General features: G+C 39.9%; 227 protein-coding genes, 1 tRNA gene, 2 other RNA genes, 3 pseudogenes and 1 riboswitch (2 of these 234 cut by a window edge). Of the genes and pseudogenes, 85 read left to right on the top strand and 148 right to left on the bottom strand.

The features are described 5' to 3' along the window. A protein-coding gene (locus BMX30_RS01100; protein ID WP_090740354.1) for an AAA domain-containing protein crosses the window boundary here: on the top strand, positions 1 to 1,490 show its 3' portion. The gene continues 760 nt to the left of window position 1, outside the view; the window shows 1,490 of its 2,250 coding nt (coding positions 761–2,250); its start codon lies beyond the left edge, outside the window; its stop codon occupies positions 1,488 to 1,490. Between the two features lie 83 nt (positions 1,491 to 1,573). On the opposite strand, the gene BMX30_RS01105 is transcribed toward BMX30_RS01100, so the two are convergent. Continuing rightward, positions 1,574 to 1,825, bottom strand: a complete 252-nt coding sequence (locus BMX30_RS01105; RefSeq protein ID WP_211482044.1) for a hypothetical protein — start codon at positions 1,823 to 1,825, stop codon at positions 1,574 to 1,576. Between the two features lie 163 nt (positions 1,826 to 1,988). Between BMX30_RS01105 and BMX30_RS01110 the strand changes: the two genes are divergently transcribed. The 12 genes from BMX30_RS01110 (at position 1,989) to BMX30_RS01155 (ending at position 11,631) form a co-directional block, all read left to right on the top strand. After that, the gene (locus tag BMX30_RS01110; protein WP_244532473.1) at positions 1,989 to 2,390 is read left to right on the top strand and encodes a hypothetical protein; all 402 of its coding nucleotides are present in this window, start codon (positions 1,989 to 1,991) and stop codon (positions 2,388 to 2,390) included. A 176-nt stretch (positions 2,391 to 2,566) separates the two neighbouring features. Then, positions 2,567 to 3,748 (top strand): acetyl-CoA C-acetyltransferase, encoded by a 1,182-nt coding sequence (locus tag BMX30_RS01115; RefSeq protein WP_090740356.1) that lies wholly within the window; start codon positions 2,567 to 2,569, stop codon positions 3,746 to 3,748. Between the two features lie 203 nt (positions 3,749 to 3,951). Continuing rightward, entirely contained in the window at positions 3,952 to 5,250 is a 1,299-nt protein-coding gene (locus BMX30_RS01120) for an MFS transporter (protein WP_090740358.1), read from the top strand. 216 nt (positions 5,251 to 5,466) lie between these two features. After that, the gene (locus BMX30_RS01125; RefSeq protein ID WP_090740360.1) at positions 5,467 to 6,216 is read left to right on the top strand and encodes a glucose 1-dehydrogenase; all 750 of its coding nucleotides are present in this window, start codon (positions 5,467 to 5,469) and stop codon (positions 6,214 to 6,216) included. Between the two features lie 170 nt (positions 6,217 to 6,386). After that, positions 6,387 to 7,229 (top strand): 2OG-Fe(II) oxygenase, encoded by an 843-nt coding sequence (locus BMX30_RS01130; RefSeq protein WP_090740362.1) that lies wholly within the window; start codon positions 6,387 to 6,389, stop codon positions 7,227 to 7,229. Between the two features lie 139 nt (positions 7,230 to 7,368). Further along, entirely contained in the window at positions 7,369 to 7,863 is a 495-nt protein-coding gene (locus BMX30_RS01135; protein WP_244532474.1) for a flavin reductase family protein, read from the top strand. A gap of 253 nt (positions 7,864 to 8,116) precedes the next feature. Beyond that, positions 8,117 to 8,392, top strand: a complete 276-nt coding sequence (locus BMX30_RS01140) for a DUF1292 domain-containing protein (protein ID WP_244532475.1) — start codon at positions 8,117 to 8,119, stop codon at positions 8,390 to 8,392. Positions 8,393 to 8,396: 4 nt separating this feature from the next. Then, positions 8,397 to 8,558: a hypothetical protein gene (locus BMX30_RS23320; RefSeq protein ID WP_170843753.1), complete on the top strand. Its 162-nt coding sequence runs from the start codon at positions 8,397 to 8,399 to the stop codon at positions 8,556 to 8,558. A gap of 23 nt (positions 8,559 to 8,581) precedes the next feature. Next, on the top strand, positions 8,582 to 8,758 hold the full coding sequence (locus BMX30_RS23325) for a hypothetical protein (RefSeq protein ID WP_170843754.1): 177 nt from the start codon (positions 8,582 to 8,584) through the stop codon (positions 8,756 to 8,758). 229 nt (positions 8,759 to 8,987) lie between these two features. Continuing rightward, entirely contained in the window at positions 8,988 to 10,055 is a 1,068-nt protein-coding gene (locus BMX30_RS01145; RefSeq protein ID WP_090740367.1) for an ABC transporter substrate-binding protein, read from the top strand. A gap of 4 nt (positions 10,056 to 10,059) precedes the next feature. Next, positions 10,060 to 10,833 (top strand): ABC transporter ATP-binding protein, encoded by a 774-nt coding sequence (locus BMX30_RS01150; protein ID WP_090740370.1) that lies wholly within the window; start codon positions 10,060 to 10,062, stop codon positions 10,831 to 10,833. Between the two features lie 3 nt (positions 10,834 to 10,836). After that, positions 10,837 to 11,631 (top strand): ABC transporter permease, encoded by a 795-nt coding sequence (locus BMX30_RS01155; protein WP_090740372.1) that lies wholly within the window; start codon positions 10,837 to 10,839, stop codon positions 11,629 to 11,631. A gap of 168 nt (positions 11,632 to 11,799) precedes the next feature. Here BMX30_RS01155 and BMX30_RS01160 read toward each other — a convergent pair whose 3' ends face one another. After that, complete coding sequence (locus tag BMX30_RS01160; protein ID WP_090740374.1) at positions 11,800 to 12,036, bottom strand: hypothetical protein; 237 nt, start codon at positions 12,034 to 12,036, stop codon at positions 11,800 to 11,802. Positions 12,037 to 12,245: 209 nt separating this feature from the next. Here BMX30_RS01160 and BMX30_RS01165 point away from each other — a divergent pair, with 209 nt between their 5' ends. From BMX30_RS01165 to BMX30_RS01190, 6 genes are all read left to right on the top strand, one after another. Beyond that, positions 12,246 to 13,694 (top strand): SulP family inorganic anion transporter, encoded by a 1,449-nt coding sequence (locus tag BMX30_RS01165; RefSeq protein ID WP_090740376.1) that lies wholly within the window; start codon positions 12,246 to 12,248, stop codon positions 13,692 to 13,694. 15 nt (positions 13,695 to 13,709) lie between these two features. Continuing rightward, positions 13,710 to 14,129, top strand: coding sequence for a universal stress protein (locus BMX30_RS01170; protein ID WP_090740378.1), 420 nt, complete (start codon positions 13,710 to 13,712; stop codon positions 14,127 to 14,129). A gap of 146 nt (positions 14,130 to 14,275) precedes the next feature. After that, positions 14,276 to 15,628, top strand: coding sequence for an MATE family efflux transporter (locus BMX30_RS01175; protein ID WP_090740380.1), 1,353 nt, complete (start codon positions 14,276 to 14,278; stop codon positions 15,626 to 15,628). 160 nt (positions 15,629 to 15,788) lie between these two features. Continuing rightward, positions 15,789 to 16,001 (top strand): hypothetical protein, encoded by a 213-nt coding sequence (locus BMX30_RS01180; RefSeq protein WP_244532476.1) that lies wholly within the window; start codon positions 15,789 to 15,791, stop codon positions 15,999 to 16,001. A 24-nt stretch (positions 16,002 to 16,025) separates the two neighbouring features. Further along, a complete protein-coding gene (locus BMX30_RS01185) occupies positions 16,026 to 16,307 on the top strand; it encodes a spore coat protein (RefSeq protein WP_090740384.1) in 282 nt (93 codons plus the stop codon). A 53-nt stretch (positions 16,308 to 16,360) separates the two neighbouring features. Continuing rightward, a complete protein-coding gene (locus BMX30_RS01190; RefSeq protein WP_090740386.1) occupies positions 16,361 to 17,203 on the top strand; it encodes a deoxyribonuclease IV in 843 nt (280 codons plus the stop codon). A gap of 878 nt (positions 17,204 to 18,081) precedes the next feature. On the opposite strand, the gene BMX30_RS23330 is transcribed toward BMX30_RS01190, so the two are convergent. Continuing rightward, the gene (locus tag BMX30_RS23330) at positions 18,082 to 18,231 is read right to left on the bottom strand and encodes a hypothetical protein (protein ID WP_170843755.1); all 150 of its coding nucleotides are present in this window, start codon (positions 18,229 to 18,231) and stop codon (positions 18,082 to 18,084) included. 9 nt (positions 18,232 to 18,240) lie between these two features. After that, the gene (locus tag BMX30_RS01205) at positions 18,241 to 18,852 is read right to left on the bottom strand and encodes a DUF421 domain-containing protein (protein WP_090740392.1); all 612 of its coding nucleotides are present in this window, start codon (positions 18,850 to 18,852) and stop codon (positions 18,241 to 18,243) included. 172 nt (positions 18,853 to 19,024) lie between these two features. On the opposite strand from BMX30_RS01205, the gene BMX30_RS23335 reads away from it, so the two are divergent. The 6 genes from BMX30_RS23335 (at position 19,025) to BMX30_RS01235 (ending at position 23,790) form a co-directional block, all read left to right on the top strand. After that, entirely contained in the window at positions 19,025 to 19,186 is a 162-nt protein-coding gene (locus BMX30_RS23335) for a hypothetical protein (RefSeq protein ID WP_170843756.1), read from the top strand. A 40-nt stretch (positions 19,187 to 19,226) separates the two neighbouring features. Continuing rightward, positions 19,227 to 19,367 (top strand): hypothetical protein, encoded by a 141-nt coding sequence (locus BMX30_RS23340; protein WP_170843757.1) that lies wholly within the window; start codon positions 19,227 to 19,229, stop codon positions 19,365 to 19,367. An 89-nt stretch (positions 19,368 to 19,456) separates the two neighbouring features. After that, entirely contained in the window at positions 19,457 to 20,389 is a 933-nt protein-coding gene (locus tag BMX30_RS01220) for a D-2-hydroxyacid dehydrogenase (RefSeq protein WP_090740398.1), read from the top strand. Positions 20,390 to 20,941: 552 nt separating this feature from the next. Continuing rightward, a complete protein-coding gene (locus BMX30_RS01225) occupies positions 20,942 to 22,390 on the top strand; it encodes an alkaline phosphatase family protein (protein WP_090740400.1) in 1,449 nt (482 codons plus the stop codon). Between the two features lie 11 nt (positions 22,391 to 22,401). Beyond that, a complete protein-coding gene (locus BMX30_RS01230; protein WP_244532477.1) occupies positions 22,402 to 23,118 on the top strand; it encodes an endonuclease/exonuclease/phosphatase family protein in 717 nt (238 codons plus the stop codon). A gap of 36 nt (positions 23,119 to 23,154) precedes the next feature. After that, positions 23,155 to 23,790, top strand: coding sequence for a TVP38/TMEM64 family protein (locus BMX30_RS01235; protein ID WP_090740402.1), 636 nt, complete (start codon positions 23,155 to 23,157; stop codon positions 23,788 to 23,790). 79 nt (positions 23,791 to 23,869) lie between these two features. Here the strand turns inward: BMX30_RS01235 and BMX30_RS01240 are convergent, their stop codons facing one another. Further along, positions 23,870 to 24,073, bottom strand: a complete 204-nt coding sequence (locus BMX30_RS01240) for a hypothetical protein (RefSeq protein WP_090740404.1) — start codon at positions 24,071 to 24,073, stop codon at positions 23,870 to 23,872. A 170-nt stretch (positions 24,074 to 24,243) separates the two neighbouring features. On the opposite strand from BMX30_RS01240, the gene BMX30_RS01245 reads away from it, so the two are divergent. The 4 genes from BMX30_RS01245 to BMX30_RS01260 all read left to right on the top strand — a co-directional run bounded on the left by BMX30_RS01245 (position 24,244) and on the right by BMX30_RS01260 (position 27,396). Then, on the top strand, positions 24,244 to 25,344 hold the full coding sequence (locus BMX30_RS01245; RefSeq protein WP_090740405.1) for a molybdopterin-dependent oxidoreductase: 1,101 nt from the start codon (positions 24,244 to 24,246) through the stop codon (positions 25,342 to 25,344). Next, positions 25,331 to 26,050 carry a hypothetical protein gene (locus tag BMX30_RS01250; RefSeq protein WP_090740407.1) on the top strand — a complete coding sequence of 240 codons (720 nt, stop codon included), beginning with the start codon at positions 25,331 to 25,333 and terminating at the stop codon, positions 26,048 to 26,050. Before BMX30_RS01245 ends, BMX30_RS01250 begins: the two co-directional genes overlap by 14 nt. A 168-nt stretch (positions 26,051 to 26,218) precedes the next feature. Continuing rightward, positions 26,219 to 27,004, top strand: coding sequence for an LAGLIDADG family homing endonuclease (locus tag BMX30_RS01255; RefSeq protein ID WP_170843758.1), 786 nt, complete (start codon positions 26,219 to 26,221; stop codon positions 27,002 to 27,004). A 20-nt stretch (positions 27,005 to 27,024) separates the two neighbouring features. After that, positions 27,025 to 27,396, top strand: coding sequence for an rRNA methyltransferase (locus BMX30_RS01260; RefSeq protein WP_090740413.1), 372 nt, complete (start codon positions 27,025 to 27,027; stop codon positions 27,394 to 27,396). Between the two features lie 409 nt (positions 27,397 to 27,805). On the opposite strand, the gene BMX30_RS01265 is transcribed toward BMX30_RS01260, so the two are convergent. The 5 genes from BMX30_RS01265 to parE form a co-directional block, all read right to left on the bottom strand. Then, positions 27,806 to 28,297, bottom strand: a complete 492-nt coding sequence (locus tag BMX30_RS01265) for a staygreen family protein (RefSeq protein ID WP_090740415.1) — start codon at positions 28,295 to 28,297, stop codon at positions 27,806 to 27,808. Between the two features lie 44 nt (positions 28,298 to 28,341). Beyond that, a complete protein-coding gene (locus BMX30_RS01270; protein WP_090740417.1) occupies positions 28,342 to 29,145 on the bottom strand; it encodes a hypothetical protein in 804 nt (267 codons plus the stop codon). A gap of 118 nt (positions 29,146 to 29,263) precedes the next feature. After that, complete coding sequence (locus BMX30_RS01275; protein WP_090740418.1) at positions 29,264 to 30,685, bottom strand: alanine/glycine:cation symporter family protein; 1,422 nt, start codon at positions 30,683 to 30,685, stop codon at positions 29,264 to 29,266. Between the two features lie 165 nt (positions 30,686 to 30,850). Next, positions 30,851 to 33,295, bottom strand: coding sequence for a DNA topoisomerase IV subunit A (gene parC / locus BMX30_RS01280; protein ID WP_090740420.1), 2,445 nt, complete (start codon positions 33,293 to 33,295; stop codon positions 30,851 to 30,853). Then, complete coding sequence (parE, locus tag BMX30_RS01285; protein ID WP_090740421.1) at positions 33,292 to 35,271, bottom strand: DNA topoisomerase IV subunit B; 1,980 nt, start codon at positions 35,269 to 35,271, stop codon at positions 33,292 to 33,294. The genes parC and parE overlap by 4 nt, the downstream gene beginning before the upstream one ends. A 381-nt stretch (positions 35,272 to 35,652) precedes the next feature. Between parE and BMX30_RS01290 the strand changes: the two genes are divergently transcribed. Next, on the top strand, positions 35,653 to 37,074 hold the full coding sequence (locus BMX30_RS01290) for a S8 family peptidase (protein WP_170843759.1): 1,422 nt from the start codon (positions 35,653 to 35,655) through the stop codon (positions 37,072 to 37,074). Positions 37,075 to 37,176: 102 nt separating this feature from the next. On the opposite strand, the gene helD is transcribed toward BMX30_RS01290, so the two are convergent. Continuing rightward, positions 37,177 to 39,492, bottom strand: coding sequence for an RNA polymerase recycling motor HelD (gene helD / locus BMX30_RS01295; RefSeq protein WP_090740422.1), 2,316 nt, complete (start codon positions 39,490 to 39,492; stop codon positions 37,177 to 37,179). A gap of 140 nt (positions 39,493 to 39,632) precedes the next feature. Continuing rightward, positions 39,633 to 40,046 carry a CoA-binding protein gene (locus tag BMX30_RS01300; protein WP_090740424.1) on the bottom strand — a complete coding sequence of 138 codons (414 nt, stop codon included), beginning with the start codon at positions 40,044 to 40,046 and terminating at the stop codon, positions 39,633 to 39,635. A gap of 182 nt (positions 40,047 to 40,228) precedes the next feature. Here BMX30_RS01300 and plsY point away from each other — a divergent pair, with 182 nt between their 5' ends. The 3 genes from plsY (at position 40,229) to BMX30_RS01315 (ending at position 42,953) form a co-directional block, all read left to right on the top strand. After that, positions 40,229 to 40,825, top strand: coding sequence for a glycerol-3-phosphate 1-O-acyltransferase PlsY (gene plsY / locus BMX30_RS01305; RefSeq protein WP_090740426.1), 597 nt, complete (start codon positions 40,229 to 40,231; stop codon positions 40,823 to 40,825). Between the two features lie 537 nt (positions 40,826 to 41,362). Continuing rightward, positions 41,363 to 42,526, top strand: coding sequence for a CapA family protein (locus tag BMX30_RS01310; RefSeq protein WP_170843775.1), 1,164 nt, complete (start codon positions 41,363 to 41,365; stop codon positions 42,524 to 42,526). A gap of 136 nt (positions 42,527 to 42,662) precedes the next feature. Continuing rightward, positions 42,663 to 42,953: a HesB/YadR/YfhF family protein gene (locus tag BMX30_RS01315; protein ID WP_090740429.1), complete on the top strand. Its 291-nt coding sequence runs from the start codon at positions 42,663 to 42,665 to the stop codon at positions 42,951 to 42,953. A gap of 148 nt (positions 42,954 to 43,101) precedes the next feature. Here BMX30_RS01315 and BMX30_RS01320 read toward each other — a convergent pair whose 3' ends face one another. The 9 genes from BMX30_RS01320 to BMX30_RS01360 all read right to left on the bottom strand — a co-directional run bounded on the left by BMX30_RS01320 (position 43,102) and on the right by BMX30_RS01360 (position 49,033). After that, positions 43,102 to 43,392 carry a hypothetical protein gene (locus BMX30_RS01320; RefSeq protein ID WP_090740431.1) on the bottom strand — a complete coding sequence of 97 codons (291 nt, stop codon included), beginning with the start codon at positions 43,390 to 43,392 and terminating at the stop codon, positions 43,102 to 43,104. Positions 43,393 to 43,395: 3 nt separating this feature from the next. Next, the gene (locus BMX30_RS01325; protein WP_090740433.1) at positions 43,396 to 43,836 is read right to left on the bottom strand and encodes an acyl-CoA thioesterase; all 441 of its coding nucleotides are present in this window, start codon (positions 43,834 to 43,836) and stop codon (positions 43,396 to 43,398) included. Then, positions 43,837 to 46,161, bottom strand: coding sequence for an AAA family ATPase (locus BMX30_RS01330; RefSeq protein ID WP_090740434.1), 2,325 nt, complete (start codon positions 46,159 to 46,161; stop codon positions 43,837 to 43,839). 103 nt (positions 46,162 to 46,264) lie between these two features. Next, positions 46,265 to 46,489 carry a small acid-soluble spore protein Tlp gene (gene tlp, locus BMX30_RS01335; RefSeq protein ID WP_090740436.1) on the bottom strand — a complete coding sequence of 75 codons (225 nt, stop codon included), beginning with the start codon at positions 46,487 to 46,489 and terminating at the stop codon, positions 46,265 to 46,267. Between the two features lie 141 nt (positions 46,490 to 46,630). Next, positions 46,631 to 46,774: an acid-soluble spore protein N gene (locus BMX30_RS01340; RefSeq protein ID WP_090740438.1), complete on the bottom strand. Its 144-nt coding sequence runs from the start codon at positions 46,772 to 46,774 to the stop codon at positions 46,631 to 46,633. A gap of 69 nt (positions 46,775 to 46,843) precedes the next feature. After that, positions 46,844 to 46,975: an FbpB family small basic protein gene (locus BMX30_RS01345; protein WP_090740440.1), complete on the bottom strand. Its 132-nt coding sequence runs from the start codon at positions 46,973 to 46,975 to the stop codon at positions 46,844 to 46,846. A gap of 179 nt (positions 46,976 to 47,154) precedes the next feature. After that, on the bottom strand, positions 47,155 to 47,682 hold the full coding sequence (locus BMX30_RS01350; protein WP_244532478.1) for a TlpA family protein disulfide reductase: 528 nt from the start codon (positions 47,680 to 47,682) through the stop codon (positions 47,155 to 47,157). A 43-nt stretch (positions 47,683 to 47,725) separates the two neighbouring features. Continuing rightward, complete coding sequence (locus BMX30_RS01355) at positions 47,726 to 48,142, bottom strand: hypothetical protein (protein WP_090740442.1); 417 nt, start codon at positions 48,140 to 48,142, stop codon at positions 47,726 to 47,728. Between the two features lie 24 nt (positions 48,143 to 48,166). After that, positions 48,167 to 49,033, bottom strand: coding sequence for a LysR family transcriptional regulator (locus BMX30_RS01360; protein ID WP_090740444.1), 867 nt, complete (start codon positions 49,031 to 49,033; stop codon positions 48,167 to 48,169). Between the two features lie 124 nt (positions 49,034 to 49,157). On the opposite strand from BMX30_RS01360, the gene BMX30_RS01365 reads away from it, so the two are divergent. Further along, positions 49,158 to 50,444 carry an NCS2 family permease gene (locus BMX30_RS01365; protein WP_090740446.1) on the top strand — a complete coding sequence of 429 codons (1,287 nt, stop codon included), beginning with the start codon at positions 49,158 to 49,160 and terminating at the stop codon, positions 50,442 to 50,444. A gap of 74 nt (positions 50,445 to 50,518) precedes the next feature. Here the strand turns inward: BMX30_RS01365 and BMX30_RS01370 are convergent, their stop codons facing one another. Both BMX30_RS01370 and acnA read right to left on the bottom strand, forming a co-directional pair. Further along, the gene (locus BMX30_RS01370) at positions 50,519 to 51,091 is read right to left on the bottom strand and encodes a hypothetical protein (protein ID WP_090740448.1); all 573 of its coding nucleotides are present in this window, start codon (positions 51,089 to 51,091) and stop codon (positions 50,519 to 50,521) included. 150 nt (positions 51,092 to 51,241) lie between these two features. Beyond that, the gene (acnA, locus tag BMX30_RS01375) at positions 51,242 to 53,962 is read right to left on the bottom strand and encodes an aconitate hydratase AcnA (protein WP_090740450.1); all 2,721 of its coding nucleotides are present in this window, start codon (positions 53,960 to 53,962) and stop codon (positions 51,242 to 51,244) included. A 332-nt stretch (positions 53,963 to 54,294) separates the two neighbouring features. On the opposite strand from acnA, the gene sspO reads away from it, so the two are divergent. After that, positions 54,295 to 54,444 (top strand): small acid-soluble spore protein O, encoded by a 150-nt coding sequence (gene sspO, locus BMX30_RS01380; protein ID WP_090740452.1) that lies wholly within the window; start codon positions 54,295 to 54,297, stop codon positions 54,442 to 54,444. 176 nt (positions 54,445 to 54,620) lie between these two features. Here the strand turns inward: sspO and BMX30_RS01385 are convergent, their stop codons facing one another. Then, on the bottom strand, positions 54,621 to 54,878 hold the full coding sequence (locus tag BMX30_RS01385; RefSeq protein WP_090740454.1) for a hypothetical protein: 258 nt from the start codon (positions 54,876 to 54,878) through the stop codon (positions 54,621 to 54,623). A 146-nt stretch (positions 54,879 to 55,024) separates the two neighbouring features. Between BMX30_RS01385 and BMX30_RS01390 the strand changes: the two genes are divergently transcribed. Further along, complete coding sequence (locus tag BMX30_RS01390) at positions 55,025 to 55,168, top strand: small acid-soluble spore protein P (protein WP_090740456.1); 144 nt, start codon at positions 55,025 to 55,027, stop codon at positions 55,166 to 55,168. Positions 55,169 to 55,214: 46 nt separating this feature from the next. On the opposite strand, the gene selA is transcribed toward BMX30_RS01390, so the two are convergent. Then, positions 55,215 to 56,624 (bottom strand): L-seryl-tRNA(Sec) selenium transferase, encoded by a 1,410-nt coding sequence (gene selA, locus BMX30_RS01395; protein WP_090740458.1) that lies wholly within the window; start codon positions 56,622 to 56,624, stop codon positions 55,215 to 55,217. Positions 56,625 to 56,766: 142 nt separating this feature from the next. Between selA and BMX30_RS01400 the strand changes: the two genes are divergently transcribed. Then, a complete protein-coding gene (locus BMX30_RS01400) occupies positions 56,767 to 57,042 on the top strand; it encodes a YqhV family protein (RefSeq protein ID WP_090740460.1) in 276 nt (91 codons plus the stop codon). A 99-nt stretch (positions 57,043 to 57,141) separates the two neighbouring features. Next, positions 57,142 to 57,642, top strand: coding sequence for a DUF3231 family protein (locus tag BMX30_RS01405; RefSeq protein ID WP_090740462.1), 501 nt, complete (start codon positions 57,142 to 57,144; stop codon positions 57,640 to 57,642). Positions 57,643 to 57,683: 41 nt separating this feature from the next. On the opposite strand, the pseudogene BMX30_RS01410 reads toward BMX30_RS01405, so the two are convergent. Continuing rightward, positions 57,684 to 57,866: pseudogene (locus tag BMX30_RS01410) on the bottom strand (Rdx family protein); the annotation flags it as partial. Between the two features lie 188 nt (positions 57,867 to 58,054). On the opposite strand from BMX30_RS01410, the gene selD reads away from it, so the two are divergent. Then, positions 58,055 to 59,107 carry a selenide, water dikinase SelD gene (selD, locus tag BMX30_RS01415; protein WP_090740466.1) on the top strand — a complete coding sequence of 351 codons (1,053 nt, stop codon included), beginning with the start codon at positions 58,055 to 58,057 and terminating at the stop codon, positions 59,105 to 59,107. 77 nt (positions 59,108 to 59,184) lie between these two features. On the opposite strand, the gene BMX30_RS01420 is transcribed toward selD, so the two are convergent. From BMX30_RS01420 to BMX30_RS01445, 5 genes are all read right to left on the bottom strand, one after another. Next, positions 59,185 to 59,997, bottom strand: a complete 813-nt coding sequence (locus BMX30_RS01420) for a YitT family protein (protein ID WP_090740468.1) — start codon at positions 59,995 to 59,997, stop codon at positions 59,185 to 59,187. A gap of 177 nt (positions 59,998 to 60,174) precedes the next feature. After that, on the bottom strand, positions 60,175 to 61,122 hold the full coding sequence (locus tag BMX30_RS01425) for an L-threonine 3-dehydrogenase (RefSeq protein ID WP_090740470.1): 948 nt from the start codon (positions 61,120 to 61,122) through the stop codon (positions 60,175 to 60,177). 74 nt (positions 61,123 to 61,196) lie between these two features. Next, complete coding sequence (locus tag BMX30_RS01430) at positions 61,197 to 62,390, bottom strand: glycine C-acetyltransferase (RefSeq protein ID WP_090740472.1); 1,194 nt, start codon at positions 62,388 to 62,390, stop codon at positions 61,197 to 61,199. A gap of 201 nt (positions 62,391 to 62,591) precedes the next feature. Then, positions 62,592 to 63,329, bottom strand: coding sequence for a CDP-diacylglycerol--serine O-phosphatidyltransferase (gene pssA / locus BMX30_RS01435; protein WP_090740474.1), 738 nt, complete (start codon positions 63,327 to 63,329; stop codon positions 62,592 to 62,594). A gap of 207 nt (positions 63,330 to 63,536) precedes the next feature. Then, positions 63,537 to 63,824, bottom strand: coding sequence for an AbrB/MazE/SpoVT family DNA-binding domain-containing protein (locus tag BMX30_RS01445; RefSeq protein WP_090740476.1), 288 nt, complete (start codon positions 63,822 to 63,824; stop codon positions 63,537 to 63,539). Positions 63,825 to 64,008: 184 nt separating this feature from the next. Here BMX30_RS01445 and BMX30_RS01450 point away from each other — a divergent pair, with 184 nt between their 5' ends. The 5 genes from BMX30_RS01450 to BMX30_RS01470 all read left to right on the top strand — a co-directional run bounded on the left by BMX30_RS01450 (position 64,009) and on the right by BMX30_RS01470 (position 69,038). Beyond that, on the top strand, positions 64,009 to 65,559 hold the full coding sequence (locus tag BMX30_RS01450; protein WP_090740478.1) for an ABC-F family ATP-binding cassette domain-containing protein: 1,551 nt from the start codon (positions 64,009 to 64,011) through the stop codon (positions 65,557 to 65,559). 204 nt (positions 65,560 to 65,763) lie between these two features. After that, positions 65,764 to 66,651: a putative selenate ABC transporter substrate-binding protein gene (locus BMX30_RS01455; RefSeq protein WP_090740479.1), complete on the top strand. Its 888-nt coding sequence runs from the start codon at positions 65,764 to 65,766 to the stop codon at positions 66,649 to 66,651. Positions 66,652 to 66,661: 10 nt separating this feature from the next. Continuing rightward, the gene (phnC, locus tag BMX30_RS01460) at positions 66,662 to 67,414 is read left to right on the top strand and encodes a phosphonate ABC transporter ATP-binding protein (RefSeq protein ID WP_090740481.1); all 753 of its coding nucleotides are present in this window, start codon (positions 66,662 to 66,664) and stop codon (positions 67,412 to 67,414) included. Between the two features lie 2 nt (positions 67,415 to 67,416). Beyond that, positions 67,417 to 68,205: a PhnE/PtxC family ABC transporter permease gene (locus BMX30_RS01465; protein ID WP_090740483.1), complete on the top strand. Its 789-nt coding sequence runs from the start codon at positions 67,417 to 67,419 to the stop codon at positions 68,203 to 68,205. Beyond that, the gene (locus BMX30_RS01470; RefSeq protein ID WP_090740485.1) at positions 68,202 to 69,038 is read left to right on the top strand and encodes a PhnE/PtxC family ABC transporter permease; all 837 of its coding nucleotides are present in this window, start codon (positions 68,202 to 68,204) and stop codon (positions 69,036 to 69,038) included. The genes BMX30_RS01465 and BMX30_RS01470 overlap by 4 nt, the downstream gene beginning before the upstream one ends. Before the next feature lie 36 nt (positions 69,039 to 69,074). Here the strand turns inward: BMX30_RS01470 and BMX30_RS01475 are convergent, their stop codons facing one another. The 7 genes from BMX30_RS01475 to BMX30_RS01510 all read right to left on the bottom strand — a co-directional run bounded on the left by BMX30_RS01475 (position 69,075) and on the right by BMX30_RS01510 (position 78,623). Further along, on the bottom strand, positions 69,075 to 69,266 hold the full coding sequence (locus BMX30_RS01475; RefSeq protein ID WP_090740487.1) for a nitroreductase family protein: 192 nt from the start codon (positions 69,264 to 69,266) through the stop codon (positions 69,075 to 69,077). Positions 69,267 to 69,371: 105 nt separating this feature from the next. Further along, positions 69,372 to 69,908: an HD domain-containing protein gene (locus BMX30_RS01480; RefSeq protein ID WP_090740489.1), complete on the bottom strand. Its 537-nt coding sequence runs from the start codon at positions 69,906 to 69,908 to the stop codon at positions 69,372 to 69,374. 291 nt (positions 69,909 to 70,199) lie between these two features. Beyond that, positions 70,200 to 73,622, bottom strand: a complete 3,423-nt coding sequence (locus BMX30_RS01485) for a hypothetical protein (RefSeq protein WP_090740491.1) — start codon at positions 73,620 to 73,622, stop codon at positions 70,200 to 70,202. Positions 73,623 to 74,846: 1,224 nt separating this feature from the next. Then, positions 74,847 to 75,563: a 3-ketoacyl-ACP reductase gene (locus BMX30_RS01495; RefSeq protein ID WP_090740495.1), complete on the bottom strand. Its 717-nt coding sequence runs from the start codon at positions 75,561 to 75,563 to the stop codon at positions 74,847 to 74,849. A 126-nt stretch (positions 75,564 to 75,689) separates the two neighbouring features. After that, positions 75,690 to 76,361, bottom strand: coding sequence for a GNAT family acetyltransferase (locus BMX30_RS01500; protein WP_090740497.1), 672 nt, complete (start codon positions 76,359 to 76,361; stop codon positions 75,690 to 75,692). Between the two features lie 21 nt (positions 76,362 to 76,382). Continuing rightward, positions 76,383 to 77,258 carry a carbon-nitrogen hydrolase family protein gene (locus BMX30_RS01505; RefSeq protein WP_090740875.1) on the bottom strand — a complete coding sequence of 292 codons (876 nt, stop codon included), beginning with the start codon at positions 77,256 to 77,258 and terminating at the stop codon, positions 76,383 to 76,385. 444 nt (positions 77,259 to 77,702) lie between these two features. Next, the gene (locus tag BMX30_RS01510; protein ID WP_090740499.1) at positions 77,703 to 78,623 is read right to left on the bottom strand and encodes a S66 peptidase family protein; all 921 of its coding nucleotides are present in this window, start codon (positions 78,621 to 78,623) and stop codon (positions 77,703 to 77,705) included. A 198-nt stretch (positions 78,624 to 78,821) separates the two neighbouring features. Between BMX30_RS01510 and BMX30_RS01515 the strand changes: the two genes are divergently transcribed. Next, a complete protein-coding gene (locus BMX30_RS01515) occupies positions 78,822 to 79,127 on the top strand; it encodes a hypothetical protein (RefSeq protein ID WP_090740500.1) in 306 nt (101 codons plus the stop codon). Positions 79,128 to 79,196: 69 nt separating this feature from the next. On the opposite strand, the gene BMX30_RS01520 is transcribed toward BMX30_RS01515, so the two are convergent. Beyond that, on the bottom strand, positions 79,197 to 80,558 hold the full coding sequence (locus BMX30_RS01520; protein ID WP_090740502.1) for an aspartate kinase: 1,362 nt from the start codon (positions 80,556 to 80,558) through the stop codon (positions 79,197 to 79,199). A gap of 150 nt (positions 80,559 to 80,708) precedes the next feature. Beyond that, positions 80,709 to 81,329, bottom strand: coding sequence for an NUDIX hydrolase (locus tag BMX30_RS01525; protein WP_090740877.1), 621 nt, complete (start codon positions 81,327 to 81,329; stop codon positions 80,709 to 80,711). Positions 81,330 to 81,525: 196 nt separating this feature from the next. Here BMX30_RS01525 and BMX30_RS01530 point away from each other — a divergent pair, with 196 nt between their 5' ends. Further along, positions 81,526 to 82,317: an HAD family hydrolase gene (locus BMX30_RS01530; protein ID WP_090740504.1), complete on the top strand. Its 792-nt coding sequence runs from the start codon at positions 81,526 to 81,528 to the stop codon at positions 82,315 to 82,317. 53 nt (positions 82,318 to 82,370) lie between these two features. Here the strand turns inward: BMX30_RS01530 and BMX30_RS01535 are convergent, their stop codons facing one another. From BMX30_RS01535 to BMX30_RS01545, 3 genes are all read right to left on the bottom strand, one after another. Continuing rightward, a complete protein-coding gene (locus BMX30_RS01535; protein WP_090740506.1) occupies positions 82,371 to 83,522 on the bottom strand; it encodes a lactate 2-monooxygenase in 1,152 nt (383 codons plus the stop codon). 156 nt (positions 83,523 to 83,678) lie between these two features. Next, positions 83,679 to 85,103: an aspartate ammonia-lyase gene (gene aspA / locus BMX30_RS01540; RefSeq protein WP_090740507.1), complete on the bottom strand. Its 1,425-nt coding sequence runs from the start codon at positions 85,101 to 85,103 to the stop codon at positions 83,679 to 83,681. Between the two features lie 13 nt (positions 85,104 to 85,116). Beyond that, a complete protein-coding gene (locus BMX30_RS01545) occupies positions 85,117 to 85,518 on the bottom strand; it encodes a VOC family protein (RefSeq protein ID WP_090740879.1) in 402 nt (133 codons plus the stop codon). Between the two features lie 279 nt (positions 85,519 to 85,797). Here BMX30_RS01545 and BMX30_RS01550 point away from each other — a divergent pair, with 279 nt between their 5' ends. Further along, positions 85,798 to 86,973 carry a MerR family transcriptional regulator gene (locus tag BMX30_RS01550; protein WP_090740509.1) on the top strand — a complete coding sequence of 392 codons (1,176 nt, stop codon included), beginning with the start codon at positions 85,798 to 85,800 and terminating at the stop codon, positions 86,971 to 86,973. Between the two features lie 158 nt (positions 86,974 to 87,131). After that, positions 87,132 to 88,250 (top strand): AbrB family transcriptional regulator, encoded by a 1,119-nt coding sequence (locus BMX30_RS01555; RefSeq protein WP_090740510.1) that lies wholly within the window; start codon positions 87,132 to 87,134, stop codon positions 88,248 to 88,250. 122 nt (positions 88,251 to 88,372) lie between these two features. On the opposite strand, the gene BMX30_RS01560 is transcribed toward BMX30_RS01555, so the two are convergent. Both BMX30_RS01560 and BMX30_RS01565 read right to left on the bottom strand, forming a co-directional pair. Further along, positions 88,373 to 90,013 carry a catalase gene (locus BMX30_RS01560; RefSeq protein ID WP_090740511.1) on the bottom strand — a complete coding sequence of 547 codons (1,641 nt, stop codon included), beginning with the start codon at positions 90,011 to 90,013 and terminating at the stop codon, positions 88,373 to 88,375. A gap of 368 nt (positions 90,014 to 90,381) precedes the next feature. Next, positions 90,382 to 91,311, bottom strand: coding sequence for a dipeptidase (locus BMX30_RS01565; RefSeq protein WP_090740512.1), 930 nt, complete (start codon positions 91,309 to 91,311; stop codon positions 90,382 to 90,384). Positions 91,312 to 91,574: 263 nt separating this feature from the next. Between BMX30_RS01565 and BMX30_RS23345 the strand changes: the two genes are divergently transcribed. Beyond that, the gene (locus tag BMX30_RS23345) at positions 91,575 to 91,727 is read left to right on the top strand and encodes a hypothetical protein (protein WP_170843760.1); all 153 of its coding nucleotides are present in this window, start codon (positions 91,575 to 91,577) and stop codon (positions 91,725 to 91,727) included. 188 nt (positions 91,728 to 91,915) lie between these two features. On the opposite strand, the gene treP is transcribed toward BMX30_RS23345, so the two are convergent. The 4 genes from treP to BMX30_RS01585 all read right to left on the bottom strand — a co-directional run bounded on the left by treP (position 91,916) and on the right by BMX30_RS01585 (position 96,269). Next, entirely contained in the window at positions 91,916 to 93,352 is a 1,437-nt protein-coding gene (treP, locus tag BMX30_RS01570; RefSeq protein WP_090740513.1) for a PTS system trehalose-specific EIIBC component, read from the bottom strand. 368 nt (positions 93,353 to 93,720) lie between these two features. After that, a complete protein-coding gene (locus BMX30_RS01575) occupies positions 93,721 to 94,419 on the bottom strand; it encodes a thermonuclease family protein (RefSeq protein WP_090740515.1) in 699 nt (232 codons plus the stop codon). A gap of 86 nt (positions 94,420 to 94,505) precedes the next feature. After that, positions 94,506 to 95,147 (bottom strand): response regulator, encoded by a 642-nt coding sequence (locus tag BMX30_RS01580; protein WP_090740517.1) that lies wholly within the window; start codon positions 95,145 to 95,147, stop codon positions 94,506 to 94,508. A 12-nt stretch (positions 95,148 to 95,159) separates the two neighbouring features. Next, positions 95,160 to 96,269: a GAF domain-containing sensor histidine kinase gene (locus tag BMX30_RS01585; RefSeq protein WP_090740519.1), complete on the bottom strand. Its 1,110-nt coding sequence runs from the start codon at positions 96,267 to 96,269 to the stop codon at positions 95,160 to 95,162. A gap of 212 nt (positions 96,270 to 96,481) precedes the next feature. Between BMX30_RS01585 and BMX30_RS23350 the strand changes: the two genes are divergently transcribed. Next, entirely contained in the window at positions 96,482 to 96,643 is a 162-nt protein-coding gene (locus BMX30_RS23350) for a hypothetical protein (protein WP_170843761.1), read from the top strand. 121 nt (positions 96,644 to 96,764) lie between these two features. Here BMX30_RS23350 and BMX30_RS01590 read toward each other — a convergent pair whose 3' ends face one another. The 5 genes from BMX30_RS01590 to BMX30_RS01610 all read right to left on the bottom strand — a co-directional run bounded on the left by BMX30_RS01590 (position 96,765) and on the right by BMX30_RS01610 (position 101,614). Then, positions 96,765 to 97,355 carry a molybdopterin-dependent oxidoreductase gene (locus tag BMX30_RS01590; RefSeq protein WP_090740521.1) on the bottom strand — a complete coding sequence of 197 codons (591 nt, stop codon included), beginning with the start codon at positions 97,353 to 97,355 and terminating at the stop codon, positions 96,765 to 96,767. Between the two features lie 222 nt (positions 97,356 to 97,577). Then, a complete protein-coding gene (locus BMX30_RS01595) occupies positions 97,578 to 97,931 on the bottom strand; it encodes a VOC family protein (RefSeq protein WP_090740523.1) in 354 nt (117 codons plus the stop codon). Between the two features lie 11 nt (positions 97,932 to 97,942). Then, a complete protein-coding gene (locus BMX30_RS01600) occupies positions 97,943 to 98,974 on the bottom strand; it encodes an S-adenosylmethionine:tRNA ribosyltransferase-isomerase (RefSeq protein ID WP_090740525.1) in 1,032 nt (343 codons plus the stop codon). Next, on the bottom strand, positions 98,952 to 99,695 hold the full coding sequence (locus BMX30_RS01605; RefSeq protein ID WP_090740881.1) for an SDR family NAD(P)-dependent oxidoreductase: 744 nt from the start codon (positions 99,693 to 99,695) through the stop codon (positions 98,952 to 98,954). Before BMX30_RS01605 ends, BMX30_RS01600 begins: the two co-directional genes overlap by 23 nt. 263 nt (positions 99,696 to 99,958) lie before the next feature. Further along, on the bottom strand, positions 99,959 to 101,614 hold the full coding sequence (locus BMX30_RS01610; RefSeq protein ID WP_090740527.1) for an AMP-binding protein: 1,656 nt from the start codon (positions 101,612 to 101,614) through the stop codon (positions 99,959 to 99,961). Positions 101,615 to 101,803: 189 nt separating this feature from the next. Between BMX30_RS01610 and BMX30_RS01615 the strand changes: the two genes are divergently transcribed. Then, a complete protein-coding gene (locus tag BMX30_RS01615; RefSeq protein ID WP_090740529.1) occupies positions 101,804 to 102,637 on the top strand; it encodes an oxidoreductase in 834 nt (277 codons plus the stop codon). A 678-nt stretch (positions 102,638 to 103,315) separates the two neighbouring features. Here the strand turns inward: BMX30_RS01615 and BMX30_RS01620 are convergent. The 5 genes from BMX30_RS01620 to BMX30_RS01645 all read right to left on the bottom strand — a co-directional run bounded on the left by BMX30_RS01620 (position 103,316) and on the right by BMX30_RS01645 (position 108,840). Next, positions 103,316 to 103,915 (bottom strand): response regulator transcription factor, encoded by a 600-nt coding sequence (locus BMX30_RS01620; protein WP_090740531.1) that lies wholly within the window; start codon positions 103,913 to 103,915, stop codon positions 103,316 to 103,318. Beyond that, positions 103,912 to 105,051, bottom strand: a complete 1,140-nt coding sequence (locus BMX30_RS01625) for a sensor histidine kinase (RefSeq protein ID WP_090740533.1) — start codon at positions 105,049 to 105,051, stop codon at positions 103,912 to 103,914. The genes BMX30_RS01620 and BMX30_RS01625 overlap by 4 nt, the downstream gene beginning before the upstream one ends. Positions 105,052 to 105,164: 113 nt before the next feature. Beyond that, entirely contained in the window at positions 105,165 to 106,196 is a 1,032-nt protein-coding gene (desA, locus tag BMX30_RS01630) for a Delta(5) desaturase DesA (RefSeq protein ID WP_090740534.1), read from the bottom strand. 790 nt (positions 106,197 to 106,986) lie between these two features. Next, positions 106,987 to 107,424 (bottom strand): SRPBCC family protein, encoded by a 438-nt coding sequence (locus BMX30_RS01640; RefSeq protein WP_090740538.1) that lies wholly within the window; start codon positions 107,422 to 107,424, stop codon positions 106,987 to 106,989. A gap of 81 nt (positions 107,425 to 107,505) precedes the next feature. Next, complete coding sequence (locus BMX30_RS01645; protein ID WP_090740540.1) at positions 107,506 to 108,840, bottom strand: sodium-dependent transporter; 1,335 nt, start codon at positions 108,838 to 108,840, stop codon at positions 107,506 to 107,508. 210 nt (positions 108,841 to 109,050) lie between these two features. On the opposite strand from BMX30_RS01645, the gene BMX30_RS01650 reads away from it, so the two are divergent. Both BMX30_RS01650 and BMX30_RS01655 read left to right on the top strand, forming a co-directional pair. Continuing rightward, the gene (locus BMX30_RS01650) at positions 109,051 to 109,479 is read left to right on the top strand and encodes a cell wall hydrolase (protein ID WP_090740542.1); all 429 of its coding nucleotides are present in this window, start codon (positions 109,051 to 109,053) and stop codon (positions 109,477 to 109,479) included. Between the two features lie 170 nt (positions 109,480 to 109,649). After that, positions 109,650 to 110,555, top strand: coding sequence for an AEC family transporter (locus BMX30_RS01655; protein ID WP_090740544.1), 906 nt, complete (start codon positions 109,650 to 109,652; stop codon positions 110,553 to 110,555). Positions 110,556 to 110,626: 71 nt separating this feature from the next. On the opposite strand, the gene BMX30_RS01660 is transcribed toward BMX30_RS01655, so the two are convergent. Further along, positions 110,627 to 111,394, bottom strand: coding sequence for an alpha/beta hydrolase (locus tag BMX30_RS01660; RefSeq protein ID WP_090740545.1), 768 nt, complete (start codon positions 111,392 to 111,394; stop codon positions 110,627 to 110,629). Between the two features lie 332 nt (positions 111,395 to 111,726). On the opposite strand from BMX30_RS01660, the gene BMX30_RS01665 reads away from it, so the two are divergent. Beyond that, positions 111,727 to 112,197: a nucleoside deaminase gene (locus BMX30_RS01665; RefSeq protein WP_090740547.1), complete on the top strand. Its 471-nt coding sequence runs from the start codon at positions 111,727 to 111,729 to the stop codon at positions 112,195 to 112,197. Between the two features lie 164 nt (positions 112,198 to 112,361). On the opposite strand, the gene BMX30_RS01670 is transcribed toward BMX30_RS01665, so the two are convergent. Further along, positions 112,362 to 113,006 (bottom strand): SDR family oxidoreductase, encoded by a 645-nt coding sequence (locus BMX30_RS01670; protein WP_090740549.1) that lies wholly within the window; start codon positions 113,004 to 113,006, stop codon positions 112,362 to 112,364. A gap of 257 nt (positions 113,007 to 113,263) precedes the next feature. Between BMX30_RS01670 and BMX30_RS01675 the strand changes: the two genes are divergently transcribed. Then, positions 113,264 to 115,810 carry an EAL domain-containing protein gene (locus BMX30_RS01675; RefSeq protein ID WP_090740551.1) on the top strand — a complete coding sequence of 849 codons (2,547 nt, stop codon included), beginning with the start codon at positions 113,264 to 113,266 and terminating at the stop codon, positions 115,808 to 115,810. A gap of 192 nt (positions 115,811 to 116,002) precedes the next feature. After that, positions 116,003 to 116,503: a carboxymuconolactone decarboxylase family protein gene (locus tag BMX30_RS01680; RefSeq protein ID WP_090740553.1), complete on the top strand. Its 501-nt coding sequence runs from the start codon at positions 116,003 to 116,005 to the stop codon at positions 116,501 to 116,503. Positions 116,504 to 116,710: 207 nt separating this feature from the next. Here the strand turns inward: BMX30_RS01680 and BMX30_RS01685 are convergent, their stop codons facing one another. From BMX30_RS01685 to BMX30_RS01715, 7 genes are all read right to left on the bottom strand, one after another. Beyond that, positions 116,711 to 117,538: an ABC transporter permease gene (locus BMX30_RS01685; protein ID WP_090740555.1), complete on the bottom strand. Its 828-nt coding sequence runs from the start codon at positions 117,536 to 117,538 to the stop codon at positions 116,711 to 116,713. Next, positions 117,535 to 118,428 (bottom strand): ABC transporter ATP-binding protein, encoded by an 894-nt coding sequence (locus BMX30_RS01690; protein ID WP_244532489.1) that lies wholly within the window; start codon positions 118,426 to 118,428, stop codon positions 117,535 to 117,537. Before BMX30_RS01690 ends, BMX30_RS01685 begins: the two co-directional genes overlap by 4 nt. A gap of 165 nt (positions 118,429 to 118,593) precedes the next feature. Further along, positions 118,594 to 119,304 (bottom strand): ABC transporter ATP-binding protein, encoded by a 711-nt coding sequence (locus tag BMX30_RS01695; RefSeq protein WP_090740559.1) that lies wholly within the window; start codon positions 119,302 to 119,304, stop codon positions 118,594 to 118,596. Next, complete coding sequence (locus BMX30_RS01700; RefSeq protein WP_090740561.1) at positions 119,297 to 120,070, bottom strand: ABC transporter ATP-binding protein; 774 nt, start codon at positions 120,068 to 120,070, stop codon at positions 119,297 to 119,299. The genes BMX30_RS01695 and BMX30_RS01700 overlap by 8 nt, the downstream gene beginning before the upstream one ends. Beyond that, positions 120,042 to 121,019, bottom strand: a complete 978-nt coding sequence (locus BMX30_RS01705) for a branched-chain amino acid ABC transporter permease (protein WP_090740563.1) — start codon at positions 121,017 to 121,019, stop codon at positions 120,042 to 120,044. The genes BMX30_RS01700 and BMX30_RS01705 overlap by 29 nt, the downstream gene beginning before the upstream one ends. Before the next feature lie 12 nt (positions 121,020 to 121,031). Next, positions 121,032 to 121,907 carry a branched-chain amino acid ABC transporter permease gene (locus BMX30_RS01710; protein ID WP_090740565.1) on the bottom strand — a complete coding sequence of 292 codons (876 nt, stop codon included), beginning with the start codon at positions 121,905 to 121,907 and terminating at the stop codon, positions 121,032 to 121,034. A 197-nt stretch (positions 121,908 to 122,104) separates the two neighbouring features. Beyond that, positions 122,105 to 123,265 carry an ABC transporter substrate-binding protein gene (locus BMX30_RS01715; protein ID WP_090740568.1) on the bottom strand — a complete coding sequence of 387 codons (1,161 nt, stop codon included), beginning with the start codon at positions 123,263 to 123,265 and terminating at the stop codon, positions 122,105 to 122,107. 385 nt (positions 123,266 to 123,650) lie between these two features. On the opposite strand from BMX30_RS01715, the gene BMX30_RS01720 reads away from it, so the two are divergent. Continuing rightward, positions 123,651 to 123,941 (top strand): hypothetical protein, encoded by a 291-nt coding sequence (locus BMX30_RS01720; protein WP_090740570.1) that lies wholly within the window; start codon positions 123,651 to 123,653, stop codon positions 123,939 to 123,941. Between the two features lie 31 nt (positions 123,942 to 123,972). Here the strand turns inward: BMX30_RS01720 and BMX30_RS01725 are convergent, their stop codons facing one another. The 7 genes from BMX30_RS01725 to BMX30_RS01755 all read right to left on the bottom strand — a co-directional run bounded on the left by BMX30_RS01725 (position 123,973) and on the right by BMX30_RS01755 (position 131,717). After that, positions 123,973 to 124,536: a GNAT family N-acetyltransferase gene (locus BMX30_RS01725; RefSeq protein WP_090740572.1), complete on the bottom strand. Its 564-nt coding sequence runs from the start codon at positions 124,534 to 124,536 to the stop codon at positions 123,973 to 123,975. A 112-nt stretch (positions 124,537 to 124,648) separates the two neighbouring features. Next, on the bottom strand, positions 124,649 to 124,933 hold the full coding sequence (locus BMX30_RS01730; protein ID WP_090740574.1) for a restriction endonuclease: 285 nt from the start codon (positions 124,931 to 124,933) through the stop codon (positions 124,649 to 124,651). A 344-nt stretch (positions 124,934 to 125,277) separates the two neighbouring features. Beyond that, the gene (gene cobA / locus BMX30_RS01735; protein ID WP_090740576.1) at positions 125,278 to 126,066 is read right to left on the bottom strand and encodes a uroporphyrinogen-III C-methyltransferase; all 789 of its coding nucleotides are present in this window, start codon (positions 126,064 to 126,066) and stop codon (positions 125,278 to 125,280) included. 18 nt (positions 126,067 to 126,084) lie between these two features. Then, complete coding sequence (locus tag BMX30_RS01740; protein ID WP_090740578.1) at positions 126,085 to 126,933, bottom strand: formate/nitrite transporter family protein; 849 nt, start codon at positions 126,931 to 126,933, stop codon at positions 126,085 to 126,087. Between the two features lie 71 nt (positions 126,934 to 127,004). Beyond that, a complete protein-coding gene (gene nirD, locus BMX30_RS01745) occupies positions 127,005 to 127,328 on the bottom strand; it encodes a nitrite reductase small subunit NirD (protein ID WP_090740580.1) in 324 nt (107 codons plus the stop codon). A 19-nt stretch (positions 127,329 to 127,347) separates the two neighbouring features. Next, entirely contained in the window at positions 127,348 to 129,756 is a 2,409-nt protein-coding gene (gene nirB / locus BMX30_RS01750) for a nitrite reductase large subunit NirB (RefSeq protein WP_090740582.1), read from the bottom strand. Positions 129,757 to 130,046: 290 nt separating this feature from the next. Then, complete coding sequence (locus BMX30_RS01755) at positions 130,047 to 131,717, bottom strand: ABC transporter substrate-binding protein (protein WP_170843762.1); 1,671 nt, start codon at positions 131,715 to 131,717, stop codon at positions 130,047 to 130,049. A gap of 251 nt (positions 131,718 to 131,968) precedes the next feature. On the opposite strand from BMX30_RS01755, the gene BMX30_RS01760 reads away from it, so the two are divergent. Continuing rightward, positions 131,969 to 132,793, top strand: a complete 825-nt coding sequence (locus tag BMX30_RS01760) for a hypothetical protein (RefSeq protein WP_090740586.1) — start codon at positions 131,969 to 131,971, stop codon at positions 132,791 to 132,793. Between the two features lie 181 nt (positions 132,794 to 132,974). On the opposite strand, the gene BMX30_RS01765 is transcribed toward BMX30_RS01760, so the two are convergent. After that, positions 132,975 to 134,174, bottom strand: a complete 1,200-nt coding sequence (locus BMX30_RS01765; protein WP_090740588.1) for a CaiB/BaiF CoA transferase family protein — start codon at positions 134,172 to 134,174, stop codon at positions 132,975 to 132,977. Then, entirely contained in the window at positions 134,175 to 134,975 is an 801-nt protein-coding gene (locus BMX30_RS01770; protein ID WP_090740590.1) for an enoyl-CoA hydratase/isomerase family protein, read from the bottom strand. Positions 134,976 to 135,318: 343 nt separating this feature from the next. Here BMX30_RS01770 and BMX30_RS01775 point away from each other — a divergent pair, with 343 nt between their 5' ends. Beyond that, positions 135,319 to 135,966 carry a GntR family transcriptional regulator gene (locus tag BMX30_RS01775; RefSeq protein WP_090740592.1) on the top strand — a complete coding sequence of 216 codons (648 nt, stop codon included), beginning with the start codon at positions 135,319 to 135,321 and terminating at the stop codon, positions 135,964 to 135,966. 88 nt (positions 135,967 to 136,054) lie between these two features. On the opposite strand, the gene BMX30_RS01780 is transcribed toward BMX30_RS01775, so the two are convergent. The 4 genes from BMX30_RS01780 to BMX30_RS01795 form a co-directional block, all read right to left on the bottom strand. Beyond that, positions 136,055 to 137,407 carry a short-chain fatty acid transporter gene (locus tag BMX30_RS01780; protein WP_170843763.1) on the bottom strand — a complete coding sequence of 451 codons (1,353 nt, stop codon included), beginning with the start codon at positions 137,405 to 137,407 and terminating at the stop codon, positions 136,055 to 136,057. Between the two features lie 396 nt (positions 137,408 to 137,803). Continuing rightward, positions 137,804 to 139,243: an amidase gene (locus BMX30_RS01785; RefSeq protein ID WP_090740594.1), complete on the bottom strand. Its 1,440-nt coding sequence runs from the start codon at positions 139,241 to 139,243 to the stop codon at positions 137,804 to 137,806. A gap of 274 nt (positions 139,244 to 139,517) precedes the next feature. Continuing rightward, positions 139,518 to 140,024 (bottom strand): hypothetical protein, encoded by a 507-nt coding sequence (locus BMX30_RS01790; RefSeq protein ID WP_090740596.1) that lies wholly within the window; start codon positions 140,022 to 140,024, stop codon positions 139,518 to 139,520. Positions 140,025 to 140,148: 124 nt separating this feature from the next. Beyond that, a complete protein-coding gene (locus BMX30_RS01795) occupies positions 140,149 to 140,535 on the bottom strand; it encodes a YidH family protein (RefSeq protein WP_090740598.1) in 387 nt (128 codons plus the stop codon). Positions 140,536 to 140,741: 206 nt separating this feature from the next. On the opposite strand from BMX30_RS01795, the gene BMX30_RS01800 reads away from it, so the two are divergent. Both BMX30_RS01800 and BMX30_RS01805 read left to right on the top strand, forming a co-directional pair. Then, a complete protein-coding gene (locus BMX30_RS01800; protein WP_090740600.1) occupies positions 140,742 to 141,266 on the top strand; it encodes a CBO0543 family protein in 525 nt (174 codons plus the stop codon). A gap of 200 nt (positions 141,267 to 141,466) precedes the next feature. Continuing rightward, positions 141,467 to 142,897: a DHA2 family efflux MFS transporter permease subunit gene (locus BMX30_RS01805; protein ID WP_090740602.1), complete on the top strand. Its 1,431-nt coding sequence runs from the start codon at positions 141,467 to 141,469 to the stop codon at positions 142,895 to 142,897. Positions 142,898 to 143,003: 106 nt separating this feature from the next. On the opposite strand, the gene BMX30_RS01810 is transcribed toward BMX30_RS01805, so the two are convergent. The 10 genes from BMX30_RS01810 to BMX30_RS01850 form a co-directional block, all read right to left on the bottom strand. Further along, the gene (locus tag BMX30_RS01810; protein ID WP_090740603.1) at positions 143,004 to 143,639 is read right to left on the bottom strand and encodes a pyridoxamine 5'-phosphate oxidase family protein; all 636 of its coding nucleotides are present in this window, start codon (positions 143,637 to 143,639) and stop codon (positions 143,004 to 143,006) included. A 186-nt stretch (positions 143,640 to 143,825) separates the two neighbouring features. Then, positions 143,826 to 143,906 (bottom strand) — tRNA-OTHER (locus BMX30_RS01815). 52 nt (positions 143,907 to 143,958) lie between these two features. Continuing rightward, positions 143,959 to 144,102: a hypothetical protein gene (locus tag BMX30_RS23355; protein ID WP_170843764.1), complete on the bottom strand. Its 144-nt coding sequence runs from the start codon at positions 144,100 to 144,102 to the stop codon at positions 143,959 to 143,961. Positions 144,103 to 144,201: 99 nt separating this feature from the next. After that, positions 144,202 to 144,873 (bottom strand): lysozyme family protein, encoded by a 672-nt coding sequence (locus BMX30_RS01820; protein ID WP_090740605.1) that lies wholly within the window; start codon positions 144,871 to 144,873, stop codon positions 144,202 to 144,204. A gap of 153 nt (positions 144,874 to 145,026) precedes the next feature. Further along, positions 145,027 to 145,776, bottom strand: a complete 750-nt coding sequence (locus tag BMX30_RS01825) for a hypothetical protein (RefSeq protein ID WP_342028056.1) — start codon at positions 145,774 to 145,776, stop codon at positions 145,027 to 145,029. Positions 145,777 to 145,902: 126 nt separating this feature from the next. After that, positions 145,903 to 146,778: a proline iminopeptidase-family hydrolase gene (locus BMX30_RS01830; RefSeq protein ID WP_090740608.1), complete on the bottom strand. Its 876-nt coding sequence runs from the start codon at positions 146,776 to 146,778 to the stop codon at positions 145,903 to 145,905. Between the two features lie 78 nt (positions 146,779 to 146,856). Continuing rightward, positions 146,857 to 147,621 carry an NAD-dependent protein deacylase gene (locus BMX30_RS01835; RefSeq protein ID WP_090740610.1) on the bottom strand — a complete coding sequence of 255 codons (765 nt, stop codon included), beginning with the start codon at positions 147,619 to 147,621 and terminating at the stop codon, positions 146,857 to 146,859. Between the two features lie 334 nt (positions 147,622 to 147,955). Then, positions 147,956 to 149,014 (bottom strand): tartrate dehydrogenase, encoded by a 1,059-nt coding sequence (locus tag BMX30_RS01840; RefSeq protein WP_090740612.1) that lies wholly within the window; start codon positions 149,012 to 149,014, stop codon positions 147,956 to 147,958. Positions 149,015 to 149,109: 95 nt separating this feature from the next. Then, positions 149,110 to 149,883, bottom strand: a complete 774-nt coding sequence (locus BMX30_RS01845; RefSeq protein WP_090740614.1) for an SDR family oxidoreductase — start codon at positions 149,881 to 149,883, stop codon at positions 149,110 to 149,112. 31 nt (positions 149,884 to 149,914) lie between these two features. After that, complete coding sequence (locus tag BMX30_RS01850; RefSeq protein ID WP_090740616.1) at positions 149,915 to 150,901, bottom strand: NADPH:quinone oxidoreductase family protein; 987 nt, start codon at positions 150,899 to 150,901, stop codon at positions 149,915 to 149,917. 254 nt (positions 150,902 to 151,155) lie between these two features. Here BMX30_RS01850 and BMX30_RS01855 point away from each other — a divergent pair. Further along, positions 151,156 to 151,830: pseudogene (locus BMX30_RS01855) on the top strand (NAD(P)H-dependent oxidoreductase). A 57-nt stretch (positions 151,831 to 151,887) separates the two neighbouring features. Here BMX30_RS01855 and BMX30_RS01860 read toward each other — a convergent pair. Beyond that, the gene (locus BMX30_RS01860) at positions 151,888 to 153,027 is read right to left on the bottom strand and encodes a M20 family metallopeptidase (protein WP_090740617.1); all 1,140 of its coding nucleotides are present in this window, start codon (positions 153,025 to 153,027) and stop codon (positions 151,888 to 151,890) included. A gap of 275 nt (positions 153,028 to 153,302) precedes the next feature. Then, positions 153,303 to 153,749 carry a hypothetical protein gene (locus BMX30_RS01865; protein WP_090740619.1) on the bottom strand — a complete coding sequence of 149 codons (447 nt, stop codon included), beginning with the start codon at positions 153,747 to 153,749 and terminating at the stop codon, positions 153,303 to 153,305. Positions 153,750 to 153,961: 212 nt separating this feature from the next. On the opposite strand from BMX30_RS01865, the gene BMX30_RS01870 reads away from it, so the two are divergent. Next, positions 153,962 to 154,357 carry a secondary thiamine-phosphate synthase enzyme YjbQ gene (locus tag BMX30_RS01870; protein WP_090740884.1) on the top strand — a complete coding sequence of 132 codons (396 nt, stop codon included), beginning with the start codon at positions 153,962 to 153,964 and terminating at the stop codon, positions 154,355 to 154,357. Between the two features lie 435 nt (positions 154,358 to 154,792). On the opposite strand, the gene BMX30_RS01875 is transcribed toward BMX30_RS01870, so the two are convergent. After that, positions 154,793 to 155,686 (bottom strand): NAD(P)-dependent oxidoreductase, encoded by an 894-nt coding sequence (locus tag BMX30_RS01875; RefSeq protein ID WP_090740621.1) that lies wholly within the window; start codon positions 155,684 to 155,686, stop codon positions 154,793 to 154,795. Further along, positions 155,683 to 156,471 (bottom strand): hydroxypyruvate isomerase family protein, encoded by a 789-nt coding sequence (locus BMX30_RS01880; RefSeq protein WP_090740623.1) that lies wholly within the window; start codon positions 156,469 to 156,471, stop codon positions 155,683 to 155,685. The genes BMX30_RS01875 and BMX30_RS01880 overlap by 4 nt, the downstream gene beginning before the upstream one ends. Before the next feature lie 276 nt (positions 156,472 to 156,747). Here BMX30_RS01880 and BMX30_RS01885 point away from each other — a divergent pair, with 276 nt between their 5' ends. Then, entirely contained in the window at positions 156,748 to 157,218 is a 471-nt protein-coding gene (locus BMX30_RS01885; RefSeq protein ID WP_090740625.1) for an NUDIX hydrolase, read from the top strand. A gap of 90 nt (positions 157,219 to 157,308) precedes the next feature. Here the strand turns inward: BMX30_RS01885 and BMX30_RS01890 are convergent, their stop codons facing one another. From BMX30_RS01890 to BMX30_RS01900, 3 genes are all read right to left on the bottom strand, one after another. After that, positions 157,309 to 158,223, bottom strand: a complete 915-nt coding sequence (locus tag BMX30_RS01890; protein ID WP_090740627.1) for an oxidoreductase — start codon at positions 158,221 to 158,223, stop codon at positions 157,309 to 157,311. 127 nt (positions 158,224 to 158,350) lie between these two features. Next, on the bottom strand, positions 158,351 to 159,097 hold the full coding sequence (locus tag BMX30_RS01895; RefSeq protein WP_090740629.1) for a hypothetical protein: 747 nt from the start codon (positions 159,095 to 159,097) through the stop codon (positions 158,351 to 158,353). Beyond that, positions 159,097 to 159,597: an RNA polymerase sigma factor gene (locus BMX30_RS01900; RefSeq protein ID WP_170843765.1), complete on the bottom strand. Its 501-nt coding sequence runs from the start codon at positions 159,595 to 159,597 to the stop codon at positions 159,097 to 159,099. Before BMX30_RS01900 ends, BMX30_RS01895 begins: the two co-directional genes overlap by 1 nt. 221 nt (positions 159,598 to 159,818) lie before the next feature. On the opposite strand from BMX30_RS01900, the gene BMX30_RS01905 reads away from it, so the two are divergent. Further along, entirely contained in the window at positions 159,819 to 160,340 is a 522-nt protein-coding gene (locus BMX30_RS01905; RefSeq protein ID WP_090740630.1) for a YfiT family bacillithiol transferase, read from the top strand. Positions 160,341 to 160,454: 114 nt separating this feature from the next. Here BMX30_RS01905 and BMX30_RS01910 read toward each other — a convergent pair whose 3' ends face one another. From BMX30_RS01910 to BMX30_RS01930, 4 genes are all read right to left on the bottom strand, one after another. Next, entirely contained in the window at positions 160,455 to 160,916 is a 462-nt protein-coding gene (locus BMX30_RS01910) for a peroxiredoxin family protein (protein WP_244532481.1), read from the bottom strand. Between the two features lie 114 nt (positions 160,917 to 161,030). Continuing rightward, entirely contained in the window at positions 161,031 to 161,651 is a 621-nt protein-coding gene (locus BMX30_RS01920) for a histidine phosphatase family protein (RefSeq protein ID WP_170843766.1), read from the bottom strand. A 429-nt stretch (positions 161,652 to 162,080) separates the two neighbouring features. Continuing rightward, positions 162,081 to 162,437 (bottom strand): cupredoxin domain-containing protein, encoded by a 357-nt coding sequence (locus tag BMX30_RS01925; RefSeq protein WP_090740638.1) that lies wholly within the window; start codon positions 162,435 to 162,437, stop codon positions 162,081 to 162,083. Positions 162,438 to 162,715: 278 nt separating this feature from the next. After that, positions 162,716 to 164,209: a nitrate/nitrite transporter gene (locus BMX30_RS01930; protein ID WP_090740639.1), complete on the bottom strand. Its 1,494-nt coding sequence runs from the start codon at positions 164,207 to 164,209 to the stop codon at positions 162,716 to 162,718. Between the two features lie 350 nt (positions 164,210 to 164,559). Between BMX30_RS01930 and BMX30_RS01935 the strand changes: the two genes are divergently transcribed. Both BMX30_RS01935 and trhA read left to right on the top strand, forming a co-directional pair. Continuing rightward, entirely contained in the window at positions 164,560 to 164,895 is a 336-nt protein-coding gene (locus BMX30_RS01935) for a LapA family protein (RefSeq protein WP_090740641.1), read from the top strand. A 260-nt stretch (positions 164,896 to 165,155) separates the two neighbouring features. Then, positions 165,156 to 165,794, top strand: a complete 639-nt coding sequence (trhA, locus tag BMX30_RS01940; RefSeq protein WP_090740888.1) for a PAQR family membrane homeostasis protein TrhA — start codon at positions 165,156 to 165,158, stop codon at positions 165,792 to 165,794. A 31-nt stretch (positions 165,795 to 165,825) separates the two neighbouring features. Here the strand turns inward: trhA and BMX30_RS01945 are convergent, their stop codons facing one another. The 3 genes from BMX30_RS01945 to ltaS (BMX30_RS01955) form a co-directional block, all read right to left on the bottom strand. Then, entirely contained in the window at positions 165,826 to 166,248 is a 423-nt protein-coding gene (locus BMX30_RS01945) for a GNAT family N-acetyltransferase (protein WP_090740643.1), read from the bottom strand. Positions 166,249 to 166,277: 29 nt separating this feature from the next. Further along, on the bottom strand, positions 166,278 to 167,120 hold the full coding sequence (locus BMX30_RS01950) for a P-loop NTPase family protein (RefSeq protein WP_090740645.1): 843 nt from the start codon (positions 167,118 to 167,120) through the stop codon (positions 166,278 to 166,280). Between the two features lie 129 nt (positions 167,121 to 167,249). Then, positions 167,250 to 169,205, bottom strand: coding sequence for a lipoteichoic acid synthase (gene ltaS, locus BMX30_RS01955; protein ID WP_090740647.1), 1,956 nt, complete (start codon positions 169,203 to 169,205; stop codon positions 167,250 to 167,252). A 328-nt stretch (positions 169,206 to 169,533) separates the two neighbouring features. On the opposite strand from ltaS (BMX30_RS01955), the gene BMX30_RS24215 reads away from it, so the two are divergent. Then, complete coding sequence (locus BMX30_RS24215; RefSeq protein ID WP_090740649.1) at positions 169,534 to 169,842, top strand: nucleotidyl cyclase domain-containing protein; 309 nt, start codon at positions 169,534 to 169,536, stop codon at positions 169,840 to 169,842. A 419-nt stretch (positions 169,843 to 170,261) separates the two neighbouring features. Here the strand turns inward: BMX30_RS24215 and ltaS (BMX30_RS01970) are convergent, their stop codons facing one another. The 3 genes from ltaS (BMX30_RS01970) to BMX30_RS01980 all read right to left on the bottom strand — a co-directional run bounded on the left by ltaS (BMX30_RS01970) (position 170,262) and on the right by BMX30_RS01980 (position 175,236). Beyond that, positions 170,262 to 172,202 carry a lipoteichoic acid synthase gene (gene ltaS, locus BMX30_RS01970; protein WP_090740651.1) on the bottom strand — a complete coding sequence of 647 codons (1,941 nt, stop codon included), beginning with the start codon at positions 172,200 to 172,202 and terminating at the stop codon, positions 170,262 to 170,264. 307 nt (positions 172,203 to 172,509) lie between these two features. Beyond that, the gene (locus tag BMX30_RS01975; RefSeq protein WP_090740653.1) at positions 172,510 to 173,511 is read right to left on the bottom strand and encodes an LLM class flavin-dependent oxidoreductase; all 1,002 of its coding nucleotides are present in this window, start codon (positions 173,509 to 173,511) and stop codon (positions 172,510 to 172,512) included. Between the two features lie 201 nt (positions 173,512 to 173,712). Beyond that, positions 173,713 to 175,236, bottom strand: coding sequence for a DUF4145 domain-containing protein (locus BMX30_RS01980; protein ID WP_244532482.1), 1,524 nt, complete (start codon positions 175,234 to 175,236; stop codon positions 173,713 to 173,715). 172 nt (positions 175,237 to 175,408) lie between these two features. On the opposite strand from BMX30_RS01980, the gene BMX30_RS01985 reads away from it, so the two are divergent. Next, the gene (locus BMX30_RS01985) at positions 175,409 to 175,960 is read left to right on the top strand and encodes a GNAT family N-acetyltransferase (protein ID WP_090740655.1); all 552 of its coding nucleotides are present in this window, start codon (positions 175,409 to 175,411) and stop codon (positions 175,958 to 175,960) included. A gap of 132 nt (positions 175,961 to 176,092) precedes the next feature. On the opposite strand, the gene BMX30_RS01990 is transcribed toward BMX30_RS01985, so the two are convergent. The 4 genes from BMX30_RS01990 to BMX30_RS02010 all read right to left on the bottom strand — a co-directional run bounded on the left by BMX30_RS01990 (position 176,093) and on the right by BMX30_RS02010 (position 180,347). Further along, a complete protein-coding gene (locus BMX30_RS01990) occupies positions 176,093 to 176,476 on the bottom strand; it encodes a hypothetical protein (RefSeq protein ID WP_090740657.1) in 384 nt (127 codons plus the stop codon). 1,055 nt (positions 176,477 to 177,531) lie between these two features. Next, complete coding sequence (locus tag BMX30_RS02000; RefSeq protein ID WP_244532483.1) at positions 177,532 to 179,202, bottom strand: ribonuclease J; 1,671 nt, start codon at positions 179,200 to 179,202, stop codon at positions 177,532 to 177,534. Between the two features lie 106 nt (positions 179,203 to 179,308). Continuing rightward, entirely contained in the window at positions 179,309 to 179,701 is a 393-nt protein-coding gene (locus tag BMX30_RS02005) for a globin domain-containing protein (RefSeq protein ID WP_090740661.1), read from the bottom strand. Positions 179,702 to 179,795: 94 nt separating this feature from the next. Next, entirely contained in the window at positions 179,796 to 180,347 is a 552-nt protein-coding gene (locus BMX30_RS02010) for a DJ-1/PfpI family protein (protein ID WP_090740662.1), read from the bottom strand. A 290-nt stretch (positions 180,348 to 180,637) separates the two neighbouring features. Here BMX30_RS02010 and BMX30_RS02015 point away from each other — a divergent pair, with 290 nt between their 5' ends. Then, entirely contained in the window at positions 180,638 to 181,720 is a 1,083-nt protein-coding gene (locus tag BMX30_RS02015; protein ID WP_090740664.1) for a sulfate permease, read from the top strand. Between the two features lie 62 nt (positions 181,721 to 181,782). Here the strand turns inward: BMX30_RS02015 and BMX30_RS02020 are convergent, their stop codons facing one another. The 5 genes from BMX30_RS02020 to BMX30_RS02040 form a co-directional block, all read right to left on the bottom strand. Next, positions 181,783 to 181,989, bottom strand: coding sequence for a hypothetical protein (locus BMX30_RS02020; protein WP_090740666.1), 207 nt, complete (start codon positions 181,987 to 181,989; stop codon positions 181,783 to 181,785). A 15-nt stretch (positions 181,990 to 182,004) separates the two neighbouring features. Next, positions 182,005 to 182,148: a hypothetical protein gene (locus BMX30_RS23360; RefSeq protein ID WP_170843767.1), complete on the bottom strand. Its 144-nt coding sequence runs from the start codon at positions 182,146 to 182,148 to the stop codon at positions 182,005 to 182,007. A gap of 129 nt (positions 182,149 to 182,277) precedes the next feature. Further along, the gene (locus BMX30_RS02030) at positions 182,278 to 182,835 is read right to left on the bottom strand and encodes a spore germination protein (protein ID WP_170843768.1); all 558 of its coding nucleotides are present in this window, start codon (positions 182,833 to 182,835) and stop codon (positions 182,278 to 182,280) included. Between the two features lie 132 nt (positions 182,836 to 182,967). Beyond that, positions 182,968 to 183,402, bottom strand: a complete 435-nt coding sequence (locus BMX30_RS02035) for an HIT family protein (RefSeq protein WP_090740672.1) — start codon at positions 183,400 to 183,402, stop codon at positions 182,968 to 182,970. A gap of 306 nt (positions 183,403 to 183,708) precedes the next feature. Next, positions 183,709 to 184,107 carry a GNAT family N-acetyltransferase gene (locus BMX30_RS02040; RefSeq protein ID WP_090740674.1) on the bottom strand — a complete coding sequence of 133 codons (399 nt, stop codon included), beginning with the start codon at positions 184,105 to 184,107 and terminating at the stop codon, positions 183,709 to 183,711. 251 nt (positions 184,108 to 184,358) lie between these two features. On the opposite strand from BMX30_RS02040, the gene BMX30_RS02045 reads away from it, so the two are divergent. Beyond that, the gene (locus BMX30_RS02045; RefSeq protein WP_090740676.1) at positions 184,359 to 185,288 is read left to right on the top strand and encodes an EamA family transporter; all 930 of its coding nucleotides are present in this window, start codon (positions 184,359 to 184,361) and stop codon (positions 185,286 to 185,288) included. Between the two features lie 58 nt (positions 185,289 to 185,346). Here the strand turns inward: BMX30_RS02045 and BMX30_RS02050 are convergent, their stop codons facing one another. Together BMX30_RS02050 and BMX30_RS02055 are read right to left on the bottom strand one after the other, a co-directional pair. Further along, on the bottom strand, positions 185,347 to 186,324 hold the full coding sequence (locus BMX30_RS02050; protein ID WP_090740677.1) for a glycerophosphodiester phosphodiesterase family protein: 978 nt from the start codon (positions 186,322 to 186,324) through the stop codon (positions 185,347 to 185,349). Positions 186,325 to 186,559: 235 nt separating this feature from the next. Next, positions 186,560 to 186,976: a hypothetical protein gene (locus tag BMX30_RS02055; RefSeq protein WP_090740679.1), complete on the bottom strand. Its 417-nt coding sequence runs from the start codon at positions 186,974 to 186,976 to the stop codon at positions 186,560 to 186,562. A 445-nt stretch (positions 186,977 to 187,421) separates the two neighbouring features. Next, positions 187,422 to 187,601: riboswitch (Lysine riboswitch) on the top strand. 131 nt (positions 187,602 to 187,732) lie between these two features. Between BMX30_RS02055 and dapA the strand changes: the two genes are divergently transcribed. Beyond that, positions 187,733 to 188,629, top strand: coding sequence for a 4-hydroxy-tetrahydrodipicolinate synthase (gene dapA, locus BMX30_RS02060; protein WP_090740893.1), 897 nt, complete (start codon positions 187,733 to 187,735; stop codon positions 188,627 to 188,629). 177 nt (positions 188,630 to 188,806) lie between these two features. Here the strand turns inward: dapA and BMX30_RS02065 are convergent, their stop codons facing one another. Together BMX30_RS02065 and BMX30_RS02070 are read right to left on the bottom strand one after the other, a co-directional pair. After that, on the bottom strand, positions 188,807 to 189,598 hold the full coding sequence (locus BMX30_RS02065; protein ID WP_090740895.1) for an aldo/keto reductase: 792 nt from the start codon (positions 189,596 to 189,598) through the stop codon (positions 188,807 to 188,809). Between the two features lie 86 nt (positions 189,599 to 189,684). Then, positions 189,685 to 190,533 (bottom strand): NAD-dependent epimerase/dehydratase family protein, encoded by an 849-nt coding sequence (locus tag BMX30_RS02070; RefSeq protein WP_090740681.1) that lies wholly within the window; start codon positions 190,531 to 190,533, stop codon positions 189,685 to 189,687. A 344-nt stretch (positions 190,534 to 190,877) separates the two neighbouring features. Here BMX30_RS02070 and BMX30_RS02075 point away from each other — a divergent pair. Further along, positions 190,878 to 192,208 (top strand): IS3 family transposase gene (locus BMX30_RS02075; RefSeq protein WP_425283728.1). Its coding sequence is split into 2 segments (ribosomal slippage): positions 190,878 to 191,259 and positions 191,259 to 192,208, totalling 1,332 coding nucleotides; the frame shifts between segments, so codons are not numbered across the junction. Between the two features lie 102 nt (positions 192,209 to 192,310). Here BMX30_RS02075 and BMX30_RS02080 read toward each other — a convergent pair. The 4 genes and pseudogenes from BMX30_RS02080 to BMX30_RS02095 form a co-directional block, all read right to left on the bottom strand. After that, positions 192,311 to 193,522, bottom strand: a complete 1,212-nt coding sequence (locus BMX30_RS02080) for an MFS transporter (protein WP_090740682.1) — start codon at positions 193,520 to 193,522, stop codon at positions 192,311 to 192,313. A 334-nt stretch (positions 193,523 to 193,856) separates the two neighbouring features. After that, positions 193,857 to 194,450 (bottom strand): DUF421 domain-containing protein, encoded by a 594-nt coding sequence (locus tag BMX30_RS02085; RefSeq protein ID WP_090740685.1) that lies wholly within the window; start codon positions 194,448 to 194,450, stop codon positions 193,857 to 193,859. A 300-nt stretch (positions 194,451 to 194,750) separates the two neighbouring features. Next, positions 194,751 to 195,188, bottom strand: a pseudogene (mscL, locus tag BMX30_RS02090) (large conductance mechanosensitive channel protein MscL); the annotation flags it as partial. Positions 195,189 to 195,391: 203 nt separating this feature from the next. Then, positions 195,392 to 195,526, bottom strand: a complete 135-nt coding sequence (locus tag BMX30_RS02095) for a DUF3934 domain-containing protein (protein ID WP_090740687.1) — start codon at positions 195,524 to 195,526, stop codon at positions 195,392 to 195,394. 361 nt (positions 195,527 to 195,887) lie between these two features. Here BMX30_RS02095 and BMX30_RS02100 point away from each other — a divergent pair, with 361 nt between their 5' ends. Further along, positions 195,888 to 196,316, top strand: a complete 429-nt coding sequence (locus tag BMX30_RS02100; protein ID WP_090740689.1) for a DUF2383 domain-containing protein — start codon at positions 195,888 to 195,890, stop codon at positions 196,314 to 196,316. Between the two features lie 222 nt (positions 196,317 to 196,538). Here the strand turns inward: BMX30_RS02100 and BMX30_RS02105 are convergent, their stop codons facing one another. Then, positions 196,539 to 197,534, bottom strand: coding sequence for a hypothetical protein (locus BMX30_RS02105; protein ID WP_090740691.1), 996 nt, complete (start codon positions 197,532 to 197,534; stop codon positions 196,539 to 196,541). 434 nt (positions 197,535 to 197,968) lie between these two features. On the opposite strand from BMX30_RS02105, the gene BMX30_RS02110 reads away from it, so the two are divergent. Then, positions 197,969 to 198,748: a Cof-type HAD-IIB family hydrolase gene (locus BMX30_RS02110; RefSeq protein WP_090740693.1), complete on the top strand. Its 780-nt coding sequence runs from the start codon at positions 197,969 to 197,971 to the stop codon at positions 198,746 to 198,748. A gap of 79 nt (positions 198,749 to 198,827) precedes the next feature. On the opposite strand, the gene BMX30_RS02115 is transcribed toward BMX30_RS02110, so the two are convergent. Beyond that, positions 198,828 to 199,394: a hypothetical protein gene (locus tag BMX30_RS02115; RefSeq protein WP_090740695.1), complete on the bottom strand. Its 567-nt coding sequence runs from the start codon at positions 199,392 to 199,394 to the stop codon at positions 198,828 to 198,830. Positions 199,395 to 199,402: 8 nt separating this feature from the next. Then, positions 199,403 to 200,440, bottom strand: a complete 1,038-nt coding sequence (locus BMX30_RS02120) for a DUF3231 family protein (protein WP_090740697.1) — start codon at positions 200,438 to 200,440, stop codon at positions 199,403 to 199,405. Between the two features lie 208 nt (positions 200,441 to 200,648). Here BMX30_RS02120 and BMX30_RS02125 point away from each other — a divergent pair, with 208 nt between their 5' ends. After that, positions 200,649 to 202,094: a Na+/H+ antiporter NhaC family protein gene (locus BMX30_RS02125; protein WP_425283729.1), complete on the top strand. Its 1,446-nt coding sequence runs from the start codon at positions 200,649 to 200,651 to the stop codon at positions 202,092 to 202,094. A gap of 57 nt (positions 202,095 to 202,151) precedes the next feature. Here BMX30_RS02125 and BMX30_RS02130 read toward each other — a convergent pair whose 3' ends face one another. Further along, positions 202,152 to 202,457, bottom strand: a complete 306-nt coding sequence (locus tag BMX30_RS02130; RefSeq protein ID WP_090740701.1) for a hypothetical protein — start codon at positions 202,455 to 202,457, stop codon at positions 202,152 to 202,154. A 149-nt stretch (positions 202,458 to 202,606) separates the two neighbouring features. Then, positions 202,607 to 203,821: an NADP-dependent malic enzyme gene (gene ystJ / locus BMX30_RS02135; RefSeq protein ID WP_090740703.1), complete on the bottom strand. Its 1,215-nt coding sequence runs from the start codon at positions 203,819 to 203,821 to the stop codon at positions 202,607 to 202,609. A 421-nt stretch (positions 203,822 to 204,242) separates the two neighbouring features. Between ystJ and BMX30_RS02140 the strand changes: the two genes are divergently transcribed. The 3 genes from BMX30_RS02140 (at position 204,243) to BMX30_RS23365 (ending at position 205,920) form a co-directional block, all read left to right on the top strand. Then, positions 204,243 to 205,136, top strand: a complete 894-nt coding sequence (locus tag BMX30_RS02140) for a LysR family transcriptional regulator (protein WP_090740705.1) — start codon at positions 204,243 to 204,245, stop codon at positions 205,134 to 205,136. Between the two features lie 191 nt (positions 205,137 to 205,327). Further along, entirely contained in the window at positions 205,328 to 205,558 is a 231-nt protein-coding gene (yppF, locus tag BMX30_RS02145) for a YppF family protein (RefSeq protein WP_090740708.1), read from the top strand. Positions 205,559 to 205,746: 188 nt separating this feature from the next. Further along, complete coding sequence (locus tag BMX30_RS23365; RefSeq protein ID WP_090740710.1) at positions 205,747 to 205,920, top strand: DUF8096 family protein; 174 nt, start codon at positions 205,747 to 205,749, stop codon at positions 205,918 to 205,920. Between the two features lie 336 nt (positions 205,921 to 206,256). On the opposite strand, the gene BMX30_RS02160 is transcribed toward BMX30_RS23365, so the two are convergent. The 3 genes from BMX30_RS02160 to BMX30_RS02170 all read right to left on the bottom strand — a co-directional run bounded on the left by BMX30_RS02160 (position 206,257) and on the right by BMX30_RS02170 (position 209,335). Next, positions 206,257 to 207,165 carry a cation diffusion facilitator family transporter gene (locus tag BMX30_RS02160; protein WP_090740713.1) on the bottom strand — a complete coding sequence of 303 codons (909 nt, stop codon included), beginning with the start codon at positions 207,163 to 207,165 and terminating at the stop codon, positions 206,257 to 206,259. Positions 207,166 to 207,367: 202 nt separating this feature from the next. After that, complete coding sequence (locus BMX30_RS02165) at positions 207,368 to 208,348, bottom strand: aldo/keto reductase (protein ID WP_090740715.1); 981 nt, start codon at positions 208,346 to 208,348, stop codon at positions 207,368 to 207,370. A 54-nt stretch (positions 208,349 to 208,402) separates the two neighbouring features. Beyond that, a complete protein-coding gene (locus BMX30_RS02170) occupies positions 208,403 to 209,335 on the bottom strand; it encodes an aldo/keto reductase (protein WP_090740717.1) in 933 nt (310 codons plus the stop codon). 258 nt (positions 209,336 to 209,593) lie between these two features. On the opposite strand from BMX30_RS02170, the gene BMX30_RS02175 reads away from it, so the two are divergent. Beyond that, entirely contained in the window at positions 209,594 to 210,256 is a 663-nt protein-coding gene (locus BMX30_RS02175; RefSeq protein ID WP_090740719.1) for a cell wall hydrolase, read from the top strand. Between the two features lie 349 nt (positions 210,257 to 210,605). On the opposite strand, the gene BMX30_RS02180 is transcribed toward BMX30_RS02175, so the two are convergent. The 4 genes from BMX30_RS02180 to BMX30_RS02195 form a co-directional block, all read right to left on the bottom strand. Beyond that, positions 210,606 to 211,046 (bottom strand): DUF5392 family protein, encoded by a 441-nt coding sequence (locus BMX30_RS02180; RefSeq protein ID WP_090740721.1) that lies wholly within the window; start codon positions 211,044 to 211,046, stop codon positions 210,606 to 210,608. A 256-nt stretch (positions 211,047 to 211,302) separates the two neighbouring features. After that, positions 211,303 to 211,593, bottom strand: a complete 291-nt coding sequence (locus tag BMX30_RS02185) for a hypothetical protein (protein WP_090740723.1) — start codon at positions 211,591 to 211,593, stop codon at positions 211,303 to 211,305. Between the two features lie 124 nt (positions 211,594 to 211,717). Further along, the gene (locus BMX30_RS02190; RefSeq protein WP_090740725.1) at positions 211,718 to 212,584 is read right to left on the bottom strand and encodes a fumarylacetoacetate hydrolase family protein; all 867 of its coding nucleotides are present in this window, start codon (positions 212,582 to 212,584) and stop codon (positions 211,718 to 211,720) included. Between the two features lie 247 nt (positions 212,585 to 212,831). Continuing rightward, entirely contained in the window at positions 212,832 to 213,746 is a 915-nt protein-coding gene (locus BMX30_RS02195) for a cupin domain-containing protein (RefSeq protein ID WP_090740727.1), read from the bottom strand. A gap of 370 nt (positions 213,747 to 214,116) precedes the next feature. Between BMX30_RS02195 and BMX30_RS02200 the strand changes: the two genes are divergently transcribed. Further along, the gene (locus BMX30_RS02200; RefSeq protein ID WP_090740729.1) at positions 214,117 to 215,679 is read left to right on the top strand and encodes an amidase; all 1,563 of its coding nucleotides are present in this window, start codon (positions 214,117 to 214,119) and stop codon (positions 215,677 to 215,679) included. A gap of 86 nt (positions 215,680 to 215,765) precedes the next feature. Here BMX30_RS02200 and BMX30_RS02205 read toward each other — a convergent pair whose 3' ends face one another. Next, positions 215,766 to 216,242, bottom strand: coding sequence for a hypothetical protein (locus tag BMX30_RS02205; protein ID WP_090740731.1), 477 nt, complete (start codon positions 216,240 to 216,242; stop codon positions 215,766 to 215,768). Between the two features lie 257 nt (positions 216,243 to 216,499). Beyond that, positions 216,500 to 218,473 (bottom strand): lipoteichoic acid synthase, encoded by a 1,974-nt coding sequence (gene ltaS, locus BMX30_RS02210; RefSeq protein WP_090740733.1) that lies wholly within the window; start codon positions 218,471 to 218,473, stop codon positions 216,500 to 216,502. Between the two features lie 659 nt (positions 218,474 to 219,132). Between ltaS (BMX30_RS02210) and rnpB the strand changes: the two genes are divergently transcribed. Next, an RNA gene (gene rnpB, locus BMX30_RS02220) (RNase P RNA component class B) lies at positions 219,133 to 219,519 on the top strand. A 79-nt stretch (positions 219,520 to 219,598) separates the two neighbouring features. Further along, positions 219,599 to 219,864: signal recognition particle sRNA large type (gene ffs / locus BMX30_RS02225), an RNA gene on the top strand. A gap of 129 nt (positions 219,865 to 219,993) precedes the next feature. Here ffs and BMX30_RS02230 read toward each other — a convergent pair. Then, positions 219,994 to 221,490: an acyl-CoA synthetase gene (locus BMX30_RS02230; protein WP_090740737.1), complete on the bottom strand. Its 1,497-nt coding sequence runs from the start codon at positions 221,488 to 221,490 to the stop codon at positions 219,994 to 219,996. A 249-nt stretch (positions 221,491 to 221,739) separates the two neighbouring features. Here BMX30_RS02230 and BMX30_RS02235 point away from each other — a divergent pair, with 249 nt between their 5' ends. Further along, a complete protein-coding gene (locus BMX30_RS02235) occupies positions 221,740 to 222,522 on the top strand; it encodes a class I SAM-dependent methyltransferase (protein WP_090740739.1) in 783 nt (260 codons plus the stop codon). 163 nt (positions 222,523 to 222,685) lie between these two features. Here BMX30_RS02235 and BMX30_RS02240 read toward each other — a convergent pair whose 3' ends face one another. The 7 genes from BMX30_RS02240 to BMX30_RS02270 all read right to left on the bottom strand — a co-directional run bounded on the left by BMX30_RS02240 (position 222,686) and on the right by BMX30_RS02270 (position 228,604). Beyond that, the gene (locus BMX30_RS02240) at positions 222,686 to 223,714 is read right to left on the bottom strand and encodes a 3-oxoacyl-ACP synthase (RefSeq protein ID WP_170843769.1); all 1,029 of its coding nucleotides are present in this window, start codon (positions 223,712 to 223,714) and stop codon (positions 222,686 to 222,688) included. 15 nt (positions 223,715 to 223,729) lie between these two features. Then, a complete protein-coding gene (locus BMX30_RS02245; RefSeq protein WP_090740741.1) occupies positions 223,730 to 223,909 on the bottom strand; it encodes a hypothetical protein in 180 nt (59 codons plus the stop codon). Positions 223,910 to 223,965: 56 nt separating this feature from the next. Beyond that, entirely contained in the window at positions 223,966 to 224,955 is a 990-nt protein-coding gene (locus tag BMX30_RS02250; protein WP_090740743.1) for a branched-chain amino acid ABC transporter permease, read from the bottom strand. Positions 224,956 to 224,960: 5 nt separating this feature from the next. Beyond that, entirely contained in the window at positions 224,961 to 225,821 is an 861-nt protein-coding gene (locus tag BMX30_RS02255; RefSeq protein WP_090740744.1) for a branched-chain amino acid ABC transporter permease, read from the bottom strand. A 17-nt stretch (positions 225,822 to 225,838) separates the two neighbouring features. Beyond that, positions 225,839 to 226,546 carry an ABC transporter ATP-binding protein gene (locus tag BMX30_RS02260; RefSeq protein ID WP_090740746.1) on the bottom strand — a complete coding sequence of 236 codons (708 nt, stop codon included), beginning with the start codon at positions 226,544 to 226,546 and terminating at the stop codon, positions 225,839 to 225,841. After that, positions 226,543 to 227,295, bottom strand: coding sequence for an ABC transporter ATP-binding protein (locus tag BMX30_RS02265; protein WP_090740747.1), 753 nt, complete (start codon positions 227,293 to 227,295; stop codon positions 226,543 to 226,545). Before BMX30_RS02265 ends, BMX30_RS02260 begins: the two co-directional genes overlap by 4 nt. A gap of 70 nt (positions 227,296 to 227,365) precedes the next feature. Then, the gene (locus tag BMX30_RS02270; protein ID WP_090740748.1) at positions 227,366 to 228,604 is read right to left on the bottom strand and encodes a substrate-binding domain-containing protein; all 1,239 of its coding nucleotides are present in this window, start codon (positions 228,602 to 228,604) and stop codon (positions 227,366 to 227,368) included. A gap of 209 nt (positions 228,605 to 228,813) precedes the next feature. Here BMX30_RS02270 and BMX30_RS23370 point away from each other — a divergent pair, with 209 nt between their 5' ends. Continuing rightward, positions 228,814 to 228,972: a hypothetical protein gene (locus BMX30_RS23370; protein ID WP_170843770.1), complete on the top strand. Its 159-nt coding sequence runs from the start codon at positions 228,814 to 228,816 to the stop codon at positions 228,970 to 228,972. An 84-nt stretch (positions 228,973 to 229,056) separates the two neighbouring features. On the opposite strand, the gene BMX30_RS02275 is transcribed toward BMX30_RS23370, so the two are convergent. Further along, a protein-coding gene (locus BMX30_RS02275; protein WP_090740749.1) for an AfsR/SARP family transcriptional regulator crosses the window boundary here: on the bottom strand, positions 229,057 to 230,686 show its 3' portion. It continues 1,595 nt past the right edge of the window; the window shows 1,630 of its 3,225 coding nt (coding positions 1,596–3,225); the start codon falls outside the window, past its right edge — the gene reads right to left on this strand; its stop codon occupies positions 229,057 to 229,059.

A 230,686-nucleotide genomic window follows, 5' to 3' on the forward strand; every position in this document is an offset into this window, starting at 1 on the left:
AACAGAAGGAACTCCTCATAGTAGAAAGACGTAATTTAAAACAGGATTTAGCTCGTTCCTTTAGTCAAAGAGATTCAAATGACTTATTGGAGATAGAAACAAAAATCGCGAGAATACTTGATAAGGTTCGGCAAAAAGAGCTCGAGCTATTAAAGGAAGCATTGATTGTCGGTACAACGCTTGCGAAGGCTGCGAGTGACAGTGCGATTTATGAAAAGGATTATGACCTTGTCATTCTAGATGAAGCAAGTATGGCCTATGTTCCTCAAGCCGCATATGCAGCAACTTTGGGAAAGAGAGTCATCATTTGCGGAGATTTTAAGCAATTACCGCCAATTGCCTCGAGTAGGGATTCGCTTGTAACAAAATGGCTGAAAGAGGACGTCTTTCATCGAGCTGGTGTCACCACCTGGGTGAGCGAAGCAACACTTCATCCGCACCTATTTTTATTAAAAGAACAGCGAAGGATGCATCCTGATATCTCCGCATTTACAAATCGGTATATTTATCAGTCATTGGTTACCGATCATGAGACGGTGTTTCGGAATCGAAACGAAATTGTTGCACGCCCACCCTTCCCTGAGCGTGCATCGATTCTTTTAGACACAAGTTATACTGGGGCGCACTGCATTAATGAAAAAGGAACGAATTCTCGAATAAATCCTTGGCAGCTATTATTGTCGTTTCAGTTGATTCATGAAGCATATCTTGGTGGTGCGACTTCAATCGGTTATGTAACGCCTTATCGAGCACAGGCTAACTTAATGCAGCTGTTGCTTGAGGAATTGTATCAAGAAGAACGACTAAATGCAGACATCATTGCCGCAACAGTCCATAAATTCCAGGGCAGTGAACGTGATGTCATGATTTTTGATACTGTAGATAGTGCTCCACAAACACGTGCGGGGATGTTGCTCATTGGTAAAGACAGTGAACGATTAATTAATGTAGCAATTACACGTACAAGAGGAAAGTTTATTCATGTCAGTAACGAGGCATTTATTCGTGGTCATGTATATAGGGACAAGACGCTTCGGCAGCTTGTTGATCACCAAGTAAGCCATAAGCAACGAATTACGACAAAAGAAATTGGAAGTTGGATTAAAAATCAGCATCCAAACCTTCAGTGGATGCATGCGCGAAAGTTAGAATATGTTTTTCAGGATATATTGGAGGCAAAGTCTACCATTGTCCTCTCGCTGCCGGAGGGTACGATTTTAACTGCCGAATGGAGAAAACAATTGGTTAATAGGCAGAGTCAAATTAAATTGGTAGTTATTTCTAATGATGATTGGCAGGAGTTAGACGCTAATCAATTGGTTTATCAAGCCTTTCCGTTCCCGTTCCTCATTATCGATGAGCGTCTATGTTGGCTAGGGATGCCCCTTGAAGGAGCCCGCCAAGTGGAACCTCCTTACGTTGCTGCTAGGCTTGAATCCAAAACAATGTCCGAATATCTTTTAGGACAGGTTCTTAATCGTGAAAAATAAACTTTATTTAAAAAGATTAATAAGCATGAAGCTAAAAGGTAAGAGCTTCATGCTTATTTACATTAAAAGAGATTACCATTTATTTAAAAATAGAAAGGGGCTCCATATCCATATCCGTATCCATAAGGGAAACCACCGAATGCTGCTGCTCCTAAAGCGCCTCCTAGCGCACCAGCAAGTAACGGGGCTCCGAAGCCAAATCCGAACGGAGCTCCAAATCCGAAGGGTCTACCGAAGCCAAATGGTCTACCGAATGGTCGACCATACCCCCATGGGCGGCGCCCTATAATTCTCGTGTCATGTGGATTTACTAACATACCCTGGCCATAATTCATCCCCAAATTTCCTCCTCTTTATTTTTATTCACTGAATTATATGCATTTACCTAGTCCTACTATTGGGTTAACGCCTGTATGGAGGAAAAATTAGGCATAAAAGTTTAGAAACTGATTTAAGAACAAACTAAAAAGGAAAGAATTGCGTTTAGAGGTGTACGCTATGAAAGAGAATAAAAAGGGCAAACAGAGTGTAAATGATCAAAACCTATTTATAAATAACCGCATAAAAAATGAAATAGAGGGGTTAACTTTTACAAAAAACTTTCGCTCTGCGACGGCGGAGGAATGGTATGTGTTCCTTCCTAGTTTTAAGGACCCACAAACTGGAGGGGCAGCTGGTAAAGCAATTATCCATTATAATCTCTATGGAAACCGGGATGTTTATATAAATACGACGATTATTTTTGACGACCCAGATATGCATAATGAAAATATCCAGCCAGTTGTGATTTCCATTGTAGATGAAATTATAAACCGCCTTGTTGGTTATGCTGATACGCTATTAGCTGTACATGCGGGAGAAAACTCCTACCAGGCGGTCTATAAGGCAGAAGGCTCTTAAAGAAAAGGCCGAAATAGAGAATCTAATAGAGGATCTAAAAAAGGATTCTCTTGAAAATTATCAAAATTATCCGTAAAGTGTAGTAAAACAGAACAGACAGTTATAAAATGAAAGGAGGTTAGTTTATTGAAAAAGAACTATTAATCAACGAAACATATGTTTAAGGAGTGGATGAAATGAAAGCGGTTTATTTAGTAGAAGGGGCTCGAACACCTTTTGGTAGTTTTGGAGGTTCGTTAAAATCCGTATCAGACATTGATTTAGGGGTAGTTGCAAGTAAGGAGGCCCTTAAGAGAAGTGGAGTACCTGCAAAGGATATCGATCATGTTTTCTTTGGGAATGTTATACATACAACCAAGGCTGCTTCCTACCTGTCTCGTCATATTGCTCTTAAATCGGGAGTTCCTATCGAAGTCCCTGCTTTAACAGTAAATCGACTTTGTGGATCAGGGTTGCAGGCTGTAGTCTCAGGTGTTCAAGCGATCATGTTGGGTGATGCCAATACAGTCTTGGCAGGCGGTGCTGAAAATATGAGTCAATCTCCGCATGTTTTACGAAACACCCGTTTTGGTACTGGTTTAAAAACACCTGAAATTGATGATATGCTTACCTTGACTTTGCAAGACCAATATACAGGTTGTGGCATGGGGATTACAGCTGAAAATTTAGCTGAACAATACGAGATTACTAGAGAAGAACAAGATCAATTTGCTCAATTGTCCCATCAAAGGGCATCCGCAGCAAGGGAGTCAGGAAGATTTCAAAAGGAAATCGTTTCGGTGGAAGTACCTAGTCGCAAAGGACCAACAATCGTTCTTGAAGATGAGCATATTAAACCAGAAACAACGGTTGAGAAGCTCTCAGGCCTAAGGGCTGCATTCAAAAAAGATGGCTCAGTTACCGCTGGAAATGCAAGTGGAATTAACGATGGGGCAGCTGCAGTTGTATTGGTTTCCGAACAATATCTTGAAGAACATCCAGAAGTAAAACCGTTGGCCAAAATCATCTCCTACGGAGTCGCTGGGGTTGACCCTACGGTAATGGGAATTGGTCCAGTTCCAGCTAGTAAGATAGCTATTTCAAAAGCGGGATTAAGCTGGAATGAGATTGACCTAATCGAATTAAACGAAGCGTTTGCTGCGCAATCTTTAGCTGTAATGAAAGAACTTAGCCTTAGTCAGGAAAAAGTGAATGTAAATGGCGGGGCCATTGCTCTAGGTCATCCAGTTGGGGCTAGTGGAACGAGAATCCTTCATTCCCTTGCGTTGGAATTAAGAGCAAGACAAGGAAAATACGGCTTAGCTACGTTATGTATTGGTGGCGGGCAAGGGATCTCAATGATTATTGAGAGCGTGTAGAAAACTGAATAAATTGGTAGATTGTGATAATCTTATTTTATATGTTAGCACCATAAACAGATGTTTATGGTGCTGTTTTTTATCGTTGTTAAAACATTTTTGTTTACCCCGTGGGGTAATTAAGATAAAATTAGACGATAGGAGGAGGAGGAAATCATGCTAATTGAAAATAAAAATCGGCCATTCGAAAAGAGGCTTATGTGATGTCAGATAGATCTGAAACTTTAAAAGCCAAAGAACAACCAGCTTGGCTACAAACATATATTGATTCCCCGGAAAAGCAACGTCAGCTCTATCGTCGGACATTGCTTATTGTAGTAATTTCCCAAATTTTTGGTGGGGCAGGACTTGCGGCGGGGATAACTGTGGGTGCCCTTCTCGCCCAAGACATGCTGGGCACAGACGGTTTTGCAGGAATTCCGATTGCACTATTCACTCTAGGTTCAGCTGGGGCGGCCTTTCTAGTAGGAAGACTCTCCCAACGTTTTGGGCGACGCTTTGGTCTTGCCTCAGGTTTCCTGGCTGGTGGAGTTGGTGCTTTGGGCGTCGTCATATCAGCCGTTACCAATCATGTTCCACTTCTGTTTGTGTCACTCATTGTTTATGGTGCTGGAACCGCAACGAATTTACTAGCTCGCTATGCAGGTACAGACTTGGCCAATTCTAAACAACGTGCAACAGCTGTGAGTATCGCAATGGTTTTCACTACCTTTGGAGCTGTGGCAGGACCTAACTTGGTGGAGGTTATGGGTAATGTTGCAATCAGGATTGGGGTCCCCCCTTTAGCAGGTACGTTTATCCTTGCAGGTGCAGCTTATCTTCTAGCAGGATTGGTTATTCTTGCCTTCATGCGTCCAGACCCTTTAATCGTTGCAAAAGCACTAGCGAGTATTCAGAAACCGGATGAGCGGCAACTAGTTTCGGATAACAATCCTATCGAGTTAAATAAACGTGGGGTCGTTGTCGGTGCAACAGTTATGGTTTTAACTCAAATGGTGATGATTGCTATTATGACCATGACGCCCGTTCATATGGGTCACCACGGACATGATCTGAATGGAATTGGATTGGTTATCGGGATTCATATAGGTGCGATGTTTCTACCCTCTCTTATAACGGGTATTCTTGTCGATAAGGTTGGACGCACAGCAATGGCGATTGCATCAGGTGCCACTTTACTTGTTGCGGGTGGATTATCTGCTGTTGCACCTGGTGATTCAATGATTATCCTAACGATCGCTCTCGCTTTACTTGGCCTTGGTTGGAACTTTGGTCTAATTAGTGGTACAGCGCTAATCGTGGATTCAACAACCCCAGCCACGCGTGCAAAAACACAAGGTTCCGTTGATGTTATGATTGCTTTGTCTGGGGCAGCTGGTGGCGCATTATCTGGAGTCGTTGTCGCTCATTCTAGTTTTGCAGTCCTTTCAATTTTAGGAGGAGTTCTGTCACTAATCCTAATTCCAGTTGTTCTTTGGTCTCGCAAAACTCAGGTAAGTTAAGCACCGTTAAGTCTAAAAAAAGAATAGAGTCTGTCTTAATATAATTGGTCGTTTTCTACTATTTTAGAAATCGGCTTTTTTCAAATTCAAATGTTAATTCCTTAGCAGGGGTATCGTACCTTCTATCTCATTTGACATTGTTCTTGTTTAGACGAATGGTTAAAATTACAATAAAAATAAACACTAATGCATACAAGATCATAGGGAGGAATTTTTGTGAGTTTTTTAAATAAGACAATCATTGTAACTGGTGCAGCAAAGGGAATTGGAAAGACTATCGCTGAAATGTATGCAGAAAATGGGGCCAATGTGATTTTAGCCGACGTCGATAGCCAAGCAGGAGAGCAAACAGCAAGAAACATAAAAGCAAAAGGCGGACGAGCTATGTTTGTCCAAACCGATGTTAGACAAGAAGCTAGTATTGTCCAGTTGATGAAAACGGCACAGAATACATATGGAACAATCAATATTTTAATCAATAATGCAGGAAAAGGGTTATTTAAATCCGTCTATGAGGTTACCTTGGAAGAATGGGACGATGTATTGAATACCAATTTAAGAAGTGTCTTTCTTGCCTCTCGTGAAGCAGCGAAGTATATGCGTGGAAATCATGAAGGTGGCGCAATTATCAATCTCGCATCGACAAGAGCCCTCATGTCTGAGCCCAGCTCGGAGTCTTATGCAGCATCTAAGGGCGGAATTGTTGCCATCACCCACGCACTCGCCACCTCCCTTGGTGCAGACCGAATCACGGTAAATGCAATTTCTCCTGGGTGGATTGAAACCGGAGACTACTCAAAATTATCAGAAGCGGATCATGCCCAGCATCTATCCAAGCGAGTGGGAAAACCAGAGGATGTTGCACGTGCTTGTCTATATTTGACAGCGAAGGAAAACGATTTTGTAACTGGGGTCAACCTTGTTATTGACGGTGGCATGACAAGAAAAATGATTTATGAAGAATAAGGACACTCTTTTCTTCGGTAATTGAGAGTAGGGTTCCAACCCATGTTCTATTAATCTAATCAGTTGTAATTCTACAAAAATTTGTTTAATCTAACTATAGGTAAAATGAATCAAGGATTCCCCACAGAAATTTGCACAGTCGATCACAACTCCCAAAGGAGACGGATTTCATGGATAAAATAAGACAAATCTCTAGTGAGCTCAGAGATTGGATTATTAGTACCTTAAATAATGGTGTCAGTCCCGTCGCAATTGCAGATGCTATGATAAAAAAAGGATTTGATCCAAAATTTGCTTATGAAGCTCTTTTTCGAATAGTCGGGAACGAATCAATTAAAACAAGTGAAACTAACTTAAACACCTATCAATCTGAACTTCCCGAGATTGGAAAAAAGGGGAATGTTATTACTACTACTGATAGGGAAGTTAAAGTTCTTTCAAGAGTAGAGAAGCCATTTATTCTGCACCTTGATCATGTTTTAAGTATTGAGGAATGCGATGAACTTATAAACCTGTCAAAAGATCGCCTGCAACCATCTCGTATCGTCGATCCCACTACTGGGGAAGAGAAGGTAGCACCTGGCAGAACAAGTAAAGGGATGCATTATACCATTCGTGAAAACGCATTAATCACGACAATTGAGAATCGGATAGCTGGATTAACCGATTTCCCAGTTGAGAATGGGGAAGGTCTACAGGTTTTAAATTATGACATTGGGGAAGAGTATAAACAGCATTTTGACTATTTTCCGCCGAATAAAGTTGACCACGATAAAGGTGGCCAACGGGTTGGTACCTTTTTAATTTACCTAAACGATGTCATTGAGGGTGGCGAGACGGTGTTTCCAAAAGCAGGTGTCTCCATCGTTCCCAAAAAAGGTTCAGCGGTTTATTTCCATTATGGAAATAGCAAAGAGCAAGTGGACCGGATGTCCGTCCATAGCAGTGTGCCTATCGTTAAGGGAGAAAAATGGGTAGCGACAAAATGGATTCGCCAAGGTAAAATTTATTGAATGTATTAAACAAATAAACTTCTAAACCGAAAAAAACATGATTTTACAGTTCTGATAAATGTACACAAGGTAAGAAAGTTGTTACTATTGTTATATATGAAAAATAAAGACAATGTTCATTGGAAGGTGTGTTAAGTATATGACAAATCAAACAAATGAAACGCTTTTTAAGGAAGTAATGGGGAATTATCCAACAGGAGTGACGGTTGTTACAACGGTTGATGAAAATGGAACTCCACTTGGATTAACGGTCAATTCCTTTGCATCGGTATCAATTGATCCATTACTTATCCTTTGGTCCATTGATAAGCGCGTTTCCTCGCATGATGTGTTTAAAAACACAGATAAATTCGCCGTCCATGTTCTAGCTGGCGACCAAAGTGATATCTGCGGATTATTTGCAACAAAGGGGACAGATCGTTTTAGCAATTGTGAATGGCAGCTATCTAATCAAAAGCTTCCAGTAATTGCAGGAGCAGCAGGAGTTTTACAATGTAAAACCTTTAAAACGATTGATGCTGGTGATCATACCATTTTAATTGGTGAAGTAGTCGAAATTGAGAGCAACAACAAAGAACCACTTTTATATCACAAAAGAAAATTCGGGCCAATTCCGGATGAATTTTATAAATAGGCTTCAGCCCCCCTCCCTTGTAAAGGAAGGGGTTTTTTAATGTAATAAATCTTACATTGTATTATTCATTTATGCCTGACTTATTTTCCGTAAAAACCAAAATTATATCCATGGAAAGATTGTTATCCATTTCATATTTCAACTACCTTGTACTTTTAGGATTTTTCCTAATTGTGAGGGGAAACTATTTGAAAAGGTTTTTTCCTTTTGCTTTCCTATATCTTGTTGGTTCTTAATAATGGAGGTGGATAATTTGGAAAAAGATGAATCAATTCGTGATTTAATTACTGTGGAAGATGAGACAGGTAAAGAAATGTCATATGAGGTAGAAGCTTTATTTGACATGCAAGGAGAAACGTATGCTCTATTAAGATCAGACGATGACACGATATTAATGCAGGTTGAAGAGGATGAGCAAGGCCAACACCTTGTAGGTCTGTCGAATGAAACGGAAAAAGAAGCCATTCTTGATGCTTATCAAATAGCAGTTGATGCTGCACCTGCGGATGAATATAAAGGAGACTTATAAGGAAATGAATAAAGAAAATAAACGTAAACAAAGCACCGGTCCTACTGTTGCTCCTGGGATGGATGATACTGAAGAACTTGAGCAAAATGCTACTCAATCGGAAGTCGAAAAGGGTGAATACACAGAGGTAACAAATCTTTCTTATGATGAGGTTAACCCAAGTTAATAAGCAGGAGGGAGGTTGCTTCCATGTCTGACTGGAACCAAGAAGGTGCACCAAATAATAATCTTTCACCCGAAACGATTAATAATTCAAAGCTAGTCAGTAAAAACGGTTTGCAGCAAGACCACGGATCCTCAAAAGGTGGAGAAAGTGATCAAGTAATTAAAAAACAGTTAAAGCGACGTCAACCTGGAATGGGTTAAAGCTGGAGCAGCCATTTTGCTGCTCCTTTAGTTATTTCAGCGGGATTAAACAGCCAACTATAACGTAGTCTCGTTAAAACAAAAAAAATTTAACTGCTATTTTACTATTCATTTTCGGAAGGGAGAGAATTTCTCCCAGAAATTTTTAAAATTGTTGTAGAATAATAGTGAGCTTGCGTTATAATAGTCTATAAATTAAAAACATTAAGTTTATTAGGGGGCTTAAATTGTGAAAAAATCATTACTGGGGATGCTAGCAACGATTGTAACACTAGTGCTAGCATTAGTTGGTTGTGGCAATGATGCAGAGACCAACGATTCATCCAAAAGCGGTGCTACAAATGAGGGAAGTACTGAAAAGGTTTCAATTGATGTGGGAATGCTAAAATTAACTAGTACGGCACCATTATTTATTGCCATTGAAAAGGGCTATTTTGAAGAAGAGAATCTTGAGGTTAACCCTCAGTGGTTTGAAGCAGCACAGCCGATTACTGTAGCAACTGCAGGTGGAAGTGTTGATGTTGGTGCAACCGGAATTACTGCAAGCTTGTACAATATGGTTGCTGGAGGTCAGAAATTATGGATTGTCGCGGACAAAGGTAGAGAGCAAGAAGGATTCTCTTCTTCTGCGTTACTTGTTCCAAACGATTCGGATGCGTCTACTCCCGCCGATTTAAAAGGCAAAAGAATTGGAATTACTCAGACTGGTTCTACATTCCATTACATGGCTGGTAGAATTCTAGAAAACCATGGTTTATCATTAGACGATGTGCAATTAGTACCGTTAAATAGCATTAAAGGTCTGATGGAGTCATTGAATAGCAAACAGGTTGACGCAGTCATTTTAAATGAACCAAATATTTCTACAGTTGTACAAGACGGATATGGAAAAGTCATCACCCAAGTTGGTGAAGAAATGGACTACCAAACTTCCGGTATCTTTTTCTCACCTAAGTTTGCTGAAGATAAAGATACAGCTGTTCGATTTTTAAAGGCGTATGCAAGGGCTACAGAATATTATTATGATGCAGTATTAACGCAAGAAAATGGTGAGCTTGTTCCTGGTGAAAATTATGATGAAGTCATCGGGATTATTGCCAACTACACCGACCAAGACCCTGAACTGATTAAAAAAGGGTTGCCATACATGGACCGTGATGGCCGGTTGTTAGAATCAGATATTCAAACTCAAGTAGAGTGGTATGCAAAAGAAAAGCTAATTGACAAGGAAATTGATGTTAATGAAATTGTTAATACAGAATTGCTAGAGGAAGCATTGACTGAATTAGGGAAGTGACAGCATGAGAGTCGTAGTTGAAAATGTGGAAAAAACGTTTGTTGATTCTAAAAAAAACGAGGTACTTGCGCTAGAGGATATTAACTTCTCCATTGAGAAAGAAGAATTTGTTGTCTTAGTCGGGCCTAGCGGATGTGGGAAATCGACCTTATTAAATATTGTCGGGGGATTATTATCACCTACTAAAGGACAAGTTTATTTTGAAAGTAGTAATGATAAAGATCCTACTCTAGGAATTGTCTTCCAAGAAATTGCATTATTCCCTTGGAGGTCGGTTTTCGAGAACGTCACATTCGGGCTTGAAGAGAGAGGCGTTAGCAAAAAAGAGAGAGCAGAAAAAGGGAAGCATTATATTGAAATGGTCGGACTAACTGGTTTTGAGGCTGCCTATCCAAAACAATTATCGGGTGGGATGAAGCAAAGAGCAGGAATTGCGCGCGCACTAGCTGTTGAACCTGATCTATTATTAATGGATGAACCTTTTTCTGCACTAGATGCCCAAACACGTACAATCATGCAGGAAGAATTGTTAACGATTTGGAATCGGACCCGATTAAGTACACTCTATGTTACTCATAACATCCAAGAGGCTGTTTATCTGGCGGACCGCGTGATTGTGTTGTCCAGACACCCTGGACATATTAAAAAGATCATTCCAATTGAATTACCAAAGATTGGCCGTGATCAAGAAAAATATCGTTCACAATTCGAACGATATTCAAATGAGATTTGGGAATTAATCCGTCATGATGCCGAAGAAGCATTAAAGGAGGCGTAACGGATGGAAACCACTACTAGAAAAGTAATTAAAAACCGTGTCGCCTTTCTTGAGCAAAAGGTACCAGGCTATGTGTCGGTGTTAGGTATCACAGGTATTCTCCTCTTATGGGAGCTGGTTTGCCGACTTAATATTGTACCACCTTTATTTCTACCTGCCCCTACCGCCATCGTTACCGATGGCTGGGAGTTGATTAGCAGCGGGGAGCTGTTGAAGAATTTAATCGCTAGCCTTTATCGCATTTTTGGGGGTTATGCAATCGGAGCTATATTCGGTATTACGGTGGGTTTAATCCTAGGGTTCTCAAAGTGGGCAGATGCAATTTTCACACCCATCGTTTATTCAATCTATCCAATCCCGAAAATCGCTTTATTACCACTGATTATTTTATGGTTTGGCATTGGTGAAATGCCGAAAATTGCAATCATTGCACTTGGAGTATTTTTCCCCGTGTTAATCAATACATTTTCAGGGGTGAAAAATGTAGATCCAAGCTTAATTAAAGCAGCTGTTACATTTGGGGCTAGCCATGTAAGTGTGATTCGAAAAGTCATTTTACCCGGTGCCCTTCCTACCATCTTTGCTGGATTGAAATTAGCAGCAGGAACAGCCTTGCTGTTACTCGTTTCAGCAGAAATGATTGCCGCTGAGTACGGCATTGGTGCAATGGTGTTACATTATGGGAATTTAATGATTACCACCAAATTAATGGCAGGTGTTCTAATCCTATCTTTATTAGGTCTAACGTTTAACAGAGGATTGCAGTGGTTAGAGCGAAAACTTATTCCGTGGAAGTAAATTATAAAAGCTGTTTTCGTAAAGGCCTTTTCTCATAAACTGAAGTTAATTTTTAAATGAAAAAACAGCTAATAATGTCCATTTAAGTTCTAAAAGCAACAAAGTTTGAGAAAGAGCTATATAAAAGAAAGACAGTGCCTGCTTTAGGTACTGTCTTTGTTTTGAAAGTTACTCTGCAAAAAATCCAAGTGCGTATTTAACCCCTTCATGAACATCCTCTGTTTCATAGCCTGCTAAATCCTCAAATGATAGCTTCATTTTGACATCCTCTAATTCATACCCGCTATCTAAGTCAATATTTAAAAGTACCTCATATCCCTCTTCTGTCACGCTCGTATCAAGAATATTGAACGTCCGAATCGGTACCCCTATTTCGTAATCGATTGAATCCATGAACTCTGCCATATTTTTACCCCCATCTTTTTTACGGAATACCTACTTTAGTTGGAAACATTAACAATTTTTGTTCGTAAATTAGCTCTTTCAATTTAAGTCTGTTATTTCTTACTATCATTTAATCGTTCCACTTTATGCCACTTACATCTATATTGTCTGAGATTATCTAATGGTCACTCAAAGATATGCTCATACTACCCTCGAGGAGGTATGTACAGATGGAGGGTTTTTCTTACAAAAATGAATGGTTCGGAAATATAAAAGGAGATATCCTTTCGGGAATTGTCGTTGCGCTCGCGTTAATCCCAGAAGCGATCGCGTTTTCAATTATTGCTGGTGTTGATCCAATGGTCGGGTTATATGCCTCTTTTACCATTGCGGTTACCATTGCTTTTGTTGGCGGTAGACCTGGGATGATCTCAGCAGCAACGGGTGCGATGGCGTTGTTATTCATTGATTTAGTCGCGGATCATGGTCTTGAGTATCTTTTAGCTGCCACGATAGTAACGGGTGTAATACAGATACTCTTTGGAGTATTTAAGTTGGCGAGGTATATGAAGTTTATCCCAAGGTCAGTGATGATTGGTTTTGTTAATGCATTAGCGATTATGATTTTTACGTCTCAACTCCCGCATTTTGAAGGAGAAGGCTGTATTGTGTATGCGTTGGTGGGTCTAACTTTAGCGATTATTTATCTTTTCCCTTATTTAACGAAAGCTGTACCTTCAACGTTAGTAGCTATTGTCCTTGTTACAGCCCTTTCAATTTTTATGAACTATGGCATCCGAACAGTTGGAGACATGGGGGCTATTTCACAAACCTTACCTGTGTTCTTGCTCCCTCAGATTCCGTTGTCATTTGAAACATTAGCCATTATTTTCCCCTACTCGATTGCTTTGGCGATTGTCGGTTTGTTAGAATCATTGCTAACAGCGTCAATTGTCGATGATATGACGGATTCGGATAGTAATAAAAATGTAGAAAGCCGTGGTCAAGGCATTGCTAATATTATTACTGGCTTTTTTGGCGGCATGGCTGGTTGTGCGATGATTGGTCAATCCGTAATTAATGTAAAGTCAGGAGGACGTGGGAGGCTTTCAGCATTAGTCGCTGGTGTATTTCTCATGTTTTTAATTGTTGTGTTAGGTAATATTGTCATTCAAATACCAATGGCCGCTCTGGCAGGTGTTATGATTATGGTATCCATAAGTACCTTCGATTGGAACTCCATTCGAACGCTACACCTTATCCCTAGGACAGACGCGTTGGTCATGGTGGTTACTGTCCTGACTGTGGTCTTTACCCATAATCTAGCGATTGGGGTTTTTACCGGAATTCTCCTGAGTGCTGTCTTTTTCGTTTCAAAAATTTCTAATATTAAGGTAGACAGTAAATTAGAAGGAAGTCACAGGACTTACTTTGTAAAAGGCGAATTGTTCTTCGCTTCCGTAACAGATCTTCTAGCCAAATTTGACTTTAAGGAAAAGGTGAAAAGTGTGGATATTGAACTTAGTAGAACGCATATATGGGATGATTCTGCGGTAGCGGCTGTAGATAAAATCGTTTCGAAGTTTGAAGAAAATAATATTATTGTTACGGTAAAAGGGTTAAACGAAGACAGTACCGAACTAGTAAATAAATTAGCGAATAAATTAGGGTCACATTAAGGGAGTGAACTAGGTATGTACAAAAGGATCTTACTAGCTACAGATGGGTCTGAACACTCAAAAAGAGCGGCAGAGAATGCATTAACGATTGGTAAATGTAATTCCGATTCGAAAATGGAGATCGTTTATGTAATCGACCATGATAAGGTGAAATCTGACGTCCTAAGTAACTGGAATACGGCTGAAATAGGGGATAAACATAAAAGTCGTCTTAAGGGGATTGAACAGATGGCTATTGATTCTGAAGTAAATTACGAAACGAAAATATTACACGGTGAACCAGGTCCTGCGATCGTTGAATACGCAAATAAAAATCACTTTGATGTCGTAGTCATTGGTAGTAGAGGGCTAAACGGTCTTCAGGAATTTGTTTTAGGAAGTGTTAGTCATAAAGTTGCCAAGCGGGCAAATTGTCCTGTATTAATTGTAAAGTAATGATGCCAAAACTGGGGATGCTTTCTCCAGTTTTTTTTGCTCATGTCAGGCTTAAATATTTGGAACGTGAGCAAGTCTCGTGATTGGTGGATAATCGTGTGATAAAATATGGAAATGTTCTACAGAAATAAAGGAGTGCTTTGATTTTGGCGCAATATGACTTTACGAAAGGTCCACTTGTTAAGCAATTATTCTTATTCTCAACGCCGATTATGCTAGCTAATTTACTTCAAGTATCTTATCAATTTATTGATAGCCTCTGGGTAGGAAATTTATTAGGAGCCAATGCACTTGGTGCCATCACGATCGCTTCAACTGTAGTTGTAACGGTCCTATCGTTTATCATTGGAATCAATCATGCGACATTAACGATTTTGTCTCAACAAAGAGGAAAAGGGAATGATCATGGCCTTAAATCATATTTAAATGCCTTTGTTGTTGTCCTAGCGACACTTTCATTATTTGCCGGTGTCAGTGGTTTCCTATTTTCCGAACGAATCTTAGTTCTATTGGACACCCCACCAGAAATGCTCGCAGATGCGAATGCTTACCTCCGAATAAATTTTATCGGAATTCTATTTTTATTAGGTTATAATTTTATAAGTTCGGTTTTAAGGTCATTAGGAGATAGTAAAACACCGTTGAAATTTGTGATGGCTGCAGTTTTGCTGAATACTGTGTTAGACCCATTGTTTATTAGCGTGTTTGGTTGGGGAATGGAAGGAGCTGCTTATGCTACCGTCATCTCGCAAGGACTCTCGTTTTTATATGGACTCATTTATACGCTTAGACGGAAATTAGTTCCTTTTACATTACCGTCTCTTCCTAGTAAGGAAGAAGTGTGGCTGATTTTAAAATTAGGAATACCCTCCGGATTACAAATGATGGTCATTCATGCGGGCGTTTTAGCGATTTTGAGTGTTGTTAATACGTTTGGAGAAGAAGTTGTCGCGGGGTTTGGTGCCTCACAGCGGATTGATAGCCTAATCACCTTACCGGCGATGGCATTAGGTACAGCCGTAAATAGTATGGCAGGCCAAAATATTGGTGCAAACCGTTGGGATAGAGTTAGACAGCTAGCCATTTATGGAGCGCTTTATAATCTAGCTATCATGCTTGTAATGGCTGTTGTTATTGTTTTATTGGCTGAATCTCTCATTGGATTGTTTATCCCGGAAGGAGAAGCGGCCACATTCGGTACCGATTATTTAAAAATAATTGCGTTCTTTTATCCCTTCATCGGACTCAATTTTATTTTAAATGGAATTGTTAGAGGGTCTGGGGCGATGTATCAAGTACTAGTGCTAAACGTCATCTCTTTTTGGGTCTTACGTTACCCATTAACGGATCTATTTTCATCGTTATTCGGTCCTAATGGGATCGCTTTTGGAATGGGCATTAGTTTTGTTCTAAGTAGCATTTTTTCATTTGGGTATTTTAAGTTTGGAAAATGGAAGAAACAAGACTTGTTTTCAAAGGGTCAAAAAATATCTAACTGATAAACGGCTTAGCAGCACATTTAATTGTGCTGCTTGTTTGTGTTTCGGATGTTAAATAGACGACCGTTTTTTAGGGAAGAATAAGGATAAAATTTTTGAAATTCTACAGGATTAAACTATATTAGCGGTAATTCCTTAAAGAATACTTTGACCTTGGGAGGTGAGGGAATTGATACAGTTAACGACAAAGGAATTGTCTTTCATCGAGGATGAAATTCGAGCGGAAGAAATTACAGCAAAAACAATGAGTTGGTGTGCTTCTCAGTGCAAGGAAGCTGGATTGAAAGAAACGTTACATAAAATGGCCGAAAGTCACCATTTAAAAGTAATTGAACTATCCAATTATCTTAATCGCTCAACTAACCTTCACTAATTCTCATTATGGGGTGTAAAGAAGATGCGTAATCATTGTTTAACTGACAAAGAAATGCTCCAGCTATGCCTTGAGTTAGAGAAAGGGCGTTGTCAGAGCATTAGTAATACGATGTTAGGGACGACTCATCCCGCCTTGCGCGAGGTCTATCAAGAATGCTTTGAAAATTCAAGTAGCAACCAATATCAATTGCTTGATTTATTGGTTGCAGGGGACCAGTATAAAACCCAAATTGCAAGCATTGAAAAGATTGGAACTGTACAAGAACTCATGCAAAATAGACTTAATTTCGATGACCTATTCTAACATGAAAAACAAAAATACCTTATCTAAGAACAAAGGACGGATGTGGATTAGAAATGAGAGTTGGAAGTCATGTTAGCATTCGAAATGGATACCTAGGGGCAGCAAAACAGGCCGTTGCTAATCAGGCATCCGCTTTTCAATACTTCCCCAAAAATCCGAGGAGCCTTTCGGTGAAATCATTTGACCATGATGATGCTCTGAGCTGCAAAGAATTTTGTGGGCAAAATGACATCCAATCTGTAGCCCATACACCCTACTCTACAAGCCTTACTCCCTCTAAAGATAAAGTAGAGCTAACTTACGCCTCTTTGTTAAATGATTTAGAAATTGCGGACGCTTGTGGTTCCATCGGTGTAGTTGTCCATTTTGGAAACCAAATCAGCGATGTTGATCCTTTAGCCAGCTACCATTTAATGTTGGAAATGTTAAACCGTGTTTTAAGTGATTGGGGTGGATCTTGTAAAATTTTATTAGAGAATAACGCCGGAACAAAAGGTGGATTGGGGACTACCTTGGAAGAATTGGTTCAGGTTCGAAATTTATGTGATTACCCAGAGAAAATCGGTTTCTGTCTCGATACATGCCACGCGTTTGCAAGCGGTCTTTGGAATGGTGAAAATACGGGGGGAGTCATCGCTAAAGGGGAAGAGTTAGGATACTGGAGGGATTTAGACGTCATCCATCTTAATAATTCTAAGTACCCAACTGGTTCTAAAAAGGACAGGCATGCAAATATTTTTAAAAATGGCTATATAACCGAGAAACAATTAGAGTTATTTGTTATGTCTTCAGCGCTAAGAAATGTTCCCCTCATCCTGGAAACGCCTGATGATGAAGGCATAGCTCATAAAGACGAAATTCAAACCCTCATGCAAACATGGGGAAAGAAGGATTAGAAGGATCCGTTTCGATTGAAGCGGGTTTTTTCAGTTTTTCACAATGAGTATACATAGTAATCTATCAACTAACTAAATCTGTATTTGATGCTACTTATAAATAAATCAGAGCATATGTTCTACCAATGTGATATAATTAAACGGCAATAGAATAGGTTTCTCAAGGGTGGTCAGCTAATCCCCTAATGAAAGGGGGTGATGCTGTGACGGTATTTGAAGCATTGATGTTTGCATGTGCTTTTGCAAGCTTAATTGTTGCAATCCTGTCTTTTACCAATAAAAAATAACCCACCCTTGAGCCTAGCAGCCAGGTGGATTATTTCCCTCTATAGCTGATCCCCTTTTAAGGGACCTTCTATTGTATCGACCGTTTGGTGTTACCAGCACCAGCGGTCTTTTCTTATTTATGTCTATTATAGTTTTATTATAACCAAGATTCATTAAAAAGAAAACCAATAGGAAAAAACTACTTAGCTTTCTTCTTCTGTTTTTCAATATTTCCGATAGACTCGCCGTTCGGGAGCCCATACAATCTGCTTTTAGGTTCGTGTATGGTTTGTGAAGGCCAAAGATAAGGTTATTCCCTTTAGCGATGTCATTTCCGTCACTCTTCCCGTATTGCATATATAAATAGCCTATTGTAATTCCTTCTATTGGAAGAAAGTAGATTAGCCAAGCCTTTATTGGTGGCATCTTAATTGTCGCTCTAACACTTATCATCGGTTCACAAGATTACAATGGCCGAGGTTTAGAAATGCTTGAGCAAGCCTTCGTCCCCTGCCTAGTCGCAAGTTTTGTTGGCCATTATGTAACTGTATCAGCCTGGGGGGTTAAACATAAAGAAAAAATGATGATTGATAATCTACCAGACCTATCTATCAATTCTTCTCGCGAGTTTCTCCAATCAAATCATTCACAGATAATAGAAGGGCCGTGGTGGAGCCAATAATTAGACCGATAAGAATGCCAAAGACAATCCATTTCGACAAAGTGAAGATAAATGTACGATAGCTTTGTTTAGTATTCATTTTCATTCCTCATGTTAAATGTTTTGGTGGTTCTTTGTCATGTTCATTGTTTTTAATTTCAGAGAATATTGAGGATGACTGATTTGATGAAATACTATGTAGTTTCGAAGGGGATGCATGGATGTTTGTTTGTACTAGAGAAATCAGCATGTTAATATCCTCTTTTGTTGCATATTGCTTTTCAGGTTTTAACATATAGCCTAATTGACCATTAGATTCAATTGTAGCCCACTGTAAATCGCTAATATTCTGAACACCTTGTTGTCTCAAACGAACCTCGAGCATATCAACTGTTAGGCGTAGTTTTCTTAGATTTCGTTCATTTATTTTTCCATTTTCGACGACTATGATTGATTTGCCATAAAAAAACCTTTCAAGCGGATCGAACTTTAAAACAAGATATTCAATGAAAAGTAGGGTAAGGACAAGCAATAAAGTAATGACCATCGTAATCCATATATTTCTTTCGCTTACTGGTTGTATGATTAATGATCCAACAGCAATCATCATCACCGTTTGTGCAACGGTAAGTTGGGAAATAGATTTCCTTCCAGCTAAGCGCAAAATAAGAATGCCCCCGAACACGATGACGACAGATTTCCATATAAAGTGTAGATCCAAAAGAGTAACCTCCTTTCCCGATGCGCTTTCCTATTGGTTCCCATTATCTTTCTCTGCCTTGTGAAAAAATATCAGTATTCATCATTAACAACGCATTAAGGGTATATGAGGTGTGTGTATGTTTCTTTCGCTGACAACAGATAATACAAAAGTGGGTAAAGGGGGCGATAAAATGGCTAAAAATGAAAAAACGGCTGAACGTTTGGAGCAGCCTTTGATGTCTACTGGAACCACGGAACAAGGATTTGATAGGGATACGAAGGATTCCAAAGTCGTAAGCAAACCTAAAATTGGCGAGACGATGTTAGGTGATAATGGAAAACTGGGCAAATAAGATAAGAGTTAACGAGCTAGCTAAAAAAGGAGTGGGAAAAATGAAGAAGAAAGAGCAATTTCTAGAGGGGGCTAAGGTGACTCAGGATAATCAAATCTTTGGTACACCTAATAGCAAGAGTAAAAATGGAACTGGTGATTCTCCTAATGATAATGTTAACAAGGGGAAATCTAATCGTTAAAATTAGCAGCCAATCGGCTGCTTCTTTTTATGTTCATTTACCTATGGTTTGTTATGATAAACAAAGAGGAATTATGGGAGGGAGAAAAGGTGGAAATAAACAAGATTATTGTTGCGAGTCCGATGTACAAAGAAATACAAGAAATTTTGAATAGAAAAGGTGTAAAGAAAAATTTTCGTTTTTATTCCGATGAAGAGGTGACACAAGAGGATTTAAATTGGGCGGATGCCTTTGTCTCATTTAGTATGAAAGACCAATTTGATTATCATAATCTTAAATGGGTTCATTCACTTGGAGCGGGTGTTGATCGGTTTTTATTTGGGAAGGAATGGCCAACAGGTGTACTCTTAACAAGAACTGTTTGTTCGTTCGGGCAAAGAATTGGTGAGTATTGTTTAAGTTATTTATTGAAAGACTTACAGCTTCACGATCGCTTTCAAACATTAAAGGAACAAAAACAATGGAAACCCAAAACACCTCTATTATTAAGTGAACAGAAGGTCATGATTTATGGCACGGGGGAGATTGGACAAACAACAGCGAAGATCCTTTCTCAATTTGGAGTGAAAGTATACGGTGTCTCATTAAGTGGGGAAAACAAAGAACATTTTAATGAAGTCATGAATCTTGAAAATCATTATGAAAAATTAAGTGAAATGGATTTTCTGATTAATACACTCCCGTTAACGGCACAAACAGTCAACCTATTTAATGAGGAAATTCTAAATAAGTTAACGGGTGTCGGGTTGATCAATGTAGGCCGCGGTGCAACAGTAAACGAAAAAGCTTTATTAGCTGCATTACATACTAAGCATGTTAGATTTGCTGTACTGGATGTCTTTATTCAAGAGCCACTTTCAGATGAAAATGACTTATGGAGTCATCCGAATGTCTTCATCACTCCACATATATCCGCTGTGACTACTCCAAGCGAAGGAGTAGAGTGTTTTATTGAAACATTAATAAAAGTTGAAGGGAATCGCCCGCTTTCAAATATTGTCGATGTAAAAAGAGGTTATTAACTTTATTACAGGCATTATATAAGAAAAAAAGGAGCTGTAAAATCTGCTCCTTTTTTGTGTTGAGTTAGCCTCACACTTTTCCTTGTACCGGATTATAGGAACATAAGCGACTGAAACTAGAACTTTGCAAGCCTTTGGTTCTAATCTGTTTGCGATAATGATAACAAAAAAAATTAGGAAAGAAGAAAAGGAGGAGAATAGTTAGATAAGGAGTAATTGATGATCATTTCTATCAAGCATTTTTATAAAGGGGATGATTTCTTTTGAAGAATCACCCTTTTTTGAGGCCATAGGTCAATGAATGAAACTTCCGGTTGTCTGCAAATACTATGAAGACTAGCAATCATAAGGTCAATAGTATACATATTAAGCGTTTTCCCGTGTCCTTAATGAATCTACCATAGGAGTTGTTGCGAGCTGTTAAAATTTATCATTCCAATTTTATTATTTTTATTATTAGTAACAACAGCCTATTTAAATCTAATCAAACCAACCGAAAAGACATCTAATCAACTCAATCAACACGATCTTACACCAGATAAGAAGGTTGTTATGATCATCATTGATTCAATCATGGATGAGCCATTACAATCTACCATTTCACAAAGTAAAGCGCCTGCATTGCAATTCCTCATTAATAATGGTCAGTATTATCCTGAAATGGTTAGTAGTTTTCCAACAATGTCTGTGGTGGTGGACAGCACCTTATTAACAGGGACCTATTCTGATCAACATAAAGTGCCTGGACTCGTTTGGTTCGATACAAATGAAAACCGTTTTATCAGTTATGGTAGTGCACAAAAAGAAATTCGAAAACTTGGTATAAAGCAAGTTCTTAACGAAAGTTTATTTCGCTTAAATCACCAACACCTAAGCCCGAATGTTAAAACCATACATGAAGAAATAAATGGACAAACGGCATCGATTAACACGCTTATGTATCGGGGAAATCATACAAAACCTTTAAATGTACCGAAAATTGTTAGCCTTGCCGGCCTCCTGAAAGAAGATGCTTCTATTAAAGGCCCTAATTACTTTTCCTACGGATTGCTTTCAATGATTAACCCAACTAATAAGCATAAACATGTATGGGAAGCTTTTGGGTTTAATGACCGATTTGCGGCTGACGAATTGAAATATTTGATTGAACACAACCGATTACCCACTTATACTTTAGCTTATTTTTCAGATAATGATAAGAAAGTACACGAGAAAGGGGTCAATGTTACAAAGGGGATTGAAGATGCCGATAAACAGTTACAGAAGGTTCTTAATGAGTATCCCTCATGGGAAGGGGCATTAAAGGATACTGTTTGGATTGTGATGGGAGATAGTGGGCAAACAGATGTTCTTGTTCACAAAGAACAAGCATTAATTGATCTAAGAGACCTCCTTAAAGAATATCAAATTTATAAAATAAGCGGACCAGTACAGGAGAATGACCAAGTTGTCCTCGGCTTAAATGAACGGATGTCTTTTATTTATCTATTAGATGAAACGATCTTTAAGGAAAATATCATTAATCTCCTTAGTAGGGATGACCGTATTGACAATATCGCTTGGCAAGAAGGTGAGAAAGTTAACGTTGTTTCTTCGGATTATAACGGATTGTTATCATTCAAGCCTAATGGAGAATACACCGATCAGTATGAGCAGACATGGACGATTGAAGGGAATGCGCAAATTTTAGATTTAAGTATGATGAACGATAAAAGAATTACATACAACGACTATCCGGACGGCCTTGCTCGTTTATATAGTTCATTTCAGTCACATTCAGGAAATTATCTTATTGTGAATGCAAAACCAGGCTATGAATTTGTTGGTGAGGGGTCACCAACCCATATTGGTGGGGCGGGGCATGGGTCTTTGCACAAGCAAGATACGTTTTTTCCAATGATTATAGCTGGTACGGAACTAGAGCCCAAATATGAGCGAATCGTGGATTTGAAAGAGTGGATACTCCGAGTTCTAGAACAAAAAAATGAACAGAATCAGTGAGGTATGCTTCATTGAACATCAAAGTCATGACTTATAATATTCATCATGGTAAGGGAACCGATAAAATAGTGGACTTGAAAAGGATAGCCGATGTTATCACACAAAGCGGTGCAGAGATCATTGGGTTAAACGAGGTAGATAAGCACTTTTCAAACCGCAGTCATTTCGTAGATCAAATTCATTTTCTCGCTAAGGAATTAAAGCTGCACTATGCGTTTAGTCCTTCACTAACACTAAAGACTAAAAACGCCAAGACCATTCGTCAGTACGGAAATGGGATCCTTTCTCGTTATCCCATCGTATCGAGTCATCATCATCTACTAAACTTTATCCCTCGTCTTATTGAAGGAAGATCGATATTAGAGACGGTCATTAATGTAAATGGGAAATTACTTAACGTTTATGTCACTCATTTAAGTTTAAATCCTTTTTTACATAAAAAACAAAGCGGATTTCTTTTGAAAAATACCAAGGAACTGGCGATTATCCTTGGAGATTGGAATATGAAACCAAACACTAGGAAATGGAAGAGCGTAAGTGAAAAATATCGAGATGTGTGGTTAGAGTCGGGAAAGGGCGCGGGTTTTACTTATCCTTCAAGAAAGCCGCGCACAAGATTAGATTATATATTTACTACAAAGGACTTTAAAGTAGATAAAACAGAGGTTTTGGATGCAATCCCAATAGCTTCGGACCATTTACCATTACTAGCTACTTTATCTATTTAATCTTGCAAAAAGTGTTGTTGACAGGGAGTCTTTCTTATGAAAAAAGGAATCGCATTCATTATTCTTTATGGAATTATCCTATTTGTCGCTTTTTTGTATCGAGAACCTTTATTGGATTGGTTGCATCAAAGCAATCTTTCCCAGCTGCCATTGATGTTTGTACTAGCTGTCTTATTTAGTACAATTCCAATTATACCTTTTACGGTTTTTGCTGGATTGATGGGGGCTAAGTATGGAGTATGGATTGGTGCGTCGATTAATTGGGTCGGTACCGTAGGAGCGGCTGCCATCTTTTTCTTGCTAGCACGGTATTTTTTTGTTGAGAAGTTTCAGGAATACATTTCAAAGTATAGCGGAATTAAGAAATTCGATTATATCATTAGTGAAAATGCATTTATTGCTGTGTTATTTAGCCGCATGATTCCAGTGGTACCAACCCCGGTAATTAACATATACTCAGGACTGAGTAAGATGTTATTTAAGACCTATATTCTAGCAACTGCGATTGGAAAAATTCCTGGGATGATTGTTTACGCCTATTTAGGAAATGGACTTTTTTCGTCGAGCCATTCGTTGTTTTCTGGCATTTTTATTTATATAGGCTTTCTTCTGATTGTGATTCTTTTCTATCGTAGGTGGTATAGAGGGAAGAGCAATACAGTGCTGGATTAATAAGCGAATAAAAAACCTTTTTCGCTTTTGACGAAAAAGGTTTTTTCCTAGATTAGACCTAGATTTATTGTTAACCTATTTACTTCTTCTTTGAATCCTTTTCGTTTTGCTTAGGCTTCTTTTTAAAGGCGATATTTATATGATAAAGCTCTTCATTCACTTTATCGACACCTAGAATATCTGCTTTACGGCCTTTTATTATTACGTTGTCGCCTGAAGGAATCTGTTGGACCAATTGACTTAATACGTGATCATTATTTTCTAAATATTTTACGACAATCATATTATTATCTCCTTTATAATTTAGTCTATAATTTCAACGTATTGAATCGCTTCTCGTTTTAGAACGAAAAATGGAACAAATAAAAATTCAAGAAATTCATGTTGTGTTACACTGAAATATAAAATAGGAAAAATGGGTAGGCAGTTAATAAATGAAAAGGTGAGAAGTTAATGAAATGGTTGCGAATCATCCATTTAATACATGGAGTTCTGTTTAGTGTCATGCTACTAACAGGCTTATTTTTGTTTATGTCGGGGACAAGAACGTGGTTTAATCAAATAGGCTTTCCGTTAGTTCAGTTTCATTTAGTGATCGCTTGCGGTTACTTATTGTTGACCGTTGCTTCGCTTGCTCGCGTAAAGCGTTATTTGTTAAAAAAACCGCGGATAAAGAAATTTAATTTTTATTTTAATACGATTTTCTTCTTTACATGGTCGATTTCCGGAATTCTTATGTATTTTCAAGCCTCTTTACCTGCTGAGATAAGAAACGGCGCGGTCGTTGTTCATGATTGGGCCACTTTTTTATTTTTACCATGGGTTGGGGCTCATATCATCGGGCATTTATTTAAGGTCCACTTGCCTTGGCCCTCGTGGTGGAAGAAACAAGTCCCATTGCCACCTAGCATTCAAGAAAATCAATTAGAGCGCCGTGACTTTTTAAAGCTGTTTGGATTCACGTTTGTGTTTTTATTGATAGGAGGCGGTGTCAAATGGATTACGCCGATTTTATCAGTAGCGAATAGTGAAACGAAGCGACGTGGCTACTTTCGAATTTACAATGTTACCAATGAGATACCCAGTTATCCTAATAATGATTGGGTATTAAAAATTGATGGGTTAACGAATAAGGAAGTGGAAGTGAGTTATTATGATTTATTGAGATTACCCTCGACGACAATCATTGATGATTTTCATTGTGTAACGGGGTGGAGCGTGACGAACGTGGAGATGAAGGGAGTTTTGTTAAAGGACTTACTTAAGGCTTATGAAATTGAAGTAAACGGTGAGTTTGTTACTGCTTACTCGGGAGATGAGACGTATTTCGATTCTTTCGTTTCAAAGCAATTAATAGAAGAGGAATCCTACTTAGTTTATGAAATGGATGGGCAACCTTTGAAATCCGTACAAGGTTATCCATGTCGTCTTTATCAACCTAATATGTACGGGTACAAGTCAGTGAAGTGGCTGGTACGCATTCACGTAAAAGATTCACGGGAAATCGGTTATTGGCAGCAGAGTGGAGGCTATGATTTAGATGGGTACTTATAGGCCATTGAAAAAAGTCATGATTCCGATTGTGTCATTGTTAATCGCGCTATCGATAACCTTATGGCTTTTACCTTCTAGAATGGATCATCAATGGAAGCAATTATTAGCTAGGACAAAACAATGGGAGACGACTAGTTATCAAATTGACAGTACTTTTATGTATGATAAGGAGAAGGCTACAACAGAGCGAGGAGAGTGGTCACTACAGAAAAGCCATTATCAAATAGCTGCGATTGTTTCTGACGATAGTAGTTTTGATTTTCAAGTCTATTTTGAGGATGAAGCGTTTTTTGTGTTATCAGGTGATCAATGGTATCAAAACAAAGTTAATACTCGGTTTGTGGAGGAATTAGCACCGCTTGATCAGCCTTTTGAATGGGTCCGTCAGTTGCTCGATGAAGCCGATAAGATAGAGGTAATCACTCATGGTGAACAAGTGAAGTATAAGGTGGGTTTTAATGATTTTAATGAGTATGATTTCCGCGGTTCAATGCTCAAAGAACAAGAGCAATCTACTTTGATTATATCGGTGATAGATAACCAGATCAAATCTATTGTTTTTGATGTGCAGCCAATTAGACCTGAGAGCGTGGGCATATTAGATCGTTATCCTCGCCATCTTTTATACACTATTGAGTTTAATCCGGTGAAGGACGTTGAGTTTCAATTACCTAAGGATGCTTACGAGAGTGAATTAATCAATTAAAGGAATGAAAAGGGGTGTTGCCATTTATAGGCAGCCTTTTTTGTTTTCAAATAAGGTAGTAGAAAAAAAGGTCAGAGATTAAATATAAGTTATTACCCTGCGGTAGAACAAACGTTCTAAATGTGGTATAATGTACATAAATACATAAAGTCACTAGGAGAGATGGACATGCCAAGAAAACCAGGTATGACAGATGAAGTGATTATTAACATGTATAAGAGTGGGATGGCCTTCAAAGACATGATGCCACTGATTGGTCTGTCTGATCGGCAGATACGTAATGTGCTTTATAAGCATGGTGTACAAATGAATAGGGAACAATCGTCAGGACAGCCTCGCAAGCATAAAGTCAATGAGAACTTCTTTAAAGTCTGGACCCATGATATGGCTTGGGTATTAGGTCTTTTTGTGACGGATGGGACGGTAAACAAACATATTCATTCTATTTCATTTGCACAGAAGGATGAACGAATTTTAAAGTTGATTGCAAACTATATGGAGGCTGATTATATCCTGGGAGCAACAGGGCCAACTTGTAAAACGCCAACTTTAATTATTAATTCAAAAGAAATAAAAAAGGATTTAGAAAAACTAGGGATAACAGCGAATAAATCATTAACGCTTCCATTTCCCGATGTACCCGAAGAATTACTGCCAGCATTTGTAAGAGGTGTTATTGATGGGGATGGGTGGGTTCAGAAGACTGGATATGTAATGAATATTACAACTGGCAGTAAACTTTTTTCGGAAGGTCTCTTGTCTATTTTTCAGAGATGGGGCTTACGTTCGGAAATCACATCAACAATCAGCACAGCTGGCAGGCCTATCTATCGTGTCTGGGTTAAAGGTAAAAGCCATCTTCCTAAGCTTGCAATGATAATTTATAATAATGCTAATGATAATTTTATTTCTTATAAAAAAGAAAACATGACAACTCATTCAGATCAACGATAATTTCATTAGGAGAGGATATTATGTGGATTAAAGGTAACGGAAGGTTAATCTCAATTACAGATGAATCTAGGGTTAAATTTAGAACGAATATTAGTAAATCAATCCTAGATCAACTTAATAAGTTAGCTATTGAAAATAACACGCATGTGAACTACTTAATCGAAAGTGGATTAGTGGCAGTGCTTTCTGAGGGTTTTATTTCCTACAACAAAGAATTAAGACCTAAGGACCGTGTGCAATATAAAACTACATATGATAAAGACTTACTAGAAAATGTAAAACAGTTTGCAAAGCAGCATGGTTTATTTATCAATGATGTTATTGAGTATAGTGTAAAACACATTAATCTTGAGAACATAAAAAATAGCGCTTATAGGAATAGGGTGGAATGAATTATTGCTCATTTAAAGAAACGCCCCCGACATAATATATATTCTCGGAAGTTATAAAATCAATTTCAATACCAGTCTCAATGACTAAGTATACTCATAATAGTGAGACGGAAACAGATTTTTTGAGCAATTTAGCATTCAACCAATTCTTAAATGGTTTTATTAATTGTTTTGAGTTGATCTATAAAGTTAGTTTGTTAGAGTAAATCAACTTATGTATAAATGTTTATGTAGTTGTTGTTCTGGGCCATTCTCTAATTATCATGTAGTGTTTTTGAGAAGTTTTAAAGAATTGAATTCTAATTAGTTACTATTATCTCTTGCTGAATTTTCCCCTCTCTTAGTTTACATAATAATATTATCATTAAAAACATAACGTCAACTTGCCTACTAACAAGAAAACACAAGCTTAAGCCTGTGTTTTTGTCATTGATTTATTGGTAGCTGCTGTTAAGTATTGTCTTGGTGTACCATAATAAAGAAGTTCATTGAATTCTGGGTATACGGAATCAAATTGGACCAAAATCGGACAATCGATTAACCATGGATAGTTTGTATAAAACTGCCGATCTCCATAAATGATTCCGGTTAAAGCCAATTCAAGTTCCTTCTTAAAGATCATGTAGCGTACTTGAGAGAACTTGATATCATATTCCCCACCGCTTACATAAACCTTTGCTAATAAAAGATACTCTCCGCATCTCGTCTGCCACTCCGCAAGAACCTCGTCACGAAGCTTTGGGTCAACAGCAGCTAAATCATAGTTCTTACCGATTGATAAAAATAATTCGCCCGTGTCATCCGAGTGTGTCAATGTATATCTTCTTCCTTCAATCGGACCGAATATATTTACAGGGGGAATATATTTAATACTCAATCTGTCTGGTTCGAATGTGGTCATGGAAAGAAAACCCCTTTCAGGAAGTTACCTAATCTTACCATAGCCTATGTTACATTCGATGGGTTCGTTACATCTACCTGTTTTTTCTGCTTTGTTTTCGAATTTTTCCGTATCGATGTGTCAATAATTCGCCATTTTCCATTCTCATATACCCATGATGATTCAACAAAACCGATTGTATCATTATTAGCTACTCCACTAATTCTTTGAACCCCTCTTAACCCTGTTTTATTTTTATCCTTGCTGATTTTCACAGGCTTTAGGGTACTATATGGAGAGACAATTAGTTCCATTGGTTCATTAAGCTTTCCTTCATTATATAACCCAAGTTGATCGTATTTAGCTTTCCGGTCAGACAGATCAAATATATGAGATTCACCTGTTGCATCAATTTTAATCATCGCTTTATAACCTTCCTCAAACTGGCTGATAATCGATAAAGGTTCTGGTACTGGTAATTCCTCCTGCTTTGCATTTATGGCGGTATAAAGATAGTAGTTAGAGGAGCCACCACTCTCCCCCGTTTCAACACGCAAAAGAATATCATTTATCTTGTCATGGTTAAGGTCGTTAAATTTTATCGCCGGTTCATAACCAGCATCAAGCTTACTTTTCAATGTTTTGCCTTCAGAAGTCTTAATTTTTAAAGTAATTTCTTTTAAAAATAAGCTTCCTTCCTCAAAAGGGGTTCCCCTAATTTCAATTAAATCCTCCTTCTTATCTCCAGTAATATCGCCTTGTTTTAGATAAGTTGTTACATCCTGTGCTTGTTTTTTATCAACAGCGTAAGCAGTAAATGCTGTTAATGATAAAACGAGGAAGGTTATTAACAAAATTATTTTTTTCATAAACTTCCCACCTATCTAATCTTTTATACAAGTTAAAATGTCCATAAATGGGATAATTATGCATTAACATTAGTTAAACAGCAAAAAGCCCCCTGAAATAAATCAGAAGGCTGTTTGCTTAGTTTGTATCTTTTCCTTTTTGATATTCCCAAGACTCAATGCCCTTTAAGCCAGGAATTGAGTCTGCGTAGAACACAGGATCTTTCTTATCTTTTCTCTGTAGTTGATAATCCTTTAACGCAGCGTAAGCAACCTTTCCAAGCAATGTTATCGCAACCAAGTTGATTAGTGCCATTACACCCATAAATAAATCAGCAAGATTCCAGACTACTGCTAAATCAACGATCGAACCAAAGATGACCATTCCTAGAACAGCAAGTCTATAAATAAATAATGCTGGTCGGCTATTTTTAATGAACTCAATGTTGGTTTCACCATAGTAGTAATTTCCGATAATAGATGAGAAAGCAAAGAGGAAAATTGCAATACTTACAAAGGCAGGAGCCCAAGTACCTACATGTGAACTTAGGGCAGCTTGTGTAAGTTGAATTCCCGTTAGATCAGGATTTGTATAAGCACCTGACAAAATGATAATAAAAGCAGTTGCCGAGCAAATTAAGATTGTATCGACGAATACACCTAGAGTTTGGATTAACCCTTGTTTTGCGGGGTGAGAAACTGCAGCTGTTGCAGCCGCGTTCGGTGCACTACCCATCCCTGCTTCATTGGAGAACAATCCACGTTTAATTCCCATCATTACTGCTGCTCCCATTCCTCCACCGACGGCTTCTTGTAAACCAAATGCGCTTTGGAAGATGAGAGAAACCATTCCTGGAATTTCAGGAAGATTCGTGATTACGATAAATAATGCTAGAACTAAATAAAGAATAGCCATGATTGGTACAATCACCTGAGAAACATGAGCAATTCTCTTAACCCCACCAAAGATTATAATGGCTGTTAAAATAGCAATGATAGCACCTGTCCATATTCGGTCTATGCCAAATGCTTCATTGACCGCGAGCGAGATAGTATTAGATTGGACGGAGTTAAAGATTAATCCAAAGCAAAAGGTAATAATAATGGCGAACAGAATCCCCATCCACCTCATATTAAGACCCTTTTCCATATAATAAGCTGGACCGCCTCTAAAGCCATCCTTATCTTTAATTTTATAGATTTGTGCAAGCGTACTCTCAATAAAACTTGAAGCAGCCCCAATAAAAGCAATCAACCACATCCAAAAAACCGCCCCGGGTCCCCCTGCTGAAATCGCGGTCGCCACACCCGCAAGATTACCAGTACCCACACGGGAGGCTGCTGAGATGGTGAATGCTTGAAAAGATGAGAGCCCTTTTTTCCCTTCTTTTGATAAGAGTGCTTTGTCCCCAAGAAGACGGAACATTTCACCAAAATACCGGACCTGAACAAAGTTAGTCCGGATAGAAAAATAAACTCCTAAGATAATCAATACCGCAATGAGGATATATCCCCACATAAGATCATTAAGTAAATTGATAATTTCGTTTAGTGCATCCATTTAAAAACTCCTTCTTATGCCTGATAAGTGTGACTTTTCTTTTTGGTGTATCTTATTGTTCCGAAGTAATCTAAAAAGAACTCAGGAGCCTTCTCTTTATTTAACACGTAAAAGCACCCTAGTTTTTACACTAGGGTACCTTTACTTCCTAAAATAGCCTTTAATCTACTGTTTAACCGACGGATCCTCTTTTGATTCAACTCTCCAAGTCTCTTGAAGTTGGCCACTTTCATTTTCATCAAAAAGGAACGATCCATTTGAATATCGATCGTTGAAACGGAGAGATTCTGGTTTTAGTGAGAAGACTTTTTGTTTTTCGGTAAGTAAAAAGATTTCATCGGTGGCTCTTGCGGCTTCAAATCCTACCACCCTGTGAGGATTTGATTTCAATTCTCTAAGTGTAATCATTCCTCGTTTTGCCCGTGTACTCAACTCAAATTCAGAAAGCTTCATTCGCTTTATAGCCCCACGGTGAGTGGCAAGGACAATAGACTGTTCCTTCTCATTTTCAATTAATTTTCCACCAACAACTGAATCGCCATCTTTTAGGTTGATTCCTTTAACACCAGCAGCCCTGATCCCGATTGGGCCCACTTCATCTTCAGTAAACCAAAGCGCATATCCCAATTGGGTGACTAAGAACAAGCTTTTTTTGCCATCAGTGAGATGAACGTCAACCGTTTCGTCATTCCCCTTAACATTCATTGCCGTTAATGTTTTCGAATAACGCTGTGCTTGATATTGTTTCAATTCCGTTTTCTTCACCATTCCATTTCTGGTGACAAACAGAAGGAATACTTCTTCCTCAAAGTCTTTTACAGGAATGGCCTTGATGATGTGTTCATCTCGTTCAAGCGGGACAATATTTGCAATATGTTGACCGAGGTCCTTCCAGCGAATATCTGGAAGCTCATGAACAGGTAGGTATAGATAACTTCCCTTATTTGTAAATAACAGCAGTACCTCTTTTGTGTTCATATCTAATTGAGCAAGGAGCCTGTCCGTATCCTTCATCGCAAAATCCTTGCCGTTCGAAGCAGCATACGAACGCTGACTCGTCCGTTTGATATAACCATCCTTTGTTACCGTGACGATTACATCTTCGCTCGCAATTAGAACCTCTAAATTGATTTTAATTTCTTCAATTTCTTCTTCGATTTTGGATCTACGTCCATCTGCAAAACGCTTTTTCACATCTTTTAATTCTTTTTTGATGACAGATAGGAGTTTTTTCTCACTTTCAAGAATCGAAACGAGTTCGTCAATCTTTTTTGATAACTCCTCTTGCTCTGCTTGAAGTGCGGTAACATCTGTATTTGTCAATCGATAAAGCTGTAATGAAACAATCGCTTCGGCCTGAGCTTCGGTGAAGTCAAATTGTTTGATCAAATTGTTTTTCGCATCGCGCTTATCTTTTGAAGCACGAATCGTTGCTATAACCTCATCCAAGATGGATAAAGCCTTAATTAGTCCTTCAACAATATGCTGCCGCTCTCTCGCTTTATTTAAATCGAACTCTGAACGTCTAGTGACGACTTCACGCTGATGAGCGATATAGGCATCTAAAAGCTCCGCAAGGCCCATTAATCTTGGGCGCTTATTATGAATTGCAACCATATTGAAGTTATAAGTGATCTGTAAATCCGTATTCTTGAAAAGATAATTCAGGACACCATTCGCATCAGCATCTTTCTTTAATTCAATAACAATACGAAGGCCAGTACGGTCTGTTTCATCCCGGACTTCAGAGATTCCTTCGACTTTGCGGTCCATTCGTAACTCATCAATTCGTTTAACAAGATTGGCTTTATTGACCTCAAATGGTATTTCTGTAACAACGATCTGCTGCTTGCCACCGCGAATCGTTTCAATCTCTGTTTTTCCCCGGACAATGACTTTTCCTTTTCCGGTTTTATAAGCTTTTAGGATGCCATCGACCCCTTGAATGATCCCTCCAGTAGGAAAATCCGGACCTTTTACGACAGTCATTAAGTCCTCAATAGAGCACTCCGGATTGTCCATCCGCATGAAGACCCCTTCAATCACTTCGTCTAAGGAATGAGGTGGAATATCCGTTGCATAACCAGCTGATATCCCTGTTGATCCATTTACTAGCAAATTGGGATACATGGATGGGAGCACGGTTGGCTCCTTTGATGTATCATCAAAATTCGGAATAAATTCTACGGTGTTTTTGTCAATATCGCGTAATAGTTCAGAGGCGATGGCCGATAACCTTGCCTCTGTATATCTCATTGCTGCTGGTGGATCACCGTCAATACTACCGTTATTCCCATGCATTTGAATTAAAAGATTACGAACCTTCCAATCCTGACTCATCCGGACCATTGCTTCGTAAACAGAAGAATCACCGTGTGGATGATAATTACCGATAACGTTACCGACCGTTTTTGCTGACTTCCTGAACCCTTTTTCCTGGGTATTCCCTTCATAATGCATGGCGTAAAGAATTCGCCGCTGAACTGGTTTTAGACCATCGCGGGCATCAGGTAGGGCCCGTTCTTGTATAATATATTTACTGTAACGACCAAATCGGTCACCAATTACATCTTCAAGGGGGAGGTCACGAAATTTCTCTATACCGCTCATTCTTCTGAACCCTCCTCAGCTACAGTGATGTTTTCATTTTCTAAAATATTATCGCCTTCATCTAACGTAAATGCGACGTTGGACTCTATCCATTTTCGACGAGGTTCAACTTTATCGCCCATTAGGGTTGTTACCCGGCGCTCAGCACGGGCTGCATCGTCAATTTTGACGCGAATCAGTGTTCTCGAGTCTGGATTCATCGTTGTTTCCCATAGTTGATCCGCATTCATTTCTCCGAGACCTTTATAACGCTGAATCATGTAACCCTTGCCAATCTTTTTAATTGCTCCTGAAAGTTCATCATCACTCCAGGCATATTCGATGACTTCTTTTTTTCCAGTCCCCTTGCTAACCTTATATAAAGGTGGTAAGGCTATGAACACTTTTCCACCTTCAATGAGTGGTCTCATATAACGATAAAAGAAAGTCAACAGCAAGACTTGGATATGAGCTCCATCCGTATCCGCATCAGTCATAATGACAATTTTATCGTAATTGATATCTCCAAGGTTAAAATCCGCACCGACACCAGCACCAATGGCATGGATAATTGTGTTGATTTCTTCGTTTTTAAAAATATCTTGGAGTTTTGCTTTCTCCGTATTAATAACTTTTCCTCGCAAAGGTAGTACAGCTTGGAATTTTCTGTCTCGCCCTTGCTTTGCAGAACCTCCAGCAGAGTCACCCTCGACTAAATATAGCTCATTTTTTGCCGGGTTCTTACTTTGAGCAGGTGTAAGTTTCCCTGACAATACAGCCTCTGACTTCTTTCGTTTTTTTCCACTACGTGCATCTTCCCTTGCTTTACGTGCGGCTTCTCTTGCTTGGTAAGCTTTAATCGATTTTTTTATTAAAAGGGAACTTTTCTCTGGGTTTTCCTCTAAAAAGTAAGATAGATGCTCAGAAACGATGGAATCAACTGCTGACCGGGCCTCACTTGTTCCAAGCTTGCCTTTTGTCTGACCTTCAAATTGAAGTAACTCTTCAGGGATGCGCACAGAGATGATTGCAGACAAGCCTTCGCGGATGTCTGCCCCATCGAGATTTTTATCTTTTTCCTTTAAAAGGTTTGCTTTCCGTGCATAATCGTTGAACGCACGAGTCATCGCCGTTTTTGTTCCGACCTCATGCGTACCTCCGTCTTTTGTACGGACATTGTTAACGAAACTTAAGACATTTTCAGAATATCCGTCATTGAACTGAAAAGCGAAGTCAACCTCAATTCCTCCACTTTCTCCTTCAAAACTGACAACAGGGTGTAGAGCGTCTTTCTCTTCGTTTAAATATTCAACAAACGCCTGAATTCCTGTTTCATAGTGAAATAGTTCGCGGACATCGTTCCGTTCATCAATGATTTCAATTTTAAGCCCCTTAAGTAAAAAAGCAGACTCCCGTAGGCGCTCGCATAATGTATCGTAATTATAAGTAGTTGTGGAGAAGATTGTAGGATCTGGTTTAAAGTGAATGGTGGTTCCAGTCTGATTGGTCTTGCCTAATTTCTCAAGTGTAGTAACAGGTTTCCCACCGTTTTCGAACCGCTGTTCATAAACGAATCCATCCCGCTTGATTGTTACAACCAACTTTTCAGAAAGAGCGTTTACGACAGAAGCACCAACCCCGTGGAGCCCCCCACTTGTTTTATAACCGCCTTGGCCAAACTTTCCTCCAGCATGGAGAACAGTAAGAATGACTTCAGGTGTAGGCTTACCGAGCTTGTGCATGCCAGTCGGCATTCCGCGCCCTTTATCTGAAACCGAGATGGAGTTATCCTTGTGTATTTTAACAATGATAAGGTCGCCATGCCCCGCTAACACTTCATCAACAGAGTTGTCGACAATTTCATAAACTAGGTGGTGAAGGCCACGCGTGTCTGTACTGCCAATATACATTCCTGGGCGTTTTCGGACGGCCTCAAGACCTTCTAATACCTGTATGGCATCATCGTTGTAATCAAAAGCTTGCTGGTTTCTAGCCACTAAAATACCCCTTTCATAACTAGCAAAAAACGACATTGACTAAATTTTTTATCTAGTGTCAATGAATTCGAATGTTTCTTAGGAGAATCTTTCCCCTAAAAATGAAAAAGAACTAACAAACGTTCGTTCCTGGCTTATTTTATCATATTTTTAAAAGCCTTATATGCTTTATTTTAGCGATTTCTCATGATTTGGCAAATTGATTTCCCTTTTCTCTAGTTATTTTTGTCATAAATTTTGTCATTTTGGGTACAAATTCGGAAATCTCGACACGATTATAATTGACCTTTTAATTCCTACATGCCAATGATTCCCGCCGTTATTTTTCTTTTTAAACCATAACATATAGGTAACAAGGTAAACTTTTAGGAGGTGTATTGTTTGAATCGTTCTAAAATCATCTTACTCATAGCCGTTTCCACGGTGCTTGTTATTATAGCATCAAGTAGTTTGTTTCAGACTCAAGAAATAAATAGGATTCAAAATATCAAAGAAACTCCCTTGATATTAGACGGAACCAAGAAGGATTCTCACCTATTACAAATAAACAATGTTACTCGTGGGAACAAGCTTAAACATCATCTTGATAATCGCGTGGAAGTTACTCATTTTCACCATAATCAACAGGATACCAGTCATTATCTTGACCATGAAGTTGCGGTGAACTTTACAACTGCACCAACAAAGGCTGACCTAGAGCAAATATTACAAGATATAGATGGACGAGTCATCAAACAGGATGGACTCCTTCTCCTGTTCCGGTCGAACAGCATAGAAACCCCTGAAATGCTTGAATATTTTCAAGGAAAGCCTAAAGTGGACTATGCAGAACCACAGTACTTGCTGATGCAAAATTCAATTAGGAATGCAAATGGGCTAAACCTGCCAAACGATCAATATTATCAAGAGGAGTATCAATGGAATTTACCTGCTATCGGAACAGAACAGGGATGGACGATTTCTCGTGGCAATGAAGACATTACGGTAGCGGTAGTAGATACCGGAGTCGATTTGGATCATCCAGATTTAGTAAATAGACTTGTGGCAGGTTATAACGTGCTCGGTGAAAATCAGCATCCTGATGATGACAATGGTCATGGTACTCATGTCGCCGGGATTATCGCCTCAGAAACCAATAACCGCGAAGGGATTGCTGGGGTGACTTGGTATAACAAAATCATGCCGATAAAAGCAATGAGCGCTGAGGGTTATGGAACGACGTTTGATATATCAAAGGGAATCATTTGGGCAGTTGACCATGGTGCAGATGTCATTAATCTTAGCTTAGGGAATTACAAGGAGTCGAACGTTTTAAAACGAGCAATTCGCTATGCTTATGAAAAAGATGTGGTGTTAATCGCAGCCGCCGGAAATGATAGCTCACAGCAACCTTCCTATCCAGCAGCTTATCCCGAAGTCATTAGTGTTTCAGCTGTTAGTTACGATGGCTCACTTGCAGGATTTTCGAATTACGGAAGCTATATCAATATTTCTGCTCCAGGTGAATATATCCCAAGCACCTATTTTAACGAGCAATATGCCTCGCTTTCAGGAACATCGATGGCAGCTCCCCATGTAGCTGGTTTGGCTGGATTAATGAAAGCCACGAATTCTAATTTAACTAATAAGGATATCATGTCAATCATCCAAAACTCTGCACGAGATCTCGGGAAAAGAGGAAAGGATATTCAGTTTGGAAATGGTTTAATAAATGTGAACCAAGCCTTAAAAGAGGCACAAGTAGCAGAAGGGGGTAAAACCACCCGTAATAAAATAAGGGAGAGATTAAATATCTTTCGCTAATGCTCTTTTCTCAAATTTTGTTGCTTTTGGGTATTAATTATTTTTAGATATAAATTTAACTACTGTGAAAAGAAGGGAGGATGAAATTCCTCCCCTTCTTCACTATTGTATGAAAGTATCTCTATTTACCCCGTTTAGAAATGGTGGATACTCTGTAGAGAACAAATGCAATTCGTGCATGGCCCTCGTACATGCAGTGTAAAAAAGCTTCCGTTCGCCCTCTTCCTGATATGCAGAGGCATCATAGATAATGACAGCATCAAACTCAATTCCCTTTGCTAGATAGGCAGGTAGAATGCTAATTCCTTTTTCATAAGCGATTGTACCTTTTTCAATTAGCCTGGCACTTAGTTTTTCTCCGATTGCTTGAAAAACTTTCCGACTTTCTTGCTCCGTTCTACAAATCACAGCGATGGTTTTATGCTCTTCCCTCCAATTATTAATCCTTTCAACAATGGAACTATGAAGTTGTCCTTTATTCTCTTGAATCGTTAAATGTGGCTTGTCGCCATTTCGATTAAACGCTTCAATTGAATCCCCACCTTCTATCAATTGCCGAGTAAACTCCACAATTTGCCTTGTAGACCGGTACGTTCTGGATAGGGTAATCACTTCTTTCTCAACAATCCCAAGGGCATCCTCTGCTAATACGGTTTCAGAGTCTGTTGGCCCCGAGTAGACAGCCTGATTTGGATCTCCTAGTAATGTCAGCTTACTGTAAGGAAATAGCTGCCGAATAAACGCATATTGAAACGGAGTGTAATCTTGCGCCTCATCAATGAATACGTGACGGATGCTTGTGTTTGATTTCCGCCCCTCAATTAAGTCCTGTAAATAAAGATATGGAGTCGCGTCTTCGTATCTTATTCTTCTTTCCTGTAACTCTTTCACCGTCATTGTCGAGATATTCTTCCAAGAGGATGGTAGTTCTACGGAAGGGTGAGCCATTTCAAATAATTGTGTATAAATAGCCCTCATATCAACAAACTTCAATCTTTTCACCGCATTAAACAATGGTTTCATCCGTTTATTCACGAGCATTCTTGAAAGAACCTTCTGTTCGCGTTCCAGATCATCAAAGGTATCTTCATTAAACTGTTTTTTCTCCTGAAGCTGTTTATAGGCATCGAGAAATTCTTCTTTGTTTAAAAATTGAATTTCTTCCTCAACCCATTCCTTTTTCTGTTCCTGTTTTGCTATTTTTTTCAGTTCAAGACGCAGCCACTCTTTCACCAGCTGAATTCGGTTTGGAATGGAAATAGTTCGATCTAGTGAATAAAAGTATTCATAGAGCTGTTCCTGACTAAACAGTACTTCTTTACGGAAACGGATATCTCTAAAAATCAATCCAGCTTCCATTAATCCTTCCGCATAACTGTCAATTAAATCTTTGTATTTCAAACTAGATTTAAACCGAATGCTTTCGAGGCGGACAAAATAGTCTTTGTCATTGCTGTTGGAGAGCAAATATTCCATTTGGCTAAAGATATCTTCTAATTCCAATGCTCTACCCATTCGGGATAGGAGGTATTCCTGAAAGGTTGCTTGCTGCATATTCTCTTCGCCTAATTCAGGTAAAACCGTCGCCACATAGCTATTAAACATTGGATTTGGAGAGAATAGCATGATATTTTCTGATTTAATAATGTTTCGGTACCGATATAATAAATAGGCAATCCGCTGCATCGCTGCCGATGTTTTCCCACTGCCGGCTACTCCTTTAACAATCAAGAGCTTACTATGGTCATTTCGGATGATTTGGTTCTGCTCTTTCTGAATGGTAGCCACAATGCTTTTCATTTGTGTATCTGCGTGATTTCCGAGCACTTCTTGAAGCATCTCATCCCCGATGGTCACTCCGGTATCAAACATAGCTTTGATCTTTGCGTCTCTAATGACGAATTGACGCTTAAGGTCAATGTTCCCCGTCACCTTCTCAACACTAGTTTGATACTCAGCAGGTCCTGGTGGATAGTCGTAGTATAGACTTGATATCGGTGCTCTCCAGTCATAAATTAAAAATTCTTCGTCTTTTTCATCCATAAAAGATGCGATGCCTACATAAATGGACTCGGCGCGACGCTCTCCATCTTCGTGAAAATCTATACGCCCAAAATAAGGGGAGTTTTTAAGCCTTGTAAACGTTTTGATTTGTTTATCGATTTGCGTTTGGCTACGCTCACGTTCAGACAGAAGTTCGGCCTGCTGTTTAATGCTTGTATAAGTTTCACCGACATCATCGGGTTCATCAAAGTTAACGGTGACATCTTCCCAAAACGTGCTGCGGATATGAAGCGCTTCAGATTCGATTTTGTCCGTATGCTTCTTGAGTTTTGTGAATTTCTTCTTGATTATGTCCGTAATCCACTCTACCCTGTTTTGTTCTTCTTGTATTTCTGTTTGTTCGGGTTCACTCATCAAATCACTCCTTGGAAAGACCACAGATTGGTTGACAATATGTATATTATGTCTAAAAGTAGTTGATACCTTCAATTTCATCCAGAACTTAGCGAAAGTCGATGCAAAACGCGGAACCTAAAGTTGGTTCCGCGTGTAATTTACTTGGTCATTGCATGTTCTACCTTGATGCAGCGGTCCATGATGACAGTATAACCTTTTTCTTTTAGAAAATGATAAGCATCTTCATTTTCGACTCCAAGCTGAGCCCAAAAAATGTCCGCGTCGATTTCAGCAAATTCTTTAGCTAATTCAGGTAAGAACTCGGAACGTCGGAAAATATTCACGATATCTACATGCCCTTCCAGTTCCTTTAAGGATGAGACAGTCTTCACCCCTAGAATTTCCTCTGCATTTGGATTAACAGGAATGATTTCATACCCAGCATCCTGCATCGCTTTGGAAACCATGTAGGAGGTTCGCTCAGGATTATCGCTTAACCCTACAACTGCGATTCTTTTTGAGTTTTTTAATATTTGACCAATTTGTTCGCGGCTTGGATATTCAATAGCCATATGCAACCCACTCCCTTTGTATTCTATGCTTCTTCTTCATTTTAACCCATGATTGTCTAGAAATGTACCGATGTGCTTGAAACTACTTAATGGACAATTATGAATTTTGTTGAACGAAAAGTAGCAGAAATATTATTAGAACGTGGTACAATAACTATATTATTTTTAAAGGAGAAATTTTAATGGCAGTAAATGGTCTTATTCTTTTATTGGCTTACTTACTTGGATCGATTCCGTCAGGTCTGATTGTGGGCAAGCTCTTCTACAAAAAGGACATCCGCGAGCATGGAAGCGGAAATCTAGGAGGAACGAATTCGTTTCGTACTCTAGGTGTGAAAGCAGGCATCGCTGTCACACTGGCTGATATCTTAAAAGGAACGCTTGCAGCAATTCTTCCCCTTCTCTTTGATTCTAGTTTACATATGCTTTTAGTGGGGATTTTTGCGGTTATTGGACATATGTATCCAATTTTTGCAGGTTTCAGAGGGGGAAAAGCAGTCGCTACTTCAGGTGGGATTCTGCTAGCCTATGCGCCTTATTTGTTCTTATTTATGCTTACCTTTTTCCTGCTCAGTCTACTTACGAGTAAATATGTTTCGTTGTCTTCGATTTTAACGGCGATTGCCACGTTCATTTATGCCCTGTTTACTGGAGATGTTGCTTTAATTCTTGTTGTGTTCTTCCTAATGGCCTTTGTCGTTTATCGTCATCGGGCAAACATTAAAAGAATCCGCGAAAAAACTGAGCCTAAAGTTAAATGGTTTAATAAAAAGAAATAAAACAAGGAGGGGTAGCACTTGCCCCTCCTTGTTTATTTGCAATCTATTCATCTCAGTAAATATTCTTTTCACACTTTCAGTAATTGAAATCGTCCGGATCCCAGGGTATCGATGACATAATCTAATTTCGTATGTTCAAAATAAACCATATCTTGATTATGTATGAGAAGATCAAGCTCATAAATGTGAAAAATTTGATCATCGGATAAGGGTTGCTCCTCCAGAGACAACTGTAGCTTTGGCCCTCCTCAACCAATGCCCATTGACAGACGGATAAAGAGCCTCTCATTTTCGTTTTGTTCTTTTGTAACTACGCTTTTTAAAACTTCGCACGCTTTCTCAGTTAGACTAAGCATTTATATCCCCCTAGCTTAAATAATTCATTGTTCGTTTGACTACGATAAGTTTATAATCAATTTGTGGACATTATTTGTAGTTTTTCGTCAAATTCACCTATATTCCTACATCTATAATATATTATCCATAAGGAATGGAAAATAAAAATGCTCCAACAGGGCTAAAGGAGAAGCCGCAATGATGAAGAAAAAGCGACGTTTCTATACAACTGGGATTATAACAGTAATACTATTAGCTGGAGGATTGCTGTTCCTGCAAAAAGAACAGAGTGAAGCCAACGCTTTAGATGCAGACAAATTGTCTAATACTAAACATATTACACGAGATAGTTCTGTCGAAGGGAAAACGTATCAAGAAACGATTACGATTGCTGCAATTGGTGACGTCTTAATTCATGATACGGTTTTTGAGGATGCAAGAACCACTGATTCCTTTGACTTTAAACCAATGCTGGCACCTGTAAAAGAAGCGTTGATGAAGCCTGATATACTGCTCGCTAACCAAGAAACCATCCTTGGCGGGATTGAATTAGGTTTATCGGGGTATCCAACCTTTAATAGTCCGCGTGAGGTTGGAGAAGCTTTAATGGATGCTGGAGTGGATATTGTTTCTACGGCTAACAACCATACGCTGGATAAAGGTGAAAAAGGGATACAAAGCTCAATGAGTTATATGACTGAAGTCGGTCTTCCCTATGTCGGTTCTTTTAAAGATGATGAGGACAAGCAAAGGTTAAGAGTTTTAAACCATAGCGGTATAAACATTGCCTATCTTTCCTATACATATGGGACGAACGGTATTCCAGTTCCTGAAGGTAAGGACTTTCTTGTTAATTTAATTGATAAAGCGGCGATGAAGGAGGAGATTCACCGCGCAAGAGAAGTTTCTGATGTCGTTGTCATGAGTATTCATTGGGGAAATGAATATCAACGCTTCCCTGATACGATTCAACAAGAACTTGCTCAGTTTATTGTTGATGAAGGGGTTGACGTTGTCTTCGGCCATCATCCTCACGTCCTTCAGCCAATGGAATGGCTCAAAGCACAAGACGGGCGGCAAGCGTTGGTCATTTATTCTTTAGGAAATTTCCTATCAGGACAGATGTGGGATTATAAAGATATAGGCGGGATGGCCTCCGTTGATATCATTAAACAGGTTAGCCCTTCAGGCATGTCAGTGGAACTGGCTAATCCGTCTTTCTTTCCTACCTTTGTTTCTAGTAAGGGGCAACGGAATTACAAGGTAGTTCCGTTAAAACAAGCGAGTGATTTTGGTCTTGAAAATGCTTCTGCCAAATATGAAGAAATTTTAACTCATATGATGGATCCTCTGAATGTAAACTAATGGTACACCCATCCTTTGATGGGAGTTTTTTTCCACTTTTCCTCCATAATAATAACTGGTGAAACAAAAACTTCGACAGGTTGATATTTGGGTTTTATAATGAACCTACGTTAAACGGAAGGGAGCTTACATATTCATGGAACTAACAATCAGCGATGAAGCGGCTTCATGGTACCAATCTGAGATGGACCTAACCGAGGGTAGTTTTGTTCGTTTTTTTGCCCGTTATGGCGGAGCGAGTCCAATTCAGCAAGGTTTTTCCTTAGGGATTTCAAATGAAGAACCTGAGGCAGAGGTGGGGTCAAGTGTGAAGAAGAACGGAATTACCTATTATGTACTTGAAAAAGACCTATGGTACTTTGATGGACATAATCTTATTGTTGAATACAATAACGATGCCTTAGAGCCTATGTACAAATATAGTTAAAACAAAGCAGACGCTATTTTGGCGTCTGCTTTGTTCTTTTTTATATTGTTTAGGAAAAGTTAAGGGTGTGGATAATTGTGTTCGTTCTTTACATTCCAGCTCAGCGCCTAGCCCCTCGGGGCTGTTCAAGGCGCTTGCGCTTTTGTTCTTACCAAATAAGATGGTCAAGCCCTTCTTTTCTTAATATCTCGTCCCGTCTTGCCCCAAATAAGTCAAAATGTGGGAGGTTTGCTTTTCGCTGGTCAATCCATTCGGGTTGAAGGTGATGCTTCTTGCCCCACTCAATCAATTTTTGTATATCAGAGCAACCTACCTTCGTGACCGTTTTAGAATCTGGAAATCGGTCATCTAGCCAATAATGAGTAAGAAAAGCGATTTCGCCTCGAGCTACCTCTTCCTTCCACCTTTTTAGTTCGGACCTCTTTATACCAAACGCCATCGCCTATGACCCACTAACTTCCTCTGGTTGTGCTTTTGCTTTCATATAGGCCTCATGCCATTCAGGATAAGAACGCTTGATCGAGATTGGGCGGAAGGAGTCTTTTTTGACACAGACGTGTCGAGAATTTCCTGTTAATGAGAGTTCCCCAGCACCGTTATAAACCTCGTAATTATATGTAACACGTAATCCGTCATACTCAGAAACCCAAGTTTTAATGAGTGCTTTTTCACCATAGCGGACGGGGGTTTTATATGATGCTTGGATGTCAATCACAGGAGAGATGACTCCCTCCTTTTCCATCGCTGCATAATTAAATCCTAAATCCTCAATTAGTTTTGTCCGTCCAAGCTCCATCCACACTAAATAGTTAGAATGGTAAACAACACCCATTTGATCGGTTTCAGCGTAACGAACTTCAATTTCCTTTGTTGATATGTGCATTTAGTAATCCCCTTTGTTTATTTTTAAAAGTGCTTGCTCAAAATCTTGCTTGTCTAACCTAAACGCTTCCTCTGTTAAATCAGACATTCCATCTTCCATTAATCTAAACGCCTGGGCCTGGATGGCTTCATTGATTAAGTTAGCTGCCAAACGACCATTTCCGCCTAGGCTTGTTGTCTCTAAGGAAGTATAGATAAAGTCCTTTGCCTCTGTAGTAAGCTGATATTGATAGTTACCTGCGTAATCCTCCATAATCTCTAATAATTCTGTCGCGGTATAGTCAGGAAAGTGGAAAAACTTCTTAAATCGAGATCGAAGCCCTGGATTGCTTTCTAGTAACTGATTCATTTCTTGAGGATATCCAGCAAGGATTACCACTAAATTTTCATTATGGCGAGTCATTTCATCCACAAGGGTGTCAATGACTTCTTTTCCAAAATCCCCGTTACCCTGAGCTAAAAGAGAATAAGCTTCATCGATGAATAACACTCCACCCAGTGCTTCCCGGATTTTCTTCTTTGTTTTTATCGCTGTTTGGCCAACATAACCAGCTACAAAGTCTGCTCGGCTTCCGATCATTAAATGGCCACGCTTTAAAATCCCACATTCCTTAAGCAGCTCAGCATAAATTTTTGCGACAGTTGTCTTCCCTGTTCCCGGATTCCCAGTGAAAACAGAATGAAGCTGAATTGGGACAGCCGGTAAACCTTTATCGCGGCGTAATTGTTGCATATGAACAAATGAAATAAGAGATCGAACCTCATTCTTAACATTTTCTAGACCAATCAGCTTGTTTAATTGCTCTTGTGCATCTTTGGTTGGTTGTTGTTCTTCATTGATAAAATCTTCTTTCTCTAAAAGGGAATAACTGAAAAAATCCAGTTCTCCTTCTTGTTGGGAACCTTTATTAAAAATAGCCTCCTGGACGATGTTCCTGACCGTTCGGGCATTGCCAAAGGTGTCGTCAACCCGTTCCTGCTCAATACGGCCTAAGAGCTCAGTTTTTGCTCCTTCTGATAGCGCAAAATCGTTATCTGCGGCTGCTTTTTCACCAATTTGGAGAAGCTCTTCATCGGTGTAGTCTGGTAAATGAATCAGATTTGACTGAGGAAAACGACTTCTAAGCCCCGGGTTTGAATCAAGAAATTGCCGCATTTCTTCCGGGTATCCAGCTAGAATGACAGCAAACTGATCTCCATATTCACTACCAGTCATCAGTGAAACAAGCGTATCGATTGCCGTTTGTCCATAATCATTCCCTGACTGGCCCTCCCTTTTTAAGCTATAGGCCTCATCAATGAAAAGAACGCCTCCTAGTGCTCTTTCAACCATTTTACGAACATTTTCTTCGGTTTGTCCAACATATGCACCTACCAGCTGTGACCGGTCAGCCTCAATCACCTCAGCCCTCGGGAGCACGCCTAATTGGTAATAAATCTTCGCTAACAGACGGGCGATTGTTGTTTTACCTGTTCCAGGGTTCCCTGTTAAAATCATATTGAAGCTAAGCGCATCCTTCGATTGGAATCCAAGATCTTTCCGCTTTTTTTGAAATTTGAGAAATTGATAATATCGATTCACTCGTTCTTTGACAGAACTTAGGCCTATCAATTTGTTTAATTCAACTAGTGGATCTTCGTTCTCGGGAGCTTCGTTCTTGCTATAGAGAAACTCATTTTTCCATAATACTTTTATCTCTTCCAGATGCTTAACACGCAGTTTCATTTCTTCATAATGGACTGAAGTATGAAAAACACCTGAAATGGACTCTTCATACTCCTCAGCGGCTTTGAGGAGAGACGTTGCTTCCTTAATGGCATCATCTAAGAGGTTTTTTAATTTTTGATATTGCTCCTCATACCCGCTCGTTTCTCTATGGTTGATCCCCTGTAGTTCATCTAATTGTTTTTCTGAGTAATCAAGGAATTGTCGGCAAATAGAAACGAACTGTTCGGCAGTTTTCTTTTTGGCAGCCCGATTATCGGTTTCTCTTAATGGAGGGAAACTTAGTTTATTAAAAACTTCTTCCATTCCCTTCCACCTATGAGCTGCAATGTAGAGGATTGCACGTTGATTCTCCGGATCAATATTTAAAACTTCTTCCATCCAGCTTGTTACAACGGTATCGTGCCCGTTCTGATAAGATCTTGAAAGGGCAGCTAAGGCTAGTAATTCTGCTTTTTCTTTTCTGTTTTGTTCATCAGATAATGTTTTTATATAAGTGAGGAGGGCACCTTCATCTCGAATATAACCGTTTAATGTTAACTCATGTTCCCACTTATGCAATAGCTGATTTTCTTCTGATAATTTTCGTTGTTGTTTCATTAAAAATCACTTCTTTAATATAGGATTATCTCGTATCTTATCATATTTCAGAACAAAACATGAAAAGACCTGCCCAATTTGGACAGGTCTTAGGTCGCAAAATTTATTTTTTACGGGCGTTAGCTTCGTCTCTTATTTCAGAACGAAAAGCATCAATGGAATCTCGGCGTCTTTCATTTTTTGCTTTGATTTGTGATTGGTCTTCAGCAGATGAAAAGGCCATTGCCTCTTCCGCCTCTTCCATGTTTTCAATCGTATGGTGAATCATCGATTGTAATTTCTCAACATTATCACTACGATCATCCGGATTTGGTTTATTGTGAGCCATGTTTTCTCCCCCTTTTTTGCGACCGAGTTTAGTTTGTGTTTAAAGGCATAGAAATATAAAGGAAATGAGTGTAAATACCCAAGGTGAATTTATTTTCACAACAAAAACCCCGCCTATATAAAGACGGGGTTGTATAAAAAGTTATTCGCCTTTAGTCTGGATGACCTGAGCATGTTCTCCTGATTTATCCTGCATTTTTTTCCCTTTGTTATGTCCGAAGCTTTTAGGTTGTGTCCCTAAATGGCTCGGAACAAAGTGTTTACTATCGCGTTTTGGATTACCCAATTTAAATCCCCTCCTCTTTCGATAGTTTTACCGGAACAAGAGGGAATCATTTATGGAAAAAGAATGCTATTACTCAGCTTTGCTTAGACGCTTTTGTTCTAATTTTGCTTCTAGCTTCTCTAGAGCATCGCGATCGTTTAGGATTTGGCGTTTATTTTCTAAAACAAGTTCTTCAAAAGAACGTTTTCTAGGTTTTCTCATAATGTTCACCTTCCTTTGTTATCATTGTAACAGTAAGTATGCCCAGAAACGGTTTCAATTATTACAACTTTTTGAAAATTTAATCCTTTTTTAAATACCCAATATTTCTATGAGGAAACATTTTTAATTGTGAATATTTTGTGAACGTAAAAAAAAGACATTGGGATATACCCAACGTCTTAATAACTAATGAATTCCTCCATTTGATCTAGAGTCATCGCACCAATATGCTTTTTAACGATAATCCCTTTTTCATCAACTAAAAAGGTTGTCGGTACCGAAAGGATGGAATAAGATTCATTGATTTTTCCTGATTCATCAAGAAGCACGGGAAAGGTAATTCTATTGTCGTTCACAAAACCAGCTACATCATTTTTAGGATCAATGTTAATGGCTAGTAAATCAAACTGCCCATTCACCCGTTCATACAATTTTTGCATTGCCGGCATTTCAGCTTTACATGGCGGACACCATGTTGCCCAAAAATTGATGATTACCTTTTTTCCTTTATAATCAGAAAGCTTTACTTCATTTCCCTCTAGTGTTCGCAATGAGAATTCTGGAGCTTGTTTACTTACATCAGCACTCATTTTCATCCCTTGTTGTAAATTTATTTTTTCCTCATTGCTTTCGCTATCCGTTGCTTGAGTTATCCCAACCATAAACAATAGAAGCAAGGTTGAAATCATCAGCACCTTTTTTATCATCTTACTGCCCACCCCTAATCCATTCAATTTCGTGTATTTTACCCTAAAAAAGGAGGAAAAATAAGGTGCGGGTTAACCAATAAGTCGTTATAAATGTAACAATTCCATATACGATTGCCTTTCCAGTTGAGTGAGGAGACCAACTCTGTTTACGGCCCTGCCAGCCTAGGTATAATCCACCAGCAATTATGCCTGTCAGCCACTCTTTAAACCCTCCTGATAAATAGAGAGCAGCGAGTGGGTTAGTGGTTAACAACTCTGGTCTATAGGCAAGAATGCTCAGTTTATATGTAACCATTCCTATTAATAATGTATTAATTAAAGCATCGAGAAACTGATCACGAAATTCCTGATCCTCTTTTAATAATTTTTTTAATAAAAAGTAGGTAACGACGATCGCAGTGATTGCGAAAAGCCAAGTGTATTTAATGATAAATGGTCCTGCTTGAATTGCGTTCAATGGTTCTTAACTCCTTTTAGTAGGTTAATTCGTTGTCTCTTTAACAAGGGTGATAAAGTTCCGAGCTGGGGCCGACGTGAAGTGTTGCTCAAGCCAAATAATCCCGACAGAGGAATATAAATTTACGTCCTTTATGGGGATGGAGAATAACTTGCTATTCCCGTACACATCCATAACCGATTTTGGAACAATCGTAGCGCCTATTCCATTTGAAACCAAGTCCATTAACACATGCATATCGGAGCATTCTGCAATACTATGTGGTTTTAGCTGTTGTTTTGAAAATGCGTTTAAAATGGTATTATAGCTCCCTAATCCCTCGGTACTAGGAATAATCAAGGGAAGTTCTGTGATTTCCTCTAAGGAAATGCTCTCGACCGACTCACGAGTTACGAACACAAAAGGTTCATGAAAGAGATGGTGATAAGCCAACCCTCGATGCTCGAGTGGCAACCGGACAAATGCCAGTTCAATTCCTCTAGATCTCACCATTTCTGACAAGTAAAACGAATCATTTTGAACAATTTTCAAGGTCACTAATGGGTATTTTTTATGGAATGAAACGAGCATATCCGAAAATCCCGGGATTGACAACGTGTTGATACCAACCGATAAAACTCCTTTTTTTCCCTCTTCTGTTTCGATAAGTTCATTTTTTACTTCCTCTAAACTATTAACAAGGTGCAGGGCATGTTGATAAAGAACAACGCCTTTATCTGTCAGCTCCATACTTTTACCGTTCCGTTCAATTAGCTTAACCCCTAATTCTTCCTCTAGTTGCTTTAACTGCATACTAAGTGGTGGCTGGGACATATGTAACCTGTTGGCTGCTGCGGTAATATTCTTTTCTTCTGCAATCGCAATAAAATATCTTAGTTGTTTAATATCCATGATGGTCCCTTCTATATAAAAAAAGTATGGTTTCTATTTGAATTATATATTTTTCATATATATATTGTCCATGGTAAGCTTATTAACGTTTGCATCATGTACGTATTAAGAAAGGTGATTTGAAATGGAACGTTTTTTTAACTTGAAACAACATGAAACTACGATTGGAAAGGAGCTCTCTGCCGGATTTATATCCTACATCACTGTCGTTTATATTATTATTGTAAATGCGACAATTTTATCTGTAGCAGGAATTCCGATGGAGGCTGGAATTATTGCCACAATCTTAACGAGCTTTTTTGGCTGTTTAATTATCGGATTGTGGAGTAATACACCGATCCTACTTATTCCCGGGATGGGCTTAAACGCGATGTTTACGTATACGATTGTCCAATCTGGGGGTTTTTCTTGGCAAGAAGCATTGGCTACTGTGTTTGTTGCAGGGATTATTTTTATCATTATTGCCTTCACACCATTGGCAAAGATCATCACGACTTCCATCCCAGATTCGTTAAAAGAAGCAATCACAGTTGGAATTGGAATCTTGTTAATCTTAATTGGCTTTGACAACGCTGGTATTATTACCAACTCAGAGCATACCCTCCTTGCAATTGGAGATTTAAGCAGTTCCACAGCAATTATTACTTTTATTGGCTTGATTATTACTCTACTATTATTTATCAAAAATGTACCCGGGAATCTATTGCTAAGTATTGTGATTACCTCGGTTTTAGCCGTAGGGTTTGGGGAATCTCAATCAGCGGGAGTGACGCTTTCTACTCCGAATTTTAGCGAATACTTCATGGTGTTTGGCCAACTTTCTTGGGCGCAAGCTGGCAACTTTATTTTTTGGCTTACGGCGATTAGCCTGGCTATGGTTCTTGTTTTCGAAAACATCGGCCTAATTCATGGGCACAGCAAAATGTTAAAACGCCCGGAAAGCAGTAAAAAATCACTTCAGGCTACGGCTGTTTCCGTACTGTCTTCTGGAGTTTTTGGAACAAGTCCAACAGTTGCATCGGTAGAAAGTGCAGCAGGTATTACCGCTGGAGGGAAAACGGGTTTGACGAGTATTGTGACCGGCGTGCTATTTCTCGTTTCTTTACTGTTTATACCAGTTATTAAAGCTGTTCCTCCGAGTGCCGTATCACCCGTACTTATTTTAATCGGGCTCTTAATGTTACAAAACATTGTTAATATCCCAATTGATGATTTAACGGATAGTGTCCCTGCGTTATTAATTATCGTCCTGATTCCTCTGACATACAGTATTGCTGATGGCATGGCGATTGGTTTTATTTTATATCCAGTGATGAAATTGTTGATGGGGAAAGGGAAGGAAATTCATCCTGCACTTTATATGATTGCCCTTCTCTTTATTAGTAATTATGTTTTACAATATGCATTTTAGCGCGAACTTAAGAAGCACCGGGCATGCATCCTTTTATGCTCCGGTTGCTTCTTTGTTTTATGTTCCATAGAATTTTAGTGTGGCTGCTTTTCTACGACCATACACTGGGCAACAGGGTTTCCAGCCCTAGCTCCCGTGAACTTCCTTAATAAGGCTAACTGAGCTGTCTGAGCTTGTTTGATTGAAGACATTCCTTCCATCATTAGTTTTCTTGCCAACTCTTCCATCGGGTTCAGTCGATAGGAAAGGTCATTTGCATAATATAGACTCTCGCCTATTTTAGGATAATGCGATTGAACCTCCTCGGCATCTGTAATGATGTGATATTGAATTTCGCCATTTTCGGAGACACCGCCTATTACTGCCTCCATTTTAGCAGAAGTACGATCTTTCCTATTTAAATAATCATGGATAATGTTTGCTATATCTATTAATTTTAAGTCCTGAACAGAGAGGGCTTTGGCTACTTCCCAGGATGCCTCTCCATATTCAATTTGTCCGGCAAAAATATAAAAAGATTGATTAGGAGTAATTTCACGGAAAATGGTCATTTCTTGTGGGTATTGGTCGTCGTTGCTTTGAAACTCATTACAATCCAGCACGATTGATATAAAATCCTCTCTCGCCACAATAGAAAAAAGGCTCATTGAAATCTCTCCTTTCAGTATTTCCTACCTTAACAATAGAATTTATTTACAGAGTTTACAATACAAATTAGCGGTGAATTATGAGAATTGAGTGACAATTAGAGAAACGAAAAAGCCCTTATGTGTTTTAAACATAAGGGCTTTTATTTATTAAGCTTTTAATTTATCACGTAGAACCATTTGTAGGATTCCGCCATGACGGTAGTAGTCAATTTCAACTTCTGAGTCGAAACGTACAACTGCTTCAAATGTTGTTTTGTTCCCAGCATCATCAGTAGCTGTTACTGTAATTAAATCACGTGGACGGACATTTTCATCAACTTGAACATCAAATGCTTCCTTACCAGTTAATCCAAGTGTTTCAGCATTTTCCCCATCTTTAAATTGAAGTGGAAGAACACCCATCAACACAAGGTTAGAACGGTGGATACGCTCAAAGCTTTCAGCGATAACCGTTTTGATTCCTAGTAGGTTTGTGCCTTTTGCTGCCCAGTCACGAGAAGATCCCATTCCGTAATCTTTACCAGCAATGACCATTAAGCCAGTACCTTCTTCTTTATACTTCATACAAGCATCATAGATAGAAGTCACTTCGCCAGTTGGCCAGTGAGTTGTGTAGCCACCTTCTGTGCCAGGAGCAATTTGATTCTTGATACGGATGTTCGCGAATGTTCCACGCATCATGACTTCATGGTTCCCACGACGAGATCCGTAAGAGTTAAAGTCACGTACCTCAACACCTTTTGAACGTAGGTATTTACCAGCAGGTGTATCTTTACCGATTGCACCAGCAGGTGAAATATGGTCAGTTGTGACAGAATCGCCGAACTTACCAACAACACGTAGTCCGCTTAACGGCTCAACCGTACCTGGTTCAGGGCTTAGGCCTTCGAAGAATGGAGGGTTCGCAATGTAAGTTGAATCCTCATCAAATGTATAAAGTGCATCATTATTTGTTTGAATTTCGTTCCAACGCTCGTTATCGCTGAATACATTTTCATATTCGCTGCGGAATAATTCTGGTGTAACAACTTTGTTTACAACTTCGTTTACTTCTGCAGTTGATGGCCAGATATCCTTGAAGAATACATCGTTACCATCTTTGTCTTTACCGATTGCATCATTTTGAAGGTCAATATTAACTGTTCCTGCTAATGCATAAGCAACTACTAATGGTGGAGATGCAAGGTAGTTTGCTTTTACAAGCGGATGAATACGTCCTTCAAAGTTACGGTTACCAGAAAGAACAGAAGTAACAAGTAGATCAGAGTCTGCAACTGTCTTTTCGATTTCTGGAAGTAGTGGACCAGAGTTTCCGATACATGTTGTACAGCCGTATCCTACAAGGTTAAATCCGATTGTTTCTAAGTATGGTAGTAAGCCAGAATCACGAAGGTATCCTGTAACAACTTTAGATCCAGGTGCTAAAGATGTTTTTACGAACTTAGGTACTTCCATTCCCAATTCAACTGCTTTTTTCGCTACTAATCCCGCACCAACAAGTACGTATGGATTAGAAGTGTTTGTACAGCTAGTGATTGAAGCGATGGCAATTGCACCTGTCTTCATTGTTGCTTTATCGCCATTGTTGAACTCAACAACCGCTTCTCTCTCAACTTCAGCTGCTTCTAAACCAAATCCTTGGTTTCCTGCAGGAGCTGTAAGCGCATCGTTAAAGCTTTTCTTCATTTGAGAAAGAGGAATTAAATCTTGTGGACGCTTAGGACCAGAAAGATTTGCTTCAATCTCAGAAAGATCGATTTCGATAACATCTGTATAAACTGGTTCAAGAGCTGGATCAAAGAATAAACCGTTCTCTTTGCAATAAGTTTCAACCAAGTCAATTTGCTCTTCAGAACGTCCAGTTAGACGCATATAATCAAGTGACTCAGAGTCAACTGGGAAGAAACCACAAGTAGCACCATACTCAGGAGCCATGTTGGCAACTGTTGCACGGTCAGCTAATGGAAGTGTTACCACACCAGGTCCGAAGAACTCTACGAACTTTCCAACTACACCGTGGCTACGAAGAACTTGAGTTACTTTTAATGCGAGGTCAGTTGCAGTTGAACCGTTTGGCATATCGCCTACTAATTTAACCCCTACTACCTCTGGTACTGGGAAGTAAGAAGGCTGTCCAAGCATTCCTGCTTCTGCTTCAATACCACCAACGCCCCATCCAAGAACACCGATACCATTAATCATCGTTGTATGAGAGTCAGTACCCACTAATGAATCTGGGAATGCTTCGAATTCGCCATCTTCATTTTCGGTTGCAAGAACAACACCAGCAAGATACTCAAGGTTAACTTGGTGAACAATACCAGTTGCTGGCGGAACCGCACGATAGTTGTCGAATGCTTTTTGTGCCCAGCTTAGGAACTGGTAACGCTCAGCATTACGTTCGAATTCAAGGTCCATGTTTGCTTGTAAAGCATCAGCAGTTCCGTATTTATCAACCTGTACAGAGTGGTCAATTACAAGATCAACCGGCTTCTCAGGATTGATTTTATCAGGGTCTCCACCAAGGTCGGCCATCGCTTTTCTTAAAGAAGCAAGGTCAACAACAGCAGGCACACCTGTGAAGTCTTGTAGAATAACACGGGATGGCTTAAAAGGTACATCCACTTCTTTAACTTCACTAGTTCCCCATTTTACTAGATTTTCAACATGTTCTTTTGTAATAACGCGGCCATCATATTGGCGAAGAACAGACTCAAGAAGCACCTTAATAGAGTAAGGAAGCTTCGATACATTGCCTAGTCCTGCTTCTTCAAGTGCAGCTAGACGGTAATAATGATAGCGTTTCCCGCTGGATTCAAACGAAGTGCGGGCTTTAAATACATCAAGGTCAGTTAATTGTTTAGTCATCTGACTACCCCCTTTGGTCGATACCTATCATACACTAAATAAATGTAATTGTCGAAAAGTTAGAATTGTCGATTCTCTCCTAACTTTTCTCACAATTCTAATCTTAATATAACTCTATGTATAAGTAAATGACAAGATTGTTATTGTTTTTGATAAGAAAAACTTATGGTATTGCGTATTCCTACTGTGCAAACGTGATTAAACAGGTTATTTAAACTTTTTTAATTTCCCCGACAAGACATGCTTTTCCTGCTGTTACTATAGCGGAAAAGTATCGATTCATCGAATGCGGGCAAAATACTCATGAAACTACTAGAAACGGGGTGAGATGAATGGCAAAACGAAAAGCAAATCATGTTATTCCTGGGATGAACGCGGCAAGTGCCCAAGGAAAAGGTGCAGGTTTTAATGAGGAGCTATCAAACGAACCTTTAACAGAATTACAAAAGCAAAACAATAAGAAACGAAAGAAGAACCAATAACGAAATCTAATGAGCTCATATAGAAAAGCGGAAGGCTGCTCCCTTCCGCTTTTTGGGTGGTCGAAATGTTAAAGTTACTCACAATTATGGATCGTTTTACGGATGGGATTTCACATCCAAATCTAGAGCATGCCATTAGTGATTAGTTTGCAAAATTTTTGTGTTTTGCCTATGTCTTATGGTAGATTGACCTCTTCGACAATTTGCTCTAGGTCACTCATAAAGCGTTCTAGTTGCGGTCTCTGCGTTTCAGATGCCACCTCTAGCGCATTTTCAATTTGTTGATAGGCTTCGTTGACTTCGTTTTTCAAATGCTTAAGTTGATGTCCATAGCTTTCACTATCTTGTACAATCTCCTGGTAAAAATCTTGAACTTCTTCAAATCCTTGTTGTGCAGCTTGATAAGCCTGTTGTTTATTTTTATGATAAGGCATTTTAATCTACCTCCTATATATTAGTGAATTTCCCATATCGAAGCTTGATGTCTGCTCGAGTATTCGTAAATTGTGCATGTTCGTGCGAATTTATTCAGTATAAATTATCCCCCCTCTTAACAACCTAAAGTCAGGAGGGATGAAGGATGAATAAAAACGATGGCAAAGATATGCGCAAAAATGCTCCTAAAGGCCATAATGAGGGCCAACCTGAACCATTAAGTGGCTCTAAAAAAGTGAAAAACCGTAACCATTCAAGGCAAAAACACGGTCATAACCACGATATGTAGAAGACCAAAACAGGTCCCAACCAAATTTGGTCGGGACCTGTTTTACTTATTGAAATGATGCTAAAGCTTCTACAATTACATTTTCTTCCTTTTCGTCCACCGTTCGGAGGTCAAGATGTACTTCTTCCTTCTGAATCCGAACGATAATCGCTGGAGTAGATTCCATTCTTAGCCTCCTTGCGAGCTGTTCCGCAGAGAAATCCGTATGGGAGATGGCAACTAAGAAGGTTGGCAATTCTACGTCAGGCATTGTCCCGCCGCCAACCTGACTCGTACCTTCCTTTAAGCGAAACGTGTATTGACTAGAGAGTCCATTACACTTCTCTATAAAGCTTTTGGCTCTTTCCTTAATTTGCTCTGGATCCATCAGGAGGTCCCGAATCGTTGGGATTTGCTCGATCCCCTTTTCCCCTTTTAGATAATCAGTTAAAGTAGCTTCTAGGGCGGCTAGTGTCATTTTATCGACCCGTAAAACTCTGGCAAGCTGATGGCTCTTCAACTTATCAATCCATTCTTTTTTTCCAGCAATCATTCCTGCTTGTGGTCCTCCTAGTAGTTTATCTCCACTAAAAGAAACAATGTCGGCTCCCATCCTTAATACTTCGCTAACGACCGGCTCCTCTCCAATTCCATGCTTACGAAAGTCATAAAGTACCCCACTGCCTAAATCTTCATAAAAGATTACGTTTTTATGTTTTTCGGCTATGCTTGCAAGTTCTTCTGTTTCAACCGATTTTGTAAAGCCCATGATTTTAAAATTGCTAGTATGTACTTTTAGAATCATTCTCGTATCTTCGCAAATGGCTCGTTCGTAGTCAAAAGCATGCGTCTTGTTAGTGGTACCGACTTCGACAAGCTTTGCTCCACTTTCTTCCATGATCGAAGAGATTCGAAAGGAACCACCAATTTCGACCAACTGGCCGCGAGAAACGATAACTTCTTTGTCCTCAGCCAAGGCACGTAAAATCAGAAAAACGGCTGCTGCATTGTTATTGACCACCATTGCGGCTTCTGCCCCAGTGATTTCTTTTAGCAATTCTTCAGCATGACTATGCCTAGAGCCTCGTTTTCCTTCTTGAAGCTTATATTCTAGATTTGAATAGTTCTGCGCTGTTTCAACGACATGTTTTACGGCTCGATCACTTAAGCGGGCCCTGCCTAAATTCGTATGTAAAATGGTGCCAGTTGCATTGATTACTGGTTTAAGTGTGTAGCCTTGCTGTTGGTCCATTCTTTTTGTTAATTCTTCAAATAAATGACTTAAAAAGGCCGCTTCCCCTGGGGATGGACCATTCCAGGTGCTTTTTACGATACCCTGACGTACTTCACTTAAAAGGTCTTTTAAATGATTCGTGAGAATACTCGGGTCGATTCCTATTTTTTCAGATATTAAAGCAAAACGAGCATCCTTTTGTAGCTCGTGGACAGGTGGCATTTGCCTAAGAACTTCCTTCACTTGTATTCCCTCCATTTAACAATTGCCCGTATATTATAGCATTATTTCCAAACATCACCGATGGAAAAACGATTCCTTGTCCTTCTTTTTCCTTTTTGTGCATATATTGTTCACAAAAGACAAGATCGGGAGGAAACAATTGATGTTCAGTTTAATTGAAAAAGCCGTATTAGGGATGGCGTCTTTAAGGATTTTATCAGGAAGTATCGAAATTTTCGCGGCAATTTTAATGTTGAAACTAAATGATGTTGGGAAAGCTCTAGTAGTCAATAGTTCCCTTGCATTGGTCGGTCCTGTCATTCTTATTTTGACAACGACAATCGGTCTTTTAGGACTAGCAGATAAAATTTCCTTTGGAAAAATGTTTTGGGTTCTTCTAGGTGTTGGATGCATTTTGTATGGTGTAAGAAGTAATTGATACTGATTACTAACCAATCGGATAAAAACGAGGATTTCCAAGTATGAAACGCTCCTGTTGTTGAAAAACTAGCATAAAGACAACAACAGGAGGGATAGTATGGGGATTATGAGTGGAGATCCTAAAGAGGAGCCGTTGCATGCAGGTGAAGTGTATCATCTTTGGAATCATTTATTCGAATCAAAAGCTTTATTAGTTACCTTACAAGTTTTAATGAACCATACCGGTGATGAGGATTTAAAAAAGTTTCTTGGTGATTTTTCGAAAGATTGTATTAAGCAGGAAGAAGAACAAGTAGAAAGCCTCCTGAAAGAAAATGGTCTAAGGCTGCCCCCTGCTCCGCCTGATCGACCAATGGTCAATCTTGAAGACATCCCAGCAGGTGCCCGAATCAACGATCCAGAAGTCGCCGCCCTAATCGGTAAGGAAATGTTGGCTGGAAAGCTGCTTTGCAGCTATATCATGAGCATGGCGATTCGAGAGGATATTGGGCAAATGTACAATGAGTTTCACACTCAAAGAGTAGAGCTCCATAACAAACTTCTAAAAATGAATAAAGATAAAGGGTGGCTTGTTCCTCCTCCACTTAACACGAAATAAGGGATGAAAAAAGGCGGCTGGAAAAGACCAGGCGCCTTATTTTATGCTTCTAATTTTGCAATAATTTCTTCAGATGATGGAAACACTCCGGTCTCATCCTTTGAATAGAGTTTTTCTCCGTTCATCGATACTTCAAAGACACCACCGGTTGCTGGAACCAGCTCCATCTTCTCAATTTTCCCTCGAAAGTGTGTAAATAGGTCTTCTGCGATACTCGCAGCTTTTGGGGCGTAGTTTCACATCATGCAAAATTCGACTTTAATTTGAAACTTCTCCATTTTTTATCCCTCCCAGAAGTAGGACTAGTTAGTAATGTTATTTTAGTAAAAACCTATCTAATTCGCAACCGAAAGGATTTGAAAAGTGATTTTTTGAAAAAGCTTCGGTATACTATTCACTGGAGGTGTTTAGTTTGAGTGAACAAGAAAAGATTCGTCTTACATCCTTGTCTTCGAAAGCAGGCTGAGGATGCAAAATTAGTCCTGAGGACTTGATGCAAGTTTTGCGTCTATTACCAAAACAAGAGCCAGTTCCTGAATTATTGGTTGGCAATGAAACCGCAGATGATGCTGGTGTATATAAGCTCACAGATTCAATTGCCTTAATCCAAACGGTAGACTATTTCACCCCAGTGGTGGATGATCCATATATGTTTGGCCAAATTGCGGCGGCCAATTCTTTAAGTGATGTCTATGCTATGGGTGGAGAGCCAAAAACGGTCCTCAATATTGTAGGGTACCCAGTAAAAAAACTAGGGCCGGATATCCTAGCGGAAATCATGCGAGGTGCGGCAGATAAGGTGAAGGAAGCGGGTGCAATTACAATCGGCGGACATTCTGTTGATGATCAAGAGCCTAAGTTTGGGTTATCGGTCACAGGAATCGCCCATCCAGACGCTATTTGGAAAAATGTCGGTGCCAAACCTGGAGATGTATTGGTCTTATCGAAACCAATTGGAGTAGGCATACTGACGACAGGCATTAAACGGAATGCGGTCACTGCAGATCAGGAAAAAGCCGTTACTGAAACAATGGCCCTTCTGAATAAATCAGCAGCGGAAGCGTTAAAACCATTCCACCCACATGCTGTTACAGATGTAACAGGTTTCGGCCTTCTTGGACACGGAAGCGAAATAGCTCGCGGTAGTGAGGTTACACTCGAGATTTCCCTATCAAAAGTTCCGGTACTTGATGGGACCTTCGAGCTTGCTAGCCAAGGGGTTGTCCCTGGTGGATCGAAAGAGAACCATAAGTGGCTTGAAAACGATATCGAGTATCGTGACATTGCCGAGGAAGAACAACTCGTACTATGCGACGCAATTACTTCAGGTGGGTTGCTGGTTGCTCTTCCTGAGGCAGAAGCCGGCCCATACGTGGAAGCTCTACATACAGCAGGTTTAACACAAGCCGCTATTGTGGGACATGTTACTGAGAAACAAGACAAGCTTATCCATGTTGTGCGTTAAGCGATTGTAAAAAAAGCAGTTTGCCACCTGGCAGACTGCTTTTTTTCTATATACCTGAACTTTTAGTTATCCTACCCTTAGGCATGTGGCTTGTGGAACAAGCCCATTACTTCCACTGTCTCCGTGATATTCACAAATGCTGTAGGGTCAACCTTCGATACCAATGACTTTACTTCCCCGAGTTCATAACGTGAGATCACTGTCATCAGGATGTTTCTCTTTTGGTTAGAGTATCCGCCCATTCCATCAAGTACTGTTACTCCTCGGTAAACATTTTGAAGCAAATGTTCGCGCATCTCATCTCCTTTTTCGGTGATAATCATCAAAGTAAGTTTTTCATGATGCGTATATACAGCATCAACCACTTTGCCTGTTACAAAAATCGACACCATCGTGTACAAGGCCGAATCCCAGTTGAACAGGAACCCACTAATCAAAATAATGACTCCATTCATCGCCGTTAACATCGTGCCAATCGGGAAGTCCCTTTTTCTAGCAATCAGCATTCCGATTACGTCTAATCCACCAGAAGAGCCAGAACTGCGGAAAATCAAGCCGATACCAATGCCAGTGAGCGCACCACCGAAGATGGAGGACAAAATAATATCCTGTGCGACTTTTACAATCGGAACAAAGTAGAGGCCGATTGAGATAACTGTGACCGACAGAATCGTATATAGAATAAATTTTCTTCCAAGTTTCAGATACCCAAGTACTAATAGTGGGAAATTCAACAAAAAGTTTGCAACCCCTGTATTCATCGGTGTCAGCATCCCAATAATCATTGACACACCAGTCAATCCACTACTTAGAATTTCATGCGGGATTAGGAAGAAGTTAAATGCGACTGCAACAATCACTGAACCAAAGAAGATTCCAAGGATTTGCATGTGTTCGTCCTCCTAACTCATTTTCTCCTATATAAGAGAATACATAAAGGTATCCCTAACTGTAAACTTAATAGTTTTTTAGTATTATTTAGAGAAATCTGGCGATGACTTTATTCCATAAAAAAATGGACAGATAAACTGTCCATTTAAAGTAAGACTCTATCAGAATTCTGCTAGTTAGATCGTTTTTAATGCTAGTTTGTTGAGCATATCCTTAGTCATCGTTTGAAGGTCATATTTGGTTGTGAAGCCCCATTCTTTCTTGGCGGCAGAGGCGTCGATGGAGTTTGGCCAGCTGCTTGCGATTTGCTGGCGGACTGGGTCTACTGCATAACCAAGCGTGAACTCAGGGATTTCTTTTCTTATCGCCTCAGCAATTTCCTCAGGGTCAAAGCTCATCGCGGTCACATTGAACGAATTCCGGTGCCTCAGGTTGGAAGGGTCTGCTTCCATTAAATCGATGATGGCATTAAGGGCATCTGGCATATACATCATGTCCATATAGGTCCCTTTATCAATATAAGACGTGTAGTGTCCATGTTTGATCGCTTCATAGAATATCTCGACAGCATAGTCCGTCGTGCCTCCTCCAGGTGGGGTGACATAGGAAATGAGTCCCGGGAAGCGAAGTCCCCGAGTGTCTACCCCAAAGCGGTGGAAGTAATAATCTGCTAAAAGTTCACCAGCGACTTTATTTACACCATACATGGTGGTTGGGCGCTGAATTGTATCCTGAGGTGTCTCGTCTTTAGGAGTCGTTGGGCCAAATGCACCAATCGAGCTTGGTGTGAAAAACTGTGCATCTAGCTCTTTCGCTGTTTCAAGAGCATTCATCAAACCACCCATATTTAAATTCCAGGCAAAAACAGGGTTCGCCTCAGCAGTAGCAGACAGTAAAGCTGCCATATGAATAATTGTATCCGCATGATGGTTAGTTGCAGCCTCCATCATCCCTTTTGCATCCATGACATCTAAAATCTCAAATGGTCCTTCCGTTGCTGCTTCACTATCGTTCGTCCTGACGTCGGTTGCTAATACATTATCTCGACCGTACAAGTCTCGCAATTTAACCGTTAACTCTGAACCGATTTGGCCAAGAGCTCCCGTAATCATAATCCGTTTCATATGTTGGTATTCCCCCAAGCTTCCATCCAAGTTGTGATATTATCCTATTCCAGTCATTGAAAAATGGTTGGGATTTACTGAATAACGCCCATTTCCTTACCAACCGTCTCATATATAGCCAACGCTTCGTCTAACATGGCTTTTGTATGAGCAGCAGAAGGCATATTACGCACTCGCCCAGTCCCTTTTGGAACCGTTGGGAAAACAATCGATTTTGCATAAACTCCCTTTTCGTTCAACCGTTTGCTGAACTCTTGTGTTTTCACTTCATCTCCAATGATACATGGAGTGATTGGCGTTTCGCTGTTTCCAATATCAAAGCCAAGCTTTTGTAATCCTTCCTTTAAATAATCTGCGTTGTCCCAGAGCCGCTCGTTTAATTCAGAACTAGCAGTTAATAGTTCGATTGCCTTAATTGAAGCCGCTACATCAGCAGGTGTAAGTGCAGTAGAAAATAGGAATGGACGACTACGAACTTTTAGCCAGTCAATCAAATCACGCTTTCCAGCTACATAGCCACCAACGACACCAATTGCCTTTGAGAGTGTCCCGATTTGAAAATCGATTCTGTCAGATAACCCAAAATGCTTAACTGTACCTGCTCCTTTGCCTAGGACACCTGAACCATGAGCGTCATCGACATAAGTAATTAAGTCAAACTCTTCAGCGATTTCAACGATCTCTGGAAGCTTTGCGATATCTCCGTCCATGGAGAATACCCCATCGGTAATCACCATGATTTTATTGTACTGCCCGGATTCCTTCGCTTCCTTAGCCTTTGCTCTAAGATCTTTCATATCTGAATGGTTAAAGCGGATGATTTTCGCCCTGGATAAACGACAGCCATCAATGATTGAGGCATGGTTTAATTCGTCGGAAAGAATGGCATCATTTTTATCCATCACAGCAGAGATGGCCGCCATATTACAATTGAAGCCTGACTGATAGGCAATTGCTGCCTCAGTCTGCTTAAACTTGGCTAGCTTTTCTTCTAGCTCTAGATGGATGTCAAGCGTCCCATTTATGGTTCTAACCGCACCCGCACCAACGCCATATCTCTCTACGGCTTCAGCCGCTGCTTTTTTTAGACGCGAGTCAGTCGCTAAACCAAGATAATTATTTGAGGAAAGATTGATTAAACTCTTTCCGTTGATTGTAATCATTGGACCATTTGCACTTTGAAGAGGATCAATCACATTATAGAGACCCTTCCCTTTTAAATCCTCAAGATTTTCTGTTAAAAATTGCTCTAATTGTTTACTAGACATCTTAAGCCCTCCTTGAATATACAACTGTACTCTCTGAGTGGACAGTAATACTTCTTATTGAACCTTTATAATTAAGGTTTACTTCTTATACTTTACCAATATTTTATTCCTTTGTACATTGTGGAGAGACAGAATTCTAACAAAAAAAGAAGGGACATTTCGTCCCTCCTTTCTTTCGTCATGATTAGACTGCTATTTCATCTATTTTTTTCGTAACTTCCATTTAAATCGTTTAGGTAGCTTTCGTCTGCGAATCGGAAATCTGGGTTCTTTTTCCTTGAAGAAACGCACCACAACATAAAGGATGTACGTAGCAAGTGCTACATAGAAATAGACAGACACATGTTCAGTGCGCGTTTTCGTAAATAAATACACCATATAAAATAAAAACAACGTGATTAGCACACTGTATTTTGGTAGCCCAATTTTCTTTAAACTAGGAATTTTCATCCGGCTAACCATCATAATGGCTAGTAAATAAAAAATAATCATAAATAGCCAAACAGGAATTGTTTTTGAGAATAACACTAAAAATGTAACAATTCCTCCTGCTAATGTGATGGGAATTCCTTTAAAGAACTTTAAACTCTCTGATTGATCCGTAATATTAAACCTTGCCAGCCGATACGCACCAAACAATGGGAATAATCCAGCTAAAAGTATGCCTGTCATTCCATAATCACCTAAATACGTATAAGCCACAAGTAGGGCTGGCACGACGCCAAAGGAAACAACATCAGCAAGTGAATCGAGTTCCTTTCCCAGTTCATCGGAGACCCCAAGGATTCTCGCTACTCTACCATCTACGGCATCAAGCATAATCGCGATGAATATTAAAATAGGGGCAATGCGCATATCACCATTAATAATATAAGTAATGGCTAAGAATCCGCAAAATAGGTTTCCCAAGGTGAGTAAATTAGGTATGTGTTTTTTCATGTCGCACGCCTTTCTAATTTTAAACTCTTTTTATAATTCTAATCGTTTATCCTTCATTATAGATGTAATGGAGAAAAATAAGTGCAATTCTAATAATATGTTCCATATCCTCCATTATATTCAAAAAAATAGGGGCATGGTTAAAATCATAACAAAAATACATGCAAAAAAATAGCGACGTTTTTGTAAACGTCGCATTTAACTATATTATCTAACGGCATTTAACAAAAAATCTTCAATCTCTTTCATTAATAACTCTGCACCCTCTTGACTAACGATAATTTTCCCGTTCGCGAGTTCTAAATTGTCAGAGCTTATTTTTCCGGTTATCATACATGTTTTATGAGGCTCGTACTTGTGGAGGATGATTGTATCTTGATCAACAAAAATTTCTAGTGGGTCATTCTCATGAATGTCCATTTTTTTGCGCAATTCCATTGGAATGACGATACGTCCTAGTTGGTCCGTTTTTCGAACAATACCAGTCGCTTTCATCTAAATCCCTCCTTTTTTCTTACCATAATTATAGCAAATGGAGGAATTATTTTACAGGAATAAACTACGAGGTTTACAAAATTATAACTGACTCCAAAGAAAAGAACTTTCACAATCTGTCCAAATTTAGTATTATCGAATAATGAGTGTATCGATGACAAAGATAAAAAGTGAGGATTAATAGATGAGCTTACTAACTGTAGATAAATTAGGTCACTCGTTTGGTGACCGTACTCTTTTTAAGGATGTTTCGTTTCGCCTACTAGCAGAGGATCACGCTGGCCTTGTTGGTGCAAATGGTGTTGGCAAATCAACATTGATGAATATCATCACCAATCAGTTGATCCATGATACTGGTAAAGTAGAGTGGACACCTGGAACACATTACGGGTACTTGGATCAGCATACTATTCTAACTCCTGGTAAGACGATCCGTGATGTACTAAATGATGCTTTCCTTCCTCTCTTTAAGAGAGAAGCAGAGTTAAATGAAGTAACAGGGAAAATGGCAGATGCCTCTCCGGAAGAGCTTGAAGAACTATTAGAACAGATGGCAACAATCCAAGACGAATTAGATGCTGGTGGTTTTTATACATTAGATATGAAGGTAGAGGAAGCGGCTCGCGGACTGGGCATTGATGCCATTGGGCTTGATCGCGATGTTTCCGCCTTGAGTGGTGGCCAACGAACAAAGGTTTTGCTCGCAAAACTATTATTAGAGCAACCGAAAGTTCTGCTTTTAGACGAGCCAACAAACTATTTGGACGTCGAGCATATTCGTTGGTTATCAGGTTATTTAAAAGAATATCCATATGCCTTCCTATTAATTTCACATGATACAGAGTTTATGAATTCTGTGTCTAACGTAATTTTCCATTTGGAATTCTCTAAGCTTTCCCGTTATACAGCTACCTATGAAAAGTTCTTAGAGCTTGCAGAAATCAATAAAAATCAACATATCAATGCCTATGAAAAGCAGAAAGAATTTATTAAAAAGCAGGAAGATTTTATTGCGAAAAATAAAGCGCGTTATTCCACGACTGGCCGGGCGAAAAGCCGTCAGAAACAGTTGGACCGTATGGAACGAATCGACCGTCCTGAAACAGCGATAAAACCTACCTTTGAGTTTAAGGAATCCCGTAGCTCCAGCCGTTATGTATTTGAAGGAAAAGACGTTGAAATTGGGTATAGCCATCCACTTTTACCTAAGCTTACGATGACAATTGAGCGCGGGGAAAAAATTGCCTTAGTCGGGATGAATGGTGTCGGAAAGTCAACACTATTGAAAACCATTTTAGGTAAAATCCCTCCTTTAAGCGGCCAAATAGAACGCGGGGACTTCCTCTACCCTTCTTATTTTGAACAAGAAGTAAAGGCAAAAGACATTACCCCGATTGATGATGTTTGGGCCTCCTTCCCTGGACTTGACCAACATCAAGTACGTGCAGCTCTTGCCCGCTGCGGTCTAAAAAACGAGCATATATCACGCCCGCTAAGCCAGTTAAGTGGTGGCGAGCAAGCAAAGGTTCGCCTTTGTAAATTGATGATGGAAGAAAGCAATTGGCTCTTATTTGACGAGCCGACCAACCATTTGGATATAACAGCCAAAGCAGAATTAAAAAAGGCTATGAAAGAGTTCAAAGGGACAATCATTCTAGTTAGTCACGAGCCTGACTTTTATGAAGATTGGGTTACAAAGGTCTGGAATGTTGAAGAGTGGGCAGAGAAAGAGTAGATCTTAAATAAAACAAAAGGCCCAATATGGGCTTTTTGTTTTAAAAGAAAGTATGTCATTTTGTAATAAGGATTTTGTCGCTTGTTCATGTATTTATTTTATCAATAGTAGATAGTACAAATTATCGGATATATGAATTGTTACTCCCTTAGTCTTCAATGGTATAGTGGAGTAGATATTTTTACAGACGAGGGAGATTACAAGATGAAAAAACAACTCACTTTTTTATTAGGAATGATCATGATTCTTTTCTTAGCAGCTTGCGGGAACTCTGAGGATAACAATGAAGCAGATGAGACAACTGAAGACAAACAAGTAGAGATGATTAAGATTGGGATGATTCCCGATCAAAATGCAGCGGAAATTAACCGTGGAATGGAAGATTTTGCAAAAGACTTAGCTGAAAAGACAGGTTTTAATGTTGAATTCGTTCCTTCTGTTGATTATGCTGCGCTTGTTACAGCGTTTGAACGTGGCGAAATACAGCTAGCATGGTTTGGTGGATTAACAGGTGTGCAGGCTAGAAACCTTGTCCCTGAGGCCGAAGCAATTGCTCAGCGCCCGATTGATGAGAAATTTGAATCTGTTTTTGTTGCTCAAGCAGATTCAGGAATTGAATCATTGGAGGATCTTAAGGGGAAAACCCTAACTTTTGGTAGTGAAAGCTCAACTTCTGGACATTTAATGCCTCGTTACTTTATGATGGAATCTGGAGTCAACCCGAACGAAGACCTTGATGGAAATCCAAACTATTCAGGTTCGCATGACAAAACTTATAAATTAGTAGAGTCAGGTGCCTTCCAAGCAGGTGCTCTTAATATTTCTGTTTGGGAAGCAGCGGTTGCTGAAGGCAATGTCGATACAAACAAGGTTACAGCCTTCTATACGACTCCTGAGTATTATGACTATAACTGGACAGTCAATAAAATGGACGAAGAAACTAAAGCAACATTGAAAGAGGCGATTCTTTCAATGAAAGCTGGTGACAATGAAGTAATGGACCTCCTCTCTGCTGAGAAATTCATTGAAACAAAGAATGAAAACTACTCTGCGATTGAGGAAGTTGCGAAAGAACTAGAGATTATCAAGTAGGTGACACCGTGTGTCTGAAAAGAACATAATAGAAATTAACCAAATATCGAAAAACTATGAGCGGAAGATAGCCTTATCTTCCCTTTCTTTTGTTGTGGAAAAAGGCGAATTGATCGCTCTTATTGGTCCGAGTGGAGCAGGAAAAACCACACTCCTCAACTTACTAGCCTCGATTCTTGAGGCGGATAGTGGAGAGTTGTTGGTTGATGGGAAGCCAATGAGCCAATTTTCTGACCAAAAGAAGCGTGCAAAAAAAATCGGCATCATCCGTCAACAGTTTGACCTCGTTGGTCAATTGCCCGTTATTCATAATGTGCTCGCCGGGCGCTTGGCAGATTGGGGCTTCTTCAAATCCTTATTTAACTTATTTATTCCACAAGAACGGCAGGAAGCAACAACAGCTCTAAAGCGAGTCGGCCTTCCTGACAAATTGTATGAACGCACCTCAAATCTATCAGGTGGAGAGCAGCAGCGCGTGGCTCTGGCAAGGCTACTAATGCAGAAGCCAGAAATCATTCTTGCGGATGAACCAGTTGCCTCACTTGATCCAGCGAGAGCAGACGATGTTTTAGATATGCTGACAAAACTGGCAAAAGAGGAACATCAAACCGTTATCGCTAGTCTCCATTCTGTTGATTATGCACGTAAGTATTTTACAAGATTGATTGCTCTTAAAAATGGGAAATTATTCTTTGACCTCCCTGCTGACCAAGTAACCGATAAACAGCTTGAGGAGCTCTATCAGTTGAAGGAGCTGAGTTAAAGATGCTCTCATTTGATCTTCATAAAAGAAAGTTTTTAACTGTCTTTTTACTCCTATTATTTGCATGGAGTTTAATGGGTGTAAATTGGCAAGAAGGTGTTATGCATTCCAGTGGGATTAGTACGGCAGGTGAAATTTTTGCTGCCATGTTTACCCCTGACTTGAGCATGGATATTCTGCTCCTAGCGGCTGAATCTTCTTGGCTTACACTCGCTTATGCAACCGCCGGGATGAGCCTTGCACTTATACTGGCACTCATTTTTGGCATCCTCGCTTCGGGTGTGCTTTCGTCTGGAAAGCGGTCGAGAACTTTGATGAAGGGTTCATTTCGTGGAGTGCTTGGGTTTATGCGAGCGATTCATGAGCTTGTCTGGGCCTGGTTATTCGTTGCTTCATTTGGCCTTTCCCCCTATGCAGCAATTTTTGCACTAGCGATTCCGTATGGAGGCATTCTTGGCCGGATCTTTGCTGACATGATTAATGATGTACCTGAGGAGCCAATTAAAGCACTCAGAGCGACCGGAGCCTCTAGGTTACAATGTCTCTTTTATGGTTACCTTCCCAGTGTAAAAAACAGTATGATTAGCTATACAATGTACCGCTACGAGTGTGCAGTCAGGTCTTCAGCGATTATGAGTTTTGTAGGTTTAGGCGGCCTTGGTTATCAAATTCAGCTTTCGTTAGATGACCTTCATTATGATGAAGTATGGACGTTTTTATATTTCCTTATCATCCTTGTCGTAATTATTGATGGTTGGAGCAATATGTTAAGAAGGAGGATGGCGCAATGAAAAAACGTAGATCTCCTTTTCTCACCTTTTCCTTTTATGCCTTCCTCCTCTTAATTGCTAGTTCCTGGTACTTTGTAATTGGAATTAAAAATGCGAGCTTAACGGAGCTGTTTTCTAAGGAAAATCTTGAGTACGCAACTAAGTTCTTTAAAGGTTTACTTGGGGTTGGTCAAGAGGAAATTGCCTTTTTGAATCGTGACAGCTGGTCAGATGCCTTTAAACTAACGGTTGAAACTTTGCAAATGAGTATTATGGCGATTGGATTCTCGACCATTGTCATGTTTCTCACCGTCATTCCGGCGGCTAGAAATGTTGCTGACGGAACCTTAACGCTTTCTAGAAGATGGTACCGTTGGTTTGTATTTGGTCTCATTCGTGTTTCTTATATTTTTAGTCGAGCGATTCCTGAGCTTGTGTGGGCAATGATTGTTATCTTTATTTTTAAGCCTGGGATTCTTCCAGGAGCCATTGCTTTAGCTCTTCATAATTTCGGTATACTTGGTAAACTCTGTGCTGAAGTCATTGAGGATACAGATTCTCGCCCGATCAGAAATCTTGCTTCAGCCGGCGCAAATCGTGCACAAATACTAATGTATGGGGTGTTTCCAACTGTACTCCCTCAATTCCTAACGTACATCCTCTACCGCTGGGAAGTCATTATGCGTACAACCATTGTCGTTGGATTTGTTGGTGCGGGCGGATTAGGACAAGAGTTTAAACTTAGCATGAGCTTTTTCCATTATACCGAGATCACACTCCTGTTGATTTGCTATCTGATTCTGGTCATTATTGCCGACTATATATCGGAGAAATCAAGATTTTTCGTGAAATAAAAACGAGCCCTTATTGAGGCTCGTTTTTTAGTTGACTTAAGATTGGCTGAACTTTTCATAATGCACCATTGATTCTCTCGGTAGCATTTCTTTCGCGACCGGCTCTGTTTCTGGGTATCCCAAACCTAAGATTGCAACCACACGCCGATCTTCGGGAACGTCCAAGGCATGTCGAACATGGTTTTCTCTGCGTTTTCTACATGCTTTAGGATATTTTCTACTCAGCAACATTTCCTCCCCGACATTGGTAAGAATCCACCGCAGATAAGCCATTAAATAGAAAAAAACGAGCACCTTCTGGCTCGCTTTTCACATGCCTATTTTTTAAACAGACTAAGACAGCCTTTGCTCCTTAGCTAAACCAAGTTCGGCATCAATCAGTTGATCGAGGCGAATTATGCTTTCCCTTGCCCTGTCTATTTTGATTGTTCGATAATGATGGGCGCCCCCTTCTTCTTCATCCTTTTCGTCGGCCCATTTGACGATTTTTTGTAGAGTGGTCCGCTCTATATCATTTGTAGGCAGGAAAGAATCGGTGTGAAATAAAATCGCGAGTGCGGTCTCCTTCGCTTGAACTGGATTTTCACCTAACCGGATTAGCAATTTATGTGCTCTTTCGGCGCCTTTAATCGGGTGGATATCGTTTTTTCGGTACAATTCATAATCCCATTTCCCGTTCCGGTACCAAGTGAAATGACCAATATCATGGAGAAATCCCGCTTTGGCAGCTATGTCGACATTCTCTTTGTATTGTTTTGCGAGATGAAACGCATGGTACGCAACAGCAATAGCGTGGGCAAATCCCGAGCGCTTAACGTATTTCTGCGTAATATGATGTTCGAAAATATTCAGTAAGGTGACGTCTCTCATGAATCATTCCTCCTTTGTTTTTAGCGTACCCTTAACATCTATTTTTGCTATATATCATTTTTAAAATGTCTCATGCTTTCAAAATTGCCAACTCACTTTTTTGATAATTTTTGTGAGGATAACATAGATTTTTAACCTTCACAAGTGGTTTGCGAGAAAAAGTTACAATTATCAGAATTTGTTCGTTTATACAATTTATTAAATTAAGGTGGAAAGTGTCCAATAAAGAAGCCCTTTCACGTATAAAAAAGACCAATCTTATAAGGAAGATTGGTCTTGATTGGTTTGTCTTTAGTCCCACTGCTTTAGTTTCTTTCTAATTGCTTCTATTATTTTGCTGAGCAATGTCTTTTCTCCTCTGGCAGCTTTTTGTTTATTCCACTCGTTAAAGCTCGCAATTGTTATTAAAAGCGTTCCAACAATGAGTAGGTAACCCCACCAAGGCAAATTCCCCCAAAATGGTTTTGTCTGTAAGAATACGTTTAGCAACAAGACACCTGAACCAACAAAGAAGTAAGCCTTGATCCGAAGCCACATACCAGCGAGTAATGATACAAGCGAAAGGGACCCTAGGATAAGTGCATCGTATATAGTTGAACTAGCAAGGCCATCTGCTACTAGCAACAAGGATACTAGAAGGAGAACGGCCCATTGAATATAGTTCATCAGACTATTCCATTTCCCCCTCAGAGTAACTTTTAGATAAATCATTAAAAGAACCCAAGGAAGGAGAATGGCTTCTTGTTGCCATAAAGGGTGTAACTCTAGTTCGTTCAAGATTGTATAGTATGGTAGCAACAAATAGGCACCCGCAAGGAAGGTTAAGCTAAAACGAATTTCACTAGGAACTCTTAGCCGTTGAGTCCATAAGGCAACGGATATAAGAACCCCATGGACAATTCCTGCCCAGAAGGTTTCCGACCGGAACAAATATATGGAAGCAAAGAACAAAAATGCCGCTATCGTATACCCATCCACTTTTACAACAGGAAGCTTTTCCCCCGGTTCCCATAATCTCTTGTACATAATGCAGCCTGTAGCAAGAAGACCTACACCTATTCCCGCTAGCAAAAAGACGTCAACCAATGCACTGTATTCAGCCGTACGAATAAACTCCAATGTCCCAAATAGGAAGAACAAAAGTGGTAAAATTGCAAGGTTACCCCACTTTCCTTGATGGAGCAATACGAGCAATCCGACCACGTATCCTGTGAGGATGAGATATAAAGTTCCTGTAAACGGATAAACGCTTAGTAAATCGATTAAGCCAAGTAACGAAAATGGAACAAGATAATAAAACGTTCTTTTTTTAAACAGCTTATTTGCAAGCGTATAGTATACACCAAGCGTTATGCTCGCCAGTAAGAATGCGTAATGACTTAATGCCTCCCCAACAAACAGTCGGAGCCCGGCATCCAATGCTAAGAATAAGGTTGTAAAAGCGCCGTAAAGGAATAGCTTTATGGACCATTCCACACGGGTAAAACGGATGGAAATCACATAGATAACCACACCCATCAGCAAGGGCCAAGTTGATTCGGCACCAAATGCAAAGTAAGTGAGTAATAACGCAGGAACAAGATAAATTTGACCCACCCATGCAAAAGCGATAGCCAATTCCCTATCCCTTCTTTTCAACCACAGCGAGATGAGCAATACAACCATTCCACCCATTCCAAGTACAAAGGAGTCCATTGTCCTCGTAAATTCGATTTGGTCGTGAAGTGGGATTTGAATGATGAAGTAAAAGGCTAACGAGCTCCCAGCTACAACGCTTCTCATCCATTTATAATCGGTAAACCGATACATGATATAGAATAGGAAAATCCCGACAAACCATAAGGACGGCCTGACTATCATGTTGTCCATCGGTAAGATCACTGAATAAAGCAACGCTAAAGCGTAGAAAACTTGCCCAGTTAAAAATGAACGGTTAGTAAGTTCTTTCAGTTGAAGCTTCAATAAAATCCAAGATGTGAACAGTGTAAGGATTCCTGCACTTGCAAAGTGAAACGGCCTGCCAAGATCCTCGGAATAAAACAATGAATGAAAATACAATTCTTCTCCGAAACACACAATGGAAATCCCGATGACTATTGGAAATAGCCAAGGGGTTATGAGGCGAGAAGGCTTTCTCTTATCTATTTTTACCATCACAAATAAGACAGTTCCGAGAAACAACAGCATCAAACCTAATTCCCACCATTGAGAAAGCAAAAAGCCGACCCAAATAACTAAGCTCATAATGATGAAACCTACGTCTCGGAAGCTTTGCTTGATTACTTGCAGCCATTTATGACCAATCATCCAACCAATTAAAAACAGAATATATCCGATAAAAAAGATTGGTAGAGTATAGATAGTAAAATCCAGCCATTGATCAAGAATCCGAACCCCTTCAAATAATGCTGATGCGAGAAACACTGGGCTTAAATAACGAAATAAACGGGCAGATTCGGTATTAGCTAAATAAATAAAATTTGCCGTAATCATTAGGTAAGCAAGCAACAGAATAATGGATGGTTCATCTGCCCTTAGTAACATCCCTTCAACACTTATGTACAGAAACGCAAGGATGGAGACAACCGCACTTGTCGACCTGAATGCCTTATCCAACCCAAATTCCTTGGTTATAAATCGAGGCACTAATAAAAAAACGATACCTACAAGAGCAAAGCCCATAGGACTGATAGCGTCAAAAGTCCAGCTCTCAAAGATCTGGTAAGCCGCATAAACGAGCATCACACTAAAAACAAAATGGTACTGCTTTTTACCGCTCACATAGATCATCGCTAAATAGATACAAGCTGTTAGTATGAGGTTGAAACCATAAAATACTTGGTGTTCATAGAAAAACAGAAGCAATAAAGTCGATAGAACTAAATTTACCTGAGCGAAAGGTGCGAGTTCGTTCGTAAACAGAGGCTGCGTGCCACGTTTTTTCATCGTTTGAACTCCAATCACAAGTCCGCTGTTGTAAAGCATCATACCTAAGTAAAATGCGTCAATCCCCCATCCAACTGCCCTTAATAAAAACGCTGCCCCGGCTGTTAAGGCGATCAACGAAAACCACACAAATAGACGCGAGGTAAGTCTTTGGGCAATGATTGCGTATATTGGCAAAATCAATATACTACCAATTACACCTAAGAGAAACTTCCCTTCTCCTTCAAAAGAGAGAAATTCGCCCAATAATTGAAACCATCCTAATGACAGGATAAAGATCGGAATAAATAAACTTCCAAGGACAATAAATGCGAATGCCGTTTTCTCAATTTTTAATAGTTTAAGGGCTATTAACGCAATTCCATAAAATAGAAGTGAAACCAAACCAATGGATGCTGCTTTCATCAAGTCGGACATAGTTGCCCAATTACTTGTAGCAACAAACAGCCCGCCGATAAGCAGTAAAATAACCCCTAGGTTAAGTAGCCATGAAATGTTTCGCTCTCGGATTTCTTCATTAGTTAATTTCCGCTTTTTCGTGGATTTTTGCATTTTAACCTGCGTCGTTGCAACATTAGGTTTTTCTCTTATGGACTGAGCTGCTGCTAATGTTCGAGCTTCCTCTTCTTTCGTGATTAAATCACGGGAGTATTGATTATGTACTGCGATGAGATGATCGATTTCTTCTTGCTCTAGATATCCTTGCCGTTTTAATGTATATAATTCATCTCTAAAAATCCTTCTTCTCTCTTCCCTGTTGTTATCCATTTTCCCCTCCCATTATTGCAAATACCCCACACTAAAATGTTACATGAAGACCAGTGAATTTTGCACCATTATCTGTAATTTAGTTAATTGATATTATTCGACAAAGGCGAGACGGAAGAATAAAACGGTGTCCACACCACCCATTCTTTGTTGGTTAATTATCCACAATTTGAAAAACTTATTCACAAAACAACTTGTCCACAAGGTCTTTTGGCCTAAAAAGAAGTTATCCACAATTATTGAAATAGTAACTTCGTTTTTCTTTTTTAAGAACAACGGTATATAGCTATAACACAAGTGAGTAACTGTATTACACGCGAGGGTTAACTGTTTCATTCTCATATTAGCACCTGGTACTAATTATGTCCATTGAGTTGTACTCTTGGTGCGGACACTTCGGTGTTTCCTAGTAGATAACCTCCCCTCCCCTATCGGAGGTTATTGTGGGGGTTGAAAAATAGACTTTGCCTATAAAAAACTGCCATGCTGAACGTGAGTGGGTTCTGCTTTGAAGTAAAAAATACGAATTAACCTTGCATTCGGAAAGTAATTCGCACAAAAAATAAAAAACAATTTGGTAAGTAAATCAGAAATGAAAAAAGCTTGGAGACATATATATGCTCCAAGCTTTTTTATCCCAGTTATGCGCTGGTTAGCGATTTCCAAAATTTCAAGAAATGCCAGTAAATTAGCAATTAAAATAAGGGGAGAAATTCCTCTTATTAAGGAAATAGCACGAAAAATAGATTAAATAGAGGGAAAGATTCCCCCTATTTACTAGAAAAACATGAAAATGGACCATTTTGACTGCCTTAGAGGGAAAAACTCCCCTTATATCCCCAAACCAAGCGCTATTCTGCTGGCTAAGGGGAAAAACTCCCTTTATTTAAACAATCAGAAGTTACTCAATTAAGGATAAGAAAGAATGTCTGCTTCATTATCTACCTTCCAGACATTAACACGCACCTCTTGCTAGTTAAAAATCATTTATAGCACCACCTATTTTCATGCCGACAAAATCTATGACACAATGTTCAAAGGGGGTTCGAAATTCAGGTCGCATTCCCCGTTTATTTTATTAAACCCGTATATATATAAACAAAAAAAGAAGCAGTCTAATTCAGTTGTGAATAGGACTGCTAACTTGTGTGCTAATTCAATTTTTGTATTCGAAATCAGAACCCGTCAGCTGAACGCATGACAGTATTTTTTAGTTAGTTTTTTTTATGGATTCGTTGACCATAGACCGGTTGATTTCACGAACACACGCGGATGGAGTTTGAGTTGGGCAATCATCATTTCAGCAAGATCTTCTGCTTGCATGACTCGTTCAGTATTTTCGCCAACGAGATTATTTTCAACTGCCAGATCCGTTGCAACTGTACTTGGAGTCATTGCTGTTACTCGAATATTGTGTTTTCGAACTTCCATTAATAACGACTCTGTCAGACCTAGAACGGCAAATTTAGAAGCACTATAGGCGCTTGTTACAGGAGCACCCTTTTGACCCGCTGTAGAAGAGATGTTGATGATATCGCCAGCCTTCCGTTCAATCATTTCAGGAAGAACGGCTCTTGTCACATAATATGTACCCATTAGGTTTACTTGAATAATCTTTTCCCATTCTGCAGGCTCAAGTTCTAAAAAGCCGCCAAATTTTGCCGTACCAGCATTATTGATTAGAATATCAATAGGCCCTAACTCAGAGCGAATATGTTCGACAGCATGCTCAACTGATGCTAAATCCGCTACATCAGCAGCTGCTCCAGAAACATTTACGCCATATTCCTCTAACTCTTCTGTGACTTTTTCCAAATTGGTTAACGTTAAGCCTAACAGTCCGACGTTAACCCCCTCTTTCGCCAGAGCGATCGCAGCAGCGCGACCAATTCCTCTACCGGCTCCTGTTACTAAAGCTGTTTTTCCTTTAAGTGATTGCATATATACATTCTCCTTCCGTTGTCAGGTATTATAGAAAGCAAACTAAAGAACTACCTTGTATAGTTTGCCCAAAAAGATTGGGACCAACAAAAGTCGGCCCCAAGTTGTTTTATCTCTATAGCTTTCCTATAGCTCTAAAAGATGAACCATTTCTTTGCTCTTTAATTGTTCAATCATATCTAACCAAGCTTGCGGTTTATCCGGCAGCACTGAATAATACGTTGAAAGGAAATCAACAACCAAAGTCGATTTCAATTCATTCACAGAATCATCTAAGGGCATAAAACACAAATCGAGCCCTTCAACCGCTGTTCCATCATTTTCCCACGATGGGTGGACATACGGAAAATCTAGTCGCTTATATCCTAAATGGGATAAAACTTCTCGCCGCACATAAGGATCCATGGTCTTTACGCCACCAAAGTCATGGTCGCCAATCCGATATGGATCATAGATTTCTGCGAACATCCCATTTAATTCAACGCCATTTTGACTTGCAAGCTCCTGTAGGTCTTCCATTCGCTTGTTAGCAATGAAGCGCCCAAGACCAAGTCCAGGTCTTCCAATGATGGTAAAATCGGTCATCGCAATATTCCATTCCGGATAGTAACGGTACTCCGTTACTCCCACCACTTCCTCTTGATGCACAGCAACAAAAACACGTATCGATGGATCCTCCAATGGCCCCTTCCATAAGTCAAAGTCCAACACCTCTTCAGGTGGGAAGACTTCTTTCATTAATTGATGGAGTTTAGCGAATAGTGGATCATCAATGCTAGTAACTCGAATATAGTCCATCAAAAAGTAGCTCCTTTTTCCTTAGATTCTCTCTGCTTCTTTTTCCCAATCGGTATAGAGGTCAGTCCTACGGTCACGCCATGTTGTAACAGACCCACGAGCGCGTACCTCGTAGAGTAAATTCAGGTCAAGGTCAGCAGTAACAATCATATCATCATTTAATTCCCCTTCAGCCATAAGGCCTTTAGGTGGAAATGGAATATCATTCGGTGTAATGATGGCAGCCTGCCCGAAATTTGCTCTCATAAAGTCAACTGTCGGCAATGAACCGACCGTACCGGTTAGAACAACGTAAACCTGATTTTCGATTGCTCGGGCATGACTTGTATAGCGCACACGATGGAATCCGTGGCGATCATCTGTACAAGACGGACAAAAGATAACATCAGCACCCTTTGCTTTGGCCATACGGACGATTTCAGGAAATTCAATATCATAACAAGTTAACAAGGCAATTCTACCTTTATCTGTATCGAAAATACGGAAGTCATCTCCAGCAGACATATTCCATTCATCCACTTCAGTTGGAGTAATATGGAGCTTAGCTTGCTCCTCAATCCGTCCGTTTGGATAAAACAAGTGTGCGACATTATATAGTTTATTGTTCCGAGAAATCACGTGAGTGCCACCAATAATATGCATTCCTGTATTAATCGCTAGAGCCTGAAATAAGTCTAAATACTGTTCCGTGAACCCTGGTAATTCGCTGATTGTCAAGCTTGTTTCTTGTTCACTGCCAATTGATAGCAGCTGAGTTGTAAAAAACTCGGGAAACAGGACAAACTCGGACCCATATTCTTGAGCGGTTTTAACGTAGTGCTCACATTGGGCCGCAAATTCTTCAAACGACTTAATGGTATGAAGATGATATTGAACTGCAGAAACTCTCATTTTCATACGATAATCCCCCCAAGCTTTAGATAAATGTTCGAACCAAGAAAAAACATCGACAATCATTATATAGCATCCCCAGTGGAATGGATACAATTTTATGTCCAATATTGGAAAATGTTCTAATGCCTATCATCTGCATAGAAACAAAGCCTGACTAGATTAATTAGTCAGACTGATCATGGTTCATCGATTGATAATCATACAAAAGGATATATAGGCTGTCAAGAAATAAGCAAGCGTATAGAAGTCGATATTCATTTGTTATCTATGTGATATTAAATGATAGCACAAAGCTATCATCATCTATCTACTTATTTCGACATTAATCAAACGTTTGATTAATGTTTCGGCAGAAATCGTGTAAATACGCCAAAATTAGTTTTTGAACTATAAAAGAATTCAGAAAACTGTCGTGTTCTGCGCTTCCCCGAGAAATAGTTGTTGCTGTTAACTAAGAATTCCACTCTCCACATGTAATCGCCTCATCTTCGTATCTAGCATGGCGGTTACATTTAATGGGATAGCAAAATTCGGAGAGCAATGACCTATCTGAAAGCCTCTTAACGCAGGCCTATTGCTTAACCTAACATAATGATTAATCACTTCTTCAAGCGTCAACGATGGCCCTGACTCTGCGACACAATGATTGAAATCGCCAAAAACAATTCCTGCTGAGGACTGAAGTTTGCCAGCCATGTATAGTTGGTTTAGCATACGATCAATCACACGAGGTTGTTCACTAATTTCCTCAATAAATAATATCTTCCCTTTTGTTTCGATTTCAAACCTAGTTCCTAGTGAACTTGTGATTAAAGATAAGTTCCCGCCAACAAGTGGGCCAACAGCGATCCCATTAACAATCGGCTCAAGAGTCGAAATCTGCTCTGTGTATTCAATCGGGCTGGGTGAAAAAAGTTGGCTAAAAGATAGCTTTGTTATCAGGTCCACCTCTTCCTCACCCAGGTCTGAGGCAATCATAGGTCCGTGAAAAGTAACGAGATCTGTTAGTTGGGTAATGGCTAGATGTAAAAAAGTAATATCACTATAGCCCCAAAAAATCTTTGGGTTTTCCTTAATCAATTGATAATCAATCATCGAGGCGATTCGCGCTGTTCCATACCCACCCCGAGCACAAAAAATCGCACTTATTTCCTTGTCTCTGAACATGGAATGTAAGTCTTCTACTCGCTCTTCATCCGTACCAGCAAGGTAGCCTTGTTGATTAAAAACATGATTTCCGAGTTTTATGTTTAAGCCTAATTGATTGAGAAAAATAAGGCCCTTTTCTAGTTTCTCGGGCTGTGGCGTCCCAGCAGGAGCAATGACTCCAACGGTATCTCCTTTTTGTAGTCTTTTTGGTTTTATCATCTGGGGGTCCCTCCTATTCAGAGGTAATCTATGATGGAATCATGCTTTTATGACAAATTGGGTAAATCCAGGGGAGTATCATTAAAAATGGTATGACCCAATCGGTACAAGCATATAGTTTAGAAGGAGTGAGCTGCGGTTTTCTTTCGATTCTTCAATGCAATAGAAGGTAAAAAAAGATGGAGGTGAGAAAATTACGTGCGGACCTTTATTCCTTTAGGACTGTTTTTCATTTTACTATTAGGAGTCATCGAATTAACGATAAATGAGGTATTGGAGTCCTCTTCTGATGGAGCGGTTATGGTTAGTTCGTTTAAAGATGAGTCAGAGCTCCAAAATGAAGTAATTCCCTCTTTAGAGATGTTTCTCGTAAGCCAAGAGGATGAGGGCAAGGAGATTCTTGAAACGTATAGAGAGTACGAAGTGTACTACAATGAAAATGGTGAAGTGGAAAGAAAAGAGCCGACCTCACATTATGAATACATCCGTTATAAAAAATACTAAGTCTTACAAAGAATGAATAGTTAAAGAAGCACGGCCTCCTAATGAAGGCCGTGCTTTTCTTAACTCTATTTACGCGATCACACCAGCAAAAAACTCATCATATAATGCTTGGACCGCTTTCTTTTCATCGGTCTCATTGACACCGAACATCATACTGACCTCAGATGATCCTTGGTTGATCATTTCAATATTAACTCCGCTGGTAGCAAGGGCTTTTGCAGCTCTTGCCATAGTCCCTACATTGCAACGCATTCCTTCACCAACGACCATAATTAGGCTTAGGTTGTGCTGTATTTTCACTTCATCTGCCTGCAACTCATTTTTAATCCGCTGCAAGATATCTTGTTCAAACACAAAATTCATTTGTCCTTGGTTTAAAATAATCGAGATATCATCAATACCTGAAGGCAAATGCTCGTAGGATAGCTCGTATTCTTCTAAAATCTGCAGGAGTTTCCGGCCGAAACCAATTTCTCGATTCATTAGATATTTGCTTACATAAATGCTGCAAAATCCTTTATCACTGGCAATTCCGATTACAGGACCATTTTCATTTTTACGCTTATTTACAATCCTTGTCCCTGGTGCAGTTGGGTTATTGGTATTGCGAACATGTACAGGAATACCTGCATGAAAAGCCGGCATAAGGGCTTCATCGTGAAAAACTGAAAATCCAGCGTAGGAAAGTTCACGCATTTCGCGATAAGTTAGCTCGCGAATTTCTTTCGGATTTTGCACGATACCAGGGTTTACTGAACAGACTGCATCCACATCAGTGAAATTTTCATACACATCTGCTTTTACGCCGTTGGCTAAAATCGAACCTGTTATATCTGAACCACTTCGGGAGAAGGTAACAATATCCCCGTCCTTCGTATAACCGAAAAATCCTGGAATAATTAAAATGCCTGGTTTGTTCCTAAGCTCGTATAAATTATCATACGTTTCAGGAAGGACCTGAGCATGACCAGGTTCATCACTTACAAGTAGTCCAGCATCCTTCGGGTTAACATATTGAGCGTCTACTCCTCTGGATTGAAAATAGGCGGCAACCAGTTTGGCGTTATTATCCTCGCCACTTGCCTTAACAGATTCCATAAAATGCTCACGACTTTTTGAGCGATCTGCCAATAGCTTAAGCAAATCATCTGTAATAATTTCAACAATCTCCTCAGTAAGCCCTAGTTCGTTTGCAATTGCGGTGTATCTTTGGATGACGGCATCAAAAAACTCGCCACCCTCACCCGTTTCCATCACATGCTCTCCACAAGCAATTAAAAGGTCCGTCACTTTAATGTCGTCAGGATACCTTTTACCTGGTGCAGAAACAACGACTACTTTTCTTTCTTGATCTGAAGTTATGATATTAAATACTTTTTCTACCTGCTCACCGGAGGCTAAAGAAGAGCCCCCAAATTTAACGACTTTCATTTTTCATCCTCCGCTATAGTTTTGTTTTCCATTATACCTTTAACTTTCAAAGATGCAAGAATTTTCCCTTTTGTTAGAAGAATTAAACTAAAATGAACATTACAAAGTTAAGTCAATATAAAGTACTGAACCGAGTACTAGGTATAAAAACTATTCTATTGCGGTTACTTTGAGAAAATGCGTTAGAATTCTAGCAGTGAGCCCCCATATTACATGTCCATCATAGGAATAGAAATATTCATCCATATGTCTTGTTTGCCAATTATAGTTCTCGCCACCAACAATCAAGTCAAAAGGAAACCCATCTTCTGGCTGGACTTCGAAATGAATCTTATATCGGTCGGGCTCCGTTTCTTTTAGGTAAGAAAGAGGGACTGTGAAAACCTCGCCGACTTCGTCTGGATTAGGTTGAAGTTTATCGATGTCTTCAATGATTCCAACAAATGGATAGATAATTGTGCCGAATGCGGAAACCATGTAATCTAGTGGAATAACATCGGAAATGTCGGTTTCATGGATTCCAAGTTCTTCGGTTGTTTCCCTGATAGCACATTGTCTCTCATCAAAGTCATTTTTATCTAACTTCCCTCCAGGAAAACACACTTCGTTTGGTTGTCTGCGCATGTGACTCGCCCTTACTTCAAATAAAACATGCGTTTCTCCATCTTTTTCTACAAGGGGCAAAAGGACAGAAACTTTAAAAAAATCCTCTTCCCCGAGGATACCCGGCTTTCTGCCTTTTAGTTTGTTTAGGATTTGTTTAGATTCCATCATTTTCACCTCTCCTATACGGTCATTTTTTATTATACAACTAAACATGGAGAAACATGATGCAAATGCTTTTTTCGGTTACGTCAGAATCAGGGCATCTTTTGTGAAGAAGGTATTTTTGACTGAAGATTTGAGCCAAACATCTAAAAACGGTAAAATGGGAAAAAGAATCTATGTTCATGTTAGGAGAGTAATAATGACAGCCTACAAAATATTATTTCTCGATATTGATGGGACCCTTCTTCGTCCTGACCACACGATGGAACAGTCCACGAAAAAAGCGATTTCTCAAGTCCAGAAGCAAGGGATTGAAACTGTGCTAGCGACCGGTAGGCCGATTCATGAAATTACCGAGCTTGGTACTGAGCTCAAGATTGAATCTTTTATTGGCTACAATGGTGCTTTAGCCCTTTACAAAGGGGAGAAAGTTTTCGCCGAGCCGATGGATGTAAAAAGTGTCGAATATTTCCTTGAAGTCGCCGCTATCCACAAGCATGATATCGTTTTATATTCGAGTACGACAAATTTCTTTACCTCATTGGAAAGCCCTAAGGTTAAAGCATTCATTGAGACGTTTGATCTGCGGAAAAACGAAAATTATACAGACGACAACGTGGGAGATATTCTTGGGATGACGATTATTACTGATAGTGAAACCGGTAATGATCGCTATTCCCTTGAAGAGGGCATCCACTTTTCACAAGTACATGTGAACGGCATGCGACACTGTTTCGACGTCATTCGCGACAAAGTCAACAAAGGGGTTGGCATCCAGGTTTTGCTTGATCGCCTAGGTATCCCAAAAAGCAGCGCGATTGCCTTTGGGGATGGGATGAATGATAAGGAGATGCTAAGCACCGTTGGCGAAGGATTTGCGATGGGAAATGCGCATGAAAATCTCTTTCAATATGCAAAGCATAAAACAACATCGGTAACAGATTCCGGAGTGTATAATGGATTAAAATCGCTTGGGTTAATAGAGGAGTAAAATAAAGGGACCTATTATTTTTTTATAGGTCCCTTCTCTTATTTGAAAATCATCTACATCTTTCTCAGAAGCGACTTATCAAGCTCTCGAACCGATGTCCTTCCAGACAGCGCTAGGGTTAAATCTAAGTCCGCAATCAAATTACGCAGCACTTGCTTCACTCCAGCATCCCCAGCGAGAGCAAGTCCGTAAATATAAGGTCTTCCAACAAGCACAGCTTTGGCACCTAGCGCAACCGCCTTTATGATATCAGCTCCACGTCGGATTCCACTATCCATCAGCACCGGAATCTCGCCATTTACTACTTCACAAATTTCTGGTAGTGCCTCAATCGCCGAAATCGCTCCATCCACTTGGCGACCACCATGATTGCTCACAATGATTCCGTCCATACCATATTCAATTGCAAGCTTTGCGTCTTCAGGATGTAGGATACCTTTTAATAAAATTGGTAGAGATGTCTGCATTCGAATAAATTGTAGGTCCTCCCATGTCAAGCCAGGATTTCCAAACACCTGAGACCATTGCGTCACCGCTCCAATGAGATCTTCCTGTGGCGGTTTGGCTAATCGCGAACAAAATACGGGGTCTTCAAGGTAGTTGCCAATTCCTTGTCCCATTAAAAACGGTAAATAGGCATTTTCAATGTCTTTTTCACGCCATCCCATCATTGGTGTATCAAGGGTCACGACAATCGCCCTGTACCCAGCATTCTCTGCCCTTTTCACCATTGAGGCTGCAATTTCTCGGTCCGAGCTCCAATAAAGCTGAAACCACTTTAGTCCATCTTCCCCAGCAGCTGCGACCTTTTCAAGGCTATGGGTCGAGGCTGTACTTGAAATGAATGGTACTCCGACAGAAGCGGCAGCACGAGCGGAGGCAATTTCTCCTTCGGGATGCACAATTGACTGCACACCAACGGGTGCACAAAGCACGGGGTATGGGAGTGTTTGACCGAATAATTCCACACTTAAATCCCTGTTTGTCGTATCACGAAGCATACGCGGAACGATTTTCCACTGGTTAAAAGCTTCTTGATTGGACTTAGCCGTCACTTCCGCTCCAGCTGAAGCCGCAACATAATAATAAGGAGAAGCTTCGAGCTTTTCCTTCGCAGCTGCTTCAAGCTCTTCATATGAAACCGGAACGACCGCTTGCTCCTGCTCCTTGTATACCTTTAACTGTACGTGATTGCCATAACTCATCGAAATCCTACCTCCTCTTAGAAATACAACGCTTTCATTTTTATATGTACTATAGATATAGCATAAGAGGAGGTTGGTTGAGAGTCAACTGAATTTTCAGAATTAACATAAAGTAAGAACCCACTTCTAGTTTTAAGAAGGTGGGTTCTACTATCATCAATCTTTATTTAATAGCTCTTCGGCTGCAATTCCTGGATTGGTCATTTCAAAAGGATTTAGAATTAAATCAAGCTCTTCCTCTGTTAATACATCGTAAGCAAGGCAAAGCTCACGAACCGATTTACCAGTTAGAATCGCTTCTCGTGCTATTCTAGCAACCACTTCATAGCCAAGATGTGGATTAACTGCGGTAATGATCCCAACGCTACGGTCGACATCCTGCTGCAACTTTTCTTTATTCGCTTCAATCCCCTTTACGCAGTGCTCGGTAAAGACATGGAAGGCATTGTTCATTATTGAAATTGATTGAATTAAATTAAATATGAGCACAGGCTCCATCACATTTAATTCAAGCTGGCCCGCTTCTGATGCAAGGCAAACTGTGTTGTCATTTCCAATTACTTGGAAAGCCACTTGGTTGATAACCTCGGCCATTACCGGGTTGACCTTCCCTGGCATAATCGAGGAACCTGGCTGTCGTGGCGGCAAAGAAATTTCGTTAAAACCGACCCTTGGTCCAGATGCCATTAATCTTAAGTCATTGGCAATCTTCGACATATTCATCATACATACTTTTAATGCAGCCGATACTTCTGTATAGGCATCTGTATTCTGGGTGGCATCGACAAGATGTTCAGCGTTGACGAGTGGTTGTCCACTGATTTCGGCCAGATGCACAACTACGCGTTTGATGTATTTTGGGTTGGCGTTTAAGCCCGTACCAACGGCAGTGGCACCCATATTTACCTCATAAAGATCCATCCGCGTGTTTTTTATCCGTTTGATATCTCTTGCTATCACCCTGCTATATGCCTTGAATTCTTGGCCTAGCCGAATTGGAACCGCGTCTTGTAGATGGGTTCGTCCCATTTTTATATAGGAGTCGAATTCTTCTGCTTTCTGCTCAAATGCTTCGTGCATGGTTTTCATTGTAACAAGCAACTGCTCCAATAATGATAGCACCGAGATATGCATCGCTGTTGGAAAAGCATCGTTGGTCGACTGTGCCATATTGACATGTGTATTTGGGCTTAATTTAAAATAATCGCCTTTTTTCTCACCCATAATTTCGAGTGCACGATTGGCGATCACTTCATTCGCGTTCATATTAATGGAAGTACCTGCTCCACCTTGAATCGGGTCTACGATGAACTGATCATGCCATTCGCCATCAATGATTTCATCTGCAGCTTGAACGATTACATCTCCTAGTCCCTTATATAATCGACCAACTTCCATATTCGCTAAGGCAGCTGCTTTTTTCACCATTGCTAATGCCCGGATTAACTCGCCATGGATGCGGTAACCTGTGATTGGAAAATTTTCAACCGCTCTTAATGTTTGGATACCATAATAGGCATCAATCGGTACTTCTCTTTCTCCTAAAAAATCTCTTTCAATCCTAATTTGTGATTCAGACAAGTGTGCATTCCTCCTATTGCTGTTTTGAATAATTCAAGCCCCAGGTGATACCGAAACGGTCTTTTACAACACCATGCTTTGCACCCCAAAAGGTGTCTGATAATGGAAACGAAACCGTTCCACTCTCAGCGAGCTTTTCATATACAGTTGAGATTTCTTCCTCACTGCTCATTTCCATAACAAGTTGAAAGTTGTTTCCTGGTATGTGATTCGATGCAAAAATATCAGTTAAGTATAGAATGCAACTTTCAGTGATATGTAATTCGGAATGAATATACTTTCCCTCATGTCCTTTGAACATTTCAACTCCATCGGCAAGCTGAGTGTTTTTAACTTCCCCACCAAACACTTCTTGATAGAAGCTAAGTGCATCCTTGCAGTTTTCTACTGCTAAATTGACAATAATTGATTTCATACTCTCCTCCACAACCTTTTTCATCATACTCCCTTATTGTAACCGAAACATAAAAACCTTTGCCAAGATTATAACCTTGATTTTGAGTATTGTTGTTTGTCAAAAGCCCTATGTAATTGTTGTTTTTTGCAGGTGCTTAGGGAATCCCCACTTCTTTTGATAGCTTTTGTCATCTAGCAGGAAAACGGGGACCCCTTTGCGGAATTTCAATACTACAAACAAAAAAATTGGTTCCATCACTACAACGGACAAATTTTAAATAAAGAAAGGGTTGGCAAAATGAATCAATTTACGAAGGCGTATACGATTAAAGAAGTTTCAAAAATGATCAGTGTTCCGTCGGGTACTATCCGTCAATGGGAAAAAGACTTGGACGGTTTACTTGTAATCCCACGAACAAGACAAGGAGCTAGATTTTACACTGATCATGAAATTGAACTTCTTGAAAATATAAAAAGAATGCGTAGTAAGAACTTGAGCAAGGATATGATACGTGAACTCATGGAAAAGCACATGAACATGATTTCGCAAGAGGATTCCGAACCAGTCGAAACGACACTTCCTGCTGTTCAGGAAGAGCAGTTACCGGCTGAGCAAGCTCCTGAATTTGATGTTGAGGGCTTTTTTAATGCGCTTGAAACGTATAAACATGATCTACTTCAAGATGTAAGAGCGGAAATTCGCAATGGGCTCCGAACTGAAATTGTCGATGAGGTGAGAAAAGAAATTGCCTCTAATTCCCGTGAAACAGTTAAAGCCTTATCTTTATCGATTCAACGCTCAAAAGACCGGATGAAAGCCGATTTAACGGAACTTTCGGAGCATGTGTCCGAAGCTTCTGAAAGGACTTCCGAATCCGTCGCAAGTCTTTCCGAAGTCACCGCGCATACAGCTGGGAAGGTCACTTCGCTTTCAGAAGACATTACGAAGCTTTCAAAAGGGACAACGACGGAAATATCGAATTTAACTTCAAATGTTACGAAAATCACCAACGGGACAAAAAAGGAAGTCTCCGCTATTAAAGAGAACTTGAGTAAGCTATCGAAAGGTACCTCTAAGAACCTTTCAAATCTCTCAGAGAACGTTACGAAGCTTTCAAAAGGTACTTCGAAAGAAATGGCGGCTCTTACAGATAACGTTGCGAAGCTTTCAAAGGGGAGTTCCGAAGAAATTCGTGCCCTTGCTGAAAGATTAGATGAATCTTCCGAAGAATTTAAAATTCTAACTGATTATCTTTCTAAAAACAAAGAAATGACCACTTCGGAGTTAAGCACGATGAATGAACAACTTGCCATGGATCGAGAGTATTATCTTGAAACGCTTAAATTAGAAAGAGAACAATTTCGAGGTGAAATTCAAAAACGTGATGAAATCTTCAAAGATATGGTTGTTACCTATCGTGAAGCAGCTGCTGCGAAAGACCCTTTGAAGAAATGGTGGCAACTTTGGAAGTAACGTTCATCCAAGCAGTGGGACAATCAGACCTACTGCTTTTTGTGTGTAAAGAAAAATAACTAGCCTCACCCCCAACGAAGTATAGTTGAAAGACTATTTATCTTATATACTGTAGAATACATAACATAATGGAATTATCTTGATAAAGAAGGGGTCGAATGAACAGATTTTGGAATCGCGCAAATAAAAACACGCAGTACTTAACTGCTCTGGTTGCAGCCTTTTTCGGGGGCCTCCTCTTCTCCCTCATCGGTACTCCAGTCCCTTGGCTCCTTGGACCAATCATGGCAACAATGGTGGCATCGCGCTTTAAAAAGGTTCAGTTGAGCTGGTCCCCGCTTGTTAGGAATACCGGACTGATGATTATCGGCTATTCTTTTGGGTTGGCCCTTACGAAAAAAGCTCTCATCGAAATAAGTGAAAAATTGCCCTCAATGCTTGGTTTGACGGTTCTATTGATCCTTTTCTGTGCAGGAATTGCTTATTTGGTCTCAAAATTAACGGGAGTCGATTACCCGACCGTATTAACAGGAAGCATCCCTGGTGGTTTATCGCAAATGATTTTATTTGCTGAAGAACATAAAGGCATTGATCTTACAACAGTTAGCTTTTTACAGGTCGCGCGTCTGTTAATGATTGTCTTTACAGTTCCTTTCATTATGTTGATCGGTCCCTTTTCAGATTCAACTAACTTAAATGTGGAATTCACAGAAGTAACAACTTTTTCCGGTCCATTCCTTCCCAATGCCCTTATTTATATGGGTCTCTGTATACTGATGTCCTTCATTGGTCAAAAAGTTCATGCACCTACCCCATTTTTATTGGGCCCAATTATTGCAACAGCGTTGCTGAATCTTACAAGTGTTCAGGCTCCATTTTTACCTACCTGGATTCTAGATGTGTCGCAACTAATGATTGGTGGCTATATTGGACTGTTGTTAAAACCAGAGGGGTTAAAGTCAAAGGCAAAAATGATTACACTTGCGTTAATTAGCGGAGTATTTATGATTTTGGGCAGCATGGTTTTAAGTGGAATCTTAATCTATCAATATGGTGTCTCCTTCTCAACTAGTTTCCTAAGCCTTGCTCCCGGAGGCATGGATCAAATGGGGATTCTTGCTCACGAAACAAATGCCAATGTTTCAATGGTAACCGGTTATCAAATTTTTCGCCTCTTATTCATTTTCTTTGTTGTCCCTCCGTTCTTAAGATGGATATTTCTTAAAAAGAAGAACAATACATCTGAAGAAGAAAACGTAAAATCAAGTGCAGAGTAAGGCGATAATCACGATAACGTTAAATAGCCAAAAAAACAGGCCGTGATGAGCCTGTTTTTTTGCTGGAAACGATCCTGTTTGTTTTTGTAGAGGGTCTTAACTTGCACGGGAATGAATTATTATTAATATGGGTCTGCTTCATGGCTTTTCTTAACAGCATCTTTTGTTGCTTCATTCGCAGCTAATGAACCTTGTCCATATTTTGATTGCCCTGATTCACGGCCTGGAACCTGTCCGGTTTTCATTTCTTTCATCTCTATCATTTTCATTTCGATGCCTTTCTTCACACGACGACCATAATCTTCATCAGCTTTTGTGAAGTGTTCAATCATAGCTTCCTGAATTTTTATATTACATGCTGCTAGTGCTTCAGATAGGTTTTTAATTAACTCATCGCGCTCCCAATCTTCAAGGCTTCGGTATGTGTCCCCTGCTTGACCATAGTTGTTAGGGCGGTCAATTGGCGCACTCATTGCCGCTGCATTGTATGTCGGTTGATGCGGTGCGCGGCCTTCTGTATTCGCTTCTTTAAAGCCCCCAAGCATGGATGGCTCATAGTTGATATGTGGATTATCTCCTGATTCTTTCGGGTCACGCACGTCCATTTGTCCGCGTTGCTGATTTGTCCGCACAGGGGATTTTGGCGCATTCACAGGTAATTTTAGATAATTTGCTCCTACACGATAGCGCTGTGTATCTGAGTAGGAGAATGTGCGACCTTGCAGCATTTTATCATCCGAAAAGTCCATCCCATCAACAAGAACTCCTGTACCAAAAGCAGCTTGCTCAATCTCTGCATGAAAATCCACTGGATTACGATCAAGGACCATCCGCCCCACAGGCAACCATGGGAACTTATCTTCTGGCCAGAGTTTCGTATCATCAAGCGGATCGAAATCAAGCTCGGGATGGTAATCATCCTCCATGATTTGTACAAAGAGCTCCCATTCTGGATAATCTCCGTTCTCAATCGCTTCATACAAGTCTTGTGTGGCATGACCTACGTTTTTCGCTTGAATTTCATTCGCTTCTTCTTGTGTTAAATTACGAATCCCTTGTTTTGGCTCCCAGTGATATTTCACTAACACTGCCTCGCCCTTTGCATTCACCCACTTATATGTGTTCACACCAGAACCTTGCATATGCCGATATGTAGCTGGAATACCCCATGGAGAGAAGAGGAAGGTAATCATATGTGTCGCCTCTGGTGTACGAGAAACGAAATCAAACATACGCTCAGGGTTTGGCACGTTAGAAACTGGGTCTGCCTTAAACGCATGAATCATATCCGGAAACTTCATCGCATCACGAATAAAGAAAATTTTTAGGTTGTTCCCCACAAGATCCCAGTTGCCATCTTCCGTATACATTTTTACCGCAAAACCACGAGGGTCGCGTGCGGTTTCTGGTGAATCCTTTGCTCCTGCTACGGTAGAGAAACGAACCATTAATGGTGTTTTCTTCCCAGCACCGGAGAAAACTTTCGCGCGCGTATACTTTTCTACCGGCTCCTCTCCTACTTTTCCATACGTTTCAAAATATCCAAATGCTCCCGACCCACGTGCATGTACGACACGCTCTGGAACTTCTTCCCGATCAAAATGGGAAATCTTTTCAATGAAGTGGTAATTTTCAAGAGTAGCTGGACCGCGATTACCAATCGTACGAATGTTTTGATTATCTGATACAGGGTGACCCTGACGAGTTGTTAGTGTTTTATCATCCTGTTCGTTGGTACCATTCATATCTTTGTTTTCTGCCAAAAAGATAACCTCCTCAAAATAATTACTTCAATATTTTTACCTCTACTGGTTAAATTATACAGGTGCGGATGCAAGGTAATCGTAAACAGTCTCCTAAAGCAAACGATTAGGAGGAATCTCCATTAACCTAATCTAAGGTAAATTTTACCCCATACTAATTTGTCCGTTGTTCACTAGAATATTCCAATTAAAATCTAAATCTTTTTAAGCTAAGTTAGTGCCGTTGTTAACGCACATTAGTATAAGTCTGGTCTGGGAGTTTGCTAAATGAGCTAAGTACAAAAAATGACACTCAAAAAATCATGAGTACCATTTTCTGTTTCTAGTATTAAAGTAGATACTGCATTGATTTAAAAAGTCTTGCTTGGTTACTTCGTTGGTCGGTGGTCTAAAAAGTTCTGATAAGCAAACCCTCTGACCTGCTCTTCTGAAAAATGCTTCAGTAGTTCATTGATCAAGTCCTGGTATTTCCCTGCATGCTCAAGACCTTTCACATGTGAAGAGATTCCGTCAAAGTCAGAACCTAATCCAATCTGCTTTTCCCCACCTAAGGAACAAAAATAATCAATATGTTTCACTACATCCTGAATTGTTGCATTCCCATCTTCGGTCACAAATTGCGGCGCAAACACTACGTGTAGCATCCCGTTGTTTTGAAAGAGGGCTCTGGCTTGGTTTCCATACAAATTCCGAGGATGATTGCATAGGTGGCGCGCATTCGAATGGCTAGCAATTGGGTAACGAGCCGTTTCCATTACATCCCAGAACGCTTTTTCACATAAATGCGAGACATCCGTTAAAATTTGATGTTGGTTGTTAAACTCAACAATTTCTCTTCCGAAAAGAGTCAGGCCCGCCCCTCGAGGCTCTCCTGCCCCATCAGCAGCCAAATTCGCGTTATTCCATGTCAGCCCGACTGAACGGACACCAAGTTGGTATAGAATATGTAGTTTACTTATGTCGTTGCCGATAGCATCAACACCCTCAAGAGTGAGCATCGCCCCAATCTGCTCCGCCCCCAAGCGATCAAAGTCATTCCAGTCTCTAATATGGAACATATCAGGATTCTTCCCTAATACCTCCCGATAAAATAAATCGATTTGTCCAAGTGCCGCATCAAATTTCTGGTCTTGTTTAATATCAGGATCAATAAAGATGGCAAAGCATTGGACAGCAACGTCACCAGACTTTAAACGTACCTTGTTGGCATCAAGTTCAGGGGCATCTAAAAAACGCCATTCCCCTTTTGATTCTTGGAGTTTTAATAAAGCATCACAATGTAGATCGATGATTTTCAATTCTTTCACCCTCTAAAATAATTTTAACCAGATAACTAAGATTCCGTCTTTGCCTATTTTACCATGTATCCATAGATTCCTCTTAAACAGCCTATTCGTGTTTAGCCCCGTGTATATGCGAACTAAATATTTTTAATATTTAGACTAATGAGCAAAAAGATTGATAATTACCCTAACGCTGTAATAAAATAAAGAGTATAAAATGAATACCCATTCATTTTGGATTTTAATACCAAAAACTAAAAAACAGTGAGGTAATTACAATGCTAATAGTGAAATCTTTTTTCTTATCTGAAATAGAACGGTTTAAATTGGAAGAATTAATTCTAAGTACGGAAAAAGGTGTTTCTGAAGCAGATCTTCACAAATTAGATGATCGTGAATTAAAGGAATGGGCTGATAAATGCCGGAAGTAGGAGCTTATCTTTTTATGATGAGCTTCTTTTATTGTGTTTCAGTGCTCTTGATTTAGAAAAAAGGTTCTAAATTTTAATGAACCAGAAATGGAATTTTGCTTGCCGCTAGGAAGCGGTCTTTCTCATTCTGTAAGATTGATTCATAAAAAATGGGAGAAGCACTTCAAAGCTTCCCCCATTTTTTTACATTAAACAGTTCGTTTTTTTCCAAACTTGATTTTTCCGAAATTCATCCTATGAAACAGTATTGTTAATATAATTGGAACAGTAAAAGCAACCAACATCGCAAGTGCAAATGTACCCATATGCTGTGCTTGAATGGAGAGAATTCCTGGTAATCCACCGACACCAATTGAATTTGCCATTACCCCATTCCCTACTGAAACTACGGCTGCCAATAATGATCCGCACATCGCTGCTAAAAATGGAAATCCGTATTTTAGATTGATCCCGAACATAGCCGGTTCGGTTACACCCAAGTAACAAGAAATAGTTGCCGGGATGGACACTTGTTTTTCTTCTTCATTTTTACGATTAATGTATATCATCGCTAGAACAGCAGACCCCTGGGCAATATTTGATAACGCAATCATTGGCCATAGGTTTGTTCCACCAAGCTCACTCATTAACTGCAAGTCGATTGCATTGGTCATATGATGTAAACCGGTAATAACAAGGGGTGCATAGATGAATCCGAATACGGCTGCAAATAGCCAGCCAAAAGCCGAAGTTAAACCAGAGTACACGACATCTGAAACCCAAGCCCCGATTTGCCAGCCAATCGGACCAAGAAGCGTATGAGCAAGCAATACGGTTGGAACTAGTGATAAAAAAGGAACAACTATCATTGAAATCGAATTTGGTATTACTTTACGTAGCTGTTTCTCTAAGTAGGAAAAGACCAATCCTGCCAAAATCGCTGGAATGACTTGGGCTTGATAGCCAATCATTTGAACCTTAGCGAACCCAAAATCCCAATGCGGAATCTCTTCGGCTCCTGCCACCCCATACGCGTTTAGTAGCTGCGGCGAAACAAGTGTAATCCCCAAGACGATTCCGAGGATTTGAGACGCCCCCATTTTTCTAGCAACGGCCCAGGTGATGCCGACAGGCAAAAAATGAAAGATGGCTTCACCTATGAGCCAGAGGAACGCATGTACACCAGCCCAAAATTGCGAAGACTCCACAATCGTTCTTGTTCCATCGTCTACTAATTTAATATCCCCAATGACATTTCGGAAACCCAAAATGAGACCCCCAACCACAAGTGCTGGAATCAATGGGGTAAAAATATCTGCTAAGTGAGAGATTGCCCTTTGTATGAAATTCATGTTTTGTTTGGCGGCTTCCTTCGCTTCATCCTTTGAGGTATCACTGACACCAGCCATTTTGACAAATTCGTTGTAGAAGGACGAAACTTCATTCCCGATAATTACTTGAAACTGTCCTGCTTGTGTAAAGGTACCTTTCACGAGTTTGATTTTCTCAATTTCCTCGACATTCGCTTTTGCTGAGTCTTTCAATACAAACCTCATCCGTGTGACACAATGTGTGACGACAGAAATGTTTTCACTCCCGCCTATGTGTGTCAGAAGCTGTTCTGCTGGTTCTTTGAATTTACTCATTTTGTTCCTCCTTACCTTTGGAATGCTTAAATGGTTTTAATAGTGGAGTCATTCCATTTAGTTTTGAATTAGCTTACCGGTCCGAAACGTATGTAAATATAAGTTTAAAAAGGCCCAATTAACATGGGAAAAATGCAACTAATTTTAGCATTCCCTTCAAAGTCTTTTTTATAAAAGTAATTCGCTATATCAACATCTTGGTGGTTTTGTAGCAAATGAAAGGGAACCCCTTATAAGTGAGGTTCCCTTTTGTATCATAAAACTTTTCATATCATTTTACGAAAGACTCTAGTATAGCAACCCAAAGGTAGGATCATTTTAAAATCAATAATAATAACGGTCAGTTTTTTGCAATATCCTCAAATTTTTTATCTTTTTGCAGGTCGATACCCTGCCGCTTCAGCTTCACCTTCACTGCAGAACCAAACAATATTATGCTCATTAACGGCATCATAATGTGCACCGCTCGGTAAATGATAGATCTTTGAATTTGTATTTCCTTTTATCTGGCCCTTACATTCGGAATTTCCTGGCGATGTCAATTCTTCTTTCTCGGTAGTTCCTGTGTTATAGCCGTCTTCTTGGGCATAGTTTTCGATGCTCCAGATACCTACTCCGGCTGCTTGCGCTTTTTTCTGAACGCTGTTGAATTGATCGACGTACTTTGTGTTCGGTGGAAAAACAGCTACTCTTGCATAGCCTTTTTCAATTAATAATTCATTAAAAAGCGTGTCACCTAACCAAACATACGCTAGCAAGCGACCGTATTGATCTCGCTCTTCAACATCCATTTCAAGAACGACCTCCTTGCCTGTCAACTTGGAGGTTGTAAATTCTGAAGCTTCTTTTCCAAATGGCTGAACTCCAAGCCTTGGATGCTTCGTCTCCGGAGTATCTATTAGCGTCATCCGGACTCTTTCTTCACTGCCATCTTTTAGTTTTACCTTAATCGTGTCCCCATCCGTTACCGAGAGAACCTTCGCTGTAAGCCCATCTGTAGCATTAGAAGAACACCCTGTTATGATCAAAGAAATGAAGATCACCAACACAAATAGATACTTTCTCATTGTTGTTGCACTCCTTAAAGAAAACTTAAGAGCCCGTTAGCTATTTTATCACATGACTTGATATAGCAAGTTTAGGAGGTTACACCTTACTCTACTAATTTATTTTTCACGGCATAGAGGGCGGCCTGGGTACGATCAGCAACTTCTAGCTTGGCCAAGAGATTTGAGACATGGGTTTTGACCGTTTTCTCAGTAATAAACAAGGCAGACGCGATTTCTTTATTGCTTCTTCCCTTGGCAATCTCACGCAAAACCTCTAACTCTCGTTTCGTTAACTCTTCAAATCGTTTTTTATCCTGATTGCCCTTTGTAGACAGATTCGCGAGCAAATGGGAGGTTGCCTTTGGGTGAAGTAGATTTTCACCCTCCATCACCTTTTTAATTGCGCTGACAAGATCGTCGGGTTGAATGTCTTTCAATTGATAACCTGAAGCACCAGCTTCAAGCGCAGGAATGACATGATCCTGATCCGAAAAACTCGTCAAAATGATGATTTTCATCTCCGGATGATGCTCTTTAATGAGTTTTGTCGCTTCTATTCCGTCCATTTCTGGCATCACCAGGTCCATTAGAATAACATCTGGTTTTAGTGATTTTGCAAGTTGAACCGCTTCCTTGCCGTTCCCTGCCTCGCCTATCACTTCTAAATTCTGTTGAGTACGAAGGAAAAAGACCAGCCCCCTTCTCACTACATGGTGATCGTCGGCAATCAATACGCGTATCCCCATTGTATCTCCCTCCTATATTGGAATATGTATTTCAATCTTTGTGCCACTCCCTGGAGCACTTGTTAAACAGAAGCTACCATCCAAAGCTTCTGTGCGAGCTTTCATATTTTTTAAGCCTAATGAAGGGATTTCAAGATTGGGATCATAGTTGAAGCCACAGCCTTTATCCTCGATGATCATTAAAACGGATTCTTTGCTGAAGTGAAACATTAGCGCAACCTCTGATGTCTGAGCATGTTTTTTACAATTGGCGAGGGCTTCCTGTCCAATACGCCATAATGCTTCCTCCACCCTCCCCGATAAGCAAACGACCCCGTTTAGCTTTATATCAACCGCTAGACCAAGCATGTCAGCATAACCGGTTAAGGAACTGATAATTCCGTTCTCCAAACCCTGTGGACGCATTTGCCAGATTAACGCCTTCATTTCACCGAGGGCCTCTTGAGCTAAATCCTGAAGATAGCTAAACGTTTGTTTGACTTCTTTTTCCTCGGACATTTCTACTCCTGCTCGTGCGGTTAAGCTAAGTGAAAATAACAATTGGTTAACGGAATCATGCAAATCCCTTGCTAGACGATTTCGTTCGGCAATTAGCGCCGTCTCTTGTTCTCGCTGGGTTAATTTGATTCGTTTTAGTGACGTGCCAATTTGGAAAGCAATTGCCTCTAGTAACGCGAGTTCCTCTGGTTGGAAATGTGCCTTATTAGGAGAACCGACGTTTAATAGTCCAAATCGTTCGTCCCCTGCCCCCAATGGAACAGTGGCGTGGTGGGTTAAGTCACATGTTTTTCCGGCTTTTTCAGCGACTGCGTCTTCAATTCGTTTGCATTCAATGATATTCGAAGCCTTGGTTAGTTTGCGTTTGTGGTACCGATTCACACACCAGCAATCCCCTTGGCACATGCGGTGATGATTGTTACTCGTTAAGGCTGGTGGCAGTGATTCATGAGCAACCAGCTGATGATTTCCTCTTTCATCAATCAAAAAGATCCAGCCAGTATGTAGTCCAGTGACATTTAGCAGCTTCGTTAATACCTCTGATAGAACGACCTTCATGTCTGTTCCTTCATTTAATAGTTCAGCAATTTCTTTTAAAATCGCAATCTCGTTATACCTAGACATCCAGACCCCTCCATATTAAGGATTCTTTTATCATTATACCGCGTTCATTGGGTAACGACTTCACAAAAATGATGGAGTCTCATCTAAGACTTTGGATGTAGAAGAGCAAAGGATAAATATCCTCCCACAGGCGTAGTGAGAATCATCCTTTCGCTTAATGGATTTTTCTTCCAAACAAAATATACTTAGCCTAGAACAAGGAGGAGATTAGAATGGATCTGAATTTATTTGAATTAGAATATATGATGCATGCTAAAAAAACTAAGTTAGAGAAAAATATAGTCATTAAAGAGGTATATAAACAGAATAAGGATAATGATGAAAATAGAAAGAAATATTCTGTTCGAGTGTTAGGTTTGGAGTTTCGAATATAAAAGCCAAGATTATTATAGACGAGGGGTTTTGAAGTGTGCAAAAAACAAAACAATAGGAATGTGAGAATGGATGAAGAACCAAGGCCTCACTTTCCTATTGCCAGTATCTTTTTTAGAGTAACTATCGGTAACGCTCTTCTTTAAAGGGATTGGCGGTCATCGAGTAGCCCATTTCTTCCCAAAATCCGGCTTCATCCTCTTTCATGAAGCGAATACCTGAAGCCCATTTCGTTCCTTTCCACAAATAGAAGCTCTCAGGTGGAATGAAGCGAACCGGAAATCCATGTTTTGGATCGAGGTCTTGCCAATCATGGTGGTCATCCTTCCATCGATAGACAAATAAGGAATCCTCACCTTGTAGGGCTTCTAGTGGCAAATTAGCACTATAACCAAACCGATCGCCTTCATAGTAGCCGTAGATTTGAACGTACTTTACATCCTCCTCTAGTTCAACCAACTTCACTAGGTCACGAAGAGCAATTCCCTCAAAAGTTGTCCCGAATTTGGACCAGGTTGTCACACAATGCATATTGACCGTCTGAACCGTTTTCGGTAATTGCATGAATTCTTTGTAGGTTAGCGTAACCATGTCCTTTACATCGCCAAACAGCTGAAAGTCCCATGTTTGCTCATTAAACTGATAGATGTCTCCAACGTGAAGAATTGGCCACTTTTCCGTTTCAAATTGACCGGGTGGTAGCTTTTTATCCATTCCATTCATCCTTTCGACGATTCATGCTTTCCTTCCTTTATAATAGATGGTCTTAAAAAGTAGATTCAAGTTGTTTCAAGATTTTATTATGAATAAAGGCAAGGTTGTGTTAAGCAAGTGTGTTGATTTCCGGTCAAATCAACGGTATTAAAAACCAACAATGCTCACAGCAAAAAAAGCTGACTTCCTACTAACAAATAGGATTGGCAGCTTTTTGAGTTTCTATTTACCGGGATTGATTTGCAGAAATTCAATGACCTCATGATCAGGTCCTTCACAAAATAAAGTTCTCCAGCCATTCTCAAGTTGGTATGGCCCTTCAAGTATGGGAATGTCCTTCATTACCTTGGTTAAATCGGCTGCCACAAAACATAGATGGCCCCCGCGGCTATTGCCATCGTACGCTTTAGCTTGGTTCGAGATCAATTCGAGTCTACACTCCCCTAAGGTTAGAAAAACGATTTCCTCCCCCATGAATTCCAAGGTTTGCTCGATTTGAAAGCCTAGATGGGTTTGATAGAAAGCGATGCTAGCTTTCAGATTTCTTACCTCTAAGGAATAATGGTGAATTTCCATTTAAATCTCCCCTATAGAATCAAATTCATATCACCAAATTCATGCCAGAAATACTTCTGCTCGAGAGCCTGATGATAAGCTGAAAACAGTGTATCCTCTTTTACAAAGGCAGTGAGCATATCAAGATGACTTGCTTTTGGTTCGTGAAATCCTGTGATAATCCCATCTACCAATTTTAAGGAAAATTCACGGTGAATATATAAATTCGTCCATCCAGAAAGTACCCCTGTTTTGGCCGCAGACTCCAATGCTCGGACAACGGTTGTACCCACGGCAATCACTCTCCCCCCAGTAGCTTTTGTCTGTTGAATCCGATCCATGGTCATGGCTGAGACGGAATACTCTTCGTAATTATCTTCAGGAGAATGGACATACTTATCATCAAGCAGATAGCTTAATCCGGTATGAAGTTGGATATAATCAAGCTGGATGCCCTTTTGTTGTAGCTTGAATAATAGCTCCCAACTGAAGGCTCTTCCTGCCGACGGCATTTTTACCGAACCGGGTTGGCTAGCGAAGACGGTTTGGTAATAGTCCAAATCCCATGGCTCATCAATATATTCATAGCGCACCGGTTCTCCGAGCGAATAAATGATATTCAAAAGCTCGAATCCTTTTTGAGAAAACAGAATCGTTTTGAGGGGTGTATCACTGTTTTCGTTGGTCACGACAGCATTTAGTTCCGGTGAAAACTCAAGAATATCGCCTAGCTTGCTTGAACCGGCAACAATTAATGCTTCCCACCTCGCGTCATCGATTCTTCTCGCCAATCGAACTTCAATCATCGCCGATAAAATCATTTCATTTCTTTTTAAACTTGCCCTTAAAATTGCTGGTAAGGTTCGGCTATTATTTAAAATCACTAGGTCTCCTGGGAGTAGGCAATCTGGAAGTTCGTTGAATCGTTTATGTTTAACATTCCCGGTCTCCTTATTCAGTGTCATCATCCGCACATGATCTCTTCTTACTCCTCGCCTTTCAGGAGGGTGGGTCGCATTTAATTCCTGCGGCAACTCAAACTCAAATGCGCTTGCTACTGTCATCTTCCGCCACCTCCTTAAAGCCTTGAGCCTCAAAGCGCTGCCCGTTAACTCCCACCGAGGCTTCTGATGCTAAGTAAAGGAATACTTCTACAACGTCCTGCGGTTTAGCCAATGGATAATCACAATCCGGAACGGCTAAAGCATGCATTTCTGTATCCATTTCACCGGGGTCTACCATGTTGATGCGAATATTCGTCTCGCTCAACTCATCTGCCCACGTTTCCGTGAGTCCTTCAACGGCAAACTTGGATATTCCATACGCTCCCCAGCCGCCATAGCCAATATGACCAGCTTCTGACGTTACATTAATAATGGATCCTTCGTTTCGTTGCAACATTCCTGGAAGCACTCTTCTTGTCATTAAAAATGGTGATACTGCATTCACCCGAATAACCTCAGCATAATCCTCAGCTGGATAATCGAGCAGCAACGGCATCGGACTCGGCCCCAATATCGAAGCATTGTTGACCAACACATCGATTCTCCCGTATGCTTCTTCTGCCATCGCGACAAACCGTTCGACATCCCGTGAATGCGATAAATCAGCAGTAACGGCTAGCACTTCTCCGCCAAAAGCTTCAACCTCTGTTTTGACTTGGAGGAGGAGAGCTTCCGTCCTCGCGCAAATCGCCAAGGATGCTCCCTCCCGTGCAAAGGCAAGTGTTAGTGCTCTCCCTAAACCTTTGGATGCTCCTGTAATCATCACAACTTTATTTTTCATTGAGTTCATTTTGTATCTCCCCTTAGCCATTTTTCCTTATGTATTTAGCTTATCGGTTTTTGGCATAATCTTCCTCGTAAAAAAGAGGCAACTTTATCTACAACTTTAGGAGGAGAAACAAAAAATCCTGACCTAGGCGGGAAAAATCCCGTGTCTAGAGTCAGGCTTTAAAAGGCCATTATTCTATTATCGATGTGGCACTTAGGAGTCCCGGAAAAGTGTACTTATCTGCATCGCCTACCAATCTAATAAACTAGGGGCTTTTATTTTTCTTTTAACAATCTTCGAAGCACTTTGCCTGAACTTGTCGCCGGAAGAGATTCAATAAACTCAATAAATCTTGGATATTTATAGGCCGCCATATGTTCCTTTGCCCACTCAATCATATCTGCCTCGCTGACCCTTCCCTTTTGGTCAGGCTTTAAGACAACAAACGCTTTGACGCTTTCCCCTCTGACAGGATCCGGAACACCGATTGCGGCACTTTGTAAGATTGCAGGGTGTTCATTCAACAAGGCTTCTACGTCCTCCGGAAACACACTGTAACCGGAGCATTTAATCATTTCTTTTAACCTGCCGTGGAAATATAAGTAGCCGTCCTCATCTAGGCTACCGATATCACCTGTATGAACCCAGCCGTCACGCAAGGTTTCGGCAGTTGCATCGGACCGGTTTAAATACCCTTTGAAAACACCAGGATTTGTTATAACAATCTCACCTTTTTCACCGGGCAGAACTCCTTCGCCGGTTTCAGGGTTTACTATTTTCACCTCGGTATCAAAGGTTGGAATTCCGCAGCTTCCCCATTTGATCTGGTCTGCTGGCATAAATGTATCACATGTGTGGGTTTCGCTTAATCCGTAAGCAGCTTCATACAACAGACATCCATCCGTCAAAGCTTTCCATTGCTCCGCTAACTGCTCAGTTACCGGAATACCAAAGCTTGTGGCCATATTCCGTCGCAACGACGTTAAGTTTCTTTTGTCAATTCCCGGCGTATGTAAAATCGCTACATTCATCGGGGCCACACTATACCAAACCGTCACCTGATACTTTTCAATCGCTTCAATGGCTGCAGCAGGATCAAATCTTGTCAAGAGAACACTGGTACACCCGCTATAAACAGGGGTATTGACACCCATGACCATGCCCGCAATATGACAAAGCGGAGCAACTGCTAGTGAGAGATCATCCTCTTTGACTTCATTCGCCTGAACTGTTGCTGCGGTTTTAAATAGAGCACTAATAAATGGAAGCATAGCTGCTTTCGGGCGTCCAGTTGTTCCGGACGTAAACACCATCAGACCTATATCATGATTTATGTCGATATCTACTTTCCCCATAAACGGCTCATGCTCTCTTAATAAAGCTACAAAATCAATGGTATCTTCGAAATACCGTTTCTCCGCTTTAACCTCATCAGGGACCGGTAGGGTTGGAACAATCGGTAGAAAGTCAGCATAATTCGTCGTAACAATAAACTCGATCGAGGATGTATTTTTAGAAGCATTATGAAGTTGATTGTACAATTCTTGCCCGGATATAACGCCTTTCACCTTAGCCTCGTTGAGCAAGTATTCTAGCTCGGCTTCTTTGTACATTGGGTTCAAGGGGACAACCGTAGCCCCTAAGCGCTGAATCCCATAATGGGCAATGATGTATTGTGGGCAGTTTTGTAAAAATAACGCGATACAATCGCCCTTTTCTACTCCTCTACTAGCTAAAAAAGCGGCAAAGCGGTCGACATACTCATCTACTTGGCTCCATGTAATTTCATTTCCATAAAACGAATAGGCTACTTTATTAGGCATTTCCAGGGCATTGTTTTTCACGTACTCATGCAATGGTTTTTTACCTAAACGATATTCCAAAGTGCTTGGAACATTAGTTGGCCAGTAATTTGATACAGATTTACTCATGAACATACTCCTCCTTTAATTGACTGAAAACGGTTTCATCAAACTTTAGGTTTATCACATCGTTTTTTCTCTCCTAATTACTCATTATACATAATTACGAAAATTCAGTCTATTTTCCTTATATAAATTCATAGTAGTTTTATCTGATACATATTAAAATAAGGACAAAGGTGTGAAAAGGAGAAAACTATGTCTCAAAAAACAGCAATCGTAACAGGTTCTTCTAGTGGTTTTGGATTATTAATCGTGTTAGCGTTAGCAAAAAAAGGATTCCACGTGATTGCTACCATGCGTGATCCCAGTAAAGCTTCTTTACTTTTAGAAGAGGCACAGAAACTAAATGTAGTGGAGCGCATTCGAGTTGAACCACTAGATGTCACCATGAAAGAGTCCATTACAAATTTCAAATTGGTATTAGCCGAATTGTCTTCAATTGATGTGCTCGTAAATAATGCGGGAAAAGCGATGGGTGGATTTTGCGAGGAACTTTCTGTTGAGGACTATCGCGAGCAATTTGAAACAAATTTCTTTGGCGTCATTGCTGTCACTCAAGCCGTCCTCCCTTTTATGCGGGGTCAGGGAAGTGGAAGAATCATTAACATCAGTAGTATTAGTGGCAGAGTTGGCTTTCCGGGATTATCGCCATATACTGCCTCAAAACATGCGCTAGAAGGTTTTAGTGAAAGCCTTCGGCTAGAAGTAAAGCCTTTTGGTATCGATGTGGTGCTCATTGAACCCGGTTCATACAAAACGAATATATGGACAGGCATGGACCAGGTTGATACAAAAGAGCAATCTCCTTATTATTCTTTTATGAGGAGTTTGAAAAAGCAAATTGAGAGTGAGAAGCCCAATCATGGAGACCCAGAAGCTGTAGCAAGTCTCGTCGCGCAAGTAGCTTCCCAAAAAAATACACCAGATTTGCGTTATCCAATTGGAAAGGGAGTCAAGACGAATATCCACTTAAAGAACCTACTTCCGTGGAAAACACTTGAATCAATTATATTAAAAAAACTGCTATGATATATATATGGGGTTTAATACAATACATGGCAAATCCGTCCTGAATTTCGAACCCCCTTTAACAAGGTGTCATAAGTTTTGTCGGCATGAAAATTCGCATGCTAATTGATGTGCTAGTGGTCTGAGAGGCAGAAGAATGAAGCAGATCTCCTTTCTTATCCTTAATTGAGACCTCTGATTGTTTAAATAAGGGGAGATTTTCCCGTTAACCTTCAGAATAGGGCTAGGTTCGGAGGATATAAGGGGAGTTTTTCCCGTTACGGCAAAGCAAAATGGTTCATTTTCATGGTTCTGGAGTAAATAGGGGGAATCTTTCCCCCTATTTACTCCATTTTTCGTGCTTTTTACATAATAAGAGGAATTTCTCCCCTTATTTAGTGGCATACTTGATGGCAATTCTTGAAGACTTGGTAATCGCTAACTGGTGCTTATCTTGGGATAAAAATGCTTGGAGCATATATCTCCAAGCATTTTTCTTTTCTGATTCCCTTGAAAAATAGTTTTTTAATTTTGTACGAATTACTATACGGAAAAGCAATGTTTATTCCTATTTTGTACATCAAAACCGAACCAGTTAATAAAAGAGGCCTACCCTTTCCCACATGAAGAGAAAGGTGCAGGCCTCTTTTACGCAACTATACTAGATAAGTGACTCTATGAATTCTGTAGCGTGTTCTCTTACTTAAACCAGCCCTTTTCTTTTGACTGACGAATCGCTTCAATCCGGTTGGTGACCTCAAGTTTATCAAGAATGGTAGAGATGTAATTTCGAACAGTTCCAGCTGTAATCGTTAATTCCGAGGCAATATCCTTTGTATTTTTCCCATCAGCTACTAAGCCAAGAACTTCCATTTCCCTTTCTGTTAAAGGGTTCTCCTCACTATAAAGATCGTCCATGAGTTCGGGAGCATATTCCCGACGACCGGCAATGACGCTGCGAATGGAGTCGGCTAATTCCTCACTAGGACTGTCCTTTAATAAATATCCTTTCACACCGGCTTTTAAGGCTCTCTGAAAATAACCACTACGGGCAAACGTCGTTAAGATAATGACCTTACAGTCCAACGATTTTAATTCTTCAGCCGCTTCAAGTCCAGTCTTTTCTGGCATTTCAATATCCATTATACAGATATCTGGCTGAAGCTTTTTGACTAGTTCGATCGCTTCTTCCCCATTGCTCGCCTGCCCTACTACTTCCATATCATCCTCCAAGCTAAGTAAGGACCCCAAGGCTCCTAGTAACATTCGCTGATCTTCAGCGATTACGATGCGAATCATTCTACCCCCTCCTTTTGAGATTGCTTGAGCACTCTTGGTATTTTTATAATCAGAATTGTTCCATTGGCGCTCTGGATTTCTAAGCTACCATTCACAAACTCTAGTCGTTCTCTCATTCCACTTAAACCGCTACCTTTTGAAAAATGGTCTTCAATTACTTCACCCACCCCATTATCTCTGATCTCTAGAGTGATTTCTTTTTGGGTTTGCTCTATGGATACAGTGCATGTGGAGGCGTTACTATGCTTAACTACATTTGTGACGGCCTCTTTTAAGCACATGCTGAGAATATTTTCAGTAAGTGGCGGGACGTTCTTTATCGGCATTTCTGCGTTCAGTTCGAATTCAATTTCTGCGGCTTTAAGAATTTGCTGCACACGATGGAGTTCCTCTTTTATGCGAATTCCACGCATTTCCGAGACCATTTTCCGAACCTCGTTCAAGGCAGTTCGCGATGTACGTTGAACATCCTTCAATTCTGCGCGAGCTTTCTCAGGATCTTTATAGACCAATTTACTTGCAAGATCACTTTTTAAGCCGATAAGCGAAAGTTTTTGTCCTAAAGTATCGTGGAGATCCCGGGCAATTCGCTGTCGCTCCTCCGCTTTCACTAATTCAGCAATTCGTTTATTGGCGTCTTCTAGTTTTTCCTCGAGCCGGTCACGAACAATTTTATTACGGATACTTAGTGGTAAGAGAATGATGCTAATCCATACGATAATGACAAAGGGGAGTTGCATTAAGACGAGTCCCTCTTTTAGGATGAGCTCAAAATTTATTGCGATTGACATAGTGACTAGATGAATAAAATACAGGACAAAGAATGGAATTTTCCCTTGTATTCGTCCAATAAAGTAAGCAATGAAAAAGGCGAAATAGACATAACTAAAGACCAGAGTTGATGCAATGGAAATACCTATTAGAATCGTAGTCCACAAATAAATCGGCCATGATTTTGAAATAAAGGCGAAACGATAAACTAGAAAGAATGTTAACGTTAAAATAATCCCAATAACCTTTTCCACTGTTGAATGAGATTGTGAAAATATAAAATAAAACGGCAAAATACCGAGAATAGTCCATATGTAAGGAGAAATCCCAGTCGTTTTTAGTAGGTTCCAATACTGTTTAAACATTTCGCACCCTCATACCTTCCCTTGTTCTCTATATTTTACCATATTGAACGAGTATGGTTTAAAAAATAGACTCTCCTGCAGTTTACAAGGAGAGTCGTCATGTTTTTATGCTATTAGATTTCTGGTTCAGCCTCGACATTTACACGGCGTTTCGCGACCTTTTTAAGGTGGTTAAAGCCAACAAATTTTCTGCTCTCTTCATCCCAAAGACGGAATTTAAGGGAACTCAAGCTAGTTGCAAGGGTAATCGTTGGCACATTTTGAAGTGGCTCGGTATTCTCATGTACCTTTTCAAGTTTATAGTTCGGTACTCTTGGACTTAAATGGTGGACATGATGATATCCAATATTTCCAGTTAGCCATTGTAGAACTTTCGGAAGCTTGTAAAAAGAACTTCCCTCCACAGCTGCCTTCACATATTCCCAATGCTCATCTTCCTCGAAGTAAGAATCCTCAAAGGTATGCTGAATATAGAACAACCATATTCCTAATGCCCCTGAAATCATAAAAATAGGTCCTTGAACTAAAAGGAAACTCTGCCAGCCGATAGCTAAGCATAGTAAACCAATAACCAATACAAGCATTATATTTGTAAAATACGTATTCATGCGCTCTTTACGTCTTGCGCCTTTGTGATTAAAGCGGTTTTCAATGCCAAACACATAAATAGGTCCTAAGACAAACATAACAAGTGGATTCCGGTACATCCGATATTTGACTTTCGTCCAAAATGGGGCTTCCAAATACTCTTCGACTGTGAGCATCCACAAATCCCCAGTACCCCGTTTGTCTAGGTTGCTACTCGTTGCATGGTGAATCGCATGGTCATGGCCCCACTTTTCAAATGGGAATAGCGTTAAAATCCCGGTAATCGTTCCGAGGATGCGATTGGCTTTCCGACTTTTGAAGAAGGAATAGTGGGTACAGTCATGAAAAATGATAAACGTTCGGACTAGAAAGCCCGCTGCAATGACACTGATTCCAAGAGTGAGAAAATAAGAAATCGATAGGCTTTTATAGGCCAAAAACCATAGTAAGATAAACGGCCCCAATGTATTGATAATCTGAAGTATGCTATTTTGCAATTCGGATTTTTCATAAGGGGCAACCTGCTTCCTTAAAGCTTTTTGGTTTTGATCTTTCATTATTACAATTTCCCCTTCCGTAATGTTGTTAATGTAATTATAAAAAAGGAAAAAAACCATTGTAAGTACCAGGTGTCATATTTCATATATGATAAATGTCATGTTTGTCCAAACTTTTTGCTCACTACTCCCTTCAACCCATTGCAAACTCTATATTTAGCTGAGGTTTATTTTTCGTTTTAATTCGGTAAAAGTTCATCATTTTTTAATAAAACTTAGTTAATTGTATGACAACTAATCTTATATAAATAGCCTCCTTATACCGGTATTTTCTTATATACTTCATTCCTATATTAGAAAGAGGGGAAAGAAATGCTAGCAAACCGCAGATAAAGAGCAAAAATCTACTCGGTTCCCTATTCCAAACGAGGTTAGTGATGAACGAAGTCGTCTGCTTTATTTTGGATAGCTCGCCAACAAATGATTCATTAAAACCACTTTTAGCTGATCGTGCATTCCAATCACTATGTGAGATTAGTGAAATTGCAAGGGACCCCTCCATAGCTATTGATTCTCTACTTAGAGAGAAAGAAGGATGCATACACGAAGAAAATAATTGATGATCAAGCTTATTTCCTCAACCAGCACTTCGCAAAGTGGGCTCCTACCTTTTGTGATATAGGTTATATAACTCAATAAATCCCCTTTATCAATGTACAGCAAGGTTATTAAAGGAATACATTGAGTTGGAGCAGGAAATAGCGAACTTTTGGGCCAAGCAATGGAGATCAATAATTATAAATAAAATCAAAAAAGACAGCCTTTTAGCGGCTGTCTTTTTGGAAACTCATCATTGGACATCTTCACTTGTTTTTTCAAGATACTTATATAGTTTTTTGATTAAATTGCTCCAACCTACATCCATATTTTCGTGGACGACGGTATGGGCAGAGCGAAATTCCGTTACTTTATCTGCATCCCACCCCGAATGAGTGACGGTGAACTCTGTTAAATCTTCTAAATCTTTTAACTCAAAAGTCACAAGCCAATCTTTTCCCCATGTAAAAGAAAGGTGATGTGGTGGCGACACTTTTTTCACATAGCAAGGTGAGACCCCAAATTGTCCACGGTTTAATTCAAACTTATGGCCTTCTACAGGTTCAAAGTCATTTAACATAAACCAGGAATCAAGCCCCTTAGAAGTCGCAACAGCCTCCCACACTTGATCAATTGAAGCAGCAATAAAAGCCTTTTTTTGAAGGTCGGGTAAGACGACTTTATTTTGCATCTAATTCCCCCATTCTCTTGGCAGAGTGTTCATTGATTTATACCTATGCAAAAAGGGCCGCCATTAAGACAGCCCTTTATATTAAATTAATCCAATCGACTGAAGAAAGACAACGGTAATGGCAATCGGCGCAACATAACGAATCGAAAAATACCAAATATCAAAAAAGAAGCCCATTCCATTCGAACCTAATAATAATTCTTCCTTTACTAACTTGCGCGGCAATCGATATCCCACAAATAGAGAGATAAACAGAGCTCCAAGTGGCAATCCAATATTGCTGACTAGAAAATCTGCTGCATCAAAGATGGATTTACCAAAAATCTGTACATCGGAGAAAACGCCGAATGAGAGCGCGCTCGGTACACCGACGAGGAAAATGAGGATTCCACTAATCCAAGCGATTTTTACACGTTTTTCTTTCTCATCTTTCACCAATGCAGCGACAACGATTTCCAGAATGGAAAATGCTGATGTTAATGTTGCGAATAAAAGCAAGACGAGAAAAATGAAAAGGAACAATCCGCCAAAAGCCAATTCATTGAAAACCGCTGGCAAGACAACAAATACAAGGCCTGGGCCATGACCTGGTTCAAACCCTAGTGCAAACACAGCTGGGAAGATAACGATACCTGCTAAGAAGCATATTAAGATATTTAACCCAGCAACTGAGAAAGCAGATTTAACGATGTTCTCTGATTTCCCTAAATAAGAAGCATAAGTAACCATGACTGAGATCCCAACGCTTAGGGTGAAAAATGCTTGTCCTAATGCGAGCAAAATGGTTTCCGGCGTCATCGCTGAAAAGTCTGGCTTGAGTAAAAATTCGACCCCAGCAGCTGCCCCTTCCAATGTTAACGATCGAATCGCAAGTACAACGAATAATAGAAACAATGCAGGCATCATGTATTTGCTTGCACGTTCAATTCCCTTTTGAACCCCGCCTTTAACGACCATAATCGTCATGATGATAAAAATAAATTGGCAGATCACTACTTCAAGTGGATTTGCGATGATGTCAGTAAATAATTGTCCATAGTCAGCATTCGATAGTGAACCTGTGACACTTCTTCCTAAATAAGATAGAATCCATCCTCCCACCACACTATAAAACGAAAGGAGAATAAACGAGAAAACTACACCTGCCGTTCCAAGCAAATGCCACTTCGTTCCTGGTGCCAACTTCCGATAAGCCGTAATGGCATCCTTTTGGGTGTTCCTTCCAATTAAAAATTCGGCGATTAAAATTGGAGCCCCTACAAACACAGTTAATAAAATAAATAAAAGAAAAAAGATGGCTCCCCCATTTGTTCCTGCCATATATGGAAACTTCCAGATGGCCCCTAATCCGATAGCAGAACCTGCTGCCGCAAGGATAAAGCCTAGTTTGGAAGTCCATTGTTCATGTGTCTTCATAAAAAAACTCCTTTTGCGATTTCTAGCTGATATTTCTCAATATTACTATTTTTTCTGATAAAATCAACGATTTTTTCTTAAGGTATTTAACTGTCGGCTTTCAATCTAAGTATTTCGAACACATTAGGCAGAATAGGAGCGTAACCTTTGTCTAAGTGGTAACATCTAATGTCTTTAGGCAATAAGATAGGGTATAGTGGAGGTGGGCTTATGGCCGTTGTAAAGCATACTGAGGCAGATATTGATCTGTTAGCACGATTACTAAGAGCGGAAGCCGAAGGTGAAGGTCAACTTGGCATGATGCATGTTGGTGCTGTAGGAATTAATCGAATTAGAGGAAATTGCTCCGATTTCAAAGGAATTAAAACCATTCCCCAAATGGTATACCAGGAACATGCCTTTGAAGCAACTCAAAAAGGGTATTTTTATCAAAGAGCACGTGAAGTAGATAAAAAGCTCGCGCGGAAAGCGGTAAGAGGGCATCGAGATTGGCCAGCAAAATATAGTCTTTGGTACTTCAGACCAACTGGCGATTGTCCGCCAACATGGTACAATCAGCCTCTTGTCGGTCGCTATAAGCTCCATTGCTTCTTTGAGCCTAGAGCTGGAGAGTGTGATAACATCTATAGTACGTATTAATCATTGGCCTGTTTCCCAAAAGGGATGCAGGTTTTTTTTGCTAAGGACACCTATATTCTTCTTTTGATGTTATAATAATATAATTGTTTTCAGAGAGTGGTAGTTTGGTGTCTTCCAACTACTAAAAATATTTTTCAATACTTTTGCAATCAGCTTAGAGGAGTTTTCATATGAACCAGGAATTTTTAAATATATTACTATTAATCGGTGTTGGATATTTATTTAAAAGACTTAATCTTTTAAAAGAATCTGATGGTGAGGTTTTATCCAGAATTATTTTTAATATTACTTTACCTGCACTCATCATTGTATCTCTTAACTCCGTCGTAATCGAACCATCACTAATCCTCCTTCCTTTTATTGTTGTCAGCTACGGTTTAATATCGGTATTGCTTGCCTACTTTATGTTTAAAAAGGAAGAAAAGGAACTCAAAGGGACCTTTATGATGCTTTCTACTGGGTACAATGTCGGCTTGTTTGCCTTCCCGCTAGTTGAAGCAATCTGGGGAATTGAAGGGCTTTTATATTTCGGAATGTTTGATGCCGGCAATGCCTTCCTCGTTTTCGGGGTTTCCTATATTCTCGGAAGTTATTATTCTAAACAGGGATTAAGCCTTAACCCTCTTGGGATTGTAAAGAAATTTAGCAAATCGATCCCGTTTATGAGTTATATTGTCATGACCGTTCTAAATTTCAGTCATATCAAACTGCCGACAGAATTGATTGATGTTGCATCGGTCATCTCTAAAGCGAATATGCCCCTATCGTTGATTGTTTTGGGGCTATATATGAACTTCACCTTTGAGAAGAAATATATTCGTCCGATTATCAAATACTTGCTTTTCCGTTACGGTTTCGGGCTACTTTTTGGATTAGGTTTTTATTTCCTCCTACCGGTCGATCAAATGTTCAGACTGACGATCTTAATTGGGTTTCTGCTTCCAATTGGACTTGCAGTCATTCCTTATTCTCATGAGTTTAAATATACGACCACTCGTTTAATTGGGACAGTCTCGAATATATGTATTGTTATTAGCATCATAATTTTATACTTTATAGCAAATTATATAATATAAAAAAGGCTGCCTCTTATTTAAGGGGGCAGCCATTTCTAATTTTAAAGGAATATCGTTCCTTCCGTCATATATTAATAGGTTGTTACTAGCTCATTAATCAATTGGCTTTGAACAAAACGGTGCACGTGTTCGACAATGACTTCCTTGTCATTGTCCATTGAGGCTACATGGTATGAATTTTCTAGAGTAGCCATTGCTTTTATCTTTGATCCAACATTTTTATAGATAAAATCTGTGTTGGTTGGTGGAATGACATGATCAACGGTAGATTTGATACATAAAATTGGACTAGTGATCTCTTCTAACAATGCGGGTGTATTCTCCATCAATTCTTGAAGTTGATGGATCGCATGCAATGGTGTTTTGTGATACGTTATTTCATAAACCCCCTTAGCCTTTATATCTGGTTCGCCTTCGGGAATATATTTCGGAGTTTGCTGCTGCTTTAAATACTCGAATGAAGGTAAAGTTAAAGCGGCATTAACGGTCACAACCCCTTTGATTTCGGGATATTTTTGAGCCATCTTGAGGGTTAAGGTCCCCCCCATCGATTGGCCAACCATGAAGACAGTGGAGCATTGTTCTGCTAAAAATTGATACCCTCTCTCCAATTCGGCGAACCAATCCTCATGGGTAGCCTTTTCGAGGTCATGATAATGAGTGCCATGTCCAGGTAAACGTGGTGCTAATACGGTGTAGCCATGATCTGCAAACCTCTCACCAATATAACGGACACTTTGTGGCGTTCCTACAAATCCGTGCGAGATTAGAATTCCTATGTCATTGCCTTTATAATAAAATGCTTCCGCACCTTCGATTACCGGATATTTTTCTTTCATATTTATAACCTCCTTAAGTCCCGTGAAGCTTGATTACCCGATTGGGTTCCTCTTTTGCCGTCGTTTCTTACCTAAATTCATCATAACCTTAGTATTCCTAGTTGTAAAGTATGAATTAAATAATCAGAGCCTATATTCCTCTAATACAGGAGGGATTAAAGAACTTTGTTAAGTTTCCTTCCATTTTTATATGAAATCAGCGAAAAACCCTATATGATAATGTAAATCCCTTTTAGATGGAAACAAAATCTTACGTCAGCTCGTTTTATGACAGAAGTTCCGGATTTTAATCCGTCGTTATGGGTGGCTATTTTAATAGATGGGTGGAGTGAGTGTTCATGGATAAGTTTATGGAGATGGCTGTGCAGCTTGCACTTGATAATGTGAGAGGCAATACAGGGGGACCTTTTGGCGCTATCGTTGTGAAAGACGGTGAAATCGTGGGAGTTGGTCAAAATAATGTAACCCGTCTAAAAGATCCTACCGCCCATGCTGAGGTACAGGCAATTAGGGATGCTTGTCATTTTTTTAGTTCCTATCAACTAGATGATTGTGAGATCTATACGAGTTGTGAACCTTGCCCAATGTGCCTAGGCGCTATCTTTTGGGCTCGTCCGAAGGCAGTCTACTATGCTTGTACAAAAGAAGATGCAGCTAAAATTGGCTTTGATGATCAATTTATCTATGAGCAACTCGAGGTCCCTCATGAAGACAGACAAATCCCGATGATGAAGGTTTCCCCTAAAAATTCCGATGCCCCTTTTCAGGCTTGGGATTGTTCAAGTGAAAAAGTTAGTTATTAATCTAAGGGCATAATAGCCTCATTGGTACCACATACGCCTTTGCTTAGTCGTTACAAAGGGCACCTAGAAACCTCATAATTGGCGCCCTTTGTCCCCTTCTTTGACTACATAGGTCAACTAAAAACTTCTAAGTTACCTTTTGATTTGACTATGTCTGTAAAGTGTTAAATTTTCTTTAATGCTTCAAAGATTGGCGTGTCTCCACTAACAACATCGAAGGATTTTTTATACGTATTTTTTTCATTTAATGATTCAAAGATAATTTTTGCGACGTCTTCACGTGGGATTGAACTTCTCTCAACATTTTCTGCAGCAGAAATTAATCCTGTACCTGGTTCATTGAGAAGTCCACCTGGTCGGATGATCGTGTAGGTTAAATCACTTTGCATAACAGCTCTATCTGCATAATGTTTGGCCACATAATAAGGTCTGATTTTTTCGTTCCAATTTTCTCTTTTGTGAGCTTGAAGGGCACTCACCATAATGAATCGTTTAATCCCTAACTTTTCTGCCGCCTCAACCGTTTTTACCGCGCCGTCTAAATCAATTAGTAGGGTTTTGTCTGGACCTGTTTTTCCACCAGACCCTGCAGTAAAGACAATCGCATCGCAGCCCTTTGCAGCCTCGGCAATCTCATCCACTGTTCCTTCTAGACTAGCCAAAGCTGTTTCAATCCCCAGCTTTTGTAGGGCGTCTTGTTGCTCTTCTTTTCTAACCATCGCTTTAACGGTATGTTCCTTGCTTTCATTTAAAAGTGTAACGAGATGGCGACCAATTTGCCCATTCGCTCCTACAACAAAAACCTTCATGGTATCATGCTCCTTTCAGAGTTCTATTTTCATTCTATTATAAGTACTCCCTATATCTCCAATAATTGAATTCAGTTCTTAAACACGAACTTAATTTTAACCTCCTCTAAATTTTTTTGTGATTAATTTAACAGTTATCATTGAAAACCAATGGTAAATTTTGATTTAATGTATAAATATAATGTTTCTAGTCGAATTCATTTGTATAATGAAAAGCGGGAGAGAGAACAACTTCATGTAATAAAGGTGGTCATTTTTTGAACTTGGGGGAACCTAGAAAAAAACTAACATCCTACTTAAACAGAACAGAATCAGAATTTTATCAAGAAATGTTTACGATTCACCCAGATGCCATTTATGTGATTGATAAATATGGTTACTTAATGGAATGCAACAAAGGGTTTTTCCAACTAACCGGGTATAAGGCGGATGAATGTATTGGGCAGCCAGTTTATCAGCTGATTCATCCAGATGATCGAACAAAAGTAATGAATTTCATACAAAAATCCTTCAATGGTAAAGCTTCTCGAAGACAATATAGATTCGTTCAAAAGAGTGGTATAGTAAAGAATGTTTGGACGGATGCAGCACCAATATATAGTGAAGAGGGTAAGACAATAGGGCTTTTTATTATTGGAAAAGATGTGACCCAAGAAAAGGAAATCAACGAAATAAAATTACAACAAGAGAAACGATTTAGTTCTTTGATTAAAAACTCACACGATATCATCAGTATTATTGATGAAAATATGAGGCTTAACTACCAGAGTCCCTCCATTGAAAACGTACTCGGGTATCCGTATGAAGAAGTTTTGGAAATCCTATCAAATGATCTTTTTGCCCTAATGCATCCGGATGACCACGAACTTGCAATACTTAAATTACGTGATCTTTATAACAGCCACAATGGTAAGCTTTCCATGGAATTACGGCTTAAACATCAAAATGGGGAATGGCGAAACTTTCAAATCACAGGCTCAAATCTTTTACATGATGAAAATGTTAATGGTGTAGTAGTTAATTACCAGGACATCACGGATATAAAAAAGGCACAAGAAGAAGTTCACTATATGGCTTTTCATGACTATTTGACCGATTTACCCAATCGAAGATACTTAGAACAAAAACTTGAATCAGAACTGAGAATGAAAAAAGGCACGGAATTAAAGTTAGCTGTGATGTTTATTGACTTAGATCAATTTAAATTCATTAATGATACCTTAGGACATGATACAGGTGATAAAGTCTTAATTGAGGTAGCGCAAACATTAAAAAGTTGCGTCTGGGATAGCGATGTTGTGGCCAGGTTAGCTGGCGATGAATTCATTATCTTACTAACGAACCAAACGAGTATCGAATGTGTAAAAAAGATTGCGCAAAAGATTATCGAGGTTTTTGAAAGACCTTTTAATGTTGACCAATTCGAACTATTTATTACTGCAAGCATTGGTATCAGTCTTTTCCCCGATTCTGGAGAGGATAGTAAATCCTTAATGAAAAACGCTGATCTAGCCATGTACCTAGCAAAAGACAATGGGAAAAATGGTTTTCAGGTTTTTACACCGACCATGAATATAAAGTCTTATAAAACCTTTACTTTTCAAAACGATCTCAGGAAAGCATTAAAACAAGATCAGTTTGAACTATACTATCAGCCAAAGGTTTGCACGAGGACAAATAAGATTGTTGGCGCAGAGGCACTTATCCGGTGGAAACACCCTGAATGGGGAATGGTTCCTCCCTCAGAGTTTATCTTCTTGGCAGAAGAATCTGGATTTATTATTCAAATTGGAGAATGGGTTCTTAGGAATGTTTGTAGACAAATTAAATTATGGGAACAAGAAGGATTTGAACCAATTATAATTTCACTTAATTTTTCAGTTCTACAAATCCTGCAAACGGATATAGTCCAAACCATTTCTACTATTTTAGAAGATTCAAAAATAAGCGGGACCCTCTTAGAAATCGAAATTACTGAAAGCATGATATTAGAGAAGGAATCTGAGGTTTCAAATACGATAGATGAAATCCGCCAATTGGGTGTAGGGGTTGCCCTTGATGATTTCGGTACAGGTTATTCCTCATTAGGCTCATTAAGAAACTTTAATTTTGATACGATTAAATTGGATAAATCATTTATTCGTGACATTCACCACAATGAGGAAAGCAAGGCGATTATTAAATTTATTATTAATCTTGCCCGTGAATTAAAGATAAATGTTGTTGCTGAAGGGGTTGAGTATGAGGAGCAACTCACTCTTCTTCGCCATCTAGAATGCGACGAAATTCAGGGATATTTGTTTAGTAGACCGAAGCCTGTTGAAGAATTCGAAAAAATGCTTGTAGAAAAATCAGTTTCATTTGAAAGTGAAGTATATATGAAACCAGAAAACCGGAATGACTTTAGAATTTCCTTCCCCTACCCTCTTGAGGCTGATATGACAATTGTCGAACTCAACGGGAAGGTAATTCAACTGGGAAAAACCAATGTTTTAATTGAGGATATGGGTCCAAAAGGACTTAGGTTCGTGACCGATATTAAGCTCCCACTGGATACAGCGATGACGATTAAATTTACAACGCAACTCTTTGGCAAGTTCATTACGAATTATGGTAAGTTAGTCTTTCAACAAGAACTAGGAGACCTTTATCAGTGTGGTGTTGAATTTTTGCCGCATGAGCAAAACAGCCCTATGTTAAAGAAGCTATTGACTCAGCTTGAGGAGGAATTAAAGCATCATCCGCTAATCGAAGAGTCGAATTTCATTACTACTAATAAACTCGATTATTTTATAAATAACTAACAAGAACGGCCGTCTATACTAAAGACGGCCGTTTTATATCGGAGTCATACCTTAAATGACAAAGGTTCCAGTAGCCTAGAGTTTCTAGTATGGCAGGCTTCAGATTTTCATAAATTCAATTAGAAAACGTGTGCAATGGACGAGTTTGTGTTAAGATTATTTAGAATATTCTAATATGAAGGTTGGGATACTATGGTGGTTCAGTATGATGAAAAAACGGAGAAAGTTCTCCAAGAAGTAAAGGAATATTACGGGTCGATTCCTCAGACTTATTACGCGACTGCAGACGCGGGGGTATTACCTAGACTGTGGGCCTTAGCTGGAGTGACGTTCAGAACTGGCGCAGCTGAACACGAAGATAAACGAATCTGTGCAGCTGTGATTGCCCACACCTTAGGAATTCAGGGATTGCTTGAGGCACACTTAATGATTTTAAAACACCAGATGGGCTGGAATCGCGAGCAGTTTGAACAACTTTTACAAGAAACCTACCCTGCTCGCATGAATGATAGACAGATTTTAGTCGCTAAACTAGCCAAAAGTCTAGCTGCTAACCCCGTTCATGTGGATAGAGAAGTTTTACAGGGACTTAAAAACCAAGGATTATCAAAAGAAGGCATTGCTGAACTGATTGCTTTACATGGTTTCGTACGGTACATGGCTACATTTGTAAGCGTTTACGACATGGCTTAATGTATTTTAGTAGATTGATAGCTTCAATACTTATTCTTGACCTGTGCCTTATATTTGGTACAGGTCAAGTTATTTTCGGTTCTCCCTCAGTTTTTTCATCTGTTTAGGCTGTGTATACGTGACTGTTGTTTTTACTTAAGCTAAAGGTAAACGCATTGAACCGACCTATTCGCTTATCCATAATATTTAAGAGTCTCGTTCTTACTGTTAATGTATTTGCTTTTCAAACAACACATGACGATCATTCAGCTTAGTGATGCGTTGAAGAAGGATTAGATTAAGTAATAGGATTGCTGCGGAAATCATCAGGGTGATTTCTACACCAACTAGAAACAAGCCGCTAGCTTGGCCGGCAATCATTCCGATTACTGGGAGGATAATGATTCCCGAAATATTTTGTGCTTCTTGGTACGTCTTTACCCTTGATGAGATAAATAGATTTAATAGTACCGTCATTAATGTAACCATCGGCGATAAGCATGTTATAAGAACTATCCAGTTGCCTGATGGGAAAATGATTTCCTGAAATAACTGGTACCCTAATCCATTTATAATTAGTCCGCAAAGAATAAAACTGATAACTGAAACGAGAAAAGACGGTATAAAAGAGGCTACCGTTTTACTGATAAATAACGTTTTAATTGATACTGGTGAAAACAATAAACTCTCCAATGTCCGACGCTCCTTCTCCCCTACAAAACTATTGGCGGCAACGACACTTGCTGTGATGATCGGAACCAGTAAAAATAACGAAGGTAGGATATAGTTGATGAAAAGATAGACGATTTGTTGCTCTGGTGTCTCAGCGATCCTCTGTTTCGTTCCTATTTCATTTAAAAACATATCCAACATTTTCTGCATATCCGCCCCCATTGCCTTTTCAAGATCAAACAACAAAGCGGAACCAATCAAAATCGTTGGAAATACGATGGAAAAGATAATCGGGATGATGATAATCGTTGTTAATAAACTTTTCGTCCGATAAATGTCCCGTAAATCTTTTTTTATGATTGCTTTCATCATCCTCTTATTCATCGATTGATCTTCTCCCTTACTTTAAAATAGATCGATTCAAGGTCATTATTAGCTATCTCGACAGAATAAACACGATGATGTTTCAGTAGTTCTTTTAAAATAGTCGAAATTTCTTCTTTAGAAGGAAGCGTAATTGTCATTCCATTTTCGAACTTTTCGCATCGAAAGCCTAGAAAAGTTTTCTCCTGTGGAACATAATCCGTTGAAACACTTACAACGATTTCGGTTAAATATTTTTGCTCGAGCTCTTGTTTAGAGCCTTGTTCAACTATTGTTTTGTTTTCTAAAAAAGCGAAGGAATCACAAATCGGTTCAAGTTGATGAAGCACATGTGAACAGAGAATAATCGTGGTGCCTGTTTGTTGATTGTAGGTTTTAAGGTAGGAGAGAACCATTTTAATCCCATCAGGGTCTAATCCGTTGGTAGGCTCATCTAAGAACAAAATCTTGGGATTATGTAACAACGCTTTTGAGAGGGCGAGCCGCTTTTTCATCCCGGTACTGTATGTACCAACTGGTTTATGTTGATGGTCTACTAGCTCGAATAATTCAAGCAATCTCTTAATTTGAGCATTATCCTCAACACCATAAAGTTCAGCAAAGAATTCTAGATTCTCTAATCCACTCATTTGGTGATAAAGACCGGCACTTTCTGTGACAATCCCCGATATCGCCCTGATGTCGTCACTCTGGGTGGGACTTAGCCCCATGATTGAAATCGTCCCAGCATCCGCTTTAATCACCCCGTTTAAAATCCGAATTACCGTGGTCTTCCCCGCCCCATTTGGACCTAAAAGGCCAACAATTTCCCCTGCTTTCACCTGAAAATCAACATCCTTTAACACTTGTTGACTCCCAAAGGATTTCGAAACTCCCCTAACCTCGATCATCTCAACCACTTATACTCCTCCTCGTAAATGGTAAATAACTGGATGGTGCCTGGCACCTAGGATAACTTTACTATAAATGACAGGATGTTTATTTAAAAGAATTTTTTTCCAATTTTCTCGTGCAAAAAAGGCTGACATCTGTGTGTCAGCCTGTGTTGTAAGTATTTAACTAGATTTACGACCTAGATATGCTTCCATGATTCGTGGATCGTTTAGGAGGTCTGATGATTTTCCATCTGCGATGATTTTACCTGTTTCTAGTACATAACCATAATCAGAGACTTTCAACGCTTGTCTGGCGTTTTGTTCAACTAGTAGCACGGTTGTGCCGGTTTGGTTGATTTCTTTGATGATCTTAAAAATATCTGCGACAACGAGCGGTGCAAGTCCCATGGAAGGCTCATCTAGAAGCAAAAGCTTTGGACGGCTCATAATCGCTCGAGCGATTGCAAGCATTTGTTGCTGGCCACCGGAAAGTGTTCCGCCAAGCTGTTTCTCTCTTTCTTTTAAAATTGGAAAGCGTGCAAACATCCTTTCGAGATCCTGGTCGATTTCATTGTCTTTTCGATGGTAAGCTCCCATTTCAAGGTTCTCTAAAACCGTCATTCCAGCAAGGATTTGGCGCCCTTCTGGAACGAGCGCAATTCCTTTCTTTAACTGCTGGTCAGGTCTTAAGCCGGTTACGTCCTCACCGAGAAATTCGATTTTCCCCTCTTGTGGTTTTAATAAACCAGAAATCGTCTTCATTGTCGTCGTTTTCCCTGCTCCGTTGGCACCGAGTATCGTGACAATGCTTCCTTCTTCGACTTCAAGTGATATATTTTTTAAGACTTGAATTTTCCCGTAAAAGGCATTGATTCCATTTACCTTAAGCATATTCTTCTTCCTCCTCACTTCCGAGGTAGGCCTCGATGACTTGTGGGTTGTTTTGAATTTCTGTTGGCGTTCCTTCTGCAATCTTTTTGCCGAAATTGAGTACGGCAATTCGGTCACATAACTTCATGACAAGTGGCATATCATGCTCAATTAATAGAACTGTAACCCCTCTAGACTGAATCTTTTTAATTAATTGAAATAAGTCATCCGTTTCCGTCTCGTTCATCCCTGCGGCCGGTTCATCTAATAAAAGCAGATTCGGGTCGCTTGCCATGGCACGAGCAATTTCTAATCTTCGCTGCTGTCCATAAGCGAGGTTTTCTGCCGATACTTCAGCAAAGTCTTTAAGTCCCACGAATTCAAGCAATTCTGTTGCACGCGAACGGATATGTTCTTCTTCTTTCCGCTGCGATTTTGTTCGGAAAACACTACTTAACACACCAGATTTGCTTCGGCAATGAACACCAACCATGACATTCTCTTCCGCTGTCATCAGAGGGAAGAGACGAATGTTTTGGAACGTTCGGCAAATGCCTTTTTCGGTAATCTTATTCGGTTTTAATCCATTGATGTTCTCTTCCTTAAAAATGACCTCACCTGATGACAACGGAAACATTGACGTAATCAAATTAAACATCGTTGTTTTCCCAGCGCCATTTGGTCCAATCAGGCCAAAAATCTCACCTTTTTGAATCGAAAAAGAGACATCAGAAACTGCAGCGAGACCACCGAAGTTTTTACATGCTTTTTTCACTTCTAGAACCATGTTTGACACCCCTTTTCGAAACTTTCGATTTAATCCAATTGATGATAGTTACATCAATAAGGCCTTGTGGACGGACAGCCATCAAGATGATAATCATTAAACCATAAATCATATAACGATATTCACTGATAAAGCGCAACACCTCTGGTAAGAAGGTAAGGAAAATTGCACCAAATATTGGTCCCCAGATTACTTCACTTCCACCGAAGATAGTAAATACTAAAATATCGACGGCTCGATGGTATGAAAAGTCAGCCGGGCTAATATAGGCAAGAACATGAGCATATAAACTACCAGCAAACCCTGCAAGTAATGCCCCTTGCGTAAAAGCTAAAACCTTATAATACGTGATATTGATTCCCATTGATTCGGCCGCTTTTTCATCAAGATTGATGGCCGCATAGGCACGTCCGACACGAGAGCGACTTTGTCTCCTGAAGAACCAAACTAGGAATACAGTAATCACTAAAAGTAGAAAAAAGATACTTAGAAAGATAAATTGATTGTTTTGAAGACCTAAGCTTTGCGGGTTAAACCCAAACTCTTTAAACGTTTTAAGGATCTCACGTCCAATATGGGGAATCCCCGATATTCCAACCGATCCTTTCGTTAACGATTCCCAGTTAACAAACACAACCCTGATAACTTCACCAAACCCTAGGGTAACAATCGCTAAATAGACACCTTGTAGCCTTAGGGTAGGAACACCGATCAAAATACCAAACAAACCTGCGATTAATGTTCCAGCAATAACACCTACTATAATCGGGAGCTCAAAATGAATGGTCAAAAGAGCGGAAGTATAAGCTCCCAAGCCCATAAAACCAGCACTAGCTAGTGATAATTGCCCTGTAGATAGTGGGACAAAAACACTTAGGGCGAGAATAATATTGATTAAAACAAAACAGCCAATTTGCAAATAATATGGATTGATAAATTCAGCTAGCATTGGTACACCTTCTTACGTTGTGATTTTTTTACCAAATAAACCTTGTGGTCTGATAAGAAGAATAACGATAATTGCCAAGAAAGCAATCGCATCCTTGTAACCAGAATCTCCGTAGACAACGACGAAGGTTTCTGCTAATCCAAGAATAAGACCACCAGCCATTGCTCCACGTACATTGCCCATTCCACCAAGGATAATAATCGCTAAACCTTTTAATCCCATTGATAATCCCATCTGTGGGTTAACGGAGTTAAAAGCCATCCCGACAAGAATTCCTGCTATTCCACCCATTGCTGAAGCAATGATGACTGTCATCGTAATAATTCTTTTTGTATCGACGCCGAGAAGACTGGCAGTTTCAAGGTTCTCAGCTGTTGCTCTTAAGGCCTTCCCTGCTTTTGTTTTCCCAAGCCAGAAGGAAAGTGCAACCATTAACAGGATCGAAATGACAAAAATAACGATTTGTACTAAATAAACGGTAATCGAACCAATTTGAAAGTTGATTTCTGCAAATGGAGCTTCAAAAGGCCTGTTCCCAGCACCGAACATATGATGGGAAAGGTTTTCCAAGAAAATCGAAACCCCAATCGTACTAATTAAGGGGGCTAAATGCGATACTCCTTGCTTGCTTCGAAGTGGTCTTAAGGCAAAATTTTCGAGAAAATATCCTAAAATGGCTGTAACTAGAATCGCCGCTGCAAAGGCTACCCAAAGTGGGGCATCAAATATCGAGGTTATCATGACACCGATAAAGGCACCGAACATGAAGATTTCCCCGTGTGCCATGTTAATGATGCCAAGGACCCCGAAAACAAGTGTAAAACCAAGGGCTACGATTGCGTAAATACTTCCTAATGTTAATCCGTTAATCAGTTGTTCTATTAACAAGGCATCTCACCTACTTACGTATTTTTTATGAGTCGTTATGAAGGAAAAGGCAGCATAACCCATAGTAAGCATGTAAGCTTTGGGATAACACTGCCCGAAAATGCATTTCATTCATGAATCAAAATTTGAGTAAAAATTGTCTTCATTACTTATGAATTTCACTTTGTCGAACCATGTTGTGTGTGTAGGAGTCTAAATTATTCGAAAACTTTGAAGGCGCCATCTTCAATGACTAATACAGTTGGTGTCATGATAACGTCCCCTTCTGCGTCAAAAGCAAAATCACCTAAGATTCCAGTAATCTTTACTTCTGCTAGTGCATCACGGAAAGCGTCACGGTCATTTGAACCAGCATTTTTCAATGCTTCAGCATAAATGTAAAGAGCGTCGTAAGCTTGTGCAGCAAATTGGTCAGGTTTTTTACCATACTTTTCTTCAAACTTGCTGACAAATTCTTGAACTTTTGGATCGTCCTTCTCCGCGTACCAAGGTGTAGCAACAATTAACCCATCTGCAGCGTCACCAGCGATTTCGATTACTTCTGGAGAGTTAAACCCATTTCCGCCAACAAACGGGACGTCAATTCCCATTTTACGGGCTTGGTCCATAATAACGGCTCCTTCATTATATAGAGCAGAAGCTAGAATTAAGTCTGGATTTAAGCCTTTGATCTTTGTTAACTGAGCGTTATAGTCTGATTGACCTTTTTGGAAGGTTTCAATCGTTAAAATTTCTAAGCCCTTTTCCTCGGCAGCAGCTTTCATCGTATCGAATCCCGACTTTGTGAATACATCATCGTTTCCATAAAGGATGGCTACTTTTTTGGCATCGTACTTCTCAATTGCTTTATCAATCGATGCAGGGATGGCTAGTGCTTCAGGAAGAGAGTTACGGAAAATATATTCGCCGATTTGTGGAATTCCTTCAGCAGTTGTCGAAGTTCCGATTGTTGGCACACCATTTAAATCAGCTTCAGGTCCAACTACATTCATTTCTGTACTAAGGGTTGGTCCAATTAAAGCTGTTACGTTCTCTGAGTTCATTAGCTTTTGTGCAGCTGTTAACGCTTGGTCCTGTTTTCCGGCAGAATCTTCAATAATTAGGTTAATTTCTACCTCACCTTTTGCGTTGATTTCTTCAAGCGCTAACTCTAGCCCGCTTGTGATTGCTTCTCCGTATGCAGCCCCTGATCCACTAAGATAAGAAACAACACCGATATCCGCTTTTACTACTCCACCGTCGGTTGCTTGTCCATCAGCTTCCCCAGATGTTTGTTCTCCGCCACCTCCACAGGCAGCTAAAGCAAGCATACTTGCCAATGCGGAAAACTGTGCCACTTTTTTAATTGTCCTTTTCATTCTCTTACCCCCATTGTTTTGAATTATCTTAATATTTCAAAAGCCTATTCTTATTTAAATACAAAACTTCAAGATTGTAAACCATATTGATATAATATTCTGAAAAAAACTGAAAAATATTTATTTGAGGACCTATTAACAATCCTATCCAATTAGAAAGTTAAGTTCATTCATGTCAGGACTATTTTCCTAACGAATACCGATTGTATCCATTTTTATGAACCATTGGGTCCTAACAAAGTTAAAAGTTAAATAGATTCTAGCTAAAGGGGCAAGAACAATATTGTTATTATAATCCTCGATTTATGCTTACACGGTGCATACCTTTATTTATGTGAGATCAAAATACGGTGGGGAAAATGATGAAGAAAAGAGGAATTAGGTTATGAAGGAAATTTTACAACAAATAAAAGACGATTTAGAAAAGTGCTACAGCAATCCAGAAAGTTTTGATTTGGACCGTAGTATCCAACAACTTCAATTCGCAATCGGGCAAAATGGGGATAAAGGAACGACGCTTGAGGATACGATGACTGCCTTAACTCAAGCGAAACATGCATTACCCCAGCTCGAGAATGCAGGTGATGTGGCATCCTCTGCTGCATTTGGACAAGCTTTTAATGCACTCGAACATGCATTAAAGTCTTACATGGATACCGACAATGATCCTGTTTAGATAAAAAAACCCTGGAGGGCTCCCCAGGGTTCTAATTGTTTGAGTTCACAATTTTAAAGGATTGGCGATGAAAATTGGTTATATGATTAAAAGCTTCTTTTCCGCTCGAAGGTGGACTGGTTTGATGGAGGGGCAGAACCATCGCAAGGTAAGGCTCCGGAACCCAAATGTAGTGATGGATATAATCATTTAACAATATAAATCCACAGCTTTCCCAAAAGTGGATCCGGTTAAGGTTTTCACTTGCTTTCTCGGCTTCTACCTCTAACAAAATTGACTGAAAACTTTGCTGATTTACAGCCCAATTTTTGATGTAAAGGGATAACTCGTTACCTATTCCTTGTCGTTGGTTGGCCTTTTTCACAGCTAAATAGTCAATGATGAGGTATTGCGACTCTTTAGTGGATCCAGTCAACGCCATTGCAACCGGTTTGTTTTCTTCGATTCCAATATGAAAGGTGCATAGGCCTTTTTCAAACATATTTCGGATAATTTTCTCTGGTTTTGCGCCATGATCAGGAAAAGCCTCGTAATAAATGTCCTTTATGTTCAGCCATAGAGTTTCGTCCCATACGTTGGTGGTGAGGAATTTCATGATCGATATCTCCTTGTCATCTGTGTGGTGAATTATTATCGGGGAGGTATTTTAACCTGCTAAACGGTGCATAATGTTCTTTATCAACCTAGGCGTTTTATTCAATGTAGTGTTACTTCCTCTTCCGCTCTTTAGATTTTTTTATTCTCATTATCTTTGTCGAAGGCTGTTTTCGAATCCATTTGATAAAACGAGCAAGTTTTTCGTCTTCACGAAGCTCTTTTAACGTTGATAGGCGGAGGGCGATTTCCTGGTTTGTGTATAAAGCGTGGATTTGTTTGTGGCATGGAATACATAGATCTGCTGTTTCACCAAAGGTTCCACCCATTTCCTTCGGAAGCAGATGATGAACAGTTGTTTCTACCTCCTTTCTTCCGCAAAGCTCACACATATTCATAAAACTACCTCCTTAGGAACTTACTGATTACATTATTTGCTGTTTTGTCTAAAATATTACGGATTGGAATAAGGTTTTTAGTTAAATACAAGCTGATAAGCTATTTAAGCATCTTGTTCGTTGGTAATGAGGTCGGTTCCTCCCATCTCTTGGAGTTATGCATCGTTTGAACTGAGTTATGCATTAATTATCTTTAGTTATGGATTGATTATGTTCGAATATGGATTGATTCTTCAAAGTTATTGAAAAAATGGTGACTGAATTGTGACAACTATAAACTTCAAATAAAAAAATGCCACAAACAGTTCATGGTACACTGCCAATGACATTTTTATAGTGAATCTTCAATTTGCTAAGCCTTCATTAACCCCTATCTCGCAATAACCTTGGTTTAGTACTTCTAGTTCTCGAATCCTTTCCCTGAAAAGGACCACTTCGCCCACGACAATCATTGCTGGGTTTTGAATATCCTCGTGTTTGACAATACCGACAATTGTAGCCAATGTGCCAGTTACGGTCCGTTGCTCCTTAGTGGTTCCCTGCTGAATAATCGCAACAGGTGTGTTCCTTTTTTTACCGTGTTTTTGCAACTCTTCACATATATAGGATAGGTTCGTTATACCCATATAAATCGCTAGCGTATCTACCCCCTTCGCAAGGTTCTCCCAGTTAACATCTGTTGGTTTTCCGGTGGTGCGATGCCCTGTTACGACGGCAAACGAACTAGCCATTTTTCGATGAGTCACTGGAATACCGGCGTAAGCAGGCACAGCAACACCGGCGGTAATGCCAGGAACGACTTCATACGATAATCCATTTTTAGCGAGCGCTTCAACTTCCTCAGCTCCTCGTCCAAACACAAAGGGGTCGCCCCCTTTTAAGCGCACAACGGTCTTCCCGAGTTTGGTGAACTTAACCAATAAATGATTAATGGTCTCCTGTTTCATCTCGTGAATCCCTGGTTGTTTTCCACAATAGATGAGCTGACAACCAGGTTTTGCTTCGGTTAATAACTCTCGATTCACTAGTCGGTCGTATAAAAGAACATCGGCTTTTTGAATGCATTTTAATGCTTTTACAGTAATTAGGTCTGGATCACCTGGACCAGCTCCAACAATATATGCTTTGCCCATTTTTGCCACTCCCCTATGCTATCCCCTTTGAGTACTTGTGATTGGGGCTTTTGTTTTCGTCATTTTGACCACTTGTTTAGCACTTATTTCCCCGTGTGTTAGATATAAGGCCAAACCTGTAAAAATAAAGCCACTTACGAGATTGCCTGCTAACACAGGGATCTGGTTCCATACCCACCAATCTGTCATCGTTACATCAGCGCCGAGCACCATACCCGCTGGAATAACAAACATATTAACAACCGCGTGCTCAAACCCTTGCGCGAAGAAGATGAGAATCGGCAACCACATCGCAGCGATCTTGCCGATAACGGATTTGGCGGTCATTGCCATCACGGCGCCAAGAGTAACCATCCAATTGCATAACATTGCTTTAACAAACACCACGACCATACCGTCCATTCCAAGACTCTTGTAGCCTAGTGTTTTTGCTTCGGCAACAGCCAAAATTTTGACTGCAACAGCGTTGTCTGTGACATGCCCTAGCTGAGTAACGGCTATCACATAAAGAATCGCATACAATCCACCACCGATGAGATGGCCAACGATGACCCAAAACCAATTCTTCATCATCTCACCCACCGTTGCCTTCTTTTCCATCACGGCGACTGGAATGAGAGCGAAACTTCCTGTTACTAATTCTAGACCTAGTAGAATGATGATCACAAAGGCGGCTGGAAACAGCATCGCTCCAATAAAACCCATTCCTGATTGAACCTCTGCTGTGAACGCCAAGGTGGTTCCAAACCCAAGGAGGGCCCCTGCAAGCCCCCCGCGAATCAGTAAATCTTTAACTGGTAATTTCGCTTTCGCAGCTCCTGCTTGAATCATACTATCCATTACTTGATTCGGACTTACAAATGCCATGGTTCCACTCCTTATCTGGCAGCCTAGTATCTTTCTAAAATCAGAGCTATAGATTGATAGTTTATAACTATTTAGTCTTCAATCAAAATAAACACTTGGTCTTCCTTGATCTCAACAGGATAGGTCTCGACACAACCGATATCAGGTTCCTGCACGTTACCGTCAACGACGCTAATTTTCCAATCATGCATCGGACAAAAAACATAGTCTCCACTGACGATTCCTTCTGCGAGGACTCCTCCTTTATGTGGACAGCGATTTTCAATGGCGCGTATTTTTCCACTTTCTAATTTAAAAACAGCGATTTCTTTCATACCAATTGTGACTGTTTTCCCAAGCTTTTCGGGTAATTCTGAAACTTTACCAACCAATACCGGACGAAGAGTATTTTCCATTCTAGTAACCTCCTAAGTTTCATTTCGTTTCTGTCGGGATTTTCACCGTTTGATATAGATCTCTTAACAGTGTTTTATTTTCAATCGCCTCTTTCCAAGGATCTTGAACGATGGACAATGCCTCTTCGATTCGACTGTTTAATTCCATTACTTTCGACTTTTCGGATAGGACCTCTTTTATATGATCAAGGCCGAGACGGTCTACCCAGGCTGAAGTTCTTTCCAAATAGTTGGCGGTTTCGCGGTAATATTGGAGGAAAGCACCAATCATTTCTACGAGATCTTCACCTGATTTAAACTTGAATAATAGATCTGCCTCGCGAAGATGTGTGCCACCGTTTCCGCCCACATGCATTTCCCAGGCACCTTCTACGCCAACAATCCCAACGTCTTTGATTCCACTTTCCGCACAATTACGCGGACAGGCTGAGACGGCCATCTTTACTTTATGCGGAGTATTTAAGCCTTCGAATTTTTTTTCAAGTTGGATCCCCAATCCGATTGAATCCTGTGTTCCAAACCGGCAGTAATTTTCACCCACACAAGTCTTTACGGTACGAAGCCCTTTCGCGTATGCCGAGCCAGAAGGCATATCAAGCTCTTCCCAAATTTTCGGAAGGTCCTCTTTTTTGACACCTAGTAAGTCAATTCGTTGGCCGCCAGTGACCTTTATCGTACCTACTTTGTATTTATCAGCTACGTTTGCGATTTTGCGCAACTCCTCTGATGTAGTGACTCCACCGTACATTCTTGGAACAACGGAGTACGTACCGTCCTTTTGGATATTAGCGTGCATACGTTCATTGACATAGCGAGCTTCCTTCTCGTCTTCGTAACGGAGTGGGTCAATCATCCCTAAGTAATAGTTCAGTGCTGGCCTACACTTCGAACAGCCATCTGTAGTCCAACCAAGGACATTCATCACCTCACGGATATGGGTTAACCCTTTTTCTTTTATTTCATGAACGACCTCATCACGGGATAAAGTCGTACATGCACATATCGCTTCCTTCTGGTTTGCATCATAAGAATCACCTAGTGTGCATTGAAGTAATTCAGAAACAAGCGATTTACAACCACCACAGGAGCGGGAAGCATTCGTGCAGCCTTTTACCTGATCAACCGTTGTTAAGCCCTGTGTTTGGATTGCTTCAACAATGGCACCTTTCGTCACACCATTACAACCACAAATCATTTCTTCATCCGGAAGTTCAGCAATGGAATTAACCTCGACTTCTGGGTTTTGTGTTGCCTCTACATATTCCTGTACGCTGATTCCTTTTTTGATAAAATTAAGCAATTTATTGCCATCCTTTGTGTTTCCAAACAGAACGGCACCGACCATTTTCTCTTCTTCAAACAGAATCTTTTGGTATACTCCACGCAAGTCATCATGCAGGATAGATACTTTTGTATTTTCGTCTTCATTGATCTTACCTGTGGAAAACACATCTACTCCAGACACCTTTAGTTGTGTGGATAGAACAGAGCCTTTGTATCCTTCCCCTGCTACTCCACATAGGTGTTGAGCCAACGCTTGCCCTTGTTGATAGAGCGGTGCCACTAGTCCGTAAACCATTCCCCGGTGTTCAGCACATTCACCCACCGCATATATATTTGGCACCTCTGTTTCGAGATGGTCATTAACAAGGATGCCTCGGCTAATTGGGATTCCTGCTTCGAGGGCCAAGGAAACATTCGGTTTAATTCCCACTGCCATGACGACCAAATCGGCTTTGATTCGGCTGCCATCCTTAAACTGAAGGCCAGTGACATGTTTTCTCCCGAGAATTTCGGTTGTTGACTTTTCAAGGAGAAAATTCATTCCTTGCTTTTCGAGTTCTTTTTGTAGAAGCTTCCCTGCTTTGCGATCTAGTTGACGCTCCATTAAATAATCCTGGATATGAATGACGTCTACTTCCATCCCTAAATTCAACAACCCACGGGCCGCCTCAAGACCTAATAAGCCTCCGCCAATGACAGCTGCTTTTTTATGCTTTTTCGCATACTCGACGATGGTTTCTGTGTCTTTTATATTCCGGAAGGCAATCACACCTTCTTTATCTGCGCCCGGTAATGGGAGCATAAATGGATTCGAACCTGTGGCGATGATTAATTTGTCATATGGCTGGACTTTGCCTTTATCGGTATAAACGATTTGTTTCTCCTTATCAATCCTACTAACGGACTCACCAGGGTACAAGCGGATATTATTGTCTTCATACCACGACCATTCATTTAAGGTAATATCTTTAAGAGTGGTATCTCCTTGAAGGACTTTTGATAACTGAATTCGATTATAGTTTGGATAGGGTTCCGTTCCAAAAACAGTAATATCAAATCCATCGGGATTCATTTTTAATATCTCTTCAATCGTTCGAATTCCGGCCATTCCATTTCCAATGAGTACCAACTTTTGTTTTGTCATATGTAATCCTCCTTGTCAGATGGGATCTTCTATTACCTTTATAACACTAGGGAATTTTTAATAATATAATCATGTTACAAAACCTAACATACTATTTCGACAATTAAAGTTAGCGAAGAATCATGGAATGGTTGATACGTTTACAATGGAAGCGAATACAAATTTCTTCATAAAAAAACTACCCATACTTAAGTGGGTAGTAAACGATTTGCTCATTGGTTTGTGCTGAATCTTTGATTTGCTGTGAGTTGCTTTCGACATGTAATCTTAACTTTAATTTCATTGATTAGTTATTTTGGCTTACCCGGGTAATAAATTTCTCCTTTTTCGTTCCACTTGTAACCTGCGTCCTTCAGTGTATTCACCGCCGCTTCGAGATTATACTCATAACCCTCGAGATCGGAACTATGCCACGATTCATTTGCCGGTGCGATTAATCCATTCGCTACTTGAGCGTGCTCTTTGAGGATTTCTCCAATGATCTTTTCTCTTGGTATCGTGAGAGTTAACGCTTGGCGAAAAAAGTGATCGTCGAATGGTTTTTCTCTTATATTAAAATGAACAGCGTCAAGATCTACTGAAGGAACAGAAATGACTTCCATTTCGTTCGATTCATTGAGTTTTTCTACTTCAATCGGGGTAACCTCAGCACCACTTATTTCCACGTTCCCATTTATTACATCAGTTATGAGCTTTTCTTCGTTTTCGTAAGGGATACGGAGGATTCCATTTATTTTCGATTGTGAAAAGTAATTCTTATTCGTATCAAGCTTTAATTCTTGACCTGGATCCCAATAATCGAAAATGAACGGACCGCTCCCAATCATCTTTTCGTTGCTATCTTCCAACACTCCATTGCCCCCTTTTTCTTCGAAGATAGGTTGCCAAATATGGTGGGGCAAAATATAGATTTGGGAGAGCGTTTCACTTAAAAATGGAGCAAAGTGTTGTTTCAGAGTAAAACGAACCGACAGTTCATCAACAATTTCGACTTTTTCAATATGTTCAACTAGAGAATCAAAAGCCGGTATCTTGCTTTCTTTTACTAAATCAAAAGAAAATTTAATATCCGTAGCAGTGACTTTTTCACCGTCATGAAAGGTCAAGTCCTCCCTAAGCTTAATCAGATATTTTTTTCCGTCTTCGTTTACATCTTCAATCGAGGTAGCCGCTGAGTTTTTCACTTCACCTGTTTCGCTTATCCTTACTAAATGGTCATAAACCAACCGGAAAACCTGAGAATCAAGCTTTCTTGAAGAAGCTAAAGGGTTTAATGTTTCAAGGTCACTTGGGTATCCCCAACGAACATACTTCTGAATCCCTTTTGGCTCTAACTCCATAAAGGTCCAAAAACTATTTAAACCTTCCCCGGTCGTATATGTAAAATTAGTAAACTTCTCATTTTTAATAGGAAGGAGGTGGTTGCGATGAACAATTGGGGCAATTGGAACATTTTCAAGCAATTGTTCCTCTGCTTTCTTTATAATCTCTTTTCTATCTCCCAAATTCTTAGTCTTTCTTTGCTCATCTACCATGGCGTTGTACTCGGCATGATCATATCCGGAAAGATTGTCCCCATGATTTGCTCCAAGTCTATTGATAAAAGAATCCGGGTCATACCCATTGAATGAATGATTCCAGGTTAGAATTAGAGAATCAAACTCCTTCTTTTGAGCGTGAATATCAGAAAAGCTACTCGAATTCAGGGGTTCAACTTTCACATCTAATCCGAGTTTCTTCCACTCTTCAGCCATCATGAACCCGTATTCATACTGGATTGGATCGTCTTCTTTTGTCGGAACATTTAGGACAATTTCTCTAACCTTTTGATTTTGAGGCAAATCTTTCGTTACAGGAAGGATGACTTCAGTAGCTGACCCGTTTTCATTGTTGGCAGATATAGAGCATGCTGAGAGAAAAAGTATTGTAGATATTAACAAAAGCAAAATGGATTTATTCAACCGATATACCCCTTTCCTTCGTACTATAGTTAGATCCACGCGCATTTTGTCTAAACAATTCTGAACAATCTCTTTATAAATAGTTTATCATATAGTAAGGAATCTCTATAACTATAAATTTACAGTGATTGTCAATTTTGTTAAATATTAGTTTTTAAATATAGGATTAGATATGTAATTGTCATTTTTAATTAAATTTTCTTTAAGGCTCTATTAGTTAATGAATACTTCATCTTAGGAGGTAATATGATTTGAAGGTCTTTGCATTAGTTGGCAAAAGTGGAACTGGCAAAAGTACAAGCATTCTGCAATATTGCTATGAAAATCGAATTCCAGCTTTTATTGATGATGGATTATTGATTGTAAACGGGAAAAGGTCTGCTGGAACCTCGGCAAAGTATGAGAATAATTACATTCGCGCTATCAAGCGAGCGACTTTTCATTTTGATGATCACCGTTTGGAAGTAATCAACGAGATTCAGCGTCTGCCGATTAAACACCTCCTCATCGTTGGGACTTCTATTAAAATGGTCGATCAAATAGCGAGCAGGCTAGATCTAGGGAACGTTGATAAATACATTGACGTAACAGAAGTTCGTTCGAGTCAAGAAATTAAAATGGCCCTTTTTGTCCGAAAAACGCAAGAACGGCATGTCATACCGATTCCCTACATACAGATTGAAGCAAACCGTTTTAAAAAGCTGATGAAAAAGGGAAAAAAAATCTTCTCGAAACACCAAACCTATATCGGTGAAAATACGATTATTCAGCCTAACTTTACGAAGGGGACCATCTCTATTGATGAAAATGTGATGAAAGACATTATTTCCTATACTTGTAGAGAGATAGCTAGAGTTGGGAAGGCGAAAAATATTCGCTATTATTTTGACCCTTCGCCTCGATTATCACTGCAAGTGGATTTCATCTGTTCAATGAATCAAAACATTGTAAACCTGATAGAGGAAGTCCAAGCAAAAATAGCTGAAACGATACTCTCGATACTAGAAATTGAGTTAGTTTCAATCGATGTTACTATCACAAATCTAAAGTTTGAGAAGATCGAGAGTTTCACTTAAAAACTGTTTTCGTAAAGATTGTTGTTAAAATCCTAAGGCCGATATTAACGTGCGAAAAGCTATATTGTATAGAAAGCCCAGACAATTAATATTCAGGTTGTAAAGCAACAAGGTTTTAGAGTAGAAAGAGTCAACTTAAAAAAGTAGTAAGAGAGCAACGAATATCGTCGCTCTCTTATTCTTATACTCTCGCTTTTTCTGAAGTTGTAATATTCGCCTCGTTGAACTGATTAATTTCAGCCTGACTATATCCTAGTGATTCCAGGATTTCGTTCGTATGTTCGCCTAATTCCGGAGGAACTGTTTTGATTTCCCCGGGTGTTCTTGAGAACTTGACAGGCGTTCCCAGCATTTTAATAGTTCCTAGCGTTGGGTGTTCCTTTTCGACGACCATTTCCCGTTCGTACATATGCTGGTCGTTGAGAATGTCTGACATCCGATTAACTGGTCCACATGGTATTTTTGCTTCTTCAAATAAAGCAATCCATTCATTCACCGTTTTTGTCTGGAACACTTCCTCTAAGAGCGAAATTAGTTCCTCTCGGTGGGCAACTCGATTTGGGTTGGTGTTATACTTTGGATCTTTTAACGTTTGTAATCCTAGAACATCAACAAACTTTCTCCATAAGCCGTCATTGCCAACTGCGATAATGAAATGTCCGTCAGACGCTTCGAACCCTTGATAAGGGACAATATTCGGATGAGCATCCCCAAGTGGTTGTGGGTCTTTCCCTGAGGCAAAATAATTTCCTGCTAAATACGTTTGCCATGAGACAACCGTGTCTAACAACGAGGTATCAATCCATTGCCCTTCTCCAGATTGATGCCGTTCATGCAAGGCAACGAGAATCCCAAATGCTGCCCACATACCGGTGCCAACGTCAGCAATGGAAAACCCTGCTTTAACGGGACGGCGTCCGGGTTCCCCTGTTACAGACATCAGTCCACCCATCCCTTGAGCGAGGATATCATAGCCTGGCTTTTGTGAATATGTACCCGTCTGGCCGAAACCAGATATCGAAGCAAGAATGATTCCGCGATTATGTTGTTTCAAGACCTCGTAATCAATTCCTAGCTTTTTTAATGTACCTGGTCGGAAATTTTCGACTACAATGTCAGCGTCTTTTATCAGCTTAAAGAAAATTTCTTTTCCTTTATCTTCTTTTAAATTCAGGACCATGCTCTTTTTATTCCGGTTAATGCTCAGATAATAGGCACTCTCCCCCTCGATGAATGGCGGTCCCCATTGCCTCGTGTCATCCCCTTGTGGTGTTTCAATTTTAATTACTTCTGCACCTAGGTCTGCTAGGGTCATCGTACAATATGGACCACTTAAAATACGAGTTAAATCAACTACTTTTATCCCCTTTAATGGTTGCATTTATAATCCTCTCCTTTGAAAGTTTGGTTTTCTTTTTTCTACGAAGGAGCGGACCCCTTCTGGAAAATCAACTGGATCTACACTTGAGCCAAGACCGGTTTCCCATGGAATGCTAATCGTTGGATTGTTAAAAGATACGGCTCGTTTCACAGCAAGCACGGATGCTGGAGATTGTTCCATAATTTTCTTGCCGATTTGGATGGTGAAATGATTAATATCCGCCTCGTTCTCGATGAGGTAATTAATCAAGCCAAGGTCATAACATTCTTTCGGTTTTAGTAACCTACCCGTATAGACAAGGTCCATCGTCCGACTTTTACCAATTAGATCAGCGATTCGTTTCGCAAACATTTGATTTAACGTAATCCCGAGCCTGCCAACTGGAATGCCCATCAAAGTATTTGGAGTGCCGATTCTGATGTCACAGGCAAGCGCTAGTTCAAATCCAGCCCCCATGGCTGGACCGTTGATGGCGCCAATCGTTGGAAGTGGGATTCTTTCGAATGTGGAAATGGCCTCTTCCATTAATCGAAAGGCTTCATTCGCCTCTTCAATCGATAAATGATTAAACTGTTTAATATCCGACCCTGCAGTAAAATGATTTTTGCTGCCTCTAAGAATGACCACTTTATTTTTTGGGTTTTCTGGGATTTTTCTGCCGATGGCTGCTAAGTCTTTCCACATTCTATTTGTCAGGGCATTTTTCAAATCGGGCCGGTTAATAGTTACAATTGCGAAGCCTCCACTTTCTTGGAGAATAATCTTTCCATCCTGTTCCGTCTTTTTAATGGTCACCCTCATAGGGATGCTCACTCCTCTTTTAACTTGTATTTTGTCGACAATTTAAATAAAAGAACATGAAAGACATTACTCTCCATGTTTGTTAGAGCAGTATTGCATTTTTAGTAATTTGTTTCCTTATATTGTCGACAGTCGATTTATTTGATTGTAATTTTAATGGTAATACATTCTATGAGTTAATTCAATTAAATATTTTGAATTTACCCAATATTCAATACAGGCACTGCATTTCGTGGCTAATTGCTAATTTCTTTAAAAGCTATCTTCCCCTTCGATTTATACTGAGAATTTTGGTATTGTAAGAAGAAGAGCACTTCGATGTTGAGATTAGGGGGCAATTAATGTGGAACACAAGCTTTTTGATAACAATTCCCTTTCAAGGTTAATTGCTGAGCAAATTACAGAAGAAATCATCACTGGAAAACTAAATCCAGGAGACAAACTTGTTGAAACCAATTATGCCGAAGAATTCGGTACAAGCAGAGCCCCAATTCGTGAAGCATTTTATTTACTGGCAATTGACGGGTTAGTCGAACGAATTCCTCGAAAAGGTTCAGTGGTGAAAGGCTATTCTGAACAGGATAAAATTGACCTCCTAGAAATTCGCTTGTTTTTAGAAACGTTGGCATTGGACAGAATTGCAATTATCGGTCCCTCTGAGGCGATTTTAAAAAGAATGGACGAACTTCAGGAGCAAATGACAAATGTTAAGGGCGATTCAACGGAGTACACAAGGCTCAACCAAAAGTTTCATCTGGCGATTATAGAAATGAGCAACAGTGAAATTATTCGGATGATGTATTCACGTCTTGGACTTCCATTAAGGTCCTTACAACGGATCACATTCGAGGGGGAAGCCAATATCGAAAAATCCCTCCAAGAGCATCAGGAGATCCTTTCATGTTTAAAAAACGGAGATTATCAAGAGGCTAAACAAATGTTAATTAAAAATCATCAAAACATATTAAAGCCTGTACAAGATGGTCGATGAACCAACTTATTCAATTTACTAAAATTGAACGGACCTGAAATTAGTTTTTTCAGGTCCGTTTTAGAAATGGAAAACTGTTTCTCTTAAACTATAAGAACAACAATCCGATGCTAATCGGGATAAATGACCATAACATCGCAATCACGCAAAATCCGATAATATCTTTTACTTTTAAACCGGCAATGGCTAGTAATGGCAAAGTCCAGAATGGTTGAATCATATTAGTCCAAGCATCCCCCCAGGCGACTGCCATCGCGGTTTTCGCAGTATCTACTCCAAGTTCTAGGGCGGCAGGTATCATTATTGGACCTTGAACTGCCCATTGTCCCCCACCTGAAGGGACGAAGAAGTTGACAATTCCAGCACTAATAAATGTAAATAATGGGAACGTGAACTCATTTGAAATACTAACAAACCAGAGTGACATTTCCTCGGATAGACCTGAGGCTACCATCATCCCCATAATCCCCGCGTAAAATGGAAATTGCACAATAATCCCACCCGCATTTTTCACTGCGTCGGACACGCTGTTTAAGAAGCGACGTGGGGTTTTATGAAACAAAATCCCCAAAAATAGAAAGATAAAGTTAACAATATTAATATTTAAATCTAGTCCGTTTTGAACGAAATGATACACGATAAAAACAAGACCCATTATCCCGACGATAAGTGAAAGCAGCATGCTGTTTTCTAAACGCTCGGCTGGTGTTTTGTCTGAATCATTTTCTGGGTCTGTGCTGTCTTCGTTCTCTAAGCTTGAGGTTGCAGCCATTAGATTTGGGTTACGGCGTAAATCTGTTTTTTCGCTTCCTTCTATCACCTTTAATAAAAAATAATTCAAAATTGGAAGCGTTATCAAAAGGGCTAAAACGATAAAGATGTTCTGAGCAGACAACAAAGTTTGCGTGATAGGGACGGTTCCAAGTGTATCTTCTAAAAAATGACCAGGTGTTGCGATCGTAAGTGGGATTGACCCAGAGAGTCCTCCATGCCAAACCAACATTCCGCCGTAGGCACTTGCAACTAGCAGGCGGTAACTGGTTGTAGGTACTTGGCGGATCAAGTGGCGAGCAAATAAAGCCCCAATCACTAGCCCGAAACCATAGTTGATTAGACAAGCAATTGCTGTGACAAAAGAAACGAGCATAATTGCTTTACCAGGGGTTTTTGCTAGCCGTGCCAGCTTAGCGAGAACTGACTCGAAAAAAGGGCTATTAGCTAACACATAACCTGTAACGACGATTAAAGACATCTGCATAGCAAAGGCTAATAGATTCCAAAATCCATCGCCCCAAAATTGGACCATTTGCATCGGAGAACTGTCAGTAAGTCCAATTCCTAAAAGAAACACGGCAATCGTTAAGATAATTGCAAATAAAAAAGCATCAGGCAAATAACGTTGAACTAAGCGGTCAAAAAACAAAGTGATTGCTTTAAGCAACCTATCTCCCCCTCTCGTTTTTAAGATTAATATCGTTTGGCGAGTTAAACAGGCTCCCCTGTTGTTATCTTATCGATTAACTTTGTCAGATAGTACTAAAATTTCAGAATACTTGCCAACAGTAAAAGTATCTGCATCCAGATGAGAGATTGGTGGTGAAGAAAGGAGCACTTCGAGGAGACTGCTTCATAGGGAGCTCCTGGTCGACATTCCGACAAAACTTCTCCAAGAGGCGGTCTTGGCGCAAAAAAAAAGAGCGTCACCCCGACAAAACTGCTCCAAGAGGCGGTCTTGGCGCAGAAAAGAGAGCGTACTCGATAAATAGTTGTAGCTATTAAAGGGTCATATTGATTTTGCTAACAGTAGAGAGTATCTTATAAGGGTTTTTAAACTAGATTAAGATAATTGAATATCATTCTTAATAATTAGGTTAGGGCGGCGTTCTCCGTACTTTGTCGCCTGCTCAAAGGCATAACCGATTCTGAGTACCTCATAATCCCCTCGGTGTGGACCCACGATTTGAAGTCCAAGCGGGAGCCCATCATCGGTGAACCCGCAAGGTACCGATAGCGCAGGGTTGCCTGTGGCGGAAATGTAGTAACAAGATCTCATCCAGTCAAGATAGGATTCCATCTGAACGTCATTGATAGCTGTTGGGTATTCTAGGTTTGCATCAAAGGCAGAGACCTGGCTTACTGGTAATAAAAGCGCGTCATATTTGGCGTAGAAATCTCGCATCTCATGGTAAAGCTGGTGACGAAGGTTTTCAGCACGACTGATATCACTTCCGCGAAGGTTCCGACCCTTTTCAAGATTCCAAATCAAACTAGGTTTCAATAGTTCACGGTAACGGTCGAATAATGCGGAGAACGACACGTCAAATTCCCACGCACGTAGAACTTGGAACACTTCTTCTGCGCCCTCTAGATTAGGGCAAGCTTCTTCTACCTCACACCCCAAATCTTGAAATACCTTTAGTTGTTGTTCGAAATTCTTTTTAACGGCTGAATCGACAGGCACCAACCCACCTAAATCTGCGGACCAAGCAATCCGCTTTCCTTTTAAATCATGATTAAATGGAGTTAGAAATTTTGCACCAGGTTCCTCAATGGATAGAGGCGAACGAGGATCTGGACCGGCCATTACCGATAACAAAAAGGAAGCGTCTTCTACACTTCGAGCGATTGGACCTTGAACAGCTAGTGGCGAATAGATTGCTGCCTTCGGATAGGATGGAATTCGCCCCGGTGAAGTTCTGAGTCCGACCACATTGTTGAAGCAAGCTGGGTATCGTAATGACCCGCCCATATCACTGCCGTCGGCAAATGGAATCATCCCGCTCGTAACGGCGACCGCTGCTCCACCACTGCTTCCACCAGCTGTTTTCCCCGTGTTATAGGGATTTCGCGTCACACCAAACACTTCATTAAAAGTGTGAGCGCCGGCTGCAAATTCAGGAACGTTCGTTTTCCCAATGACAATCGCCCCAGCTGCTCGCAACCTCTCAACTATCAAGTCATCTTCGGTTGCCATATAGTCACGGAAGATGGGCGAACCATTTGTCGTTGGGAAGCCTGCTGCATGATGGGTATCTTTAATTGCAATCGGTAAACCATGCAACGGCCCGACGTTCTTTCCAGAAGCCAGCATTTCGTCAGCTCGGCTAGCTTCTGCTAAAGCGCGTTCCTCATCAAGAGAGACGATTGCATTAACCGTCGGATTGATCCGCTTAATTTGGCCTAAATGAGCTTCAACCACTTCTCGGGCTGATAGTGTCCGTTCGCGAATCATTCTAGCTAAGTGTCGTGCGCTCGTATAAATAATTTCTTTATCCACTAAACCATCTCCTACTTAATAGTTATGTAACCTTGTGTTGTGACCGATACATACCTGATTTTATTAAGAATTCAGAAGGCAATTAATACAGGCCATTTCTGGAAATTATATTTTTGTTTAGGCTCATGTATGTCTTTTATCATATATTTAAAAGTGTTTTATAAAGGTTACTAAAATTTAAGGTGGAAATTAACATACTAGAGCTACGGAACTAGTATTAAAAACGACTGGAATACAAAAAAACCACGCAGCCATTGCTGACGTGATTTATGTTTTAAGATATATATACATCTATTTTAGGTGGAGTGGCTTTTCTAACTAGCCTTCCTTGATCATAAAACTTGCCGTGTTCCTTAACAATTTCCCGAGCCTCTTCCATAGAAGGGATTTTCCCTCCTGCCGAGTAGGTTAAGTAATAGGTTTGCGTGTTTTTCCGGTGGATGACCCAGCCGAAAAACTTCATCGCGAAATGATGCGTCCCTTGATTCCGAAGTTTAGGCATCGACTTGCCATCCCAAACGGTCATCGTTTGCCCATTCCCTCTTCCTCTTTTTAGTTCCCCACCTACCTCCGCATAAAGAAGGCCAGGCGTTTTTCTCATTTGATGCATGACCAGCAAAGTGAAAACTTGATTGATAATCAGTTGTGCAAAGTTTAAGCCTTCCCCTCTAGTTAGGGAAATAAATGTTTGATCTGGAAGTGTAGTCGGCTTCTTCCCTAGTACCAATAAGCCACCGTTTCCAGCTCCCTCCTTAATTGAGGTCCACTTTTTCTTCTCCATCCCTATCCCTGCCCCCTAGCAAAAACGTCCCTACTCATATTATTTCGTTTTTATGGTACAAATTCCTTTTTACCTGAGTAAATTGGAACTTTTTCACAGGGAGTCTTCACTCTAAATATGTATGTTAAACGATAACAAAATAAACCCCTAGTAGTAGCGCTATGATAATGATAATTAAGCTTAAAGTGAAAATATATTTTTTAGAGGCGGTAAAGGTTTGGTTATTGATTGAATGGATTTTTCTAAAATAGACAACCATGGACATAACTACAGTCACAACACCAAGTCCCACCGTCGCTAATCCGATGATACGTGCAAGCAGGTCCCCACCTCGTGAAAGAGTGATACCCATGTTATAGTGCAAATTGGTCACCAGAAATCCAACGCCCATGATGGCAATCGCCGTCCGAACCCATGCCAAAAAAGTCCGCTCGTTGGCTAAATGCTGTTGTATATATTTTGACTCCTCGGTTACGGAAATTACGTCTTCTTTTAGCTCCCTGTTTCTCATCCAACCGCTCCCTTATAGATATTACTCTTTTGATTAATGTAACCTAAATGCAAAATAGCAATCGCCGGTTTAAAGAGTACAAAATTAACAAGTAACAGACTGGATAGGACTTTTTCCCAAAACAGCTTATTTTTGTAACAGTTCATATAATTCCTAATGTTTTAGATGGTATCCGCGCATAATAGTAAAAAAGAGGAAATGATTTTATGCATCATGCCCTAGCACTAATCAGTATTTTGGCTGTTTGGTACAGGAGGGATTATCGAAATTGGAAGATTTACTATTCAACTATGCAATATATTGCGATTGGGAATTTAACCTATAACTTTCTTTGTGCCTCACACTGGTTATGGAGACTATCTCCTGATATTAAATGGTTTAATCACTCTTTATTGGAAATGAGTTATACGTTTATTACCTTTCCGCTTACTGCACTTATGTTTTTATCTCGTTATCCTGAAGGACAAGGGAAATGGAGAATCTTCCGTCATTATGCATTTTGGGTTGGTTTATATGTAGTCGTGGAAATTATTTTATTATTACGAGGAAGTATCCTTTATAAATACGGCTGGAGCCTCCTTTGGTCGGCAGCTTTCGATTGCCTTATGTTCCCATTTTTACGGCTTCATTATAAAAAACCTTTGTTAACTTTATTCATAAGTGTCCCGTTGACGATTTTCCTTGTTTGGCTATTTAATATCCCTATCCATGTGCCGATTGAGAAGCGATAAATAAGGTGTTTACCTTCCGATGAATCTCTCCGAAAGGAGCACCTTATTCTTTTTACTAGAAATTCCAACTCGATAGAAGTATACTAAAAAACGGTGACTATTTCGAAAAATACTTTTTTAACAAAATAAAGTGCCTAACTTCCGACGTCATTAAGTATAGGAGGCAGTAAGCACTTTAGGAAGAAGAAAGGAATTTATTTATGAACAAGTCTATGGAAAAGAAAAATACTTCAATTGTCGTGTTGTTGTTGGCTGGGACTTTTATTGCTATTTTAAATCAAACCTTGATGATTACGGCTATCCCACCGATTATGGATGAAATGGGAATCACGGCCAATAGCGCGCAATGGTTAACGACCGTTTTTATGCTTGTGAATGGGATCATGATCCCTGTTAGCGCGTTTTTATTAGAACGGTTTACGACAAGGCAATTGTTTATTACCGCAATGAGTGTTTTCGCCTTTGGAACGTTAGTTGCTGGGATTGCACCAAATTTCGAAGTTTTACTACTTGGACGTATCATTCAATCAAGTGGAGCAGGCGTAATGCTTCCTCTTATGCAAACGGTCTTTTTTATGATTTTCCCTGTCCATAGACGCGGAGCAGCGATGGGATTGGTCGGATTGGTCATTTCCTTTGCGCCGGCGATTGGACCTGCTTTATCAGGCTGGGTAACTGAGCATTATTCATGGAGAGTACTTTTCTTTATTATTTTGCCGATTGCCTTGATTGATATTCTAATAGCTTCCTTTGTTTTAAGGAATGTAACGGAAGTAACTAAGCCTAAATTAGATGTATTATCAGTTATCTTGTCTTCATTCGGCTTCGGAGGACTTCTATATGGTTTTACATCGGCCGGGAACGCAGGCTGGCTCGCGATTAGTACCATCCTTACCCTAGGAATCGGCGTAATTTCATTGATTTTGTTCATTACAAGGCAATTACGGCTGGCCCATCCTATGCTCGAGTTTCGTGTGTTTAAGCACGCGCTTTTCCCTCAGGCAGTGATTATTGGAATGGTTACCTTTATGGGGTTGATTGGTTCAGAAACAATTATTCCGTTGTTTATGCAAAACATGCGTGAATTCACCGCTCTTGAAGCCGGTCTTGCTCTTTTACCAGGAGCAGTAATTACCGCAATTCTATCCCCTGTTACCGGAAGAGTATTTGACCGATTTGGAGCTAGGTGGCTCGTTATTACTGGGTTAGCAATTATTACACTTGCATCGTTCGGGTTATCACACTTGAGTCCTACGACTTCGTTTACTTATATCATGATGATGTACTCCGTTCGGATGTTTGGGTTGGCAATGGTGCTTATGCCAGTTTCAACAGCTGCTTTAAACAGACTACCGAAAAAATTGATTGCTCATGGAGCAGCGATGGATAATACAATGAAGATGATTGCAGCTTCTGTCGGAACAGCTGTGCTTGTAACGGTCATGACTACAACAGAATCTACCGTTCAAAAAAGCATTGATATTCCTAATCCTGATATCTATGGTGCCAATATGGCCTTTCTCGCTTTAACTATCCTCTCGTTAGCTGCCTTTATTCTTTCGTTTTCAATAAAGGATCGTAAGCCAGGGCTTTCGGATAAAGAAACGCAGGGAGAAAAAGTTGAACAATAAGATAAAAACTCCTCCAAACCACATTGTTGTTACTCAGTGGATTTGGAGGAGTTCTTTTAATTTAGTTAGGGTCTTCATTTTTATCTCTATAGAGAAAGGGTGAAGTTTAATATAGACGTTTCCTGTATCCCTCCGCCAGCCTTTCTGCAATGGAATCCGACGTGGTTCCGGGGAGCTTTGCGTGTTCAAATATGATTTCAGCAGCGTTGGGTAATGACTCTTGAGGTGCCCACGTGGTGGGTTCCCATAACTTTGAACGTTTAAAAGCCTTTGCACAATGAATGAAACATTCCTCAACTTCTACTACAATACCTATTTGAGGCTTTTTCCCTCTCACTGCCATTTGTTCTAAAACTTCATCGTCTGTAATCAATGTTGCCTTGCCGTTGACTCTAAGAGTTTCTTCTAAACCAGGAATAAAAAAAAGCAGCCCTACATGTGGGTTCATTAGGATATTACGCATCGAGTCCATTCTTTTGTTTCCCGGTCTTTCTGGGATTATCATCGTCCTATCGTTTAATACTTTGATAAAACCAGGAGCATCACCACGAGGCGACACATCACATTGTCCAAAAGAATTGGATGTAGAAAGGACCATGAATGGGGAATGTTCAATAAAATTTGTACAATGGTGATCTAAGATGGTAATCACCTTCTGTTTGGCCAATTCGCTTGGTCCCCCTATTAAACTATCTAACTCTTCTTCCGACTTAATTATATTTTTAAATGACGTAGTAACCATGCCTCTTACTCCCTTCAACAAAATTTACATCCATCATATCACCATTTTTATTGAAGTGGAAAAATTATGTAAGAGCGTTTCTCGTGTGAATGGTAACAAAAAAACAATGCTATCCTCTAGGGATTGCATTGCCTGTTCCGTTTGATATTGGGTTGATTAGAAGTCAGACATTGTTGAAACAAAAAAAGGACTTGGTGGGAGTCGAACCCACAAGATGTCCAACAATTCATAAATTGTTGACTGCTCTGACCATTGAGCTACAAGTCCTTACTCATATTATTTCCACATTTGTCATTTCCATGCAGGTAAAATGAATTATTTATCTTAGCTTTCCGATTCTTTTTTTAATTGGGAGGCTGTAACAGTCATCGCATACTCCGTTATTATCCTGATACTCGTCTTCGTCTGTGATCACGTTGTTGCATTTAGAGCAAATCCACTGCTGTTCGGTAACCTGCTCCATACGCTCATCTCCTTTTTATTACATAATTCGTGAAGATGAATAAAAATCCTTCAATAATTTTTAATAAATTACGGATTTTGACGAATAAGCAGATACCGTCTATAGCCCTAATGAAAAGCTAGGCAAATCAGGGTTGCTAGCAATCAGGGTATTAATATTCTTTGTTACCTTTGTAGTATAGGTAAAGTCCCCATAACAATAAGGATAACGAAAATTATTCTGATCTCCTCCGCAATTGTAGAGCTTTGGATTCTTATCAACCTGGATAGCAGAGAATTCTTTCGCTATTGTTTCGCTATGTGTGCCACCTTTTTCAGCCACAAAATCGATGTATCCTAAGCCCATATTATAAGCTTGGATAATCGTTTGAAAATCAACCTGACGCTTATTCCCATAAGCTAAGGTGTTTTGGAAGTGCTTGACCCCTTGTTTAATGCTTTGGTGCGGATCGTTTATGGAGTTAGGTGCTAACCCAGCAGATTCTGATGACTGCATCGGGTCTCCACCCTTGCCCCTACTCTCCTGCTCCATAATGGCCGCAAGTACTACCGTGTATTCTTCTAAGTCAACTTTTTCCAACTCTTGACGGAGAATAGGAGTGTATTTTTCAACATCACTATTAACCGTAGGTTGGACTGGAGTGCCTGTTTTATCATGGGTTTGAATCTGAGTGACTTGTTGGATTACTACTGAGATAAAAATAAACGCGAATAAAACTAGAACAATATTAAAATTTCTTTGGATTTTTTTCTTGTTTTTTTTACTTGCCATTATTGGGCTCCCTAAGTTCTTGTGATTCTACAACCATTAAAACATAAAACATTGGGAGTCTCTAGTAATAATTGTTCCTAAGCTAATAGAATAAAAGTTAATTTATCGATTTATTTAGTCTGTTTTATAGGCAATCCCTAGATATAAGGTCTGTTATCTAACTTTCCATCTATATAATAGATAGCTAAAAACAAAGGTAAGAAGTGAAAACAAGAGAGCGATACTTGAGAATACTAAGACATAAACATTGTATCGTGCAATTTTACCAATAATCTCTTGGGAGTTGAATCCTAACAGACCTGCAATCACGTTAAAAAGGATAAGCATGAAGAAAAGTGCGATAAGCCCTTTTGACGCCCCTTGGATATCTGCCTTACTAAGCGCGATATGAGAAGAAATGCTAATTGCAAGTAAAAGAAAAATCCAGAACATCGGATTTAGTATATTTTCAAAGGTAAAGAGATTCTTCGTTAGCAGAAGCAACGTGTCTCCTAATGTGTTTATGAGATGACTAGCCTCTATTGTGCTTCCTTGAAAGATTGAAGAGCGAACGGATCTGTAGGTTTCAGGAAGAAGCCAATACATTCCTAAGATTATTGCACCAATTCCGCTAAAGATGGGACCCAGACCGATAAAAAACAAGCCTACTTGCTGATATAGACTATGTTTATTGTATTGATGCTCGACATAGCCGAGTACGCCATTGGATGAATTCAATTGTAAAAGCTTCACTCTTGTTACCTTATGTCCCCAGATAAAGCACTGAATAAGGTGACCTATTTCGTGAATCGGAGTACCTATCCATGCTGTAAAAAGAACGCCTTTGATTCCAAACGCTCTTGTTAGGTAGAGGGTTGAATACCGTTCGAGAATCCCCAGGACAAATCCAACCAATAGGAGCACCCCGACAAGAGAACCCAGCTCTATAAAACTTGTGAAAATGATGGATAGAAAAGTTGAAAGGTTCAAGGTTATCTCTAGTCCTTTCGAGTAAATTGACCATGGTCTTTAATCATCAATAAAGGGAAATTAACGATCACAATCTACGGTAGTTAAGAAGTCACCGACCACGTGTAAATATTCTGCCTCATCCTCTATATATGGCATATGAGCACTGTTTTCAAAAACATGGACTCTTGAATTTGGAGTGAGGCTACTGTAATACGCCGTTGTTTCTGGAGTTGCTTCATCATACCGACCACAAGCATATAGAGTCGGGCAGGTAATTTCGTGTAATTGGGAGGTACAGTCAAATGTCTTTAAGTTACCTGTAACAGTAAATTCTGACGGTCCCCACATTATGTTGTATACTTCAGGATTTTTTAGATGGGCACCTTGTTTTAAATGTTCAGGATAAGGATCTAAGCGGCAAACAAAGTGTTGATTAAACACCAAGGTTGCGTCCTTATATTCCTGCGTGTCAGTTGTTCCATTTTGTTCACTTCTGATAATGATTTCTTGAATTTCTTTTGGTAGTTTTTTGAGATTCCTGCGTTGATCTTGCTCCCATAACGGAGCACTGAGGCATGAGCTAGAAAAGACAACGCTTTTCACACCTTTTGGCTTCGTTAGGCAATAAGCAGCCGCTAAGGTTGTTCCCCAGGAATGGCCGAGAATATGAACCTCCTCTAAGTTTAACGCTTTGCGGATATCCGCTAATTCTTGGACAAACCGGTCGATGTTCCATAACGAGGGATCAGTAGGTCGGTCGGATCGTCCACACCCTAGTTGATCATAGAGAATAACTGGTCGGTCAACTGCTAGCTCCTTTAGTCCTTGCAAGGTATAGCAGGAAGAACCAGGACCTCCATGCAAAATAATAAGTGGGGTGCCCTCCGCCTGTTTATTATGTAATTGATACCAAACCTTCCCACCAGGAACTTCAATATATCCTTCTTCGTGCATACTCTTCGCCAACTCCTATTGTCTTTTGTTTTTTTACAGTTAAATACCAGGTGCCAGGCACCATCCAGGAAATTCCACTTATTCTTTGTTTATTTGCGTTAAGGTGGCCCCTATGGACTCGTGAATGACGTAGGTGTCATGAGCGTGATCGTATGGAGAATCTCCTTTATTGATGAGAATTATTGGGACACCCTCCCTTCTGTACTGTGGGAAAGTTGAAAATGGTGTAACCTGTAGGCTTGTCCCTAGGACTAAGATACAATCTGCTTGGTGTATGATATTCGTGATTGTACTAAACCCTTCTGCTGTAAACCATTCTCCGGCATCCCCAAACAGCACCACATCTGGTTTTATGTAATGGTCGTGTTCTTCACGAGTTTGACAATGAGTGCAAATAAAATAGTCTTCCATGGTCTGAATGCGGTTCATCATCTCTTCGGTTCGATATACTTTCCCGCAATTCATGCAAGAAGCCGTTCTCATCGTACCATGAAATTCGATGACATGGTTGCTTCCCGCTTTTTGGTGGAGGCCATCGATATTTTGGGTGATAATCGTTGATACTTTCCCTTCTTCCTCCCATTTTGCTAATATCTGATGACCAACGTTTGGCAATGCTTCTGGGTGGTAAAGGTTTTCAATCGCAAATTGGTAAAACTCTTTAGGGTGCTTATAGAAAAAATCAAGCGACAGTATGTATTCTGGTGATTGGCGATAGATTCCTGTTCGTGATCTGAAGTCCTTGATTCCAGATTCTGTACTAATTCCAGCGCCTGTTAGAACAACGATTTCTTTAGCCTCTTTGATGATTTTTATGCATTTTTCAAGATTGTTTATCTCCACAGTTAATCTACTCCTATGATAAGCTCGTTTGTTTTAGTCGTCGGTCTGTTGACCTACAATGATGAAGTGGCCAGTACCAACTGATAGCATTACCCCATGCACCTGTGTTGATTCTAAATAACCTAATGGATAGAGAATTGCACTTGCTTAAATGCCTAACCCAACAGAATTCACAGAATATCCGGCCAACTTGTTCAAATTCCCGCCTCATGATATGGACTATTTTAAAGCATTTTTTAGTAAACTTCTGCATATAAGGAAAAAGATTCAGCATCCACTCACGGAGTACCGAATCTTAAAAAATGAAGGATGAATTGTTTTAGTGTGAAATTAATCATAAAGCTTGGAGCCGATGGATGATTTCCTCCGTAACTTCCTTTGTTGTGTTCCGTACTCCTAAGTCAGGTGTTAGAATTCCATCTCCTGTCACCCCTTCAACCACATCTAGGAGTTGATGACCAAGTTCCTCTTCACCCAAATGATCGAGCATCATTTTCGCAGTCCAAATCTGGCCGATTGGGTTAGCGATGCCCTTCCCGACAATGTCAGGCGCACTCCCATGGACCGGTTCAAACATCGATGGGTATTTGCCGTTGACATTTATGTTGGCTGCTGGTGCAATTCCAATGCTTCCCATAACGGCGGCGCCTATATCCGTTAGGATGTCGCCAAATAGATTGCTAGCGACGATTACATCAAACCGTTCAGGTTGGGTTACGAAAAAGGCGGCTAAAGCATCAATATGTTGGGAGTCGGTTTGAATGTCGGGATAGTCTTTCGAAACATCTTTAAATACATTGTCCCAGAATGGCATGGAGTACACGATTCCGTTGGATTTTGTGGCACTGGTCACACGGGATCTACGTTTGGAGGCTAAATCAAATGCATATCGCATCGCACGCTCTGTCGCTTTTCTAGAGAACACCGCATTTTGAATGGCGATTTCATCTTCCCCTTGGTAGATGGTTCCTCCCACCGTGCTATATTCTCCCTCACTGTTCTCGCGGATAACGATGAGATCAAAATCCTTTGGGTTTGCTAATGGGGAACGAATGCCATTCATCATTTTAGCTGGGCGCAAGTTAATTGTTTGCTCAAACTCACGGCGAATTTTAATCAGCAATCCCCAAAGAGAAATGTGGTCTGGGACAATTTTTGGATTCCCAACAGCACCTAAAAAGATCCCATCGAACTCTTTCAATCTCTCTAAACCATCCTCAGGCATCATCGCCCCGTGTTCAAGATAGTATTCACAGCTCCAAGGGTATTCGACAAACTCAAACTTCAAACCACCATGAACGTCCGCTATTGCTTCTAGTACCTTTATTGCGGCTGGGACTACTTCTCTACCAATCCCGTCGCCGGGGATACTGGCTATTTTTAATATTTTCATTGATTTCACCTCAGGTTTTGACAGACTATGTAAAAAAACTTTGAAAGCCTTGCCCACTGGCAAAGCCTTCAAAGGGAAACTTATAAGCTATTAAACTATAAGGTACTGCCCCCATCGACACTTAACACCGTTCCCGTTACAAAATCACTAGCTTTTGTTGCAAGATAGATGGCGGCTCCTTTTAACATTTGGTCGTCGCCGATTTTATTTAGAGGAATTGTTTCTAGAACAGTGTCTTCCTTTTGCTCCAATGTGCCTGCGGTCATCTTCGTGCGGAACATGCCAGGGGCAATCGCGTTCACATAAATATTATGTCTTGCCCATTTAATGGCTAAATCCTTTGTAAAATGAATGACCGCCGCTTTACTCGTGGTGTAACCGATCGTGTTTGTCACCTCAGGCGGCCGGACAGTTAAGCCGGCTGCAGAGGCGATGTTAATGATTTTCCCATAGTTTTGCTCAATCATATGCCGACCGACGGCTTTGCTCATTAAAAACGTACCGGTGACATTAACATTCATGACTTTATTCCATGCCTCTAGTGGCATATCCTCAACTGGAGCTCCCCATGTTGCCCCACTATTGTTGACTAAGATATCAATTTTACCGAAGTCTGCCAAAACCCGGCTGACAACTTCTTCTACTTGAGGTTCGCTCGTGACATCAAGGGAATAGCTATTGGCTTTGATTCCGTATTCTTTAGCAAGCCTTTCTGCTACCTCTTCGCAGTTTTCTTTTTTACGGGAGCAAAGAGCCAGATGACAACCCATTTCCGCATAAACTTCAGCAATTTGTTCGCCGAGGCCACGGCCTCCACCAGTAATGATCGCGACTCGATTCGTTAAATCAAATAATTCTGTAACTTTCATACATATGATTCCTTTCCTCTTTTAGCTAGATCTATTTATCGATATTGATAACGACTTTTCCCCAGGTTTTACGACCACCAAGTAGTTCGAGAGCTTCAGGAACTTGTTCGAACTGAAAGTTTTTGTATAGAAGTGGTTTGATTTTCCCTTCTTCATACAGCTTCATGATTTCCTCATGTTCCTTAACAACTTTTTCTGGATAGAGTCGGTTAAAATAACCCCAATGAACACCGACAACGGAGTAGTTCTTCACTAACACATGGTTGGCTTTTAGACTTGGAATCGTCCCACCGGCGAAACCAATGACTAGGAGTCGGCCGTCAAAGGCGATGCATTTCTTAGAACGGTCGAATACGTCACCGCCAACCGAGTCATAAATCACATCTGCTCCTTTTCCGCCTGTTTCTTTTTTTACAACTTCCACAAAGTCTTCGGTTAAGTAATCAATAACCACATCTGCTCCAAGCTCTTTACAGATTTGAGTCTTTTCACTGCCACCAGCAGTTGCGATGACATAGGCACCTGCTGCTTTTCCTAATTGAATCGCTGCGGAACCCACTCCACCTGCACCGGCATGGACGAGTAAAACTTCGCCTTTTTGCAGGTTGGCCCGATTAAACAATGCATAATATGATGTGTGATAAGTAATAAATAGTGCTGCGGCTTCATCCAAAGGCATGTTTTCGGAAATTGGATAGACTCTGCTTTCATCAACAGAAACATATTGAGCTAACCCACCGTGTGGTGCAGCTGGCTGAGCCATTACTTTTTGACCAACCTTGTATGCACTGTCTTCGCCACACTTCACGACTACGCCTGAAATTTCAGAACCAAACGTAAACGGTAGTGGTGGCTTTTCCTGATATGTCCCTTGGCAGAGTAGAATATCAAAGAAGTTAAGCGCAACCGCTTTCACTTCAATCAGTACCTCATTTTCCTTCCATTCAGGCTTTTCTACCTCTTCAATCTTTAAAACGTCTTGTGGCTCCCCAAGTTCTTTCACTTGCCAAACTTTCATCCCCATCATTCTCCTTTTCTATGCTGGTTTCTTCATACAAACTCTCCTAAATGAATATGTTCTCTAATAGCCCAGCATTTCCTGCATCATTCGACTAAAAATATGTAATATTCTAACTAGTATAGTTGGAAATTCATTGGAAGGTGCCAGGCACCAACCTTTTTTTGGTAACTTGTAAGGATAAGCTGAGCAACAAAATGGGAAACTATTATTACTAGGTAATTCAGTTTGAGTGGATTTAGGGGGATTAGCTCATGAGTCATGAAGGAAAGAAACAGGAGATTCTCGATGCATTTCAGTTCAGGCATGCAACGAAAGAATTCGATCCCAACCAGAAAATATCTGATGAGGATTTTGAGTTTATCTTAGAAACGGGGAGACTATCGCCAAGTTCAGTTGGTTATGAACCATGGAAATTTGTTGTTGTACAGAATATGGAGCTTCGTGAAAAACTCCGTGAAGTTGCATGGGGTGCTCAAGGTCAATTGCCTACAGCAAGCCATTTCGTTCTGATTCTTGCAAGGACCATTAAGGATACGAAATATGATACTGAATATGTAAGGAATCAAATGTTAAATGTTAAGCAAATTCCAGCAGAAATTTATGCTCAAATGGAAGAACGCTATAAAACCTTCCAAGAGCATGATCTACGGTTACTTGAAAGTGAACAGAGCATGTTTGACTGGGCAAGCAAACAAACGTATATCGCGTTAGCAAACATGATGACAGCCGCTGCTCAAATCGGGATTGATTCCTGTCCAATCGAAGGGTTTGATTTTGAAAAGGTCCAAAAGGTCTTAACGGAAGAAAACTTACTTGAAGACGGACATTTAGCCATCTCCGTTATGGTTGCATTTGGGTAACGTGCCCATGAGCCACGCCCAAAAACTAGGAAAGACATGGAAGATATCGTGCAGTGGATTCATTAAAAGTGCCAGGCACCATCCATTTTTCTGGATGGTGCCTGGCACTTTACATCTTCTTCCTTATTCTGTTTCCGAAAGTCTTGCAATCGTCATCGCTAGCAAGAGAGTTCGCTCTGGTAGGGTGTCGATTTCCATATATTCCTTATCACTGTGAGCGTTTCCTCCAACCGGGCCAAGGCCGTCCACAGTTGCGACACCGGTGGCAGACGTAAAGGACGCATCACCGCCACCGCCAGTGGCAGTTGCCGAGATTTCCATTCCAATTTCTTCACCGACATCTTTAATAATATCGAGTAGAGATTTTGTTTGATCATTGTGTTCCATCGGCGGACGTCCGATTTCTCCCTCTAAAACGACATTTGTCCCCTGCACTTCGGATGTTGCACAAATTTCTTTAAACCTTTCTTCCAGGTATTCCCCTTGTTCGAGCTCAGAAATCCGGACATCGACATGCGCAATCGCGCTGTCGCAAACCGTGTTAACCGCAGAACCCCCTTCAATAATCCCAACATTGACACTCATACCTTTTTCATGATCGGTTAAATCATGTAATTGGATAATTTTATAGGCAAGCTCTTCAATCGCACTTCGACCTTTTTCAGGTTCAATTCCTGAATGCGCAGCCTTTCCTTCGACCACTATCGTATAACGACCGCCGCCGCGCCTTGCCATTACAAGAGAGCCGTCCTTTCTTGCCGGCTCCATAACGAGAGCGAATTCTTTCCCAATGGAACGTTCCTCTATCAGCGACCGGGAGGATGGTGAACCAATCTCTTCATCACTGTTTAAAATAATTTCGACATTTTCAATGCTTTTTGATCCAGCATGGACTAATGCCTGCATCGCATATAAAAGTTCAACCAAGCTCGACTTCATATCGACGACACCAGGACCATAAGCTCGATTTCCTTTGATTGTAAAAGGGCGCTCTGCCACCGTTCCTTCAGGAAACACCGTATCCATATGAGCAAGCAGAATAATCTTCGGAGCAATCGTATTTTTATGACGGATTACTAAATGATTGCCGTATTCCTTCTCTTCTCTCACTTCGACGACAAAACCAAGTTCCTCGTATTTTTTTGTTAATATCGACCCTACAAGGTCGACCCCCTCTTTCATGTAGGAACCACTATCTATATTAACGAGCTGTTCAATTAACTCCAGCATCTCCTCTTGTTTTTGTTCAATAAATCTTTCCATTTCTTCGCATCCCTTATATTAAATTGTAAAAGTGAAATCATTTTTTATAAATAGATTCAGTTTTCTATGTAACTACTATAATATTACATCTTATGAAAAAAGTCGTTAGTAATAACGTCCATTAGGCTCCTGAATTGTAAAAGTATAGGAAATTAGATGCCGGTTGAAGGGAACAAGAGTGTTGCCTAACACGAGTTTAACCGAGCTTTGAATTAAAAAGAGTCCTTCGGTAAAGGGAGTGGATTCCCCCCCTTTTCGATAGGACCTCTAAAAACTTATTGAGTCATTGTCAGTAACGCAACGATGGAAAGTATCGGGATAGCAGACATAAGGGCAATCCCAATGAATAACAATGTGTGAACAATTGTTTTTAGTTCTTTTGGTGGTTCTTCATATCCTAATACCGCTCTGCGAATGTTTAACACTTGAAGTAAAGCGAAACCGAGAACAGCAAGAATTAGGATGATGGGAAACGCGATACTCTGTTCTTGTGTTGGATCAATAAGCATAAAGCCGTAGACAATCATCAAAATTGGAATCGCCTCAACTAGTGCAACCTTAAAGAAAAATTGCATTTGTTCTTTCTGTAAAGACTGCATGTTCAAGCTTTTTTCAGATTCAAATTTTTGCTGCACTTTTCCCATGAAATTTTTAAAAGCTGCTAATATACCAAGAACGGCGATGACTGCAGCCAGAACAAATAACCATGTAGGATTAATCATCAAATCCCTCCCATTCGATAATTATCCAATATTTTCCCCTTTGATGTCAAAAAGTATGATTAGTAGAGAAACTCACCTTTTGTAGTTGAATATAGTGCAGCACCCTTTCCATAAAAAGTAAGGTGCCAGGCACCATCCAGTATTTGGATGGTTTTTTTCGCGTTTTTTCTTTAGAATGTGGATAGTGCATTTATTGGGAAGGAATGAAGATGATGCTTAAGAAGTTCACTCTGAAGACAAATACGCGTGATCAGATGGTTGAGGTGACTCATCTAGTTCAAGATTTTGTTCGGGACCAGACCGTTCGTGATGGAGCGGTGATTGTTTATTGTCCGCATACAACCGCTGGCATCACCATTAATGAGAATGCAGACCCGGATGTGAAGCGTGATATGATTCGTCGCTTTGATGAAGTGTATCCGTGGCACCATGAGCTCGATCAGCATATGGAAGGAAATACAGCAGCCCATATGAAGGCTAGTACCGTTGGGGCCTCCCAGTATATCATCGTGACAGATGGGCGATTGCTTCTAGGTACTTGGCAAGGAATTTATTTTTGCGAATTTGACGGGCCACGAACACGTGACTTTTATATCAAGGTTTTATAACCTGGGCTTTAAAGTAATCAAACCAACAATTAAAGCCACCAAAAAAAAAACAAACCTCTCACAATTTAAGAAGGCACTGAAATTCCTTCGGCTTTTTGAATAAGTAATCTGATCAATCAAAAATAACGACTCTAAAATTGAAAATCTGATTTTAGAGTCGTTTTTTATGTTTCATAAACAAATGGGAAATTCTTTTGTATTTAACCTAAGTATAGGCACTGTTGATTGGAGTGGAAGGCGGCGAAGACTCCTGCGGGAGTACGGGGCAGGGGAGACCCCGCAGGTGCCTAAGGCACCGAGGAGGCTCCCCGGCACGCCCGCGGAAAGCGAAGCCGCCTGGAACGGAAATCAACAACTTTGTTTTAGCTCATCTCTAATTCAGGGTACTTCTTCAGTGCCCTCCAATTTAATGAGGTTTGTATTTTTACCCTTACACTATCCCTGCTTTTTAACCACTACCCCACATTCTTTTTCTAGTGGTTGAATAACAGCTGACATGTCTGAATCACTAAGCCCTTGGTCTGTTGCATTTTGAAAGGCTTGTTCGGCCATTTGCCCGGTAAAATTCTTCATTCCTGCTTCCATTAATAGCTGATTCGCCAAGCGGACATCCTTATGCACGTATTTTACAGCGCCACCAGGTTCAAATTGACGATCTAGCACATATTCTTCCATATGCCTACGTAAAATCCGGCTATCTCCATAACTAACTTTTAAAATCTTAAATAGTTGTTCAGAATCCAATCCAAATGCTGCGCCCGTTACCATCGCCTCAGATGCAGCAAGCGAATGAACCGCAACAAGGTATTGATTGATTAACTTTGCAATGCTTCCCGCCCCGGACGGACCAAGGTATTCGATATTTTCTCCAAGAGCCTTAAGGATTGGGGAAACGGTCTCAAACGCTTGCTTATCGCCACCAACCATAATCGTTAATGAGCCTTTCTCCGCCCCTTCTGGTCCACCGCTAACCGGCGCATCTAGGTAAGAAACTTGTTTTGCATTCGCTGTTTCAAACATCCTTTTGCTAGTATCGGCCCCAACGGATGTAAGATCAATGCAGATAGTTCCGGGACGAGCATGTTGAATGATTCCAGACGGACCATCATATACTTGGATAACATCTGCTGGCATTGACAAACAGCTACATATAACGTCACACTCCCTCGAGAGCTCAGGGATGTTCTCTATATGTTGAGCACCTAGCTTTTGTAAGTCTGCCACCTTCGCCTTCGTCCGATTATAGACTTGCACGTCATAACCGTTTTGAAGCAATCTTTTTACCATTCGTGAACCCATCACACCGGTTCCAATAAAACCTATTTTCATATCCACTCGCTCCCCTTTTTCATTGTTGTTAACCATTCAAAGCTATCTTCGCTTCTTCCTTTTGGAGTATATTCCAAGCCAATATAGCCCTTATATGTATTTTTCAAATGCCCAAAGACTTGTTGATAGTCGATTTCCCCTGTACCTGGCTCATGTCGAGATGGAGTATCGGCAATTTGCACATGCCCGATGATGTCGGTATATTGATCATATAATGAAAGTGAATTCCCATGAATTCTTTCAATATGGTAAAAATCAAATTGAAGCGCTACATTTGGTAGATTCACTTCTTTAATAATTCCTGCTGCTTGGTGAAGGTTGTTTAAAAAATAATCAGGCATGTTATAAGGATTAATCGGTTCAATCAATAATGTTAAGTCATACTTTGCCAACTCAGAGCCCGCATAATAGAGGTTGCTTACGTAAACCTCCTTCGCATGTTCCCGGTTGGCTTCTGAAACAATCCCTGCCATGCAATGAATTCTCGGAACATTTAACGCAGTAGCATACTTGATTCCCTGTCTCACTGATTTCTTAAAAGCATCTACTCGTGACGGATCTGTTGCGAGTCCGCGATCTCCCTGCTCCCAATCCCCAGGGGGCAAATTCAATAGCACCATAGATAGTTGATTTCGCTCCATTTCCTGGACAATCTCTTTTGTTGTATGGGCATAGGGAAATTGACATTCAACAGAGGAAAAACCTGATTCTCGGGCTTTTTTAAAACGTTCAATAAAAGGCACTTCAAGAAAGACCGTTGAAAGATTAACAACAAGTTTGTTCATTGGAACCAACCTCCTCTTGAGTAAGAAATCCGTTCTAAAAAAATTCGACTATAATTTCGCATTTCCTGTTAAAAAATACATTTTTGGCTATAAATTATGCATTTCTTTTATGAGGGTATTAGAATTTGAAACGGATACAACAAATAATTATTTTTAAAATTAAAAATATTGTATAATAAATAGCTTAGTTGATTTTTAGCCGTTTGCCTAGTTGTGAGGTCTTCTAAGTGTGGGACGAATAAGAATCCTAACCATCAATCAAAGGGGGAAAATGAATTGGACGCTGTTTTTAAAGTAGAAGAAGGAGTTTTTAATTACCGTGTTGCCGGTGTACTTATTGAAAATGACCATATTCTATTACATAAGCAAGTAAATGATACACATTGGGCACTACCGGGTGGCCGAGTGCAGATTTTAGAGGATTCAGCAACTGCAGTAAAGAGAGAAATTCACGAGGAGCTGGGTCTAAGCGTGCAAGTGCAAAACCTACTTTGGGTGACGGAGAACTTTTTCACTTACAATCACAATCAATATCATGAAATCGGTTTCTATTACCAGCTTTTGTCCCAACCGGAAGCAATGAAAGACCAAGAGAGCTTCTTTGGGCTTGAAGGAGAGCGACTTCTATATCAATGGGTTCCCTTGCATGATCTTGAACAGATTGAATTGCACCCAACATTTTTAAAAACTGCATTACAGAAAATCCCTGCAAGTCCTGAACATATTGTCATCAAGAATCAGGAGTAAAAACGCGAAAAGAGGAGGCTCGAATCAATCGGTGCCACCTCTTTTTTTCTCGTTTATTAATGATTTCGAATTGATTTTCTTCGCTTCAAACTAGGCGAAATCATATGTGACCCCTGTCATCTCCTCAGAAATATTCCAGAGTTTTCTCATCGTTTGTTCGTCATTAGCAGCAGGATCAGGTGTTTCCAGTGCCGGGTAGCCCTTCATGCGGCCCCTGCCATCTGGACCTATGTATTCGCCACCTTTAAGGGACGGTTCTGTTGCCGCATAAATCGTTGGGAGTGCACCCATTTCTGCAGGCTGAAGAAAACGGTTCATTAAACCTCTAACCAGTTTAGGGGCGTCCTTTTTGCCGAATTTAAATAGATTCGTAGAGGATATCCCTGGGTGGCACGCCAGGCTAATCGTCTGGATATCATGCTCTTTTAAGCGCTTATCCAATTCTTTGGCAAATAAAAGATTAGCAAGCTTACTTTGACCATAAAATTTCATTCCTTTATAGCCTTTTGATCCATCTAAGTTGTCAAAATAAATGCCTGCTCTACGATGCGCAAGACTGCTGAGCGTAACGACACGAGAATTGCTAGTATTTTTAAGCAATGGTAAAAGCTGACCAGTTAACGCGAAATGTCCGAGATGATTGCTTCCGAACTGGAGCTCAAAACCATCCTTTGTTTTACCATAAGGAGGAGTCATCACACCTGCATTATTGATGAGAAGGTCGAGAGAGTCAAATTGAGTTTCGTATGTTTTAGCGAAGATACGAATACTTTCTAGGTCAGCGAGATCAAGCTTCATTACCTCAACTTCAGCCTGTGGATGCTTAGTTATAATTGTATCTCTTGCTACTTTTCCTTTTTCTTCATTGCGAACAGCCATGATTACCCGAGACCCATTTTGCGCAAAAAACTTAGCTGCTTCTAATCCAATTCCACTATTTGCTCCAGTGATAACTGTCGTCTTTCCTGATAAAAGATCCTTTTCCAAATCCGCACCGCCATTCATCAATTCATCCCTGAAAATAAAGGGCTTCCTCCTAAAGATATCACGACACCGCGATGAAGGACAATCTAGAGCAATCTGTAAAAAAACTGGATGGTGCCAGGCACCATCCAGTTCTTTACCATCCCCTTCACTTTTCAATTACACCGATTAAATACCCTTCATATAAATTTTGGATTTCGTTTCCCCAGTCAAGATCAAGGGATGCTAAAATTTCGATCTTCTCAGCTGGAAATTTTCCTGATCTTGATCCGGATGAGATCGTCTCTCCTGCGATTCTTGGTGGTTGTGGGTCGTAACTAGCGTACTCGTTCCGCACTTTTATTATCTTATGACTTTCTTCGTCCATTTCAACAAATGCGTATAACCGCACGATTGTTTTCTCTGTTTTAATTTCTCGGAACACGAGTCTTTCATTTCCTTCATTTAGCCCTTCTCCATATGTGTAAAGCACTTCTTCTGTTTCTTTGTCGATGATATCAATCATCACAAATTCATCGGTTGTTCTTTTGGTCAATTCAACATCTGCTTTTTGAAAAGGCATTTCTACATAAAGGTCATGTAAAGCGACTTGATGTTCGCTTAAGTTCGGATGGTCCTCATATTCAGTAATAACTCCTCTCTCAGCGTTCGATTCTGGTTGATCTTCACCTACTTGTTGGAACGTTAAAAACGAGAACAAGAATATTGCAGCAACCGTGGCCAATCCAACATACAATTTTGTCACCTTATTTTGCCACCTTTCTCTTTTAGCATGGTTTATTTCAGCGCTCTGGATTTCGGTCAGCATTTGTACTTGCTTTTCAACCTTTAAAACGGGTTTGGGCAAATCTTTCAGTTGATGGAGGATTTCATTTTGTTTGTTTTCTTCCAACATTAGAGTAGCCTCTCTTTCTCGTTCTGCAAAGCCTTTAATGCTCTGTGGAAGGTGAGTCTTACTTTTTCCTCTTTCCAATTTAGAATTTCAGCCGTTTCTGAAACAGACAATTCTTTGATTCCTCGTAAAACAACCACATCTCGGTAGGATTTTTTTAACGTTTGTATGGCCTTAAACAATTCTTTATTAGTTTCATTGAACTCAAGTACCTGTTCTGGCGTATTCGTGCTATAGGAATCTACCGATTGTTTGAAGATGAATTCTTTTACTCTACCCCTTTGTTTCCGACGAATTTCATCGATAGCGATATGTCTTGCGATGCTAAAAAGCCAGGTCTTTGGACTCGATTTTTCTTGAAAGGAATCCTGTTTTTTGATTGCTCTGATAAAAACCTCTTGGACTAAATCCTCTACATCTGTGCTTCCCAAATAATAAACAAAAAAATGATAGAGGTCATTGCTGTATTGGTGAAACCAATCACTTATCCTGCTAGTAGACATTTTTTGTATTCCCCGTTTCATTGAACTACCCATTAGTCGAACAACTCGCTCGTTTGTTTCAGTTTATTTTAACAAATATCAACGAATGTTTTGGTTGAGGCAAGAATTGTGAACCCACCCATTCGAAAGAAGGATTTTCCCTTCAGGGTACGGAATATAGTTAAGTTAGTAGTGGCTCGACTTTTAAAACAGTAATAAAATGATACCTGGGGGAACTGAAAATGAAAGAATTGCAATATCCGATTGGTCCATTTCAACCGCAACAGGAACTGTCGAATACATTTATTGAAAGTTGTATAAGAGAGATTGAAGAGGCTCCTTCTCTATTTAGAAAGGCAGTAGAGGATTTAAGTGACAAACAACTCGATACTCCCTACCGCCCTGGCGGATGGACGATTCGTCAAGTTGTTCATCATCTTGCGGATAGCCATATGAATAGCTTTATTCGCTTGAAATTAGCTCTTACCGAGGATAATCCAACGATCAAACCCTACTTTGAAGAGAAATGGGCAAATTTAGCTGATTCCAAACAATCGATTGAATCATCGTTAACTCTTTTAGAAGGATTGCATTCAAGATGGGCTTATTTATTGAAATCGTTGAAGCCTGCAGATTTGGAAAAGACTTTCTATCACCCTGAAACAGGTCCAGTGACATTGGCTATGAATATCAGCTTGTACGCTTGGCACAGTCGCCATCATCTTTCGCACATCACTAGGCTTCGTGAACGGATGGAATGGTAAACGCAGGGAACGCAAATAAAAGAAGCAGCAGATTCGCTTGAATTTGCTGCTTCTTTTATTTAACCCTGTCGATGGATCAACCTTTATTCAACAATGTGCGGAATTCCTTTAAACCTATGTTAACTTTTCAAGCTCATTAAAAACGGCTTCATAATCTTCCTTTTGATCCGCTTTGAACGAAGTGTTTGTGTAGGTAATCACACCTTCTTTGTTCACTACAAAAACCGAGCGAACCGCGGTTCCACCTTTTTCATTAAACACCTGGTAGTTTTTCATTGTTTGCTTATCCCAATCAGATAACAGTGGGTATGGCAATGTTCCCATGCTTGCTTCAAAAACTCGGTGTGAATGAATATGGTCAGCGCTGACCGCTAAAACATCGGCGTTTAATTGTTCAAACTTCTTATAGTCCTCTTTCCAAGAGGCAATTTCTTTAATTCAACCTGGGGTAAAATCCATCCCATAAAAGGCAACAACAATATTTTTACTTCCTCGATAATCTGCTAAAGAAATCTTCTCTTGCTTCGTTGCCGTCAAGGAAAAATCCGGCGCCTGATCACCAATCTTCAAAGACACTCTAAACGATACCTCCTTTTATCATACCAACCCCATTATTCCCCAAAATTCAAAAAGTAAGCAGCGAGATGGAAATAAAAGTTAGGTGCCAGGCACCATCCAGTTTTATGGTAATTAGTTATTCGGTACAAAGATTTTTTCGAATTGGTAGTCTCCGTCGAGTTCGTTAATTTTAAGAACGGATGCATTTTCAATTGGCTTAAAGCCGGCTAATTCTTCTATTGGCCAGTTCATGAGATAGGCAAGAAGCATTTGCATAAAGGCAGCGTGAGTCACTACGACGATATTATCGTAACGACCTTGCTTCTTCACCCTTTCCACGACTGCAGTCATAAACATTGTCGCGCGAAGATACACATCGGCCAGCGACTCCCCGTTCTGGAACCGAAAATAAAACTGTCCTGCTGCTTTAAATTCTTTTTTCGATTCAGGGGTCCGATTGGTATGGTCATATAGATTTCCCAATTCCCACTCTCGAATCAGTGGATTTTGATGAAAAGGGACTTGTCCAGGTAGCTGAGAGTGGACGGCCTCTGCTGTCTGCATCGTCCGCAAATAAGGAGAACTGTATAGCACTGACGTTCCTTCCACGATTGTTTTCATAAATTCCCCGGTTTGTTTGACCTGCTTTTGACCGAGAGCAGTCAAATTATGTTGGGAATCATGTGTATGAGCCATGACTGTACGGTCAACATTATGCTCAGCCTCGCCATGACGAATCACATAAATATTCAATGTTTCCTCCACCCCTTGTTGTGATTTATGTATTTATAAAAATGGACACCCATGGTTAGGAGTGTCTATAAGTTAAAAATCGGTAAGAAAGATCTTATGTAATACTTTAACAAGTATTTTTAAGTTGGTAAAGTAAATTATATCAATATTCAGAATATGAGTTTGCAGGTTATGCTGGAGTGAATGGGTGGGTTTGTAGATAGAAAAACAGCTTGATGTAGTATGAGCGGTGAATTGTGTAGAAAGTGGGTGTTGTTATGTAGAATAGGCGGGCAATCGTGTAGAAAGTGCAAATGGTCATGTAGTAAAGAGTAGAATTATTGTAGAAAGATACGAAATTCTTATAGAAACTTTTAATCAGATTCTACACACAAAAACAGGCACTCGGATTTTGAAACCCGGTGCCTAGCCAATTCTTTAGTTTTACATCTATTCCACAATAACCGTGGCAATCATGTCATCGTGTCCAGTACCACATTGGATGCTACACTTTACTTTATACTCACCTGGCTCAAGCGTTGCTGTTGCAGAACCTTCCCCATCAATTTTCACGTCTGTACCTTCAACTTCAATTCCATGGTAGCCTTCTACATTTTTAAGGTTGAACGTAACTTCCCCAGCAGGAACAGTGTACGTATCTTGTTCAAATTCCCAGTTTTTCGCACTTAAGTCGACTGTGCTCTCTGCACCACTGCTATTTTCACTTCCATTGCTTTCTTCTCCTCCGCATGCTGCTAAGGCAAGAATGGACACCATCATAAATAAAGACACTAGTAACTTTTTCATTGTTTGCAATCCCCTTTACTTTTTTATGAACTTCATTGGTTTGTACGGGCTCACCTAAATTCGGGTTCTACGCTATTCAAGATAGAATCCTATCAAGGTGATCCTTGTTTCCTTACTAAAATTTTGCCATCCTTTCTCATTGAATTCTCATTTATAAGTTCATTTTAAAAAAGATTGGCTTGGTCTGTAGTGCGGAATATCACTGTTAGACTTTTTTTCGTAACATTTAACGATTAGATAAAAAAACCTCCACCGTTGTAAGTGAAGGCCAGACAAACTTAATCGATTTTAGCTTCATTAAAAATTCCTACATAATATCTAACCTGTTCCGACTCATTTTTAATCGGACTAATCGAGAGCCTCTCCAAGTAGATTTCGCCGTTCTTTTTCTTGTTCCATATCTCCCCTTGCCAAGACCCGTTTTCGCGTATGGATTCCCACATTTCTTCGTAAAAATGTTTGTCTTGTTTGCCAGATTTTAAAATACGTGGGCTTTGACCAATGATTTCTGCTTCGGTATAGCCGGTGATGGTTGTAAAAGCGGGATTCACCTTTTGAATATTGCCTTTCGCATCGGTAACCATAATGCCTTCCACTGTATAGTCGATGATTTTCTTCGCCTGCTCTAGTTGTTCTTGATAGTACATCCAGATAACGATAATAAAGCAGGCCAAGGCTACTTGTGATAGCGCCATAAACCCAATGGCATAATGACCTGTGAGATTGAATAAGAACGTTAGCAATAACGGTGGGAAAAAGCCGCCTAGCCCCCCCATTGCAGCAACGATACCGTTGACGATTCCCGCTTGTTTTGAAAAATACATGGGAACCAATTTAAAAACAACGCCGTTTCCGATTCCTGCAAATAACGCAATCGTTAAACATCCAAAAGAATACCATGTTAGACCTGGGTTAAAAGCGAGAATGATTCCTGACAAAGTTAAGGCGGCGAAAACAATCATTAACACCTTGAATGAGTTAAACCGATCACCAAGCCAGCCCCCAACAGGACGAATGAACGTTGCAATAGCTATAAACCCAGCGGTTCTTAATCCGGCATCTACTTTATCTAAATCAAAATGGACGACCAAAAAGTTTGGCAAATAAATGGTGAACGCGACAAATGCACCGAACGTAAGAAAATAAAACAAACTTAAAAACCATAACTTTTCGTTTTTATAGACAGTTTTAAGTTGTTCCTTTAAAGGTGTGACCACTTTTGGTTCATTTTTATCGCCAAACAAGAAATTTAGAAGGGCGATAAAAATCATCAGGACTAAATAAAATTGGACTGTTCGCTCCCAGCCAAATTGATTAGCAAGGACGGGCGCAGCAAACGTAGTGATGGCCGTACCAATATTTCCTACTCCATAAATACCATTAACAAATCCATGGCGCTCTTTCGGATAATATTTCGGTAAGGAAGTGACACCCACGGAGAATAGCGCGCCGCTAATACCTAAAAATAACCCACCTATGAACAGGTCGATAAACGAATTAGCGATACTAATGTAATAAATAGGAGCCAATAATACAATCGAGTTAATAAAAAACAGTTTTCTTGCACCAAATCGATTTGTCCAATAACCGATTGGAATTCTTAAGATTGATCCTAAGACGACGGGAATCGCGGTGACAAACGCTAGCTGAGCTCCGGTCAGCGGAATATCTGCTTTAATAAACGGCATTAACCCTGATAGTATGACCCACACCATAAATGCAGCGATTAAACTAAAGGTTTGAAGAGGTAATTGCAAGGTCTTGCTCTTCATCTAATCTAGCCCCTTTCGCTTTAATCTTCTCTAAATTGGCCGTGTTACATTATTGAATTTAGTTGTTTAAGCGCCCTGGAGAGGAATACTACAATCATGTTTAACACAAGCCTTAACGAATAATCAAATATTCTAAACAATGATAATTCAATACAATTTGTTGGGATGTAATTTAGCTCACACTTCACAAAATATTCACATTTATATTTGACAAGCTATTACATGTTTCGATTCCCGTTTTTTGTGGAATTATAAAACAAGCTATGTTCAAAAGTCCTATTTTTATTTAAATATTATCCATTTGAACATTTATAAAATACATTGTTAAAAAGAGAAATGGAGGAGTGAATTTGAGAATTCAATGGAATTTAATTTTAGCCTTAATCTTTGCACTCATTATCGCAATCTTTGCTGTAGTAAATGTAGACTCCGTTCGAGTGGATTATGTGTTTGGGACGACATATTTTCCGCTAATCTTGGTCATACTTGGCTCCGCTTTACTAGGTGGACTCATTGTTGGTTCTATCGGGCTGTTTCGTAATTTTATGCTGCAACGTCAAGTAAAGCAGTTGACTAAGGAAAAAGCTCAGTTAGAAACGACGGTCCAAGAATTCAATAAGGAATCCGACGTAATAAAAACCGAGGATTCAGACGATGGTGAAGAAAAGCAAGTTGAAACTACTTGAAGAGATGGTTTCGGTCTAGCATCATTTATTACTATGCCCAATAAAAACAGAGCCTTCCAAGTGAAAGGCTCTGTTTTTATTGGAGATTTTTTATCCAGGTAGCTGAAATCGCTTTTCTGTTATAACTCCTTCATTTTCCGCTAAACTATATGATAAGTGTAACTATTTATTTTAAGTTGTATTTGATAGTATGGGTTAATAGCGAAACCATTAGTGATGTTTCATATGTATTTGCTGGAACTGAAAGGAATGAAGAAAACTTGGCGAACACTCATCTATTTTCAAAAGAAGAAGAATTAACAAATTCCATCACTCATGGAATTGGGGCGTTGCTTAGTATTGCAGCCCTGGTACTTTTAATTGTCTTTTCCTCTCTATACGGGAATGCATGGCATATTGTTAGCTTCACCCTGTTTGGTGTATCCATGTTTCTTTTATACACATCTTCGACCCTTGTTCATGCCCTTCGACCAGGTCGAGCAAAAGACTTTTTTGAGATAATGGATCATTCTTCCATCTATTTCTTTATTGCGGGAACGTACACCCCATTTTTATTTCTAGCAGTGAAAGGGTCTCTTGGATGGACCTTGTTTGGGATAGTTTGGGGAATTGCCATAGCCGGAACCATTTTTAAATCTTTTTTCGTAAAAAAATTCATGTTCACGTCAACGATTCTATACGTTGTCATGGGCTGGTTAATTGTCTTCGCTTGGAATGATTTAGCGGCAAATCTTCATCCCAATGCGTTGTTCCTATTAGCACTTGGGGGAATCCTTTATACAGTGGGTGCTATTTTCTATATGTGGAAGCTATTCAAACACCACCACGCCGTCTGGCATCTTTTCGTCCTAGCCGGAACCATCTGTCACTTCTTCTCCGTATTATATTTACTTCCTTAATCTGGATGGTGCCTGGCACCTTCCAGTTTTTTTACATTAACTTTTTGGTTAAATAGTATTGTTTATGTTCTTTATTCGGGTGTTCTTCAACAATCCCAACGATTGTATAGCCATATTTTTGATAAAAGTCTGGCGCTTGAAAACTGAAAGTATCTAATTGGATAAGGCGGCAGTGGTTTTCACTCGCAATCTTCTCGATCCTAGCTAATAGCTCTTTCCCATAACCCTTCCCTCTTAATGATTCATCAACCCAAAGAAAATCGATATGTAAACAATACCAAAAAATTGTACCGGTAATACCACCCAGAATCTTTCCCTCATCATCTTTAAGGATGAAGCTGACGTTCTTAACGGGATGTTTTACCTCATCGGGTAGTTTTGATAGATTATGTTCAATGACCTTTTTACGGATATACTCACTTTCCTCTTTACTCCATTGGTCGGTTATTTCCACTCTGTTTTCCTCCTATACCAAGTCCGTAGTTAGACTTCTTTTAAGCTTTTTGCAATTCTTGTTTTATGCAGCAATAAATCAAAATCTGAATTATTGATCTTATACTTTTCAAACTTTATTGAATCATAGATTTTAGCCTCTAACTTGGCTCTTGCCTCGAGAACATTTATCGTTCCATCTAGTCCCTCGGCTCGCTGTCGTTTTCCATAACCCTGTTTTGTATAATACTCGGTAAACCCATCGAACCATTCTTTCGGCCTCTCTTGAACAGCCTTTGTAAAGGACGTTCTTAAGTCCTCCTGATTCACATAAATCAGAACAGGATTCAGTGGTTCAATAATACTGGCCAAAGAATTCACGTAATTCATCACTACCTCGCTAGAAGCACCATATTTAACCATTCCAATCGTGACTGGGTTCTGGATAAAACAGCATTCAAAAATGTAGATATCGTTATTATTCATCGAATTATCACGAAATCTTGTCCAATTATCGGCGAGTAGTTCAATGTGTTTTTCTAAAGGCAATTCGTAGATATCATTTTCCGATAATTTTTTTGAAAGAGTGTTTGGTAGCTCCCTATCTCCTAATCGCTTATGGAGCTCATAACGGGATACCATCCATCCGTCAACTCTCTCAAATGCAAGTGCGTTTAAATCGTTCCTAATTTCTTGGTATTGTTCCAAAAGGACAGCATATTCCTGATTTGTAAAAAACGAGATTGAGTCATAATCAGCAGGATGTTGAAGATTTCCCTCTAGAAAGAGCTTAGAAGAGAGGCCCTTTTCTTTTAATAGTTCAAGTATAAGTTCGGCAGTCGTAGTTTTCCCAGAGCCTGGTAGCCCCTCCACCAAGATTAACTTTGTATCCACAAATATCTAATCTTCATTTCTTTGTCAGAATCATATTTTTCCATTATATACTAAAAAACAAACCCTGAAATATAAAAAAACGAGTATGAAACCTTTTGATTTCATACTCGGCAAGAACCCCTATTAGACTCACTTTTTATTCCCCTTCTGATTACCGTCCAAATTATACTGATAGTCTTCCGGGTCCACCGGAGTGAAATCTTTCGGTGTATAAAATCGTAACAAGTCACCGTTTACAACTTTGTCAGAGAGCTCCAATCTTTGCTTTACCCGATCACGGTATTTTTTCGCTTCTTCTAGTTGATCTTCTTTTATTTGTTTACCTGTCAGTGAATCATAGAATTTCCCTTCGACAAGAGTATATTCAGGGCTGACGAAATCCCCATTTCGAAACGGAACTAAATCATCGTGATCTTCAGAAAAGACATCGGTACCGAAATGAATATACCTTCTTGTGTCCATTCCCAACAAGTGAAGCAGTGTAGGAAGAAGATCAATTTGTCCGGTATACTCATGAATGATTTTCCCTTCAATCCCTGGTACATGGATGAATAATGGAGTCCTTTGCAGTCCAGCGCTCTCAAACGGCGTGATTTCTCTTCCAATTACTTGTTCCATTGCTTTATTATGATTATTCGAAATCCCGTAATGGTCTCCATACATGATGATGATGCTATTGTCATATAAACCCGATGTTTTAAGATAATTGAAAAATTGCTCCAGGGCTTCATCGGCATACCGAGCCGTTTGGAAATAGTTATCCACCGTCTTATTCCCAGTTGTATGCGGAGCAATGCTTGCCTCGTCTTCGCTAATTTTAAAAGGATAATGGTGTGTAACCGTAATAAAATTCGCGTAAAAGGGCTGAGGTAAGGACTCTAACAACGGAATCGATTGTTCGAAGAATGGTTTATCCATTAAACCATAATCCGCCATATCCGCCTCTTTCAGCTGATAATAACTAGAATCAAAGAAGTGGTCGTAGCCAAAAGATTTATAGATTTGATCTCGATTCCAAAAGCTTCCCTTATTTCCATGAAAGACGGCGGAAGTATACCCTTGCTGCCCTAAAATGGCCGGAGCACTTTGGTAGGTATTTAAGCCTTTTGTTGTGAAAGCTGACCCTTGTGGCAATCCGTAAAGAGAATTGGCCAGCATAAATTCCGCATCAGACGTTTTCCCTTGCGCGGTTTGATGAAAAAAATTATTAAAGTACAGCATGTTTTCTTCCTGTGTTAATGAATTTAAGAATGGGGTCACTTCTTCCCCGTGCAGGTTGTAATGAATAAGAAAGTTTTGGATTGACTCCATATGGACATAAATGACGTTCATCCCTTTTCCTGCTCCAAAGTAATCTGGGTTTGGACGCGCTTGATTCGACTTAGTATAGTTAATCACTTCTGTTATGTCATCGCCGCTAGCCAAAACTCTTTGAGCCGTTGCTTTTGTACTTTGAACGGTGTCATAAATGGTGTAATTATACATTCCCAAATATTTAACAATGTAATTCCGGTCAAACCCTCTCGTTAATAGTTCCGGACGATCTGCTTCAGCTAAAGCTAGACTAATAGATGAAACGCCTAAAGCCACCAACAAAATGCCAAAAACCTTTTTCCGAGCCATATCGACTATGTCGATTTTTACAATTTTAAAGACAACCAGCCCGACTAGTACCAACACGTCTACAAAGAATAGTAGGTCTAAAGGGTTTACCAGGGATGTAACACTTCCGCTTACATCGCCGAAGTTTTTGGTTTGGGTCAAAGTCGGCAGGGTGATGAAATCCGTGAAGAAGCGATAATACAGGACGTTTGCATATAAAAGAATCGACATGAACGTGTAAATGATGACCAGCCCTATATACGTGTTTCTCCCTTTTAGGAATAACGACAAACCTAAAAAGAAAAGAGCTGTCCCCAGAGGGTTTAAAATTAAGATTAAGCTCTGAAGGATATTTTCAATCCCTAAATCGAACTGTGTAGATTGAACAAAGTACGTTTTCAACCATAGAAAAATAACAGCAATCATATAAAATCCAAGTAAGCTTTGTGAAACCTTTGCATTCTTGAATAATTTTTTATTCATTTTTACCCTTCTCTCTAAGCATTTTTATCAAAGATATGTGTGCAGCCAAACTTCTTCTCAACACATTCCAATCCGATTAAAATGCCCCCTGAACTTAAGGGCTTAAATGGACTCCAGCATAAATATATGTATATATTAAACCATTGAAGCTTGCCCTAAACACCTTACAGGAATTCCCAACGTTTTGGTCTTATGTGATTGAACTGGAACAACAAATGAGAATAGACTTATTAACTAGCCTATATAACCGAAATTATTTATATAATCATTTTCATCAGTTAGTCCAAGAAGGTTCAATCATGCTAATTGACTTAGATGGTTCAAACAAGTGAATGATCAGTACGGACAAGACATAGCGGACCAAGTCCTCATGAAAGTTAGACATCGGTTAAAACAAAACATCTATACAGAAGATTTAGCTATTCCATTGGTGAAGATGAATTTGTTCTCGTGGACAAACTTTGCACATCTAAAATCCGTTTCTGCGAGTATTGGAATTGTACATTTTCCCCGAGATGGAAACAACTTAAGTGAACTACTGAAAAAAAGCAGATATAGCCATGTATCCTGCCAAAAGAGCTCGCAAAAATACTTATATTATTTTTACATCTTATACATAAAGAAGCATCGGTGTTGACTGGAACCGATGCTTTTTATTATATGAATGACAGCTGGAAATCTTCCTTATTTTCTGAGAGTCCTTCAGTTGAAAATCAATCTTGTCATACATGTTCAGACTAAACTAAGCCCATATTAGTATAAGAAATAAATGTTTAGGGGTGAAGATTATCGGATTCTTTAAAGAACGAAGAAAAGCCAAACTGCAATCCAAAAATAAATGTCCAGACTGTCGAGGCAGAGGATTCCATGCCTTTGCAGGAAGTGATTTTTTCGCATCGCACCCTTCTTCATGTACAGGGTGCAGCGGCAGTGGTTTGTTTACCCATTGGGAAAAGAACAATGGGTAGTCCTTTAATGCCTATAAAAAACAAACGAGTATGAAACCTCTTGCGATTTCATACTCGTTCATCCCTTTATAAAGTTCTTTCCATTATTCTATTCCTGGTTCTCCAAACTATAGGAATAGTTTGACCGATCCACTTGCCTAAAGCCTTCAGGTGTGTAAAATCGTATCAAATCCCCATTCACGACTTTATCGGAGAAATCTAATTTCTGTTTTGCATTATCACGGTATTTTTGGGCTTCTTCTAGCTGTTCCTCTTCAATAAGCTCTCCTGTGTTTGAATCATAAAACTTCCCTTCTGCTAAAGTAAATTTCGGACTCACAAAGTCGCCATTCCTGAACGGGATAAGATCATCATGCTCCTCTGATAATAGATCCGTTCCAAAGTGGACATATTTTCTTGTGTCCACCCCTAGTAGATGAAGAAGTGTAGGAAGAAGATCAATTTGTCCGCTATATTCATGAATCGTTTGGCTTTCTATGCCAGGTACATGAATAAATAAAGGAGTTCGCTGCAAGCCTGCACTTTCAAAAGCAGTCACTTCTTTTCCTATCACCTGTTCCATTGCTTGCGTATGATTATTTGAAATTCCATAATGATCACCAAACAGAATAATTATGCTAGTATCATATAGCCCAGAACTTTTGAGGTAGTCAAAGAATTGTGCCAAGGCCTCATCAGCATACCGAGCCGTCTGAAAGTAATTATCTACCGTCTTATCCCCAGTGGTATGAGGAGCAATGGTTGCCTCTCCTTCATTAATTTTAAATGGATAATGGTGTGTAACCGTAATGAACTTGGCGTAAAATGGCTGTGGCAACGACTCTAATAAAGGAATCGATTGGTTAAAAAATGGCTTGTCCATTAATCCATACTCAGCCAAATCGCCCTCATTTAAATGATAATAACTTGAATCAAAAAAATGATCGTACCCGAAGGATTTATAGATTTCATTTCGATTCCAAAAGCTTCCATCATTCCCGTGGAAAACGGCTGAGGTATAACCTTGTTGTCCCAGTATGGCGGGAGCCGCATGGTATGTATTTAACCCCTTTGTAGTAAAAGCCGAGCCCTGTGGCAATCCGTATAAAGAGTTTGCTGCCATAAACTCCGAATCAGAAGTTTTCCCTTGGGCGGTTTGATGAAAGAAGTTATCAAAATATAACATGTTTTCTTCAGATTGTAAGGAATTTAAAAATGGTGTTACCTCTTCCCCGTGGAGTTTATAATCAATGAGAAAGTTTTGTAGGGATTCCAATTGAACATAAATCACATTCATCCCTTCACCTGCACCAAAATACTCTGGGTTTGGTTTAGCTTGATTCGACTTCGTGTAGTTGATGACCTCAACGATATCATCGCTATTTGCCCAGACTCGTTGCGCGGATGCTCGCGTACTTTGGACAGCATCATAAATAGTATAGTTGTACATGCCTAAATACTTCACTATGTAGTTCCGGTCAAACCCTCTTGTCAATAATTCGGGACGGTCAGCCTCGGTTAAAGCTAGATTAAAGGTAGAGATTCCTATAGCAAGACAAAAAATCGCAGCAACTTTCCTTCTCCCTAATTTATTCGTCTCTCTTCTCACAACTTTGCTAGATAGTAGAAAAACCAGCAACAAAGTATCCGAAAAAAAGAGGAGATCATAGGGCTTTAGAAGTGTTAGGACACTGCCACTGACATCACCAAAATTTTGTGTCTGTGTTAAAGTCGGCAACGTGATAAAATCATTGAAAAAGCGATAATACAGGATATTGGCATATAAAAGAAATGACATGAGCAGCTGCAGACAAATCAGGCTTGTGTATTTCCTTTTTCCTCTAAAGAAGAAAGCAAAGGCTAAAAATAACAAAGCTGAACCCAATGGATTTAAAAATAAAATCAAATGCTGAATAAGATTTTCAATCCCAAGGTTGAACTGTGTAATTTGTACGATATAGGTCTTCCACCAAACAAGAACAGCGGCAAGGCTGTAAAAGGAAATAAAGTTGTTTGAATGTAATGAATCCTTATAGAGGCGACTTTCCACTTGTGACCCTTCCTTCGCTTAACATTTTCTACTATTCAGTATTTAATCAAGGTAGTGATATAACAGGACCGAGCAGCCATGGATCCAACATTTATATGTATCTATTAAAATGGAATATTTTTAAAAATGAAATCCTAGCTTTTTCCTATTTATAAGACGAATAGAGTTCATAAAAAGTTTCGTTGACATGAACATATCTCTCGAACAGAATTCACCGCGAACAAACAAAGAACCTTATCTTTAAACAAACCTAAAAAAAAGAGCAGCCCTGATCAGCTGCTCTTTCATGGTGCCAGGCACCTACCAGTTATTTTCCATCCACAATGTCTTTGAGGATTTGGTAGGAGCGTTTTTGTTTTTCTGGGTCGTATATGTAGGATACGGCCATGATTTCATCGACTTTGTATTTTTCTTGGAAAGCGGTCATCTGGTCGCGAACGGATTCTTTGCTTCCTGATAATGTGACGCTAGACATCCCTGCAGCCATTTCTTTTTCCATTGGATTCCATATCGTATCCATGCTTTCAACAGGGGGTTGTAAAAACATTTGTGAACCACGGACGACATTAAGGAAAAATTGTTGCATCGTGGTCGATAAGAATTTGGCTTCTTCATCACTTTCCGCTGCAATGACATTCAGACACACCATCATATATGGCTTATCTAAATACTCAGATGGTTTAAATCGTTTTCGATATATCGAAATGGCCTCTTCCATATATCTTGGCGCAAAATGCGAAGCAAACACATAAGGTAAGCCTAAACTTGCAGCTAAATAAGCTGAGTCGGTCGAAGACCCAAGAATATATAGCGGTACATTTGTGCCAACTCCAGGGTATGCTTTCACATAATCCTGCTTTTCTTCCGGTCCAAAATAAGTAAGCAGGGAATCGACATCCTCAGGGAATGTATACACAGAATCATTTTTAGATCGCCTTAAAGCACTAGCTGTCATCATATCTGTTCCTGGAGCACGACCAAGGCCAAGATCCAAGCGCCCGGGGTAAATGGTTGCCATTGTGCCAAATTGCTCAGCCACGACTAGAGGTGCATGGTTCGGAAGCATCACTCCTCCAGAACCGACCCGAATTTTTTTCGTGTGCTCTAATGTATGTTTAATCAAAATCGAAGTAGCCGAACTAACCAGTGTTGGCGTATTATGATGTTCTGCAATCCAATATCGGTTATACCCCATCTCCTCTGTTGCTTGTGCAAGATCCACCATCGCGTCAATCGCATCTTTCGGACCTTGTCCTTCGCGAATAGGAGCTAAATTAAGTACGGAAACAGGGATATTTAAATGTGTCAATTTGAATGTTCCTTTCTAAAATGAATTACTACTATAGTAACAATATGTAATTAGGAAACAAACTTTTCTGCTTAAACACACCCGACTTTTACAGTCCTAATATAAAATTTTTGATTCAAAATCCAGTACACACTTGAATGAACCCCACACAAAAAAGAGTACTAACTGTTTTAGAACTAAAAGCAGTTAGCACCCATTATTTTACTCCTCTAAAAGAGGGATATGCACTTCAACCCCTAAACGGTCGAAGATTTTTTTAAACGTTTCAAGACCTGATTTAGGATTGATTTTCGTTTCTAAATAATACGTTTCACCAGTAATGGATTCGAAGGTATGCTGTTGTGTGAAAGGGCGATTATCCTTATGAACAGGCTTTAGAGCAATCGCATACCTGTCCCCTCGATCGGTCGAGCCTAGGGTAATCCCATTTTCGACGAGCGGGTGTAATGGAAGATCCTTTGATTCAATCCATTTTAACCCCTCCTTCCAAAAAGAAGAAACGCTTTCCCCACGAATAATCGTCGTCCCATCACCTAGTTTTACATGGACATAAAGAGATTCCCATTTCTTATAGGCTCTACGGTTGTCTTGACTAGGTGCTTCTTCTTCTACGGTTACATTCACTTTATTCTTTATTTGCTCAAAAAGCTTTTCAACCGTACCAGTCCCCACATTCTCATATTTAGCCAGGATGACCAATTCTTTAGGGAGCTGACCGACGGTTTCAATTTGGTCTGAATTCAACTGCCTTAATAGACTAGGACTGCCGGTAAATTCAGCTGACACTAGCGGGATCTTAGCGAGCTCTTCAGTTACAACAATGTGGCGATCTCTATAAAAGAAAAACAACTCCCCAGGTCGTTCGACGATTAATTTTCTTCGTGCTTTTTCCTCTTCAATATACGTTTTTAGTTCCTCAAAAAAGATTTCGTCATTTTTATCACTAAAACGTTTCACATGTTTGTGTAAACCTTCGAGATTGCTTGGTAGCTCACTCATAATCCGCGCTTGTTGTTCAGCCCCTAATCGAATCAGGTAAGTTTCAGATTTATCAAAACGCTGCGGCAAAAGAAACGCATCGCGGAGAAAATAAGGGACCTCTAGCTTTTTACCTTTATACGTGAGGGTTCTTATCGTTGTAAATCCAGGGAGCTCTTTCACCTCTGGCCTCTCCTCTGTTGTAACAGCTGCCTCTTCAAAGGCCGGTGCATCCTCAGGCTTCGGAGGTGGATTCCTAAGAAGTTCCTCCAACGTTTTCAAGCGAACCTCAAGCTCGGACATATCATAACTTTGTTCTACTTGTGGGGATGGGTCTTGGTAGTCTGGAACCACGACATCAACGGGACCATAAACTTCTACATACCATTTGACAATCTCGTACAAGGCTTCCCATGACAACAACGCTTCTGAATAGCGGAACTTTCTAGCATCATGCGCTGCCTGGTTTCCATTCTTTCTCACTTGATGAAGGGCATCCCGGATTTCAGGAATCAAATATCCATTTTCATTTAGAAGATCAAGCCGTTCTTTTAAGTTAGTCCTAGGATCTTCCACTATTTGTTCGGCATAAGTAACCTGTTGCAAAATGTTTTCAATGAAAACCCGTGAATGCGTCAACATCGTCCTTGGGCTAGTAAATATACTATTCTCTAACTCTTTAGCAAGCAACGCTAGTTCTTTAGAGATAGGTTCTAAAAATTGATAAAAATACCCCTGATTGTTCATTCCATTTCCTCCGTTTACTGCTGTATAGAAATAATTTTATCATACCATGTAAGGATAGATGGAAGTTTTCTTCCTATTTGTGTTCACTTACTAGAAGTTTTAGATATAAGAATAGAATCATTGGTTGTATAATAATTCTTGATCATCTTCATTTTAATAGGAGGAAAAGGAAATGGTTGTGAATTCAAAAATGTTTTCTATAAATGGATTACAATACACTGTTAGGTCGGCTATCCATGACGATGCCAAAAACCTGTCAGATGTCCGAGTGAAAATTGATGGTGAAACTGAGAATTTGGATAGAGAAAAAGGTGAAGCGTACATAGACGAGGCCGGTTTTAAGCGGATGATCAAAGAAGATACAGAAAGGAGTAGGAACCTATTTTTAGTGGCTGTAGTGAACAAAAGGATTGTTGGTTTTTCGAGATGTGAAGGCAGCAAACTGAAAAGAACCTCCCATAAAGTCGAGTTTGGTGTATGTGTTTTAGAAGAATTTTGGGGATATGGAATCGGAAAGAATCTTTTACTAGAGTCCATCCATTGGGCAGAGCATAATCAAGTGAATAAGATAACTTTAAGTGTTCTCGAAACAAACGAAAATGCGATCAAACTATATAAAAAATATGGTTTTGAAGTGGAAGGCGTTTTAAAGAAAGATAAGCTTCTTTCTGATGGCAACTACTATAATACCCTTTTAATGGCTAGGTTTAATGGAGTAGAGTAAAGGAAATCGAGCTACTCTCTCCAATCTTTACCCGTTAATGATAAGTCACTAGTTTCAATCTTTCGCATGGTTGTACCCAGTACTTCCCACTCTAGGGCCCTCCTACTACAATCGGCGGTTAGATATTTGAAATTACTCTCTATCCTTCTTTATTGCAGTAAACAGCAGATCTGAAAAAGTTATTCCGAAAGCAATCCCTAGTGGAATTCCCCAATCATAAATCGTTTGTACACTATTTTTAAATATGGGACTTAACATAAATTGTGCTGCCGAAAGTGCAATTGACCAAATAAATAGCGTAACAATTCTTTTTCTTAGTTCCCTCCATCGAAGTTTAACCAAATTTTTAAATCCTACAATTAATAGAAACGCTGAATACAATAGAAGATAAATCACATATGCAATGACGATGGTAAATGATATTGGATGATCAAAATCATTGTATACAATCGAAAAGACCGCAATCGTCCCTCCTAAAAAAATACTAAATAGCAGTATCGAAACAATCTTTTGCATCCTCACCCCACCTGTCTATTCCTTCTCTCTTTTTAATGTACATAAAAAAGATCTGCAAAGATAGCAGATCTTGAAATCATTTTTAACTTTTCTCTTTTAAAATAACGGGTTCGGTTTTGAAGTACAAAACAGGAATAAACATTGCTTTTTCGTATAGTAATTCGTACCAAAATTAAAAAACTATCTTTCAAGGGAATAGGGAAAGAAAAATGCTTGGGGATATATGCTCCAAGCATTTTTCTCCCAAGATAAGCACCAGTTAGCGATTTCCAAGTCTTCAAGAATTGCCATCAAGTATGCCAGTAAAATAAGGGGAGAAATTCCTCTTAATATGTAAAAGGCACGAAAAATAGAGTAAATAGGGGGAAAGATTCCCCCTATTTACTCCAAAACCATGAAAATGAACCATTTTGCTTTGCCTTAACGGGAAAAACTCCCCTTATATCCTCCGAACCTAGCCCTATTCTGAAGGTTAACGGGAAAATCTCCCCTTATTTAAATAATCAGAGGTCTCGATTAAGGATAAGAAAGAATATCTTCTTCATAATTTCTGCCTCTCAGGACAGGGACCTCCCCCTGTTAGTTAAATATCATTTGTAGCACATCAATTAGCATGCGAATTTTCATGCCGACAAAAACTTATGACACCTTGTTTAAGTGGGTACGAAATTCAGGGCGGATTTGCCATTTATTTTATCTTAAACCCCAAATATGTCAATAAAAAAGAAGCAGTCTAATTCAGTTGCGAATAGGACTGCTAATTGGTGTGCTAATTTAGTTTTTGTATTTGAAATCTGAACCCGTTACTTTTTAAACCATGGTTTTATTTTCTTTTGAAACAGTTTCATGCCAAGGTAGCTGACCACAGGAGCAACAATCATTGCAAGAATGATCATGCTAATACCAGTAGTATCTTTTATTATCAGGGGTTTAAGAATCCAAAAAATTAAAGATATACTAATTGGTAAGGTTATGCCAATCCATATCGCATAAAAAATGGAAGTAATGAGGACATCTCTATAATTTAAATTAGAGAACTTGAATCCCATCTAAACCTATACCTCAATTATGATCGGGAGAATCATTGGTTTTTTCTTCACTTGAGCAAAGATATATTGACCTAATGATTTTTTAAGTTGTTGTTTCATGCTGCCCCAGTCGTTTTTATTTCGTCCATGGAGTTCGTTAATGGTTTTCGCCGCAAGCCGGTTAATATCACCTAATAGTTCCTCATTGTTTCGGGCATATACGAATCCGCGCGTAACGGTATCTGGGTCGGAAACCAGCTTTCTGTCACGCTTGCTCATTGTTAAAATAATGACGAGCATTCCATCCTCAGATAGTTGTTTTCTGTCACGGAGGACAATCTCCCCAACATCTCCTAGACCGATTCCGTCCACATATGTGTTGCCTGCATGGACTTCGCGCGTTTGACGGGCAACTCCATCCTCAATGTCGACAACATCGCCATTGCTGATGATAAATGTATTTCCGGGTTCAACCCCGACCGATTCCGCAAGCATCCGGTGGTGGTGGAGCATTCGGTATTCCCCGTGAATCGGAATAAAGTATTTCGGTCTCATTAGAGTACACATCAGCTTTAAATCTTCCTGATACCCATGCCCTGAGACGTGCATACCAGACGTACTACCAGACCCATAGATAACATGTGCTCCAAGAGTATATAAATTATCAACAATCGTTGTTACATTACGCTCGTTTCCAGGGATTGGACCTGCAGCGAAAATGACCGTATCCTCTGGTAAAATTTCAACGCCACGAAAGTTACCGGTAGAAAGTCGGGCAAGGGCTGCATTCGGTTCCCCTTGACTTCCGGTACACAGAATCACAACCTGTTCTGGAGGGTATTCATGAATCTGATCTTGCTCGATTAACATCCCGTCTGGAACATCTAAATAGCCTCGTTCCATCGCAACATCTACGACATTTAACATGCTTCTACCTAACAAAGCAAGCTTTCGATTCGTTCGCACGCAAGCTTCAACCACTTGCTGAACACGGTTTATATTCGAAGCAAATGTTGAGATAATCACTTTCCGTTTTGCTTTTACAAATGCTTCAAAAACGTGTTCACCAACCCTTTGCTCTGACGGGGTAAACCCCGGGCGCTCGGCATTTGTACTTTCAGAAATAAGTAAGAGTACGCCGTCTTTGCCGATTTCCGCCATTTTATGTATATCTGAATGTTCGTTATTGGCTGGTGTTAAATCAAACTTGAAATCACCGGTATGGACAATCGTCCCTTCTGGTGTATGGAAAACGATTCCTAGGCAATCAGGAATGCTGTGATTGACCTTAAAAAAGTTTACCTTTATTTTATCGAAGGTTAAATTTGAGTTTGAATCAATTTCATTTAGTTCGCTTTCCCTTAGGATCTTGTGTTCTCTTAATTTTAATTCAATCAATCCTAGGGTAAAGCGTGTTGCATAGACCGGAACATTTATTTTCTTCAAAAAGAATGGAATCCCGCCGATATGATCTTCGTGTCCATGTGTGACAATTAACGCTCGAACTTTCTCTCTGTTTTCCTCTAAATAAGTAACATCAGGAACAATTAAATCAATCCCTAACAGGCTTTCATCTGGAAACTTATTTCCGCAATCAATAACGATGATATCGTCTCCAGATTCTATAGCATACATGTTTTTCCCGATTTCATTTAATCCACCTAAGGCAAAAATCGATAATTGATAGTTTCTGCTCACGTTCAGTCCTCCCACATTTCATACTGCTGTTATTATGCACGTTTGTTCTTTCCATTATGAGTGGGATTTCTTAAGTCCTTCAAAACATGCCATGCTCCCGAAGAGTCTATTCTTTATCCGGACGATTGACCATGATCTTCGCTACTTGTGTCAACCGTTCATAAAAGGCTTCTCCGGCAGGATGTTCGTCTAAGCCAATCTCTTGAAAGGCCTCTCTCATACAACGCAACCAGCTCTTTGCTCTTGTTGGTGTAATTTCAAAGGGAAGGTGTCTTTGTCTCATGGCAGGAGGTCCAAACTCTTCACTATATAAAGCAGGTCCTCCTAAAAATTGCGATAAAAACATTCTCTGTTTTCTTTTTATTTCCTCCATATCCCCTTGGAATAGTGGTTTTAAGTCATCATCGGCATAGACGCGTGGATAGAACGCATTGACCAGTTGATCAATCGTCTCCTGACCACCGATTTCGGAATAGAGAGATTTAAAGGAGTAGTCCAATGATCGCACCTACTTTTTTCTCTTTATCATAGCACAAAAAGGTCCCCATCCGGATTTGGACAAGGGACTGCAAAGAAGGTAAACGAAGGCTAAGCTATTTTTCCAACAAAGCAATAAATTCCTTCATAAATCCAGGCAAATCTGGCCATGCGTGCCCTGAAACGAGGTTCCCTTGAACATGGAGAGGTGTTTCTACATATGTAGCCCCTGCTGCTTCGACATCAGGCTTACAAGCGATATAAGCTGTCAGCTCTCGTCCTTCCATGTATGGACGAACGGTTGATAAAACTAGGGTAGCGTGACAAATCGCTCCTACAGGTTTATTTGCTTCAAAGAAATGGGCTACAATTTTAGGGACAAATTCATTTAAGCGAATATACTCAGGTGCTCTTCCGCCAGGAATAATCAACCCGTCATATTCTTCAGGATTTACATCCTCAAACGCTAGCTGGGACTCAATTAAATACCCCTTGCTTTCCGTATACGTATCCCACCCGATGAAATCATGGACAACCGTTTGCAGCTTTTTTTTCGAAGGGGCCGCAATTTCTACATCATAGCCTGCTTCTAGGCAACGAAAATAAGGATAATAAATTTCAAGTGCCTCAACTGCATCTCCAGCCAACAGTAGGACTTTCTTTGACATACCTATTCCTCCTCTCAATATCGGGGCTTTTCCCCTTTAGTATATATTCACGGGATTTCCTTATATTTCCTTTAAAATTTAGAAGTGTTAACAAAATCTCCATAAATGTACCTTAACTAACAAAAGACGTCCGAAGTAGAAATTCATCAAACTATTGTTTTCTTTCTGAAAAAACTTTATAATCAACCTAATAAATGACTATTCCTATAAAATTACTAAGAATTAAAACCCGATGCTTCATTAATAGTTAATAATCTAGGAGTTCATCATAAGATTGAGAGGGTTTAAGAATGATATTAGAGTATATTGCCATTATTGTTGCACTATTTTTCGCTATGAATATCGGGGCAAGTGGAACAGCTGCTTCGATGGGGGCACCGTATGGAGCAGGAGCGATTAGAAGTAAGCGACTAGCCCTGCTTTTAGTTGCGATAACGGCTTTTCTTGGTGCCGTTCTTGGTGGCGGTGAGGTCGTCAAAACCATCGGGAAAGGAATTATTCCGATGGACCTTTTAGATGCAAAAATTGTCATCATTATCCTTGTAGGAGCAACATTGACACTGTTTTTAGCTAACATTATTGGCATCCCATTGTCCACTAGTGAAGTGACCGTTGGTTCAATTGTTGGAGTTGGCGCTGCCTTCCAAGCGATTTACTCAGAGTCATTGCTTTATATTGTTTCCTTTTGGGTAATCATACCAATTGCATCTTTTATGATTACATACGTATTGGGCTATCTAATAAAGCTAGCAGAAAACCGGTGGAGTGAATTAACAGAAAATGGCCGCTGGACAAAATGGTTATCTGTTTTACTCGTCTTTGGTGGATGTTTAGAGGCATTCTCTGCAGGGATGAACAATGTTGCCAATTCGATCGGTCCAATTGTTGGCGCAGGGATGATTTCTTCTTCAAACGGGTTGTTACTAGGTGCCCTATTCACATCCATTGGGGCCATCCTGTTAGGCGGAAAAGTACTCGAAACCAACGGAAAGAAAATTACTAAGCTTTCTTTACTGCAAGGGAGTGCCGTTTCGTTTACAGGTGGAACGTTAGTAATTATCGCCTCCGTATTTGGAGTACCCATTCCCCTTACGCAAGTGACAACTTGTGGAATTCTTGGTGTTGGAGCGGTTAAAGATGGATTTGCGATTATGCAAAAAGACGTGATCAAGCGGATTGGGATGGTTTGGTTAGTATCCCCTTTAGCTTCATTAATGGTTTCTTATTTACTGATCCATTTGTTTATCGATCCAAACTTCTATCAAGTATTAGTTACTATTAGCACATTAATTGTTGGAATCGGAACGATTGGCTTATCTAAAATTGTGAAAAAAGAGACCCGGGTATTTGTCGATAAGGGTGCTGGGATATGATATCATTCAGCTAAATTATAAATACAAGAGCCCCAAACTTTTATGTTTGGGGATTTTTATTTTTAATGCAGATGTAGACCATGTAGTTGAATTCGGTTTTTAATTTGCTCCGGAGAGACCTGCTCTTCATTATAAACTATCCTTACTTCCCCATCATCACTATCAACCAACGCTCTTTCAATTCCATCCATGTCCACGAGAATCGATTCTAATGTTTGGATCGGTTGTTGATGGGTTGCTTCAGTAACATAGACCGTTAAATCTCTCAAATGACATCCTCCCTTTTATTCAGTCTGATGATCAGCTGGCTTGTCTTGCTTTTTTGCGGCTACAATTGCTTTGTACGCTCGTTCCGCTTGTTTGTTCGTCCGCGTATCCCAAATACTATAAGGCATAGATTTTGGTGATTTGGCTTCTTGATCAGGCATCCATTTCCACCTCCACTGGATTAGTTTTATTTTTAAAAGAAGAATTATGCCTCTTTTAAAAGATGTCTCCAATGAAAGCAAAAACGGGCTACCTAAACTTCCCATAATCCTTAACTTTGACAGTGGCATCTACGGAGATTTCAATCCGACTCCAAGTTTTACTACTTTCAAGTGAGAGCTTTTTACCCTCTTTCTAATTTGTGCAAGGTTAGTAATAGCAGATTCGACAAACGAATCATGCGGACCTGTGATGAATGTTTCAGTTTCAGATTGGTTTATTGATCGACTAGGTGGATTTGCAATTCCAATTAGATATATATCCTTTTTATAGAAAATTGCCAACATCCCGTCCAATAAACCTTTGACTACTTCCTTTGAAGAATCGCTTTTACTGAATTGACTTTGTTTAAATAATTGGGGCAGTTCTTCTTCTCTTACATTCGCAAGAGGGTCCAAAACCTCTCTCTTTAACTCCTCATTACCCACCAGGTGACTAAAGTATAGTAGGTCCACGTTTAGCTCTGGGTAAGATCGATGAGTTAAATCAGAACAGTTATCAAACTCAGATGTAATATGGTCCAAGGTTGGACGTTGATCATTACTCTCCTTAGCAGTAACATTCACTTTGGGATCCTTCACTGCTTGTTTCTTTATTAACCGTTTATATAGTTTACTCATCAACGCCATGTTATCTCTCACCCTTGCATATAGGCTAAATACATAAATCCCCATTATCTTTAGCAATTTTTGTTATTATATGTAGAAAAAGTAAGGTGCCAGGCACCATCCAGTTTCTGGATGGTGCCTGGCACCTGTTAATTATTTACTTTCGATGATGATCTCCCTAACGGCGTTGCTTAGTTTTATTCTCGTGTCACTCAATTTCGTCTCTTCTTCCACATAGCGGTCATCTTCTGAATAGAAAGTAGCGAATGATTGGTCCTTGTATCTAGGGACCACATGCATATGATAATGAGTTAACTCATTAAAAATTCCACCGTTTTGGCAAATTGTGATTCCATCAGGTTTAAACAATCTTTTTATTGCTTTTGATAACAGCATAGAAGCTTTCATAATCGACATTGCTGTAGTTTTATCGAGCTCATCCGCGTCGTAAATATGGTTTTTAGGTAAAATTAACACATGACCTTCATTAAATGGATCATGGTCCAAAAAACAACATACGAATTCATCCTCAAACACAACATGAACGGGCTCGAGGCTATTTGCTAATTGACAGCCTATACACTTCATTTTTTCACAACCTCTACTTGTCGTTAATATGCGTTTGCACTAATCGTGACTGGTTCGGCTAGTCTAGTAGCACGTGACCAGTGGCAATTTCCGCCCCTCATTCTCTGTCTCGCTTGTAGCAGGAAAGAGGGCTTGTAATAATTTAGACACCATTTTTTCAATAACTTCAGATAATCAATCCATAACTTCCAATAATCGATGCATAACTATAAATAATCGAATGATATCTTCCAAGAATGAATGCATAAGCTCCTCGCCGATGTCTAAATCGCCCAAATCTTAAATAAAACCCCAACTGAATACACTTTAGCCTTTCCGGTGCAATACAAATTGAGATTTACTAGATTTAAAGTTATTTTTCTCATAAAAAGGAATCAACTTTTCCTCACAAAACAAACTTATTACATCAATATGGCTAAGTTCATCTAATAACTTCGATACAAGTTTAGTTCCAATCCCTGTCTTCTGAAAATCACTATGTATGACAACATCTTCAACATACGCTCTAAATTGGCCATCTGTTACAGCTCTAGCAAAGCCAATCAGCGTCTGATGGTTCCAGGCCCCCACCGAAATCTCCTTCTTTAACATTTTATCAATGTCTGGTTCGGTTCTCTCCTCCCACCAACCAGCGTCTTTATAAAGCCTTATCACATCCGTAGCTTTTATTTCTCTTTCTGAGGAACTTAAAAATTCTAGTTTCATCGGCTTAACCTCCGTGGATTTCTCTATTTTAGTCCTATCCAAAATAACACTAATCCTATTAGGCCTGTCCCGAATGGGTAAATGAAAGGAAAGATCAAACTTGGGTACACTTTCGCAATGTTAGAATAGTAAAATCTTCGTTTTCACTTTCTTCCCCTTTCAAAAGCCCCTTAAGCAACATTAGTCTATTATTTATCTGACTTTTCAATTATTATAACACTAGAAATATCTTTTAAGGTGGAGACTGAATAATGAGTGGACCCAATAGAAGTACAGGATTCTTTTTAGTGATAACAGGAGCAACCTTGTGGGGTGTGGGTGGCACCGTTGCCCAAAAACTCTTTCAAAATGACTCAATAGATGTAAACTGGTTAGTGTCTACTCGATTGGTACTTGCGGGGTTATTGCTTTTAGTTGTTCAATTTTTTATAAAAGATCGCTCGCAAATTCTTGGCGTTTGGAAAAACCGAAGAGCAGCCATTCAACTCATTATCTTCGGCCTGTTTGGGATGCTAGCCGTACAATACACGTATATGGCTTCAATTAAACATGGAAATGCAGCAGTTGCAACGCTCCTTCAATACTTGGCGCCAGTGATAATCATCATTTACCTTGTTTTACGGCGACAAACGTCTTTAACACGACGAGATCTAATTACCGTTACCCTTGCTTTAATTGGCTGCTTTTTCTTATTAACAAACGGCTCTTTCTCGAAACTTTCCGTACCAACAGCTGCAATTGTTTGGGGTGTCTTATCAGGAGTGTCATTGGCTTTTTACACTTTATATGCAGTCCCGTTGCTAAAGCAATACGATTCGCTTGTCATCGTTGGTTGGGCCATGTTCATTGGAGGGATTGCCTTAAGCTTTATCCACCCACCATGGCAAGTGACCATTACAAACTTATCAATGGAGACCATTATTTATTTGATTTTTGTTATCTTTTTCGGTACCATGATTGCCTTTTGGTTTTATATCGAAAGCTTACAAAGTCTCTTACCGAAAGAAACAAGCCTGCTCGGAAGCTTAGAGCCGTTGGCGGCTGTTTTAACGACAGTCATTTGGTTAAAAGAACCCTTTGGCGTATTTCAATGGCTGGGAACAGCTTGTATCATCGGGATGATTTTTTTACTAGCGTTCAAAGAGAAAGGTTCACCAAAACCGAATCAAGAAGTTGCTTAAAACATGGTTCTTTACATATAAAATGGCATTCCCACTTTGCTCGTGGGAACGCCATTTTTTATTCATTTATAATTGGAGCAATGGTATCAATCCTGTTCGTCCAGATTCCACCGCTGAAATCATCTGGGAGGCGCTCTAAGTCTTGTTCGGTATCAAAGCCTTCCGACCACCCGCCATCCCCGGCGACAATGATTACTCGTGTATCAACAGCATCCATCCGATTTAGAAACTTATTAGACCACCCCCACATGAACGGAGCGTAATTCTCAGGAAGATGGATTTGGGTATTCTGACAAGAGGCTGGCACATAACCCGACCAACCGATTGCAAGGTATGGAAGCAGGCAGCTTTTCAGAGTGGCCTTTGACATCACACGAATCTCTGGGAGTTGTTCTTTTAGCGTTCGAATAGGTTCGTCTCCACCGTAAACAGTTAGTTTTTTCAGTCGTTCTTCGGGCAGTTGGGAGAGATGATCAGCCAATTGTGCTCCTTCTGCAGGGTGATTACTTTTTATATGAATTAGGAACGACTCTTCAGGGAAATAATTTAACACTTCATCTAACGTCGGCATTAAGCCAACTCCCTGTCCCCTAAAAGGAAACGTTCTCCCGTTATCTGCTGTATAGCCATAACCGACGTCTAATGTTTTCAACTCTGCCATCGTCTGTTCGCGGGTAACACCTTCCCCATCTGTTCTGCATTCTAAAGTCCAATCATGGAAAACCGCAAAATGGCCATCCACTGTTGGCTGAATATCGAACTCTACTATGTCAGCACCAGCCTTGAAGGCGGCTTCCATTGAAGGAATCGTATTTTCTATGTAGGGATGCTCAGGTTCAAAAATTCTCTCAGCCGTACATGTATCATTTTCAATCTCTTCCATTGAAAAGGTTTGTGCCATTCCTCGATGGGCTAGCAACACAGGACTAGTTTCTCTGTCCTTCGTGAAAAGGAAGCTATTGTTAAAATAGATGAATGCCCCAAATAGGATGAACAAAATCAACAGCCTTTTAGTCGTTTGCCTTAATTTCTTCATAATACCCCCGTTGAAAGATGTTATCGTATCTTTCAATAGTTTAGCATTCTTTCATTTTTTTTGATTAGACATGTTTCAAAAAAAAATGAAAAAACAGCAATTCAGCTGTTTTTTCATTTTCCTTGGGTGAATGATGGCTTTCCTTTGATAGAAGTACAATTATGGCGAAGGACAAAATGGAATGAATTGAAGATTCCTAATGGTTACCGTTTTAAAATTCTTAGTGGGCAAATAGTTATTCGTCATTCCTCTCCTCTAAAATATCCTGAATGACTTCAATATGGATGGCAGCCCATGCTTTTTCATGGAAATGGAGAACCACACTTACAGTGATTGTGATAATATAAAGCACACCAAAGATGATCCAAAGAATACTGCCGTTTCGGGTTAAAATGTCTTGGATTTTATTAGAGAAGAGAAATAAGAACCACGGGATGGAAGATACAAGAATCGGAATGATTCCTGAACCATTTTTTTCTTTAATGATTCGGTAAAAAATTAACTTTAATGTAGTACTATCAATGGAACGGTATAAGTTTCTTATTTCTTCAATCTCGGCCAGTTCTGCCATGTAATCCATACTTCGCTTTTCGACAGGTGTTTTTTTTAGCTTTAGGTAAACTTTATGTGCATCCCCACGGAATGTAAACATATTTTCATCCCCTCTATAAGGAACCTGATAGCAAGGTTCAGTATGCTAATTTCGTGGTTTTCATTACGAAGTCTGAAAATCCGTTCTCACTATTGAGTAACTAAAACCCATCTTACTTAAATATACTTAACAAAGGCCCACCTATTTATGTAGCATAAAGGAAAGGATTTTTTATAAAAAAGGGGTATTTTCGTGAAACGTCTCTAAAATCCTAAAGCCGATTTTAACGTAAGGTAAGATAAGCCAATTTTAACCGTTTTAGTTTGTGTGAAAGCTCCTTTGAGGGAAATTAACGTGCTGAAAATCAAACCACACAACATGACCAATCAATCCTCATAAGACAATCCCCAAAAATTAGAAAAATTTGCGAAAATCCCTTGCCATCTGTCAGAATTCCTGTTATATTACAGAGACAAATACATATTTTCTTATTTCAAACATTTGAAGTGAGGATAGAGGTGCAAAAACCATTAGTAAGCAATGTGGAGGGTAATGAGGTCCGTTGACCATTGCAGAAAGGGGGATTTGCCGAAGCTTCAAGAAGCTCATATTCTTGAAGTTGGTTCTGTCATTGAATAAATGCAGGACTGTCATATAGGAGACTATATGGAGGGCTATCTTACGCAAAGAAGCGGTGATATCAAACATTGTTTCTACTGCAACAACGAGCCCTCGTTGTTGCTTTTTTGCGGTTAACAATAATAGTTCCTTCTCCACGAAAGTAAAATTTATTTGAAAAGGATGAGGAGAAACATGATAAATTTTGGCCAAGTACTTACAGCGATGGTAACCCCATTTGATCAGAATGGTGAGATTGATTTTGATGCAACAAAAAACTTAGTGAACTATCTTATCCAGAACGGGACGGACGGACTTGTAGTTTCTGGAACAACAGGTGAATCCCCTACCCTTACGACCGAAGAGAAAGTTGATTTATTTAGATTCGTTGTTGAGGCTGTTGACGGAAGAATTCCTGTTATTGCGGGAACTGGCTCCAATAACACAAGGGCGTCAATCACCCTTACTAAAAAGGCGGAAGAGGCTGGCGTAGACGGTATTATGCTGGTTGCTCCATACTATAACAAGCCGTCTCAAGAAGGCTTATATCAGCACTTTAAAGCAATCGCTGAAGCAACAAAACTACCGGTTATGCTCTACAATATTCCTGGAAGAAGTGTTGTAAATATATCTGTGGATACGGTTGTTCAGCTATCTCAAATTGAAAACATTGCATGCATTAAAGAAGCAAGCGGCGATCTAGATGCGATTGCTGAAATCATCAGCAGAACGAGTAGTGACTTCTTGGTATACAGCGGCGATGATAGCTTAACATTGCCTATCTTATCGATTGGTGGCACTGGAGTCGTTTCCGTTGCTTCTCATATTATTGGCAACGAAATGCAAGAGATGATTACCAATTTTAAAAACGGAAGAATTCAATCGGCTGCTTTTACACACCGAAATCTTCTTCCGACCATTAAGGCATTGTTTATCGCACCGAGCCCATCTCCAGTAAAAGCGGCCTTGAATATGAACGGTGTACCTGTTGGCGATGTTCGCTTACCTATGATCCCATTAAACGAAGAACAACAAAGGTTCTTACAAGCCTTTGTCGCACCAGTTACAAGTCAAGAAGGAATGTTTACTTCATAATGTCAAAAGGCCCACTGTACAGGTTATCATCGTTAACCTGTAGAGCGGGCTTTTTTTGTAGGTATTTTGAGCCAATTCTCTAGTCCCTCCTCCAGATACTTTTATTCGGTTCGAACATTCATTTAACCTAAAAAATCGCTAGGAAAAGTCCTAGCGATTTTCATTTGGCTGTGCACCTTATATTTTGTCAAATTCGTCTGGATCCGCAAACTGACGTTGGTCCAAATTGAGGGTGTTGATTTTATCCATATCCTCTTGTGTAAGTTCAAAATCAAAGACGTCTGCATTTTCAGCAATTCTGTGAGCTTTTGTTGATTTTGGAATTGTCACTACACCCGTTTGGATATCCCAGCGGATTATAACTTGCGCTGTTGATTTATTGTATTTGTCTGCAATTTCAACCAAAGTGGGTTCTTCAAGCAGCCCACCTTGCATCAGTGGGGACCATGCTTCAAGCTGGATGCCGTGTTTTTTACAAAACTCATGCAATTCCTGTTGATTGAAACGTGGATGATATTCTACCTGATTGACCATCGGGATAATTTCACAGTTGGCGATGATCTCTTCGAGGTGATGAACCTTAAAATTACTTACCCCAATGGCACGAACACGTCCATCTTTATAAAGCTTTTCAAGCGCTTTCCATGTTTCAACATATTTCCCCTGAGAAGGAAGCGGCCAGTGGATTAAATACAAATCTAAATAATCTAAACCAAGTTTCTCCATACTAACTTCAAAAGCTTCAAGGGTTGCTTCATAGCCCTGATCTGCGTTCCAAACTTTTGTGGTAATAAATAGGTCTTCTCTAGGGACATTTGATTCAGCAATCGCTTTACCGACGCCTTCTTCGTTTCGATAAATAGCAGCCGTATCAATGCTCCTATACCCTACCTCAAGAGCCGTTTTCACTGAATTCACCACTTCTTCTCCGTCTTTGACGAGAAAGACACCCAAACCTAGCCACGGCATTTTTATACCGTTATGTAATGTAGTTGTGCTTTGTAACGTATTCACCTGTTTTCCACTCCTTTTTTTAAAATTTTGGAAGTTTAGAATTATAGTTTTACATAATTTCTCCACTTATGAATAGGCTTCCAATTTAATAGTTTCTTAGCCTTTTCATTGTTAAGCAACGGCTCAAAGCCTGTTAAGTCTCTTCGAAAATCTTTTACATCAGGGAAGCAGGTTTCCATTAATTGTTTGCTTTCTATATCCATACTAGTTTCATCCGCCCCAATATTAAGAGCAACGGAACCAAGGCCATCTGTCTCAACAGCTAAACGATAAGCAGAGGCCGCATCACGTGTATCAATATAACTCCACAAGATAGGTTTACGCTCTTCAGGATTATGGATGAAACCAGGGAAATTCTTATACATTTCTGGAGAAATGACATTTCCCAACCGGAATGAAACGACCTGCATACCTGTTCTACGGTGGATCATATCAGCTGTATTCTCATTTACAATCTTCGATAAACCATAGCTTTCTTCCGGCAATTGCGGGTGGTCCTCATCGATTGGTACATATTGCGGTTTTAAATTTTGCTTTGAAAAACAAATCCCGTAGGAGGATTCACTTGAAGAGATGACCGCTTTTTTAATTCCTAAGTTTCCTGCTGCTTCTAAAATATTATAGGTAGACATTACATTATTTTGAAAGGTAACTTCGTTAGGATGCGAGTAGGCAACTGGTATTGCTGCAAGATGGACAACTGCATCAGCACCTGCCAACACTCCATATACCTCTCCAAGATTTGTTAAGTCTGTAATGACCGTTTTGCAAAGTTCTACTTTTGGATACTTAATATCTGCATTAAGGACTTCATAACCATGTTCTAAAAATTCTTCTATGACCGCTGAACCAAGTAGGCCACTTCCGCCTGTAACAACTACCTTTTTCATCTTCAACTCTCCATTCTCTAACGAATTTGACAAGACACTTTACGATTTCAGTAAAAACCCTTTTGCCTTATACTTTGTTTGTTCATTAGCTAAACTAAGTATATGTAAAAAATAGCGGATTATCAAGTAATCCAATTTATCTTCTAACTAGAAGAATGGGAATACGTGTTTATCCTAATCTTTAAAACCTTTTACTAACATTGTTTGATAGAAATATAGAAGCCACCAATGATTAATAAAATGTACCCTATAGAGTAGACACGTAAAAAAAGTCTACCTATGGGGTACTTTTTTGTATAATTAAGAAACACAACAAGAGAATGACAAAAGGGACTGGGGAACTTATGAGTAAGAAGACTTTTACAGAGAAAGAGATAAAACAACTAGCAGCTAATAAATACGTTAAATCTGTTAGTTCTAAAGGTATAACTTATACTGATGAATTTAAGGAAATATTTATTGCGGAAAAAGAGAAAGGCAAATTTGCCAGAGTAATATTTGGAGAATGTGGGCTTGATACAGATGTTTTAGGGACACAAAGAATTAAGTCAGCTAGTAAGAGATGGCAAAAAGCTTACACTGTTAATGGGATCGATGGTTTGCGTGATACTAGACTAGGAAATTCAGGGCGGCCCCGGGAAAAGGAGCTTACATTAGAGGAGAAAAATGCCCGCTTAGAGGCTCAAATCAACTTACTTAAGGCAGAAAACGAACTCCTAAAAAAGATTCGTTTCGCGGAAAGGGGGTTGAAGAAGTAGTCCTCCCTCCTAGCCAAAAGTTTATTCTTATTCGTTCAGTGATTGAGAAATATCAGTTGAAAAATATGGTGAGCTATTTATGTACAATAGCGGGTGTTTCCAGAAGTGGTTATTATAATTATTTCTCAGAGGAGTCACAGGAACAAAGAAAGCTAAATGAGGAAAAGGATCAGATAGTGAAAGAGATAATCCTAAAAGCCTTCCATTTCAAAAATCGGAAGAAAGGGGCACGTCAAATCAAAATGACTTTGGCGGGTCAATTTAATGTTGTCTACAATTTGAAGCGTATAAGTCGAATTATGAAGAAGTACGATATTATCTGTCCCATTAGAAAACCAAATCCTTATAGACGAATGATGAAAGCTACCCATGAACATAAGGTTGTACCAAACCTATTAAACCGACAATTTAAGCAAAACATTCCGGGAAAGGTGCTTCTAACGGATATCACCTACCTATTCTATGAGAATGGTCAGAAGGCTTATTTATCAGCGATTAAAGATGGTTCGACAGGTCAGATTCTGGCTTATCATGTATCAAATCGAATGACCATAGACTTAGCAACAGACACACTTAAAAAATTAAAGAAAAATAGAAACTTTAAGAAAGTTAAAGATGCATTAATTCACTCGGATCAGGGAGTACACTATACCCATCCGGAATTCCAAAAGGCAGTAAAGAAATTAGGTTTACATCAATCTATGTCAAGAAGAGGTAACTGTTGGGATAACGCCCCTCAAGAATCTTTCTTTGGGCATCTAAAGGACGAGACCTCTATTAAAGCATGCAAAACTCTAGATGAATTAAAACGCGAAATTAAGCAATATATGACCTATTATAATCACCATAGATATCAATGGAATTTAAATAAGATGACCCCTGTTCAGTACAGAGATCATCTTCTTAAAACTGCCTAGGCTTTTTTTAAATGTCCTTGACATAGGGTACAGTTCATAAAGTCATTGGTGGCTTCTATATTTGATTTTTTTCTCTAGAATGGACTTTTTTACGAACGAAATTTATTTCGCTGATAACTCCTGCCCAAGCTGAGGTACCTGTGCTGAATTTTTCATTTTAACCGTTAACAGAAAACCAATCGCTAAACAAATGGAGCAAAAGAAGAACGCCGTTTTAAATCCTCCTCCCCCATCAATCATCCACCCTGCAATGGTTGGACCAATCAGCTGTCCGGCTGCGAAATAAAAAGTTACATACCCAAATGCCACGGGCATATCACTTGGTTTCACATAGTCCATGCTCGACGCCTGTATTAAAGTGAATAAACCAGTGATTGTACAACTCATTAAAATAATATGGACAGAAAAACCAAGGATCGTCGGGAAAAGTACAGGAATGAGCATAGCAAGAGTAGTAATACTTGTAGTTGCCATTAGTGAAAATCTCCTGCCTAGTCTGTCGGAAATGCCTCCCCAGATAAAGCCACTAAAAATGGATAAAATTCCGTTGACCGCCATTAATTGACCGGCAACTGTACTATTCACCCCTGATTCAATCATAAAGCTCATCACAAAAATGACTTGGACAATATAGGTAACTCCGACGATTCCATAGATCAACCCGACTCTAATCACATTCGGATTCGTATAAATTTCTTTGAGAGAAGTGTTTTGCTTGCTTTTGACCCCGTTCGACTCCATTGGTGGATTATGAATAAACAAAGATGACAAAATCACAACCAATAATCCAATGACCGCGTATATCCCCCAGACCATTCTCCACCCTATGTCTGGGAACACACTAGTTAAATAAGGGACAAACATTCCTGCAAACAGAATCCCAATTCCCGCTCCACTTGTTGCCAGGCCAATCATTAGGCCTTTTTTCAGAGGAAACCGTGCAACTAGTAATGAAATAAATGGAGTGTATGTAAAAGCTGTTCCCACTCCGAGAAGGAGCATAAATAGAAACGTCATCCAGTAAAAAGGTGAAAACGCTAAACCTGTAAACCCTAAGGTAACAACAGAAATTCCTAATATGACGGTTCTCCTGCCACCCCACTTTGTTGCCAACACACCTGCGAACACCACCGTTGCTAAATACCCCAAAGAAGTCGTTGTCCCAAGATAGCCTGCTTCCTTATAGCTGATCTGCAAGCCATCCTTCATAAAAGGGAGAATCACCCCATAAGAAAGTCTCGCAAAGGCCAACACAACTGTGGTTGTTAACATGCCAACTAAAGCGTAAATCCATGGACTATTCTTTGTTTTCACCCATCCCACCTCATTATATGTATTGCTTTATTAAGCGTTTACATTTTCTTCAAATGATACCACTTATTTTCTATATATTCAAATAATTCTAACTAAAATAAAAGTGTCAGTTAAGTTTAATAACTAACACTTTTTTAAATAACGATTCTTAAAAGGCTATTTCTCAAACATTGTTCCTTTTTTGTTAATGATCGGTCCACTATCGAAAATAGCTTTCTAACCTGAAAATGCTTGCGAACCTCCTATAACGTACTAAATAACTTAACTTCCGTTAATCAGCTTAAGTTTTTAACAACAATATCTACGAAAACACCCTTCTTATTAATAGAAACCCTTAATGAAGTTGATCTCGATTGGGAGGGGTGGTTGGTTGTAGAATCTCCTCAAACAAATCGGTGTTACTATTATTCGTTTCCTCCTTAGCAGGGAAAGTATGACCTAATTGCTTCATCAGTTTTTTAAACTCCCCTACCGTTAATGGTTGGGCATCAGGCACCAACTCGAAACCAACTTGTCCATTCGGCTCGACGGTTGCCGTCTTTACGTCGGAAATCTGCTTAACCCCCTGTTGCCGTAATTGCATTTCAAGCTTATCTACCGTTAAACGCAGTTTCTTTAAGGTATTCGTTTGTAGTTGGCCATTTTGAATGACCACTTTTGACTTACCCGTGATCAGCTTTTCCAATCCATTGAATTTCATTGTTAAAAATTCCACTACCATCAGAAAGAGAATAAAGATTGCTGTTGCTCCAATTGTGTTTATGATTCCATGATTGATGACGGGTTGAATAATAATGGAACCAACTGAAATTAAAACGACTGTAGTTGCAATCGTCATTTGGGCTACGGATTTCCTACCGACGAATCGAAGAAATAGAAACCCAAGAGTAACCATCAGCATTGCTTTCCAAATGATATGTAAATCCATAAACGTCTCCTTTCATTAGATAAAGTTTCTACCTAAACTATCTCCTATTTTCAATTCATCTTTAAGGTTCCATTAATTTGGAGAAACATACGATAAAAAGTCCCGCTCAGTGGCCATAAATCCAATGATCACTGAGCGGGACTTCTCTAATACATACTGAATCCTCACACTCTGACACTAGCTAGACTTCAGATTAATTTTAACTCGACGATGTTCTGTGTTTGTAATGGGTGGTGTTTTTTCATGTTCATCTCCTACCTTTTTATGCCCCTCTTGCTCGTCCAATTTTTCTTCATCATTTAGGATTGTTGTGCATTGTGGACATCGGACGGCTCTTGTTGGAATACTTCTGAAACAATATGGGCATTCCTTCGTGGTAAGAGATTCTGCCGGAGCTCTTCTAATACGATTAATTTGTACAATCGTAAAGTAGGTAGCAAGTGCAACGATCGCAAAATGAATGATGGAGTCGATGAATACACCATAATTGATCGTTACCGCACCTGCTTCCTTTGCTTCAACTAACGAGCGATAATGCCCACCGGATAAATTAATGTACAAATTTGAAAAATTCACCTTACCAAGCACAAGCCCAATTGGGGGCATAATAATATCTGAAACAAGGGAATCTACTATCTTAACAAATGCTGTCCCCACTACGACCCCAATCCCCATATCGACAACACTTCCCCGGACTGCAAACTCTTTAAAGTCTTTCAAAAATTTATGAATAGTCATCGTCACCTCACTAACAAATCTACCGTATAGTCTATTACAATGCTTTAGTAAAATATGATTAGGAATGACGATTTTCACGTCGAAAATGCTTTCTTCTTCAATAGTCATTCTAGTCTAGATGACCTGTAGCGGTACTTCCTCTCCTAGTTATGACAGCCAAAACAGAAAAAACACTAGCGCTTTAATCGCACTAGTGTTTCATTCTAATCGGACTTTTTAACGCCTTTACTCGTATAAGGCTTGGCACTCTTCGCTTTGTTTGCACTTTTTTGCCAACGTTTCCAGCCCTTCTTATCTGTTCCTCTTCCAGTTCCACCTTTTGCACTGGTTTTAGCCATTAAATCAACTCCATTTTCTCCATAAAGAAAAGTATTTTCTATTGGTTAGTTTTATCCACTTCATTAGTAAAAATCAAAAAAGATTGAGTTACATTCTATCGTGTAAAAAAACAACCACAAAATGGTTGTCTGGAAACACCCTCTCTCACAGTGATTCCCAGTCCACTATTTATTTAAAGTGTCATTTATGTATACTTTTTCATCGTCACTAAATAAGCTGAATTAGCATACCACCTTTCCATCTAACAATCAACAGAAGTTTTTTACTACATTACAGATTAATTTGTCTGTTTCCCAACCATTCTAATAGTGCAAGGTAACATTCATCGTTAAAGCAGAATAATTGGGAAGGATGATTTTTTTGAACAATGAGATCATTATTGAAGAGTTAAATACCTTATTGAGAGGCACTTATATGGGCATCCGCTCGATGGAGCACTATATTCAAAAGCTAGAGGATGGCCACCTCAAGCAACATTTTCAGTCAATGCAAAGGGATACAAAGGGAAATGCGCAAAAGATAGCAGAACGGATACAGAATCTAGGGGGAGTTCCAGCCGACGATGAAGGTGTATCAGGCTCAATGCACAGCTTTATGCACAAAGTCATGCTCCCTGATGATTCAGAAAAGATCATTGAGGACGCTTTAAAAGGAATACATAAATATGGCCTCGAATATTCAGAAGAACTTGTAAGGGGGGACCTTGACTCAGCTAGTCGCCAAATGGTAGAAGAAGTGTTTGATACGAATCGTAGACATGTTGAACAGCTCACAAAACTACTTCATTAAAATGGATGAAGACGATGAGTAAAGAAGTCGATCTCTTCGTAATGGACTAAGCATGACTGGAATCGACATTTATTAGGCAAAAGGCGGTGTTACCGTAAAAGTTGTTCCACTTCCCTGTTGACTGTTTCTTTTGTTGAAACATATTTCCTCATATTAACGACAATTCCACAACAAACAAACAAACCACTTCATGTCCAAAATTTTACATGAAGTGGTTTGTTTTTAGGCAAATCGATAATAAATTAATACAAACGTTGCAAGGACGAAAATGAAATTAAGGAAGACAAAAATAAATTGGTCGGTCTTCGTTTTATGCATTTTTATTGGTGGATTGTAAAAGGAGACACCCTCAATAATAAAGATGATTAAAACAACATGAACCATAAAATGTCCAATCACTTCTGTCATCCCAAAGAGCATCGTAGTCATAACAAAAATTACAGTCACAACAATCCCCAAAACTCTGTTAAGAATTCCAACAACAAGAAGGTAACCGACGATAAATTCAATATAGGCAGCCATCACAATAAATATGGCAGGTGCAAAACCAAAGGTTGGGACTTGGTGGTTGACTACGATATCCAAGGCCATGCTTGGATAGACCCACTTCTCCACCGCCACCCAACATAAAGATAAACCCGTGCCTAGGTATAAGAATGGAAAACCGACATTTTCCAATTTTGTTTTCTCTACTAACAGCACACCGATGATCGCAATATAGAAACCGTAATCAAGCATATAAAAGATGCCATGATCAAACGTTACGTATACAAATAGACATAGTAGTAAGACTGCACCAAACTTTGTCGCTAAATGATGCGGGATGAGCAGTAAGCCAATGGCAATCCAAGCTAAAACTATCGCTAGCGTATGAGTAATCGGTAATTCCGGAGCGAATATCGTTCCATTTACCACTTGAATGAAAAGCGCAATTGCCGTTCCGTATTTTAGGAGGAATTTGGAGTACTTTCTAAAACCTGATAGTTGAGTATCCCATTTTTGGATTTGCTTCCACTTAGCCATCTTTGGGATCAACAAAGTAAGAATGCCCAATACCACTGCAGCTATTAAAGCTAGGGACATAAATAAAGGAGATAAAATATTTTCAATCGACTCTTTTACAGGAGTGACTTCCGTGAACCACTTCACATGTGCATTAGTGAAAATAGGAGTCATCATCACCCCTAATAAAATACCTAACGGAAGTAATTTCTTCAATGTATTTCCCTCCACTTCAAGTTAACACCATCAACGTAGTGTTAATATACAATAAAATAATGTCAAAAAGACAGTTTGAATGTGAACATTATGTGAAAACCTTCACTAATTGCGAGCATACTTCAAGAAAGGATGCAGACAATAGGAAGATATCACATAAAAATTAGTGTTCCCGTCGCTAGTCTGGTTACTCATTATAAAGGTTGGAATCAGACGAGAATGGGAAAATAGCGCACGAAAACGAGTAAAGAGGATACTTCTATTTGCCCGAAACGGTTTGGAATTAAAATGGGTAAATATATTTACCTTACAAGAGTCAGAAGAATAAGAAAGTGTCTTTTCTTGTTTTTACCCCTAGATAAAATGATAAAATAACGACATCACCTTAGATGGTGTTTTTCCATTAGACTCTACATAGAAAGTTGGAATACAAAATGACTGAGCGAAGCATTATCTTTTTTGATATCGACGGAACACTCCTTAACCACGAGAAAAAATTACCTCCTTCTACAAAAGAGGCGATTTTTAAACTAAAGGAACTTGGACATGAAGTCGCAATTGCAACAGGTCGGGCTCCTTTTATGTATCAGGAATTACGAAAAGAATTAGCGATTGACACGTTTGTTAGTTATAACGGCCAGTATGTTGTCGTGAACGGAGAAGTTTTGTATACCAACCCTTTAAAGACTTCATCCCTAGAAAAGTTAACAGAATTTGCTCTTCACAATGAGCACCCTGTTGTTTATATGGATCACGAGGATATGAAAGCAAATGTACCAGAACATCATTATATAAATGAAAGTATTGGTACATTAAAAATCAATCAAATTCCTACGCATGACCCCCATTATTACAAAGAACGCGCATTGTACCAATCTTTGCTATTTTGTCGTGTAGGAGAAGAAAAGCAATACGAGCAACAATTCGACGACTTCGATTTCATCCGCTGGCATCCCTTTTCAGTCGATATCCTCCCAAAGGGCGGGTCAAAGGCAAAAGGCATTGAAGCGATTGTTGAAAAACTAGGGTTTTCAAAGAAAAATCAGTATGCCTTTGGTGATGGATTGAATGATATTGAGATGCTTTCGAGTGTCACAAACAGTGTTGCCATGGGAAATGGAGAAGAAGAAGTTAAGCGTGCGGCGAAATATGTAACGAAGTCCGTTGAAGACGATGGGATTCTACATGGGCTACAAATGGTTGGACTTTTATAGTATAAAGAACAAGGACCTATTGAATGAAGGTCCTTGTTTTTGTATCTACGTTGAACTACTGTTGCCTCATTTTATTTAATTAAAAAGAGTGATTACTCTTAATTTTTAATATCAGCCTTGTGAACCAATAAGCTGTATATGCCAATGCCAAGTCTATGAGAAATATATATAATTTATTCATGCCTTTTCTAAACTCTAACAGACCTGCCATCTCTTCAACAGTTGTAAATCCAAATGCAAATACTACACTTAGAATCAAAGTATATAGATAAAAGTTTTTATTGTTTTTAGTACAATATTGGTACACTAGTAAAAATCCAACAGGAAGGGCCGACGCTGTCATATTTAAGGCAAAGGGATAGACAGGTGTTAAAAAATAGGTGTGAACAAAGTACGCATACCTTTCAAGTGCAAGGTCGACATAAGTCCACAAAATATGTACGGTGTAACCGAAGAAAAACAACTCAAACATTCGACTCCGATCTACAGTAAAGAGAAGCAAAATTAATGGAGCCACTAATAAAAAAACAACTATCCAAAATTGCCATGTCCCTATATGGGAGTGCTGATTCCAGTAAGACGTGATCAATGAATTTAACTCTTCACTCTGTTGATAAATATTATTCCAATATTCTCGATAATCCATCGAGCCTATCACTCCTTAAAGGTTTGCGGATTCGTGTTACTACCCAGCCATTTGGTTAATTCATCGCGATCGGCTGTCTGTGGAGGTCGTTCCATCCATTTATGTTTGATGTTTATATTCGCCCCGTCCTCTGCATACAGCCCAACTTCAGCGATTAACCCGCCATACATGGTCGTCAAATCTCGTCTTGGAGATAAGGACATTGCAACACCATAGTTTCCCATTCCTGTACCACTTAATAGTCCTATATGGTACATCATCAATTTGTCTGAAAATGGGGATTCAGTCGAAGTGGTCACCCCCTGATTCGAAGACATCGGTACAGGAAGGGACTCTGATTTTAGGTATTTACTAAAGATTTCGATGTGTTTCTTCGACATTCCGACTCCTCTAAGCAAATATTCCTTCACATCTTTCTTCTTAGCAACTTGTGCAAAGCCTAAGGTTAAAGCTTCACCTAGGTTATTTGTTTGGATATTAGCATATAAATGCGTGATTTCGATTCCAGAAAGAGGTCGTTGTTCGCCGAACCACCCAGCTAAAAACTTTTGTTTCTCCACGAATTCTACAGTTGTAGGGTATGGGATTTCTGGAGATCTAACCTCTAAACCTTTAGATAATAGCAGCTGGGTAGTTTCATTATAAAGCTCCATTGTTGAGGATAAACATGACATAAAATACTCGCGAATATCATTTCGAAATACATTCGGTAGAATAGCTCCATACGTAGCTAATCCACCCTTAGTCATATTTTTAACATAATATAGGTAAAATGGGTCCTCAAATAAACGGGATGCCTTTTCGTTCACATCCGCATCTGTAAATCCTAGAGGTTCGGCAATCCCCTCTTCTTGAAAGATGTCTTGAATTGTTTGAACATGCTGTTTAGATAAATCCATCGCATGTTCAAGAATGAGTTTGATTTCAGCATCATCTACATGAGATAAAAAATGTTTGAAGATACAAACCGACATACTATCCCCAATATAATTTGTCCAAAGGTTTGCCACCTCAGAGGAAGTCAATTTGATGTTATGCTTCTCCATAAAGAAATACCTCCATTATCCATTGGAGGTATTTTTTCCACTTCCTTAAGTGTTTATCCATTTAATATCCATTAGGTTACTTAGGTTTTAAAAAAGGTTCATTCAAATAAACACAAATGGCTGATTTCTAATTCTAATAGCAATCCTTCTTCGTGGTCATACTAAATGGATTGAAACGGGAATAGTATAGTTCGGTACGGATGAACCGATGGATCGATTGGAGGAAGAGATTTTGGAGCATACTTGGCTATCTCTCGTGCCATTCTTGATCGTTATTGCAATGGCGATTTGGTTGAGAAATATTTTACCAGGCCTTGTTGTGGGACTTCTTGTTGGGTCGATGATTGTGACAGCCAATATCATTGATGGCAGCTATCAATCTGTCGCATATATTGTCACGACGTTATCCGATGAAACCAATATTAAAATTATTGCGTTTCTGTATTTATTCGGTGGCCTCGTTGGAATGATGAATATTTCTGGGGGGATTAAAGGATTTTCCGAGTGGGTTGGAACGAAGATTAAGACGGAGCGCGGGCTGCTCGGGGTGATTTGGCTAACACTCCCTTTCACGTTCATGATGCCAATGTTTCGTATTATGATGGTGGGCCCAATCATAAAATCGCTAGTTAATAAAATGAAATTATCGAAACAGAAGGTCGGGTTAACATTAGATATCTCGACTGAGTCCATTATTGTCCTTTTACCAGTAGCAACGGCATTTGTCGGCTTTATGGTTTCGCTCGTGGAAGGTGGACTGACCGAGTTAAATCTTGATATGTCTCCCTACAACGTCTTTCTTCTAAGTATTTTATTTAATTTTTATGCGATTGTGATGCTAGTGATTGGAATCATCCAAACCGTATGGCCCTCATCAAAGAAGACAAATCAGCTAAGAGAGCAGGAATTAACCGATAATCAAGTCCATGAATTTCACCGAACGGGAATTAAGAAAGAGTTGTCACTAGTAAAAGCACAGCCATGGAATTTGATTGTCCCTGTGTTTTTACTGTTAGGATTATCATTATTTCTACTATGGAAAGACGGGATGGATCGAGGAGCACAAACAGTTTTTGAGGCGTTTTCAATTGCGGATGCCACGTTTGTGATGCTTTTAGCTGTGTTTATCACTCTAATCATATCGTTTGTATTTTACATCATCAGACGACAGTCATTAGAGGAGCTCTTGTATCATTTTTATGATGGCGGAAATCAGATGATGGAGGCCATCAGTTTACTCGTCTTAATTTGGGCACTTACGTTATCAGCTGATGACCTCGGCTTTTCTGCTTTCATTAGTTCGACGCTAGGAACCTTTTTGCCAGCGTATATGACGCCTGCGACCATCTTTGTTCTTGGTTCAATTGTTGGCTATTTTATTGGATCATCTTGGGGCACTTGGGGATTATTTATGCCTCTAGGAATGACCTTAGCGGTCGCGACTGGAGCCTCGATTCCACTAACCGTTGGCGCGGTGTTTGCAAGTGGAGCATTCGGAGCATTAACTTCTCCACTAGGCGATACCACGATTACGACCGCATCGATTCTCGATTTGCATATTGTCGATTACGCACGCTATAAATTGAAGATTTCCGCGATTGGTGCCGCTATCGCCGTGCTTTTCTATCTCGGTGTAGCGTTTATTCTTACATGAAACTAGACATCAAAAGGCGCTTTCCATCTGGGGAAAGCGCCTGATTTTGGAATCCTATTAAACCGCTTGTTTAGCGATTTGAATGGTTTTAAATATTTCAGGATAATCGTTATAAATGATCGTCCGTATATCCCGTGCATTTTTACATTCAGTCCGATACGTTTTTACCCTTTGCAACGTCGACTGAGTGTTCCCCTTCAAGATTGTAAGGGTTCTTTCCACGAACCTTTTCTTTTCCACTAGAAAATCGTGCTCGTTATTCGTGAATTCCGTCATTTCTGTTTCCTCATAAATCACATGATAGCTTTCTATAAGCTCACAGCGAAGCATTTCTTTCGAGACAAGCACTTCAAAGATTTTCATATAAATCATTCTCCTTTGTATTTAAAAATTTTAAAAAAATCCAAGTACAATGGAATGATGAAAGAATGCTTCGTTATTTATAGGGCCATTGCATTTTCCAACACCTGGAGAAACACTTTGAAATAACCATTCGTGGTGAAAGGGGCCCTCTATGGCTGGACGTTTACTACCTCGCTAGGAAAAATCTCTTTACGGGCAACGCCTGTTTCCTGAGCTGCTCTCGCAACAGCTTCTCTTACGGCAGGAACAACACGGCTATCTAGTGGACCAGGGATGACATAGTCAGCAGACAGCTCTTCCTCATCAATTAAACTAGCAATCGCTTTTACCGCGGCTGCTTTCATCTCGTCATTGATGTCTGTAGCTGATACATCTAATGCGCCTCTGAAAATTCCCGGGAACGCTAGTACATTGTTTACCTGGTTAGGTAAATCTGAGCGACCTGTACCGATGACTCTTGCACCAGCAGCCTTGGCGTCCTCTGGCATAATCTCTGGTATTGGATTGGCCATCGCAAAGATGATGGAATCACGATTCATCGTTTTGACCATATCCTTCGTCAGTGCACCTGCAGCGGAAACACCTATAAACACATCGGCACCGACAATGACATCTGCTAGCTGTCCGGTAGACTTCGAACGGTTTGTCATCTTGGATACGGATTCCTTAACAGGGTTCATCCCTACTGGTCTGCCCTCATAGATAGCACCCTTTGTATCGCACATGATAATATCCTTTACACCCATATTCAATAAAAGTTTAATGATGGCGATCCCCGCAGCACCCGCACCATTAATGACCACTTTAATTTCATCAAGTTGTTTATCAACCAGCTTTAAGGCATTGATTAATCCAGCAGCGGTGACAATTGCCGTCCCATGTTGATCATCATGGAAAACAGGGATGTTCATTTCTTTCTTTAAGCGCTCTTCAATATAGAAGCAATTTGGTGCGGCGATATCCTCTAAATTTACACCACCAAAAGTCGGCTGCAGTAATTTTACCGTTTTGATAATCTCCTCAGGGTCTTTCGTATCAAGGCAGATTGGCATCGCATCCACTCCAGCAAATGCCTTAAAAAGTGCTGCCTTTCCTTCCATAACCGGCATCGAAGCTTCAGGACCTATATCACCCAATCCCAATACAGAGGTACCGTCGGTGACAATCGCAATCAAGTTGCCTTTAATGGTATAATCATAGACTTTCTCAGGATGTTGATGGATTTGCGAACAAGGCTCTGCCACTCCTGGTGAATACGCTAAACTTAAATCTTTCATACTATTTAATGGCATTTTTACATCAATCGATAACTTCCCTTTATACTTCTCATGTAGCAATAGGGATTCTTTTTGTAGATCTGTCATTCTTACCATCTCCTTTATATTGGTTCTAAGAATGGAATGAGCAACCATTTCATTCATTTTTAGCAATAAAATTAATAATTTTAAAAATTTTCTGTAATTTAATTCCGCAGCAATTCATCTAAAGTGAGTTTATTATATAATATTGGACGATTATAAATAAAATACATATTATCTATATCCTTTATTCCTTTTGGTTATAAAGGTGAAGATGTGCTTTTCTTGCTACTCCCCTCCCTATTACCAATCTTCTATAGACTCGTTATTATATTTATTATAAAATATAGAATATTATAAATAAAATACATATTATCTATTCGCAATATGCTTTTTAGTTATAGGTTGTGTTAACGTGGTTGTTGATTTCCGCTCCAGGCAACAATTTACCTTAACCAAGCTTAGTAATATAAAGGGAGGAATAAATTTGGACATTCGTCATTTGGAGTATTTTTCCGAAGTTGCTCAGCATTTAAGTTTTACGAAGGCTTCGCAATCGCTACACGTAACGCAGCCTTCTATTAGTAAAGCGATTAAGAATTTAGAAGAAGAGTTAGGTGTACCATTATTTTATCGTTCCTCTAAGCAACTGGAACTAACGGATGCTGGAAATGCAGTACTAATTAATGCCAAGCGAGTTTTAGAGGCCTTTAAGAATCTTACATTGGAGTTAACCGATGTGATGGAACTTAAAAGCGGGGAAATCCGAATTGGCATTCCCCCCATTGTTGGTGCTGCTTTCTTTTCAAAGCTGATTAGTCAATATAAAGAAAAATACCCGCTTGTAAAAATCACCTTAACTGAAGTAGGAACGAAAAAGATTAAACAGGGGGTTGACGATGGATCCTTGGATATTGGTTTAATTTGTACATTACCCACCCAAAATAACAACTTTGAGATCATTAATGTTATCAAGGATCCCTTAATGTTAATTGTCCATAGTGACCATGCTTTGGCTTCTCAAAAGCAAGTGAATTTCTCTGATTTGAAAAATGAACCATTTGTTTTATATAGAAAGGACTTCACCCTCTACGACTTGATTATTGAGGAATGTTCAAAACATGAGTTCCAACCAAATATAGTATGTGAAAGCTCGCAAAAAGACTTCTTACTTGGTATGGTCGAGGGGAAACTTGGCGTCGCTCTATTACCTAGTAAAATATGCCATGAAATCAATAGTAAAGAACTTACGATTCTCCCATTCTCTGAAACAGAAATTAACTTGGAGTTAGGGATGGTTTGGAAGAAGAATAAATACTTATCATTTGCTGTAAGGGAATTTATATCAACCTCTCAACTGTTCCTTGAAGTGACAAGATAATCATTGTTCCGTTTTAGTCGGTATGTGAAATATGGGTCGCAGGCATTTTCTAGCGTTGAGTGTTTTACATACCGATTTGAAAAATGTGTCGAAAATTTGAATATTTTTATAATAGTTATAACTTAAATCACATGTTATACTTGACTATGGAAGCGTTTTCATAGTGAAAAACCTAAAAGTGGAGTGATTATATGTTATTAGATCAATTTATCCATCGTTTTCAGTTAGAAAAAAATCAACCTCCCCTTCATGTGAACGAATTATTAGATTATATTCAAAAAAGCTATCTTCAGAGAGAAATCTCTATCGTTGAATATAAGAACCTCTTCTTTGAACTAGACAAACAAAATGCTGAAAAGCCTCAATCCTATTTCATTAGGGTCAATCAAACTCACTTAGAATCAATCAACATCCCTGGGTAAGGATCAACTCGTTCTGCGAGAAGTGATAGCTACGGGTATGGCGAAAGGAGTCGTAAACCGACTCCTTTTTTCTATCTATCAATCCCCTCTTTATTAGCAGATGCTTCACTTTCTTTAAAAAAAGTTTTCCTTCACATTAGTCAGGGACTATAATAAAGGAAGTCTATTCTATTATAAGGAGCATTTACATGGATCAAGAAAAACCTGAATATGATTTAGATAAGATTTATGACTATAATGAATACCCTGACAAAGTGAGTGGACGTTGTGATAATTGCGGCAATGCATTGTTCAACAGCTCTGTTAAGAATTTCGTATTTATCCGCGAATGCCGCGAATGTGGCATGAAGAAGCAAATTTAGCCCTTGTGTAGGGCTTTTTTAGGTGGCAAGGCATTACAGATTAGTGTGGGAAATTCAGTGTTGTTTTACAAAGTGTTTATGAATAAGACCTTTGTTGAAACAGGTTGATTGGAGCGGAAGGTGCGAGACTCCTGCGGGAGCAGCGGGACAGGTGAGACCCCACAGGAGCAAAGCGACGAGGAGGCTCACCGCACGCCCCGCGGAAAGCGAGCATCCTGGAGCGGAAATTAACCTCTTTTTAAAAAAATTGAAAAAAACTTTCCGCAAACTCCCTAAAATCCACAAAAGGCAAACAGAATATAACCTGTTTGCCCTAAGATAGCTTTCTTCTAAGAATCACTCATTCCTAACCTCATTTTCATCATACGGATTAATATGTACAAATACTTTTTGTATATCGCTATGGTTAGCCAATAAGGCCTTTTTCACTTGCTTTGAAATTAAATGGCCTTCTTCTACGGTCATATGTGGGTCTACGCCGACTCGAATATCAATCACCAAATAATGTCCATGGGTTCTTGCCAATAACTCGTCGACTCTCATTACCCCTTCAACACTATTAACGGTTTCGAGAAAAGGTTTCGTTTGCTCAGAATCTAACACCTGTTCCATCATAACGGAACTCGATTCCTTTGCTAGAGAAAACCCAATTTTAATAACGATTAGTGATACAAGTAACCCAGCTAAAGGATCCAAGTAAACTAAAATCGGATAGTTAAAATGCTGACCTAGTATCGCGCCAAGGACACCGACAAAGGCAGCAACCGAGGAGATTGCATCCGACCGATGATGCCAGGCTTCCGCTAGTAAGGCTGAGCTATTAATTTTTTTCGCAAGTCGATATTTGTACTGAAAAAGCAATTCTTTTACAACAATGGAAACAATAATGGCCACCAAAGCAATGCCTTTAGGAGCTACAGGCATCTCACCAAAAAAGACCTTGGTGGAGGAAGTGGCGATTTCAATCCCTACCACAACCAATAGGATTGCGACGATAATGGTTGCGACATTTTCAGCTTTGCCATGCCCATATGGATGATCTTCATCAGGAGGCTTTTTTGCCGTGCGAAGTCCAGCAAGTACCGCAATCGAACCGGCGACATCGGAAGCCGAATGCGCCGCATCGGCAATGAGAGCTCGGCTTCCCGAAAGCCAGCCGATTACCCCTTTCATCACAGCTAAGAGCCCATTAATGACAATACCAATCCATGTTGCCAACTCAGCTTGTTTAAATCGATTATCCATTCATTTTACACCCTCACAAAATGTATGTATTTTAGACCCCTTGTTTTGCTTTATTATCCTATCAAACGATGTACGAGTAGGTCTAGAGCAAAGTTTTTGTGGGATAACAGTTACCTGTCCTACGTAAACGAACTTCCACTTTCACTATTTTTTTGCATGAAGGAAAAATTCATTCCCTATTTCAGCATTTCTTTTAAAAGATTTATTTAAACCCAAGAACCGGATGAGGAATATAAGGTTCTTCCAAAAATGCAACTTCTTCAGGAGATAATTCCACTTTAAGGGCAGCAATGGCGTCTTCTAAGTGCGAGAGTTTGGTTGCCCCAATGATTGGTGAAGTCACAGGTTCTTTCTGCAAGACCCAGGCTAAGGCGATTTGGGCTCGAGGAACACCGCGCTTTTTAGCCAACTCTGCGACCCGTTCGACCACGATACGGTCGGCTTCAGCCGTTTGGGCATAAAGGTATTTTCCAAATTCATCTGTTTTTGAACGACCCGTGCTCTCCTCCCATTCACGTGTTAATCGACCTCTTGCCAGTGGACTCCACGGAATAACACCAATTTTCTCTTCTCTACAAAGCGGTAGCATTTCTCGTTCTTCTTCGCGATATAAAAGATTTAAATGGTTCTGCATCGATACAAATCGAGTCCAACCATTTTTCTCGGCAATATGTAGGGCTTTAAGAAACTGCCAGCTGTACATCGATGAAGCACCGATATATCTTGCTTTTCCTGCCTTGACGACGTCATGCAAAGCTTCCATCGTTTCCTCAATCGGAGTTTCGTAATCCCAGCGATGAATTTGATACAAGTCAACATAGTCTGTTCCTAGCCTTTGAAGACTATGATCAATTTCACTCATAATTGCTTTTCGAGAAAGCCCTGCCCCGTTCGGACCTTTGTGCATTCTCCCATGAACCTTGGTCGCAATAACTATTTCATCGCGGTTTGCGTATTCTTTTAATACACGGCCCACAATTTCTTCACTTGTACCATCTGAATAGACATTGGCTGTATCGAAGAAATTGATGCCATGGTCCAGTGCCTTTTTAATCATCGGCCGACTTTCACCTTCGTTCAAAACCCACTGATGACTCCCACGTTCCGGAACACCGAAGCTCATGCAGCCAAGACAAAGACGAGAGACATCCATGCCTGTATTGCCTAGTTTTACATATTCCATTTCGTTTACACCTGCTTTCATAAATGAAAATGAGACGAGTTCATTGGTCTAGTCCTATTGGAAAATCCGATTGATTTCCTGTATCTCTTCCTCTGTTAATTGGACCGCCAGTGTTCTTAGATTATGGAGCACTTGATCAGCATTTTTTGCTCCAGGAATAATAACGTCAATCTCATCACGTGTTAAGTACCAAGCTAGCACGATGTGGGCAACTTCTGCATCTTTTTTAGAGGCCATCTCGCGAACCTGCTCGAGTTTCTCGCGCGTTTGTTCAAACACTTCTTTCTGGAATTGTGGTCGCTTTCGGTTTTTTTCACTCACTTCGCTATAATCTCGATATTTCCCCGTTAATAAGCCAGAGGCAAGTGGGAAATAGGGAATAAAGGAAAGTTGATTCGCCTTCACGTAAGGAAACAACTCCTTCTCCGCTTCGCGATTGAGTAAATTATATGCCCCTTGATACACATCAACGTAGCCGTCTTGGTTCGCTTCTTTTAACTGGTCAATCGAGAAGTTAGAAACACCAATGGACCGAATCTTCCCTTCATCCTTTAGTTGTTTCAGTGACCCAACCGCTTCGTCCTTTGGAGTAGCTTCATCTGGAAAATGGATATAAAATAGATCAATATAATCCGTCTGAAGTCGTTGTAAGCTTTCCTCAACTGATTGCTTTAAAAAAGCTGGACTATTATCATGGATGGTCTTATCCCCCACAAATTTATAAGAAGCTTTTGATGCGATGACAATCTCAGAACGCTTCCCGCTTTCCTTTAAAACCTCGCCAATAATTTCTTCTGAGCGTCTTGGCCCATAAATAAAGGCAGTATCTAAAAAATTGATCCCATTTTCTAATGCGGTTTGAACTAATTTTTTTCCGTCGTTATCATCTAGATTAGGAAATAGATTATGACCACCAACTGCGTTTGTTCCAAGTCCAATTGGGTTAACAAAAAGATCAGTTTTCCCGATTTTCGTTCTCTTCTCCACCCTCCATCATCTCCCTTACTGTGAGTTATCTTAATCATATCAAATTTCATGGTACCCACTACATACTAGAATGCAAAGATCGTCTTTATTCTACCATTTTTTGCTAATACCAGGAATATTTATTGGAAGAAACTCCCTCTACAGGCGGATGCATTGGCTATGTAACAAAATTGTAATACTATTCTAGTTTTATTTCTCATAGAAATAGTTTTAGCGAAATGTTAATAAAGCAAAAAACCAACTAGGAGGACTAGAGTCTTGAAAAAATTACTATTTTTACTAACATTACTAGCATCATTTCTTGTGGCTTCACCTGTATTTGCCTATACCGTTGAAAAAGGTGACACGATGACGAAAATCGCCCGTGAAAACGGACTTACATTACAAGAGTTGGCTCAAGCAAACCCTCAAATCAAAGATTTAGATAGGATTTTTGTGGGACAAACTGTACATACTCCATCGTCTATTATCGTTGAAGAGCAGAAGACGAACAATTCCGATAAAACGATAATAAAAGCTAGCGCGATTATTGAACCAAAAGCAAAGTCTGAGAATCTTAGTATTTCGGACTCTGATATAGATTTACTGGCAAGAATTGTGAGAGCAGAAGCGCAAACAGAACCTTTTGAAGGAAAGGTTGCTGTAGCGGATGTTGTTTTAAATAGGGTAGAAAGCGAACAATTTCCTGACACGATCAAAGAAGTTATCTATGCCCCTGGCCAATTTCAACCGGTTCAAAATGGGGAAATTAATAAACCAGCAGATGAAGAATCAATCGAAGCGGTATATGTTGCTTTAACAGACCAGGGTGAGATTGACCATGATTCTTTATTTTTCTACAATCCCGATATTGCGACTAGCCGTTGGCTAGATTCACGACAGACAACGGTTGTCATCGGAGATCATGTGTTTAAGAAATAATCACCATTATTACGGCAGAAAACAAAGCTGAAACTCTTGAAGTAAGCTTTTTCATATAGATTTTTTAAAGGACAACCTTGCCCGAAAGTGATGCATTTACACCAGCTCATATTTGGGTTTCGGTGTCCTCCTTTTTTTATGGGCTATGCCTATTTTTACAGGCTTGTTTATTCAGATATATTGAAGTTTTTTAATAAACCCACAAAAAAGAACAGCATAATCGGCTGTTCTTTCACTTTTCACAGGATACATCTATGAGAGAGTCCTACCTACCATTGGAGCGGAGAAGAATCACCTTCAGTGATTGGAATGGGAACGAGTCTAGTACGGATGTTTTTCCCTTGATACCTTAGCTCATCATATTCTTCCGACGATCTTCTTCATTTAGAAAATGAATAAAATGAGCGATCATTTTGTTAATGGATTGTTCCTGAATAAGAGCAATATATTCCTTTTTACGGTATTCATTCGCAACTTCACTATTTTTGATTCTTTCCACCATATATTCTGCACTCAGTTTCTTTATTTCTTTGCGTTGTATTTTTATTTCTTTATATAAGGCCATTCCAATCGCGCCCATTATTGCTAAGAAGAGAATCATGGGTGCCGATTCTTGGTTCACCTGTCCAAATAGGAATAGTCCGGCTAAATTAAATATGGAAACCGCAATTAAAGGAAAAGTCCAAATGGAGTACCTTGTGATTTTTTTCGAAATTGGATGAAGAACTTCCTGGAGCTTATCTATTTCCTTTTTTATGTGGTTGGGCAGATCTTTCATAAAGAGATTCATCTATTTCCCCCTCTAAATCATTATAACCTAAAAAAACTCTTACCAATTGGCAAGAGTCCTTTTTTTAAAGCAAAAGAGACCTTTACCAATTCGAAAATTGATAAAGGTCTCGCTAACAACAATCGTTGCCAACAAAGCCGAGAGATTAATCTCCGTAATGACGACTTTGCTGTTAAAGCTACTCCCCTTTAAAAGGAATATTTTAATATATAAGTTTAGTATAGGAGAAAGTTGCTTTTGAGTCAAATGATCAAACTTATAAACCTATATTCTCCCCGTTCTTTTTTACAAACTTTTTCATAATGAAGGCTAATACAATCGCTAACAAAGGGAAAACCAAGAACAGTCTAAAAGCTCCTCCTTGTGTGAAAAGAACCAGACCAGGAATAATAAATACAATTCCGCTAAATAAAAGCAGTTTCCAAGATTTCTCTTTAAAACTAAACAAAAGTAGGACCACCGAGGTAACAATCAACCCCCATAGAAGAGCCGCAATCGAGATAAATCCGATACTCGAGAAAATAGAGCCTAAAAAGAAGAAACTCATTTTGTACCCTCCTTTCATTTGACCCTTATGAATCACCCTATGTCTAGTTTTATTATACCTCATTTTTCCAATTTTGAGCTTGGTTTATATGAACCTTTGCGTTATATTTGACCCATTTTTCGGCCTAGCTCCGATACAGCTGGTTCACTAATCGGCCGAGCCCATCGATCTCACAGACGATCTCATCGCCGGAATCTAGCCACGTTTTTTGTTCCATCCCTAAAATAACGCCTTCAGGGGTTCCTGTATAAATCACATCCCCTGGCTCTAGGGTCATAATCTGCGAAAGATCACTTATAATGGTAGCGACGTTGAAAATCATGTCTTCAGTGTTTGAATTCTGGCGCAATTCTCCATTCACCCAACACTTAAGGGTTAAGTTTTGGGGATTCTGCACTTCATCAGCGGTCACAAGATAAGGACCTAATGGGGCAAAGCCATCGATTGCTTTCCCGTATAACCATTGGGAACTGCGAAATTGTAGGTCACGTGCCGACAGGTCGTTTCCAACAGCATACCCAAACACATAGTCCAGAGCTTCTGACGGGCTCACCCTTTTTGTCTGTTTGCCAATTACCACGACCAATTCTACTTCATAGTCCACTTCTTCAGTAAAGTTAGGTAGTTCAATCTTGTCCCGATGAGCAGCAAGACTGTTTGCATATTTTGAGAAATAAATTGGGTCATTAGGAATGGGCAGACCTGATTCTTCCGCATGTTTTCGATAATTTGCCCCGACACAAAGAACCTTTTGGGGATTATGTATGGCTGGTGCGAATTGAATCGCGTCCTCTTGTAGGATAGATGGAGCCTGTAATGCCAATTGATTTAGTTGGTCGATTGCCTTGTTCCCTCCTGTTACCACTTCTAACATGGTTGTCGGAACTGAAAGTCCTGTAAATGCGGCAGCTGCTTCTACATCAATGATGCCATCATTGGTTTTAACTCCTAATTTCACTTTGTTTTCTTCATAAAATGATAAAAGTTTCATGATTTCCCCTCCACAATGGAATTAAGCCGTTTTGGTACTTAATCCCTTGATTTCTTGTTATCTGCTTAATTAAATGAATTTTCTAACTTATGAGGCTACTTTTATCATAATCCAAAATCATCGTTATTTCTAGACCTGATATTACGACCTACGGGATAATACACTCCGTTTTTCCTGGAGGTACATCCTTATAGTAGAAGAATTAATTAAATAGAAGCATGAGAACGGAGTCCCATGCTTTCAGTATCTAGTGATTGTGATTCTCTTCAGCTGCCATTGCAATGGCTTTCGTCTGATGAACGGTGCCGAATGGATGCTCTGGTGGTGCATAGATTGAATAGAGTTTGAGTGGCTTGTCACCTGTATTAATTAAATTATGCCACTTACCAGCAGGAATCATAATCGCATAATCATCTTTAACTCTTCCTTCAAAATCTAAAGATTCCTTTTGATCCCCCATCATAACCAATCCTTCTCCTTCTTCAACACGTAGAAATTGGTCGACATCCGGATGTAGCTCTAGCCCGATGTCTTCCCCAACATCAATGCTCATTAAAGTCACCTGCAAATGCTCCCCCGTCCATAATGCTGTTCGAAAGTTATTGTTTTGCTTAGTGGCCTGATCAATATTAACAATAAACGGTTCGCCACCATAATCTGTTGATTCATTCATGCCTTCCGCTCTTAATGTTTGCCATAACCGGTTCGCATGCTCTGTCTCATCATTACATGCCCGCAAGAATACATCTCGAACTGGTGAATTTTGAGCTAGAAGATAACTATTTCGATAATCTTCATAATTCCTTAATTCAGCGTTATAGGCTTTTTGCAACCCTTCTCGATACGAATGGAAAGGTATTTGTTCAATTTGGTAGACGGGTTGTGTTCCAGTAAGGTTGATATATAGATCTGTCAATTGCCTCCAATGCATTGTTTCATCTTCCAAAACATGAAGAATGTTCATTTTTCGATCTTGATTTGGCGCTAAATTAGCCAATCGACTGTAAAAATCAATCGCTGTAGCTTCTCCTTTGATTCCATTAAGTATAGCTTCAACTACTTCTTTCGATGTTTCTTGACTACTTCTTGGCAAGAAGTTGGAATTGTAAAAAGGCTGGTTTGCGTAAAAAGGGGTTATATACGTATTGGGGTAATTATACATTCAGCATCGTTCCCTTCAGAGATTAATCAAGTTATCTTATGTCTGCGGTTTTGGAGTGTACTTTGACCAATTATATCGAATGGCCCAAATCTTAGTACAAAGAAGGTCACCCCTTCTGACTTACGCCATGGGGCAAGCCCACGTGGTTTACGGGCAGATTCTATAACCTATTCTGGTTCCAATAATATGAAGACCCTTAGGATTCAGTAGAAACAAGAGAACACTCAAAAGAAACTCGTAAATAAACCCTTTTAAATGGGTTAACTTTCTAGTACTTCTGTGCGAAAATACAAACATAGACTTCTAGATTTACAGAATATTTAGTTAATAAATTCTTGTTTCTTAAAATTAATGAAGGAGGTTTACCTATTTGGAAGATCGTACGCTATTAAAAACAGTTATTGATGATTTCCCTTTAAAAGAAGTGACGGTAAAAGAGCTTATGACAGGCTATGAGGAAGGGAGATTCACGTCTGAGGCAGTCGTTCAATCTTATTTAAATCGGATTGAAATATATGAGAAAAACTACAATGCTTTTACTTTTATGAATACAAACGCTTTGGAAGAGGCAAGGGAAATCGATCGTTTGCGCTCTGAAGGAAAAACACTTGGACCTTTAGCTGGTGTGCCGATTGTCATAAAAGAGGCCGTTGATGTTGAAGGATTTCCATCAACATTTGGCTGGGCTCCCCTCTGCAAGGAAACAGGGGGAATTGAATTACTTCCTAAAAAGGATGCTTCGATTGTGACTAGATTAAAAGAGTCTGGTGCGATCATTCTTGGTAAAACGAATATGCCGGCCTTCAGTGCGCGGATGGATTCAGCGAACACTAGCTGGGATGGACCAACCTATAATGCGGTTGACCGAGGTTTTTCACCAGGTGGAAGTAGCTCTGGAACAGCTACAGCTGTTTCTGGAAATTTCACCGTCCTTGGGATTGCTGAGGAAACTGGTGGCTCGATTCAAATGCCAGCTGCTTCACAAGCAATTGTTGGGATTAAAACTTCCTTTGGACTCGTTCCGACGAAGGGGGTCACTCCACTTGGTGGCAGCACGCGGGACGTTTTAGGAACCCATGCACGCACAGTTGAAGATGCAGCCCTAATGCTGGATATCATTGCTGGATATGACGAAGATGACCCAAAGACCAAGGATTCGATTGGGAAAATGCCGGATGGTGGCTATACATCTGAATTAAGTGAAAAGGCTCTTCAAGGGAAGCGGCTTGGAGTTTTTGGTCCTGGGTGGAGCAGCAAAGTACTTTCTGAGGAAACAAACGAATTGTATTCCCGTGAAATAAACGAACTAAAACAGCTGGGAGCAGAGGTTGTCGCCGATCCGTTTTCTGGTTCAGGTTTTGTCGAGTATGTGGAATCATTAGGAAATGACCTGGCAAGAATGATTCTCGGACTGGATTCCGTCTTTTTTGATATTGAAAATTACTTAAAGAATTTAGATCCTCAGGATGACACGATTTCAATGAGGAAAGTATTTGAACGAGCTGGAGAATTCCCTTGGTCAGAGAACGGTCCATTGAATTTGGTCCATTTTTTTGCCAATCCAGAGGAAGCGATGGCTAACTGCGATCACTATGATTTAACCTATTTTAATGAAGTTAGAAACAATTTCTTGAACTTGATTCAAGGCGTAATGGACAAATACGGGTTAGACGGATTTGTTTTCCCTCAAATGGTGCAAAGCATCACCTTGCTCGAGGAAGGAACCGGATTGGAGGGAATTGCTACAACCGTCTCTGAAGTAAACATTAGCGGCTTGCCGCTTGTGACCGTCCCTGCGGGTTATTATCAGAACGGCTCTCCTTTTGCTTTAGTATTTATGGGTGAAATGTGGAGTGAGGCAAAGCTGTTAGGGTTCTCCTATGCCTACGAGCAAGCCACAAAACATCGAGTAGCTCCGGTGTTAATTCGATAGAAATTAAATGAAATGAATTGTAAAAAAGCGAACAGATCGATTTCTGTTCGCTTTTTTCTATCCTTTCTGGTCATTTCAAAACCTACTTAAGAAGTTTTTTGTCGACTATTTCTCCTGTTTTTCGTTTTGAATAGATTGGCAGACGCAATGCTCAACCGATCTAAAAACCTGTTGAAGCCGAACCCAACAAAGAAAGCGAGACTGATTGGTGCATAGGGAGTGTCACCGTAGGCGCTGAACTCGATTAAGAAGATCCCACTTTCAACGAGAGTGACTGCAACAACAGCCGCTCCCGTCGCAAAGATTGGATAAAAAATATACATGATCCATTCTCGGTAGTTGGTTAATTCGTCTTTCATGTAGTGAGAGCAAAACATATAAAGATGCCTTAATGAACCACCAATTGATCCAGCCAAAAAGTAATATAAGAAGATTTTAATATCCGCGATGAATGGCAGTGTTTTCTCCAACAATCCAGTCCATAGAAGACCCACAGATAAAAAACTACCGAAAAACAACAGGGTTAGATAAGTTAGAATAACGGCTTTTAACCACTTCTTCATAGAACACCCCCGTCAGATACTTATCCTTATGAATCAAACACGGTTGAAATAACACTTAATTAGCTAATATGAAAATTTAGAGTTTACCCTAACTTAAAAAACAAAACCTCTATCGCAGTTGTTTCAATGGGGTCATGAGCAACTTAAAAAGGGCAACTCCTTTAATGTAGGAGTTGCCCTTTTTGTGGGTACAAAGCGCTTATTTCGTTCATGCGCGCTTTCTAATGGTTTAAATCGCTTAATCAATTTAATTTCCCTTATCTCATGTTCGATGTGGAAGCAGGAGAACCGTCCCCATACTTCCTTGTGTAGTTGTACTCAGACCTATCGACTGGGATGAAGGTTTCTGGTGTATAGAAACGTAACAGGTCTCCGTTTACGACTTTGTCGGAGTAGTCTAGTTTTTCTTTGGCTATTTGTTGGTATTGATTTGCCTCTTCTATTTGCTCTTCTTCTTCAAGTAGCAATCCTGTAGTTGAATCGTAATACTTGCTATCTGCTAGCGTATATTTCGGGCTAACGAAATCACCGTTGCGGAATGGAATGAGCTCATCATGGTCTTCTGATAAAATGTCGTTACCAAAGTGCACATACTCTTTTGTATCAATTCCCAATAGATGAAGCAACGTTGGGAGCAGGTCAATCTGACCTGCATATTCGTGATTCACTCCGCCTTCCATGCCTGGAACACGAATAAATAATGGTGTTCGTTGTAAACCAGCACTTTCAAATGGAGTGACCTCTTTCCCAATCACCTCGGCCATTGCTTTGTTATGATTATTAGAAATCCCATAATGGTCCCCGTACATAATGATCATCGTATTTTCATATAAGCCTGATTCCTTCAGGTAGGTGAAAAACTCCTCTAACGCTTCGTCCGCGTATCTTGCGGTTTGGAAGTAGTTATCTACTGTTTTATTACCAGTTGTATGAGGTGCAATCGTCGCCTCTTCTTGATCAATCGTAAACGGGAAGTGGTGAGTGACCGTGATAAAGTTTGCATAAAACGGCTGTTTCAACGATTGTAGTTTCGGCATCGATTGCTCGAAGAATGGTTTGTCATGCAAGCCGTAATCAGCCAAATCTTCCGGGTTCATTTCATAATAACTAGAATCAAAGAAATGGTCGTATCCAAAAGATTTATAGATTTCATCGCGGTTCCAAAAGCTCCCCGTGTTCCCGTGGAAAACAGCCGAAGTATAGCCAAGCGGCCTTAAAATCGCTGGTGCACTATGATAAGTGTTTAAGCCTTTGGTTGTAAAAGCGGATCCCTGCGGCAATCCATATAGAGAATTCCCCACCATATACTCAGCATCGGCCGTCTTTCCTTGGGCTGTTTGATGAAAGAAATTATCAAAATACAAAACATCTTTTTCCCTAGTTAACGAATTTAAAAACGGAGTAACTTCTTCGCCATGTAGTTCATAGTCAATAAGGAAGTTTTGAATAGACTCCAAATGAACATAAACTACATTCATTCCTTTACCCGCACCAAAATATTCTGGGTTGGGCTCAGCATAACTAGAGCTTGTATAGTTAATAACCTCAGTTATATCGTCACTGTTTGCCAAAACCCTCTGTGCAGAAGCCTTTGTACTCTGCACCGCATCATAAATGGTATAATTGTACATCCCTAAATACTTGACAATATAGTTTCGATCAAACCCTCTTGTCAATAATTCGGGCCTGTCTGCCTCAGCTAACCCTATGTTCATGGTTGAAATCCCTAAGCCAAGAAAAAATAAGGCGACAACCTTTCGTTTGGTGAAGTTTTCTACTTCTACACGGACAACCTTAAAGACAAGCAGACCAACTAGAAGTAAGAAATCAGCAAAAAACAACAGGTCATACGGTTTTAATAGTGTAGTGATACTGCCACTAACATCCCCAAAGTTTTGAGTCTGGGTTAAAGTTGGTAGCGTAATAAAGTCGTTAAAGAACCGATAATATAAAGCATTTGCATAGACTAGAAATGACAGAATGAAGTAGATGACCAGAAGGGAAATATATTTTATCCTTCCTTTAAAAAACAGTGCAAACCCCAAAAATATGAGCGATGAACCTAACGGGTTCAGAAATAATAAAAACTCCTGTGTTGCATTATCAATTCCTAAGTTAAACTGTGTGACCTGTACCAAGTAGGTTTTTAGCCACAAAAGGACAACAGCAAGGAAGAAAAATACAGCAAACTTTTTCAGATACCCCTGTTCCTCAATATATTGTTTTCTCATTTTCAATTTACCCTCTTTCTTAATGTTCGATCTTAAACTACTCTTTATATCAATCAGTCTAGTAGAAGAAAAGGAAGACTTGATGAGTTACTTATCACCAAAAAATGGTTGTTATAAGGCTAAACCAGAGTTTATCACAACAATCTCTAAAAAGGAATCATAATAATACGCCAAAAAATGTCAGCCTTAGACATCGCTCGGCGAAAGTAGATGAGCAAAATCACCTCATCCAGAAAAACAAGGCCTAAAAGACGCCAAACAAAAAAGCCCCCATAGTAGGCCGTCCTAATTAAACCAATGATAAGGCAACAGGCAATCTTTAGTACCACTAGGGCAATGGATAGCTTTGCCGAAATGTGTGAACCAACCGTGATTACGCGAATCCACTTGAAAAATAAATAGGCTTCGAAAAAACTTCCTACTATATATACGTTTATATTATTAAAAAGTTTCTCTTTCATGTATTTTTATTTTTTCTTATTGTTCATCTACTATTATATACTCTTACTATTAGGTAGTTAGTCCTGTTTCTAACAATAATCCTTGCTCCGAAATAAATAAACCCTAAATTTTCCACCAATGGGCATGTTCTCCTAATGACTAGGTCCTCTGATTCATGATAAATTAATACACGTAGCTGATGAACAAAACAAACATGAAATGGTGAGTAATCGCGGCTCATGTTTACATGAGTTGAGGAAAGTCCAGGCTCGCCCGGTGCTGAGATGCCCGGAGTGTTCGTGCCATCTGCAAAGATGGGCAGCAGACTTCTTGTCTGTTGACGGCGGAGAAATCATGCTAAGTCCAATACGGATACGCTGAGAGTACCCTGAAAGTGCCACAGAGACGATACTCTTCTGGAAACGGAAGAGGTGGAACGGGTAAACCCCACGAGCGAGCAACCCAAACTTTGGTAGGGGCACCATCCTGCGGGAATTGAACCAAACGGATGGATCGGTCAATATAACCGATAGTCATATGATTACACCTGTAGTGCGAGATTGGCATCGCCTGGAGCACGCAGGAACAAAACCTGGCTTACAGCCATTTCATGCGCCGATTCATTAGTTGTTTCAACAATTTTCAATAAAATTCACATAGAAGAATTAGTCTAGCCTATACATACCGTGCTAGACGGGGAGTTGGCGGTGCCCTGTTACCCGCAATCCGCCATAGCGGGGTTGAATTCCTACCTGAGGTAGCTACATGTGAGGTCTGCCTTGTAATAGGAGTGTTGACAATTGGGTCCTACGCAATGGAAACCTATGAAATTGGTCAGGTCCGGAAGGAAGCAGCCATAAGTAGAACTTTCTATGTGCCGTGGGGTCGCCTAGTTCGAGCTTTCTCTTACAAGTAACGCTTGGTTGTTTCTATCGATGGTAGGTGCACGGTGTTACATATCATATTCTTCATACCATACCTAAAAAGGCCAACCCAGAATTAAATCTGAGTTGGTCTTTTTTATTTCTTATTTTTAGCTTTCTATTGTTCTACCTTTTCGTTACTAGCCTGTTGCACGATTAATTCCGTGTTGCCATCGCTAAGCGTTTCAATGCCACCTTATCGATTTTTCCAACATGGGTTTTTGGCAATTTTTCTAAGAAGAGAAACTGTTTGGGAACTTTGTAGCTCCCGAGCTTCCTTGAGCAATATCGTCTTAACTCTTCCTCTGAAAGCTTGTCATTCGTTTTCGTGACTAGACATGCGGTAACGATTTCTCCCCATTTTTGATCAGGAAGCCCAATGACTGCTAGTTCGTTAATCTGAGGATGTGAAGCGAGCCAATGTTCAACCTCAAGCGGATAGACATTTTCTCCTCCAGTGATGATCATATCCTTCTTTCGACCTACGATATAAAAATATCCGCCCTCATCTTTTTTAGCTAAATCCCCCGTATGGATCCAACCATCTTTGATGGTCTCTCTAGTTGCTTGTGGTTGATTCCAATAATATTCAAAAGAATGTTTTCCTTGGATGAGGATTTCCCCTACTTCATTAATACCTGCCTCTTGCCCCTCTTCCGTTTGTAATTTAACGGTATTAAAAAGCATGGGTTTGCCAACAGACCCCCTCTTTCCCCCTGCTTCTTCTGGGTGAATATAAAAATTATTAGGTCCTGCTTCCGTTAACCCGTAGCCTTCTTTAAACAATAACCCTTTTCTTTTAAAGGCTTCATAAATTTCAAATGGGCACGGCGCCCCACCTGATAAAAAAGTTTTAATAGAAGGAAAGGAGCTTGTTTTGAATTCCGCAGTTTCAATCATCATATGATACATGGTCGGTACCAATAAAACAGTGGTGCATTGATAGTGATTTAAGTAGGTAATCGCTTTAACTGGGTCATAATCACTAGCAATCACGACTTTCCCACCTGCGAGCAGGATCGGAATCGATAAGGCATTAAGTCCCCCTGTGTGGAATAGAGGCATATAAGTTAATGTAGTATCATCATTGGTTAAATTCCAACTGATTACCGTATTGACCGCGTTCGTCAAAATCGACTGATGAGAAAGGACAACTCCCTTTGGTTTTCCGGTTGTTCCCCCTGTATAAATGATTGCTAACGGGTCTTTTTCATCTAAGGGTTCCTCGGCGACTATAGCCATGTTAAGTTTGGGTCGGAGTTCTCGCTCCACTTGAAAGGTCTCGTAATTAACAAATAATGGATTATCAAAGATTTCTTTAAACTTGGAATGGTAGCCAATTAGTTTCGGCGAACAATCGGTTAAGATAAAATGGACTTCTTCTAACGACAATCGCCAATTGATTGGAACAAAGATGGCACCAATTTTCCCACAGGCAAACAGCAATTCGAAATAGCTGAGATGATTGGGAGAAAGAAGAGCAATTCGTTCTCCTTTTCTTACTCCTTTTTCATAAAGCCAATTCGCCGTTGCCTGACTGCGGCTGTTCAGTTCAGCAAATGTCCTCGTTGTATTTTCTTCTGCATCTATTAAAGCCACCGCCTCAGGCGATAATCGTGTCCGATTTTCAAGCCAATCCAGCTCCCACCTCACAGCCATCTCTCCCTTTTCTTAAGTAATCTCATCATAAGAAATAGGAGTTACAACGAAGTTACAAGAGTTGGAAATGTCCACGCTTTCCGCAGGCGGAAAGCGATGCGCCTTGAGCGGAAATCAACATCAATGTTTAACACAGCTAATTTCGTTTGGATATATATGTTAAAATGATCCTTGTGAAGGTTTTTGTGGATTACTAGAGGAAATGCTTTAAAGAGAGATTAAATACATGGGGGAAATGGAAAAGTGGATGCAGTTAAACACAACGGAAGTGCTTGGGATAAAAAAGTCGAAGATGGCTCTGTTTACACGAAGGAAGTCTCCAGTGAGGTCATTGAGAAATGTAAAAAAGGGGAATGGGAAATTACTGTCACAACTGAAAAGCCGGTTCCAAGAAATTGGTTCCCGAAGTCACTAGTTGGATTAAAAGTTCTTTGCTTAGCTTCTGGCGGTGGTCAACAAGGTCCAGTCCTATCTGCAGCAGGGGCCGATGTAACGGTTATTGATTTAAGCAAAAAGCAATTAGAAAAGGATGAATTTGTAGCGAAACGCGATGGGTTATCACTTCGAACCGTTCAGGGGGATATGTCTGATTTGTCTCAGTTTGAGGATGAAGCGTTTAATTTGATTGTTCATCCAGTTTCGAACGTATTTGTCGAAGACATTTCTCCTGTATGGAAGGAAGCTTCAAGGGTATTGAAAAATAACGGGGTTCTTATTTCTGGCTTCACCAATCCTCTGCTGTTTATTTTTGATGATGAAGAAGACCAAAAAGGAAATTTGGTGGTGAAAAATTCAATTCCCTTCTGCTCATTGGATCCTTTGACAGAACAAGAAGTCACCGATTACATTAACGCTAATAATACAATCGAGTATGGCCATACTTTAGAAGATCAAATTCAAGGCCAAGTGGACGCAGGGTTCGTGATTGCTGGATTGTTCGAAGATGACTTTGGTGGAAGAAGGCCGTTAGATAAGTACATAAAATGTTTTGTTGCTACAAGAGCCGTTAAGCTGAAGTTTGATTAACTACAGGTTGTATTATTTAGGTGAAGAGGCTTAAAAGAGATTGAAGCATAATCAATCTCTTTTTTGTAGTGGATATTTCGCTTTTCTAACAAAGATTAATAGGTTTTGGAAGCAGGAGAACCGTCCCTATGCTTCCAAACTCTTTCCCCATTCGGTTTGAGGGTCAAGTTTGTCGCCCATTTTCAGTCCCCTTTCCCCACTGTATCGTTGTCGCTCCCCAAGCATAGCCAATCCCCGCACTTACAAGCACGACCATCGTTCCATCTTGTAGCTTCCCGGCTTCTTCAGCAAGCTCTAACGACAATATCTGATCCATCTGCCCAATATGTCCATAGTCTTCAAGATAAATTGAATCTTTCTCAGATAGTCCAAGTTCTTTTAATACATATTGGTGCGCTGATTTTTTCATATGCAACATCGCAACATACCCAATCTCTTTTTCCGAATACCCACTCTTCCGCAGTGATTCCCGAATAACTTTTAGAAAGTTGGCCATTGATTTTTGTTCCAGACGCTCTTTCATCCCTTGAGGGTCAAGAACATCAAGCTGATAAAGGTGAAGATTGTCTTTTGATATTGGATTCTTTGTTCCACCGGCTACCACAACCACGTCCTCAGAAAATGAGCCGTCCGTGATAATTTCTGTTTCCATGATGACATTGCGATTCAAACCTTTCTGCAATAGAATTGCCCCACCACCAGCACTCAGATTATACATAAACCGTGTTCGTTTATTTTTATAATCAATAAAGTCGCCGTTTCGATAGCCCCCAGCTAAAAGCACGGTGTTAACAGAAGGGTCAGCCATCATCATGTTTTTGGCAACCTTCAACGCCATAATTGTCGTCCCACACCGCTGGGCAACATCAAAAGCCCATGCATTTCTTGCTCCGACTTCTTCCTGGAGCTTAATCCCTGCCGTCCATAATGGATATTCTTTATATTCCTCGCCAATATACAAGACTAAATCGATTTCTAACGGGTCGATTCCCGCCTTTTCGATAGCTTTCTTTGCCGCCCGAATTCCCATTTCACATGTATGATCTTCCTTGCCTGGAACCGGTTTTCTTTTTATCCCCATTTTCTCCTCGACGATTTCAGGAGGAATCCCTGCCCGTTCGGCAATCTCTTGTCCGGATATAAACTGGGAGGGAATATACGTGGCAATACTTAAAATCCCAACCTCCACCATATCACCACCTCCAGCTCAAGAGTAATTCGTTATCTCTTTCATATAAAGTACTGCCTCTTCCATCGTCTCAAATAGCGTTTCCTCATTTTCTTGTACATGAGTAACTTTGATTCGCCATAACTTTATATTCTTTTCCTCATCGACACCAGCTAAGTGGAATCGTATGACAAATGACGCCATTTGTTTTTCCTCCATCCTACACTTCCTCCTTGATGGAACCGAAGTTGTTTTTTCACGATTTCGATTCCTTCTCAGCCTGAGATATTTTTATCATCCTTGTTTTCCACCGTATGTTTCTTGCGCTTTTTCATATTTTGAAGAGTCCCGACAATTCCCTTTGGAAAAAACATTACAGCTAAGATATAAACAATTCCAAAAAGAATGATCCAGCGCTCAAAAATCCAATGGACCTTTGCCAGCTGGGTCAGCCAGTGGTGGGCGAATTCAATGATCCCTGCACCAACGATTGCCCCGACAAGCGTACCCACTCCACCGATAATCGTCATTAACAACGCATCTAACGTGATATCCATCGTAAAAACACTTGTATTCACAAATCGTAAGGACATCGAGTACAAAATCCCCGCTAAGCCTGCAATCACACCGGAAACGACGCTGGCAATGATTTTATATTGAATAACACTGTAACCAAGTGACTCTGCCCGTGGTTCGTTTTCGCGAATCGCTTGTAACACGCGGCCAAGTGGAGAATTGGTAAAGCGCGTCAAAAGAACAAAGACCAGGATCATCGCTACGAGACAAATGAGGTAGAAGTCAAAGCGATCGCGAAATACTTCTGGAGTCCGGAAGGTAAAACCATCATTTCCATATGTCAAACTTCGCCATTTCTCAGCTAGCACTAAAAATAACCCGGCAAACGCTAAAGTAAGCATCGCATAAAAATGACTTTTCAGCCTTAAGGTTAACAGGCCAACAATGTAGCTAAGAATCGCTGTCAACACCACCGTTACCAGCACCGCTAGGAGAAAATAAGGGACGGTTGGCTCGAATTGCTTCATGAAAATCCCAATTGTATAGGCACCAATCCCGAAGAACATCGCATGACCAAAGGACACGATACCCGTGTAACCGAGCAGCAAATCGTAGCTCATCGCAAACATCGCAAAGATGAACACTTGCGTGAGTAGAATTATCATCGATCTTGAATCATACACGAACGGGAGAACCAGGAGCATAACCGCTATGAGTCCATAAAATAGATTTTTCTTCTCTTTGATCATACGTCTCACCCCTTCATCCCGAATAAGCCTTGTGGTCTAAAGATTAGCACGACCACCATTAACAACATGTTGGCGGCTAAGGCTAAGTCTGGGACATAGTAGGCCATGAACGAACCTGATAAACCTACCAAAATCGCGGCTAAAATTGACCCTGGGAAGCTTCCCATTCCACCAATCACCACAACAATGAATGCAAGAATCGCAAACTCCATTCCCATTTCGGCATGAATTACGCCTGAATACGGACCGAGAAGAACTCCGCCTAAAGCGGCCATAGCTGCACCAATCATAAAGACTAGCATGAAGACTTTCTTGATATTTATTCCGAGCGCCTGAACCATTTCCTTGTTCATGACCCCTGCCCGGACCACTAAACCAATCTTTGTATTTTTAAGTACGTATTGAACGGCTAAAAATACAAGCAACCCAACGAGGATGATGAACACACGATATTTAATAATGATGATATTGCCAACTTCCCAACTTCCTTGTAAAAAACTAGGGGCGACAGCGGAGAGCTGATTTGGTCCCCAAACCACTTTTAATAATTCTGATAACACAAGCATAAGTCCAAGCGTGATGAGAATTTGTTGAACATGATTGCCATACACTGGTTTGATAATGAATCTTTCAGTGATCATTCCGAGGATCAGGCCGGTTATGATCGCCCCAATAATTCCGATAAAAAAGCTACCAGTTGTCGCATAAATCCACGTTCCGCTGTAGGCACCCCAAGCAAATAATCCACCGTGGGCAAAGTTCAGCACGTCCATTAATCCAAAGATAAGCGTGAGTCCGGCTGCTAGTAAGAAAATCAACATCCCAGTAGCCAACCCATTTAGAGCTAGATTAAAAAACACCTCCACGTACAGCTCCTCCTCCCTTAAGCAATTCCTAAGTACTTTCGCCTCATATCCTGGTCGTCTTTAAGCACTTGCATTTCACCACTTTGAACGGTTTTGCCATCATCAATGATATAAAAACGATCACCAATCGTACTTGCCATCATAAAGTTTTGCTCAACTAACACAATCGTTGTGTTCTCCTTCATCTCCATGATTGATTCCATGACTTTTTCAACAACAATTGGCGCGAGCCCTTTGCTAGGTTCGTCAATCAACAACAATTCATTTTCATTGATATACGCTCTCGCAATCGAAAGCATTTGCTTTTGCCCACCGCTTAAAAGTCCACCAGGCTTTTTCCAAAAGGTTTTTAAATCAGGAAATAAATCTAATATATAGTGAAGGCGAGCTTGAGTTTGGTCATTATCGCTTTTCATGGCAACTTTCATATTTTCCTCAACCGTTAATTGAGCAAAGATTCCTTGATCTTCTGGGACATAGCCAATCCCTTTTTGTGCAATTTGATAGGTTGGCAGTGAGTGGATGTCTTCCCCATTGAATTGAACCTGCCCTTTTGAAGCCGGGTTCAACCCCATGATTGTCCTTAAGGTGGTGGTCTTGCCGGCCCCATTCCTTCCGAGCAGAACGGTTACCTCGCCTTTTCTGACTTCAAATGAAATGCCTTGTAAAATATGAAACTGACCGATATACGTTTCAACATTGTTAAGCTTCAGTTGAGCGCTCATCCTCCAACACCCCCTAAATACGCGGACTGAACGGTCTCATTTTTCATAATCTCTTCTGGCGTTCCATCAGCGAGCAAGCTTCCATTAAAAAGCACCATGATGGAATCAGACAAGTCCATGATTAGATCCATTTTGTGCTCAATTAAGAGGATGGTGCGATCGCCGGTTTCCTTGATTTTTCGAATTACTTCCAATATAGCTGGCACTTCTTCTAATGACATGCCCGCTGTTGGTTCATCTAAAAGGAGAACATCGGTATTTAAGGCTAATAACATCGCAATCTCTAATTTCCGTTTTTCACCATGCGCAAGATTACATGCAAGTGTTTCTTTTTTATTATCAAGGAGGACGAGCTCAAGCCATTCCACTGCTTTCGCTTCTACCTGCTTATATTTTTTATAGGAAACCAACATTTGATAACGGATGCCAGCTTGTGACTGAACGGCTAATCTGACATTCTCTAAAACGGTTAGATTCGGAAACACATTGGTAATTTGAAACGATCTCCCAATCCCTTTGCGGGTTCTCAATGTCGGTGAAAGCTTGGTAATATCTTCACCGCGATATAGGATTTTGCCCGCGGTCGGTGTGAGCTGACCACTTAGAAGATTAAAAAACGTTGTCTTCCCTGCGCCATTCGGCCCGATAATCGATTTAAAATGGTTTTCATCCACAGAAAAGGACACACGGTCAACGGCGGTATGCCCACCAAAAGCAATCGTTAAATCGGTTGTTTCAATTAAGCCCATAACGTCACCACCCTAAATTTGTAAATAAAACGATGAACTTCGGCACAGTTTACCGAAGTTCATCGTGCTTTTAATTCCGTACAGGAGGAGCTGTTTCTTCCGGACTTAGCTCACGCATAAGCACAGGTACTGGATAAGGAACTCCTTCTTTTTCTTCAAGTTTAATCGCATATAAAGTTTGGAGCGCCTGGTGATCTTCAGGGCGGAATGTCATCGTGCCTTTAGGCGTTTCAAAGCTCATTCCCTCTAACGTATCAATTAACTGATCTGTATCTGTTTCCCCTTCTGTTTTCTTTAACGCCTCGACAATGGCAATCGCTGCACTCATGCCACCAGGTGTAAATAAATCTGGAACATCTCCATTGAATTTTTCTTTGTGTTTCTCAACAAGCCAATCATTGATCTCATTACTTGGCAGATCATGATAATAAACAGAGAAGCCTTCCATGCCCACTAATGGCTGCATCGTAGCTAATGCCGCGATATCTGGTGCTCCCGTTGAGATTTTAATTCCTTTGTCTTGAACCTTCATATCGGAAATTTGATTCCATGGCGAATTCGCCCCTGCCCAGACAACAAATAAATAATCAGGATCGGCATCAATTACTTTTTGAATATTAGAGGTAAAGTCTGTTGCCGCTGGATCGGCGTATTCTTCATGTACGATTTCCGCACCTAGCTTTTCGGCCGCTTCTTTAAAGGCAGATACTCCATCACGACCAAACGAATAATCAGGTGCGAGGGTGGCAATTTTTACCCCATCCGCTGCAATGGCTGCTGCTCCGGCAACGGCATCTTGAGAGGAGTTACGGGCGGTACGGAAAAGATATCGGTTAAACTCTGAACCTGTAATACTATCAGCGACAGCTGGTTCGACAATCATAATTTTTTCATATTCTTCCGCTAACGGGAGAACGGCTAATGTGTCTCCTGAGCTGGAGGAGCCCACGAGAAAATCCACTTCATCTTCTTCAAGAAGCTTTGTTGCTTTTTGCACCGCTACTTCCGGTTTGGTTTCGGTATCCTCAACCACAAATTCAATCTTGCGACCTGCAACCTCGTTCGTTCCATCTGTCGCATACTCTAAACCCAGCTCAAAGCCTCTTAAGGTTTGTTCCCCATAAGCTTCGAGCCCACCCGTTTGCGAGGCTAATACTCCAATTTTAATTGGTGCCTGTGTTTCTTCTTGCTTGTCAGTTGACCCACCGCTGCTTTCATTTCCACTTTCCTTGGAGTTACTACAAGCACTTGCAAAAATCATGATGAAGGCCATAAAGCAAATAAAAGCAATATTCCGTTTGCCCGCCATGTTTCTTTTCCCCCTTAACATTTGATCTAGAAAAAGCTGGTTAAGCTTTTGAGAGTATCATAGAAGAGTAGGGTTACAAATGAGTTACAAGAGGAGTTGGGTGGGATGAGATATATCTAGGGGGAAGCTTGAGTATGTGCATTGATGGAGCTGCTCAGTGACCATACTTGTGGAAGACGCTTCAGTTTGGGCATTGATGGAGGCTCTCAGTGACCATACTTGTGGAAGACGCTTCAGTTTGGGCACTGATGGAGGCCTCAGCGACCATACTTGTGGAAGACGCTTCAGTTTGGGCATCGATGGAGGTGTTCAGTGACCATACTCGTGGAATGAACTTGAGTTTGGGCATTGATGGTGGCTCTCAGTGACCATACTCGTGGAATGAACTTCTTCTAATCGCAAAATAAAAAAACATCCCGTGGAAGGATGTTTAAAACTAATAATGTTCATCCTTAGTCAGCTAGAATCATTTCATACATCTGCCTTGTCGGTTCGAGTGGTGTGACGCCTAATTCATCTTCAAGGATTTTACAGCATTTTTGATACCATTTCATCGCGAACGGCCGATTGTTTTTACGATAATAGCAAAACATCAGCAATCGATAGGCCTCTTCCCAGGTCCGGTCCTTCTCTAAAATGGTTTCACACCAATAGATGGCTTTATCATAATCTTCTATTCTGACACTATTTTGCGCTAATTTCTCTGAGGCTCGGAGAAACAGAACTTGAAGTCTTTCGCGTTCATTCAAACACCAATCCTCATATCGACGGTCCCGTAAATAGTCGCCTTTGTAGAGTTGTAGCCCTTTTTCAAGAAATGGACTCACCATTTCTCCTTTCTGTTCTGCAAGGCCGCGATTGATCCATTCCTCAAATTGGATGGAATCAAGCTCAATCCCTGCATGGTGATTAAGACCATAGCTTGTTCCGTCTCTAATCACGAAAAATGGGGTTTCACGAGCCTTTCGTTTCGGCTCAAGCACTTTATTTAGCGCATTTAACGCGACCTTGAAATCCCGAGCGGCATTCTTTTCATCCTGCTCAGGCCAAAGCTTATGGAATATCTCTTCCTTTGGAAACAAATGAAAGGGGCGTGTGGTAAATAATTGCAAAAGTTCTTTCGCTTTCCCCCTTTGCCAATCCTTTTCTTCAACTTCTCGATCACCTAACCAAACTTTAAATGGACCTAAAGTATCAATCCTCAACGTGTAACCTGGATGCGATTTTAGATGAGTTAGCTCCATATCCTGCAATAGTTTACTAACGTAAGTCGAGGGGGTGCTTTTCTTCCCGGCTTCGATTAACATGGGTGCTAACATATGCAAATCTCTCGGGCCAAACACTGTTTTTCTCTGAAAGATGAACTCATAATTCCCCTGTTCCACCTGTCTTAGTAAAGAAGTCAGGTTTCGTTCATATAACTGATCATTATCTTGAAGATAGGAACAGTATGTTAACCATAAATACGAAAGCATCTGCCCAAATGAATCATTGCACAGAGTAAACATCTTTTCCGCTTTCTCCAAGTAGGATAAGGCTTGATTGATGTTTCGATGATAAGCAGCCGCAATGCCTAGGCTTAAGGTGATAAACGAAGAAAGCCATAAATCTTTGACTCTATCTGTTTCTTGAAGAGCAGCGTTTCCAGCCTCAATTGCCCGTTCATATTCACCTTTTCTTCCATATAAAAGACATAACCCCATTAACGGTTCGGCTTTCCCGCGCTCGACTTGAATGGCCTCCATCATCTCCAGTGCCGTTTCATAGCATTTGATTGCTAATGACGCATCATATTGATCAAGAAGTTGGATTGCATGACCCATTCGAATCCAGCCGCAAGCCTCTACATAGGGAGATTCAATTTCAATTCCATTCTGAATGCCTTCTTGTGCTAATGACTTAGACTCTGCTCCATTTCCAATAAAAGCTTCAATTAACGCTAATAACAAATCGGTCTCCCGATGAGATTGAGGCAAATGTACCTTCATTGCCTCTTTGTTTTTAGTAGCTAATAAAATATTCCTCGCTCGATCAAGTCTACCAGTACGCAAATATAAACGTGCCTCTAACTGAACATCTACC

The organism is Mesobacillus persicus (assembly GCF_900109925.1).
In the GTDB taxonomy this organism is placed as follows: domain Bacteria; phylum Bacillota; class Bacilli; order Bacillales; family Cytobacillaceae; genus Mesobacillus_B; species Mesobacillus_B persicus.

Excerpts from the sequence above, each read along its gene's own strand:
- BMX30_RS01105 (WP_211482044.1), bottom strand. The coding sequence starts at position 1,825 with ATGAATTATGGCCAGGGTATGTTAGTAAATCCACATGACACGAGAATT.
- BMX30_RS01110 (WP_244532473.1), top strand. The coding sequence starts at position 1,989 with ATGAAAGAGAATAAAAAGGGCAAACAGAGTGTAAATGATCAAAACCTA.
- BMX30_RS01115 (WP_090740356.1), top strand. The coding sequence starts at position 2,567 with ATGAAAGCGGTTTATTTAGTAGAAGGGGCTCGAACACCTTTTGGTAGT.
- BMX30_RS01120 (WP_090740358.1), top strand. The coding sequence starts at position 3,952 with ATGTCAGATAGATCTGAAACTTTAAAAGCCAAAGAACAACCAGCTTGG.
- BMX30_RS01130 (WP_090740362.1), top strand. The coding sequence starts at position 6,387 with ATGGATAAAATAAGACAAATCTCTAGTGAGCTCAGAGATTGGATTATT.
- BMX30_RS01135 (WP_244532474.1), top strand. The coding sequence starts at position 7,369 with ATGACAAATCAAACAAATGAAACGCTTTTTAAGGAAGTAATGGGGAAT.
- BMX30_RS23320 (WP_170843753.1), top strand. The coding sequence starts at position 8,397 with ATGAATAAAGAAAATAAACGTAAACAAAGCACCGGTCCTACTGTTGCT.
- BMX30_RS23325 (WP_170843754.1), top strand. The coding sequence starts at position 8,582 with ATGTCTGACTGGAACCAAGAAGGTGCACCAAATAATAATCTTTCACCC.
- BMX30_RS01150 (WP_090740370.1), top strand. The coding sequence starts at position 10,060 with ATGAGAGTCGTAGTTGAAAATGTGGAAAAAACGTTTGTTGATTCTAAA.
- BMX30_RS01155 (WP_090740372.1), top strand. The coding sequence starts at position 10,837 with ATGGAAACCACTACTAGAAAAGTAATTAAAAACCGTGTCGCCTTTCTT.
- BMX30_RS01160 (WP_090740374.1), bottom strand. The coding sequence starts at position 12,036 with ATGGCAGAGTTCATGGATTCAATCGATTACGAAATAGGGGTACCGATT.
- BMX30_RS01165 (WP_090740376.1), top strand. The coding sequence starts at position 12,246 with ATGGAGGGTTTTTCTTACAAAAATGAATGGTTCGGAAATATAAAAGGA.
- BMX30_RS01170 (WP_090740378.1), top strand. The coding sequence starts at position 13,710 with ATGTACAAAAGGATCTTACTAGCTACAGATGGGTCTGAACACTCAAAA.
- BMX30_RS01185 (WP_090740384.1), top strand. The coding sequence starts at position 16,026 with ATGCGTAATCATTGTTTAACTGACAAAGAAATGCTCCAGCTATGCCTT.
- BMX30_RS01190 (WP_090740386.1), top strand. The coding sequence starts at position 16,361 with ATGAGAGTTGGAAGTCATGTTAGCATTCGAAATGGATACCTAGGGGCA.
- BMX30_RS23330 (WP_170843755.1), bottom strand. The coding sequence starts at position 18,231 with ATGAATACTAAACAAAGCTATCGTACATTTATCTTCACTTTGTCGAAA.
- BMX30_RS23335 (WP_170843756.1), top strand. The coding sequence starts at position 19,025 with ATGGCTAAAAATGAAAAAACGGCTGAACGTTTGGAGCAGCCTTTGATG.
- BMX30_RS23340 (WP_170843757.1), top strand. The coding sequence starts at position 19,227 with ATGAAGAAGAAAGAGCAATTTCTAGAGGGGGCTAAGGTGACTCAGGAT.
- BMX30_RS01225 (WP_090740400.1), top strand. The coding sequence starts at position 20,942 with ATGATCATCATTGATTCAATCATGGATGAGCCATTACAATCTACCATT.
- BMX30_RS01235 (WP_090740402.1), top strand. The coding sequence starts at position 23,155 with ATGAAAAAAGGAATCGCATTCATTATTCTTTATGGAATTATCCTATTT.
- BMX30_RS01240 (WP_090740404.1), bottom strand. The coding sequence starts at position 24,073 with ATGATTGTCGTAAAATATTTAGAAAATAATGATCACGTATTAAGTCAA.
- BMX30_RS01245 (WP_090740405.1), top strand. The coding sequence starts at position 24,244 with ATGAAATGGTTGCGAATCATCCATTTAATACATGGAGTTCTGTTTAGT.
- BMX30_RS01250 (WP_090740407.1), top strand. The coding sequence starts at position 25,331 with ATGGGTACTTATAGGCCATTGAAAAAAGTCATGATTCCGATTGTGTCA.
- BMX30_RS01255 (WP_170843758.1), top strand. The coding sequence starts at position 26,219 with ATGCCAAGAAAACCAGGTATGACAGATGAAGTGATTATTAACATGTAT.
- BMX30_RS01260 (WP_090740413.1), top strand. The coding sequence starts at position 27,025 with ATGTGGATTAAAGGTAACGGAAGGTTAATCTCAATTACAGATGAATCT.
- BMX30_RS01265 (WP_090740415.1), bottom strand. The coding sequence starts at position 28,297 with ATGACCACATTCGAACCAGACAGATTGAGTATTAAATATATTCCCCCT.
- BMX30_RS01270 (WP_090740417.1), bottom strand. The coding sequence starts at position 29,145 with ATGAAAAAAATAATTTTGTTAATAACCTTCCTCGTTTTATCATTAACA.
- BMX30_RS01275 (WP_090740418.1), bottom strand. The coding sequence starts at position 30,685 with ATGGATGCACTAAACGAAATTATCAATTTACTTAATGATCTTATGTGG.
- parC (WP_090740420.1), bottom strand. The coding sequence starts at position 33,295 with ATGAGCGGTATAGAGAAATTTCGTGACCTCCCCCTTGAAGATGTAATT.
- helD (WP_090740422.1), bottom strand. The coding sequence starts at position 39,492 with ATGAGTGAACCCGAACAAACAGAAATACAAGAAGAACAAAACAGGGTA.
- BMX30_RS01300 (WP_090740424.1), bottom strand. The coding sequence starts at position 40,046 with ATGGCTATTGAATATCCAAGCCGCGAACAAATTGGTCAAATATTAAAA.
- plsY (WP_090740426.1), top strand. The coding sequence starts at position 40,229 with ATGGCAGTAAATGGTCTTATTCTTTTATTGGCTTACTTACTTGGATCG.
- BMX30_RS01310 (WP_170843775.1), top strand. The coding sequence starts at position 41,363 with ATGAAGAAAAAGCGACGTTTCTATACAACTGGGATTATAACAGTAATA.
- BMX30_RS01315 (WP_090740429.1), top strand. The coding sequence starts at position 42,663 with ATGGAACTAACAATCAGCGATGAAGCGGCTTCATGGTACCAATCTGAG.
- BMX30_RS01320 (WP_090740431.1), bottom strand. The coding sequence starts at position 43,392 with ATGGCGTTTGGTATAAAGAGGTCCGAACTAAAAAGGTGGAAGGAAGAG.
- BMX30_RS01325 (WP_090740433.1), bottom strand. The coding sequence starts at position 43,836 with ATGCACATATCAACAAAGGAAATTGAAGTTCGTTACGCTGAAACCGAT.
- BMX30_RS01330 (WP_090740434.1), bottom strand. The coding sequence starts at position 46,161 with ATGAAACAACAACGAAAATTATCAGAAGAAAATCAGCTATTGCATAAG.
- tlp (WP_090740436.1), bottom strand. The coding sequence starts at position 46,489 with ATGGCTCACAATAAACCAAATCCGGATGATCGTAGTGATAATGTTGAG.
- BMX30_RS01345 (WP_090740440.1), bottom strand. The coding sequence starts at position 46,975 with ATGAGAAAACCTAGAAAACGTTCTTTTGAAGAACTTGTTTTAGAAAAT.
- BMX30_RS01350 (WP_244532478.1), bottom strand. The coding sequence starts at position 47,682 with ATGATAAAAAAGGTGCTGATGATTTCAACCTTGCTTCTATTGTTTATG.
- BMX30_RS01360 (WP_090740444.1), bottom strand. The coding sequence starts at position 49,033 with ATGGATATTAAACAACTAAGATATTTTATTGCGATTGCAGAAGAAAAG.
- BMX30_RS01365 (WP_090740446.1), top strand. The coding sequence starts at position 49,158 with ATGGAACGTTTTTTTAACTTGAAACAACATGAAACTACGATTGGAAAG.
- BMX30_RS01370 (WP_090740448.1), bottom strand. The coding sequence starts at position 51,091 with ATGAGCCTTTTTTCTATTGTGGCGAGAGAGGATTTTATATCAATCGTG.
- acnA (WP_090740450.1), bottom strand. The coding sequence starts at position 53,962 with ATGACTAAACAATTAACTGACCTTGATGTATTTAAAGCCCGCACTTCG.
- sspO (WP_090740452.1), top strand. The coding sequence starts at position 54,295 with ATGGCAAAACGAAAAGCAAATCATGTTATTCCTGGGATGAACGCGGCA.
- BMX30_RS01385 (WP_090740454.1), bottom strand. The coding sequence starts at position 54,878 with ATGCCTTATCATAAAAATAAACAACAGGCTTATCAAGCTGCACAACAA.
- BMX30_RS01390 (WP_090740456.1), top strand. The coding sequence starts at position 55,025 with ATGAATAAAAACGATGGCAAAGATATGCGCAAAAATGCTCCTAAAGGC.
- BMX30_RS01400 (WP_090740460.1), top strand. The coding sequence starts at position 56,767 with ATGTTCAGTTTAATTGAAAAAGCCGTATTAGGGATGGCGTCTTTAAGG.
- BMX30_RS01405 (WP_090740462.1), top strand. The coding sequence starts at position 57,142 with ATGGGGATTATGAGTGGAGATCCTAAAGAGGAGCCGTTGCATGCAGGT.
- BMX30_RS01420 (WP_090740468.1), bottom strand. The coding sequence starts at position 59,997 with ATGCAAATCCTTGGAATCTTCTTTGGTTCAGTGATTGTTGCAGTCGCA.
- BMX30_RS01425 (WP_090740470.1), bottom strand. The coding sequence starts at position 61,122 with ATGAAACGGATTATGATTACGGGAGCTCTTGGCCAAATCGGTTCAGAG.
- BMX30_RS01430 (WP_090740472.1), bottom strand. The coding sequence starts at position 62,390 with ATGTCTAGTAAACAATTAGAGCAATTTTTAACAGAAAATCTTGAGGAT.
- pssA (WP_090740474.1), bottom strand. The coding sequence starts at position 63,329 with ATGAAAAAACACATACCTAATTTACTCACCTTGGGAAACCTATTTTGC.
- BMX30_RS01445 (WP_090740476.1), bottom strand. The coding sequence starts at position 63,824 with ATGAAAGCGACTGGTATTGTTCGAAAAACGGACCAACTAGGACGTATC.
- BMX30_RS01450 (WP_090740478.1), top strand. The coding sequence starts at position 64,009 with ATGAGCTTACTAACTGTAGATAAATTAGGTCACTCGTTTGGTGACCGT.
- BMX30_RS01455 (WP_090740479.1), top strand. The coding sequence starts at position 65,764 with ATGAAAAAACAACTCACTTTTTTATTAGGAATGATCATGATTCTTTTC.
- BMX30_RS01465 (WP_090740483.1), top strand. The coding sequence starts at position 67,417 with ATGCTCTCATTTGATCTTCATAAAAGAAAGTTTTTAACTGTCTTTTTA.
- BMX30_RS01470 (WP_090740485.1), top strand. The coding sequence starts at position 68,202 with ATGAAAAAACGTAGATCTCCTTTTCTCACCTTTTCCTTTTATGCCTTC.
- BMX30_RS01480 (WP_090740489.1), bottom strand. The coding sequence starts at position 69,908 with ATGAGAGACGTCACCTTACTGAATATTTTCGAACATCATATTACGCAG.
- BMX30_RS01485 (WP_090740491.1), bottom strand. The coding sequence starts at position 73,622 with ATGGATAACAACAGGGAAGAGAGAAGAAGGATTTTTAGAGATGAATTA.
- BMX30_RS01495 (WP_090740495.1), bottom strand. The coding sequence starts at position 75,563 with ATGCAATCACTTAAAGGAAAAACAGCTTTAGTAACAGGAGCCGGTAGA.
- BMX30_RS01500 (WP_090740497.1), bottom strand. The coding sequence starts at position 76,361 with ATGGACTATATTCGAGTTACTAGCATTGATGATCCACTATTCGCTAAA.
- BMX30_RS01505 (WP_090740875.1), bottom strand. The coding sequence starts at position 77,258 with ATGAAAATGAGAGTTTCTGCAGTTCAATATCATCTTCATACCATTAAG.
- BMX30_RS01510 (WP_090740499.1), bottom strand. The coding sequence starts at position 78,623 with ATGATAAAACCAAAAAGACTACAAAAAGGAGATACCGTTGGAGTCATT.
- BMX30_RS01520 (WP_090740502.1), bottom strand. The coding sequence starts at position 80,558 with ATGAAAGTCGTTAAATTTGGGGGCTCTTCTTTAGCCTCCGGTGAGCAG.
- BMX30_RS01525 (WP_090740877.1), bottom strand. The coding sequence starts at position 81,329 with ATGGAATCTAAACAAATCCTAAACAAACTAAAAGGCAGAAAGCCGGGT.
- BMX30_RS01530 (WP_090740504.1), top strand. The coding sequence starts at position 81,526 with ATGACAGCCTACAAAATATTATTTCTCGATATTGATGGGACCCTTCTT.
- BMX30_RS01535 (WP_090740506.1), bottom strand. The coding sequence starts at position 83,522 with ATGAGTTATGGCAATCACGTACAGTTAAAGGTATACAAGGAGCAGGAG.
- BMX30_RS01545 (WP_090740879.1), bottom strand. The coding sequence starts at position 85,518 with ATGAAATCAATTATTGTCAATTTAGCAGTAGAAAACTGCAAGGATGCA.
- BMX30_RS01550 (WP_090740509.1), top strand. The coding sequence starts at position 85,798 with ATGAATCAATTTACGAAGGCGTATACGATTAAAGAAGTTTCAAAAATG.
- BMX30_RS01555 (WP_090740510.1), top strand. The coding sequence starts at position 87,132 with ATGAACAGATTTTGGAATCGCGCAAATAAAAACACGCAGTACTTAACT.
- BMX30_RS23345 (WP_170843760.1), top strand. The coding sequence starts at position 91,575 with ATGCTAATAGTGAAATCTTTTTTCTTATCTGAAATAGAACGGTTTAAA.
- treP (WP_090740513.1), bottom strand. The coding sequence starts at position 93,352 with ATGAGTAAATTCAAAGAACCAGCAGAACAGCTTCTGACACACATAGGC.
- BMX30_RS01575 (WP_090740515.1), bottom strand. The coding sequence starts at position 94,419 with ATGAGAAAGTATCTATTTGTGTTGGTGATCTTCATTTCTTTGATCATA.
- BMX30_RS01580 (WP_090740517.1), bottom strand. The coding sequence starts at position 95,147 with ATGGGGATACGCGTATTGATTGCCGACGATCACCATGTAGTGAGAAGG.
- BMX30_RS01585 (WP_090740519.1), bottom strand. The coding sequence starts at position 96,269 with ATGTCTAGGTATAACGAGATTGCGATTTTAAAAGAAATTGCTGAACTA.
- BMX30_RS23350 (WP_170843761.1), top strand. The coding sequence starts at position 96,482 with ATGGATCTGAATTTATTTGAATTAGAATATATGATGCATGCTAAAAAA.
- BMX30_RS01590 (WP_090740521.1), bottom strand. The coding sequence starts at position 97,355 with ATGGATAAAAAGCTACCACCCGGTCAATTTGAAACGGAAAAGTGGCCA.
- BMX30_RS01595 (WP_090740523.1), bottom strand. The coding sequence starts at position 97,931 with ATGGAAATTCACCATTATTCCTTAGAGGTAAGAAATCTGAAAGCTAGC.
- BMX30_RS01600 (WP_090740525.1), bottom strand. The coding sequence starts at position 98,974 with ATGACAGTAGCAAGCGCATTTGAGTTTGAGTTGCCGCAGGAATTAAAT.
- BMX30_RS01605 (WP_090740881.1), bottom strand. The coding sequence starts at position 99,695 with ATGAAAAATAAAGTTGTGATGATTACAGGAGCATCCAAAGGTTTAGGG.
- BMX30_RS01610 (WP_090740527.1), bottom strand. The coding sequence starts at position 101,614 with ATGAGTAAATCTGTATCAAATTACTGGCCAACTAATGTTCCAAGCACT.
- BMX30_RS01615 (WP_090740529.1), top strand. The coding sequence starts at position 101,804 with ATGTCTCAAAAAACAGCAATCGTAACAGGTTCTTCTAGTGGTTTTGGA.
- BMX30_RS01620 (WP_090740531.1), bottom strand. The coding sequence starts at position 103,915 with ATGATTCGCATCGTAATCGCTGAAGATCAGCGAATGTTACTAGGAGCC.
- BMX30_RS01625 (WP_090740533.1), bottom strand. The coding sequence starts at position 105,051 with ATGTTTAAACAGTATTGGAACCTACTAAAAACGACTGGGATTTCTCCT.
- desA (WP_090740534.1), bottom strand. The coding sequence starts at position 106,196 with ATGAAAGATCAAAACCAAAAAGCTTTAAGGAAGCAGGTTGCCCCTTAT.
- BMX30_RS01640 (WP_090740538.1), bottom strand. The coding sequence starts at position 107,424 with ATGCAAAATAAAGTCGTCTTACCCGACCTTCAAAAAAAGGCTTTTATT.
- BMX30_RS01645 (WP_090740540.1), bottom strand. The coding sequence starts at position 108,840 with ATGAAGACACATGAACAATGGACTTCCAAACTAGGCTTTATCCTTGCG.
- BMX30_RS01650 (WP_090740542.1), top strand. The coding sequence starts at position 109,051 with ATGGCCGTTGTAAAGCATACTGAGGCAGATATTGATCTGTTAGCACGA.
- BMX30_RS01655 (WP_090740544.1), top strand. The coding sequence starts at position 109,650 with ATGAACCAGGAATTTTTAAATATATTACTATTAATCGGTGTTGGATAT.
- BMX30_RS01660 (WP_090740545.1), bottom strand. The coding sequence starts at position 111,394 with ATGAAAGAAAAATATCCGGTAATCGAAGGTGCGGAAGCATTTTATTAT.
- BMX30_RS01670 (WP_090740549.1), bottom strand. The coding sequence starts at position 113,006 with ATGAAGGTTTTTGTTGTAGGAGCGAATGGGCAAATTGGTCGCCATCTC.
- BMX30_RS01680 (WP_090740553.1), top strand. The coding sequence starts at position 116,003 with ATGGTGGTTCAGTATGATGAAAAAACGGAGAAAGTTCTCCAAGAAGTA.
- BMX30_RS01685 (WP_090740555.1), bottom strand. The coding sequence starts at position 117,538 with ATGAATAAGAGGATGATGAAAGCAATCATAAAAAAAGATTTACGGGAC.
- BMX30_RS01690 (WP_244532489.1), bottom strand. The coding sequence starts at position 118,428 with ATGATCGAGGTTAGGGGAGTTTCGAAATCCTTTGGGAGTCAACAAGTG.
- BMX30_RS01695 (WP_090740559.1), bottom strand. The coding sequence starts at position 119,304 with ATGCTTAAGGTAAATGGAATCAATGCCTTTTACGGGAAAATTCAAGTC.
- BMX30_RS01700 (WP_090740561.1), bottom strand. The coding sequence starts at position 120,070 with ATGGTTCTAGAAGTGAAAAAAGCATGTAAAAACTTCGGTGGTCTCGCT.
- BMX30_RS01705 (WP_090740563.1), bottom strand. The coding sequence starts at position 121,019 with ATGCTAGCTGAATTTATCAATCCATATTATTTGCAAATTGGCTGTTTT.
- BMX30_RS01715 (WP_090740568.1), bottom strand. The coding sequence starts at position 123,265 with ATGAAAAGGACAATTAAAAAAGTGGCACAGTTTTCCGCATTGGCAAGT.
- BMX30_RS01720 (WP_090740570.1), top strand. The coding sequence starts at position 123,651 with ATGAAGGAAATTTTACAACAAATAAAAGACGATTTAGAAAAGTGCTAC.
- BMX30_RS01725 (WP_090740572.1), bottom strand. The coding sequence starts at position 124,536 with ATGAAATTCCTCACCACCAACGTATGGGACGAAACTCTATGGCTGAAC.
- BMX30_RS01730 (WP_090740574.1), bottom strand. The coding sequence starts at position 124,933 with ATGAATATGTGTGAGCTTTGCGGAAGAAAGGAGGTAGAAACAACTGTT.
- cobA (WP_090740576.1), bottom strand. The coding sequence starts at position 126,066 with ATGGGCAAAGCATATATTGTTGGAGCTGGTCCAGGTGATCCAGACCTA.
- BMX30_RS01740 (WP_090740578.1), bottom strand. The coding sequence starts at position 126,933 with ATGGCATTTGTAAGTCCGAATCAAGTAATGGATAGTATGATTCAAGCA.
- nirD (WP_090740580.1), bottom strand. The coding sequence starts at position 127,328 with ATGGAAAATACTCTTCGTCCGGTATTGGTTGGTAAAGTTTCAGAATTA.
- nirB (WP_090740582.1), bottom strand. The coding sequence starts at position 129,756 with ATGACAAAACAAAAGTTGGTACTCATTGGAAATGGAATGGCCGGAATT.
- BMX30_RS01765 (WP_090740588.1), bottom strand. The coding sequence starts at position 134,174 with ATGCAACCATTAAAGGGGATAAAAGTAGTTGATTTAACTCGTATTTTA.
- BMX30_RS01770 (WP_090740590.1), bottom strand. The coding sequence starts at position 134,975 with ATGAGGGTGACCATTAAAAAGACGGAACAGGATGGAAAGATTATTCTC.
- BMX30_RS01790 (WP_090740596.1), bottom strand. The coding sequence starts at position 140,024 with ATGGAGAAGAAAAAGTGGACCTCAATTAAGGAGGGAGCTGGAAACGGT.
- BMX30_RS01795 (WP_090740598.1), bottom strand. The coding sequence starts at position 140,535 with ATGAGAAACAGGGAGCTAAAAGAAGACGTAATTTCCGTAACCGAGGAG.
- BMX30_RS01800 (WP_090740600.1), top strand. The coding sequence starts at position 140,742 with ATGCATCATGCCCTAGCACTAATCAGTATTTTGGCTGTTTGGTACAGG.
- BMX30_RS01805 (WP_090740602.1), top strand. The coding sequence starts at position 141,467 with ATGAACAAGTCTATGGAAAAGAAAAATACTTCAATTGTCGTGTTGTTG.
- BMX30_RS01810 (WP_090740603.1), bottom strand. The coding sequence starts at position 143,639 with ATGGTTACTACGTCATTTAAAAATATAATTAAGTCGGAAGAAGAGTTA.
- BMX30_RS23355 (WP_170843764.1), bottom strand. The coding sequence starts at position 144,102 with ATGGAGCAGGTTACCGAACAGCAGTGGATTTGCTCTAAATGCAACAAC.
- BMX30_RS01820 (WP_090740605.1), bottom strand. The coding sequence starts at position 144,873 with ATGGCAAGTAAAAAAAACAAGAAAAAAATCCAAAGAAATTTTAATATT.
- BMX30_RS01830 (WP_090740608.1), bottom strand. The coding sequence starts at position 146,778 with ATGCACGAAGAAGGATATATTGAAGTTCCTGGTGGGAAGGTTTGGTAT.
- BMX30_RS01840 (WP_090740612.1), bottom strand. The coding sequence starts at position 149,014 with ATGAAAATATTAAAAATAGCCAGTATCCCCGGCGACGGGATTGGTAGA.
- BMX30_RS01845 (WP_090740614.1), bottom strand. The coding sequence starts at position 149,883 with ATGAAAGTTACAGAATTATTTGATTTAACGAATCGAGTCGCGATCATT.
- BMX30_RS01850 (WP_090740616.1), bottom strand. The coding sequence starts at position 150,901 with ATGAAAGTTTGGCAAGTGAAAGAACTTGGGGAGCCACAAGACGTTTTA.
- BMX30_RS01860 (WP_090740617.1), bottom strand. The coding sequence starts at position 153,027 with ATGGAAAGATTTATTGAACAAAAACAAGAGGAGATGCTGGAGTTAATT.
- BMX30_RS01865 (WP_090740619.1), bottom strand. The coding sequence starts at position 153,749 with ATGATTAATCCTACATGGTTATTTGTTCTGGCTGCAGTCATCGCCGTT.
- BMX30_RS01870 (WP_090740884.1), top strand. The coding sequence starts at position 153,962 with ATGCTTAAGAAGTTCACTCTGAAGACAAATACGCGTGATCAGATGGTT.
- BMX30_RS01875 (WP_090740621.1), bottom strand. The coding sequence starts at position 155,686 with ATGAAAATAGGTTTTATTGGAACCGGTGTGATGGGTTCACGAATGGTA.
- BMX30_RS01880 (WP_090740623.1), bottom strand. The coding sequence starts at position 156,471 with ATGAACAAACTTGTTGTTAATCTTTCAACGGTCTTTCTTGAAGTGCCT.
- BMX30_RS01890 (WP_090740627.1), bottom strand. The coding sequence starts at position 158,223 with ATGAATGGCGGTGCGGATTTGGAAAAGGATCTTTTATCAGGAAAGACG.
- BMX30_RS01895 (WP_090740629.1), bottom strand. The coding sequence starts at position 159,097 with ATGTTGGAAGAAAACAAACAAAATGAAATCCTCCATCAACTGAAAGAT.
- BMX30_RS01900 (WP_170843765.1), bottom strand. The coding sequence starts at position 159,597 with ATGTCTACTAGCAGGATAAGTGATTGGTTTCACCAATACAGCAATGAC.
- BMX30_RS01905 (WP_090740630.1), top strand. The coding sequence starts at position 159,819 with ATGAAAGAATTGCAATATCCGATTGGTCCATTTCAACCGCAACAGGAA.
- BMX30_RS01925 (WP_090740638.1), bottom strand. The coding sequence starts at position 162,437 with ATGAAAAAGTTACTAGTGTCTTTATTTATGATGGTGTCCATTCTTGCC.
- BMX30_RS01930 (WP_090740639.1), bottom strand. The coding sequence starts at position 164,209 with ATGAAGAGCAAGACCTTGCAATTACCTCTTCAAACCTTTAGTTTAATC.
- ltaS (WP_090740647.1), bottom strand. The coding sequence starts at position 169,205 with ATGAATAAAAAATTATTCAAGAATGCAAAGGTTTCACAAAGCTTACTT.
- BMX30_RS01980 (WP_244532482.1), bottom strand. The coding sequence starts at position 175,236 with ATGAACAATCAGGGGTATTTTTATCAATTTTTAGAACCTATCTCTAAA.
- BMX30_RS01985 (WP_090740655.1), top strand. The coding sequence starts at position 175,409 with ATGGTTGTGAATTCAAAAATGTTTTCTATAAATGGATTACAATACACT.
- BMX30_RS01990 (WP_090740657.1), bottom strand. The coding sequence starts at position 176,476 with ATGCAAAAGATTGTTTCGATACTGCTATTTAGTATTTTTTTAGGAGGG.
- BMX30_RS02010 (WP_090740662.1), bottom strand. The coding sequence starts at position 180,347 with ATGTCAAAGAAAGTCCTACTGTTGGCTGGAGATGCAGTTGAGGCACTT.
- BMX30_RS02015 (WP_090740664.1), top strand. The coding sequence starts at position 180,638 with ATGATATTAGAGTATATTGCCATTATTGTTGCACTATTTTTCGCTATG.
- BMX30_RS23360 (WP_170843767.1), bottom strand. The coding sequence starts at position 182,148 with ATGCCTGATCAAGAAGCCAAATCACCAAAATCTATGCCTTATAGTATT.
- BMX30_RS02030 (WP_170843768.1), bottom strand. The coding sequence starts at position 182,835 with ATGGCGTTGATGAGTAAACTATATAAACGGTTAATAAAGAAACAAGCA.
- BMX30_RS02035 (WP_090740672.1), bottom strand. The coding sequence starts at position 183,402 with ATGAAGTGTATAGGCTGTCAATTAGCAAATAGCCTCGAGCCCGTTCAT.
- BMX30_RS02040 (WP_090740674.1), bottom strand. The coding sequence starts at position 184,107 with ATGAAACTAGAATTTTTAAGTTCCTCAGAAAGAGAAATAAAAGCTACG.
- BMX30_RS02045 (WP_090740676.1), top strand. The coding sequence starts at position 184,359 with ATGAGTGGACCCAATAGAAGTACAGGATTCTTTTTAGTGATAACAGGA.
- BMX30_RS02050 (WP_090740677.1), bottom strand. The coding sequence starts at position 186,324 with ATGAAGAAATTAAGGCAAACGACTAAAAGGCTGTTGATTTTGTTCATC.
- BMX30_RS02055 (WP_090740679.1), bottom strand. The coding sequence starts at position 186,976 with ATGTTTACATTCCGTGGGGATGCACATAAAGTTTACCTAAAGCTAAAA.
- BMX30_RS02065 (WP_090740895.1), bottom strand. The coding sequence starts at position 189,598 with ATGCCGTGGCTAGGTTTGGGTGTCTTTCTCGTCAAAGACGGAGAAGAA.
- BMX30_RS02070 (WP_090740681.1), bottom strand. The coding sequence starts at position 190,533 with ATGAAAAAGGTAGTTGTTACAGGCGGAAGTGGCCTACTTGGTTCAGCG.
- BMX30_RS02085 (WP_090740685.1), bottom strand. The coding sequence starts at position 194,450 with ATGGATTTACATATCATTTGGAAAGCAATGCTGATGGTTACTCTTGGG.
- BMX30_RS02095 (WP_090740687.1), bottom strand. The coding sequence starts at position 195,526 with ATGGCTAAAACCAGTGCAAAAGGTGGAACTGGAAGAGGAACAGATAAG.
- BMX30_RS02110 (WP_090740693.1), top strand. The coding sequence starts at position 197,969 with ATGACTGAGCGAAGCATTATCTTTTTTGATATCGACGGAACACTCCTT.
- BMX30_RS02115 (WP_090740695.1), bottom strand. The coding sequence starts at position 199,394 with ATGGATTATCGAGAATATTGGAATAATATTTATCAACAGAGTGAAGAG.
- BMX30_RS02120 (WP_090740697.1), bottom strand. The coding sequence starts at position 200,440 with ATGGAGAAGCATAACATCAAATTGACTTCCTCTGAGGTGGCAAACCTT.
- BMX30_RS02125 (WP_425283729.1), top strand. The coding sequence starts at position 200,649 with ATGGATCGATTGGAGGAAGAGATTTTGGAGCATACTTGGCTATCTCTC.
- BMX30_RS02130 (WP_090740701.1), bottom strand. The coding sequence starts at position 202,457 with ATGAAAATCTTTGAAGTGCTTGTCTCGAAAGAAATGCTTCGCTGTGAG.
- ystJ (WP_090740703.1), bottom strand. The coding sequence starts at position 203,821 with ATGACAGATCTACAAAAAGAATCCCTATTGCTACATGAGAAGTATAAA.
- yppF (WP_090740708.1), top strand. The coding sequence starts at position 205,328 with ATGTTATTAGATCAATTTATCCATCGTTTTCAGTTAGAAAAAAATCAA.
- BMX30_RS23365 (WP_090740710.1), top strand. The coding sequence starts at position 205,747 with ATGGATCAAGAAAAACCTGAATATGATTTAGATAAGATTTATGACTAT.
- BMX30_RS02160 (WP_090740713.1), bottom strand. The coding sequence starts at position 207,165 with ATGGATAATCGATTTAAACAAGCTGAGTTGGCAACATGGATTGGTATT.
- BMX30_RS02165 (WP_090740715.1), bottom strand. The coding sequence starts at position 208,348 with ATGGAATATGTAAAACTAGGCAATACAGGCATGGATGTCTCTCGTCTT.
- BMX30_RS02180 (WP_090740721.1), bottom strand. The coding sequence starts at position 211,046 with ATGAATCTCTTTATGAAAGATCTGCCCAACCACATAAAAAAGGAAATA.
- BMX30_RS02185 (WP_090740723.1), bottom strand. The coding sequence starts at position 211,593 with ATGAGTTTCTTCTTTTTAGGCTCTATTTTCTCGAGTATCGGATTTATC.
- BMX30_RS02190 (WP_090740725.1), bottom strand. The coding sequence starts at position 212,584 with ATGAAACTTTTATCATTTTATGAAGAAAACAAAGTGAAATTAGGAGTT.
- BMX30_RS02195 (WP_090740727.1), bottom strand. The coding sequence starts at position 213,746 with ATGTATAATTACCCCAATACGTATATAACCCCTTTTTACGCAAACCAG.
- BMX30_RS02205 (WP_090740731.1), bottom strand. The coding sequence starts at position 216,242 with ATGAAGAAGTGGTTAAAAGCCGTTATTCTAACTTATCTAACCCTGTTG.
- ltaS (WP_090740733.1), bottom strand. The coding sequence starts at position 218,473 with ATGAGAAAACAATATATTGAGGAACAGGGGTATCTGAAAAAGTTTGCT.
- BMX30_RS02240 (WP_170843769.1), bottom strand. The coding sequence starts at position 223,714 with ATGGTGGAGGTTGGGATTTTAAGTATTGCCACGTATATTCCCTCCCAG.
- BMX30_RS02245 (WP_090740741.1), bottom strand. The coding sequence starts at position 223,909 with ATGGAGGAAAAACAAATGGCGTCATTTGTCATACGATTCCACTTAGCT.
- BMX30_RS02250 (WP_090740743.1), bottom strand. The coding sequence starts at position 224,955 with ATGATCAAAGAGAAGAAAAATCTATTTTATGGACTCATAGCGGTTATG.
- BMX30_RS02260 (WP_090740746.1), bottom strand. The coding sequence starts at position 226,546 with ATGAGCGCTCAACTGAAGCTTAACAATGTTGAAACGTATATCGGTCAG.
- BMX30_RS02265 (WP_090740747.1), bottom strand. The coding sequence starts at position 227,295 with ATGGGCTTAATTGAAACAACCGATTTAACGATTGCTTTTGGTGGGCAT.
- BMX30_RS02270 (WP_090740748.1), bottom strand. The coding sequence starts at position 228,604 with ATGGCGGGCAAACGGAATATTGCTTTTATTTGCTTTATGGCCTTCATC.